The sequence below is a fragment of the Corynebacterium comes genome (assembly GCF_009734405.1).
Lineage (GTDB): Bacteria > Actinomycetota > Actinomycetes > Mycobacteriales > Mycobacteriaceae > Corynebacterium > Corynebacterium comes.
In genome coordinates this window covers 965,109-1,195,794 of sequence record NZ_CP046453.1, presented here as the reverse complement: position 1 = coordinate 1,195,794, position 230,686 = coordinate 965,109, and the positions used below count along the sequence as shown (strand labels likewise).

Genomic DNA, 230,686 nt, shown 5'->3' with positions numbered 1-230,686 from the left:
GGTGTCCCCCAGTCCGACGTCACCCCAGATTCCCCGGAAGTCGAAGAACGTCTGGGCGTGCAGGAGTGCGTCCGGTTCCGGGGCGGTGACCCACACGTGGAAGGTGTCGATCCACTGGGACACGGTCATCCGCCACTGCGGGTTGGAGGCCATCATGTCACCCGGGCACAGGACCTGGCCGGCGGTGTCCAGGCCCGTGCACACGAAGGAGCTGAGTTCGGCGAAGTACCCGCCGTGCTCCGCCTCAACGTAGTCGTCGGAGAACACCATCGCATTGTCCTGGTCAGAGGCCAGGCCCATCTCGCGGCGGCCCTGGGAGCCCAGCACCACGAAGGTGTAGGGCACCGGCGGTGGGCCGAGCCTGTCCTCCCCCAGCTTGAGCAGACGGCGGGCCAGGGCGTCGGCGGCGATGGTCATGATGCCCGAGGTCTCCTCGGCGGAGGCACCGCGCTCGATGAACCGGACGGCCACCTCGGAGGCCTGCGAGTAGGCGTTGCGCAGCTCCTCAGGCGAGTTCCGGCGGGACAGGTCCGCGGTGAGGTAGATGGGGTCATGGCGCAGCAGGCGCATCACGTCGGCCGTGGTGACGATGCCGGTGAGCTGCCCCTCATCCACGATCGGGATGTGGTGGATGCGCATCTCCGCCATGATGATCATCGCCTCGAAGGCCAGGGTGTCTGAGCTGACGGTGCGCGGGTTCGGGGTCATGATCTCCGAGACCGGGAGATCTATGTCCAGCCCCTTGGCCACCACACGTCCCCGCAGGTCACGATCGGTGAGAATGCCCACCAGTGCACCGTTGTCGGTGATCAGCACCGAAGAAACCCGGTGGTGTTCCATCAGCAGGGCCGCCCGCTGGATGGTGGCGTCCGGGACCATCGAGACCGGGTCGTCGATCTTGAAGTCACCCAGCCGGGTGCGCAGGACGTCCGAGGACTGGTCGCCGCGCATCTCCGCCGCGGCCGCCCGGATCCGGAGGGACTGGGATGAGAAGAAGCGGAGGATGTCGGGGTTCCGCTCGGCCAGTGCCAGGAAGTCCGCCCTGGGCAGCAGCAGCAGGAGGCTGTCCTCCACCGCGATCATCGTGTAGCGGGAGGCGTTGTCCCCGACCAGCGTGGAGTAGCCGAAGCTGCGGCCCGCGTCGCGCCGGTCGAGGAGTATCCCCTCCTCGTCGAGCACGTCAACGGCGCCGGAACGGATGATGTGGAGATTGTCGTTGGCCGCCCCGTGCAGGATGATCGGCTGCCCGCGACGCACATACTCCATGGTCATGCGTGCGGGCAGCTGATCCAGCTCCGCCTCGGGAAGGCGGGTGAAGGGCTCAATGTCGGCGATGAAATCGCGGACCTCGTCGAGTTCGACCGTCATAGGTCTCACCCTAGGTTGCTTCCCGTCAACGGGCGGGGGGTTTCACCGAACTGGTCACCCCTACTGGTAGGACACGAACCAGGGGCGGGGTTCGATGTCGTAGGTCTGCTGCGGGGTGAAGGTGGGGCTGTCCTCGTCGATGAAGTTCTTCCAGGCCATGAACCAGTTGTCGTCCAGCCCCTGGCGGACGGCGTCCCAGGTGGCGAACTTCTCCCCGGCCACGCCGTGACCGTCCGCGTGGAGGATGAAGGCCAGCTCCGGGTGGTCGGTGTTGATCTGCTCGCGGTCCCGCAGCATCTGCATCTGGAACTGGTGGACGATCAGCCCCTTCTGGGGCAGGTCGTTGTCGCGCACGAGTTGGGCCAGCCAGTCGGCGACCTCGTTGATCTCGGCGGCCTCGGCATGGCCCACGCGCTGAAGCGGCTGCTCGCCTGGCTGGAGGTTCCATTCGGGGTCGAGCGCCAGTCCGACGTTGGGACGTGCGAGCAGGTCCTCGTAGACCTTGGCCTGCTCCAGGAAGCTGGCCTGGCCGGGCTGGAGATCCAGGAAGGCGTAGCCGCCTGCCTCGGTGATGGCGTCGATGTAGCCGATGAACTCGGCGGGGTCGCCGACGTTGCTGTACTTGCCGTCATCGCCCGGGAACTCGGAGGCGACGGTGACGATGATCTCGAAGGCCGGGACGACCGGCTGCTCCTCGAGGGCCTGGTAGTTTTTGATGTGCTCCTCGACCCGGGCGACGGCCTCCGCCGGCGGCTGCTCGCCCATCACACCGAGGTCTCCACCCCAGGGGTGGCCGTAGAAGGCGATCATGCGTCGGCCGGGGAAGAGCAGGCCTCCGCCGCCGGGCAGTTCACCGTTGGCGGCGAGCTCCACCGCGCGGTCGAAGCGCTCCTGGCTGCCGAACTGCTCCCCGAGGGCCAGGACGTCCTGCCCGGTGACCAGTGCCATGGACTCGCTGGTCAGACGCGGGTCGGGGTGGTCGAGGACGGTCAACTCGGCGCCTGCGGCGCGCGCCGTGGCGGCGGCCTGCACCGAGGTTTCCGGCGTCACCAGCACGGGTGGCATGGCGAATTCGGGGGTGGCGGGCTCAACGCCGTCGACGCCCTCCAGCTCTTGAGGAGCCAGCGCCGCGATCTCCGCGACCGTGATCGGCTCGGCGTTCTCGCCCGCGGTGGCGGCGATGACCTCCGGGCCCTCCGGCAGGGGGCCCGTCTCCCCCACCGCGATGATGCGGGAGGCGCCGAGGCGGTCGACCTCGGCGGGGAGAAGCGCGACGTCGGAAAGCAGGGGAGCTCCGGTGGCCACGGCGATCTCCACCGCCCGGCGCTGGTCCGCGGGCGTGGAGCCCGCGACGACCACGACGTCGGAGGAGGTGAAGAGACGGCTGACGGTGTCGGTGTCCACGACGACCTCAGAGGACTCCATCGGCAGGGTTTCCCGGCCCTCGGCGGCGTCGTCGCCTTCCGAGGTGGTGCACCCCGCCACCAGTGTCAGTGTGGTGGTCATGGCCAGCGCGGCAACCAGTCGCCTCATGTGCGCCCCTTCAGGTGGTGAACTTATGCGGTCGCGTTCACCCTACTGGAGTGCTGCGGCGATGCGGTCACCAACATCCGTGGTACGGATCTGACCCTCCCGCTCGGCCACGTCCGCGGCCACCGCCGCCTCAATCCGCGCGGCGTTGTCCTCGTCCCCGAGGTGGCGCAGCAGCATCGCGGCGGAGAGGATCGCCGCGGTCGGATCGGCGATGCCCTGGCCGGCGATGTCCGGTGCGGAGCCGTGGACCGGCTCGAACATGGAGGGGTTGGTGCCGGTCGCGTCGATGTTGCCGGAGGCGGCCAGGCCGATGCCGCCGGAGACTGCACCCGCTTCATCGGTGATGATGTCGCCGAAGAGGTTGTCGGTGACGATGACGTCGAAACGCGAGGGGTTGGTCACCATGTAGATGGTGGCGGCGTCGATGTGACTGTAGTCGACGGTGACCTCGGGGTACTCGGTGGCGACCTCGTCGACGGTGCGCTGCCACATTCCGCCGCCGTGGACCAGCACATTGGTCTTGTGGACCAGGGTGAGGTGCTGGCGGCGGGTCATGGCCAGCTCGAAGGCGTAGCGGACGACGCGCTCGGCGCCGTAGCGGGTGTTGACCGAGGTTTCGTTGGCCACCTCATGCGGGGTGCCCACGCGGATGGCGCCACCGTTGCCGGTGTAGGCGCCCTCGGTGCCCTCGCGGACGACGACGAAGTCGATCTCTCCGGGGTTCTTCAGCGGGGACTCGACGCCCTCGTAGAGCTTGGACGGGCGCAGGTTGACGTGGTGGTCGAGTGCGAAGCGCATCTTCAGCAGCAGGCCACGCTCGAGGATTCCCGGCGGGACCTCGCCCGGGGCGCCGATCGCGCCGAGCAGGATGGCGTCGTGCTCGCGCAGGGAGGCCAGGTCCTCGTCGGTGAGAAGCTCGCCGTTACGCAGGTAACGGCGGGCGCCGAGGTCGTAGTCGGTGGTCTCGATGTCGTCGCGGACGGCGCGGAGGACCTTGAGGGCTTCGTCGGTGACCTCCGGGCCGATACCGTCTCCGCCGATGACTGCAAGTTTCATTATGTGGGATCCCTTTCTCACCTGATGGACTTCATCCGAATCCTACCAGCCGGCCGGGGACCGGCGGAGCGCTACCGGCGGTTGGTGCGGGGGCGAAGGAGGAAGCTGCCCAGGATCAGCAGCGCGCCGACACCCGTCAGGGCGATGCCCGCCCAGGTGGCGATGGTGCCGATCAGGCCCCAGCCGTAGACGTTGAGAAGCGTGCCCACGAGCATGTTGCCGTTGAACATGGTGTCGAAGCGCAGAGACGCCAGAGAAGCAGCTTCACGGGCAGCCTCGTAACGAGACGTGGGATCTGCGATCTCCTTGGCCACCAGGGCGGAAATTTCCTCTTCGGACGCCTTCGGGTTCTGGGCGGCGATCTCGCTGCTCAGCTCAGCCTGGACCTCGGAGTAGGCGGAGCCGATGCCGGAGTAGGTGGCCTGCTCCGCCGGCAGACCGGAGGCGGCGCCGGCAGCAGTCATGTGGTCCTGGATATAGCCGGCATAGGCCTTGGCATGGTTGCCGTTGGACATCAGTTCACCGTCGAAGGGGCGCAGTTCTTCGGCGGTCTGCTGGTCGATGCGGCCCTTCTCGAGCTGGCCGTCAATGGCTTCCGCGGTGGGCATGGTGATGTTCTGACGGTCCATCTCCTCAGCGATGAAGCTGTCGGCGAAGCGGCCGCCCGACAGCGCAGCGATACCCACGACGAGGAGGATGCCGCCGAAGATGAGGGCGAGGGTGCGGTAGACGGTGCCGGCGACCGAGTCGGAAGGCGGGCCCGAAACAGTGCCGGAGACGGACGGGCGGGAAGCGGGCGCAGTGGTCTCTATTATGGTCATACGTTAAAAGCTAAATCGTATTACCTTATGGCCGCAACATTTGTGACATTGTTCTCATCGCCATCGTTTCAGCAGTACAGGCGATGTCTTTTCCAAGGGGACGCCAGGCCCGGCACACCTACGGGGCACTCAACGTTGACCACGCTGGCCCCGGAGGGCCGACAACACTCCCGCCGTGCCCCCATCCGGGGAAGCACCGCTAAGAGGCGTCCGCCACCCAGTCATAGGTGCGGCCGCGCTGATACAGCAGCGGGCGGGCGTCGTCCCGGGTGCCGCACTCGGCGACCGAGACGGTGAGGATGGTGTGGTCCCCGCCCGGGAACGCGTTGACGATCTCCCCGGCGAACCAGGCGGCGGCGCCGTCGATCAGCGCGACGCCCCGGCCGCGGCGGAGGACGTCCACCCCGGCGAAACGGTCGATGCCGCGGATGGCGAACTGCCTGGCCAACCCGCCCTGCCCCTCCGCCAGGACGGAGACGCCGACGGGTGCGCCGACCGTGAGATGCGGCAGGGACGTTGAGCCGTTGTCCACGCTGAGCACGACCATCGCCGGTTCCAGCGACAGCGATGAGAAGGCGCTGACGGTCAGGCCGACGTCCTCACCCCCGGAACGCGTGGTCACGATGGTGACGCCGGAGGGGAAGGTCCCCACGGCCGCCCGCAGCTGGTCCCCGGTCACGGTGAGATCGGCGCACGTCATCTTCTAGTTCTCCTTCTGGGCCTTCGCGCGGCCCAGCTCCCACTTGAGCTGGGTCTCGGACGGGGACTGTACCGGGATGAAGGCGGCCTCACGGAAACGACGGGACGCCGGGGAGCTCTGGGCATAACCGGCGCCGCCGGCCACGCGGACCTCCAGGCCGGTGGCCGCACCCGCGACCTCCGCCGCGGCGAGGCGCAGCTCGAGCAGCGCGACCCGGTCCACCACGGAACCCTCATCGATGGTGGAGGCGGTGAGTTCCTGCGCCTGGATGAGATGGGTGACCCGGTCACGGACCTGCTCCACATCCTCCTTGAGGACCTCGTTGATGCCGCTCAGGCGGGTGGCGGCGGCGCTGATGGCGGCGTCGGCCACACCGAGGCACTCGGAGGTCTGCAGGATCATGAAGGTCGGGCGCACCGCGGAGATGAAAGCCTCGAAATCGCGGGAGAGGATCTGCTCCTCCGGCACGAAGACGTCCTCGAGGGTGACCCACGCCGAGGCGGTGGCGTTGAGTCCCAGCAGCGCGAACGGGGTTCCCAGCGTCACACCTTCGGCGTCGCCGTCGAAGGCCAGGAGCAGGCGCTCCCCCGCCGGGGTGCGGCCGGCGGTGACGATCACGGCGTCATCAGCCAGGTTGGACGCCCAGGCCAGGCGGCCGTTGAGACGGATGCCGCCGTCCACGGGGGTCGCGGTCAGATCAATGGTGCCTGCACCGGCGGCCTCCTTGAAGGCGGGTGCCATCCCGGTGACGCCCGGACGCTCGCCGGCCTCCAGGGACGGGAGAATGCGGTGGGCGTAGTCGGTGTCCGCGGTCCGCAGGTAGGTGATGACCATGGTGTGCGCCCAGATGCCGAAGGCGACGGACAGGTCCTCACCGGAGATCTGGCGAAGCTGACGGGCGGTGTCGCGCAGGCTGTCGCGGATGAACAGCTTCTGCTCGCCGAGCAGCTCCAGGCCGTAGCGGGCCGGGATCTCGTTCTTGTCAACGGCCTTCGCGTTCTCCGCGATCCTCTCCAGGATGGCTGTGGTCATGCTCAGACCAGCTCGGAGGTCAGGTTGGCCGGACGGGTGTAGGTGTTGACCACGGGCGACCACTTGATGGCGTCCTTCTGGATCTGGTCGAGGGTCTCGCGGTCGGCGTCGCCCTCGAGGTCGATCTTGACGCGAACGTCGGACACGCCGGGACGCTTGTCCTCGGCGAGGTCGCCCACGCCCCAGGTCGGGGACACATCGATGTCGGACTCGATGTCGATGGCGATCTTGGTCAGGGTGACGCCACGGTGGGTGGCGATGGCCTGGATGCCCACGGAGATGCAGGCCGCCAGGCCGGCCTGGGCGATCTCGGTGGGGTTCGGGGCGGTGTCATCGCCCAGCAGTGCCGGCGGCTCGGAGACGAGCACCGGATCCAGACCGCGGACCCGGGTGTAGTTGCGGAACTTGCCGTCAGCCTGCGTGTGGGTACGAATGACCTTGCGTCCACCCTCGGGGTTGTTGATGTTCTTCTCCGCGAGCTGGGCGAGCTTCTCCGCATCGATGGGCTCGAGCGGCTGACCCTGCTGGTGGTTCGGGGTGAGGTCGGACATGGATGTCTCCTTTATGCGAAAGCTGGCTTTACTTTCAGAGAGACTAACCTAGCTTGTATATAAATGCCATACCGCTCAGTCTGCAATTGCAGTCCACCCCGTCCGGAACGCCCATTGTGCAGGGCTTTCCCCGTCGATCCGAATGAATAAAAGGCCCCCACCGCACACATGCGATGAGGGCCCTCTCCCGGTCCGGAGACCAGTCAGTCTAGTTCAGGTCGAGCTGGACGGCTGCGGTGGCGCCCAGCGACTCGGCGATCTGCTTCTCCAGGGAGGCCGGGACCTCTCCGTCGACACGCAGGATGAGGATGGCGCCGTCACCCTTGGCTGCCTGGGTCAGAGCGGCGGCCTCGATGTTGATGCCGGCCTCGCCCAGCTGGGAGCCGACCTTGCCCAGGGCACCCGGGGCGTCGGTGTACTCCAGGAAGAGGTTGCGGCCCTCGGCACGCATGTCCAGACCGCGGTCGTCGATACGCACGATCTTCTCCACGCGGTCCAGGCCGGTGAGGGTGCCGACCACGGTACGGGAGGAGCCGTCCGAACCGATGGCCTTGACCTCGACCGAGGAACGGTGGGTGGTGGACTCGGTGGCGGTGTCCACCTTGTAATCGAGACCGCGGGTCTCGGCGATGTTCGGGGCGTTGACGAAGGTGACCGGCTCGTCGGTGGTGGCGGAGAACAGGCCACGCACGGCGGAGAGGCCGAGCACGGACAGGTCATCCTCGGTGGACAGCTCGCCGCGGGCCACGACCTCAAGGTCGACCGGGGCGGCGTCGAGAAGCTGACCGGCCAGCAGGCCGAGCTTGCGGGTGAGCTCCAGCCACAGGGCGACCTCTTCGCCGACACGACCGCCGGAGACGTTGACGGCGTCCGGGACGAACTCGCCGGCCAGTGCCTTGAGCACGGATGCGGCGACGTCGGTACCGGCGCGGTCCTGGGCCTCCTCCGTGGATGCGCCCAGGTGCGGGGTGACAACGACCTGCGGCAGCTCGAACAGCGGGGAGTCGGTGCACGGCTCGGTGGAGAACACGTCGAAGCCGGCGCCCCAGATGTGACCGGACCTGATGGCGTCCGCCAGTGCCTGCTCATCAACCAGGCCGCCGCGGGCGGCGTTGATGATGATCTGGCCCTTCTTGGACTTGGCGAGCAGCTCGGCATTGAACATGCCGGCCGTCTCCTTGGTCTTGGGAAGGTGGATGGTGATGATGTCGGCGCGGGAGACGAGCTCATCCAGCTCGACGAGCTCGACGCCGAGCTGTGCGGCGCGGGTCGGGTTCGCGTACGGGTCGTAGGCGATGATGTCCGTCTCGAAGGCCGACAGGCGCTGGGCGAACAGCTGACCGATGTGACCGAAACCGACGACGCCGACGGTCTTGCCGAAGATCTCCACACCCTTGAAAGCGGAGCGCTTCCACTCGCCCTGACGCAGGGTCGCGTCTGCGGCCGGGATCTGGCGCACGGTGGCCATGAGCAGGGCGATGGCGTGCTCGCAGGCGGAGTGGATGTTCGAGGTCGGAGCGTTGACGACCATGACGCCACGCTCGGTGGCTGCGTCGATGTCGACGTTGTCCAGCCCGACGCCGGCACGGCCGACGATCTTCAGCTTCGGGGCGGCCTCGAGGACCTCGCGGGTGACGGTGGTCGCGGAACGGACCAGCAGAGCGTCAGCCTCCGGGACGGCGGCGAGCAGCTCCGGGGTGTTCGGGCCGTCGACCCAGCGCACCTCCACGGCGTCTCCGAGCGCGTCTACGGTGGACGGTGCCAGTTTGTCGGCAATAAGGACGACGGGCTTGCTCACGGGTGTGTACTCCTGCTTCGTAAATGAGGGCGTGGAACGTATGACACTTTAGTCGGTGCATGTTGGGGTCGTGCCACGACCTGCTCATTTATGAGCCAGGCCACGTCGGGGACCACCCCCGTTCACTCGCGGAACGCGTTGGGACCTTCGTCACCCCCGCTGTAATCGAGGTCGTCGACGTCCCTGACGACCGGCTTGCCCATCGCGTGTTCCACCATCCCGAGGAACCGGACCCGGCGGTCGCGGAGGAAGGCGTGGAAGTCGGAGCGGTGCAGCAGTTCCGGGTCGAGTTCATGGGTGGCCAGGACGGTGTCGAAGTCGGCGTCGTCGAGAAGCGATTTCGTCTGCACCCGCGAGAGGTACTGCGTGGGCGAGTAGCCCTCGATGACCACCTCGGTGCGTTTGCCCATGGGAGTGCGGTTGAGCACGCTGTCCGCCACGACCGGCTCAATGTGGTTGTCCCGGCACCATTCTGCGGGGAACACCCGGTGGAAACCAGGCTGAAGGTCGGGGAAGGTCCAGCGGTCGAAGGGCTGTGAGGTACGCCAGTCGCGGGCGCCGCGCCCCATCAGCAGGGCATAGATCCCCTGGTACACCCCGGAATTCTCCCGCACCGAGAACAACCTGGACTCGGAGAAGGTGGCGTCGCCGATCGTCCTGGGCGTTTCCGCGGAAGCGTCGCAGATCCAGGAGGTGACCTGGTCGACGTCCCGGGCAGCACGGTTGGTCACGGCGGCTGAGCCGTAGAGCTCGCCGAGGATGCCGCACCAGAACCACTGGTTGAGCCTGTCCCACGCCCGGGCGGACGCCAGTGCCCTCGGGGTTTCCGCCAACCGGGCGAAGATGACGGCCAGCGGTATCAGCTGCGCGGTGTACGGCACCTGCTCGATGGTGAGCATGCAGCGCTGGGAGAGGAACTCCGCGGTCTCGCGGAAGGTGATCCGCAGCTCGGCCCGCGCCTGCAGATAGTCCGCCAACGTGAGGTTGAGGATGTCCTCACGCTGTCCCTTCGCCTGCCCCTTGCGGGAGGTGACCAGCAGGGAGACGGCGGTGAGGAAGTCGGTCCGCTCGACCCCGTCGAGGGCCGGGTACCGGCGCAGCTCCCGTTCCGTCTGCTCCCAGTCCTGCACCATGGAGAAGTCCGGGTCCTCGGTGCCGAAGACAGCGGTGAGCAGTTCAAACACGTCCATCTGCAGGCCGGCGGAGTTCGCCTGGGCGAAGATGGAGCCGATACCGGTCTGGGCGGTTTCCCGCGCCAGCCGGATCATCGGGATGTCGTAGGCGGCCAGGGGTTTGACGGTGCGGTCGTAGAAACGCTTCACGTCCTCCCGGGCGCCGGGATCGTGGGCGGCGACGTCGAAGAGGAGGTCCGTGCCGGCCTCCCAGAGCAGGGCCGACACGGGGATGCACCCGTGGGCGATCGCCGCCTCCCGGTCCGTGATGCCGCCGGGGATCTCCGGCCCGAAGTGGGACCTCACGCTGCCTTCCTCGTCGACGGAGAACACCGCCTCATCGGGCATCACCTCGGATTCCACCGCGCGGGAGACGTCGACGTAGAAGGTGCGGCGGATCCGCTTGGAACGGAAATCGACGGTGTCCACCGCGCCGTCCCCGCGCAGGCAGTGGTAGAGGGTGGTCAGGCGCTGCTGGCCGTCGAGAAGCAGCAGCCCCGGCGATGACGTCGGGGCGGGCGCGCCGGCGATCGGCCGGGGACGGAAACGCAGGGGGGCGTTCCGGGTGTCCAGCGACAGCAGCGAGCCGACGGGATAACCACGCAGGACCGTCACGACGAGCGCCCTGATGCGGTCGACGTCCCAGGAGTAGGACCGCTGAAAATCAGGGAGCTGGAGATCCCCGCGGTCGATGCGGGCGAAAAGATCTGGCAGGTCGTAGCTCGGCGTGGTGAAACCCATGGCGATGAGTCTATCCCCGGCGGTGGGGCCGCGCTGCAGGGCACGGTGAATGAAAGTTCGACATGGCGGCATACCGAGCTGTACAGTGGTCAAGTCCCGATAAAGACCGTTCTGTCTACCTCTTCCGAACCGGAGGTTCCACGTGGCCATATTCACCCGGCGCACTTTCCTCGGCGCCGCCGCCCTCGGCACACTCGGGGTGCTCGGCGGCAGGGCCGTCGGCGCCATGCCCGCCGGCCCGGACGCCGGGGATGCGCTGACCATCGGCTACGTCCCCATCGCGTGCTCCTCCCCGCTGCTCGCCGCCGACGCCCTCGGCGCCTTCCAGCGCCGCGGCCTCAACGTCCGGCTCCGCCGCTTCGCAGGGTGGGCAGACCTGTGGTCCGCCTACCTCACCGGACAGCTGCACGTCACCCACATGCTCTCCCCCATGGCCGTGACACCCACCTCCCGGCCCACCACGCTGGCGTACACACTCAACACCAACGGTCAGGCCATCACCGTGGCCTCCCGTCTCCACTCCGAGGTCAACGGACTCGCGGATCTGAAGGGACGCGTCATCGGCATCCCCTTCGAGTACTCCATCCACTCGCTGCTGCTCCGCGACCAGCTCGCCGCCCACGGCGTCGACCCCGTCGCCGACCTGGAGCTGCGGCTCCTGCGCCCGGCCGACATGGTCGCCCAGCTCGAGGTCGGCGGGATCGACGGGTTCATCGGCCCGGAGCCCTTCAACCAGCGGGCCCTGGCCACCGGTTCGGGCCGCGTCCTGCACATGACGAAGGAGTTCTGGGACCGCCACCCCTGCTGCGCAATCGCCATGGGCGACGACTGGCGGCAGGCCCACCCGGGAGAAGCCCTCGCGGTCACCGACGCACTCGCCGAGGCCTCGTCATTCCTCAACGCCCCGGGCAACCACACCGAGGCCGCCGACATGCTCTCGCGCGAGATCTACCTCAACCAGCCCGCGGCGCTCATCTCCCCGGTGCTGCAGGGTGCCTACAGGAACTGGGCGGGTGAGGACGTCATCGACCCCGAACGCATCCACTTCGGCGACGCCACCGACCCCGCAGCCACCGCCTGGATGCGCCGGCAGCTCACCCGTTGGGAGCTCGCATGAATGACCGCGTGAAGGCCGGCCTCCTCGGCCTGGCGATGTTCGCCCTCTTCATCCTCGGCTGGCAGGGCGCGGTCTCCGCAGGCCTGCTCGCCGACCTCGCCCCCACCCCTGGTGGTGTGTGGACGCGCGGCGTGGAGATCCTCTCCGACCCCTTCTACCGGGAAGGCCCGGGCAGCGTCGGAATCTTCTGGCACCTGCTCACCAGCCTGCGGCGCGTCCTCATCGGCTTCCTCATCGCCGCGCTGATCGCCATCCCCCTGGGCTTCCTGCTCGGCCGCCTGCAGATCCTGCGCTGGGCCGTGGATCCGCTCATCCAGATCCTGCGCCCGGTCTCCCCCCTGGCCTGGCTGCCCATCGGCCTCGCCCTGCTTCTCGACGCCGAGCGCACCGCCGTCTTCGTCATCGTCCTGTCCGCGTTGTGGCCGATCCTCATCAACACCATCGACGCCGTCCTCCACATCCACCCGACCTACCTCAAACTCACCTCCACCCTGGGCACCCCGCTGTGGCTGGCCGTCACCCGGGTGTGGCTGCCGGCCACCCTGCCCGGCATCATCACGGGCCTGCGGCTCTCGCTGTCCACCTCCTGGCTGGTCATCATCGCGGCGGAGATGCTGGTGGGAGGTCAGGGCATCGGCTTCTTCGTGTGGAACATGTGGAACCGTCTGGACATCGACGCCATCGTCGTCGCCATCGTCCTCATCGGTCTGACCGGCCTCATCCTCGACCACCTCATCGGAGCACTACAGAAGACGGTCCGTTATGACTAACACGATCACCCTCGAGAAAATCACCCGATCCTACGGCCCGACCCGCATCATCGCGCCCACCTCCATCGACGTCTCCCCCGGCCAGTTCGTCTCCCTCCTCGGCCCCTCCGGGTGCGGAAAATCCACGATCCTGTCCATGATCGCCGGGCTCGATCATCCCTCCACCGGGGAGATCACCGTCGACGGCCGCAGCGCCGTCGTCTTCCAGGACCACGCCCTCCTGCCCTGGCTCACCGCCCGCGGCAACATCGAGTTCGGCCTGCGCTCCGTCCGCCCGGAACTCTCCGCGTCTGAACGTCGCCAGATCGCCGACCGCCACCTCGACATGGTCGGCCTCGCCCACGCCGCCGACCGCCGCCCCGCCCGCCTGTCCGGCGGCATGCAGCAGCGTGTCGGCATCGCCCGCGCCTTCGCCGTCGAACCCGAGATCCTGCTTCTCGACGAACCCTTCGGCGCCCTCGACGCCCTCACCCGTCGGGAGCTTCAGCTGCAGCTGCTGGGGCTCTGGGAGGCGGACCGCCGTACCGTCGTCATGGTCACCCACGACGTGGATGAGGCGATCCTGCTCTCCGACCGCATCCTCGTGATGTCCCCCTCCCCCGACGCCACCGTCATCGCCGACATCGCCGTGGACCTCCCCCGCCCCCGCCACGACGTCGAGCCGCCCGCCGAGCTTCGCCGTGAGCTCCTGGGCCTGCTGCACCCCTGATCCGGGCGGCCGTGTGTCAGCCCCCGTTCCCACGGCCACCCGGAACAGTGGGCCACGCGGTCTTCAGGGACTGAGGGGGCGAAGCCTACCCGCTAACCGGTACGCCAATCCGTCCACACCGCCTGCGCACCCGTATGGCCGGTGACCACCACCTGGTAGATCGCAACCAGCCCGGTCAGCACAGTGAGCACCTGCATCGCCAGGACCAGCCAGCGGGTGTCCCGCAATGTGGTCAGCAACCGCACTTTTGAGCCCACCCATGGGCCAGTGACGGCGACCGACAGCACCACCGCGATGGTGTACATGGCGACGGCGATCTCGAGTCGCTCCCCCTGCTCAGCGTGAGCCTGGATCAGTGGGCCGGGCGGCAGGGCGCGTTCCAGGGCTTCTCCTGCGCTGGCGGTGAACACCGTCAGTCCCGCCGCGAGTACCGCCAGGACCATGACCGGCCACTCCAGGAGGCGTCTCCACGGCGGGCGCAGGGCGTAGACAATACCGCTGACGGCAGCCATCGGAACGATGACGACCGCCGCATGGAGCAGGAGGATGTGAGTGGGAAGACCAAGAATCTCCAGCATGGGTAGGCCTTTCAGGTCTGTTGCCGTCACGTGCCAGGGAGAACACGACTGGCTTCGGGGATCTCCCTGAACTCAGACAGTACGCCCGAGGTCTGAAGGGTTGATGTGAATTGACCGGGTGAATCACGTCGTTTCAGGGGATCCAGTCGAGTGCCGGCAAAGGGAAGGTGACCTGGTCAGAAGGGTCCCCCATGATGTTCAGGCCCTGTGTCATATCGATGATCAGCCGAGGGAATGGAGGCTGAACGCAGCCAGGAACCCCAGAGAGGCGATCAATCCCGAGTAGAGGGAAGCCTCTTCGAAGGCCTCGGGGACCATGGTGTCGGTGATCATCGCCAGGATCGCTCCGGCAGCCAGGGCATTGACGAACGCAAGGGAGGTCGGGGCAGCATTGTCAAGCAGGAGGTAGCCGGCTGAAGCAGCAACACCTGAGAGGACGGAGATCCCACCCCAGATGCCGAAGATGTAGGCGGGTCCGCGACCGGCGTTTTTCATACCGGCGGTGCTGGAGAGCCCTTCGGGGACATTGGAGATGAACACCGCAGCGAGCATCGGGATGCTCAGGCCCCCGCCCGTGAGAAAGCTCAGCCCCAGCACCATGGATTCCGGGATGCCGTCAATCAGGGCGCCCAGGGCGATCGCAGCTCCGCCGCTCTCCCCGGCTGAGGGCTGCTGGTTTCCGGATCGTTTGCGGTGGCGGGCCCCGCGACGGGCGAGAAGGATATTCAGGCCGACATAGACCAGCGCTCCGCCCAGAAACCCGGAGGCGGTGGCCACCAGTCCGCCCTGCTCCACCGCTTCCTGCACAAGCTCGAAAGACAGGGCAGAGATCAGGACCCCGGCGCCGAAGGCCATGACCACCGCGACCACACGGGTCGGTACGGAGATGAACCAGGCGATCGCGCTGCCCAGCAGCAGCGCAGCCCCCGCGCTAAGGCCCGCTCCGCCTGCAGCCAGCCAGTCTGGCATCTGCCTGTCCTTTCCACGATGATCGCATCCTCCACGGGGTCGGAATACACCCACGGTCCGGTCACATGCTCTTTTCACCTGCTGAGAGGGGTGACAGCCACTGCCGGATGACAGTTCCTGGATCCCGATCCGGAAATATCACCGCCCGCCCTTGGGGAGCTGGTCAGCGTCTGCCTCCAGGTCTCGTGGGCCGTGAAGGGTCGGTGAGGTTGTCGGACGGGTTCTTCCCCCGCGATTGTCGCCGCTTTCCCTGCACGGGGCTCAGGTCAAACAATTCCTGGTAGCGCATCTGCTGGTACTTCCAGCGTTGCGCCATGGTCGACTTCGACCCCACCCGGCTTTCAGGGTTGACCGGGTCCTCCCCGAGAACGGGGTCCTCGCCAGCCTGGTAGGTGTCGGTCCACACCTGGATCACCGCCCAGGCCACGGCGGCCAGGGGGACGGCGAGGACGGCCCCGAAGAATCCGCCGACCAGGGTGCCCACAGCCAGTGCCAGCAGCACAACGATCGCGTGCAGGCTCAGGGTCCGCCCCATGATGACGGGTTGAAGGAGATGACTCTCCAGTTGATTGATGGCGATGGCCAGGGCAACGATAATCAGTGCGGTGACCAGGCCATTGGTCACCAACGCCACCAGTGCGGCCAGAGTGGTGGCGAAGGTGGCGCCGATGATGGGCAGGAAACCCAGGACGAACACGATGACTGCCAGGGGCAACGCCAGAGGGACTCCGAGCAGTGCCAACGGCACTCCGATCACCACAGCCTCAATGACGTTGATGATCACCGTGCCACGCACGTAGCCGCCGAGGATCTGGATGGTGCGGTCCCCGGACTCGGCGAGCTTCGCCCGGGTGTCCCCGTGGAACCACCGCAGGGTGAAGTTCCATATCTTCGGCCCGTCCTTGAGGAAGAAGAACAGGATGACGATCATGAGGATCAGCCCGGTGACCGCTTCCGTGGCGATGGTGATCCCGGTCACGGCACTTCCGAGGAATGTGCCGCTGGCGATCAGCCCGGTGGCCCGCTGCAGGGCATTGTCGACGGCGCCGGTGTCAACGGGTAGTGGCCCGGACATGATGAACTGCTGGAGCCGGTGCCACCCCTCCACCGCGGAGGTGGACAACGAGTCCCACTCAGTGCGGACCGCGAAGACGATTTCCGTGACCACTCCACTCAACAGGGTGAAGATGCCCACGAACACGACTCCGGTGGCCGACAACCGGGACCAGCCCTTGCCCACCAGCCATCTGACCAGCGGGTAGACGGCGGAGGCGAAGACCAGCGCCACGAATGCCGCGATCATCACGAGGTAGACCCGCAGCAGGAGCCACACCACGCCGGCGGAGACGGCCGCGATGAGCAGGACCTGGCCGCAGCGGGTGGCGGCCCTTCCCACGGTGTCGGACCAGAGGGCGACCACCCCGGCGGGAGCGGGTTGCCCGGGAACAGGCCCTGACGGGGGCGGAGGCTGCATGTGGCGGGGATTGTTCGGGGTGGTCATCCCAGGTACCTCCTGAAGAGGGTGGATCCAGTGGAATCGTCGAGGCGATGGTCCGTGGGCTTCGCCGAACTACAGGTGCAGTTCGGATCCCAGCAGGATGGTTCGCGTGGGTGGAAGGTGGAAGATTTCGGTGCGGTTGGCCTGATTCTTCTCCAGAGCGAGGAACAGTTTCTGCCGCCAGTCACGCAACCGGGGCGTGCGCGGCGGCCGGAGGGTGAGCACCGAGAGGAAGTACAGCGCCTGGTCCAGGTCGATGTGCAGCTCAGGGCTCTGGTCGAGGGCCAGGGCAAGATTGCGGGGGATATCCTGGTCATCGATGAATCCGACCCGGATGGTCACGTGCACGATGCCATCCGCCGTCGAGCCGATGTCGTCGACCCGGATCCGCTCTGCAGGGCGTACGTGCGGGACGTTGGCATGGACGAGTCGCACGATGACCACGTGCTCATGGAGCACGTGGAAGTCTCGGACGAGTCTGACCAGGGCGAGTGGGGTGGTGTCGGGGCTGGCGTGCGGGAACACCACTACACCGGGAACCCGCCGAACCCGCGTCGACCGCAGGGCATCCACGAACGGCAGGAGGGGGCCTTCCAGCTCGCGGCGAATCGTCGAGACCCGGTCACTGCCACCCAGCCAGGTTGTCATGACCAGCACCACCGCCGCGGCTATCAGCAGCGGCAACCAGCCGCCGGCGAAGAGTTTGGTGACGTTGGCGGCGAACAGCGCGATCTCCAGTAGTCCGATCAGCGTCGCAAAGGCAGCGATCTTCCACCAGCCCCAGCGCCAGACGGCGGAGGCGAAGAGCAGGAACAGGAGAGACTCCAGGACCAGGGTCCCGGTGACCGCCAGACCGTAGGCGTTGGCCAGCTCGGCGGAGGAGGCGAAGAGCAGCACCAGGGCCATGACGGCGACGAACAGGCCCCAGTTGACCATCGAAAGATAGATCTGTCCCTCTTCTCGCCGGGAGGTGTGTTTCACCGCCAGTCGGGGCAGCAGGCCCAGACGGATGGCTTGGCGGGTCACGGAGAAGGTCCCCGAGATCACCGCCTGGGAGGCGATGATGGTCGCGATGGTGGCGAAAATGACCAGGGGAATCTGCAGGGCCGGCGGAGCGAGGTAGAACATGGGGTTGGCCACGGCTTCAGGTGTGGAGATGACCAGTGCGCCCTGCCCCAGATAGACGAGCACGAGGGCCGGCATCGCGGCCGTGAGCCAGGCCAGGCGCATGGCCCTGGCACCGAAATGCCCCAGGTCGGCGTAGAGCGCCTCAGCGCCGGTGACCGTCAGCACCACCGCGCCCAGCAGGACGAATGCCTGGAATGGATGACGCAGCACCAGCTCGATCGCCCAATGTGGGGAGAGACTCACCAGGATCTGGGGGTGGGCGATGATCTGCGGGATGCCCAGCAACGCCATGGTGGCGAACCAGGCGAGCATGATGGGGCCGAAGGCGCGGGCCACCTTGCCGGTGCCGAAGGGTTGGACGGCGAACAGGAGGGCGAGCACCACCACGGAGACGGGCACGACCAGTCGTCCCAGGTCGGGTGAGACCACGGACAGTCCTTCGACGGCGCTGAGCACGGAGATCGCGGGAGTGATGACCGCATCCCCGTAGAACAGGGCGGCGCCGAGCATGCCGAGGAGGGTGACCGCCGTGCCCAGGTTCCTGCGTCCGGTGAGATGACGTCGCAGCAGCGCGACCAGGGCAAGGATGCCACCTTGACCGTCGTTGTCCGCACGGGTCACCAGCAGCACATATTTGACGGTGACGATGATGGTGATAGTCCACAGGACCATGGAGATGATCCCGTAGACATTCTGTGGATCGGGGGTGATCGCGTTGTGTTTCATGCTGAAGGCGGTGTGCAGGGCGTACAGCGGGCTGGTGCCGATGTCACCGAAGACCACCCCGAGCGCACCGAGCGCGAGCGGCCAGGACGCCGGCTGGGCCCTTCCCTCTGACCCGCCGACTTTGCCTGCCGACGTGGCGGAGGTGGGTACTGCATTCTCCGGGGACTGCTGGGGGGAACCGGCCGAGGTGCGGGGCCGAGAATTGTCCATGGCATAAGTGTGCACCTGCGGGAGGCAGTTGGCTACGGGTTGAGCTGATCCCCTGGGAGCCCCGTGTCGCCGACCGGGATACACCGTCGCATGAAGGAAAGCCAGGGGCCCGGCCACCTACGATGTGTAGGAGGCCGGGCCCCTGTGACTAGTCAGCGCTACCGGTGTTTAGGCGGTTGCGGTGAGCGGGTTCTTGACCCAGCTCATGAGGTCGCGCAGCTTGGCGCCGGTCTCCTCGATCGGGTGCTCGGCGTACTGCTTGCGCAGGCCCTCGAGCTCCGTGTTGCCGTTCTCGACGTTGGCGATCAGGCGCTTGGTGAAGGTGCCGTCCTGGATGTCGGTGAGGATGTCCTTCATGCGGAGCTTGGTGTCGGCGTCGATGACGCGCGGGCCGGAGAGGTAGCCGCCGAACTCAGCGGTGTCGGAGACCGAGTAGTTCATGTTGGCGATGCCGCCCTCGAACATCAGGTCAACGATGAGCTTGAGCTCGTGCAGAACCTCGAAGTAGGCCATCTCCGGCTCGTAGCCGGCCTCGGTGAGGACCTCGAAGCCGGTCTTGACGAGCTCCTCGGTGCCACCGCAGAGCACAGCCTGCTCGCCGAAGAGGTCGGTGACCGTCTCGGCCTCGAAGGTGGTGGGGATGACGCCTGCGCGGGCACCACCGATGGCGGCGGCGTAGGACAGTGCGAGAGCCTGGCCGTCGCCCTTCGGGTCCTGGTCGATGGCGATCAGGCAGGGGACGCCCTTGCCGTCGACGAACTGGCGGCGGACGAGGTGGCCCGGGCCCTTCGGGGCGACCATGCCGACGACGACGTTGTCGGCGGGCTTGATCAGGTCGAAGTGGATGTTCAGGCCGTGGCCGAAGAGCAGCGCGTCGCCGTCGTTGAGGTTCGGCTCGATGTCGTTGGTGAAGATGCTGGCCTGGGAGGTGTCCGGGGCGAGCAGCATGATGACGTCAGCCCAGGCGGCGGCGTCGGCGTTGGTCTTGACCTCGAAGCCGGCCTCCTTGGCCTTCTCCGCGGACTTGGAGCCCTCGCGCAGGCCGATGATGACCTCGACGCCGGAGTCACGCAGGTTCTGCGCGTGGGCGTGGCCCTGGGAGCCGTAGCCGATGATGGCGACCTTGCGACCCTGGATCAGGGAGAGGTCAGCGTCGGCATCGTAAAGCAGTTCAATAGCCATGGGAGAAATTCTCGCCTTTCGTCTTATACAGATACTGATGTCGTTTGTACCACATCATGAGACAGGGGTACCTCACATGGTGGACGTAATATACAGAACGTCTCACCCGGTGAGATTGGGGGTTGCTACTTGGAGGGTGCCAGCGTCTTCGGTCCGCGGTTGAGCGCAATCTGACCGGACTGGACGAGCTCGCGGATGCCGAAGGGCTCGAGGACCGCCAGCAGCGCACGGAGCTTGCCCGGGGTGCCGGTGGCTTCGATGACCACGGACTCCTGGGCGACGTCGACGACACGGGCGCGGAAGATGTTCGCGGCGTCCACCACCTGCGGGCGATTGGTGTTGTCTGCGTTGACCTTCACCAGCATGATGCCGCGGGCGATGGTGGTGTCCTCCTCCAGGCGGACGACCTTGAGCACCGGGATGATCTTGTTCAGCTGCTTGGTCACCTGCTCGATGACCAGTTCGTTGGCGTCGACCACAATCGTGATGCGGTTGATTCCCGCGGTCTCGGTGTTCGCCGAGACCAGCGAAACCAGGTTGTAGCCACGACGGGTGAACATGCCGGCCACGCGCGAGATGATGCCGTCGACGTCCTGGACGAGGACGCTGAGCGTGTTACGGACGATATCGGTGGGAGCCATGTTCCTAGTTCTCCTTCTGCTCGAACGACTCGTCGATGACCTCATCGATGGCGGCCGGGGACTCGCCGGCGGACTCCTCCTCGTCGAAGAACGGGCGCAGGCCGCGCGCGTACTCGATGTCCGAGTTGGAGGCGCCTGCGGCGACCATGGGCCAGACCTGCGCGTCCTCGCCGACGATGAACTCCACGACGACGGGGCGGTCGTTGATCTCACGCGCCTTCTGGATGGCCGGGATGACCTCCTCGGCCTTGGTCACCCGGATCGCCGCGCAGCCGAGTGCCTCGGAGAGCTGGACGAAGTCCGGGATGTAGGTGTCGCCGGACCCCAGCTTGGTGTTGGAGTAGCGGCCCTCATAGAACAGGGTCTGCCACTGGCGGACCATGCCCAGGTTGCCGTTGTTGATCAGGGCGACCTTGATCGGGAAGCCCTCGACGGCGGCGGTGGTCAGCTCCTGGTTGGTCATCTGGAAGCAACCGTCTCCGTCAATGGCCCAGACCTCCTTGTCCGGCAGGCCGGCCTTCGCGCCCATGGCGGCAGGCACGGCGTAGCCCATGGTGCCCAGGCCGCCGGAGTTGAGCCAGGTGCGCGGCTGCTCGAAGTCGATGAACTGCGCGGCCCACATCTGGTGCTGGCCGACGCCGGCGACGTAGATGGCGTCCGGCCCGACCTCCTTCGACAGGGTCTCGATGACGAACTGCGGGGCGAGCATGCCATCGGCCTGCTCCTCGTAGCCCCGCGGGAAGCGCTCCTTGAGATCGGTGAGGTACTCGACCCACGGACCGATGGCCGGAAGGTTGAGATTCTTCTGGGAGCGGTAGGTGCGCAGCAGCGCGGAGAGGACCTCGCGGGCGTCGCCGACGATCGGTACGGCAACCTCGCGGATCTTGCCGATCTCGGCCGGATCGATGTCCGCGTGGATGACCTTGGCGTCCGGGGCGAAGTACTCGAGGTTGCCGGTGACGCGGTCGTCGAAACGCGCGCCGATGGTGATGAGCAGGTCGGAACGCTGTATCGCCCCGACGGCCGGGACGTTGCCGTGCATGCCGGGCATGCCCATGTGCAGCGGGTGGGACTCCGGGAAAGCGCCCAGTGCCATGAGGGTGGTCACGACCGGAATGCCGGTGTACTCGGCGAATTCCAGCAGCTCCCGGTTCGCGTCGGCCTTGATGACGCCGCCGCCGATGTAGAGGCAGGGGCGCTCGGCCTCGGAGATGAGCTGGACGGCCTGGGTGATCTGACGGGAGTGCGGCGTGGTGACCGGCTTGTAGCCCGGCAGGTTCATCTTCGGCGGCCAGACGAAGTCGAACTCGGCGTTCTGGATGTCCTTCGGGACGTCCACCAGGACGGGGCCCGGGCGACCCGTCAGTGCGAGGTGGAATGCCTCGGCCAGGGTGCGGGCGATGTCGTTGGGGTCGGTGACCATGAAGTTGTGCTTCGTGATCGGCATGGTGATGCCACGGATGTCCGCCTCCTGGAAGGCGTCCGTGCCCAGCAGGCTCCGGCCGACCTGGCCCGTGATGGCGACCATCGGGACGGAGTCCAGGTTGGCGTCAGCCAGAGGGGTGACCAGGTTGGTGGCACCCGGGCCGGAAGTGGCGATGCACACACCGACCTTGCCGGTGACCTGTGCGTAACCGGTGGCGGCGTGACCCGAACCCTGTTCGTGGCGCACCAGCACGTGGCGCAGTTTGGTGGACGAGAACAGGGGGTCGTACAAGGGGAGGATGGCTCCACCGGGCAGACCGAAGACGATGTCGGTGCCGAGCTCCTCAAGGGACCGGACGATCGCCTGGGCACCGGTCATCCGCTCCGGGGCGTCTGCGACACCCGGGGCCTTCTTGGCGACCGTGGCCGGGGTGGGCGATTGCGAAGCTGCCACGTTATTTAGCTCCTAATTCACAAGGACAATGCAGTTGGGAACGCGACCCGGCAACCATCCCCGTAGGTGTGGGAAGGCAACCACCGGATTGCAGGCGGTGACAAAAGTTGTCTGTGACCACTGATGACCACTAATGACAAAGCCCCCGAACAGGCACTGATGATGGGTGCTGTCGAGGGCGCTTGTCGGTACGACCGGGTAGGGAGTCGTTACGGCAGGCGCCGCGCAGCTACTACCACGAGTCGAATATTGATCATGATCACGATCATACACACCGGTTTGCGGATAGTCGTATCGTGGTCGGCATGCTCGTCACCACCTATCTGCTCACCAGCGCCTGGCGGTGGGTCGCCGATGAGGGTCTCACCCTCGCGATCCTGCTCGTCATCGCACTCCTGATCCCCCGTGTCGCCCGCTTCGTGCAACGATGGCTGGCCCGCGGAATCGAGGAGAACACCGACGCCGACGAGTCGAAGGCCCGTCTGGCGCTGACCGGAGTGGGCGTCTACATCGCCCAGATCGTCGCCTTTTTTGTGCTGCTGGTTTTCCTCCTGCAGACCCTCGGATTCTCCCTCGCCGGCGCCGCCATCCCCGCCACCGTGGTCTCCGCGGCCGTCGGTTTCGGCGCGCAGTCGATCATCGCCGACTTCCTCGCCGGCCTGTTCATCCTCACGGAGAAGCAGTTCGGCGTCGGCGACTGGGTCCGTTTCGAAGGCAACGGCATCGTCGTCGAAGGCACCGTCATCCAGGTCACGATGCGCGCCACCCGGATCCGCACGCTCGCACAGGAGACGGTGATCGTCTCCAACTCCACGGCGCGCGTGGCCATCAACTCCTCCAACTACTGGTCCCGCGCCGTCGTGGTCATGCCCGTCCCGCTACTCGGCTCCACCGACACACAGGAGGCCATCGACCGCTCCGAGGCCGCCACGCGCCGCGCCCTGCGCCGTCCCGACGTGGCTAAGGAGCTCATCGGCGAACTCGACGTCCACCCGGCCGTCAACGTCACCCCACCCGCAACCGTGGGCATGCCGTGGACCATGGACATGCGCTTCATGATCCAGGTCCAGGCCGGTTCCCAGTGGCTGGTCGAACGCGCCATCCGTGCAGAGATCCTCGACGAGTTCTGGAATGAGTACGGCTCCGCCCCCACCATCACCGGCGAGGTGAAGGACCGCGTCGAATCAGTCACCCGCAACGCCATGTCCGGCGCCCCGCTCATCGACGCCCCCATGCCCGGCACCCATGACTCCGCCGGCGACGAGGAGTCGACCGTCCCGCCGGGCTTCGCCGACGAAGAGGGCCGCGATCCGGCCGTCGTCGAGCGCGGCCCCCAGGGCGACGAGCCCGAGGACACCGTGGAGGATGAAACCCCCGCCGGCGGCGTCTTCCGCCACGACTCCCCCACCTCCGGCTGGCAGCGTCTGGCCTCCGTCGGCGGCCGGGTGCGTGCCTCCACGATGTACCTCTTCGTCACGCTCTTCGTTCTGCTCCTGCTCAAGGGCCTGACCGTCGACGCGGGTGAAGGCGGTGAGGGACCCACCGGGATTCTCGCCCCGCCGTCGGTGAATACCGCCCCCGCCACCCCGCCCGCCGCGCCCACGCCGACCCCCCTCCCCGAGACCACCCTGCCCACCGAACCTGTCACCCCGACGACCACGCAGCCGACCGCCACCCCGGAGGGCACCGCGACCCCGACTCCGTCGCCGCGGCAGGTGCCGGGACAGGCGCCGAGAGAGGTCCCGGGACAGGCGTCGACGCCAACCCCCCAGCCGGAATCAACTCCGGAACCGACCCCGGAGACCGGGACGGGGACGGGGACACAGCCGCAGCTCACCCCGGACACTGGCGCGCCGAGCATCCTCAACTAGCATTGGCCGCATGAGTTCAGACGCTGCGAACGCAGATTCCGTGCAGTTCAGGCCGGAACGCACAAACATCCTCGCCGCCGTACTGATGATCGCCATTGCCCTGCTGGCCGTCGGTGCTGCCCCGCTGTACCTGTTCTGGGTCCTGCTCATCCCGGCGGCCTTCCTCTTCTGGGTCCTGCGGGCACGGACGACCGTGGGTGAACGCGGCGTCGACATCCAGTACGCCTTCCGCGGATCCCGGTCCGTCGGCTGGGACAGGCTGGCCGGAATCGGTTTCAAGGGCTCGCGGGCACTGCTGACCACAAAGGACGGCAGGAAGTACCCGATGCCCGGCATCACCTTCAACTCCCTGCCGGAGCTGTCAGAGGCCTCCCGGGGTCGGATCCCGGACGTACTCACCTCCGCCCGGGAGGCGGCCGACGACAAGGTGACCATCATCCGACGTGACGGGGAGCAGATCCTCATAACCAAGGAGGAGTACGCTGCTCGTCAGGCCGAGAGGGAGGCCACCGCGGGTTCCCACAACGGTGAGTCCGAGAATCGTCCCGCGAAGAACAACCCCGATAACACAGATACTTCAAGGAGCAGTCAGTGATCCCGCTTCGTTCCAGAGTCACCACCGTCGGACGTAACGCCGCAGGCGCCCGAGCCCTGTGGCGCGCCACCGGCACCAAGGAAAACGAATTCGGCAGGCCGATCGTCGCAATCGTCAACTCCTACACCCAGTTCGTCCCGGGTCACGTGCACCTGAAGAACGTCGGCGACATCGTCGCTGACGCCGTCCGCGCCGCCGGCGGCGTGCCGAAGGAGTTCCACACCATCGCCGTCGACGACGGCATCGCCATGGGTCACGGCGGCATGCTCTACTCGCTGCCCAGCCGTGAGATCATCGCCGATTCGGTCGAGTACATGGTCAACGCCCATACCGCCGACGCCATGGTGTGCATCTCCAACTGCGACAAGATCACCCCGGGCATGCTCAACGCCGCGCTGCGCCTGAACATCCCCGCGGTCTTCGTCTCCGGTGGCCCGATGGAGGCCGGCAAGGCCGTCGTCGTCGACGGCGTCGCCCAGGCCCCGACGGACCTGATCACCGCGATCGCCGCCTCCGCGAACGAGGCCATCTCCGATGCGGACCTGAACACCATCGAGGAATCCGCCTGCCCCACCTGCGGCTCCTGCTCCGGCATGTTCACCGCCAACTCGATGAACTGCCTCACCGAGGCACTGGGTCTGTCGCTGCCGGGCAACGGCACCACCCTGGCCACGCACTCCGCACGCCGCCGCCTTTTCGAGGAGGCAGGTGACACCATCGTCGAGCTGTGCCGCCGCTACTACGGCGAGGAGGACGAGTCTGTCCTGCCCCGGAACGTCGCCACCAAGAACGCCTTCCGCAACGCCATGGCACTGGACATGGCCATGGGTGGTTCGACCAACACGATCCTGCACACCCTGGCCGCCGCGCAGGAAGGCGAGATCGACTTCGACCTCAACGACATCGACGAGATCTCCCACCAGGTCCCGTGCCTGTCCAAGGTCGCCCCGAACGGCATCTACCACGTCGAGGACGTCCATCGCGCCGGTGGTATCCCCGCGATCCTGGGCGAGCTGCGTCGCGCGAACCTCCTCAACGAGGACGTCCACACCGTCACCTACAACTCCCTCGGCGAATGGCTCGACGACTGGGACGTCCGCGGGGGCAAGGCCACCGACAAGGCGATCGAGCTCTTCCACGCCGCCCCGGGTGGCGTGCGCACCACCGAGCCCTTCTCCACGGACAACAGGTGGACTTCGCTGGACACAGACGCGGAGAACGGCTGCATCCACGACGCCGAACACGCCCACTCCGCCGACGGCGGCCTGGTGGTCCTGCGCGGCAACCTCGCACCGAACGGTTCCGTGCTCAAGACCGCCGGAGTCAAGGAGGAGCTCTGGACCTTCACCGGTCCGGCGCGCGTCGTCGACTCCCAGGAGGCGGCCGTCTCCACCATCCTCAAGCGTGAGGTCCAGCCCGGCGAGGTCGTGGTCATCCGTTACGAGGGTCCGGCCGGTGGCCCGGGCATGCAGGAGATGCTGCACCCGACGTCCTTCCTCAAGGGCGCCGGCCTCGGCGAGGCCTGCGCGCTGATCACGGACGGCCGCTTCTCCGGTGGCACCTCGGGCCTGTCCATCGGCCACATCTCCCCGGAGGCCGCCCACGGTGGCCTGATCGGACTGGTCCGCAACGGTGACCCGATCACCATCGACGTCCACACGCGTCGTCTCTCGCTGGATCTGCCGGACGAGGAGATCGAGGCCCGCCGCGCCGAAATGGAGGCCAGCGAGAAGCCGTGGACCCCGAACCGCGAGCGCGTGGTCTCCAAGGCACTGCGTGCGTACGCCTCCATGGCCACTTCGGCCGATAAGGGTGCCGTCCGACAGGTCGACTAACATCGGCCGGGTGAGTTCCCCCGATACCTCTCCGAAGCCCGCGAATCTGCCCCTCGACACCGTTCTCCGGATGGTGACGGCCCTGGGACTGATCGCGGGCTTCGGCGTGACCGGACGTCAGTTGATGATCACCGACTTCCCCGTCGACATGATCATCTACCGCTCGGGAGTCCGCGCCTTCCTGGAAGGCCGCGAGATGTACTCCGTGCCCATGTACGCCGGCGATCTTGCACTGCCGTTCATCTATCCCCCGTTCGGCGCCCTCATCCTGGTGCCGCTGAGCGTCTTCGACCGCATCCACAGTGACCTCGCCGGTGACATCATGGTCCTGGTTTCTTCGGCGCTGATCCTCGTCTGCCTGTGGTTCGTGCTGCAGGCGGTGACGCGCGGGAGCGTCGACAAGCTGGGTCTGGCGGCCCTGACGGCGGCGACCTGGCCGGTGGCGTTGCTCATCGAGCCGGTATGGCTCAACGCCGGGTTCGCGCAGATCAACGTGGTGATCATGGCGCTGGTGGTCCTCGACCTCGTGCCTCGCAAACGCTTCCTGCCGCAGGGCAGCCTCATCGGGATCGCGGCGGCCATCAAGATCACTCCCCTGGCGATGCTGCTGTTCTTCCTGCTGCGTAAGGATTTCCGGGCGATCATCGTCGCGGGCGTCTCCGGTCTCGTCGCCACGGGTATCGCGGCACTGCTCCGCTGGGACGCCACCGTGGACTATTTCTCCACCGTCCTGCTCGGAATGGGCACCGACAGCGAGTTCGGCGTGAGCACCGTCTACCAGTCGAACAGCTCGCTGAAGGGCATGCTCATGCGCTGGTGGACCAGCGACGCGGCACTCGATGCAAACAGCACCCTGACCAACCTCATCTGGCTGGTGCTCGCGCTGCTGACGATCGGATTCGGCGGCTGGCTGATGATTGCGCTCTTCCGGCGCGACATGCTTGTCGACGCCGCCCTGGTCAACGCCCTCATCATGCTGCTGATCTCCCCGGTGTCCTGGTCGCACCACTGGATCTGGCTGACCCTGCTGCTGCCGGTGCTCGCCTGGCGGTGCCTGACGGTACTGCGCGCCCCTGTGGTTCTGGGCGCGCTGGTGTTCCTGTGGGCGGCACTCGTACTCACCCAACCCCCGAAATGGTGGTACGGCGATGCCATCGACATCCACTACCTCACCGGAGTGGAGAAGTTCCTCGTCTCCGATTTCGTGTGGCTGGGCATCGCCGTACCGGTTGCCTGGGCCTTCGCCCTGCGGCGGGTTAAGCGAGCGGGTTGATGCCGGCGCCGAACCACCACAAGGCGATGCCTCCGGCGATGGCCAGCAGGAGGAAGAGCCAGGAGCTGAGCAGCGGGCGGCGGGCCCAGCTGCGGCCGTAGTCGAGGGAGACGAAGCCCGGACCGGTGAACTGGAGCGCCAGGGAGCTGCCCAGGAGCACCAGCGACAGCCACACCGATTCCGGCCAGGCGAAGACGTTGAGTCCGGCGCCTGAGGTGCTCAGCTCGTGCAGTGCGGTGAATGAGGTCGCGATGGTCGCCAGCATGGCGAACAGCGGCGTGATCAGGCCGAGGACCAGGAACACGCCCGCCGCCAGCTGCAGCGACGGGATGACGATCGCCAGGCCCTCCGGAGCGAGGTACCCCGCATAGTCGGACTGCAGACCGGACAGACCCGGGTTTCCGCCGAGGCGGAAGAAGGTGCCCACAGCCTCGAGGATGAGCCAGAGGCCCAGCATCAGACGGACGATGAACAGGCCGAAGTCGATGGTGCCGCGACGGTGGTCCGGGGTCTCCGACTCCGTCACCGCGGTGGTCTGGTCGTAGTTGGCCGCTGCGGGTGCCACCGGGGGTGCCGCCACCGGAGCGGCGGCCGGGGCCATCGTGGTCGGCTGGTCCTGCTGGCGGTCGTAGGCGAAGGTCTGGTACGCGGTGCTGCCGCCCGGCGCGGCGAAATCCTGGTCGGCATAGGTCGGCTGGGGGGACTGCTGGGATGCCGGGATCTCCTGCGGTGCCGCGCGATTGGTGCGGCCGAAGACGCCGGCACCCGAGGTTTCGGGGAACTGCGTCGTGGCGTTGTCGGCGCCACCGGCGGGGAGTGAGCTGGCGGCAGTCGAACCGGCACCCGTGAAAGCGGGGCCCTGGTCGGCGGCTTTGTCGTCCTGGTGGTAGGTGGGCACGTCGAGGCCGTCTGCGTCGTACGAGCCTGCGCGATCGGGGGTCGGGTTCTTGTTGCTCATACCGCCAGGTTAGGACAATGCGGGCCTACGGGTCCGACTTGAAGGGGCGCGCCGTGTTGCGAAGAACGAACGAATCGGTCACGGACAGCGTGTGGGTTCCCTTGTCCGCGCATCATGTGCCTTTCGGGCGGCCGGGCGCGTCGGGGGTGTCACGGCCGTTGACGGTCCGCGTTCCACCGACTACGGTTGTTGATATGACAACAGATGCTCACCTCAACGATTCCTGGGCGGGCGACGCCCAGAACGCCTCCCCCGACGGCGAATTCGTGCGCGACACCAACTACATCAACGACCGCATCACCGCCGACGCTCCGGCCGGCGAACCCACCGAGCAGGCCGACGGCACCTTCCACTGGCCCGTCGAGGCCGGCCGCTACCGGCTCGTCGCGGCACGCGCGTGTCCGTGGGCGCACCGCGCCGTCATCGTCCGCCGCCTGATGGGCCTGGAGGGCTCCATCTCCCTGGGACTCACCGGCCCCACCCACGACAAGCGATCCTGGACCTTCGACCTCGACCCCGGCGGACTCGACCCGGTCCTGGGCCTGCCCCGCCTGCAGGACGCCTACTTCAACCGCTTCCCCGACTACCCGCGCGGCATCACCGTCCCGGCGATCGTCGAGGAGTCGAGCAGGAAGGTGGTCACCAACGACTACCCCACCCTCGTGCGCGACATGATCACCCAGTGGGGGAAGTTCCACCGCGCAGGCGCGCCGGACCTGTGGCCCACGGAGCACACCGAGGAGATGGAGGAACTCAACAAGTGGCTCTTCACCGAGGTCAACAACGGCGTCTACCGCTGCGGCTTCGCCGGTTCCCAGGAGGCCTACGAAGCAGCCTACGACCGACTCTGGGCGGCGCTGGACACCCTCGAGGAGCGCCTGTCCACCCGCCGCTACCTCGTCGGCGACCACGTCACCGAGACGGACATCCGCCTGTTCACCACACTGGTCCGTTTCGACCCCGTCTACCACGGCCACTTCAAGGCCTCCCGCAACAAGATCACCGAGATGCCCAACCTGTGGGGCTACCTGCGTGAGCTCTTCCAGATCCCGGGCTTCGGCGACACCACCGACTTCACCGAGATCAAGGAGCACTATTACATCGTGCACACCGAGGTCAACCCCACCCAGATCGTGCCGAAGGGCCCTGATCTGAGCGGCTTCGCCACCCCGCACGGCCGCGAGAACCTCGGCGGGCAGCCCTTCGCCGAGGGCACCACCCTGCCCGGCGCGGTGCCCGCCGGCGAGGGCCTGAAGAACCCGGAGCCCTTCCAGAGCTAGAGGATTGATTCCAGGGGAGTCGCTACCCGAAAATAAAGCGAGGGTGTTCAGGATTGATGTTGTGGACAACAACCTGAACACGGGCCCGACCCCCGGAAAGTAGACACGGGGGTCGGACCCGGGAGCAGTCTTGAGAATCGCTCAGGACGGTCCACCATGAGGGTGACGTTCACCGCCGCGGTACAGGCCCTTTGGCCTGCAGTCTCCATAGCGAGGTGACTTCCTTCGAACGTGCGGCGTGTAGAAGGTCTGAGCTGTCTTTCGCTCGCCTGTGGGTGGGCGTCGTGTCGAGCCGATCGATCACGTGAAGCCCCGCCTCGTCAATTGCGTCCAGAAGTATCTGTCGACTGCGCAAGCCAAGCAGCTCGGCGAGATCAGAGAGGATCAACCAACCCTCTCCGTCATCCGTGAGGTGACGCGGCAACCCGGCCAGAAATTGCAGCAGCATTTTGCTACCGGGGTCATACACTGCCGCATCGAGTGTGGTTGTGGCGCTGCCCGGCAACCACGGTGGGTTGCAGACGATGAGCGGCGCCCGTCCTGCAGGGAACATGCTGGTCAACTGGGCCTCTGCCATGCCTTGCATGCCCAGTCGAGCGAAGTTGTCGTTCGCGCAGTCAACCGCACGCCGGCTGAGGTCTGTTCCCAGCACCTTTTTCACGCCACGGTTCACGAGTACTGCGGCCAGTACGCCAGTGCCGGTGCCAATATCGAACGCCAAATTCCGATTGTTCAGCGGTGCACGGGCAACAAGATCGACATACTCGTGACGGGTGGGCAAGAACGTACCGTAGTGAGGGTGAATCTTCGCGTTCAAAGCGGGAACGTCCACGCCTTTCAAGAACCATTGATAGGCACCTTGCACCCCGATCAGCTCTTGCAGACTCACCACGGCCCCCTCTTCGCCGGAGCTGAGGCGCTGCTCGTATCCGAACTCAACCGCCGGACCAACTTGCGGGGCCCGGGACAAAGGCACTATTGCGCTCCCGCTCTGTGCGTCAAAGGTGAGCGGCACCAGAACCAACGACATCATCCGCGAACGTTGGGCTCTGGCCTGACGGATACGGTAGAACTCCTCTGCATCGGTCACGACAGGCTGAGCCGCCGACCGTCCCCCGCCCTTTGCCAGGCGTCGATCCATTGCACTCAAAATTTGTTTTGCGTTATGGAAGTCGCCCAGCCATAGCATTGCCGTGCCCTGAGCTGCATACCTCATTGCCTGAGCTGTGCTGAGCCGGTCATCGACCGCGACAAGCTTCTTGGGCGCTACCCGGTCATTTGCCGACCACCACATGGCTGAACCTGCCACCCCGTCGTGTTCCCAGGTCAGCAAGTCTTGCGCGGCGAACTGGTCCGGAGTAATGGGAATCAACCTCGTTCAATAACGGTGCTTCAGAAGCCTGCAGCTGCTGGCACCCGCAGGCACATCCACCCGCTGGTCGTATCCGCGACGAGGGGCAGCATGAATGTGCCGAAGATAGGTTCGGTTGCGTCATCATAGCAGGATGCCGCTCCCTGAACACCGCCGGCGTGTGGTGGTGGAGCCGGCACGCCGCTAATCAGCTCAACGAGGCCCCCCCTTAAGGTCGGTGTGCTGATGCCGATGGGCCGGCCCCTGAACCCCAGGAATCAATCATCCAGGGTTCCGGCGGCAGCTCGATCGCTGCCGCAGCCACGCTGGCGGTGAGCCTTCCGAGGAGATCGGATTCGAGCCGCCAGCGTTGCCAGTAGAGGGGGACCTCGATGACGGTGGCGTCGAGAAGCACCAGCTCGCCGGAGGCCAGGAGAGGGCCCGCCTGCAGTTCCGGCACCAGCGACCAGCCGAGCCCCACGCGCGTCGCCTCCAGGAAGCCCTCCGAGGAGGGGATCTGGGAGACGGCCCGGTGGCGTCGCACGGCGTCGTCGAGTCGACCGTCGAGGTCCGAATCCTGCAGCGCGTCGTTGGGCCCGAAGCGCAGGGCGGGCATGTTCGCCCAGTCGACCTCGCCGCCGCGGGTGTAGGCGTCACGTAGGCGCGGGGTCGCGACCGCGCGGTACCTCATGACCCCCAGCGGCATCGAGTCGCAGCCCGAGACGGGCGTGGCCTCCCGGGTGATGGCGCCGAGGACGTCGCCGCGGCGCAGCAGGGCGAGGGTGTGCGCCTCATCCTCGATGCGCAGGCGGAGGGTGGCGGACCGGAAGGCGGCCACGTCGGCGAGCACGGGGCGGAACCAGGTCGCGAGGGAATCCGCGTTGACCGCCACCGACAGTGGCACCCGCTCCAGCTGCCCCCGGAGACGGGAATCCGTCTCCGCCTGCAGCAGCGCCATGCGGCGCGCCGCCTGGACGAGGACCTCGCCGGCCTCGGTCGCGGTCGCCGGGCTGCTCCGCCGGACGAGGACGCGCCCGGTGGCCTTCTCCAACGACTTGATGCGCTGGCTGACCGCCGAAGGCGAGACTCCCAGCACTGCGGCGGCGACCTCGAAGCTGCCTTCGTCGACGATGGCGAGGAGGGTCTCCAGATGGACGGGATTCATGAAGCAATTCTAAACCAGGGTGAGGGAATGTAACTGGCCTTCATCTGCCCTTCGCGCGAGACTGGAGAGCATGTCGATCGTGCTCGCCGGGCTGCTGCTCGGATTCTCCCTCATCATCGCCGTCGGCCCACAGAACCTGCTGCTCATCCGCCAGGGGGCGCGCCGTGAAGGCGTCACGGCGGTCGTCCTCGTCTGCCTGCTTTCCGACGTCGCCCTGCTCACCCTGGGCACCTTCGGCGTCGGCGTCCTCGTCGATCGCGCTCCCCTGGTCCTCGCGGCCCTGAAATGGGCGGGCGTGGCCTACCTGGCCTGGTTCGCCTTCGCGGCGCTCCGCGACGCCACACGTGCCGGACACCGCACAGGCGCCGTCGTCGTCGACGAGGGGGAACCCCACGGCGAGGAGGCCGGCGGTGGCGGCACCGCCCTGGCCACGCGCGTACGGCCACAGCGCACCTGGGTCAGGCCCATGTGGACCGCGGTGGCCTTGACCTGGTTGAACCCTTCCGCCTACCTGGATTCGCTGGTCATGATCGGCGGCCTGGCCAACCAGTACGGCGACCCCGACCGCTGGCTGTTCACCGGCGGCGCACTCCTGGCGAGCCTCATCTGGTTCCCCGTCGTGGGCTACGGGGCGGGCCTGCTCTCCGGCCCCCTGTCCAGCCCGAAGGTGTGGCGCGTGCTCAACGTCCTCATCGCCCTCGTGCTGGCCGGGCTGGCCCTCAAGCTTGCCGCGATGTGACCATGTGTTCCCGGGCCGGAGGGTGGCGGCTTTGCTACAGGATTCAACTTTTTCGGTTTTCAACCATTCCGCACATAGACTGGGCCCATGCCTGAAGAATCCGTCCAGTGGTTGACCGACTCGGAAACCCGCACCTGGCTGGCCCTGTGGTCGGTCAGTGAGTGGTTGCCCACGCGCCTCGACGAACAGCTGAAACGCGATTCCGGCCTCAGCCACCGCGACTACTTCACCCTGGCGCAGATCTCCATGGCCCCCGGGAAACAGATCAGCATGTCAGAGCTGGCCCGACTCTCGAACATCTCCGCCTCCCACCTCTCGCACGTGGTCACCCGGCTGGAGAAGCACGACTGGGTACGCCGCCACTCCGATCCCCATGACCGACGGACGAATATCGCCACCCTCACCGACGAAGGCCTCGAGTTCATCCGCGGCGCCGCCCCCGGGCACGTCTCCGAGGTGCGCCGCCTCGTGTTCGACTCCCTCGACGCCGAAGAGACGGAGGTCCTGGGGAGGCTGCTCAACAAGGTGCTCGGCGGCGTCAGCCCCTCGGCGGCGGCCCGGGGCTGAGGCCTGCCACCGCTCCCCCGCTAGTCGCCGTGCACGCGGGATGCGGTGGCGTCGGCCCAGATGTTGATGCCGGCGTCCCGGGCGATGTCGTCGATCGCGGTGAGTTCCGCGGCAGTGAACTCGAGGTTGTCGAGGGTGTCCAGGTTCTCGTCGAGCTGCGCGACCGAGGACGCGCCGACGAGCGCGGAGGCGACCGTCTCCACGCCGTAATCGCCCTGCTCGCGCAGGACCCAGGCCAGCGCCATCTGCGCCAGGCTCTGCTCGCGCTCCTGGGCGATGTCGTTGAGGCGTGCCACCATCTCCAGGTTCTCGGGGGTGAGCATGTCGTCCGAGAAGGACTTCCGGGCAGCCACGCGGGAATCCTCCGGCACCCCGTCAAGGTACCGGTTGGTGAGCAGGCCCTGGGCCAGCGGCGAGAACGCGATGACGCCCAGACCGTTGTCCGCCGCGGAGGTCAGGAGCGATTCGCCGTCTTCGCCCGGATCCTCAACCCAGCGGTTGACGATGGAGTAGCTCGGCTGATGGATGAGCAGCGGACAGCCCTCCTCCGCCATGAACTGGGCGGCCTCGGCGGTGAGTTCCGGGCCGTAGGAGGAGACGCCCACGTAGAGGGCCTTGCCGGCGGCGACGATGTCGCGCAGCGCATAGAGGGTCTCCTCCAGCGGGGTCTCCGGGTCGGGGCGGTGGTGGTAGAAGATGTCCACGTAGTCCAGGCCCATCCGTTCGAGGGACTGGTCCAGCGATGCGGTGAGGTACTTGCGTGACCCGCCGAATCCGTACGGGCCCGGCCACATGTCCCACCCCGCCTTGGAGGAGATGACCAGCTCGTCGCGGTGGGGGGCGAGGTCCTGACGCAGGATCCGGCCGAAGTTGGACTCGGCGCTGCCGTAGGGCGGGCCGTAGTTGTTGGCCAGGTCGAAGTGCGTGACCCCCCGGTCAAAGGCCCGGCGGACGATGTCGCGCTGGGTCTGGAGGGGCTTGTCGTCACCGAAGTTGTGCCACAGCCCCAGGGAGATCGCCGGCAACTTGAGACCGGAATGCCCCACCTTCCGGTAGGGCATGGTCTCATAGCGGTCAGAGGCCGGCTGGTATCCGGGGGTCGTGCGTCGTTGGAAACTCATGACCCCCATTGTGCCCCGCGCGTCGGACGGGTGTCGAGACGGGTGCTTACTTGACGAGGCCGAAACCGCCGGTCCAGCCGATCTTCTCCGCACCGGCCAGGGTCAGCTGCAGGAATCCGACGGCCTCGAGCTCATGTGCGCGCTTGAGGCTGCCGGCGTCCAGCGCGTCGAGGCCACCGGCGGTGACGTCCTCGACGAGAGCGGCCTTGGCCGCCTCGTCGTCACCGGCCACCAGGACGGTGGTGGTCAGGTCGCCGACCTTACCGGTGCTCAGGGTGGCGGCGAAGGTGGTGTTGAAGGCCTTGAGGACCGACGAGTCGGGCAGCTTGGCCTGGATCTCGGCGGCAGCGGAGGAACCGACCGGCACGACCAGCTCATCGAAGGTGTCGAAGTTGAGCGGGTTGGTGATGTCGATGACCGTCTTGCCGGACAGCTCCGCACTGCGGTTGGCGAGGATCTCCTCGACGGCCGGGTAAGGCACGGCGAAGACGACGACGTCGCCGTCGAGAGGGGCGGTGGCGGAGTCCTCGCGGGAAATCAGGGTGACGGTGGCGCCACCGTTGGTGAGCACGCCCGCGATCGCGGTGGCCATGTTGCCGGTACCGAAGATGGTGTAGTTGGTCATGGTGTTGTTCTCCTTGTGGGTGTCTCGCTGCTGGGCGGTCATGGCGGGCTGGACGTTCTTACCGAAGAGTTTGTTGATGAGGTCTCTGATCACGATTCCCACCCTAGACCCCAATGGTTGAAATTTCAACCCTTTCGGAAAAAAGAAACCTGAGACAGGCGGGAACGCCTGCTCAGGAGACTTTCTCCGGTCAGGCCAGCTTCTCCGCGATGAGCTTGTTCACCTGGGCCGGATCGGCCTTGCCGCGGGTCGCCTTCATCACTGCGCCGACGATCGCGCCGGTGACCTTGGTGTTGCCCGCGCGGTACTTCTCCACGATGCCCGGGTTCGCGGCGAGGGCCTCATCGACGGCGGCCTCGATGGCGCCGTCGTCACGCACGACCTCGAGCCCACGGGCGGCGATGACCTCGTCGACATCCCCCTCACCCGCGAGGACGCCGTCGACGGCCTGACGGCCGAGCTTGGTGGTCAGCTTGCCCTCCTTGACCAGGGCGATGACGCGGGCGACGTGGGCGGGGGTGATCGGCATGGCACTGAGCTCGGTGTCGGTCTCACGTGCCTTGGCGGCGATGTAGTTGCCCCACCAGGCGCGGGCCTCATCCGGGGTGGCGCCTTCTTCCACGGTGTCGATGATGGCGTTGAGCGCGCCGACGTTGACGAGGTCACGCATCTCGGCGTCACCGAGCCCCCACTCTGCCTGGATGCGGGCGCGGCGGATCCACGGGAGCTCCGGCAGGGTGGCCCGGATCTCCTCGACCCACTCCTTCGGCGCGATGACCGGCGGGAGGTCCGGGTCGTTGAAGTAGCGGTAGTCCTCGGCGGACTCCTTCGGACGGCCCTTACGGGTGGAGCCGTCGAGCTCCTGGTAGTGGCGGGTCTCCTGGACGATCTCCTCGCCGTTGACGATGGCCGCGGCCTGGCGCATCATCTCGTAGCGCACGGCCTGCTCGACGGACTTGAGCGAGTTGATGTTCTTGGTCTCGGTACGGGTACCGAACTCCTCCTGACCGATCGGACGCAGGGAGAGGTTGGAGTCCACGCGCATGGAACCCTGGTCCATGCGGGCGTCGGAGACCCCGAGGGCGGCGACGAGCTCACGCAACGCAGTGACGTAGGCGCGGGCGATCTCGGGGGCGCGGGCGCCGGCCCCCTCGATCGGCTTGGTCACGATCTCGATCAGGGGAACGCCGGCGCGGTTGCAGTCGACGAGGGAGGTGGTCGCACCGTGGATGCGGCCGGACTGGCCGCCGACGTGGGTGAGCTTGCCGGTGTCCTCCTCCATGTGGGAACGCTCGATCTCGACGCGCCACTCCGTACCGTCGTCCAGCACGATGTCGAGGTAGCCGTTGTAGGCGATCGGCTCGTCATACTGGGAGATCTGGTAGCCCTTCGGCTGGTCCGGGTAGAAGTAGTTCTTCCGGGCGAAGCGGGAGGACTCGGCGATGGTGCAGTTCAGCGCCAGGCCGATCTTGATGGCCCATTCGACGCCCTTGGCGTTGACCACCGGCAGGGCGCCGGGCAGGCCGAGGGAGACGGGGTCGACGTTGGAGTTGGGCTCGGCACCGAAGTGCGCGGAGCTGGTGGAGAACATCTTGGTCTCCGTGGCAAGTTCGACATGGACCTCAAGGCCCATGACGGGGTCGAACTTCTCCAGGACCTCGTCAAAGTCCATCAACTCATGAATCGCGGCAGTCATGGCAGACAGTCTAGCGCTAGGCTTCCGGGTCATGAGCACCGTCCCCGTCTCCATCGTCCGTGGTGGCACCAGCCGCGCCGTGTTCCTCCCGATGTCGGAGCTGCCCGCGGACACGGCGGCACGCGACGAACTGTGTCTGCGGCTCATCGGTTCGCCGGACCCCGTGGCCGTCGACGGTCTCGGCGGCGGTGTGTCCTCGAACAGCAAGGTCATGTTCGTCGGCCCCTCGACACGCCCCGACGCCGACCTGGAGAGCCTCTTCGCCCAGGTCTCCCCCACCGGGCCGGTCGTCGACTGGGCGGGCAACTGCGGCAACATCTCCGCGGCGGTTTCCGCCTACGCGCTCGACGAGGGCATGCTCCACCGATCCGGCGACCACGCCGTTGTCCGGGTCCGCAACCTCAACACCGATTCCCTGCTCGAGCTCTCCCATCCGCTTGTCGACGGCCGACTCGCCGATGCATCCGCGCGTATCGACGTCCGATTCCTCCACCCCGGAGGCGAGAAGACCGGCGAGATCTTCCCCTGTGGCCGGATGAGCGTGATCGACGGTGTGGAGGTCACCCTCATCGACGTGGCGAACCCCGTCGTCATCGCGCGTGCCGCAGACCTGCCCGATGTGTCCCTGGAAAGGCTCGAAACGCTCCGGACTGCCGCGGGACGGGTGATGGGCATCCCGGACTCCCCCGCCATTCCCCGGGTCGCGCTGGTCGAACCTGCAGGCGGCCGACTCCGGGTCCGGATGACCTCCCTGGGAAGATTCCACCACGCCCTGCCCGCGACGGGCATCCTCGCACTGGGGGCGGCCGTCGCTCTGGGCGGCACGGTCATCGACCTCCCCCCGGCCCCGGAGGTGGAACTGATCCACCCGAAAGGAACAGTGACGGTCTCAACGCGCGTCAACGGCGACAGCCTGGAGTGGGTGGCGCTGGCCCGCACCGCGCGGATCATCATGAGGGGCGAGGCTACACCCCCTCCAGGATTTCCTTCAGCCTGCTGAGGTCACGTCCTACAGCGGCCACGTCGGCGTGGATGACAAGGCTGACGTGAATGCTCTCCATGCCGCCAGGTCAGGTGAGACGGGCATAGACCTGCGCGTACGCGCGCGCCAGGGAATCGACGGTCTCATGGGCGTTGAGTCCGCTGGGGTTGGGCACGACCCAGGTCTCGGCGCCACCGATGCTGTGATCCTGCAGGCCCACGCGGGCCTTCGGTCGGGAGAACGCCGTGCGGTAGACGCCGATGCCCGCCACCATGACCAGCTGCGGGCCACCCCGGGCCGCGCGCTGCTCCGCGACCAGTGAATCCAACGCGGCCCCGCCCGCGCGGATCTCCTCCCGGCTCAGCTCCGAGGCGACTGCCGTGGCGCGGGCGACGACGTTGGTGAAGCCCAGTCCGCGGCGGGCGAGCATGGCGGCATCCTCGTGGCTGAGCCCCTCGCGGGCGTCGACAAGCCACTGCGTGATTCCTGCGGCGTGCAGCGCCGGCCAGAAGCGGTTGCCCGGCCGGGCGAAGGGGGCGTCGACACGCTCCGTCCAGAGCCCGGGGTTGATGCCCACGATGAGCAGCCGACAGGAACCGAGGTTGAGGTCGTGCACCTAGCCGAACATGGCCTGGGCGGTGACCCAGCGGTCCATCGGCACGGTCTTGAGCACGCCGACGGCCTCCTGGAGCGGGATGTTGACGATCCGCTCGCCGTGCAGCGCGACACTCGTACCGAACTCTCCACGGTGGGCGGAGCGGGTGGCGCGCACGCCGTAGCGGGTGGCCAGCACACGGTCGAAGGCGGTCGGGGTGCCACCGCGCTGGATGTGTCCGAGGACGGTGGTGCGGACGTCGTGGCCCAGGCGGTCATGGATCTCGTCGGCGATCTGCTGGCCGATGCCGGTGAACGTCTCGTGCCCGAACTGGTCGACGCCGCCGGACTTCATCTCCATGGTGCCCTCCATGGGGGCGGCACCCTCGGCGACGACGATGATCCCGTACTTCTCCCCCATCTGGAAGCGGCGTTCCATCTTCTTGCAGATCTCCGCGATGTCGAAGGGGACCTCGGGGATCACGGTGTAGTGGGCGCCGCCCGCCATGCCCGCGTGGAGGGCGATCCAGCCGACGTGGCGGCCCATGACCTCCACGATGAGGATGCGGTTGTGGGACTCGGCGGTGGTGTGCAGGCGATCGACGGCGTCGGTGGCGACGGCCACGGCGGTGTCGAAACCGAAGGTGTAGTCGGTGCCGTTGACGTCATTGTCGATGGTCTTGGGCACACCGACGACAGGGATCCCGTTGTCCGCCAGCCACTTTGCGCCCTTCAGGGTGCCTTCGCCGCCGATCGGGATGAGGGCGTCGATGCCTGCGTCGGCCAGGTTCCCCTTGATCCGGTCGATTCCGGCCTTGAACTTGTCCGGGTGCAGACGACCGGTGCCCAGGATCGTGCCGCCCCGCAGGAGGATGCGGTCGATGTGTTCATCGTCGTAGAGGTCGATCCGGCGGTCCTCCAGGAGGCCCACCCAGCCATCCTCGTAGCCGACGACAGTGGAGCCGAACTCGGCGCTGGCGGTACGGACAATACTGCGGATGACGGCGTTGAGGCCGGGGCAGTCGCCGCCGGACGTGAGGGTGGCAAGTCGCATGCGCACTACTCTAGCCCGCGGATGTGGGATCAGCACGGAAGAACGCGACCGCCACCAGACCGAGCACCAGGACCGCCGCCGGAAGGAGAAGCGCGCCGGCCAGTCCCGGGATGAATCCGTTCAACTCCGCCCCGACCTGCATCGCGGCACCCACTGAAGCGGCACCGAGGACGGCCCCTGTCTGGCGGGAGGTGTTGTACACACCGGAGGCGGCACCCATGTGGGCGATCTCGACCGAGCGCATGGCCGTTGCGGAGTTCGGCGCCCACACCAGGGCGTTGCCCACACCCAGCAGGACGGCGGAGAGGAGGAAGAGGATGACGGGGGCGTCGGAAAGCATCACCAGGGAGGTGAGCACCAGCGCGACGATCATCGAGCCGAAGCCGGTGACGGACAGGGCACGGGGATGGATACGGTCGGCGGCCCGGCCGATCAACGGGGAGAAGACACCGGCGACCACGGCCATGGGGATGAGCATGAGGCCGGCCTGCTGCGAGCTCAGGCTCCGGCCGTCCTGGAGCCAGAGCATGATGGGCAACATGATGGAGGAGACCGCGAAACCCATGGTCGCGATCGAGAACACACCGAGTGAGTAGTTCCGGTTGCGGAAGATCTCCAGCGGGACGAGAGGTTCGGTCCCCCGCCGGAACGCCGTCGACTGGAGACGGATGAACAGACCGGTCAGCGCCACACCGGCAGAAAGCAGCGCCAACGACCAGGCCGGCCAGTCGAGGCCCGGCCCCTGTTGGATCGCCACGACCAGGGAAACCATGCCCAGCAGGGAGACGACCACCGACACCGGGTCGATCTGCCGGGCGAAGGTGGGCAGCCGGGGCACCCACAGTCCGGCGAGGATGAACGCGAGGACACCGACCGGCAGGTGGACGAGGAACACGCCCCGCCAGCCGAACTCGCCCACGACGAAGCCGCCGAGCACGGGGCCGACGAGGCTGGCGACCGAGCCGACCGCACCCCAGGCACCCAGTGCCGCGCCCCGCCGCTCGCGGGGGAAGACACGGTTGATCACGCTCATCGTCTGCGGGGTGAGGATCGCCGCGCCCACGCCCTGCGCCCCGCGCGCCAGGATGAGCAGTTCCAGGGTGGGTGCCAGCATCGAACCCAGCGCCGCGACCGTGAACACGACCACGCCGAACCGGAAGAGCGTGCGCTGACCGAACCTGTCGCCCAGGCGGCCGGTGAACAGCAGCGGGACCACCAGACACAGCAGGTAGATCGACGTCACCCACACGACCTGGTCGAGGCGCGCGCCGAAGTCCGCCATGATGCCCGGGGTCGCCACAGCGACGATGGTCTGGTCCAGGAGGATCATGAAGAAGCCCAGACACAGCGCGGCAAGTGCCCGCCAGGCCTGGGGTGGGGGCAGTACCGTCGACGGGGCGGGGGTGGTGCTCATGGCGAGAACTCTAGTCCTGCCCCTCCCCCGACCCCTCCCGTAGGCTGTCCCCCATGGCAATGATCGACATCAAATCCCCCGAGAACGTCTCCACCGCAGCCGTCGTATCGCTTGGTCTGCTCGGTGGCTGGCTCACCGCCCGCGAGACGGGCATCCGCCCCCTGGGTGGTGCGGTACTCGCAGCCGCCGGCGGCTGGGCCGCCCGCTCCTGGCTGGCCAAGACCAACCCGGCGACCACCGCGGCGCTGACCTCCCTGTACGTAGTCTCCTTCGGAGCCTCCCACCCCCTGGCGAAGAAGATCGGCTCCTGGCCGGCGGTCGGGGCGGTCACGGTCGTCGCCGCGGGCGCCGCCTACGCGCTCTCCGACGCGAAATAATCTAGCCGGCCTCAGCTGCCTCCAGCTCCGCGTTGAACTCCCTCTTCGACTCCTGCCACTGGTCCTCGGTCATGCCGATCCGCCAGTAGCCGGAGATGGAGACGTCCTCCCGCGGCACGCCGCTGTCGAGGAACAGGAAACGGCGCAGCTCCTTGAGCATCTCCGCCACTCCGTGCACGAACCAGCTGGTGCGCTGATGCGGGATCCCGGCCGAGCGCACGGCCGCCGAGAGTTTCGTGCCGTGGGTCGCCCCGTTGCGCGGCACCCAGTGCAGTCTCACGCCCTCGGGTTCCGGCATCTCGAAGGTTGAGCCGGCGTCGGCGATCTCCACGTAGACGTCCGCCGTCGCTCCTGCGGGGAGCTTTTCCACGCCCGCCGCTATCGCCGGCGCCGCCGACTCATCGCCGACGAAGACGAAGTGCCCGTAATCCTCTGCGGGACGCCATGCTCCGCCGGGGCCCTGGAAGGTGAGGATGTCCCCCGTCTTCGCCCGCTGCGCCCACGGGCCGGCCAGGCCTGCGGATCCGTGGGTGACGAAGTCGACGTCGAAAAGCCCGGTCCGGGTGTTGATGCGGCGGAACGTGTAGGTGCGGGTGACCGGCCGTGGCTGATCTTCGCCGCCGAAAATGAACTTGACGTAGTGGTCGGTGTGGGGCAGATCCGCGCCGATCAGGTCCGGGCAATGGAAGCTGATGCGGACCAGCTCGTCGGTGAGTCGCCGGACATGGGTCACCGTGGCGGTGCGTCGCGGGCGGTTCGGGCGGGTGGGGGTGGTCATGGACAATCTCCTGACTGTAATTAGGTGACCCTAACCTACCAGGAGACCGTCCCGGAGGTAAGTGCCGCTGCGGGGTCCCCGACGCACCCGGCTATTCCTGCCGGCGTTCCAGACGCCAGCGATCATGCAGGTTCCCGATCACCCGCACCAGGGCGCCGACCGCGAAAGCAGCGAACACGGTGCCCTCGCGCACACCCTGGAGGCTGCCCATCAGCACCAGGGAGAGCAGCGCCGAGATGCTCACCAGGGTCCAGTCGAAGATCATCTTCACCTTGCCGAACGGCGCCCTGGACATCGTCGTGATCACCGTGATCAGTCCGTCCGCGGGGATGTAGGTCAGCCTGGGCTGCACCTCGATGTAGACGCCGACGGCGATGAGGACCACGCCGATGATGGTCCACACCCACTGCACGGCATAGTTCGAGGGCTCGAGCCACCAGGTCAGCGACATGGCCAGGTCAATGAACCAGCCGAACAGGAAGGCCACCGGCAGCTGCAGCAACTGGACGGGCGGAAATTTCCGGCGCTGCAGGATGATCACGATCACCAGCATCAGCACGTTGAACAGCACGCTGTAGGTGCCCACGCTGAGCGGGGTGGCCAGCGACAGGACCGTCGGAAACGAAGTGATCGGCGCGGTGCCCAGGGCCGCGCGCACGGAAGCCGCCACGCCCAGGGACATGATGAAGATGCCTAACGTGAACACCAGCACCCGGCGCAACTGACGCAGGATCACCGGGGACTCACGGTGGTGACCCGGCCCGCCTGTGGACGGGAGAGGAAGTTGACCATGTCGGAGCAGTGTATCGGCCTCTGCCCACAAAAGCAGAAGGGGCGACCACCGACGCCCCTGCGGGGACTGCGGTGATCGCCCTGAACTGTCCGGTCAGCTGCGACCGGCCTCGAATGCCGCACCGACGCGGTAGAGACGGTCATCGGCGAAGGCCGGGGCCATGATCTGCAGGCCCACCGGCATGCCGGAGTCCTCCGCGAAACCGGCGGGCACGGACATGCCGCACAGGCCCGCCAGGTTCAGCGGCAGGGTGCACAGGTCGAAGTTGTACATCTCGACCGGGTCGGCGACCTTCTCCCCCAGTTTGAACGCGGTGGACGGGGTCGTGGGCGTGACCAGGACATCGACCTTCTCGAAGGCCCTGGCGAAGTCCTGCGCGATGAGGGTACGCACGCGCTGTGCCTGCAGGTAGTAGGCGTCGAAGTACCCGACGGACAGCGCGTAGGTGCCCAGGATGATGCGGCGCTTGACCTCGTCGCCGAAGCCGGCGGCGCGGGTCAGCGCCATGACCTCGTCGGCGGAGTGGGTGCCGTCATCGCCGACGCGCAGGCCGTAACGCATGCCGTCCAGGCGGGCCAGGTTGGAGGAGACCTCACACGGCATGATCAGGTAGTACGCGGCCAGGGCGTCATCGAAGTGAGGGCAGTCGACCTCGATGACCTCTGCGCCCTGCCCGGTGAGCTGGTCGAGGGAGGCATGGTAGCTGCTCATCACGCCGGGCTGCCAGCCGTCGCGGTCGAACTGCTTGACCACACCGACCTTGAGGCCCCTGAGGTCGCCGGATGCACCCTCGCGGGCCGCGGCGACGACACCGGCGATCGGACGGTCGACGGTGGTGGCGTCGAACAGGTCGTGCCCGGCGATGACCTCGTGGAGGAGGGCGGCGTCGAGAACCGTGCGGGCGGTGGGGCCGGCCTGCTCGAGGGAGGAGGCAGCGGCGATGAGCCCGTAGCGGGAGACGGTGCCGTAGGTCGGCTTCACACCGACGGTGTTGGTCAGGGCGGCCGGCTGGCGGATGGAGCCGCCGGTGTCGGTGCCGATCGCCAGCGGGGCCTGCCCGGCCGCGAGCGCCGCGGCGGAACCGCCACCGGAGCCACCGGGGGTGCGTTCCAGGTCGTAGGGATTGCGGGTGGGGCCGAACGCGGAGTTCTCCGTGGAGGAACCCATGGCCAGCTCATCCAGGTTGGTCTTACCCAGGATGGGGATACCCGCCTCGCGGAGCTTGCGGGTCACCGTCGCGTCGTAGGGGCTCATCCAGCCCTCGAGGATCTTCGATGCACCGGTCGTCGGCGCATCCGTGGTCACGATGACGTCCTTGAGTGCCAGCGGCACGCCCGTGAGAGGCGAGGCGGGGGCCTCGCCTGCGTCGAGACGCTTGTCCACGTCGTCGGCCGCCTGCAGGGCGGCCTCGGCGCCGACATGCAGGAAGGCGTTGATCTCCCCGTCGGTCTCGGCGATGCGGTCCAGGTGGGCCTGGGTCACCTCGCGGGAGGAGACCTCACGGGAATGGATCTTCTCCGCAAGTTCAGCGGCGCTGAGGGAGGTCAGCCCGGATTCGGGCAAAGTGTAGGTGGTCATGTCGGGGTTACTCCTCACCCAGGATCTGCGGAACCATGAAACGGCCGTCCTCGACCGCAGGGGCCTGGTCAAGGGCCTGTGCGGCGGTGAGGGTGGGCACCACGACGTCGGCACGCATGGCGGTCGCGATCGAGTGCGGGTGGCTCATGGGCTCAACCCCCTCGGTGTCGACCTTCTGTACGGCGGAGACGGCATCGACGATCTCGTCGATCTGCTCAGCGAACAGCTTGAGCTCCTCCTCGCTCAGAGCGAGTCGGGACAACATGGCGAGGTGGGCGACCTCATCACGTGAAATTTCGGACACGGGGACTACATCCTTTACGCATCGTTAAATGAACCTTCCCCATGCTACTGCAGGCCCGTGGCCGGAACTTATCCGAGGTACCCGGACGGCATATGTCGAACGTTATCTATGATGGAGTTACCCCGAATTAATTTGCCCCGGAAAGGGAGTCTCCACCACCATGTCTTTTCTGATCCGTGTTCTGCTCCCGGATGTCCCGGGAAGCCTCGGGCAGCTCGCGGAAGCGATAGGACTGGCGGACGGCAGCATCCAGTCCGTCGACGTCGTCGAGACCTTCCCGGACGGCACGGTGATGGACGACATCGTGGTGACCCTCCCCAACGGGGCAATGGCCGACACCCTGATCACCGCCGCCAACACGGTCGACGGCGTCCTGGTCGACTCCATCAGGCCGTTCTCCGGTCGTGTCGACCGCCGCGGTCAGATTCAGATGCTCGCCGAGGTGGCCTCCCACGCCCGCAACCTTCCGCGTGCGATGCAGGAGCTGGTGACCGTCATCCCGCGGTCCATGACCGCCTCCTGGGCGGTCGTGCTCGACCACACCGCCCCCGGCACACCCATCACCCGGATCGCCGCTTCCCAGGCGGCTCCCGAGGATGACGGCTCCTCCCCCGTCGACGTCGACGTCCCCCGCGCCCGCACCCTCAACCCCGAGGCCGAGGAATGGGTGCCCGAGTCCTGGGGGCTGCTGGATTCCGCTCTCGCGGCCACCCCCATCGGCGCCACCGGCATGGTCCTGGTCGTCGGACGTGCCGGTGGACCGGATTTCCTGGCCACCGAGGTCGAGCACCTCGGCCACATCGGCCGCATCGTCGGCGCGATCCTGGCCTGAAGCTGCGCAGCTACTCCGCCGAACCGGTCTCCAGAAGCCTGACGAAGCCGGCCTCGTCGAGGATGGTCAGGCCCAGGTCGCGGGCCTTCGTCTCCTTGGAGCCGGCGTTCTCGCCCACGACGACGAAGTCGGTCTTCTTCGACACCGAGCCCGACGCCCTGCCGCCCCGGGAGATGATCGCCTCCTTGGCCCCGTCGCGGGAGAAGCCCTCCAACGAGCCGGTGACCACGATGGTCAACCCCTCCAGCGTCCGGTCTGCGACGTCGCCGCCGGTCTCCGCCATGGTCACGCCGGCGGCGGCCCAGCGATCGACGAGTTCGCGGTGCCAGTCGACCTCGAACCAGGACTTGAAGGATGCGGCGATGATGGCGCCGACGCCGTCGGTGTCGGCGATGTCTTCCGCGGGGGCGTCGATAAGCACAGGCAGGGAACGGTATCGGGTGGCCAGCGCCCGGGCGGCGGTCGGGCCGACGTGGCGGATCGACAGCGCCACGATCACCCGCCACAGCTCCGTGTTCCTGGCCTCCGCGAGGTTGGCCAGCAGCTTCTCACCGGAGGCGTTCACCTTGCCGGTCTTGGTGGTGTAGACCTTCGAGGCCAGCAGTTTCTCCGCCGTCAGGTCGAAGAGCTCGGATTCGTCGCTGAGGATGCCGGTACGGATGAGATCCTGGGCACCCTTCTCCCCCAGCGCCTCGATGTCGAAGGCGCCCCGGCCCGCGAGGTAGGTCAGACGCGAGGACAGCTGCGCCGGGCAGGAGCGGGTGTTGGGGCAGCGCCAGTCGGCGTCACCCTCCTTCTGCGGGGCCAGGCGGGTGCCGCAGGAGGGGCACAGGGTGGGGAAGATGAACCCGCGCTCGGAGCCGTCGCGTTTCTCCACCACCGGGCCGAGGACCTCGGGGATGATCTCGCCCGCCTTGCGGATGACCACGGTGTCTCCGATGAGCACGCCCTTGCGCTGCACCTCGGTCTGGTTGTGCAGGGTGGCCATGGAGACGGTTGAACCTGCGACGAACACGGGCCTCATCACCGCGAAGGGGGTGACACGTCCGGTGCGGCCGACGCCGACCTGGATGTCCAGCAGCTTCGTGGTCACCTCCTCCGGCGGGTACTTGTAGGCGATCGCCCAGCGGGGCGCGCGTGAGGTGGCTCCGAGGGCGCGCTGCTCGGCGTAGGAATCCACCTTGACCACCAGCCCGTCCATCTCGTGGTCGGCGTCGTGGCGGTGCTCTGCCCAGTAGCGGACCTTCGACACCACCTCCTCGACCGAATGGATCTGCTCCGTGTAGGGGCTGACGGGCAGGCCCCAGGCGGCGAGCGCCCGGTAGGCGTCGTGCTGGGAGACGGGGCTGAAGCCTTCGCGGGCGCCGAGGCCGTGGGAGATCATCCTCAGGCGACGCTTGCGCACGTCCTCCGGGTTCTTCTGGCGCAGGGATCCCGCAGCCGCGTTGCGGGGGTTGGCGAAGGGTTTCCCGCCCTCGACCTGCCGCAGCTCGTTGACCTCGGCGAAGTCCTCGATGGCGATGAACACCTCGCCGCGCACCTCCAGCAACGCAGGCACGGGGAACTCCCCGGTGGCGGTGAGCTCGTGCGGGATGTCGTCGATGACCCGGGCGTTGGCGGTGACGTCCTCGCCCACCCGGCCGTCGCCGCGGGTGGCGGCACGTTCGAGACGACCGTCGCGGTAGACCAGCGCAAGGGACAGCCCGTCGATCTTCAGCTCGGCGAGATAGGTCTCGCTCGGGGTGCGGGTGAGCCACTCCCTGAGCTCGTCCTCGTCGAAGACGTTGTCCAGGCTCATCATCCGTTCGAGGTGCTCGACGTTGGCGAAGGTGGAGGTCACGGCCGTGGGGGCGCCGACCTCCATGGTGGGGCTCTCCGGGACCGCGAGCTCGGGGTGCTCCTCCTCCAGCCTCTGCAGGCGCCGGAAGATCTCGTCGAAGTCGGCGTCCGGGATCTCGGGCTTCGCGTTGTAGTAGAGGTCCCGGTGGCGGCGGACCTCCTCGGCCAGTTCATTCCACTGGCGGCGCAGCTCGGGGTCGAGGTTACTCACAGACTCAGTCACAGCACCCGAGTCTACTGGCGGGATGTTGCCCGGAGATGTTGTGTCGGGGCCAGGGTCTAGGGTGGATTCCATGACGAACACCTCAACCGGCTTCGACGCGACCCGCATGTTCTCCTTCGATCTCGAGACCACTTCCGCCAACCCCCTGGAGGCCAGGATCGTGACCTCGGCGCTGGTGCGCATCGACGGCCGCTCGGTCGACGCCGTCGAACACCTCGCAGACCCCGGGATCGAGATCCCCGAGGGTGCGGCGAAGATCCACGGCATCACCACGGAGAAGGCCCGCGCGGAGGGTCGTCCGCATGATGAGGTGCTCGCGGAGACGGTGCAGCAGATCAAACAGGCGTGGGCGGATGGCCTGACCCTGATCGTGTTCAACGCCAGCTACGATCTGACGGTGCTGCGCCAGCTCACCGGCGATTTCACCGTCACCGGACCTGTCTTCGACCCGTACACGGTGGACAGGATCAAGGACCCGTACCGGAAGGGCAGCCGCACTCTCACGGCGATGTGCGAGCACTACGGCGTGGAGCTGGGTAACGCCCACGAGGCGACCGCCGACGCCCTGGCGGCCGCCCGCATCGCGTGGAAGCAGACGCGCAAATGGCCGGAGATCAGCCGTATGAACGGGGGCGAGCTCATGGAGTTCCAGGCAGTCGGCTACCACGACCGGCAGAGTGACTTCGCCCGCTACCTCGAGGGCCAGGGCAAGGACCCCTCCACCGTGAACACCAGCTGGCCGATGCAGGGCTAGGCCTCCCCTATCCGGCCCTGTTCACCTCGTGGACGTGTGCCAGGGCCCGCAACGCGCAGACCGACCAGTGGAAGAGCAGGACGGTCAGCCACACCAGGCTCACCCAGTTCCACCAGCCGAGCCCCGTGACCTGCGCCAGCTGGTAGCTGCCCAGGGTGCAGGTGCCGGCGGGGAACACCGAACCCCACCAGCCGGGGTAATAACCGGGCCAGGTGAGAATGTCCCGCCAGAAGCGCCAGGCCGCGTACAGTGCCATGGGCACCCCGAGGGCGAACATGACGTAGCCGACGGCGATGCCGATGAACTCCCGGCTGCCGCCACCGCCGTTGCCCAGGGGGTTGTGACTGAGCAGGATGGCGACAGCGGTGGACTGGCCGACGATGCCCAACGGGATCCATGCGGTACCGGTCAGCCCGGGCGGGAGGTAGAGCCTGCCCCGGAGGAGTTCGAGATACACACGCGCGAAGACGGGCAGTGCCGTGACCATGCTGAGGAGGAAACCGGCGAAGGCCACCAGCCACACGGCGCCGGCCCAGTGGCCTTCCAGCACACCGGATTCGACGAGCTGCGCACCGGAGTTGGCGGAAACCATCGGCGGAACCAGCGACAGGCCCCAGAAGAAGGTCGGGGCGCCGTGGAACTGCCTGAGCTGCCAGAGACAGATCACCAGGGCAAAGGGGGTGGCGACCAACCAGGTGACCAGCTGCCATCCCCAGCTGCCGGTGACCCGGGTCCAGGCGGCACCCAGTGCCAGCACGCCCATGAAATACATGCCCCAGGGTCCCATGTAGGGCTGGGTGAAATGGGGGTTGGCGTGCTGCAGCCAGCCGACACTCACGGACAGGAAGATAAGGCTGGCGACGCCCAGCAGCAACGGGCTGAGAAAGGTGGCCCCGTGGATGTGCGTCATGGTGGCCGCCAGTGAGGTACCCATGACGCTGCCTGCCCAGGCGGGGCCGAGCGGCGGGAGCGGGTAACGGGGCATGATCCTCGACCTTAGGGGCTATGTTCGCGGACTAATCAATCAGCCCCTCATTTACTTGCAGCGACGGTAGCTGAGCTGTTGACCATCGGCAACGCGTGAGGGACGCTTGCTGCATGACGATGTCCACCGCGGTCGAGGCCCGGGGTCTGAACGTGACCCGGGGATCACGCCGTCGGCCCACCCCTGTCCTGCACAGCCTGGACTTCCGGATCCCCGCCGGCTCCATCACAGGCCTGTTCGGCCCCTCGGGCTGCGGCAAAACCACCCTGATGCGCACCATGTCCGGGCTGCAGCGCTTCACCGGTGAGCTGCAGGTGCTGGGCTGCCCCGCCGGTGATTCTTCCCTGCGGAGTCGGATCGGGTACGTCACCCAGTCCCCCAGCCTCTACCCCGAACTCACGGTGGACGAGAACCTCGCCTACTTCGCCCGGCTGGCGGGCGGGGCCGCGGGCGGGGTGGTGGAGAAGCTCGGCCTGGAGGATGTCCGCGGCGACCGGGTCAGTGACCTCTCAGGTGGCCAACGCGGACGGGCGTCCTTGGGCGCCGCGCTCGTGGGCGAACCGGAGCTGCTGATCATGGACGAGCCGACCGTCGGTCTGGACCCCGTGATCCGGGCCCAGCTGTGGCGCAATTTCCACTCGCTGGCCGATGAGGGCCGCACACTCATCGTGTCCAGCCACGTCATGGAGGAGGCGGGCCGGTGCGATCTCCTGCTGCTCATGCGCGCGGGCGAGATCATCTGGCGGGGTGTGCCCGCCGAGCTGCTCGAGAGCACCGGCACACAGAGCTTCGAGGACGCTTTCCTCGCCACCGTCGAGAGGCCCGCACGATGAACCCCACCCTGCTCACCGCCACCGCCGGCCGGGTCCTGCGGCAACTACGTGCCGACCCCCGGTCGATGGCTCTGCTCCTGGTCGTCCCGGTGCTGCTGCTCACACTGTTCTACTTCATCTATCAGGACAACCCGCAGCTGTTCAACGTCGTCGGCGTCGTCATGACGGTCGTCCTCCCCATGTCGCTGATGTTCATCGTGTCGTCGGTGACCATGCAGCGCGAACGCGCGAACGGCACTCTCGAGCGACTGTGGACCACCCGCCTGCACCGGGGTGATTTCATCGGCGGTTATGCGCTCGCGTTCGGTCTCCTCGCCGTCCTCCAATCGCTGATCCTGGTCGCGGTGATGGACCTGTTCATGAACGTCACCTCCCATGCCGAGTGGTGGATTCTGGCGCTCATCGCCGGGGCGACGGGGGTGACAGGCCTGTCCCTGGGGTTGCTCGGCTCCGCGTTCGCGCGTTCCGAGTTCCAGGCGGTTCAGCTCATGCCGGTGCTGATCATCCCGCAGATCCTGCTGTGCGGACTCCTTGTTCCCCGCGCGCAGCTCCCCGAACTGCTGCGCTGGCTTTCCGACGCCATGCCGTTGTCCTATGCCGTAGAGGCCGCCACCGAGGCAGCGCGCTCCGGCTTCAGCCGCGACGTCGCACAGAACACCGCGATATGCATCGGTTTCGCGCTCGTCTTCCTGGCCCTGGCGGCGGTGACGATGCCGCGGCGCACCCGGTGACCCGGGGTCAGAGGTCCCCGGCGTCCGTGCGCAGCATCTTCTCCACGGCTGCGGCCATCCGGTAGGCCTGGGCCGCCTGTGTGACGGTGCCGTGGGTGATTCCGGCGCGCGGGTGGACGTCGACACGATCGGTCAACCACCGCGGGTCCAGGCCGAGCTGCTCCCAGAACCGGGCGACGGCGACGGCCCGCTCCCGGGGGCGGGCGAGCAGTTCGTCGACGCGGTCCTCCGGACCTGTCACCCCCAGGCCGATGCGGGTGCCGGCGCTCACTGTCTGGCCGAGGCCGTCGAGTTGTTCCGTACCCGTCACCTGGTCGAGGGTGATCAGGACCGTCTGCGCCCCACTGTCACGGGCCACGTCCCACAGGGGTGCGTAACCGGTCTGGTTGAGCATGACGTGCTCGGAGTCGAGTCCCTCGACCACGTGAGCCAGGCGTTCCGCCAGGTCCTTCGGGTTGACGGGCCGGACGGGGTTGAAGGCCGTGGCACCCCGCAGTCCGCCGGAGATGTCCGGCAGGTCGGGTTCGTCGATCTGCACGGTGACGTCCGCATGGAATCGGGTGGCCACGTCACGGACGTGTTGGTTGACGCCCTCGATGAGTGCGTCGGTGAGATCGCGTAATGCTCCCCGGTCGGTGATCACCCGGTGCCCGTTGGCCAGTTCGATCCCGGCGGCGAGGGTCCACGGTCCGGTGATCTGGACCTTGAGGTTCGGGATCGTGGTGCCCCAGGCCTCCTCGAGCTCGTCGAGGTCCCGGTTGAGCAGGTCCCAGGTGCGGCGGGTGAGCAGCTGCGGGCGATCGGTCATGATCCAGGAGCGGGGCCCCCGGTCGACGATGACGGCCTCCAACAGTCCGGCGGTGCGTCCCACCGGGTCTGAACCCAATCCCCGGTCGGGCAGCTCGGGCAGGTGCGGGAGGTCGCCGGTCTCGGAGAGGATGACGTCGGCGGCCCCGGGGATCGAGGTGCCGGGCAGCGGGCCCAGTCCGTAGGCGGTCACAGGGTTTCCGTCCCGCAGATGGTGCCGGAGCCGAGGACCACGTCCCCCTGGCCGTCCGGATCCGGGAGGTAGAGGACGGCGGCCTGGCCGCGGGCGACGCCCTGGAGGGGTTCGTCGAGAAGCAGCGTCATCTGGTCTCCCTGGATCGACGCGCGGCAGGGGCTGATGCCGCCGTGGGCGCGGACCTGGACGATGGCCTCGAGGGAGCCGACCATCTCCGGGTGGAGCACCTTGAGCCGGTCGGCGTGGATGACTCCCACCGAGAGTGCGGCTCGCGGGCCGACGGTGACGGTGCCGGTGGCGGCGTCGATGTCGGTGACGTAGCGCGGGCGGCCGTCGGCGGCGGGGTCCCGCAGGTCCAGGCCCTTGCGCTGACCGATGGTGAAATTCCAGGCGCCGTCGTGCTCGCGGAGCTCGTGGCCCTCCTGGTCCACGACCAGGCCGGGGCGCAGGCCGATGCGTGCGCCGAGGAAGGCCTGGGTGTTGCCGTCGGGGATGAAGCAGATGTCATAGGAGTCCGGCTTGCGGGCCACCGAGAAGCCGCGGGCGGCGGCCTCCTCGCGGATCTGCGGCTTGGGGGTGTCGCCGACGGGGAAGAGGCAGCGGTCGAGCTCGTCGCGGGTGAGCACACCCAGCACATAGGACTGGTCCTTGTGCTCGTCGGAGGAGCGGCGGAGGTGGCCGTCGGCGTCGATGACGGCGTAGTGGCCGGTGGCCACCGCATCGAAGCCGAGGGCCACCGCGCGGTCGAGCAACGCCGCGAACTTGATCTTCTCGTTGCAGCGCAGGCAGGGATTGGGGGTTTCGCCGCGGGCGTAGGACTCGACGAAGTCGTCGATGACGTCGGCCTTGAAGCGGTCGGAGAAGTCCCACACGTAGAAGGGGATGCCCAGCTTGTCGCACACCCGGCGCGCGTCCGCGGAGTCCTCCAGGGAGCAGCAGCCGCGGGAGGACTCGCGCACGGCCTGCGGATCGCGTGAGAGCGCGAGGTGGACGCCGACGACGTCGTGGCCCGCCTCCACCATCCTCGATGCGGCCACCGCCGAATCGACGCCGCCGCTCATGGCAGCCAGTACGCGCATGTGCCTCCTCCTGTTCCTCTCACACTCTTATAACTGTCAATCCTGCAGAGTAATCCCCCGGACCTCCGATCCGAAACTCCCGGAGGATCTGCTGGTTCTGCACTGGAGGCAAACTTCCAGTACTTCCAGAGGGCCACTGATGTTCTCGAGCATCCACAGATGTCCCTGCCTCCCGGCCCTCCCCGCCGGGCACGTCCTCAAGGTTAGTGGGCATTCAGATCCACGCCCCCTCGTTCCGGGGGGTCACCGACCAGCAGATGCGCATGCTCTACGCTCTGGCTGAGCTGTCCCCGGACAACGGACCCGCCCGAACCGGTGGCATCGCCGCCCACCCGCACCTGAGACCATAGAAGACCATGACACCTAAGAATCGCCGTTCCTCCCCCACCACTCCCACCACGGGTGCCGTCGCCGGCACCTATGAGATCTCCACCGGCACCGCCGAGCTCGTCCCCGACGACTTCTTCCCGGACGCCTGGACTCTGATGATCAACGGGGTGCCCTCCTCCCACGTGCAGATCGGCCGCCCCGAGGTCCTGGAGTTCGAGTACATGCGCTGGATCGCCGCCATCGTGGAGCAGCAGGTGGCGTCCCATCTTGACCCGGATTCGCTGCGGGTCACCCACCTGGGCGGTGCGGCGTGTTCCATGGCCCGTTATTTCGCCGATCTCTGGCCGAAGTCCCGCCACACCGTCGTGGAGCTCGACGCCAGACTCGCCGCCTACGTGCGGGAATGGTTCGACATTCCGCGCGCACCCACGGTGAAGATCCGGGTCGGCGAGGCCGGCGAGATCACCGGGGATTTCTACCCCGCCAGCCGCGAGGTCATCATCCGGGATGTGTTCGCCGGCGCTAAGACCCCCGCCAGCTTGACGACGCCGTCCTTCTTCCGCGCCGCCCACGCCGCCCTGATCCCGGGTGGTTTGTACGTGGCCAACTGCGGTGACTACTCCAGCCTGATGGCCACCCGGGCGGAGCTGGCCGGCATGGCGGAGGTGTTCGACCACGTCGCGGTGATCGCCGACCCGCCGATGCTCAAGGGCCGCCGCTACGGCAACATCATCCTCATCGGCAGTGACCGTGAGCTTCCGGCAGAGGGGTCCACCGGGGCGGCGTCGCTGGCGAGGGTGCTGCTCGGCGGCGCGGTGCCCGCCCACTACAAGGATGAGGCGTGGACGAGGGCGCTGTTCCGCGGGACCGCTCCGCGTGCCGACGGCCCCGACATTCCTTCCTGACAGAGCACGGATCCACGCTGATCGGCACGATCGTGCCCAAGGATAAGGGGTCGGAGATGCCTCCGGCTGGAACTGATCGGCTCAGCTCGCGTTCGTCAGGAGAATGAGCAGGTCGCCGATGGAGTAGTCGGGGTTCTCCGCCATGACCAGCAGGTCGTCGAGGGGCAGTTCACCGGATTCCAGAAGTCCACGGACGCGGTTGGCGATGTCGCCGGCCACCACCGGGTCGATGCCCGCCTGTTCGGCCGCACCCGTCAGTGCGTCGGGGGGCAGGAGACCCGACTCGACCGCGAGGATGAGGGCCGTCAGCGCGGTGTTCTCGCCACCGAGGGTGTCCAGGACGGCGGGGCCGGTGCCGGATTCCAGCACGCCGCCCAGGTTGACGTGGTTGCCGCCGACGAAGTCGTTGAGCTGTGCCTCGGTGCCGTTGAAGAGGTTGAGGTCCACGGGCCCGTTGACGCCGGGGACGCGGCCGACGTCGGAACGCTGCCAGAAGGTGAGCTGGTTCCAGCCGCCGACGGTCTCCGGGACATGGTTCTGGTAGGCCGCCAGCCACAGCGGGTGGCGGGTGAACTGGTCGGTGTCGTTGAGGTGCTCGCGCCAGAAGTAGCGGTAGGTGTAGATCATCGGGCTGCGTCCGGTGAGTCGCTCGGTCTCGCCGAGGAAGTCACGGACCCAGTTCTGCAGCTGCCCGGGGTCGAGGCCTTCATCCACCTCGATGTCCAGGACCGGGGGCAGGGAGTGGCTCGGGGCGGCGGCGAGGGTGGCCGCGTAATGGGCGGCCTGGGCGCGGGCATCGCCGGCCGGGCGGGCGTAGTGGTAGGTACCCACGAGCAGTCCGGCCTGATGGGCGGCGTGGACGTCCTCGAGGTAGTGGGGGTTGACCCAGCCCTCCCCTTCGCTCGCCTTGATGAAGGCGAAACGCTGACCGTCAGCGGCGACCTCCCGCCACTGGATGGGGGCGCCGTCGCCGCGCTGGTGACCGGAGACGTCGATGCCCGAGGGTGCCACCGAGGAGAAGGCGGTGGCCGGGATGCCGGACAGGGTCAGCGCGAGGGTGGCGGATGTGAGGACAGCGGTCATTCGACGGAGAACCTTCATGAGTATCAAAGCTAACGCATGAGATCACATCCGTCACATGTTTCACTCCAGAAACATCCTCAACAGCGTCGGACTCAGCCGGCCATGCCCGCCAGACGCGCCCGCTCCACCACCTCCGCGATGACGCCCAACACCGCCTCAACGTCGCCCACGGTGGTGGTGCGTCCCAGCGTGAAACGCACCGCCCCGCGGGTGTCATGCTCACTGACCCCCTGCGCCAGCAGCACATGGCTGGCGCGGTTGACCCCGCTGGCGCAGGCGGAACCGGTGGAGGCCTCGATGCCGGCGGCGTCGAGAAGCATGATCAGGCTGTCGCCCTCCGCGCCGGGGAAGGAGAGGTGCAGGTGCCCGGGCAGGGCGGGTTCGGTGGTGTGGACCAGGACGTCACCGACCCGGCCGAGGATGCCTTCGCGCAGCCGTTCACGCAGTGCGGCCAGCCGGACGGCCTCGGAAGGGATCTCGCCGACGGCCTCCTCGAGCGCCGCCGCCATGGCTGCGGCGGAGGCGACGTCGAGGGTGCCCGGCCGGATACCACGCTCCTGGCCTCCGCCGTGCAGGACCGGAAGCGGCGCCGGGGAACGCTTCGCCAGGAGCAGCCCGGCGCTGCGGGGTCCGCCGAACTTGTGCGCGCTGGCGGCCAACGTCGTGGCGCCGAGCGCGTGGAAGTCCACCGGCAGGTGGCCGACGACCTGGACGGCGTCGACATGCACGGGGGTGCCCGCGCCGGAAGCCCGCTCGATGACCCGATCGATGGGCTGGAGCGCGCCGGTCTCGTTGTTGGCCCACATGCAGCAGGCCACGGCCGCCGGGATGTCCAGTGCGCCGAGGTCCGCGACCCGGCCGTCGGAACCGACGGGCAGGAGCTCCACTTCCGCCCCGGACAAGCCCAGAGCCTTGACAGGCCCCAGCACTGCGGGGTGTTCGATCGGCGTGGACACCACCCGGGCACGATCGGAGGCGCGGTAGAGTCCCGTCACCGCCAGGTTGTCGGCCTCGGTGCCGGAGGCCGTGAAGATGACCTCCGCGGGATCGGCGCCGAGGAGCCCGGCGATGAGATCGCGGGCGTCATCGAGCACGCGGCGGGCGGCACGGCCGGAGGTGTACTGCCCGCCCGGGTTCATCGCGCCGGCGTGCTCGACCCACGCGTCGACGGCGCTCTGCCGCATGGGCGTGGTCGCGGCGTGGTCGAGGTAGTGGCGCGGGGTCGGCATTACCTGCGCTGGTCGATCTCGTTGATCAGCGCAGGGACCACCTCGAAGAGGTCCCCGACGACACCGAGGTCGGCGATCTGGAAGATCGGCGCGTCCTCGTCGTTGTTGACCACGATGATCTTCTTCGCGGTCTGCATGCCGGAGGTGTGCTGGATGGCACCCGAGACGCCCAGACCGATGTAGAGATCCGGGGACACGGTCACACCGGTCTGGCCGATCTGGTACGTGCCGTCGTAGTACTCGAGGTCCACCGCGTCACGCGTGACGCCGACGGCGCCGCCGAGGGAGTCGGCGAGCTGCTCCACCAGCTCCATCCCCTCCCTGGAACCCACGCCGCGGCCGGCGGCGATGACCACCTTCGCCTGGGTGAGGTCGGGCCGGGAACCGCGCTCGGCCGGGGTGAAACCGGTGACGGTGACGTCTTTGGCGGTGGCGGCGGGCAGAGCCAGGGTGGCGACGGCCCCGGCGGCGGCGACCGGGGCGGCCTCGACGGCGCCGGCGCGCAGGGTGAAGATCGGGTTGGCTCCGCCGACGGCCGCGGAGACCTGCACCTGGTCACCGAAGATGGACTGGGCGGCGGTGCGGTCGGCGTTGATGCCCACGACGTCGCACAGGACACCCGAGGCCAGACGGGCGGCCAGGCGGCCGGCGATCTCGTTGCCGGGCACACCGGCGGAGATGACGATCGGGCCGGGGTTGGTGGCGGCGAGGGTGGCCAGGGCGTCGACCTGCGGCAGGATGAGGCGCTCGGGGACGTCGGCGGACTCGGCGGCGATCACCGTGGCGGCGCCGGCCTCGGCCAGGGCCGGAGCGAGGGCCTGCGTGACTCCGGGGGCGCCGACGACGACGGCGGCGACCTCACCCAGCGGGCGGGCGGCGGTGATCAGTTCTGCGGTGGTGGCGGCGAGCCCGGAACCGGTGTGCTCGACCAGGACATAGACAGTGGACATGGATGTACTCCCTAGAGATGGGTCGAGGTGGATCAGAGGAACTTCTCGGCGGCGAGGAACTCGGCGATGCGGCCGGCGGCGGCATCCCCGTCGGCGCCGCTGATGACGTCGCCGGATTCCCGCACCGGGCGGGTGGCGGCTGCCGTGACTGCGGTGGCGGCGTGCGCCAGGCCGACCTGCCCGGCGGCGACGCCGATGGCGGCGATGTCGAGGACGGTGACGTCGTGCTTCTTCGCGGCCATGAGGCCCTTGAAGTTGGGGAAGCGCGGCTTCGGTGCCTTGTCGGTGACGGACACGATCGCCGGCAGCTGGGCGGAGAGTTCGAAACGTCCCTCGGCGGTTTCCCGCACACCGGTGATGGTCTGGCCGTCCACCGCCACGGAACGGACGTTGGTCAGCGCCGGGACCTGCCGGTACTCGGCGAGGATGCCCGGCAGTGCGCCCATGGCGCCGTCGGAGGAGGCGTTGCCGGCGACGATGAGCGCGACGTCTCCGACGGTGTTGATCGCGTTGGTGAGCACCCAGGCGGTGCCCAGCAGGTCGGAGCCGGCGATGGCCTCGTCGAGGACATGGAGCGCATCGTCGGCGCCCATGGCCAGGGCCTTGCGCAGGGTTTCATCGGCACCCGCCGGCCCCGTCGTCAGGGCGATGACGCGGTAAGCGGCGTCGGGGTTGTCGTCACGCAGTTGCAGTGCCTGCTCCATGGCGAACTCGTTGATCTCGTCGATGACTGAGTCGACGTTGACGCGGTCCAGGGTGTTGTCTGCCTCGAGGGCCTTCTGGGACCAGGTGTCCGGAACATGCTTGACGAGTACCACGATGGCGGGCATCGGCATTCACCTTTCGACGGGGAGTGAGATGGTCCTTTGGTTGGACCTGAAGTTCATCAGCGAAAAGTCTACTCTAGGACCGGGACAGCCAGGTCAGGCAACCCTTAGTTTCCTGACTGCCGCGGGCCGCAGACCAGTGCCACACCCTGCGTGCCGATCCGGGTGCAGACCACCGACATCGGCGCCTTCCCCTTCAGCTTCAGCTTCTTGCGCAGGACGTCCGGGTCGACGTCCACTCCCCGCACGAGGATCTCCAGGCTGCCCGCATCATGGCTGTTCAGGGCGGCCTTGAGCTTCTTCAGCGGGACGATCTCGAGGATCTCGAAACCGCTGCGACCGGCCGGGATCTCATCGCCGGTGAGGTACGCGATGCGCTCGTCGAGCATCCACAGCCCCTCCCGGAAGGCGTAGTGCCGCACCAGCCCGGCGCGCACGATCGCCCCGTCCGGGTCAATGAGGAAACGCCCCGGCGCACCCGCCCCGATACCGTCCGGTTCAGAATCGGTGATCCGATCGGTCTCCCCGCGGGTGATCACCACGGCCTCACGCCGCAGTCCCTCCGAGAGCCCCGGTGTGTACAGGCAGGCCTCCTTGACGCCGCCGTCCACGCTGACCAGGCTCACCAGCCCATCCCAGTCGGAGAAGTCCAGACCCGGCGCGCACTTCACCGCCAGTTCCTGCCCGGGCCAGGCGTCCAGCAGGTCCGGCAGCGGCGGAAGCAGCTGATCCGGGTGGGTGATGCGTCGACCACCCGCCCGGCGCGCGGGATCGGCCACGATGACGTCCGCTCCCCTGCTCACCGGCACGAGGGCGTCAGCGCGGACCAGCCACGCGCCGTCGCCGAGGTTGTGCCGTGCCATCCGCAGGCGGGCCGCGTCAAGGTCGCTACCCAGGTAGCCCAGACCCTCCTCAGTTATGGACGCCCCCTCCGTCCCCACCGAGCAGGTCACGTCATGGATCAGGCCGTCGCCGCCGAGGACGCGGCGCAGGCGTCGGGCGCGTTCGGCGGCGACCACCTGCGGGGTGGCCTGCTGGGCGGCGTCGAGGTCCGTGAGCCAGTGGGCGGGAAACTTGCCGTTGGTGGTGGCCGAGCGGCGGGCCTGTGTCAGCTCCGTCACGGCGCGGCCGCGCTCGCCGAAGCGTTGGCGCAGCGACGCGGCATCGGAGAGCATGCTGCTGCGGGTCAGCGCCAGGCCGTCGGTGGCCTCGCGGATGTCGTCTGTGTGGGTCGCCAGGAAGGCGATCTCCTCGAGCGTGAAGGCCATCAGTACGTCGGCCGGATCCGGTCCACCCAGGAGGTGGTGAAGTACTCGGCGTAGCGCGGATCATCGACGGGATCCCCGACGACCGGGCTCAGGTCCGCGGCGTCGGCGGCGCTGAGCGCCTCGGTGCTCGTGGGGAACCCGGCCAGAAACGAGAGCTGGGCCCACGTGGGGATGGCCAGGCGGACGAGGCCGTGACGCCAGCCGTCGAGAAGCAGCTGCGGCGAGAACCAGCCGGCGTCGTCGGCCTCGGAGGTCTCGCCGTCCGGCGACTGTCCTTCCGGTGCCACGGCGACGAAGGAGATGGTGTCGAACCAGTGCAGGTTCTTCCACCCCCCGACCCAGCGGGCCCACGGGCGCAGGCCGTCGGTGCAGACCCGGAGGTCATGCTCCGTGAGCATGTCCGTCAGCGAGATGCGGTGGGAGATGAGGTCCACCCGGTCCTGGTGGTACGGGGTGACGTCGGCGATGGCGCTGCCGTCCTCGTGGACGGCGAGCAGCGTGCCGGTCTCCTCGAAGAGTTCCCGCACCGCGGCGAAGACGACCGCGTGGGTCTGATCGGGTGTCAGCCCCAGGCGCACGGCGAATTCCTCGACGGGCTGCCCCGTCCACATCGCGGAGGCGTCCCCCGGACCGGACGGCAGGTCCCGGCGGTCCACCCCCCCGCCGGGGAAGACGGTCATGCCCGGGTAGTTGCGCATCGTGGAGACGCGTTCCTGGGCCCACACCTGCAGCCCCTGATCGGAATCCCGCACCAGGATGACCGTGGTGGACAGGCGTGCCTGGTCGTACCCGGTGGGAGCCTGACGATGGGGCATGGCTGATTCACCTCCGCAGATCATGGTGGACGGACTTCTTCTACCGTCAGTCTAGGCAAGGTCAGCGGCGATGGGTGCCCGGGCGCCTGGTGCGGCGGGCGAAGTAGCGCTCACCGATCCGGGAAACGTCGATCGGCTGGTGGAAGGTCTTCGACAGATTCTCGCTCGTGAGCACGCTGTCGATGAGCCCCTGGGCGACCACCTCGCCGTCGTCGAGAAGCATCGCATGGGTGAATCCGAAGGGGATCTCCTCGACGTGGTGGGTGATCATCACGATGGCGGGGGCATCCGGATCCAGCGCCAGGTCACCCAGGTAACCGACGAGGTCCTCACGGCCACCGAGGTCCATGCCCGCGCCCGGCTCATCCAGGATGAGCAGCTCCGGGTTGGTCATCAGGGCGCGGGCGACGAGGACGCGCTTGCGCTCTCCCTCGGAGAGCGTCCCCCAGGTGCGGTCGATGAGGTGGTACGCGCCGACCAGGTCGAGGATCTCGTGCGCCTGCTCGAAATCGATCTCCTCGTACTCCTCCCGCCAGCGGCCGAGCACGGCGTAGCCGGCCGAGACGACGAGGTCGCCGACGGTTTCGTCGGGCGGGATGCGGTTACCCAGGGACGCGGAGGAGACGCCGATCATGGATCGCAGATCACGCATGTCGGTGCGCCCCAGCTGCTCCCCCATGACGAAGGCCCGGCCGGAGGTGGGAAACTCCTCGGCGGCCGCCATCCGGATGAGGGTGGTCTTGCCGGCGCCGTTGGGCCCGATGATCACCCACCTCTCATCGAGCTCTACCTGCCAGGTCACGGGGCCAACGAGGTTTCGCCCCCCACGCTTGAAGGTCACGTCGCGGAAATCGACCAGAAGGTCCCCGCTGGTCTCGTCATTGAAATCAGTCACATCCCCCATTGTGGCTGATTTCCCGCGTCCCCTGTGGAACTGACACAGCTGCACTAGGCTCGTTGGGGTAATTCCAACCCCTCTATGTGGAAGGTCGAATACATGACAGGTCGACTCGGTATCGATGACGTCCGCCCCCAGATCTCCGGGCGACTGTTCCCTGCTAAGGCAGTGGTGGGCGAGGTTGTCCCGATCACCGCGCTGGCCTGGCGCGAGGGCCATGACGCCATTGCCGCGACCCTGAATGTCACCCCACCTGCGGGTGAGACCGTCGCCATCCACATGACGACCGACCCCGACAACCAGGACCGCGTCCACGGAGTATTCGTCCCCGACGCCCCGGGCACCTGGACCTTCCGCGTCGACGCCTGGTCGGATCCCTTCTCCACCTGGCGCAACGCCGTGACCAAGAAGATGGCCGTCGGCCAGTCGGCCGAGGAGCTGGCCAACGACCTCGCCCACGGTGCGGAGCTGTTCGACCGCGCCGCAGCCGCAGCCCCGGCGTCGGTGTCCGGTGTGCTTGTCGACGCCGCCACTGCCCTGCGCCGCACCGACGGCGACGTCACCGGGCGCGTCCGCATCGCCATGTCCGACGTCGTCACCGCCGTCCTGTACGACCACCCGCTGCGCGAACTGCTCACCCACGGCCCGATCTGCGAGGTCAAGGTCGAGCGCCGCGGCGCCCTGTTCAACTCCTGGTACGAGCTCTTCCCCCGCTCCACCGGCGGCCGGGACGAGGCGGGCAACCCGGTGCACGGCACGTTCGCCACCACTGCGGTGGCCCTCGAGCGGGTCGCCGCCATGGGCTTCGACACCGTCTACTTCCCCCCGATCCACCCCATCGGTGAGATCAACCGCAAGGGCCGCAACAACACCCTCGTGCCTGAGCCGCATGACGTGGGATCCCCGTGGGCGATCGGCTCGAAGGACGGTGGCCACGACGCCATACATCCGGAGCTGGGCACCGTCGAGGATTTCGTGGCGCTGCTCGAACGGGCCGGAGAACTGGGGCTGGAGATCGCCCTCGACCTCGCCCTCCAGGCCGCCCCGGATCACCCCTGGGCCACCGAGCACCGGGACTTCTTCACCGAACTCGCCGACGGCACCATCGCCTACGCCGAGAACCCCCCCAAGAAGTACCAGGACATCTACCCCCTGAACTTCGACAACAACCCGCCGGCCATCTATGACGAGGTCTACCGCGTGGTCAAGTACTGGGCCGACCTGGGCGTGCGCACCTTCCGCGTGGACAACCCGCACACCAAGCCGGCGAACTTCTGGCAGTGGCTGATCACCCGGATCCACGAGACCGACCCGGACGTCATCTTCCTGGCCGAGGCCTTCACCCGCGCACCGCGCCTCTACGGTCTGGCCAAGCTCGGTTTCACGCAGTCGTACACCTACTTCACCTGGAAGACCACCAAGGAGGAGCTGACCGAATTCGCGACCCAGATCCGCGACGCCGCGGACTACTCGCGCCCGAACCTCTTCGTCAACACCCCCGACATCCTCCACGAGTCGCTGCAGATCGGTGGCCGCGCGATGTTCGCCATCCGCGCCACACTCGCCGCCACCATGTCCCCGCTGTGGGGCGTCTACTCCGGTTACGAGCTCTTCGAGCACGAAGCAGTCGCCGAGGGCTCCGAGGAGTACCTCGACTCCGAGAAGTACGAACTGCGCCCCCGCGACTTCGAGGCGGCGGTGGCCTCGGGCGATTCCCTCGAGCCGTACCTCGCGCTGCTCAACCATGTCCGCCGCGAGAACCCGGCGCTGCAGCAGCTGCGCAACCTGCACTTCCACGACACGGACAACGACCAGATCCTCGCCTACTCCAAGGTGGACCCGGTCACCGGCAACACCATGCTGATGGTGGTCAACCTTGATTCCCACCACACCCAGTCCGCGACCGTGACCCTCGACCTCGAGGCCATCGGCCAGCACCCGGGCGCCAGCTTCCCCGTCCATGACGCCATCACGGGCGCCACCTGGACCTGGGGCAAGCACAACTTCGTGCGCCTGGTGCCCGAGGTTGACGTGGCCCACGTGCTCGTCCTGCCGAACGCTCCGGCCGATCGGCGTGAGCCGATCGCGTGGCGCAAGGTCACCGACTACCGGGCTTAACCAGCAACTTCCGCCCGACCCGTTCCTGTAGCGTCAGGAACATGACCCGGCGGAACAATTCCCCGCCAATAAAAGCATTCACCTTCCACCTGTGAGGTCCCCCCATGCAAGACGCCTTCGGCATCGACCAGAACCTGCTCATCCCTGCCCCCGACATGGAGCGACTGCATCGCTGCAGCCACCATTCGCCCCATGACTTCTACGGCTGGCACGCCGTGGCCGGCGGTTCCGTCATCCGCACCCGCCAGCCGGGTGCCGAGACTGTGGAGATCCTCATCCACAACGAGTCGCGCGAAGCCACCCCCATCGGCGACGACGTCTGGGTGCTGGGACTGCCGGACATCTACACCCCGGATTACCGCCTGCAGATCACCTGGCCGGAGGCAGGCACGATCGTCTCCGCTGATCCGTACGCTTTCCTCCCCACCCTGGGAAACCTGGACATCCACCTCATCTCCGAGGGTCGCCATGAGCGCCTCTGGGATGTCCTGGGCGCCAACGTCCGCTCCTACGAAACCGCCCTGGGCACCGTCACCGGCACCTCCTTCGCCGTGTGGGCACCCAACGCCATCGGGGTGTCGGTCGTCGGCGACTTCTGCGGTTGGAATGCCGCCCACTACCCGATGCGTTCGCTGGGTTCCAGCGGCGTGTGGGAGCTGTTCATCCCGGACGTCGGCGCGGGCGAGGCCTATAAATTCGCCATCCAGACCAAAGAGGGCCACCGCCGCGACAAGGCCGACCCGATGGCCAAGGCCGCCCAGTGCCCGCCGGCCACCGCCTCCATCGTGGTGGACTCCCGTTACGAGTGGAACGACGGTGAGTGGCTGCGCAACCGCGCCTCCGCCGACCTGCTCAACGAGCCGATGTCCATCTATGAGGTCCACCTCGGTTCCTGGAAAATCGGCAAGGGCTACAAGGATCTGACCACCGAGCTGGTCGACTACGTCGCGGAGCAGGGCTTCACCCACGTGGAGCTCATGCCCGTCTCCGAGCACCCCTTCGGCGGCTCCTGGGGCTACCAGGTGTCCGGTTACTACGCCCCCACCGCGCGGTGGGGCTCCCCCGACGAGCTGCGCGCTCTGATCGAGGCCTTCCACGACCGCGGCATCGGCGTCCTCGTCGACTGGGTCCCGGCACACTTCCCCAAGGACGACTGGGCGCTCGCCCGTTTCGACGGCCCCGCCCTCTACGAGCACGCCGACTGGCGTCGCGGGGAGCAGAAGGAATGGGGAACCTACGTCTTCGACTTCGGACGTAACGAGGTCCGCAACTTCCTCGTCGCCAACGCCCTGTACTGGATCGAGGAGTTCCACGTCGACGGTCTGCGTGTCGACGCCGTCGCCTCCATGCTCTACCTCGACTACTCCCGCGAAGAGGGCGAATGGGCGCCCAACCAGTACGGCGGCCGCGAGAACCTCGATGCCGTGCAGTTCCTCCAGGAGTTGAACGCCACCGTCCACCGCACCCACCCGGGTGTGCTGACCATCGCCGAGGAGTCCACCTCCTGGCAGGGCGTCACCGCCCCCACCGAGCAGGGCGGCCTGGGCTTCTCGCTCAAGTGGAACATGGGCTGGATGAACGACACTCTCGAGTACTTCAAGCTCGACCCGATCCACCGCGAGTACCACCACAACGAGATCACCTTCTCCATGATCTACGCCTACTCCGAGAAGTACGTCCTGCCCTTCTCGCATGATGAGGTCGTCCACGGCAAGGGCTCCCTGTGGGGCCGCATGCCGGGCGACGACTGGAACAAGGCCGCCGGCCTGCGTGCCCTCTACGGCTACATGTTCTCCCACCCGGGCAAGAACCTGCTGTTCATGGGCCAGGAGTTCGGCCAGACCGGCGAGTGGGACGAGGCGCACTCGGTCGACTGGTCCAACCTCGAAGGCTGGGGCCAGGAGTACCACCAGGGCATCCAGAAGCTGGTCCAGGACATCAACGAGGTGTACCGCTCCTCCCCCGCCCTCTACTCCCAGGACCACACATACGAGGGCTTCCAGTGGATCAAGGGCGACGACGCCGCCCGCAACATCCTCGCCTACATGCGCTGGGGTGCCGACGGCTCCGCCCTCCTCTCAGTGGTCAACCTGTCGGGCACCTCGCAGGAGGCCTATAACCTGGGCACCCCGAGAGACGGTGACTGGGAGCTGGTGCTCAACACCGACGACGCCAGGTACGAGGGTGCCGGCAACGAGCTGCCCCGGGTCGTCAGCACCACCGACAGCGGATGGGACGGCTTCGAGCACGCTCTGACGCTGCACGTCCCCGCCAACTCCGTCCAGTGGTACCGCCACCGCGGCAACCAGTAGCAGCTGAACGTCAACGGCGCCCGTCCCCTCCTTTATGAGGGGGCGGGCGCCGTGTCGTGCCGGGGCTAGAAGAGCGCGGAGGCCATCTTCGTGCCGGGGCTAGAAGAGCGCGGAGGCCATCTTCGTGCGGGCGGCGGTGACGCGGGGATCGGCGGCGTCGAAAAGCGAGAGGAGCTCGACGAGCCGGTCACGCACGCGTGTCTTCTCATCGCCTGCGAGCGTGGTCATCAGCGCGATGAGGCGATCAAAGGCCCGCTCGGGGGCGCCGGCGACGAACTCCGCGTCCGCTGCGGTGAACTGCTTGTCCACGTCATCGGGGGCGGCGTCGGCAGCCACGACCGGGTCCTCGGTGCGTCCGGCCGGATCGAGCCGCTTGAGCAGCCTGGCCGTGTCGCGGGCCTGGATCATGTCCCGGTCGCGGGGGGACTCCGCCAGGATCTCGTCGTAGACGGCGATGGCCGCGTCGAAGTCACCCGTGTTCAGCGCCGCGAGGGCCTGCTCGAGGCGCGGATCCTCCGGCGCCTCCTCCGCAGCGGCCTGCAGTCCCGACAGCTGCGGCCCGACCTGGGTGACCAGGGCGTCGATCCAGGTGCGCAGCGCATCGACGGGCTGGCCACCTTCGAACTGGGTGACCGGACGTCCGCCGCCGAGCGCGATGACGGTGGGCAGGGCCTGCACGCCGAAGGCCTGGGCGACCTCCGGAGTGGCGTCGGCGTCGACATAGCCGACGATGTAGCTCAGGCCGGCCGCCTCCACGAGCTGCTGAAGATCCGTCCGCAGCTGCTCGGACTCCGGACTGCGCGGGGTGCCCACGAGCACCACGACAGGCACCTCGAGCGAACGTCGGACGACGTCAGCCTCGAAGTTCTGCGGGGTGACGGTGATGTACGGTGCAGGTCCGACGCCGGTCGCGGCCTGCTGGGCGGCATTCTCGCGCGCCTCAACGCGTGCCTTCACCTCGCCGAGATCGAGAGCTCCGGAAACATAACGGTGGGGGGTGTTCACTGTGTGTCCTCTCCTTACTGCAGGTGCTTTTCGAGCGATTCAACCTTCTGGTGGAGCTGATCCTCATATCCGGGCCGGATGTCCGCCTTGAGCACCAGTGACACACGCGGCGAGACGGCACAGACGGCCGCGGTCGCGCGTTTGACCACGTCCATGACCTCGTCCCACTCTCCCTCAACGAGGGTGAACATGGCATTGGTCTCATTGGGCAGGCCGGATTCACGGACGATCCGCACTGCCTGTGCGACGGCGTCGGACATTTCTGCGTCAGGGGTGGTGGTGAGGGCAGGCGCCACCGAGAAGGCGATGATCATGCGGTCCAGGTTACCTGCGGTCCCAGCAGTGGCGGTGCCAGTGGCGTCGGTCGTCGGCGCCGCGACCGGTGTCGCGCGGCCAGGCGACGATATGCGCCACCCCCGGCGGGATGTTCTGGTTGCAGCCGGGGCAGACGTAGAATTTCGTCGACGCCGACGCTCCCATGTGCCGGAACAGAAACATCTCACCGTGCGTCCACGAGGGACCCTCGACGGCCTGGGTCCCGTAGAAGGCGGCACCGTCGCGGGGCAGCGCCCTCGGCGTCATCGCCTGCCGACGCCCACTGGTCCCCCGCTGCCGCGGCGTGTTTCGTCGTGGCACGGCTAGAACAGCCGAAGTTCGTCGGTCTCGATTCCACGCAGCTCCTGATAGTCCAGGGTCAGACAGCGGATTCCCCGGTCCTCCGCCAGGGTGCGGGCCTGCGGCTTGATCTCCTGGGCGGCGAAGACGCCCCGGACGGGCCGCAGGAGCTCGTCACGGTTGAGCAGCTCGAGGTAGCGGGTGAGCTGTTCGACCCCGTCGATGCCGCCGCGCCGCTTGACCTCCACGGCGACGGTCCCCCCGTCACTGTCACGGGCGAGCAGGTCCACGGGGCCGATGGCCGTGGGAAATTCGCGGCGCACCAGGCTGTAGCCCGCGCCGAGGGTATCGATGTGCTCCGCCAGCAGCTCCTGGAGGTGAGCCTCAACGCCGTCCTTGACCAGACCGGGATCCTGCCCCAGTTCATGGCTGGTCTCGTGGTGGACGTTCTCGATGGTGATCCGCAGCTGCTCCCCCTTCGAATTCTCGACGATCCACAACTGCTCGCCGGTATCCTCACCGTCGATGTCGCTGATGGTCGTCTCGATGAGTGAGCACGGCGGTGTCATCCAGTTGAGGGGCTTGTACGCCCGGTCGTCGGCGTGCACCGACACCGAGCCGTCGGCTTTGATCATGAGGAGACGGTCGGCCATGGGCAGATGGGCCTCCAGGCGGCCGACATAGTCGACGGAGCAACGGGCGATGACTAAACGCATGCGTTCCAGACTAGCCCGCCGTCACTTGTCGTTCTGACCCCGGGTGATCCTGCTGCGAATACGGTGGTGATCGAAGCGCTCCTGCCGCTCATGTGGGGCAGATTCGATCCAGGCGGTCAGCGCCATGAGAGTGTGCTGGTCAAGGGCGATTTCATAGTGGGTGCCCGCGTCACACAGAGTGGCGATCGACAGTCCCTCAGCCATGAACCCCGACTCAGCCGGGCTCACCTGCCGGGGCGCATGGAGGTCCAGTCGCTGCCGGGTGAACACCTGGTCCGCCATGGGAGACAGGGAACGCAGCTTGAAGTACTCCAGGTCATCGCCGTTGTAGCGGATCGTTCCGTGGCGCCAACCGTGGAGGCCGGAGGCGGGTAGGCGGCGCAGGAGTATCGCCGTACCCCGCGATCGCAACGTGAGGAACCGCCAGATGGCGAGCAACACCGCCAGCACGGCAAACACAATCAGTACCCAGGTCACGATCTCCACTGAGATGCCCCTTTCCGGACGCTTGTCGGGTAATTCTAGTCTTCGGGCAGACGATTACCCAACGCGGTGGTTCCGGTGCGGACAGCGATACGTGCCCCACGTCCGGTGGCAGGGCTTTTCATGCCGAAGTGATCTGGACAGCGCCGGCCGCTGGGCGGGGGAAAACACCGACACCCGCCGCCCTTGCGGGTGGCGGGTGTCGGTGTGAGAGAGGAAGAGGCGGTGCCCCGGGGACCTCAGGAGGTTCCCGGTTTAAGCCTCGGCCTTACGGCGCACGGCGCTCAGTTCTGCCTCCGCGCGGGTGCGGGTGAACTCGTCCGCGTCCTGCAGCAGAGACTCGGCCAGTGCGGTGTCGACCTCATCAGCCCAGATCGCGTAATCCGCAAGGATGGTGACCTTCTCCGGCGAAATGGAGAGGAAGCCACCATGAACGGCGGCGACGAGCTTGTCGCCGTCAACCGGACGGATGGTCACGACGCCGTTCTCGCGCAACTGCCCGAGCATCGGCTCGTGACCGGACAGCACGCCGATCTCACCCTCAGTGGTCTGCGCGGTGACTATGCTGGCCGAACCCGACCAGAGCATGCGCTCCACGGAGACCAGTTCAACGGTGATGTCAGCCATGTGCGTCTCCTCTTACTTGCCGGTGAGCTTCTTGTAGGCGGCCTCGACATCGTCCAGGCCACCGAGGCCGTTGAAGGCCTGCTCCGGGTAGTGATCAAACTCGCCGTCGCAGATGCGCTCGAATGCCTCGATGGTGTGCTCCATCGGGACGTAGGAGCCCGGCAGGCCGGTGAACTTCTCCGCAACGAAGAAGTTCTGGCCCAGGAAGCGCTCGAGACGACGTGCACGCTGAACGGTGATCTTGTCCTCTTCACCGAGCTCGTCCATGCCGAGGATCGCGATGATGTCCTGCAGTTCCTTGTTCTTCTGCAGGATACCGATCACGCGCTGCGCGACGTTGTAGTGACGCTCGCCGACGATCGACGGCTCGAGGATACGAGAAGTCGAGGTCAGCGGGTTCACGGCCGGGTAGATGCCCTTGGAGGCGATCGAGCGGTCAAGCTCGGTGGTCGCATCCAGGTGGGCGAAGACCGCAGCCGGGGCGGGGTCGGTGTAGTCGTCGGCAGGGACGTAAACGGCCTGCAGAGACGTGATCGACTTGCCCTTGGTGGAGGTGATCCGCTCCTGGAGCACACCCATCTCGTCAGCCAGGGTCGGCTGGTAACCCACGGCGGAAGGCATACGACCCAGCAGGGTCGAGACCTCGGAACCGGCCTGGGTGAAGCGGAAGATGTTGTCGATGAACAGCAGAACGTCCTGGTTCTGCACGTCGCGGAAGTACTCGGCCATGGTCAGGCCGGACAGTGCGACACGCATACGGACTCCCGGCGGCTCATCCATCTGGCCGAACACGAGTGCGGTGTCAGGAAGAACACCCATCTCAGCCATCTCGAGGAAGAGGTCGGTGCCCTCACGGGTGCGCTCGCCGACGCCGGCGAACACGGAGGTACCGGAGAACTCACGCGCGATACGGGTGATCATCTCCTGGATGAGAACGGTCTTGCCGACACCGGCACCACCGAACAGGCCGATCTTGCCGCCCTTGACGTACGGGGTCAGCAGGTCGATGACCTTGATGCCGGTTTCCAGGATCTCGGTCTTGCCTTCGAGCTGGTCGAAGGACGGCGGATCGCGGTGGATGCCCCACTGCTCTCCGTCGCGGCCGAGGCCCGGCTCGTCGAGGCAGTCACCGAGGGCGTTGAAGACGTGGCCCTTGACGACGTCGCCGACCGGAACGGTGATCGGCTTGCCGCTGTCCACAACCTGGGCGCCGCGGACGAGGCCGTCGGTCGGAGCCATGGAAACGGTACGGACGAGGTTGTCACCGAGGTGCTGGGCAACCTCGAGTGTGATGGTCTTGGCGACTGCTTCGAGGGCGACCTCGACAGTCAGTGCGTTGTACAGGGCCGGCAGTGTGCCGCGCGGAAACTCCACGTCGACAACCGGACCAATGACACGCACGACACGGCCGGCGCTGGACGCCTGCTGTGCGTTCTGCTCTGTAAGAGCTGTAGTCATTTTCTAGTCACTTTCTCCGCTTTCGGCGAGCGCGCCAGCGCCACCGACGATCTCTGTGATTTCCTGGGTGATCTGTGCCTGACGTGCCTGGTTGGCCACGCGGGAGAGGTCCTTGACCAGCTCGGTCGCGTTGTCAGTCGCAGACTTCATCGCGTTACGGCGCGATGCCGACTCGGCTGCTGATGCCTCGAGGAACATCGCGTACAGACGACGCGACACGTACTTCGGAAGCAACGCATCCATCAGCGCATCCGCGTCCGGCTCGAACTCGACGTCCGGGGTGATCTCGCCGCCGGAGTCCAGAATGGACTCACCGGTGCCGAGCTCATCCTCACGGATGACAGGCTCGATCGGCAGCAGCTGATGTGCCACCGGAACCTGGGACAGCATCGAGATGAACTCGGTGTAAACGACGTGCACCTGGTCGAAGCCACGGATGGCGGCGCCATCGGTGTTGAGGCCCTCGCGGTACTTGGCCTCACCTTCGGAGCTCGCGTTGAAGCCATCGATGAGGTGGTGACGGACGTGGTGGGTCGCCTCCCAGGTCGGAGCCTGTGAGAAACCGGTCCACTGGCCCGCAATCTCCTCGCCACGGAACTTGTAGAAGCCTACGGCCTTACCGCCCGTGACGTAATAGACGACCTCGTAGCCGGCTTCCTCAAGCATCTTCACCAGCTCTGCAGCCTTCTTGAAGACGTTGTGGTTGTAACCACCAGCCATACCACGGTCAGAAGTGACCACGAGAACGGCGGCAACCTTACCGCCCTCACGCTCATGCAGCATCGGGTGGTCGAGAGAACTCGCCGACGCCAGTCGCTCCATCACGTTGGACAGTTCCTGGGCGTACGGCAGGGAAGCCTCGACCTTGGCCTGAGCCTTGGTGATACGCGAGGTTGCGATCAGCTCCTGAGCCTTGGTGATCTTCTTGGTCGAGTTGACGGACCGGATACGGTCACGCAATTCGCGAAGATTAGCCATGGTTCACTCTCCTCCCTTCGTTGTTGTTGACGGATTCAAAGTTGGGCATGGAGGCCCTTACTTCTTGGCCGTCTTGCGCGGGACGGTGAGCTGGGTCTTCTTGTGCTGATCGCTGGACAGCGCGTCAACCTCGGGCTCGTTGATGACCGGATGACCGTCAGTGGTCTGGAAGGTCTTGGCGAACTCGTTGTTGGCGGCGTGCAGTGCTGCCTGGGACTCGTCGGACAGGGCCTTGCCGCCGGCGATCTGCTCGTAGACGTCCGCGTTGTTGGCGCGGAGGTACTCGTGCAGCTCGGTCTCGTAGCGTCGGACGTCAGCGACGGGAACGACGTCGAAGCCGCCCTCACCTGCGAGCCAGATCGAGATGATCTGGTATTCGACGGCCTGCGGGGAGTTCTCGGCCTGCTTGAGCAGCTCGACGAGACGCTGTCCACGCTCCAGCTGAGCCTTGGATGCGGCATCCAGGTCAGAGGCGAAGGTGGCGAAGGCCTCGAGATCACGGTAGGCGGCGAGGTCCAGACGCAGGGAACCTGCGACCTTCTTCATGCCCTTGGTCTGCGCTGCGCCACCGACACGGGAGACGGAGACGCCGACGTTGATCGCCGGGCGGACACCCTGGTTGAACAGGTCAGACTCAAGGAAGACCTGGCCGTCGGTGATGGAGATGACGTTGGTCGGGATGAAGGCCGACACGTCGTTCGCCTTGGTCTCGATGATCGGCAGGGCCGTGATGGAACCGGCACCCAACTCATCAGACAGCTTGGCGGCGCGCTCCAGAAGACGGGAGTGCAGGTAGAACACGTCACCCGGGTATGCCTCGCGGCCCGGCGGGCGGCGCAGCAGCAGGGAGATCGCGCGGTAGGCCTCAGCCTGCTTGGTCAGATCATCGTAGATGACCAGGACGTGGTTGCCCTGGTGCATCCAGTGCTGAGCCAGGGCTGCACCGGTGAACGGGGCGAGCCACTTGAAGCCGGCGGAGTCGGATGCCGGAGCAGCCACGATGGTGGTGTACTCCAGGGCGCCCTGCTCCTCGAGGGTCTTTCGGACCGCCGCGATGGTGGAGCCCTTCTGACCGATGGCGACGTAGATGCAGCGAACCTGCTTGGTCTTGTCGCCGGACTCCCAGTTCGCCTTCTGGTTGAGGATGGTGTCGATGCAGACCGCGGTCTTACCGGTCTTACGGTCGCCGATGATCAGCTGTCGCTGACCACGGCCGATCGGGGTCATCGCGTCGATGGCCTTGATACCGGTGGCCAGGGGCTCCTCGACGGGCTGACGGTCCAGCACGCCCGGGGCCTGCAGCTCGAGGACACGCGTTTCTTCGTCCTCGATGGCGCCAAGGCCGTCGATCGGCAGTGCCAGGGGGTTGATTACTCGGCCCAGGAACTTCTCGCCGACCGGGATCGAGAGGACCTCACCGGTCCGCTTGACCTCGGCGCCCTCCTTCAGGGTCTCGAAGTTACCAAGCACGACGACACCCACGGTGTCGGTGTCAAGGTTCTGTGCGACGCCGATGACGCCGCCGGGGAACTCAAGCAGCTCATTCGCCATAACCGACGGGAGGCCCGAAACCTGGGCAATTCCGTCAGCTGCCGAAATGACCACGCCGACCTCCTCACGGGAGGCCTCCGCGGAGTAGCTCGAGGTGTAGTTCGCTATCGCGCTACGGATCTCATCGGAGGAGATCGTCAGCTCCGCCATGTTCTTCCTGCTCTCGGTTGTATCTTCCAGCATATTGGTTTTTAGTCTGTAGTCGTGTCTCAGACGAGACTCGCGCGGAGCTTGGCGATCTTGCCTGCCATGCTGCCGTCGATGATCTCGTCGTCGACGCGGATGGTCATGCCACCGAGGAGGCTGGGGTCAACCTCAGAGTGGATGGACATCGCACGACCGTAAATTCGTCCCAGCTTCTCGGCGAGCGCCGCCTGCTGGCCCACGTTCAGCTCTTGAGCCGAAACGACATGCGCCACGGAACGGCCCTGCAGTTGTGCAACTGCTTCGACCAGGTTCGTGATGTCGTCGATGGGGTTCTTCTCCGGGCGGCCGATCACATGAAGCGCAAGCGCCTCAGTGAACATGTTGACCTTCCCGTAGAGAACGTCCGCCAGCAGGCCACGCTTGCGCGCAGGGTCCGCCGCCTTGTCGGAGAGGAGCTGGGTCAGCTCGCCCTCACGGTCCAGAACGCGGGAGAGTCGGAACAGTTCGTCCTCGACCTGTCCGAGCTGTCCCTGCTTCTCTGCGCCGCGCAGGAACGCGCGACGACCGAGGGTGACAAGGCCAGCGCGGAACTCACGCGGGGTGGACCAGGTGCGGGCGGCAGCCTCGTCAAGCACCGAAAGGGTGCTGTCAGAAACCTTGCCGCCGAACACTGCCCGGATCAGGCCCGTGCGCTGTGCCGGCGAAGATGAGGCATCGGCGACGGCGACACGCAGGGCGCGGTCACCGTCGAGAACCTCGACGACGTCGAACAGCTCGGTGCCCGTCTGGGCGGCGACGGCGACGGCATTGCCCGAACCATGGACGAGACCGTCCAGGTGGGACTCAACCGTTGCTAGTGCTTCGCGGCTCGCTGCGTGCATTGCGCTCACTTTCCTGCCGGTGCGACGGTGTCGAGTTCGGACAGGAACGAGTCAATCGTGCCGGCACGCTTGGTGGAGTCAGAAAGCTCGCCACCCAGCAGTCGCTCGGCCAGGTTGATCGAGGTCTGTCCCATCTCCTGTCGAAGCTCTACGACGACCTGCTCACGCTGGGCCAGCAGTTGCTTCTCACCGGACGCGACGATGCGGTTGCTCTCCTCGGTGGCCTGGGCCTTCATCTCAGCCTCGATCAGCTTGCCCTTTTCGCGGGCCTGCTCTCGGATCTCGGCTGCTTCGGCACGGGCCTCGGCGAGCTGCGCGTTGTACTTCTCAAGAGCAGCCTTTGCCTCGGCCTGTGCGGCCTCGGCACGCTGAATGCCACCCTTGATCCGGTCCTCACGCTCAGTCAGGACCTCCTGGAACTTCGGAAGAACGAACTTCCAGAAGATCAGCAGAATAACGATGAGCGGAATGATGGACCAGACGATGTCGTATGCCTTGGGCAGAAGGATTGAGTTCCCACCCTCGAGGGGAAGGGTCTCAGCCTCCTGTGCAAGGTAGTAAATGACGTTCGTCATGAGTCTCCAGTCTTAAAGGGGTATGTTTCCGCTCAGAAATTAGAACAGGAAGCCGGCGACCAGGCCGATGAGGGCGAGGGCCTCAACGAAGGCGATACCCAGGAACATGGTGGTACGCAGCTGGCCGGCCATCTCGGGCTGGCGTGCCATGCCCTCAAGTGCCTTGCCGACGAGGATGCCGATGCCCAGGCCCGGGCCGATGGTGGCGATGCCGTAGCCGATGGTGCCGAGGCCGGTGACGGTGGTCTCGGTTGCCTGAGCCAGGATGATCTCGTTCATGAAAGTCGTTCCCTTTCTTGGTGCCCGGTCTAAGGTTCGACCGGGACTTCAGATGGTGATTGAAGTGGGGTTATTCAGTTGGCCGCGTGGTTCGCGACTTGTCAGTGAGAGTCCGCGTGCAACGAGAGTTCGATGTACACCGCAACCAGCAGAGCGAAGATGTACGCCTGCAGGAAGATGATGATGATCTCGTAGAGCGTGAACGCGATAGCGGCAACGATGGTCACACCAGACAGTGCAGTCCAACCGTTCATCTGCCAGAAGAAGAAGTTCGTGGCGGAGTAGAGGAGGACCAGAATGAGGTGTCCCGCAAGGAAGTTCGCCATAAGACGAAGTGCGAGAGTGACCGGCCGCATGATGAACGTCGAGAAGAACTCAATCGGCACGACAAGGATGTGCAGTGCCGGCGGAAGATTCGGGATAACCACCGAGGACTTGACGAACTTACCGAAGCCGTAACGCTTGGCACCGGCGTAGATCATGGTGATGTAACCCAGGATCGCCAACGCAATCGGCATGCCGATACGTGCGTTGGGCGAAATGTTCAGACCCGGAATGATCGTCGGGATGTTGAACGCCAGGACGGCGAAGAAGATGGTGGCGATGACCGGAAGGAACCGGCGCCCCTCCTTCTTGCCCAGAATGTCCTCGGCGATGTGTACCCGGACGAAATCCAGTGCGAGTTCTGCGAAGTTCTGCAGACCTGACGGAACCAGCTTCGGGCTCCGGAAGGCGACAAGGAAAAGGACCGCCAGAATGATCGTCATCAGAATGCGGACGAGCATCAGTCGGTCCAGTGCGAACCATCCGTTTGCGAAATCCTCAAACAGGATGTGGCCGTAGTATTGCCCCGGGAAAAATTCAGGATCCAGTTCGGGTGCGTGAAACTCGCCCCTCATGGCCAGTGTTGTAACGCTCAGCGTTCTCTCCCGTGTTCGGGCCGCATGTGGAGTGTCACTTCACATACGGTGCGATGGACGTCTTACAAACTTTTTGCCGCCACCACCTCGGACTCCGTCGCACATCAGCGAAGGCGGTGACAGGGGATGAACCGCAGGCCTGTTCGGCGCCATTGTGTGTTTCCACTTGTGGCGCTTTCGACTTGCCGGGGCAACCCGCAGGGAAGCTTATCAGGATGGTCCTGAATTCTCCCACGGCGTACCGATACGTTTCCTGACGTGGCGCGATACACCTCGTACGATCACCCAAAAAGGGCCTGTATCGGCAGTTTTGGACATGGTTGTAAGCTCGGTCACAAGTTCCGGGGCCGGCTCCCCCGTCGGGGGTGACTACCCCCGTGTCCCCTTCCCCCGGAATGACCAGTGCATACCCCTGCCCACCCCCCGTGAGACAAGGTTGCGCCCCTGCTTTCCCTGCATCGCAGCAGGTGCGCGGCTAGTTCACGTAGGTGACCCGCGCGGTGATCACGCCCCACACTTCGGTGGCCAGCACCACGATGAGCGCCAGCACGGTGGTCACCGCCAGCGCGGTGCGGTCATAGAAGGTCAGGTCACGGATGATCACCAGAACGATGATCAGGACCACGATCTTGAGCAGCCAGCTGCCCAGGACCACGGCCCCGGTGGTGGCCGGGTTCGTTGAAGACGTGAACAGGACGCTCGCGGCGGTGAGGAGAACAAATCCACCACCTATGGCGGCGCCGAGGAGGACACCCCAGATACCGGGTAGATCGCGCATGCCGCCCCAGATGGCGAGCGAGACGATCGTGATGATGACGAGCGCGATGGTGCCGAAGCGGACCGCCCGAAGGAGCGGGCGGCGGGGATCGTCGAATTCAGAGCGCGGGGCGCTGTCCGGTGCATTGTCAGGAGTACTCACGCCACCGGATCCTACCCGGCACCCCTGTGACTCAGCCCGTGGGATCGGCCTGGGCCACCACGTGGGTGGGCGGCGTCTGCCGCCCCAGCTTTCCGGCGCGGAGCGGGATCAGAGTGACCAGAAAGGCGATGACCAGGGCAACCAGGGACAGCGCCAGGGCCACCCGGGCCGGCACGACGGAGAAACTGACCGCCCCGAATGCGACCACACTGACCCACAGGTAGAGCACGAGCACGGTACGCCGGTGGGTGTGGCCCAACGAGAGCAGCCGGTGATGGAGGTGTAGTTTGTCCGCCGCGAAGGGCGAGGTCCCCCTGGAGAGGCGTCGGACGACCGCCAGGACAAGGTCCAGGACCGGAATAAAGACCGCCGCTGCCACCACGATGACGGGGCTCATCAGCGCGACCATGTCGGCGGTGCCGTAGAGGGACATGTTGATCTTGCCTGACGCGGATGTCGACGCCGCAGCCAGGAGAAGGCCGATGAGCATTGAGCCGGAGTCCCCCATGAAGATGCGGGAGGGCTCGAAGTTGTGGGGCAGGAAGCCCAGACAGATGCCCACCAGCCCCGCGGCGATGATGGCCGGCGGATAGGCCGACACCGCCCCGCCCTGATCGTGGAGGACGGTCAGGGAAAACACCAGGATCGCCGCGCCGGCGATCATGCCCAGCCCCGCGGCCAGCCCGTCCAGGCCGTCGACGAAGTTGATGGCGTTGATCAGCGCCACAGTGAAGATAGAGGTGAGGATCGTCGCCTGGAGCTGGTCCAGCACCACCGTCGTACCGTCCCCGAAAGGCAGGTAGAGCAGCGTCCAGGACAGGCCGAGGACGCTGAGGATGACCGCGGTGAGAACCTGTCCGATGAGTTTTGTGATGGCGTCCAACTCGTAGAGATCATCGAGTATTCCGACCAGCACGATGGCGAAGGCCGCGAACACCACGGCATTCATCTCCGGGGTGATCGGCATGAATCCCCGGGTCAACGCCGGTAGCTGGTTGGCCAGGAAGACGGCGGCCAGGAAGCCGGAGAACATTGCCACGCCACCCAGACGCGGGGTGGGCTGAGTGTGCACGTCACGTTGGCGGATCTCCGCGATCTTGCCCGCGCGCACCATCATGGAGCGGATGATTCCCGTGGCCAGGTAGGTGACCGTCGCCGCGACGAGGATCACCAGGCCGAGTTCGCGCAGCGGGACGCCGGCACCCATTGTGGCCCTCTCCGCTTCTAGGTCCGGCTCCGCAGCAGTTCCGGATCCACACCGATGACCTCGCCGATGGCCTCCGCGGAGATCGCACCCTCCCGGAGGATGCGCGGGGCCGGTCCCGAGAGGTCGATGATGGTGGAGGGTCTGCCCACCGGGGTTTCGCCGCCGTCGAGATAGACGGCGACGGCGCTGCCCAGCTGCTGCTTGGCGGCGATGGCCGTGGTGGGCGGCTCGTGGCCGGAGATGTTCGCGCTGGACACCGCCATGGGGCCGACCTCGCGCAACAGCTCGATCGCCACCGGGTGCAGCGGCATGCGGAGCATGACGGTGCCGCGGGTGTCGCCGAGGTTCCACGGCAGAGACGGGGCCTGGGGGACGACGAGCGAGAGACCACCCGGCCAGAACGCCTCCACCAGGGCCTCCGCCTGCGGGGTGAACTCGCGGACCAGGCCGCGGATCGTGTCCCAGGAGCCGACGAGAACCGGCACCGGCATGTCGGGGCCGCGGCGCTTCGTGGCCAGCAGGGTGGCCACCGCCTGGTTGTCGAAGGCGTCGCAACCCAGTCCGTAGAGCGTGTCGGTGGGCATGACGACCAGGCGGCCCCCACGGGCAGCGTCGACGGCGGCGCGGATGCCTTCGGCGCGTTCAGCGTCGTCGGCACAGGAGTAGATGCGGCTCATGGGGCCTTCCTGGTTGATGGGTCTGTGACGGTCAGTCTGACAGCTTACTCGCCGTGACGAAGCGCGCCCGACCGGTCAGGTCCCGGAGAACCTCGATCCCGCCGAAACCGCCGTGCGCCGCCAGGACGTCCCGCACGGCCTGCGAGGTGGTGTCGTCGTGCTCGATACCCACCAGCCCACCCCTCTTGAGCAGGGCGAACACGGTCGGTAGCATCTCTTCGATGACGTCCATGCCGCTCTCGCCGGCGAACACCGCCTGAGGTGGATCGGCGTAGACCTCGGTGTCCAGGTCCGGGGTGTACGGCACGTACGGCGGGTTCGTCAGGACGAGATCGACCGTGCCGTGCCACTCAGCGAGCAGCCCCGGAGCAGTGACGTCGCCCGACACCATCCTCACCGTTGTGCCTTCGGCGTTGCGGCGGGCGTACGCCAGCGCCTCATCGTGCTTCTCGACGCCGATCACCTCCGCGTCAGCGCCGAACACCTCAGCGACGTAGAGGGCCAATGCCCCGGAACCGGTGCACAGGTCGACGACGCGGGCAGGGCGGGCGTGGGAAAGCTTGAGCTGACGGACTCCCCAGTCGGCGAGGACCTCGGTCTCCGGGCGCGGGATGAACACGCCGGGGCCGACCGCCAGGTCGAGCGGGCCGAAGGGGGCGACTCCCAGGATGTGCTGGAGCGGTTCGCGGCCTTCGCGACGCGCGACCATCTCATCGAAGCCGACCGGTACCTCCCCGCGGGAGCGCAGGGCGACCTCCATCGGGCCGACCTGCAGCAGGTGCGCGGCGATGAGCCGGGCGTCGACCTCGGGAGAGGGGACGCCAGCGGACGCGAAACGCTCCGCGGCGTCGACAAGCGCGTCGCGGAGCGTGCGGTGGGCGGTCACCCTACTCGGCCTCGAGACGCTCAGCTCGCTCGGCTGCCTGCAGAGCGGTGAACAGGTCGTCGAGATTGCCGTCGAGGACGGTGTCCAGGTTGTTGGCCTTGAAACCGATGCGGTGATCGCTGATGCGGTTCTCCGGCCAGTTGTAGGTGCGGATGCGCTCGGAACGGTCCATGGTGCGCACCTGCGCGGCACGCCCCTCCGCCGCCTCGGCATCGGCCTTCTCGCGCTCCATCAGCTCGAGGCGGGCCTGCAGGACCTGCATGGCGCGCGCCTTGTTCTGGATCTGCGAGCGCTCCTTCTGACACGTGACCACGATGCCGGTGGGCAGGTGGGTCAGGCGGACGGCGGAGTCGGTGGTGTTGACGCCCTGACCGCCCTTGCCGGAGGAGCGGTAGACGTCGACGCGCAGGTCCTTGTCGTCGATGATGACCGCGCCCGGATCATCGGTCTCCGGGAAGACCATGACGCCCGCGGCGGAGGTCTGGATGCGGCCCTGGGACTCGGTCACGGGGACACGCTGCACACGGTGGACGCCGCCCTCGAACTTCAGCACGCTCCACGCGCCATCGCGGGAGGGGTTCTTCGCACGGAAAGACAAGGTTATGTCCTTGACTCCACCAAGATCGGACTCGGAGAGACCCAGGACCTCCCAGGAGAGGCCGTGCTTGTCGGCGTAGCGCTCGTACATGCGCGCCAGGTCGGCCGCGAAGAGAGCAGCCTCCTCGCCGCCGGCGCCCGCCTTGATCTCCATGATCACGTCGTCGGCGTCATGCGGGTCGCGCGGCGCGAGAAGATCCGCCAGCTGCTCCTCCAGCTCGACCTCACGGGCAGCGAGGCGCTCGGCCTCGGTGGCGAAGTCCTTGTCCTCCTTGGCCATTTCGCGGGCGTCCGCGAGGTCCTCGCGGGTGCTCACCAGCTCATTGTTGACCTTGATGATGGGCTGGAGTTCCGAGTACCGCTTCGACAGCTTACGGAAGCTCGCCTGATCACCGGCAGTGTCCGGATCAGCCATCTGGGCTTCAATGCCCTGGAACTCGGAGACGATGTCGTCTACCGCGGAAACATGTCCTGCCATTTAGGAGTACTCCTCCTCATCCTTGTCGGCGGCCATCGGGGCGCTCGAAGCGACCTGCATCAGGAACTCGCCGTTCGATTTGGTCTTCTTGAGCTGCTTGATCAGCAGATCGATGGCCTGCTGCGGATCCAGCGCGGACAGGATACGGCGAAGCTTGTGCATCACGCGCGCCTCATCCGGGTTGAGCAGCAGCTCGTCCTTGCGGGTGCCCGAAGGGTTGACGTCCACGGCCGGGAACACACGACGCTCGGAGATCTTACGGTCCAGTTTGAGCTCCGCGTTGCCGGTGCCCTTGAACTCCTCGAAGATGACGGTGTCGCCGGCGGAACCGGTCTCCACCATGGCGGTGGCGACGATGGTCAGCGAGCCGCCGTTCTCGATGTTGCGGGCGGCACCCAGGAAACGCTTCGGCGGGTACAGCGCGTTGGAGTCCACACCACCGGACAGGATACGGCCCGACGCCGGCGAGGAGTTGTTGTAGGCGCGGCCCAGGCGGGTGATGGAGTCCAGCAGGACGACGACGTCCTTGCCCTGCTCCACCAGGCGCTTCGCACGCTCGATGGCGAGCTCCGCAACTGCGGTGTGCTCCCCCGGCGGACGGTCGAAGGTGGAGGCGATGACCTCACCCTTGACCGAACGCTGCATGTCGGTGACCTCCTCCGGGCGCTCATCCACCAGCACCACCATGAGGTGGCACTCGGGGTTGTTCGTGGAGATCGCGTTGGCGATGTTCTGCAGAATCGTCGTCTTGCCTGCCTTCGGCGGGGAGACGATCAGAGCACGCTGGCCCTTGCCGATCGGCATGATCAGGTCGATGACACGCGTGGTCAGGATCCTGGGGTCGGTCTCCAGACGCAGACGCTGGTTGGGGTACAGCGGGGTCAGCTTGGCGAAGTCCGGGCGGTTACGCGCCTCCTCGACGCTCAGCCCACTGACGGTGTCGACGCTGACCAGCTGGTTGTACTTCTGACGATTGCGGCCCTGACCGTGGGTCTGGCTACCGCCCATGCGGACCTTGCCGGTCACGGCGTCGCCGGAGCGCAGGCCCGAGCGACGGATCAGCTGGTTCGGGACGAAGACGTCGGCCGGCGACGCGTGGTAGCCGGTGGTGCGCACAAACGCGACGTTGCTGTCGACGACATCAAGGATGCCGGCGACGTCCTGCAGCTCGGAAGACTCCTGCTGCGGCTGCGGCTGTCGCTCCTGCTGTTCCTGGTGATCCTGGTGCTGCTGGCCACCGTCGTACTGGTCCCCTGCCCGGCCGCGGCGGTTGCGACGGCTGCGACGTCCACGACGTCCCTCGGCGTCACCACCGTCACCGCGCTGTTCGCGCTGGTCGCCGCGCTGGCCACGCTGGCCGCGCTGCCCCTGGTCGGAGTCCTGCTGGTCGCGCTCCTGGCGCTCCTGGCGCTCCTGACGAGGCTGGCGAGGTTGCTCCTGGCGGGGCTGCTCCTGGCGGGACGATTCCTGCTGCGGCTGCTCCTGGCCGGAGTCCTGCTGCTCGCGCTCCTGGCGGGGCTGCTCCTGGCGGGACGATTCCTGCTGCGGCTGCTCCTGGCCGGAGTCCTGCTGCTCGCGCTCCTGGCGGGGCTGGCGGGACTGTTCCTGCTGCGGCTGCTCCTGGCCGGGGTCCTGCTGCTCGCGCTGGCCGTGACGTGCACGGTTACGGCGGGCACGACGGGCGGCGGACCTGGACTCGTAGCGGGGTTCCTCGGAGTCTGCCCCCTGGCCGGACCCTTCGGACTCATCAGCCTGAGCAGGGGCCGCAACCCGAGCCTCAGCCTTGGCGGGGGCCTCCGTGGGCGTCGCCACGGGAGCCACGGGAGCCTCGGCGCGTGCCGGAGCCTCATCCCGGGTGCTCTTCTCCTCCGGCACCCTGGTCGACGCCTGCGCCGGCTTCTCAGCCGGAGCCTGCGCGCGTTCCGCCTGCTCAGTCGGGACGGCCGGCTGAGCCGTCTCGCCCTTATCGGTTGCGCTGGAGCGGGCCGGAACGGCACCGGTCCGGATCGCGGTGATCAGATCGCCCTTCCGCAGACCGGAGACTCCTTTGAGGCCCTTCTCGGAGGCGATCTTGCGCAGCTCAGTGAGCTTCAGTGACCCGAGGTCAGCCGAAGCGGCAGCAGTGGCGGTGTCCGTATCGGTCACGGATGTCCTTTCGTTGCTTGACCAGCCCCTGGTGCCTCATGAATTGATGCGTCATGCATCTGGGCACGCCAGGCTGGAAGCCTTCTGTGGAGTTGAGGAACTCAACGTCGCCCACCGCCTCGGGACATGTGTGCCTTGGGCGGTATGAACGGGGACGGAGCCGTACGTCGGTGGAGATCAGACCGGGCCGGACCTTGAAGGACCGCAACCTTCCGGGTACAAGCCGCCTGGGCGGCTCAACGACAGAGGGTGGGTGGACGCTCGGTTCGGACGGACTGGAGGCCTGTGCAGAAAATCGCAGACCTCCGTCGATCTCCGCACAGTGTAGCGCATGCCGCACACGCATCCGCATCGACCCTCCCGACTAGAGTGATGGGCATGCTCTCCACCATGCAGAACGTTCCGCTGTCGATCTCACGCATCCTGGAGCACGGCTCCACCAAGCATGCGTCGACGAAAGTGACCACGTGGCGGACTGACCGGGCCGAGGAGACCACGTTCGCGGAGGTCCATGCCCGGGCGGCGGCGTTCGCGCACGCACTGCACGACGATCTGGGCATTAACGGCGATCAGCGGGTGGGGTCGTTCATGCACAACTGTGCCGAGCATCTGGAGGTGCAGTTCGCGGCGTCCAGCATGGGCGCTGTCTTCACCCCGCTGAACAAGCAGCTCATGACGGATCAGGTGCGGCACATCATCAACCATGCGGAGATCGAGGTCATCGTGTCCGATCACCGCCTGGCGGGGCTGCTCGGCAAGGCGCTCGACGACTGCCCGACGGTCCGGGCGGTGGTGTTCACCGGTCTGGAGCCGCTGGGTCCCCTGGCTGAGCAGATCCCGGAGGGTATTGTCGTCCATTCCTATGAGTCGCTTCTCGACGGCCGCTCCACCGTCTATGACTGGCCGGACCTCGACGAGAACACCACCGCCGCGATCTGCTACTCCACCGGCACATCGGGTTCGCCGAAGGGCGTCGCATACTCGCACCGTTCCATCTATCTGCAGGCGATGGCGTTGCGCACCACGGACTCCCTCGCGGTGTCCCACGGCGAGTCCTTCCTGTGCTGCGTTCCCATCTACCACGTCCTGTCCTGGGGCGTGCCCTACGCGGCGTTCATGTCGGGCACTCCCCTGGTTTTCCCCGATTCGGATGTCTCCGCCCCCACCCTCGCACGGTTGATCGCAGCGACCCACCCCCGCGTGGCCCATGGTGTGCCCACCCTGTGGATCCAGCTCATCGTGCATTACCTGCACAATCCGCCGGAGCGCATGTCGCTCACCGAGATCTACGTCGGCGGCTCGCCCGCCCCGCCGATCCTCATCAAGCTGTGGGAGGAGCGTTATGGCGTCGACATCATCCATGTGTGGGGCATGACGGAGACCTCCTCCGTCGGCACCGTCGCCCGACCTCCGTCCGGTTCCTCCGGTGAGGCCCGCTGGGCGTACCGCGTGAGCCAGGGCAGGTTCTCCAATCTGCTGGACTACCGGGTGGTCAACGACGGCGAGGTCGTCTCCTCCACCGACCGCAACCAGGGTGAGATCCAGGTCCGCGGCAACATCGTCACCGGGTCCTACTACCACTCGCCCACGGCGGAAGGCGACGGCTCCGCCAGCCAGTTCCGCGGCCGCGATGCCAACGACGGTGACGGGTCGTTCACCGCGGACGGCTGGCTGCGCACGGGTGATGTGGGTTCCGTGACCGCGGACGGCTTCCTCACCGTGTCGGACCGTTCCCGTGACGTCATCCGTTCCGGCGGTGAGTGGATCTACTCCGCGATGCTGGAGAACCTCATCATGGACGCCCCCGAGGTCGTCGAATGTGCCGTCATCGGCTATCCGGATGAGAAGTGGGGCGAGCGCCCGCTCGCCGTCACCGTGCTGCACGAGGACATCGCGCAGACGGAACAGATCGCAGAAGAGCTTCGCGGCCGCCTGCGCACCACCCTCCCGGGCTGGATGCTCCCCGAGTACTGGACGTTCGTCCGGGACATCGACAAGACGTCAGTGGGTAAGTTCGACAAGAAGGACCTGCGCAAGCATCTCGCCGAGGGCGAATTCAAGGTGATCGCGCTCAAGGGTCCCGGCCAGCCGAAGGCCGAGGACCAGTGACCTGATTCCGGCAATCTGACCGCACGTTCCTACCCTGGGAGTGACATGACGACGAGACTTCCGCTGCCGACCCCCACCCTGCCCCCGCCGCGGGTTGACGGCGCCGAGCAGCTCATCGACACCCACGGCCGGGTGGCGAGGGATCTGCGTGTCAGCCTCACCGACCGCTGCAATCTGCGGTGCACCTACTGCATGCCCGCCGAGGGGCTCGAGTGGTTGCCCACCGAGCTCTCGCTCTCCGACGACGAGGTCATCCGGCTCATCACCATCGCCGTCACCCGCCTGGGTATCCGCCAGGTGCGTTTCACCGGTGGTGAGCCCCTGCTGCGCAGGTCGCTTGAGGAGATCATCGCCGCCACGTCCGCGCTGCGCACCGACGAAGGCCGCCCCGTCGCCACGGCGCTGACCACCAACGGCCTGGGTCTGCCCCGTCGACTCCCCGGGCTGAAGAAGGCCGGGCTCGACCGGGTGAACATCTCTCTGGACACGCTCGACCGCGAACGCTTCACCCGCCTGACCCGTCGGGATCGTCTCGCGGACGTCCTCGAGGCCGTCGACGCCGCCCTCGCAGCCGGTATGCACCCGGTCAAGGTCAACTCCGTGATCATGCCGGGAGTCAACGAGGATGACATCGTCCCCCTTGCCGAATACTGCCTGGCCCGGGGTGCGCAGCTGCGTTTCATCGAGCAGATGCCGCTGGGCCCACGGGACAAGTGGAAACGCGAGGACATGGTGACGGCCGGGCAGATACTCGACAGCCTGCGTACCGGTTTCGAGTTGACCCCGGCGGAGGAACCGCAGGGCACGGCGCCGGCGGCGCTGTGGAACGCGCGGGGTGTCGATAAGCGGGAACTGACAGGCAGCATCGGGGTGATCGCTTCGGTGACCAGGCCGTTCTGCGGCGACTGCGACCGCACCCGGCTGACCACCGACGGAGCGATCCGCACCTGCCTGTTCTCCCGGACCGAAACCTCGCTGCGCGAGATGATCCGCGGCGGTGCCGGCGACGACGATCTCGCGGCGGTCTGGGCCGGTGCCATGTGGGGCAAACTGCCTGGCCACGGCATCGACGACCCGGGTTTCCTCCAGCCTGACCGTCCCATGTCCGCCATCGGTGGCTAGTCTCGGTCCCATGCGGTCCATCACTGAACACCTGGCGGCGGTCCTGGCTCTCGCCGCCCCCGGCGAAGCGGTGGGCGTGGACGCCCGCGACGCCCTCGGGCTCGTGCTGGCGGGCGACGCCATCGCGATCCTCCCGGTGCCGCCGTTCTCCAACTCCGCGATGGACGGATTCATCGTCCGGTCGGCCGACCTCACAGGCACCGGCCCGTGGACACTGCCGGTGGCCGGAGACCTGCCCGCCGGTGCGCCCGCCCTGGACGTTCCCGTCGGCCGGGCCCTGCGGATCATGACCGGCGCGCCCGTCGGTGAACCCCATGACCACCTGCGGGTCATTCCCGTCGAGGACACCGACGTCCCGCCCGGCCCGGCACCGCTGCCCCCGTCGGTGACCATCCGCTCCGTCCGCGCCGAGCGGGCCCACATCCGGGCCGTCGGCGAGAACATCTCCCCCGGTGAAGTGGTGGTCCCCGCCGGCACGCGTATTGACGCCGGCGCCATCGCCGCCCTCATCTCCGCCGGGGTCAGGCAGGTGAGCGTTCATCCGCGTCCCCGCGTCGCCGTCATCTCCTCGGGAGACGAACTGGTGGAACCCGGGATGACACCCGGCCCCGGCCAGCTGCCCGATTCCAACCGCCCCATGATCGCGGCGCTCTGTGCCGAGCAGGGGTTGGCGGTCACCGAGGTCCACTCCGGCGACCGGCCGCTCAACTTCCAGGTCATGCTGGACAGGCTCTGCGCCACCCACGAGCTGGTGATCACGACCGGGGGCGTGTCCGTGGGTGCCTTCGACGTGGTCCGCGAAGTCACCGCCGGCGACGGCATGTGGTTCGGTTCCGTGGCCCAGCGTCCGGGCGCGCCCCAGGGGCTGGGTACCCGCGGGCGCGCGGTGCTGATGTGTCTGCCGGGCAACCCGGTCGCTGCGTTCGTGTCGTGGTCGCTGTACGTGCCGCCGCTCCTGGCTGCCCTGGCCGGCGGCTCGCCTGGCCGTGGGCTGTGGGAGCGTCCGCACGTCCGCGCCCTCGTCGCCGAGGGGATCACCCTGCCCGCCTCGCCCGACCGCGCTTTCCTCGCCCCCGTCCACCTGGACTGGTCCGGCGGGCAGCCTGTCGCAGCACCCTTCAACCGTCGCAGCACCGGCTCACATCTGGTCGCCTCCCTGGCGGGTACGGACGGCGTCGCCGTCATCGAGCCGGGTTCCGGAAAACGGTGCGCCGGCGATACCGTCGGAGTCCTGCTGCGCCGTGTGTAGCAGTCCCAGAAAGATAAGGAAGACATGAAGTTCACCCACCTCAACGAGGCCGGCACCGCCCACATGGTCGACGTGACCGAGAAGAAGCCCACCGTCCGCGCCGCCACCGCCCGCGGTGAAGTCGCCTGCTCGCCCGATGTGCTTGAGGCGCTCCGGGACGGCACCGTACCCAAGGGCGATGTCCTTGCCGTCGCCCGGATCGCGGGCATCTCGGCGGCCAAGAAGGTACCGGATCTGCTGCCGTTGGCCCACACCATCGGCGTGCACGGCTGCGCGGTTGACCTGGAGATCCTCGATGACCACGTCGCCATCGAGGCCACGGTCCGCACCGCCGACCGCACCGGCGTGGAGATGGAGGCCCTGACGGCCGTCACCGTCGCGGCCCTGGCCGTCATCGACATGGTCAAGGGCGTGGACCGCTCCGCCTACATCCGCACCTGCGGTATCACGGCGAAATCCGGCGGGCGCTCCGGCGACTGGTCACGCGAGCTGCCGCGCTGATGCTCCAGGTCATCGTCCTGGCCGGGGGCCGCGGCGCGCGCATGGGTGGCGTGGACAAGGCCCAGGTCACCCTCGACGGTGTCCGCCTGGTCGATCACCTCATCGGCGCACTCGCCGGCCTCCCCGTGGTCGTCGTCTCCCCCCACCTCTCGTTGGACGTGCCCGTCGTCAGCGAGGACCCGCCCTTCGGTGGCCCGGTGGCCGGTATCGCCGCCGGTGCCGCGGCACTCGAATCCCCCGAATTCGTGGGCGTGCTCTCCGTCGACGCACCCGACTCCCCTGCCCTCCTCCCGTTGCTTGTCCACGCCCTGCGCGCCGACCCGGAAGCCGACGTCGCCGTCGTGCGCTCCACGGACGGCCAGGTGCAGCCGCTCTGCGCGGTATGGCGGGTGGGGGGACTCCGGAGGTCGCTGGCCCGCCTGGACACGGTGCGTGACCAGGCGGCGAAGAAGCTGCTGCGCGCCGCCGACCGGGTCATCGAGGTGCCCGGTGACGGGGCGGAACGCGACTACGACACCCTGGCGGAGCTGCAACGACGCGGCAGCGCCGGCCTGCCGCGGGTCAGCGGACGATGATGCTGCCGTGCTGGCCCTTCTCCGCGTCCGTCATGATGTGGTTGACGAAGGTGTAGGTGCCGGGCTCCTCGAAGGTCACCTCGACGAAGCCGCCCTGCGCCGGTAGCAGCGGCAGTGCCTGCGCGCCGGTGGAATCGGCCAGGCCGTTGCGGACCGAGTACTCCCCCTCGCTGAAGACGGTGTCGAAGACGGCTCCGACGATGTGGAAGCTCAGCGGGTTGTCCGGGCCGACGTTGAGCACCCAGAAGCGGGCCCGCTCACCGGCGTTGATCTCGATGGGGCGGAGGTCGTACTGGTTGGGGAAGCCGTTGAAGCCGGCGAGGTCATACCGGCCAGCGCTGACCCGGTCGGCGTCGGCGCCCGTGTCCTCCGGGCCGAGGAAGATCTCGTGGCCCACGAGTGCGTACTCGTGGTCGACGTCGTCGAGGCCGGCGGGTGGGTCGATGATGACGGCCCCGGCCATGCCGTTGGCGATGTGCAGACTCATGGGTGCCGTGGCGCAGTGATACATCCAGATACCCCAGCGTCGGGCGACGAATTCATAGACCAGGCTTTCACCGGGGGCGATGGTGGCCATCGGCGCGTCGGGGCTGACCTCGCCGGCGTGGAAGTCCACGGAATGCCCCATGGTGCCGTCGTTGCGCAGCGTGATGCGGAACGTGTCGCCGACCCTACCGCGCAACGTCGGGCCCGGCGCCTGCCCGTTGAACAGCCACTGCACCTGACGGTGCCCCGGGGCGACCTCCCGGATCTTTTCGGTGACGTTGAACTCCAGCTCGTGCACGGTGCCGGTGGGTGCCGGGCCGAGGACCGGGTCAAACCAGGCCTCGTCGCCCAGGTCCGCCGACAGGCGCGTCGCCGGGCCGGGCACCTCGGCGAAGGGATTCCCGCCGCTCACCTGCCCGGTTCCGGCGGGCATGTCGTGCCCCGGGCCGGCCGTGGCTGCCGGGCCCGCTGCGGCACCGGTGACCACGACGTTGAAGATCATCCCCTGCGCCCGGTGCCCGGCGACGGTGCACCAGCCCTCGGTGTCGGCGGTGAACACGCCGGCGTCGAAGGTCGCCGTCTCGCCGGGGCCGATGAGCTCCGTGGTGAAACCGTTGAGGGTGAGGTCGTGGGGCTGGTTGTCCTCGTTGCTCAGCTCCAGGACGAGACGGCTGCCGGCCGGGATCTCCACCCGGTTCGGGTGGTAGGACATGCCCTCGATGCGGATGGTCTCGGTGACCGTGTCCCCGGACTGGGCGACGGCGGCTGGCGCGGATGCGCGTTCGGCGCCCGTATTCGTCGTCAGCGTGACGCCGAGAACGACCACCGCCGCGATCGCCAGGCCGATGACCAGCCAGGAGACCCAGTCGGAATCCTTCGCGGTTTCGGGTGGCGGCCGGTGGCCGGAGGTGGGTGGGCCCACGGGGAGGGTCATGAAGACTCCGTTCGGTGTTGGCGGACGACTGCCGGGACGAGGAATGCCACGTGCGCGAACAGCCCGAGGCCCAGCATGATGAGGCCCACCACCCGGGCGGGCCCGGACTCGGCGAGCAGGATGAACACGGCGCCGAGGTTGATCAGGAGCACGCGGGCCATTCCTGCCCGGTCGGCCGCGGCCCGGGCCCGCAGCACCCTGGCACGGCCGCCCCCGACGAGAACGGGCAGGAGGTGCAGCAGGACGCCGAGGACGAGCTGGAGAAGGCCAGCGGCCAGGAAGGCGGGGATGAGCAGGGCGGTGACGTGGCGGGGGTCGGCGCCCGCCAGGGTGCTGACGGCGTCGGCGGCACACACGGCGATCAACCAGAGGAGACCGGCCGTGACGCTGACGGCCGAGGTGGACCAGGTGGGTCCGGCGCTGAAGACGCCGGCCAGGACCGGCTGGAGAATGAGCAGCGCGGCCACGACAACCAGAAGCTGGAGGATGCCCGCCCAGATCGGTTCGACCAGGATGTGCGCGACGATCACCGCGCTGAGGCCGAGGCCGTGGAGAATGAGCGCGCGGGTGCACCGGCGGCGGGCGAGGTCGCTGATGCGGGTGCCGGACAGCGTCGGCAGCAGGGTGATCACGGTACCCAGGACCGTGAGGAACGCGAAGCCCCAGATGGCGGCCCGGGAGTGTCCGGCGATCATGCCCGCGTAGTCGCCCACCCCGCGGCCGGCGAAGTTGCCCAGGAGCCCCGCGACGACGAGGAAGGCGCCGGCGGTGAGATAGAACGGCACGGTGACGGCGAACTGCCCTGCCAGGCTGCGGCGCAGGTGCGACCGGATGACGGCCATGTGCCACAGCACCGCCCCGATGACCAGGGTGGCGGCGAAGTCGGCGAGCGCTCCCCAGTCATCACCGGCCTTACCCACGATGAGCAGGACCAGTCCGACCTGGACCAGCCCCACCCGGGTGACCACACCCCGGTAGTCACCGCCTGCGGTCCTGGTCAACGCCTCAGTGAAGTGCGTCGAGTAGACCAGGATCGCGGTGGTGAGCACGCCGAGGGTGAAGGAGTGGACCGTCGTCCACCAGCTGATCGGGGCGCCGAGGGCGCGGGCGAGGATGATGCCCGGGCCGATGAGCATCCAGACGCCCACCGTCGCCGCGGCCAGGGTGTGGTGGCGGCCGCGTTTGCGCAGGGAGACGTCGGAAAGCGAGAGATCAGACACGTGCCGCCCTCTTTTCGCGCGCGAGGCGCCGGCGGCGCTTGTCGGTGACCATCAGGCCGGCACCGGTCGCCATGAACAGCAGGACGGCGACGACGTTGAGGACGCCACCCATCATCCAGGCCACGTCCGCCGCCCGCAGGTCGGCGACCACGCGCAGGGACAGCCCGCCGTGGAGCAGGGCGACAGGGACGTACAACGTCGGATGATAGGGAATGGTCCTCCGGATGACGCCGCCGAGGATGAAGGGGGCGTGGGCGAAGATCATGGAGATGACGAAGCCGAGGAAGACGGAGTGCACGGCGGCGTCATGAAGATACCCGGCGCGGGTGTGCCCGAAGCCGAGCCACAGCAGTCCCGCGACGAGCAGCCACGCATACCCGGCGAGCATGCAGATGGCGGTGTATTTCGGCAGTTTGCCGGCGTGGACGAGGCGGCGGGCGACGTCGATACGCACGGTCACCAGGGCGAGGGCGACGATGAGGATGCCCATGACCGCGAATCCGACCTGCGGGTGCAGGGCGAACATCAGGGACGCGGCGACCAGCGCCAGCGAGAGGGCCGTGATGGTCGTTTCCGCGGCGGTGCCGGCGAAGGAGACGCGGGCCAGTTCCATGCGTTCGCCGATGATCGTGGCCACGGCGAAGACGACCGCAAAGGGGACGATGTCCGCGAAGTCCGCTCCCCCGCCCCACCAGACCGTGGCGAAGACCGCGCCGATCACGCCCGTCGACTGCACCAGCACCGCGTGGGTGGCCTGTCGTCGGTGGATCCTGAGGTAGACGGCCCCCAGGACCAGGAAGGCCAGGGTGAATGCGGCCGCGGGGACGAGGCGGGGCGCTCCGGCGAGCAGCGTGACCACGCCGATGGCGCTGGCCACCGGGCCCGCCCACGCCCAGCGGGTCCTGGCGGCGACGGTGCGCTCCAGTCCGATCGCCCCGCCGACGAAGCCGAAGACCATGAGCGCGCCGTGGTCGGCGCCGAGGGAGGCCGCCGGAGTGTCCGCCCAGATTCCGAGCAGGGTGAGGCCGGCGAAGAGGCCGGTGACCAGGGAGGCGCCGGCGAATGTCAGCAGCAGGCCACGCGGGCACACAACGGCCTTCTTATTTATCACGGGTTTTATCGTACTATTTAAGTCCCAGGCTGAGAAGCGATCAGCTTTCCCCAACCCCGAAAGGCCGAACCACATGGTCATCCAACTGCCCATCTCCCACGCACACGAGGTCGGCGGGATCCCGACCCTCAACGCCGCCATCATCCCCCATGCCGTGCGCCACGGCGCGATCCACGGGGCGCTCGGCTCCCGCAACATCGGCGAATCAATGATCCTCATCGCCCCACACAACCCGCTGCCGCTACTCGAGGAGGTCGAGGCCCGCGCCGGGGACTTCGAGGTCAGCTACCTCCGGGAGGGTCCGCGCGACTGGCACCTGAAGTTCACCAGAACCGCCTGACACACCCGGCGCGCTGGTTAGACTCGATCCATGTCCAGCCTTCCCCCGCGCGAGGACGTCCGCCTCGTCTGGCAGGGCATGGAAACCATCACCCCACCACAACCGGGGCGGATCACGGGCCTGCGCCGCCACTCCCGGGACGGCTCGGAGCCGGTCGGCGCCGTGACGGACCGTGACAACCTCATCCTGCGCGGGGACAACCTGCCGACACTGCACACACTGGTCCCCCTGATCGGTCCGGCCGTGCGGATGGTCTACATCGACCCGCCCTACAACACGGGCAGCTCGGACTACCTCTACGCCGACCGTCGCAGCCGCGCCGACTGGCTCAGCTTCATGCACGAGCGTATCGACGCCGCGCTGCCGCTGCTGCGCGACGACGCCGTCTTCGTCATCCACTGCAGCTTCCACCAGTCCGCCTACCTCGAGGTGATGCTCGACCAGCTCGAGGGGCTGCACAAGGTCACGGTCATCCATACCCTCGTGCGCCACCCCGGCCGGGCCCTGACCGCAGACAAGCAGTTCAACGACGTGGTCGAGCAGATCCTCATCTACTCCCGCGACAGGCACTTCCGCATGCCCGGCAAGGAGAAGGAACGGAGCCTGGACGACTACCGCTGGCAGGTGGAGATCACCGGGCCGGGCGTGTCGCTCATCCTCGGCGGGCGGACGTGCACCCTCTATTCCCCCGACGCGTGGCGCAAGGTCGACGCCGGTTCCGGCGAAGGTACGTTCCGCACGCACTCCATCCGGGGATCGCTGCGGGAGAAGAACTCCTCCGGGCGATTCTGGGTCACCCACCTGGAGTCGCTGGACCTGGCGCCGATGACGCTCATCGAGGTCCCCGGCATCGGTGACGACGGCCAGGGCCGCCGCTACTTCCACACCCCGAAGGCCGGCAACCGGAACGGCTCCTACTTCCAGGGAATCCCGCAGTCGTCGACGCACACGCGACTCCCCCACCCGAACTTCCTCGACGCCCACGAGGCCTACAACCGGGTCGCCGCGGAGGGCGGGGTGAGCTTCCGCAACGGCAAGAAACCCGAGTCCCTGCTGCAGCTGCTCATCGGGATGTTCACCGACGAGGGCGACACGGTCCTCGACTACCATCTGGGATCCGGCACGACCTCGGCGGTGGCCCACAAGCTCGGGCGCCGGCACATCGGCATCGAGCAGCGCGAATGGGCGGAGACCGTCGCCCTGGAGAGGATGCGACACGTGATCGCCGGCGAGCAGTCGGGCATCTCCGAGGCCGTCGCCTGGGCAGGGGGCGGCAGCGTGGTCTACGGAGAGTTCAGGCCGGGGGAGGCTCAGGCGGACCCCCTCAGCTGATCCGCTCGAAGATGCTCTGCAGCAGTGGACAGACCACGCCGAGGGTGTCGCGGACCGCGCCGGCCGAGCCCGGGGAATTGACGATGAGCGCGTCCCCCGGCCCCCGCCCCGTCAGGCCGATGAGCGCCCGGGACAGACCCGCCTGACTGGTGGCGGCCAGCCCCTGGATGAGCACCTGGGTGACCAGTCCGTCGAGACGCACCTCGAGGAGCAGAGCCGTGGCTTCCGGGGTCCGGTTGCGGGGGCCCAGGCCGGTACCGCCGACAGTGACGATGACGCGGTGGCCGGCGGCGCGGGCGTCGGAAAGCGCGCGGGAGACGTCGTCGAAACCTTCCCCCACCACGACGATCTCCGCCCCGACTCCGGCATCGGCCAGCAGTGAACGGGCCACCTGCCCCGCCGTGTCCCCGCGTTCGCCGCTGACGATGCGGTCCGAGACCACTATCACGCAACCAGTGAAATTCTTTGTCATATCCAGCCCTTTCCGCGGCGAGCCCATGTGATCCGTGCCATAGTAGTTCAAGGGAGGGCGGGCGACCTTCCCCACGGTCGGAACGTCGGCGACATGAGGAAACAGCAGGGGCAGGAACTTCCCGCAAACCCCGACAACCCGGGCCAATGGTTATATCCTATTTTTTAACACCGATTCTCGTTGAATAAACATCCACTGTTTAGTGAGGATTAAATGAGTACGACACTCAACACCGAAGGCCGGGTTCTGCAGGGTTGGGACCCCGAACACGAGGAGTCCTGGGACTCCTCCATCGCGTGGCGGACACTGTGGATCTCCACGATCATCCTGTTCATGGGGTTCGCCACCTGGTACCTCGTCTCCGCCATCGCGCCGGTCCTCAACTCGATCGGTTTTGATCTCTCCACCACCCAGCTCTACTGGCTGACCTCGGTTCCGGGCCTCGCCTGCGGCCTGTTCCGGCTGGTGTTCATGTTCCTTCCCTCGATCATGGGTACCCGACGCCTGGTCTCCATGTCATCACTGCTGTTCATCATCCCGATGTTCGGGTGGTACTTCGCGGTCCAGAACACCGGGACCCCCTACTGGTGGCTGCTCATCCTGGCGTTCATCACCGGCATCGGAGGGGGCGTGTTCTCCGGTTTCATGCCCTCGACCGGCTACTTCTTCCCCAAGCGTCTCGCCGGCACCACCCTGGGTCTGCAGGCCGGCCTGGGCAACTTCGGTATGTCCTTCATCATGCTGGTCGCCCCCTGGCTCATGGGTGTCACGCTGCTGGGCATCGGTTTCGTCGCCCCCCAGCGCGGAGGCGACGGTGAGTCACTGTTCGTGCACAACCCCGCCATCGTCATGGTCCCGTGGGCGATCGTCATGGCGGTCGTCGCCTGGATCTTCCTCAAGGATGTGCCCGTCAAGGCCAACTTCCGCCAGCAGATCGACATCTTCGGCAACAGGAACACCTGGATCCTCACCATCGTCTACCTGATGACCTTCGGCGCCTTCTCCGGCTTCGCCGCCCAGTTGGCGCTGATCATCAACAACGTCTTCGGCAGCGGCTCCGAGTTCGCCGCCACCTACGCCATCGAGGACCTGCCCCGGGGTGCCGCCTACGCCTTCATCGGCCCCTTCATCGGCGCCCTCGTCCGCGCCATGTGGGGCCCGCTGTGCGACCGGTACGGCGGAGCCGTCTGGACCTTCATCGGCGGAGTCGGGATGACCATCTTCACCGCGGTCGCCGCACTCTTCCTCACCCCGGACTCCCCGGACCAGTACGTGTGGTTCCTCGGTTCGATGCTCATCATGTTCTTCTTCACCGGACTGGGCAACGCCGGCACCTTCAAGCAGATGCCGATGATCCTGCCCAAGCGTCAGGCGGGAGGTGTGATCGGCTGGACCGGCGCCGTCGGCGCCTTCGGCCCGTTCATCGTCGGTGTCCTGCTGTCCATGATCGCCCCGGTGATCTTCTTCTGGGGTTGCGTCGTGTTCTTCGCTTTCGCCACCACACTTGTCTGGATCTACTACGCCCGCCCCAACGCCCCGTTCCCCGGCTGAACCTACGACACGAAGCGCAAAGGATCCCTCCATGACCACCACTGCCGCCAACCCGTTGTTCAAGTTCGGGAGCTTCCTCCGTAAAGGCCAGATGACCGACAGCGGCCAGCAGCTGTTCCTGAAGGGCGGCCGCCAGGCGGACGTCTTCTACCGCAACCGCTGGTCCTTCGACAAGATGGTCCGTTCCACACACGGCGTGAACTGCACCGGTTCCTGTTCCTGGAAGGTGTACGTCAAGGACGGCGTCATCACCTGGGAGTCCCAGGCCGTGGACTACCCCTCGACCGGCCCGGACATGCCCGACTATGAGCCCCGCGGCTGCCCCCGCGGGGCATCGTTCTCCTGGTACACCTACTCCCCCACCCGCGTCCGCTACCCCTACGCGCGTGGCGTGCTCGTGGACATGTACCGCGAGGCCAAGGCACGCCTGGGGGACCCGGTGCTGGCCTGGCGCGAGATCGTCGAGACCCCCGGGAAGCGCCACGCCTACGTCTCCCAGCGTGGCAAAGGTGGTCTGATCCGGATCAACTACGAGGAGGCCATCGAGATCGCGGCGGCCGCCCACACGTACACCATCCGCCAGTACGGTCCGGACCGGATCGCCGGCTTCACCGTCATCCCGGCCATGTCGCAGGTCTCCTACGGGGCGGGCACCCGTTTCCTGCAGATGATCGGGGGCGTCGCACTGTCCTTCTACGACTGGTACGCCGACCTCCCGCCGGCCTCCCCGCAGACCTTCGGCGACCAGACCGACGTGCCGGAGTCCGGCGACTGGTACAACTCCTCGTACCTCATGATGTGGGGGTCGAACATCCCGGTCACCCGCACCCCGGACTCCCACTTCATGGTGGAGACCCGCTACAACGGCACCAAGGTCGTCGTCGTCTCCCCCGACTTCGCCGACAACACCAAGTTCGCCGACGAGTGGCTGCGCATCAACCCGGGCACCGACGCCGCCCTGGCCTTCGCCATGGGCCACGTCATCCTCTCCGAGTTCCACGTGGGCAGGCAGACGCCGTACTTCCTCGAGTACATGCGCAAGTACACCGACGCCCCGTTCCTCATCGCCCTGGATGAGCGCGAGGACGGCACCCTGACCCCCGGCAAGTTCCTCACCGCCTCGCTTCTCGACGCCCGCCACACCGAACTGCGTGACTCCGCCAACGCCACCCACCGCCTGCTCACCATGCAGCCGGACGGCACCGTGGTCGACCCCGGGGGAACCGTGGCCGACCGCTTCGGCGAGGACGGCGTAGGCAAGTGGAATCTGCGTCAGGACGGCGTCGAGTCCGTCATGTCCATCGCCGACACCGGCGAGTACGGCACCGCGGAGGTGCTCTTCCCCCGCTTCGACCTCGACGCCGACCCGACGGACATCGACGGCACCGGACCGATCGGGGCGGGCGTGGTCCACCGCGGCGTCCCCTACCGCGAGGTCGACGGCCACAAGGTCACCACCGTCTTCGACGTCATGCTCGCGCACTACGGCGTCGCCCGCACGGAGCTGAACCTCCCGGGCCACTGGCCGACCGACTTCCACGACGCCACCTCACCGGGCACCCCCGCCTGGCAGGAGGAGCTGACCGGTGTCCCGGCCAACGCGGCGATCCGCATCGGACGGGAGTTCGCCCAGAACGCGGATGACTCGCAGGGCCGCAGCCAGATCATCATGGGTGCCGGTGTCAACCACTACTTCCACGCCGACAACATCTACCGCACCTTCCTGGCGCTGACCTCGATGTGCGGCACGCAGGGCGTCAACGGCGGCGGCTGGGCCCACTACGTCGGCCAGGAGAAACTGCGTCCGATGAACGGCTGGTCGCAGTACGCCTTCGCCCTGGACTGGCAGCGCCCGGCGCGCCAGATGATCACCACCGGCTTCTACTACCTGACCACCGACCAGTGGCGCTACGACAACTCCAAGGCCTCCCGACTGGCGTCCCCGCTGGCCAACCGCGGCACGGTGGGCAACAAGTCCCTGTCGGACACGCTCATCGAGTCGATGAAGCGCGGCTGGATGCCGGCCTACCCGCAGTTCAACCGCAATCCGCTGCTGCTGGCCGATGAGGCCCAAGCCCGGGGCATGGACGTCAAGGACTACATCGTCTCGGAGCTCGAGAGCGGGAACATGCAGTTCGCCGCCGAGGATCCGGATGCCCCGGAGAACTGGCCACGCATCCTGCTCAACTGGCGCACCAACCTAATGGGTTCCTCGGCCAAGGGCACAGAATTCTTCCTGCGCCACATGCTGGGGGTGGATTCGGACGCCACCGCGAAGGAACTCGAGCCGCACGAGCGCCCCCAGTCCCTCAGATGGCGCGACGAGGCCCCCACCGGCAAGCTCGACCTGATGCTGACGACGGACTTCCGGAACACGTCCACGACGCTGGTCTCGGACATCGTCCTGCCGGCCGCCACCTGGTACGAGAAGCACGACCTGTCCACCACGGACATGCACCCGTTCATCCACTCCTTCAACGCGGCGATCAACCCGCCGTGGGAGGCACGCACCGACTTCGAGGTCTTCCGCGATCTGTCGAAGTTCGTGTCCGAGCTGGCGGTGCGCTGGCTGGGCACCCAGACCGACGTGATCACCGCCCCCCTGGGCCACGACTCCCCCGATGAGCTGAGCATGCCGAACGGCGTTGTCCCCGACCTCGGGGAGACCGGCCTCATCCCGGGTGAGACGATGGCGAAGCTCATCCCCGTGGAGCGCGACTACACCAAGATCCACGAGAAGTGGACCCACCTGGGCCCCCTCACCGCCGACAAGGGCACGGGCGTGCACGGCACCGCCTACAACGTGGCCAAGCAGGTTGCGGAGCTCGCCGTGAAGAACGGCACCTCGGCGACCTCGATGGCCGGCGAGCGCCCCGACCTGGACACCGACATCAAGGTCATCGAGATGATCCTGCACCTGTCCGGCGTCTCCAACGGAGAGGTCGCCGCGGAGGGCTTCCGCAACCAGGGGGCCCGGGTCGGCACCGACATGTCGGAACTGTACGTGGACAACGTGGGCACCCGCATCGACTGGGACCGCGTCAAGGAACGCCCGGTGGAGGTCATCACCTCACCCGAGTGGACCGGCGACAAGCGGGGCGGCCGCCGCTACACCGCCTTCTCCATCAACATCGAGTTCGACAAGCCCTTCCACACCCTGTCCGGCCGCATGCACTACTACCTCGACCACGACTGGTACCTGGACTACGGCGAGGCCCTGCCGGTCTTCCGGCCGCCGCTGGATCGTCTCCACCTCAACGGCGAGACGAACCCGGGCCAGCTGGTCAAGGGGGAGGACGGCAACCCGGAGATCACGGTCCGCTACCTCACCCCGCACAACAAGTGGTCGATCCACTCGCAGTACTTCGACAACCTGCACGTGCTGTCGATCTCCCGTGGCGGCCAGGTCGTGTGGATGTCCAACAGGGACGCCGAGAAGGTCGGGGTGAAGGACAACGAATGGATCGAGGTGTACAACCGCAACGGCATCGTCTCCGCCCGGGCGATCGTCTCCCACCGCATCCCGGAGGGCACCGTGATCATGAACCACGCCCAGGAACGCACCGTCGGTACGCCCCTGAACGAGAACACGGGCCGCCGCGGCGGCACCCACAATTCCCTGACCCGAATCATGATCAAACCGGTGCACGTCGCCGGAGGCTACGGTCACCTGACCTACGGCTTCAACTACATCGGCCCCACCGGCAACAACCGCGACGAGGTCACCCGCATCCGTCGCCGCTCCCAGGAGGTGCAGTTCTGATGAAGGTTATGGCTCAGATCGCCATGGTCATGAACCTGGACAAGTGCATCGGTTGTCACACCTGCTCAGTCACCTGCAAGCAGGCGTGGACCAACCGCGAAGGCACCGAGTACGTCTGGTTCAACAACGTCGAGACCCGTCCCGGCGTGGGTTATCCCCGCGGCTGGGAGAACCAGGACAAGTGGGAGGGCGGCTGGACACTCACGTCGTCGGGCAAGCTCAAGCCCCGTTCAGGTGGCCGCCTGTCCAAGCTGTTCAACATCTTCCACAACCCCAAACTGCCGACCATCCATGACTACTACGAGCCGTGGACCTACGAGTACGACAAGCTGCTGTCCACCCCGGGCAACCAGAAAACCCAGCCCACGGCACGCCCCGTCTCCCAGCTCGACGGCCGCCCGATGGACACGATCCCCTGGTCCTCCAACTGGGACGACAACCTCGGCGGCTCCCCGGCCACCATGGACGAGGATCCGATCCTGCACCAGATGAACCTGTCGGTGAAGAAGGAGATCGAGGACTCCTTCATGTTCTACCTCCCACGCATCTGCGAGCACTGCCTCAACCCGACCTGTGTCTCCTCCTGCCCCTCCGGCGCGATGTACAAGCGCTCGGAGGACGGCATCGTCCTGGTGGACCAGGACCAGTGCCGCGGCTGGCGCATGTGTGTCTCGGGTTGCCCTTACAAGAAGGTCTACTTCAACCACAAGTCCGGCAAGGCCGAGAAGTGCACGCTGTGTTACCCACGCATCGAGGTCGGCCAGCCCACCGTCTGTTCCGAGACCTGCGTCGGCCGTCTGCGCTACCTCGGCGTCCTGCTCTACGACGCCGACCGCGTCGCCGAGGCCGCAGCCACCGAGAACCCGCAGGACCTCTACCAGGCGCAGAAGGACATCCTCCTGGATCCGCACGATCCCCGCGTGGTCGACGCCGCCCGGCAGGCCGGTATCCCGCACTCCTGGATCGACGCCGCCCAGCAGTCCCCGATCTGGGATCTCATCTTCCGGTATGAGGTGGCGCTGCCGCTGCACCCGGAGTACCGCACCCTGCCGATGGTCTGGTACATTCCGCCGCTGTCGCCGGTGGTGGACGCCGTCACCGCATCCGGTAACGACGGCGAGAGCGACAAGGTGCTGTTCACCGCGCTGTCGACGATGCGCATCCCGCTGGAGTACCTCGCGGGGCTTTTCACCGCGGGTGACACCGCTCCCGTCGAACGGTCGCTGCGCCGCCTGGTCGCCATGCGTTCCTACATGCGTGACATCAACCTGGGCAATGAACCGCAGGAGCATATCGCCGAGGCGGTCGGCATGAGGGGCACTGAGATCGAGAAGATGTACCGTCTGCTCGGCATCGCCAAGTACGACGACCGCTATGTCATCCCGACGGCGTCCCCGGAGTCGCCCCGCGGGATAACCTCGCTCGATCCCTTCGGGGACATCGACCCGGCCGACGCATTCCTCGATTTCCCGGACCTCGGTGAGGGAGCCCCGGAAGCCTGCACCACCCACGCGGCCGAGCCGGCGGGCAGGGTCTCCCTGCTCAGCTGGAGCGGCGAGCGGCCCGAGGGTATGTTCCCGCCGCGCAAGGACCAGGAGTAGACATGGCACGCACCCATGTCGGGCCCATTCCTGAGGACGTCACCCGGCCGGTGAAGGTGACAGACGAACAGCGGCGCGTCACCGCCATGGCCGCCTCCCTGCTGCTGGACTACCCGGGCGGGGACCTCGGCGAGAAGCTCGCGGCCGTCGACAAGCACATTGACCAGCTGCCGCCGGCCATCGCGGCGGAGTTCGCGGCGTTCACCGACGCAGCCCGCGGCCTGGGCCTGCGGGGGATGGAGGAACACTACGTGGACACCTTCGACCAGCGCCGCCGCTGCTCCCTGTTCCTCTCCTACTACTCGGTGGGCGACACCCGGCAGCGCGGCACCGCCATCCTGGCCTTCCGTCAGGCGCTCGCACAGCTGGGCTTCGAGGAGCGCCGCGATGAACTGCCCGACCACCTGTGCGTCGTCCTCGAGGCGGTGGCCCTGTCTGAGGGTGATCAGCATGTGCAGACCGTCGAGCTGCTCGCGGCACACCGTGACGGTCTGGAGGTGCTGCGCTCGGCGCTGACCGTGATCGGGTCCCCGTTCAGGCACCTCGTCGTCGCCGTGGCCATGTCGCTGCCGCAGATTGACGCCGAGACCACCCACAACTACCTCGATCTCATTCGTTCGGGGCCGCCGGCGGAGCTCGTCGGTATCGGCACCCCGCTGCCCTTCCCCACTGCTCAACCGGACATCACTTAGGACACACCATGGACAACTTCAACGTATTCCTCTGGGTGGCGTTCCCGTGGCTGGCGATCGCCGCATTCGTCATCGGCATCATCTGGCGTTGGCGGACCGACCAGTTCGGCTGGACGACCCACTCCTCCCAGATCTACGAGTCAAAACTCCTCCGTCTGTCTTCCCCCCTGTTCCACTGGGGAATCCTCTTCGTGTTCATCGGCCACGTCATGGGGCTGGCCATCCCGAAGTCCTGGACGCAGGCAGTGGGCGTCAGCGACGAGATCTATCACGTGGTAGCCACCTACCCCGGCACCGTCGCGGGTGTCGCCGCGGTGCTCGGCCTCATCGGTCTGATCTACCGGCGGGTGGTCAACCGTTCGGTGTTCCTGGCCACCTCGAAGTCGGATAAGGTCATGTACGTGCTGCTCGGCGGGGCGCTGGCCTCGGGTTTCTTCGCCACGGTGTCCCTGCAGCTGCTGGGTGGGCCGCACGGCTACGACTACCGCGCGACCATCTCCCCCTGGCTGCGCCAGCTGTTCATCTTCCAGGCCCGGCCTGAGCTGATGACGGATGTACCGTGGGAGTTCAAGGTGCACGTCCTCGCGGGCTTCACCCTGATCGCGGTCTGGCCTTTCACCCGCCTGGTGCACGCCTTCTCCGCACCCCTCGGCTACACCACCCGCCCGTACGTGGTCTACCGTTCCCGGGACACCCGCACAGGGCCCGTCAAGGAGCACGTCGCGTGGGAGCCGATCCGTTCCCACACCGAGCAGCTCGACGAGCGTAACCAGACCCCGTCCCGCGGAGCCTGATCCCTTCCCGCCCCACTTCCTGAAAGGTGTCCGCCCCGTTGCGTCTGCCCCGTATCGCCGCCCTCGCGGGAGCAGGCATGTTGTTCGCCGGATGCACCGCGGGGCCCGGCGCGGACTCCCTCACCGTCCTCGGCGCCTCCTCCACCCGCCTGCTCCGCGAGGATTTCGGGGAACTGGGCGACGGCGGGTTCGTCTTCATCGACGCCGGATCATCCACCCTGGTGCAGCAACTGGCGGACGGCTCCCCCGGGGACGTCCTCATCACCGCGGACCGCGCGAACATGGACCGGGCGGTGGCAGAGGGCCTGGTCGAGGATCCCCGGGCCGTGGCGGTCAATTCACTCGTCATGGTCGTCCCCGCGGGCAACCCGGGCGAGATCACCTCGGTGGATGACCTGGCGGGCCGCACCTTCATCCTGTGCGATCCCCGGGTCCCCTGCGGCGCGGCGTCGCAGGAGATCATCGAGGATACCGGCCTCCGGGTCGAACCCTCATCCCTCGAACATCAGGTCGCCGACGTCCTGGGCAAGGTCGTCTCCGGGGAGGCCGACGCAGGCTGGGTCTACCGCACGGATGCCCTCTCGGCCGGCGAGGCCGTGGAGGTCATCGAGATCCCGGACAGCGATCAGCACATCACTGAGGTCATGGCGGCGGTGAGCACCTCGGCCGTCGACAAGCAGGCCGCAGCTGAATTCGTCGACGCCCTGGCGTCGGAGGAGATGGCGGGGAGCTGGACCCGTTTCGGCTGGACCCCGGCGAGCTGACCGTGAGAACCGCACCCTCCCGCACTCCCCTGGTGGTGACGCTGCTCGGCGGCATCGCCCTCGTGATCATCCTCGGGCCCCTCCTCGCCCTGGGAATCCGGGTTCCCTGGGAGCGCTTCGGCGACGTGTTCACCAGCCCCGCCACCGCCGAGCTCCTGCGGGTCACCTTCTCCTCGGCCGCATGGGCCACCGCGTTGACCACCCTGTTCGGTGTTCCGCTGGCGGTGGCCATCCAGGGCCGGCCACGCGGCGGACGCCTTGTCCGACTGCTGGTGATGCTTCCGCTGGCGATGCCGCCGGTGGTCGCGGGTCTGGCGTTGACAGCGGCCCTGGGTAGGCGTGGCGTCACCGCCCCGCTTCTCGACGCCCTCGGGCTCCAGTTCGCCTTCGCCTTCCCCGGCGTCGTGCTCGCCCACATCTTCATCGCCCTGCCTTTCGTGGTGGTCACCGTCGACGCTGCGCTGCGCCAGCTCGATCCGGAGATCCCCGCCAGCGCCGCCGGCCTGGGCATGCGCCCCCGGGAGATCCTGCGGAAGATCACCCTCCCGGCGATCGGACCGGCCGTGGCCACCGGTGCCGGCCTGGCCTTCGCCCGCTCCCTCGGCGAATTCGGCACGACCCTGACCTTCGCGGGCTCCCTGCCCGGAGTCACCCGCACCATGCCGCTGGGCATCTACCTGGAACGTGAAACCGATCCGGGCGGCGCCAACGCCCTCGGGGTGATCCTCATCTTCTTCGCCATCGTGGTGCTCGCGCTGGCGGCGCTGCCCTCCGCGCTACGCCGTACGCCCGAACCCCGTTCCCGTGCGATCGGCGAGCTGCACACGGAGAAGCTGCGCGCGCTGACCTCGCCGGCATCCGGCGGGGTGAGGGTGACGGCCGACGGCACCGTCTTCCCCGCCGAGCGCATCACCGCCGTCGTCGGCCCCAACGGTTCCGGCAAGTCGACGCTCATGGGGCTCATCGCCGGGCGTCTGACAGGTGCGGACGTCGCCATCGGCGAGCGCGTCGTCGACGGGCCGCGCTTCGTACCGGCGGCTGAGCGCGGCGTGGTCCTGCTCACCCAGCGCCCCGGACTGCCCCGCACCACCACCGTCGCCGGGGCCATCACCACCGCCACCCGCGACAGGTCGCTCACCGCGGAGCTTCTCGACGCCGCCGGTCTCTCCGCCCTCGCGGATGTCCCCGTCCCCGCCCTCTCCGGCGGCCAGGCGGCGCAGGTTGCGCTGTTACGCGCGCTCGGGACGAGGCCGGCGGTCCTCATTCTCGACGAACCGCTCGCCGGGGTCGACGTCGCCTCGGCCGCCCGCTGGCGTGGTCTGCTGCGTGCCGCCGCGCAGGATCGCACGACCCTCCTGGTCACCCACGACGCCGTCGACGTGGCCACTCTGTCCGAGCATCTGGTGGTCCTCCACCGGGGTGCGGTCAGCGCCGCGGGTCCGACCTCGTCCCTGCTGGACCTTCCCCCGGACGACTTCGTCGCCGAACTCGCCGGACTGTCCCGCATCGTCGGTACGGTCATGGCAGAGGAAGTTGACACGGTCACTATCCAGGGGCAAGATCTGGCTCTGACAGGCATCTTTTCTGCGTCCATGGAGGGCACCATCCGACCGGGGGACTCCGCGGTCGCGATATTCCCACCCGAGGCCACCACCCTCCGCCTGCCGGCCGGGGCGCAGGAACCGAAGGAATCAGCACGTAACGTATGGCGGGGGGTTGTCGAATCCGTGACAGCTTCAACGACCCGGTCTGGGACAATAGTCACAGTGGCGATTGGCGCCACCCGACTCAGCGTCCCGGTCACCCGCAGATCAGTGCTCGAACTCAGGCTGGAACCAGGCGTGACCGTCGACTGCGTGACCAAAGCCCTGGCAATCCGTGTCCACCCGGCGCGCCGGAGAAAGAAAGAAAGAGGAGAACCATCATGACGGACGCACCTGCACCGCGCCCGACCGTCGAACTGTTCCCCGAGGCCCTCCCCTTGAGCCTCAAGCAGCGAGAGGTCCTGGGCATGCTTCAGACCTTCCCGCGGGGGGCCCGCTCCGCCGAACTTGCAGGGAAGCTCGGCATGCACGTCAACACCGTCCGCGGCCACCTTGATGAGCTGGTCGATCGCGGCGCCGTCCGAGTCACCTCCACCCCGGCTGAAGGCCGGGGTCGTCCCTCCCACATCTTCCGGGTCCGGGTGCCCGACAACCGGGCCGTCGCCCGGGAGTACGTGACTCTCGTCGAGGTTCTGGCCAGCGTCGTTGCCGAAACCGGGAACCTCACGCCGGAGACCCTGAGCAAGGCCAGGGAGATCGGCCGCATCTGGGCACACAAGATGGAGGAATCGGGCGAGACGCCGGAGGAACTCCCCGATGTCCTGGACCTTCTCTACGTCAAACTCCGGGACATGGGCTTCGATCCCGTCGTCTCCGCCCCGAAGAACGAGGCCGGTCAGCTCTCCCTCCACTCCTGCCCCTTCGTCACCGGCGACCAGCGCCCCAGTCCCTTCATCTGCGCCATCCACGAGGGATTCCTCCGGGAGGCCACCGGCTCCCGTCCGGATGGTCGGCCGGGAGCTGTGTCCCTGACGTTGCTCCCCTACGCCGACGGCGGCGCCTGCGTGGTGCGGGTGGACAAGAACCGGGAGGAAGAGGACACCCTGTAGCCGTCCCCCGGATGGTCACACTTGCTAGGCTCGATCTCATCTCATCTGTTCATTCCCCCAGCCGAGGAGAATCGATGTCGGACAAGATCGAAGGCAAGGATGAATCGCTGTGGGTGGCAAGTACACCCCGCACCGACTACCCGGCACTCGAGGACGATGCCACCGTCTATGACCTGGCCATAGTCGGCGGCGGCATCACCGGCATCGCCGCCGCCCACCACGCGCAGCAGCGCGGCCTGAAGACGGTGCTCCTCGACAAGGCCAGACTCGCCGAGTGGACGACGGGCGGGACCACCGCGAAGCTGGCCTCACAGCACTATCTCATCTACGACCACCTCATCAGGCACCAGGGAAAGGCCACCGCCCAGGCGTTCGCCGACGCGAACCAGAGGGGCATCGACCGGGTCGAATCCATCAGCGCCGAGCTCGGCGTCGACTGCGAATTCTCCCGCCGTGACGCCTACGTGTACAGCCGCAGCCGGGACAGGCTCGACGAGATGAGGGCGGAGGTCGAGTCCGCGGTATCCCTCGGCCTTCCCGCCAGCTTCGAGACGGAGACCGATCTGCCTTTCGACATCGCCGGGGCGGTGAAGTTCTCCGGGCAGGCGCAGTTCCACCCGAGAAAGTTCCTGCTTCCCCTCGCGCAACACGTCGTCGACCACGGCGGCGTCATCTACGAACGGACCAGAGCGACCAGCATCACGCCCGGCGAGCCGAACGTCGTCACCACTGAAGCAGGTGACATCAGGGCGAGGCATGTGCTCCAGGCGAGCGGCGAACCGTTCTGGCGGAGAGACGTCTTCGACGGGTTCATGTGGCTGAAGATGTCTTACGCGCTCGCGGTGCAGCTGACAGAGGGTTCCTCCTATCCGGAGAGCATGTACGTCACCACCGACGATCCGATGCGCACGATGCGCTCAGCGACGTCGGAGGGGAAACCCGTCCTCATCTTCGGCGGTGAGAGCCATGAATACGACGACGCCACCTTCGACGCCGACACACGCCACCGGGCGCTCATCGAGGACGTGCGCCAGAAATTCGACGTCGACAAGGTGCTCTACCGCTGGCTGGCCGGCGACTACATGCCGTACGACCGGATGCCCTACATCGGCGCGTTCCCGGAGCACCCGTCCATTCACGTGATCACCGGATTCCGAGCGTGGGGGCTCGCGTGGGCGATGTCCGCGGCTGAGGCCGTGGTCAATGACGTGGCGGGGGCGCCGGACGACTGGGTGAGGCCTTTCAGCCTCGACAGACTGTCGACCCCTCTGCCGGAATCCCGGAAGGTTCCCGGTTTCTAGAGGGATCGGTTCTCAGGCGCGGGACATCTCCACCCGGACCGGTCCGGCGACCTCAAGCTCGTGGACCTTGAGCCCGGCTTCCCGGGCCTGGTCGAGGATCTTCTCCTCCACCGGATCGACGGACAGCACCATGACGGTCGGGCCGGCGCCGGAGAGGTAGGCGGCGTAACCGCGGTTGCGCAGGCGGTTGACCCATTCGGCGGTGACGGGCAGAACGTCGGCGCGGTAAGGCTGGTGGAGTCGGTCGCGGGTGCCCTCCCACAGCAGCTCCGGGTGGTTCTGCAGTGCCACGGTCATCACCGCGACGCGGGAGACGTTGAACCGCGCGTCCGTGTGGGTGACGTGGCTGGGCAGGACCCGGCGGACGGCCTGGGTGGAGGCGTGGAAGTCCGGCACCAGGGCGGTCGCGCGGATCCGGGGGTCGACGTTGATGGAGACCGCCTTGTATCCGGGCTGGGATCCGTCGACCGGGGTCGTGGTCCAGGAGACGACCGCAGATCCGAGGACGGAAGCTGCCGCGTTGTCCGGATGCCCCTCGAAGGCGGAGGACAGCTGGACGATCTGCTCGGACGTCAACGGGTTACCCGCCAGGGCGTTGGCGGCGACGACCCCTGCCACCGCGGCTGCGGCGGAGGAGCCCAGGCCGCGGGACTGCGGGATGGCGTTGGTACAGACGACGCGCAGTCCGGGGGCCTCCGCGCCAGCCGCATGCAGGCCGGAGCGGATGGCCTTGACCACCAGGTGGGAACCGTCGCGCGGCAGGTCGTCCTCGCCCTCCCCGTAGACCTCGACCTCGAGGCCTGCTTCGGTGACCTCGACCTCCACGGTGTCGTAGAGGCCCAGTGCCAGTCCGAGGGTGTCAAAACCTGGCCCCAGGTTGGCGGAGGAACCGGGGACGGTGACGGTGGCCTTGGTGCCCACCTCGAGCTCGATGCTCATGAGTGACTCGTGTCCTTTGTGCTAGATCAGGCGGATGACGCTGTCGACGGCCTTGACGGCGGAAGTCTTCTTCAGGTCCTCCACGGTCGCGGCGAGGTCGGCTTCGCGTGCCGAGTGGGTGACCACGATGAGGCGGGCGTCCTCGCCGGACTCCTCCTGTCGCACGGTCTTGAGGGAGATGTTGTGGGCCGCGAAGATGGCGGACAGTTCGGCGAGCACGCCGGTACGGTCCTCGACCTCCATGTCGATGTGGTAGCGGGTGGTCACGTCGCCGAAGTCCGCGATCGGCAGGTTGGCGTAGGTGTTCTCACCCGGGGCACGGCCACCGTGGACCTTGTTGCGGGCCGCGCCGACGATGTCACCGAGCACGGCGGAGGCGGTCGGGGCGCCGCCGGCACCGTTGCCGTAGAACATGAGGCGTCCGGCGGCCTCCGCCTCGACGAAGATGGCGTTGTAGGACTCGTTGACGGAGGCCAGGGGGTGGTCCACCGGGACGAGGGTCGGGTGGACGCGGGCGGCGACGGACTCGACACCGGCTTCGTCGGTGAGGCGCTCGCAGATGGCCAGCAGCTTGAGCACGTAGCCGGCGTTGCGGGCGGCCTCGATGTCCTCGGCGGTGACCTTGGTGATGCCCTCGCAGTGGACGTCGTCGAACTTGACGCGGGTGTGGAAGCCGAGGGAGGCGAGGATGGCGGCCTTGGAGGCGGCGTCGTGGCCCTCGACGTCGGCGGTCGGGTCCGCTTCTGCGTAGCCCAGACGGGTGGCCTCCGCCAGGGCGTCCTCGTAGGTCGCGCCGGTGGACTCCATGGCGTCGAGGATGAAGTTGGTGGTGCCGTTGACGATGCCCGAGATGCGCTGGATCTGGTCGCCGGCGAGGGAACGACGGAGCATGCCGACGACCGGGATGGCGGCGGCGACGGCGGCCTCGAAGTAGAGGTCGACGTTGGCGGCGTCGGCGGCCTCTGCCAGCTCGTCGGCGTGGGCCGCGACGAGGGCCTTGTTGGCGGTGACGACGGATTTACCGGCGTTGAGCGCAGCGAGGACGAGTCGGCGCGGGTAGTCGATGCCGCCGATGACCTCGACGACGATGTCGACGTCGTCGCGGTTGATCAGGGACATCGCGTCATCGGTGAGCAGCCCCCGGTCCACGCCTGGGCGCGGTTTCTCCAGATCAGAGACCGCCACGCCCTTGAGCTCCAGGGGGCCGCCGATGCGGTGCGCGAAGGCGTCCGAGTGCTCGCCCATCAAACGCAGCACCTCAGAACCGACGGTGCCGAGTCCGAGAATGGCGACGCCAACCGGTTCGCCGGCTCCCTTGCCGGGGTTGTACGTGGGCTGCTTGTTCTCGGTCATTGTTCTCCTGATGTGTTGCAGGTCCGCGGGAAACGTTCCTGGACCAGCCTACCGGGGCCGGGACAGTTCCTCAGTGCCCGGGTACCTGTGTCCGGGCACATCGAACCAGCTTAGTCCGATGGCCGTACGGTCACGATGCCACTGCAGACAGGTCACACCTCTCGACTTGAGGTGTGGACTCACTTAACCTGGAAGGCACCGCATGTGCCTCCACATCAGAAGGAAAGGTCCGTGTCTGCCCGCTCAGCCATTGCCGCGGCACTGATCCTCGCCGCCCCGCTTATCGGCGTCCCCCCGGCCTCCGCCTCCGAAGTCGTCGTCAGCGGGGCCTCGTGCACCGTGATCCACACCCCCGCAGAACACGAGGACGTGCTCGCACTGTCCGGCGTCTTCGCCGCGAACTGGTCCGCCGAGATTCTGCGTGACATCCCGTCGGCGGCCGAGGACATGGCCGTGGCACGCAGTTGGCACGCGGACAAGACCTCCGACGCACTCGCCGAGATCCCCGAGCATGTCCGCGCCGCCGTCGACCGGGTCAACACGGCCGGACACCGCGTCGGGTACCGGGACGAGGAAGCGACCGCTCCGCTGCGCGTGCTGGTGGACCGCAACGACCATCGCCGGACCGGCCGCACCTGGCAGACCTTCAGCACCGACGAGGCCCGCAAACATCTGGAGACCACCCGCCGGACGGGTGCCCCGACCGCGCTCAGCGGCACACATGAGAACCTGTCGATCCCCGCCGACGAGTCATGGCAGCGCGCCTGGGAACGCACCCCCGGCGCACGTGCCGAGGCCGCCGCCTCCAGCGCCGAGCTCCGCCTGTGCGCGGGCCGGACCGCCGGCACGGTGGACCGCGCCACCGCGAACGCCGAAACCCACGACGCCCCGGTCGTGTCCCTGCTCGTCCTCGGAGTCCCGCTGGGTCACATCCACACGACGACGGTGCTGAGACTGCTGGAGGAGATCTCCGCCTTCAGTCGTTGATCTCGATGCGATGGTTCTCACCCGCAGGGTCGGTGACGACGATCGTCGCGTACACGGCCCGGCCCGCCGGGTAGATCCGCGCCGTCACCGACTCCGCGTCGCCGGCGAGGACCTCCGCCAGGGCCGCCCGCGTCCGGGCCAGACGGTCCCCCGTTCCGGCGGCGTCGATGGCGTCGGCGGCGTCGGTCGAGCGGTCGTCGAGAAGCCGGACGCGGGCGCCGGCGGCACGGGCGTCCCACACCGCGCGATTGATCTGCGGGGTGTCGAACAGCGGCGAGCGGATCGAGTCCCGCAGCTTCAGCTCGAGCAGGTGCGCGTTGTGGCGGCGGGCGTCGCCGGAAAGCCCGGGGGCGAGGGCCGCGGCCGCCTGGCGTGCCACCCATCCGGCGGAATCGGCGAGGAAGGCCCGCCGCGCCGCGACCAGTTCCACCTCCGTGGCCCGGTGGCGGGCGCTGGCCATCGCCAGGCCAAGGCCCCGGGTGCTCATGTCCACCATCCTCGGGATGAGGGTGGCCGGCAGCAGCAGTATGCTCATCCCCACAAGTCCGGGAACGTCGAAGTGTGGGGTGCCGACGAGCTCCACCGCCACCAGGCCCATGGCCCACACCGACCAGGCGACCAGCGCCCGGTCGCGGATGGCCAGGTAGGTGCACAGGAGCACGAATACCCACGGGTACCAGAGGGCCGGCCAGTGGGCGGCGGGAGGCGGGTCGTCGACCAGCGCCGCGACGAGAAACAGCGTCGCCGTCACCGCTGTCACCGCCGTGCTGCGAGCAGGAAGTCGCAGTGCGTCGCCCTGGACCAGGGCCCAGGCGGCTGTCCCTGCGGCCGCCAGCGCCAGCAGGTGCGCCACGGCATGCGGATGGGTGTTGTTCAGGCTCAGCCCGAGAACCAGCGCCATGACGACCGCCGCGTTGCGCGGGCGGAAGATCCGGCCCACCCCGACCAGGTCGTAGGGAGTGGGCACGGGGACCGGTGCCGCGTTGTCCGCCTGCCCCTCCCTCTGATCCCGGAGTCCCGGGTCCCAGGTCAGTTCCACCCGGGTGCCCCGCCCCGGCGAGGAGGCGATCTCCGCCCGGCAGCCGGGGGTGGCCGCCATCCGGCCGGCGATGGCCACCCGCAACCCCGCCCGGTCGCGCGGAACATCGTCGACGTCGAATCCCCTCCCGTCGTCGGTGACCCGCACCGACATTCCTCTGCACCGCCCTTCCTCCACCTGCGGGTAAATTTCCAGTGCGCGGTTGCTGCCCGGTGCGTGCCGCACGCCGTTGGACACCGCCTCGAGCAGGGCATCGCTTATCGACGCCGCCACATCCGCCGGCATCGTCGCCGACTCCGGCACAGGGCCCGGAGCGCTGACCGCCAGCTCCGGGTCCAACCGCTTCGCATCCGACACCATGCCCGCGACGATGGCTCTCAGGGACAGGTGCGTCGAACGGGTCGGGGGCATGGTCAGCAGCTTCCCGGGGTCGACGGGACTGCGGTCGAGTGCCACCACTCCGCGCCACACGCCGTCGAGGTAGGACAGCACCCTGTCGTGCAGGTGGCCGAGGAAACGTGTCTCCATTTCGTCCAGGGCCTTCATCCGGGCCAGACGCACAATTTCCCGGTGGTCGGCGGCCACCATCCGGTCGAGTGCCTCCGAGGCCCGCCGACCCGCCTGCAGGAGCATGAGGAAGGGCAGCATGAGAATCAGCGCGTGTGCCACTTCGAGGACGGTGTTCCAGCCCAGGGGCGTGCCCAGATTCACTCTCGCGGCCACCGCCAGGGTCACCACCGCCAGAACCAGGCCTGCCCGGCCCGGGAGGACAGCCATGAGCATGGCCATGGGCAGGCCGGTGGTGTCCCCGAGGTAATTCTGCGTCAGCGGGGATTCATCCGTGAGAACAAGGCTGACCAGGTGGAGGGCGAGCACGGCCACGTAGGAACCGCCCGCCAACCCCAGCGTCCACCGGTAGACGGCGTGCCGGTGGACGAATCCCGCCGCCACAACGACCAGTGAGGCGACCGTGAACAGCCAGAAGACGGCCGAGGCCGGGCTGTCCGGCGGGCCGGTCAACGATGCTCGGTAGAGCTGCGCCGCGTTGGAGCCCAACCCCATGAACACCAGCCAGGACACTCCGCAGCCGAAGGCCACCACCCGGTACAGCGCCAGCAGCGCGGTCTGTGAGCGGAGGTAGTCGCTCTCAACCTCTTCCGCCAGCTGCCCTGACCTCCGCAACGGCGCGGGGGCGTGGAAATCAGCCGGGAGACTGTCGCTCGTGGTGGCCAGTCCGGCCGGAATCACAGCCGCTCCAGCGGCCCCGGCAGGAAACCGTCCTCCTGCGCCCGGAACAGGAGCTCCACCTTGGTGTTCGCGGGCCGACCAGCCAGGGCGTACTTGGTGCGGATCCGGCCCAGGTAGTCCTGCACCGTCTCCGGCGACAGCCCGGTGAGCCTGGCCACCCGCTTCGCGGACTCCCCCATCGCGTACAGCTCAAGCACCTCCCGCTGGCGCTCCGAGAGGTTGACGCAGTTGATCAGCGGATCGGAATCGATGATGCCCGCCCAGTCCGGGGTGGCGTACGTCCCGCCCCGCGCCGTCTGGCAGATCGCTGCGGCGAGGTCCTGCGGCATCGCCGACTTCTCGATCACTCCCGCCACTCCCGCCTGCAACGCCCGGCGCACCAGGAAGGGGCTCTCCAGCGAGCTGTACACCAGCACAGTCGCGCCAGCCTCCTGCAGCGCCATGGCGTTGATGTACGGGTCGCTGCCGTCCGCCAACCGCAGGTCCAGCAGCACCACGTCCACATTCGGCCGCTGCGGGTCGCGGATGTGGTCGAGCCCTTCGGCGACCCCGTGGTAGGCCCCCACCAGAGCGCACCCTGCCGACCCGTCGAGCATGTTCGCGAGCCCGATGAGGGCGACTTCATGGTCATCGACCGCCACCACGTTAACCTTCATACCCTGAACCTAACATTTGCTGCAGAAACTTTCTCGCCTTGTCGCAGCTCAGAGGCCTATTTGGGACTACCAGTCCACGTTATGACCGCTTAGCCGAACATAAGGAAGGAGCGCGGGTGGCGGTGCCCCCGACTTAGGGGGCCCCCGCTTGCCACGCCGAGCGGAAAAGGGATGACGGTGCCATTGGTTCCGGTGGCACGGGAAATAGCGGCTGTTCGCCCCTCCCCCAACCGCCCTAGCATCACCGACGGGCAATCGCCCTCCACCGCCGTCCCCATGAAAGGGTCCCACCCGTGAAGAAGTTCTCCCGGTTCGCGGCCGTCGTCTCCGCGACCGCCGTCCTCGCCTCTGGCACAGTCCTCGCCCCCGCCGCCTCTGCTTTCGACGTGAGGGTCGAAGGCGATATGTGTTACATCACGCAGACCGACGACGACACCGCATCATTGCGGGCCCATTTCCGCCAGGCTGGCGAGGAAGCGATTGCTCTGCTCAAGGAAGATCTTCCGGACCGATCGGCAGACATCGACGCCGTCGTCGACGCCCCCGGAATCCTTCCTGACCTCAGCGGCGTGGTGGCGGAATGGGAAGGACTCGAAGACGCTTCAGTCGCAGCCGGTTACTCGCCCGGAGAATTTCGGATGCTGCTTCTGCTGGCACGAATCTCCCTTCTGGACTTCGAGTCCCTCGCCGCGGAATGGGAACTCCAGAACCCCGAAGGCGCCGAAACCGGAACGGAAGAGTTCAGCCGCGCGGCACTGCAACAGAACCTTCCGGAATGGAAGAAATTCGTCGAAGCATGGCGAGTCGACGGCCTCCAGGCACTCACCGAGCTCGCCTCTGAAGAAGCTGAGAGCCACGAATACTCGGCGCAGGCGGAGCCGGTTTACACAGTTCTTTACGACCCCCACGTCTTCAGGATGGAGGCGATGATTCCCGCCGCCGAAGCCTGCATCGACGGAACCGACGGTTCTTTCCCCGTGAACTCCGGGGATGAGGATATCCGGGACGAAGAGCAGCCGAAGCGTGAGGACAAAGGCCTCTCCTCCCGCATCGGGCGGTAATGTCCTGCGCCCGCGCCCCATGAACGAAAGCCGCACCAGAAGGGATCACTTCTGGTGCGGCTTTTTCGCATACCGGGGCGGACCCGACGGACTCAGGCCTCCAGCGACAGAATGTCCTCGACCGTCTCGCGGCGCAGCATGAGCTTCGTCTTGCCCGCACGCACGGTGACCACCGGCGGGCGGCCGAAGGCGTTGTAGCGGCTGGACATGGCGTAGGCGTAGGCGCCGGTGGCGGCGAGCGCCACGAGGTCGCCGGTCTCGATGTCCGCCGGGTAGGACGCGTCACGGACGAGGATGTCGCCCGACTCGCAGTGCGCGCCGACCAGGCGGGAGGAGATGGGGGCGGCCTCGGTGAAGCGGCTGACCACGCGGGCGTCATAAAGCGAACCGTAGAGGGCCGGGCGGATGTTGTCCGACATGCCGCCGTCGACGGAGAGGTAGCGGCGGGTGACGCCTTCGTCGACGGTGACGTCCTTGACGGTGCCGACCTCGTAGACGGTGACGGTGCCGGGGCCGGCGATGGCGCGGCCGGGCTCGACGAGGACCACGGGGGCGTCGATGCCCAGCTCGGCGGCGGTCTTGGCCACGGCGGTGAGCAGGTCGTGGGCGACCGCGTCGACGTCGAGGGGCTGCTCGTCCTCGGTGTAGGCGATGCCGTAGCCGCCGCCGAGATCGAGTTCGGGCAGCTGGACGCCGAGTTCGCGGTGGATCTTGGAGTACAGGCCGAGGACACGGTCGGCGGCCATGGTGAAGCCCTCCGCGTCGAAGACCTGGGAGCCCACGTGGCAGTGCAGGCCGACGAGGTCGAGGTTCTCGGCGCGGATGGCTGCCTCGGCGGCGCGGAACGCGGATCCGGAGGCCAGCGAGAAGCCGAACTTCTGGTCCTCGTGGCTGGTGGCGATGGCCTCGTGGGTGTGTGCCTCGATGCCCGGCTTCACCCGGATCATCACCTTCTGCACGCGCCTTTCACCGGCGGCGATGAGGTCGAGGACGACGAGCTCCTGCTCGGAGTCGAGGACGACGTGGCCGACGCCTTCCGTGACGCAGGCACGCAGGAAAGCGGTGCCCTTGTTGTTGCCGTGGGCGGTGATGCGCTCAGCCGGGAAATCTGCGGCCAGGGCGATCTTCAGTTCGTTGAGGGAGGCGACGTCCAGCGAGAGCCCCTCCTCGTCCACCCAGCGGGCGACGGTGCGGGTCAAGAACGCCTTGGAGGCGTAGTGGACGTTCTCCGGGCCTCCGAAGGCGCGTGCCATGTCCTGGCAGCGGGAGCGGAAGTCGTCCTCGTCGACGACGTACACGGGGGTGCCGTACTCCTCGGCGATCTCCGGGAGGGGTACGCCGGCGATGGTGACCACGCCGTCCTCCTGCCGGAAGGCGTTACGCGGCCAGACATGGGCGGGCAGGTCGTTGAAGTCGGTCATCGACTTACATCCTCTCCGGGGCGGTGACACCGACCATGCCGAGCGCGTTGGCCAGCACCTGGCGGGTGGCTGCGGCGAGGGCGAGGCGGGCGGTGTGGATCGGTGCGGCCTCTTCGTCGGCCTTGGGCAGGATCTGGCAGTTGTCGTAGAAGCGGTGGAACACACCCGCCAGTTCTTCAGCGTAGCGGGCGACGCGGTGCGGTTCGCGCAGTTCGGCGGCGCCCAGCATGACGGCCGGGAATTCGCCCAGGGTACGGATGAGATCCCCTTCCCGCTCGTGGGTGAGCAGGGAGTAGTCGGCGCCATCATAGGTCACGCCCAGCTCGGCGGCCTTGCGGGCGATCGAGCAGAGACGGGCGTGGCCGTACTGGACGTAGTAGACGGGGTTGTCAGAGGACTGGGAGGCCCACAGTGCCAGGTCGATGTCCAGGGAGGAGTCGACGGAGGAGCGGATCAGGGAGTAGCGGGCGGCATCGATTCCGATGGCCTCGACGAGGTCGTCGAGGGTGATCACGGTGCCGGCACGCTTGGACATGCGCATCGCCTGGCCGTCACGGACCAGGTTGACCATCTGGCCGATCATCACCTCGACCTGGTCGGGGTCGTAGCCGAGCGCGGCGGCGGCGGCCTTGAGGCGGGCGACGTAACCGTGGTGGTCAGCACCCAGCATGTAGATGGCCCGGGTGTGGCCGCGTTCGAACTTGTCGGCCACGTAGGCGATGTCGCCGGCGATGTAGGCGGCCTCGCCGTCGGATTTGATGACAACGCGGTCCTTGTCGTCACCGAAGTTCGTCGAGCGCAGCCACCACGCGCCCTCGGACTCGTAGAGGTTGCCGTTGTCCTTGAGCTTCTGCACGGCCTTGTCCACCGCGCCGGACTCGAACAGGGAGTTCTCGTGGAAGTACACGTCGAAGTCGGTGCCGAACTCGTGGAGGGACTCCCTGATGTGCTCGAACATCATCTCCACGCCGAGCGAGCGGAAGGTCTCCTGCGGATCCTCCCCCGCCAGGGCGTCCGGCTGCTTCTCGACGACCGCCTTCGCGATCTCGCCGATGTAGTCACCGCCGTAGCCGTCCTCCGGCGTCGGCTCCCCCTTGGCCGCGGCGAGCAGGGAACGGGCGAAACGGTCGATCTGACCACCGTGGTCGTTGAAGTAGTACTCGCGGGTGACATCGGCGCCGGCGGCGGCGAGCACCCGGCCGAGGGAATCGCCGACGGCCGCCCAGCGGGTGCCGCCCAGGTGGATCGGGCCGGTCGGGTTCGCGGAGACGAACTCCAGGTTGATCTTCTCGCCCTTGTACCTGTCCTGGTGGCCGAAGGAATCGCCCGCCTCGAGGATCTTCGCCACGATCTCACCCTGCGCGGCAGCGGCGAGACGGATGTTCAGGAAGCCCGGGCCGGCGATCTCGGCGGAGTCGATGGCGGGGTCGGCCGCGAGGGCGTCGGCAAGCCAGGTCGCCAGATCGCGGGGGTTGACGCCCACCTTCTTGGCCACCTGCAGTGCCAGGTTGGTGGCGTAGTCACCGTGCTCCGGATTACGGGGACGCTCAACGACGACCTGATCAGGAAGAACAGAGGTGTCGAGGTCACGGGATGCCAGCACTCCGGTGGCCGTCTCCCGGATGAGGGACGCAAGATCAGCAGGTGTCATGGGCAGAAAGTGTAGTGCACCGACGCGAGGCTCTCCTACTGACGTCCGGCCGATACCCACGTGGCGGGCACTGATCCGGGTTAGCATGTCCCCGAGCCAAATACTCACGCACATTTATGCCGTCGAAGAGATGATTCCCGCATGCGCACCCTGACCCGCCCGCTCGCCGCCACCCTCGCCGCCGTCGCGATGCTCGGACTGGCCCCGGCCACGTTCGCGTCCCCGGCCCAGCCCGTCACCTGGGAGGCCTGCCCCGCCCAGGTCACCGACCAGGCCGCCCAGTGCGGGCGTATCGACGTCCCCATGTACCACTCCGACCCGGCCGGCCCGAAGATCTCCGTCGGCTTCGTCCGCGTCCCGGCCGCCTCCGGCACCGCACGCGGCACCCTCTTCGGCAACCCGGGCGGCCCCGGCGGCGACGCGTACTCCTACTTCGGCGGCGAGGGCCTCTCCTGGCCGGCGGGCATCGTCAACGAGTGGGAACGCGTCGCGGTCCAGCCCCGCGGCCTGCCCGGCTCCACGCCTGTCGCCTGCAACGACGAGGTCAACGCCCGGGCATCCGTCAACCCCGTGGATCTCTACGTCCGTCAGGGCGGGCTCATCCGCGAGGCCTGCGAGTCCACCACCCCGGGCTACACCGCGTCCCTGACCACCGACAACACCGTCGATGACTGGGAATGGGTCCGCAACGCCCTCGGACGGGACCAGATCTCCATCATGGGCCTGTCCTACGGCACCTTCCTCGGCTCCGCCTACGCCACCCGCTACCCCCAGCACACCGACCGTGTCGTCCTGGATTCCGCCATGGACCCGGGTCTGGCCTGGAACGGCATCCTGGGCGCCCAGCAGGCAGGTTACGAGAACTCCCTCCACGACTTCATGGCCTGGACCGCCGAGCGCAACGACACCTACGGACTGGGCGACACCCCGCTCGCCGTCTACCAGGCCTGGTCACGCAAGGTCGTCGCCGAATCCGGCACCAACCCCACCGTCGTCCCGCCGCCCGCCCGCGTCGGCGACCTCCCACCCGGACTGGAGTCCTCCCAGGGCGTGGGCGTGGACGTCATGAACGCCACCAACCCCTTCGCCGTCTCCTCCCAGGGCCTGAGCTCCCAGGCCACGACCGGCGGCAACCAGGCCACCTCCCCCACCCTGGGCATCACCCGCAGCCTCCTGCCCGCCCCCACCCGGTGGGATGCCCTCGCCCGCATGATCAACGGCACGGAGCCGCTGCCGGACTTCAACGCCATAGCCGAGCAGATGTCCGAGGAGGAGGCCGACGCCTTCGCCACCGCCCAGCTCATGCAGCGCCTGATCATGTGCAACGAGAACCAGTACCCGGCCGACCCCGCCGACATCCCCGACTACGCCTGGACCAACTTCGTCACCGGCGACATCTTCACCGCCCCCAACGCCTTCTTCACCTCCGGCGCCGCCTGCTCGGGCGCGGACCCCGTCGCCGGCCTGCCCGCCGTCGACGGCTCCCGGCTGGACACCCGCCCCCTGCTCGTCCAGGCCACCGGCGACCCGCAGACCCCCTACGCCCACCACACCCGCCTTGCCGGCGCCATGAACGCCCACGTCGTCACCGTCCACGGCAACGGCCACGGCCACGTGGGCCTGGGCAACGCCGCGGTGGATGAGGTTGTCGTGGAGTATCTGCGCACCGGCCGCACCGACACCACCGACGTCCCCGGCGTGAACCGCTAGAACACCGGGGTGATTTGGGCCTCCCACCCAGGGGGGTGCTAGACTTTCACCGTTGTCATCCCCGTTGTGGATGGCCGCGATGTCTCCGTAGCTCAGTGGATAGAGCACTGGTTTCCGGTACCAAAGGTCGCAGGTTCGAATCCTGTCGGGGACACTCTGTGAAGTCTCGGGACATCGTTCCCGTCAGGGCCTCCCACCGTTCAGGTGGGGGGCCCTGATATTTTTCCCGGGGGGACCTCCCTGCCGGGTGACGGAACCCGGTTCCCGCGTCAGACCTGTCCGCTTAGGACCCCCTCAAGGCGTCCCGGACAGGCTCCCACGGGCCTTAGAGGGGGCCGAAGTGGAAACCACGGCGCATCACCCTCCCCCGCGACTACCGTTGAAGGGTATGACCGACAACATCAACCAGTTCCTGTCCTCCCTGCCCATCGACCGTATCGCCGGCCAGCTCGGCGAGGACCCGAACAAGGTCCGCCAGGCCGCAGAGACCGTACTCCCCGCGCTGCTCATGGGCATGGGCGCCAATGCCCAGGCCCCGGAGGGCCGGGACTCGCTCGCCAGCGCCCTGGGCAAGCATGACCCCTCCCTGGCGGAGGGCGACGTCGACGTCGAGGCCATCGACACCGCCGACGGCGCGAAGATCGCCCACCACGTCTTCGGTTCGAAGGAGGAGCAGGTGGTCCACCAGCTCGGAGGTGTGGCCGGCGGCAGCGATCTGGTGAAGAAGCTGCTGCCCATCCTCGCCCCGCTGGCCATGTCCTGGTTGGCCGGCCGACTCCAGCAACGCGGCTCCACGGAGACGTCCCCGCAGGGTGGTCTGCTCGAGCAGATCCTCGGCCAGGTGCTCGGCGGCGGCCCCAGCTCCGGGCCCACCTCCACGCAGGCCTCGGGCTCTCCGCTCGAGGGCATGGGCGGCGGCATCTTCGGTGACCTGCTCGGCGGGTTGCTGGGCGGGGGGCGTCGATAAGCAGGGCCCGGGAAACCGGGGCGGAAGTGAGCCAGATCACGTACGTTGGGGGTTGAGGTGCCCGGGAAGGACGATGGGCACCCTTCCCGAAGCAACAACCACAGACCCCGACCATTCGAGAGTGGTTGCAGGCTCCCCTCCGTGCCGGATGCGGTATTCACGTAGAGGCGACCACTCAGTACATGAGAGGTATGCCCATCATGAGTAGCAATAGCTTTGATACCCGCGATCAGTTGAGGGTGGGTGACACCGACTACGAGATCTTCCGCCTGGACAAGCTGGAGACCGCCTCGCGCCTGCCCTACAGCCTCAAGGTTCTCCTGGAGAACCTGCTGCGCAACGAGGACGGTCGGCTGGTCACTCCCGAGCAGATCGACGCGTTGCTCCACTGGACGCCGGGGGACACCTCCGAACGCGAGATCCAGTACTCCCCCGCCCGCGTCCTCATGCAGGACTTCACCGGCGTGCCGTGCGTCGTGGACCTCGTGGCCATGCGGGATGCGATGACAGATCTCGGCGGTGACCCGGCGAAGATCAATCCGCTGATCCCCGGTGAGCTGGTCATCGACCATTCGCTCATCGCCGATGCCTTCGGCAGCCCGGACGCCCTCAACATCAACGCGCAGCTGGAGTTCTCCCGCAACGAGGAGCGCTACCAGCTGCTGCGCTGGGCCCAGGAGTCCTTCAGCGATTTCGTGGTGGTCCCGCCGGACACCGGCATCTGCCACCAGGTCAACCTGGAGTACCTCTCGCGGGTGGTGTTCACCCGCGAACGTGACGGAGTGACCCAGGCCTATCCGGACACGCTGGTGGGCACCGACTCCCACACCCCGATGGTCAACGGCCTGGGCGTGCTGGGCTGGGGCGTGGGCGGCATCGAGGCGGAGGCCGCGATGCTCGGCCAGCCCGCCAGCCTGCTCATCCCGGAGGTCATCGGGCTGAAGCTGACCGGTCAGCTGCCTGCGGGCACCACCGCCACCGACCTCGTGCTCACCGTGGTGGAGCTGCTGCGCGAGACCCGTGTCGTGGGTAAGTTCGTCGAGTTCTTCGGCCCCGGCGTGGCGAACATCCCGCTGGCCAACCGCGCGACCCTGGGCAACATGAGCCCGGAATACGGTGCGACCGTCGCCATCTTCCCCATCGATGACGAGACCCTGGACTACCTGCGCCTGACCGGACGCGATGAGCAGCAGATCGCGCTCGTCGAGGCCTACGCCAGGCAGCAGGGCCTGTGGCACGATCCGCAGACCCCCGCCGACTACACCAGGGTCGTCGAACTGGATCTCTCGTCGGTCGTGCCGTCCATCGCCGGACCGAAGCGCCCCCAGGACCGCATCCCGCTCGGCGACGCCCCCGCCAGCATCCTCGGTCTGCTCGCCGGCGAACACTCCGTGTACGAACCGGCCGCCGGCAGTGTGGACGACGCCTCCGAGGATTCCTTCCCGGCCAGTGACCCGGTGTCCCTGACCCCGGGCCCCCGCAAGGACGCCCCGCCGCGGACGCTGACCCGTGAGCAGCTGACGGCCAACGCAAAGCTCGGCTGGCCCAGTGACCCGGTGGACGTGGTCATCGGGGACACGCCCGCGATCATCGACCACGGTGATGTGGTCATCGCCGCGATCACCTCGTGCACCAACACCTCCAACCCCTCCGTGATGCTCGGCGCCGGCCTGCTGGCCAAGAAGGCCGTGGAGAAGGGCATGAAGACCCGCCCCTGGGTGAAGACGACGCTGGCCCCGGGCTCGCGTGTGGTCACCGACTACTACGAGCGGGCGGGCCTGACGCAGTACCTGGATGCGCTCGGTTTCCACAACATCGGCTACGGCTGCACCACCTGCATCGGCAACTCCGGCCCGTTGATCCCCGAGGTGAGCAGGGCCGTCACCGACACCAACCTCAACGTCGCGTCCGTGCTGTCGGGCAACCGCAACTTCGAGGGGCGGATCCACCCAGAGGTGAAGATGAACTTCCTGGCCTCCCCGCCCCTGGTCATCGCCTATGCCCTGGCCGGGAGCATGCACACTGATCTGCTCACGGATCCGCTGGGCAAGGGTGCCGACGGGCAGGACGTCTTCCTGCGTGACATCTGGCCCAGCGAGGAGGAGATCAGGGCGGTCGTCGCCGAGAACGTCCGGGCCGAGATGTTCACCGATGGCTACGCCGACGTCTACGCCGGTGACGAGAACTGGCGTGGGATGAGTATTCCGGAGGGCGACAAGTACGCCTGGAGCGGGGAGTCCACCTACATCCGTAAGCCCCCCTATTTCGAGGGGATGAAGGCGGAACCGGAGCCGGTGTCCGATATCGCGGACGCCCGTGTGCTGGCCCTGCTGGGGGATTCCGTCACCACCGACCATATCTCCCCCGCCGGAAACATCAACCCGGCCTCGCCGGCGGGACGGTATCTGCAGGAACAGGGTGTGCAGCCGAAGGACTTCAACTCCTACGGCTCCCGCCGCGGCAACCACGACGTCATGGTCCGGGGCACCTTCGCCAACGTGCGTCTGCGCAATCTGCTGGCCCCGGGCACCGAGGGCGGGGTCACCCGGCACTTCCCCGACGGCGAGCAGACCGCCATCTACGACGCCGCCATGCGCTACGCGGACGAGGGCGTGCCTCTGGTGGTCATCGCCGGCGCCGACTACGGTTCGGGTTCCTCCCGCGACTGGGCCGCCAAGGGCACCACGCTGCTGGGTGTGCGTGCCGTGATCGCGGAGTCCTTCGAACGCATCCACCGCTCGAACCTGGTCGGCATGGGTGTGCTCCCCCTCCAGTTCCCGGAGGGGGAGTCGGCCGTGAGCCTGGGGATCACCGGTGAGGAGGTCTTCTCCATCACCGGTCTCGAGGGCCGTGCGGGCATCCCCGACACTGTCTCCGTCCGCGCCGAGGCGGATGGCCGCACGATCGAATTCGAGGCGGTGGTACGGGTGGACACCCCGGCGGAGGAGGCCTACTACCAGCACGGCGGCATCCTGCCCTACGTGCTGCGCCAGCTGCTCTGATCCGGGCGGCATCGGCTCCGTCGCCCATCCTCCCGGTGGCGCCGGAGCCCGCCGGAAGACCCGCAGGTAGGGTGAGGTGTCACCCTGATCCCCATCATGAAAGGCCGCGCAATGTTGTTCCTGGCACGCATGGATGTCACGTTCCCCGAGTCCCTCACCCCCGAGCAGGTCGCAGACTTCCAGGTCCGCGAGAAGGAGTACTCCGGCAACCTCCAGAAGGAGGGCACGATGAAGGGCATCTGGCGCGTGGTCGGCGAGTACTCCAACTACTCCATCTACGACGTACGCGACAACGATCACCTGCATGAGGTGCTCTCCGGTTTCCCCATGTACAAGTACATGACCATCAAGGCCACCCCGCTGGCGCAGCACCCGAACGCCACCCGCAGCGACTTCTTCTAGACCGCTTATCGACGCACACCGCCCGTCCCCCACGTTCTCACGTGGCGGACGGGCGGTGTCTTCGTCTCCTAGCCGTTCGGCATGATGATCCAGGCGATGAAGTACGCCAGGACCTGCGGGCCAGGCAGCAGGAAGGATGCTACGAAGAGGACTCGCACCAGGGTGGAATTCCAGCCGTAGGTCTCAGCGATGCCGCCGAGGACGCCGGCGACATAACGGTCCGTCAGTGAACGGTGCAGGCGGCGCTGGTGCATCGGGGTGTTGAAGTCGGTCATGTGGGGCTCCTTGTCGTGTCGTGATCTGCTATCCCCCATGATGGCAGTTCACGGTACGGATTGACATAGGGAAGAACCCCGAGAAAACCCTGATCTCAGTGGGCCGGACCGGGACCTGTCAGCGTGCCGTTGAAGTCCGGATGCCCCGGCACGTTGGCCACGGCGACGACGCCCTCCATGAACGACTTGAGGTGGGTGTACTGCTCGGGGGTCATGTGGTCGAAGACCACCCGCCGAACGCTCTCCACGTGCTCCGGCGCGGCCGAACGCAGTCGACGCATGCCTTCGTCCGTCAACGAGACAATGACGCCGCGGGCATCCCCCTCGCTCTTGCGCTTGGTCACCAGTCCACGACGCTCCATGCGGGTGATCTGGTGGGACGTGCGGGACCGGTCCCAGTCGAGTCCGGCGCAGAGGTCACGCAGACGCAGGCACCCTTCAGCGGCCTCGGACAGGGAGACGAGTACGGAGAACTCCGAATTGGAGAGGTCGCTGCCTGCCAGCAGGGTCTCATCCATGACGCGATCGATCTTGCGCATTCCGGCGAGGATGAGTCGCCACAACGCCTGCTCTTCGTCGTTGAGCCAACGAGCCTCGGTTGCCATGTCATCGACTATAGCCCCGCCATATGTCGTGTCACTAATTCCCGACGGCCTGTCCGTTCCGCTTTCCATCCCGCGGTACTCCCCTTCTTCCATACTGTCACCTGCTTCTTCTCTCTTCATGTAGATGAATATTATCCTATATGTTGACAAGTCATCAACTTTTGCTAGAGTAGGCTCGGAACCGCACACCGGGAACGGGGTGCGGCAGAAAATGTAGAGACAACCTGAGGAGAAAAGCATGACCAACTACACCGGCACCTGGGTTCTGGATTCCGCCCACACCAAGATCGGCTTCATCGCCCGCCACGCAATGGTTACCAAGGTCCGCGGCAACTTCGAGGAGTTCGAGGGCTCGGCAGTCGTCGACCAGGCCAACCCGGCCGCTTCCGTCGTGAAGGCAGTCATCAAGACCGCTTCCGTGAACACCGGCAACGCCGACCGCGACGGCCACGTCCGCGGCGACGACTTCTTCGCCGTCGAGCAGTTCCCGGAGATGACCTTCGAGTCCACCTCCTTCGACATCTCCGGCAACTCCGGCACCGTCACCGGCGACCTGACCCTGAAGGGCGTGACCAAGCCGGTCACCCTGGACGTGGAGATCTTCGGCGTCGAAGAGGATCCGTTCGGCAACGTCCGCATCGGTTTCGAGGCCACCACCAAGATCAACCGCAAGGACTTCGGCGTCGACTTCCAGGCTCCGCTGGGCTCCGGTGGCGTCCTGGTTTCCGAGCAGATCGTCATCGAGATCGACGGCTCCGGCATCAAGCAGGCCTAAGCTTTCTTCTCCCGAACCCCCGTTCCAGCCATCGCTGCCGGAACGGGGGTTTAGGCGTTCTCGACCCCGTTAGCATGACGCCATGAGGATCTTCGACGCGCACCTGCACGTCATCGACCCGGCGCATCCGATGGTGGAGAACAACGGCTACCTGCCGGCGCCCTTCACCGTCGACGACTACCGGGCCCGCGTCGGCGGGCTGGGCGTGGCGGGCGGCGCGGTGGTCTCCGGCTCCTTCCAGGGCTTCGACCAGGGCTATCTCGTTGATGCCCTCACGGCCCTCGGCCCCACCTTCGTGGGCGTGACCCAGATCCCGGCCGACATCGGCGACGAGGAGATCCTGTCGCTGCACGCGGCCGGAGTGCGGGCGGTCCGTTTCAATGTGGCGCGCGGCGGATCAGCCTCCCTCGACGATCTCGACCACCTCGCCCGACGGGTCCATGACCTCGCCGGCTGGCACGCCGAGCTCTACATCGACGCCCGCCACCTGGACGGCCTGTCGGAGCGGATCGCGGCACTCCCGGCAGTGAGCATCGACCACCTCGGCATGCACGGGGACGGACTTCCACAGCTCCTCCGCCTGGTCGAACGCGGGGCGAAGGTGAAGGCCACCGGGTTCGGGCGCATCCGGATGGACCCCGCCGAAGCCATCCGGGCGATCATGGCGGTGGACCCCACCGCACTCATGGCCGGCACCGACCTGCCCTCCACCCGGGCCCGCCGGCCTTTCGAGGACGCCGACCTGGAGATCATCGGGCACGCGGTGGATCCCACCCAGCTGGGGGCCGTGCTGTGGGACAACGCCGCCGACCTCTACCTCCGGGATCCACGCCCTGTCTGAGTGGTTCCTACAGCAGCATGCCCGTCGACTTCAGTTCCGCGATCGGGTACTCGGTGCGCCCGACGACCCGCTCGTAGCGCTGCGGCACGCACGTCAGGACGATGACCTGGGAGTTCTTGCCCATTTCCGTGAACAGCGTCGACATCAGCTGGAGCCGGGACGGGTCCGTGGAACCGAGCGAATCATCGACGACCACGGGTACCGGCACCTGCCCGTCACCCGAATCCTGGGAGACCAGACCGGCGATGGCGAAACGGGTGAGAATCGCCAGCTGCTCCTTCGCCCCGCCCGAGAGATCCTCCAGCGGCACCGTGTTGTCGCCGATGCTGCGCTTGGTCACCTCGAGCCCCTCGGAGAGGGTGAACTCGACGTCGTGGCCGAAGACGGTACGCGCCAGGCGGCCGAGCTGATCCGCGAAGGGCTGCGCATAGCGTGCGCGCACGACGTCGCGGTGACGGTGGAGGGTCTCCCGCAGCAGACGCACCGCCTGCGCACGACGGTCCACGGAATCCAGTCGGCGCCGGGCCGCCTCCAGGGCGGCCTCGGCCTTCTCCAGTCTTTCGGCGGCACCGGTGGCCATCTCGATGCGGCCCTTGAGCTCGGCGAGCTGGGTGTCCGCGCGACTGGTCGCCCCCCGCAGGCTCTCGACCCGTGCGACGGCCCCCTCGTGCAGGCTCTTAGCCAGCTTCGGGTCTGCGGCGGCGACCTCAGCCTCGGCCAACCGGAGCCTTTCGGCGGCCGCGAGGCGGGCATCCCTCGCCTTCTCGACGTCGGCGGCCAGGTCCGCGACGCTCCCCTTCTTCTCCGCCGCCGCCAGATTCTCCTCCGCCAGGTTCAGGGCGACCTCGGCGGCCTCGATGCGGGTGGTCAGTTCGGTCAGGGCGAGCCTGGCCTTCCGGTCGCGCCACGGGGTGAGGGTGGCGTCGAGTGTGGTCACCTCCTCACCCGCGGAGTCCTGTGCCTCCTCCGCCTCGCGGACCTGGGCCGCGGCGGCAGCGGTGTCCAGGTCGGACGGAAGGTCAGCATCCGCCAACTCCCCGGCCAGGCGGGCGTGTTCGGCAGCCAGGGACTCGGGGTCTTCGCCGGAGAGCAGTGTTGTGCGGTCGCGGGTGAGTGAGGAGAGTTCATCGCTGATCTCCCGGGCGGCGTCTCGGGCTGCGCGCACGGCGTCCGGATCTTCGCAGTCCAGTTCAGCCAACAGATCGCCCAGCTTCATCTCCGCTGCAGCCACCTGGTCTTCCCCGGTCACTGAATCGGAGAAGCCTGCGACGTACCGGGCGGTGATCTCACCGATGGTGACCTCGGTGCCGTCGCGCAGCTCCACGGCCACGCCCTCGGAAGCCACATCCAGGGGCTGACCATCGACGCTCACTGTGGTGGCGGAAGCGGAGGTCAGCTGCAGCTTGGCGGCGGCCTGTTCCCGGAGGCGCCGCTGGATGGTGACCTCCCCTGCCGCCTCCTCGACCGCCCGGACGTCCTGGTCGGTGACCTGCCGGGAGGCGGCCCTTTCGCGCAGCTCCCGGATCCGCTCGTTGAGGTCGCTGACCTTCTCCAGCTGGGCCGCCAACTCGTCCCGGCGCGCGGCGGCCTCCACCAGTCGCCGGGTGGCCCGCGCGGCGCGCAGGCGTTCGCCCGCCTCACGCTGCCGGATCTGGGCAGCCTTCACCTGCGCCCCCAGCTCCGTCAGCTGCGCCTCCTCGTGTGCCGCGGCGGCGGTGGTCTCCTCGATGCCCTCGCGGCGTCGATCGAGGTCGGCGGCGGCGGCCGTCACGGCGTCAACAAGCGACTGCCGTTGCTCGACGGCGCCGTTGGCACGCTCCAGGTTCCCCTCCGCGCGCTCCAGCTCCTCGCGCAGACGCCCGGCCCTCGCGTCGGCCTCGGCGGCGAGACGGGCCTTCTCCGCCAGCTCGGCTTCCTCGGAGACGGCGGCGGGCAGCTCTGTCCGGGCCCGGTCGCGCTCGCTGACGGCCCGGTCGTGGGACTGGACGAAACTCTCGAGTTCCACTGCACGTGCGTGGGCCTCGGCGCGTTCGGTCTCGGCGGCCTCGACGTCCGCACGGGCGGTCTTGAGCTCGTCGGTCTCCTTGCCGGTGCCCGCGGTGAAGTAGCGGGTGTATTCCTTCTCCACGGCTGCGATCAGGCCGGTGTCCTCGGTGCCTGGGGCGCCTTCCGTTCCGGAGGCGCTGTCCAATGCCCTGGTCAGGGAGGAGATGCCGACGGTGTCGACGCTGCCGCCCGGGTCGTCCTGGCGCAGGAAGAGGGTGTGCAGCAGATCGGCGTCGAGGTGGTCGTTCTTGATCTCGTCGAGCCTGGCCTCCGCCTGATCGCCGGTGAAAGTGTCGCGCTGCGGGGAGGTGATGGTCAGCCGGGCGCTCTTGCCACGGAACCACGTCTTTTCAATGGTGAAGGTCACCGGACCCATGGTCGCGGTGAGGGAGACCGACGGGGAGACGTCCCGGTGGACCGGCCGCAACGGCTTGGTGACCTTGTTCTGCGCGCCGTGCTTCTGGTGGAGCACCACGTTGAGGGCGTCCATGATGGTGGACTTGCCCTGTTCGTTGTCGCCGTGGATGACGATGACGCCGGTTTCGGGGAGCCCGTGGAGTTCGAGGTGCTCGATTCCGCGGACGTTGTCGATGGTCAGGGAGTGGATACGCATGAACTCTAGGACTCCTTCGACAGGCGGAAGAACAGGTTGACGGCGTCGCGCGCGGTGGGGTCGGCCTCGGCGGAGTCCACCAGCTCCGCGAGCGCCGCGGCGGCGAAACCGCTGACGCCCAGGGCGGCGAGCTCCTCGGCCCCCGGTTCGAGGTGCAGGTCGGTGAGTCTCTCACGTTCGTAGAGGGCCGCGAAGACGGGGCGACGTTCCGCGAGACCCGTCTCGAGGCGACGCGTGGCCGACATGGTGAGGGTGCCGCGAAGTCCGTACTTGATCACGGTGCGGTCCTTGTTCGGGAAGGCGTCCAGGGCGGAGAGGAACTCCTCGACGTCCTCCTTCGAGGCCAGCTCCCGGTCGAGGGCCTCGAAGGTCCACTCCCCCACGTGCACCTCCGCCACCTCGACCGTGGCGTCGGTGGCCGAGGACTTGGAGACCGTGACCACCAGCGCGTTGCCGGAGTTGTGCTCGCCGGCCTGCAGCCCCAGGCGTGGCTCGTGGAAGTCGGTGGTTTCCGGGGTGCCGGAGTACCACACGCGGCCGGTGTCGCCGACCGGCTGGGCGGAGTGGGTGTCGCCCAGCGCGGCGTAGTCCACCGTGCCGTCGGCGAGCCGGGCTTCCAGGGCCGCCAGGTCGATGAGGTCCGGGGTGATCTCGTTGGAGCGGGACTCCGCCTGACCGTGGCCGACGAGGATCCGGATGCCGTCGGTCGGCGCCAACGGCTCGAGTGCCTGGTGCACCAGGTCGGTGGTGGCCCGCTTGGACAGCAGCGGGGCGGCGACTATCTCCACGCCCGGCGCCACGGTCACGGGCTCGGAATCTGCCAGCACCGTGACCCCCTCCTCCCCGTCGGTCCGGTAGAAGATCGAGTCCGCCACCAGGGGGTCATGGTTGCCGGGCAGGAGGTGGACGGGTACCGGTAGGGATCTCAGGCGTTCCAGGGCGCGCCCGGTCACCCGCTCAGAAAGCGAGTTGTGTTCGAACACGTCGCCGGCCACCACGATGAACGCCGCGCCGTGTTCCACGGCGACCTCCCCCAGGCGGTCGATGGCACGCAACCGGGCGTCATCGAAACGCCCCTGGGCATCCGCGTCGAGGAACCAGCGGGTCATGCCGAGTTGCAGGTCAGAGGTGTGGACGAAGGTGGTGGAGGTCATGACTCATTGTCTAGCACGGTGTCCCGACACAGGTGGTCGTACAGGTCTTCGATGTCAGAGACCGCCCGCAGCTGGTCGACGTTCGTGTACGAGATCGCGCGCATGGCCTTGTGCAGGAGATCCAGGTCGGAGTCATCCAGGGCCGGGGACACCCGCGGTGAGGGGAGGTCAGGAAGCGTGCGTCCCGTCCAGAACAGTTCGGGATCGATCTCGGCCTCCCGGGAGGCGTCCCTGGCCTGCGCCATGACGGCATGTTCCAGGGCGGAAAGGTCCAGCCCGCGGAAGCTGAACAGGGCCATCGGGTCGGCGTCGATCTTCGCGGCGAGCTTCTCCAGCACCGCGACCTCGTGCTTGCACACGGGTGCGGGATCGGGGCAGTCGCAGATGAGCCGGACGTCATGGACGTCGTCGGTGAGCAGGACGTGCAGCAGTTTCTCGGACATCTCGCCGCGGCGCGCCTGCCGCATGCCGTTGGGGGTGCGTGCCAGTTCCGCGGAGACCACCGCGAGATCGTCGGTGGAACGGTAGGGCAGTTGGACGGTGACGGAGAAGGGCTCGTTCTGGGAGCCGGCGACCTGGGCGTGCGCCCGGCCGTTGCGGATCTCCAGGGAGATGACGTGGCCGGCCTCCGCGTACTGGCGCCCCCGGGTGAGGCGGCCGCGGTCGGCGCGGGAGGTGGCGACGTCGATGAGCATCTCCGCGGCGCGGGACATCGACGAGCGGCGCCGCGTGGTCGACGCAGCGATCTCCTCCGGGCCGCTGACGCGGGTCTTCGCGCCGAAGTTGGCGTAGATGACGTTGTCGTCGCTGGGGCGTCGGGGCATCTACTTCTCCCTTCCGCGGTAGCTCATCAGCTGGGCCAGCTGCTCGGGACCCAGTTCGGTGATCCAGCCCTCGCCCTCGCCGATGACGGCGCCGGCCAGTTCGGTTTTGCCGTCGAGGATGTCCTGGATGGATTCCTCCAGCGTACCGGCGGTGATCATCTTGTACACCGCCACGTCCTTCAGCTGGCCGATGCGGAACGCCCGGTCGGTGGCCTGGTTCTCCACGGCCGGGTTCCACCAACGGTCCATGTGGACGACGATGCTGGCGGCGGTCAGGTTCAGGCCCGTGCCGCCGGCCTTGAGGGAGAGGATCATGGCGCGCGGGCCGTCGCCGGACTGGAAACGGGCGACCATCTGGTCGCGGCCGGTTTTGGTCACCCCGCCGTGGAGGAAAGGCACCTGCTCGCCGAGGCGTTCGGAGAGGTAGGGCACGAGGATGTCGCCGAAGGCCTTGTACTGGGTGAAGATGAGCATGCGCTGGTCGGTTTCCACCGCCTCGCGGAGGAGCCGCATGAGCTCCTCCACCTTGCCGGAACGGTGCCTGCCCTTGACTGTGACGGGTGAGCCGTCGCCGAGGTACTGGGCCGGATGGTTGCAGATCTGCTTGATGCGGGTGATGGTCGCCAGGACCAGACCGCGGCGCGCGATGCCCTCGCGATGCTCGAGTTGTTTCTGCACGTCCTCCACCAGCGCCTTGTACAGGGCGGCCTGCTCCGTGGACATCTCGACGGTGACGATCACCTCGCTCTTCTCCGGAAGATCGTCGATGATCGTGGGATCCGTCTTCAGGCGCCGCAGGATGAAGGGCGCGGTGAGCAGGCGCAGCCGCTCGGTCATCACCTCGTCATGCTCGCGCTCGATGGCCTTGGCGAAGTGGTTGCGGAAGAAGCTCGTCGAGCCGAGCACACCGGGGTTGCAGAAGTCGAGGATGGAGCGCATCTCCGACAGGCGGTTCTCCACCGGGGTGCCCGTCAGCGCGATGCGGTGCCGGCTGGGCAGGGACCGCGCGGCGCGGGAGGCGCGGGTGGCGGAGTTCTTGATGGCCTGCGCCTCATCGAGGACCACCCGGTCCCAGGGGATCTCCCCCAGCTCGCCGAAGTCACGGCCGACGATGCCGTAGCTGGTGACCACCAGATCCGATTCCGCGATCCGGGCGGCCAGCGCCTTCCCGCGGAGCCGGTCCGAGCCGTGGTGGACGAGCACGCGCAGCGAGGGCACGAACTTCTCGGCCTCGCGGGCCCAGTTGCCCACCACCGAGGTCGGGGCCACCACGAGGGTGGGTCCTGCCGACTCTCCCCGGTCGTGTTCGACCGCGAGCAGGGTGAGCAGCTGGAGGGTCTTGCCCAGGCCCATGTCGTCGGCGAGCACCGCCCCGAGATTGTTCTGCGACATCCAGTACAGCCAGTCCACGCCGCGATGCTGGTATTCGCGGAGCTCGGCGTGGACGGTGTCGGGGATGTCCACCCGCTGCGGGGCCTTCGTGGCCAGTGTCTCCGAACCGCCGAGCAGCGCCGTGTGCCAGGTCGAACCGGTGAACTCGACGGGTTCCTCCGCCATCGACTCCAGCGCCAGCTGGCGCAGTTCCGCCAGGGTCACCTCACCCAGGCCCTGCGGGCCGGCCACCTCGCGGTTGAACTCCTCGCGCCGGCGCTCCACGTCGGCGAGGAGCGCCTCCCAACCGGGCTGGTCCAGGGCGCGGGCCCGTTCCGCGATCGCGGCGGCCTTCTCCAGTTCTTTCCGACGCCGCTTCCTCGACGTCTCCGCCAGCTGCTCCATGTAGGAGTTGATCCTGGTCAGCGCGGAGGTGTCCGCCATGACCCATTCGCCGCGCAGCTTGATCAGGCCGGACTTCGACTTGACCAGCTGGTCCATCTCCTCGTCGGTGAGCTCGATGTCGCCGACCGACATCCGCCAGTTGTATTCGACGAGCTTCTCCAGCCCGAAATGGGACTGGGTCGCGCCGACGGCCGGGTCCTTGATCTCGGAGGTCTCCAGCCGGGCCTTCGTCTCGAAGGTGGACCAGGCCTTGGGCAGCATGACGGTGAAGCCCTGGGATTGCAGCTTCGGCACCGCCGTGGCGATGAAATCGACGATCTCGCTGGTCGACAGGTGCACGTCCCAGTCGCCGTTGCGTTCCTCCTGCCGCGCGGCGCTGCGGGTGCGCAGGTCCGGGTTGAGCAGGTCGGTGACGCCGACCGCCCGGCGCTGCGCCATCCGGAGCTTCTCCACGCTCGATCGATCCAGGTCCTCGGCCCTGATCGGCACGGGGGCGTCGGTTCCCGAGCGGACATGCACCCGCACAGGCCAGGTGGCGTCGTCCGGGTCGCCGGACTCCTCTGACGCGGGGTCATCGCGCGGGGGTTCCTCCACGATGAACACCAGTTGGAGATCGACGGCGGTGATCGAGTCCTTCCAGTCGTTGATCGCCCGCAGCAGGCCCGGCCCGCCGCGGCGTAAGGGGGCGGAATTCATCAGGGAGGAGGCGAAGTCGTGCCACGGGTAGGGCCGGGTGGACTGGGCCAGATCGGAGAGCAGGTCGGCGGCGATCCAGTGCACGAGGTGATCGGCGATCTCCTCCAGCGCCCTGTTGTTGGCGGTGAGGATGCCGGGGGCGGCCGCGATCATCTCGGCGAGCCAGCCCCTCTCCCCCAGCCCGGAGGCCAGCTGCCAGTGCGGCCACCACTGACCGTCCTCGAAGACGAGCTTGGGCACCACCCGGCCGGCGCGGACGAAACGGGTCAGCCCGGCGTTCATCTGGATCAGCCACATGAGGTCGGGGGCGATGGCCGCACGTTGCTCCTTCGTCGCCGCAGCACCGGGGTACAGGAGGAAGGACAGCTGGTTGAGCACCGACACGGCCTGTTCGGGGGCGTACGCGGCGGTGGGGATCCGCAGTTTCACGGCACGGCCCCGCGGGGTACGCAGCTCGACCTCGAGGCGGTGGCGGTAGGAGCGGTCGTCGAGAAGCGAGCGGGCGGCCGGCGGAAACGCCTCCTCCGGGGCAGAGGAAGGCAGGATCACCCGGCGTCCCGAGACCTGCTCGACCCAGAGATGCAACCCGGAGGGCATCCAGAGACCGTGCAGGAGGAACGAAGGCATAAGGACAGTTCTACCATCCGGGGCTGATCGTTACCCTTTCGTTAGAGACTGGATATGGCCAGCCTGGTCTGCACAAACTCCGACAACATGATCCAGCTCACAGTAAAATTGGGGCATCTATGATTTGGGCCGCACCGGCACCTCACATACGTTTCGGTTCAACACCCCAGAATTGAAAGGACCTGATCAGTGTCAGAGACAACCTGGTTCATCATCGCCATCGTGCTGTACATGGCCTTGATGCTGGCCATCGGCTACTGGAGCTACACCAAGACCGACAAGTACGACGACTACGTCCTCGCCGACCGCGGGCTCAGCCCCTTCGTGGCGGCGATGTCCGCCGGCGCCTCGGACATGTCCGGGTGGCTGCTCATGGGCCTGCCGGGCGCGCTGTTCGTCACCGGCCTCTCCGAGCTCTGGATCGCCGTGGGCCTGCTGCTCGGCGCGTGGGCCAACTGGAAGTGGGTGGCGCCGAGGTTGCGCTCCTACACCGAGGTGGCCAACAACTCGATCACGCTGCCCAGCTTCTTCGAGAACCGGCTGCGCGACCGCTCGCGCGCGCTGCGGATCATCTCCGCGCTGATCATCATCTTCTTCTTCACCTTCTACGTCTCCTCCGGCATGGTCGCCGGCGGCCGCTACTTCGAGGCCACCTTCGGCGGCGAGTACCTCAACGGCCTGCTCATCGTCGCGGCCGTCACCGTCGCCTACACCTTCATCGGCGGGTTCCTGGCCGTGTCCTACACCGACGCGGTGCAGGGCATGATCATGTTCGCCTCCTTGATCATCGTGCCCACGATGGCGCTGATCGCCCTGGACAACCCCTCCGACATCTGGACCTGGGCCGCCAGCAACGACTACGGCCCGTACACCGACGGCGTGGGTAACCCGACCTACTTCGACATGATCGCGGGCGTCTCCGTGGCCGCGATCATCGGCAACCTGGCCTGGGGCCTGGGTTACTTCGGCCAGCCGCACATCCTGGTGCGCTTCATGGCGCTGCGCAGCCCCGCCGAAGCGAAACAGGGCCGCTGGATCGGCGTCAGCTGGATGTTCCTGTGCATCGCCGGCGCGACTTTCACCGCCCTGATCGGCACCGTCTTCTTCTCCCAGAACCCGGACATCTCCGTCACCGACCGGTTCGCCTTCGAGACGATCTTCCTCGACATGGGCCGCATCCTCTTCCACCCGCTGATCGCCGGCCTGGTGCTCACCGCGGTGCTCGCGGCGATCATGTCCACGATGTCCTCCCAGCTGCTGGTCGTGTCCTCCTCCCTCGTCGAGGACCTGTACAGGATCGTGGCCAAGCGTCTGCCCAGTGAGAACGTGCTGATCAACCTGTCGCGCACCGCCGTCATCGCGGTCGCCGTCATCGGCGGTGTCCTCGCGGTCAACCCCTCCGACAGCATCCTGGGACTGGTCGGCTTCGCCTGGGCCGGTTTCGGCTCCGCCTTCGGCCCGCTCGTCCTGGCCTCGCTGTACTGGAAGCGCCTCAACGCCCCCGGCGCCATCGCCGGCATGATCACCGGTGCCGTCGTCGTGTTCGCCTGGGGCAACCTCGGCGGCTCCGACATCATCTACGAGATGGTCCCGGGCTTCATCTCCGCGACCGTGGTCATGATCGTGGTGACCCTGCTGACCACCCCGCCGAAGGAGGAGGTCAGCGCCGAGTTCGATCAGGCCACCCACCTGTCCCGGGTCTTCGAGGAGGAGAAGGACGTGGACATCGAGACCGCCGCCGCGCAGGTCAAGGGCAGCGGGGCCTGATACCCGCCTGCAGCACGGAACCTCCGCCGCCTCACGCCAGTCCAATACTGGTGTGAGGCCTTTCCGTATCTACCTGCTGCTGCTCATCTGCGTCACCGTGATTCTGGTCCTCCCCTCCCCGCAACGCGAGGATCCGGCGCTGCCGACGCTCGACGCCCTGCTCCCCCACGTCGAGGAGGTGCCGCAGCGCCCACGCGTGCTGGGCTATGACCGGGACATGTTCGGCCCCGGGTGGGCGCCGAGCGCCGGGTGCACCGTCCGCGAGGCCACGCTTGCCGACGCCGGCGGCGTCCTCCACGACTGCCGCGTCACCGCCGGCACCGGCACCGACCCCTACACCGGCGACGTGCTGGATCTGAGGGGGGAGGTCGAGATCGACCACATCTTCCCGCTCTCCGCGGCGTGGGACCTGGGGGCGTACGGGTGGGAGCGGGAACGCCGGGAAGCATTCGCCAACGACCCGCTCAACCTCGCGGCCACCTCGCGCACCGCCAACCGGGAGAAATCCGACCATCTGCCCACCGGCTGGCAGCCTACGGAGCGGGGCTCACGCTGCTGGTACGCGCGTCGATTGGCGCTCGTCGCCGCGACCCACGAGCTGCCGCTGCCGGCCGGGGACATCCGGGCGATGCGGAAGGCCTGCAGAATGAGCATCTTCCCCAGGGACTGGTTAGGGTGGTCGATGGTACTTCGACCCTGATCACAAGCCCCGGAAGGCTCTGACACCCCGCATGACCACGATCCTGATCGCCCTGCACGTCCTGGCGGCCGTACTCTTCATCGGCCCCGTGACCTTCGCCGTCTCCACCTTCCATGTCCAGGCGATGAAGGCCCGTGGAGGTGACGCCCGTGCCGCCGGCGCCGCGAAGATCCTGCACAAGCTGTCGAGCACCTACGGTGTGCTTGCTGCGGTCGTCCCGCTGCTGGGCGTGACCATCATGTTCACCAACTCGGCCTACTGGAGCCAGGGACAGTTCCACATCGCCCTGCCCCTCGCGGTCGTCGCGTGGATCATCCTCCTGGTGCTGATCATCCCGCGCCAGAAGAAGATGATGGGTGCGCTCGGGCTTCTCGACGCCGCCGATCACGACCCCGAGGCCGACACCGTCGCCGACTGGGACAAGGCCCGCAAGCAGCTGTCCATGTTCGGCGGCATCTTCTCCCTGCTCTGGCTGATCATGTTCGTCCTCATGTACGTCTAGGACGCAGTGCTCCCGTCTCAGTCGGGGAAGCCGGAGAGGATGTTCTCCACCGTCGCGGCCGCCTGATAGACGACGTCCCAGCGGAACTGTATCGAGGCGCCCCGGCTGAGTGCCTCCTCCACGAGTGGGGAGGGTGTGTAGTCCACCCCGAGACGGCGGGCCACGATGTCGGCCACCAGGGCACCCTCCAACCCGCAGACGGGGGAGGCGTCCATCTCATGGGTCAGGAACTTCGTGGCCAGCAGCCCGATCACGCTGAGGGTCACACTCTGGTCCTCGCGGTGGGGAACCTCAAGACGCAGATGCGTCGGGCCGGCCCCGTCTGGAGCGGCCTGCGAGGTGGGCAGGCACGGGAGGATCCGGTTGCGCCACAGGTTGCGCAGCATCTGCAGTTCACGCCACGGAACCAGCTCCGCGAACTCCCTGAGGGCGGGCGCGTCGTCGGGGCCGGGACGGAACAACGCCGAGTTGTGCGGCTCGGCTTCCGCCTTGGACTCCAGGGCGGCAAGGCGGTCGGCGATGAGGACATCATCACGCAGAAGATAGTGGACCTCACGGCCGTGTCCGCTCGGAACCACCAGCTCCACGGCATCCGGGCGGGGCACCCAGCCGCGGACCTTCCACTCCGCCGCTGAACGCAGCTCGATGGTGCCCACCCAGTCCTGCCGCGAGGGATCGCCCACCACCCCGGTACCCCAGCGGTGGTAGAGCTGCCAGCCCAGGGCAAGTGCGGTCGGCAAGGGGAAGCGGCCGTTCCCGGCCACGAAATCCAGGATCCAGCGTTCGGCGATCTCCCTCTCCCGCCTGTTCTCCCGCGAGTTCAGCTCGCGACCGACCTCCCGGAACGGGTCCTGCAACAGCAGCCGGGGTTCCGTCGGTGTGCCCTCGGTCGTGCCGGCGAGGGGCAGCAACGGGTTGGGCAGGCCCTGGAGCAGGTCCTCCATGACCTGGGCGGTCTCCACCACCCGGCCCCAGTCGATCCCGTCGGGCACATCCAGATCACCGACGAGATGACGGCTGCCGAAGCCCAGACGCAGGGCGACGAGATGGCTGACCACGGCCACCTCCGCGTCCGAGATCTGCTCGAGGGGAATGCTGCGCCGCGGGGTGCCTTCCCGACGCCCCTGCACCCAGTTGCCCAGCAGCTGCGCCACCAGCTCGAGAACCAGAGGCATCACCCCGGTCCTCTCAACGTCCGGGTGGATGACGATGCGGTAGCAGGCGTCCTCGCCACGGACCTCCGGACAAGGCCGGCACGGGCGACCATGGTGGGCTTCTTCTATCCAGCCCGGGGTTCCGGAGTCTCCACCCGTGGCCCAGTTGAGGGTCGCGCCGAGCCGCCACAGGTACGACAGGGCGGCACGTTCCCGTTCTCCCAGGTGAAGGGAGAATTCAGACAGGGTGGGGGCCAGTTCGTGTGGTTCGGCCGGTTCACGCACCGCCGTGTGATCGACGGTGCCTACACGTTCCTCGTTGACCAGTTCGACGTCAAAAAGCAGGAACAGTTCCACCTGTGAGCCGTCGAGGTGGGTGAGCACCAAGGGCTGGGCATGGTCCGGCACACGGTAGCCGTCGGACTCCCATTCGGTCCGGGTGGCGGGGAGCGGAGTGGTGGTCCAGCTTTCGTCGCGGTTCTCCTGGAGGACGTCCGTTCCCCACCGGCTGAGCAACTGACATCCTGCCTGGGCCGCGACGAAGATCGGGAGCCGGGGGTTGGATACCAGGAAAGCCAGCATCCACCGTCGCACCAGCCCCCGATGACCGGAGGGGACGAAATGGGTGAGCTGCACATTGATAGCGTCGTACGGGTCCACCGGGACTCCTCATGTTTGTGTTCTTATACTTCATACTTCAACATGTGCCCACGACATGTTTCATCTGAACCTCGAATAAGAGGACTACCCCACCCCCGGGGTCAATCGTTGACCTGATACCGGTGCCCCAGCAACGTCCCCTCGACGGCCTCCGCCACATCGAAGACCAGGGCCCAGCGCAGCTCCTCCGGGGCCGGAAGATGCGGGTCCATCAACCACCCGGCGGCCACCGGGCCGGTGCGTGCATCCAGCCGCAGGCGCCGGCCCGCCAGCCAGGCGGCGAGTTCCAGCTCCAGCGGACTCGCCCATTCCCTGGCGTCGGGTTCCACGTCCCCGGGGTCCTCGAGCACCCCGAGCAGGTAGAGGACCATCAACTCGGCGGTCAACTGCAGGACCATGCCCATGACGCCACGGTTCGCCGCGAAAGGGCTGATGTTGAGGTGGAAATATATCTCACCCCCGTAGATCTCGGTCTCCTCCGGGTCCTCGAAATCCAGCTGGCAGGGCAGGCCCCCCGGAAGGTCGACCTCCCAGCGCACCAGGCCATGAACTTCCACGATCTTGCCCAGCATCGCCCGTTCCCGCTCCCCCACGCAGTCGGCGAAGTCCATGAAGTCCGGCACGGGGACCTCGGGCGCGGCGACATCGCGGTGCCCCACCAGCTCACTCCGCTCATCCAGCGGCGCGCCCGGAACGTCCTCCGGCAGGAAGAGTTCCACTTCCCCGTCCCGGGGGCCGGGGGTGGAGATCGGGCGGGCGAAATCCGCCGGATAGACCCCGTCGAGGGACCATTCGAGTTCCGTGCGCAGCGGAACCCGGCACAGCCGGTCCCAGGACCGTTCATCAGTGATGGCCCAGTAGCCGTAACGGCGTGCCAGCTGTTCGGCCACCACCACCGCCTGGATCACGTCCAGGTGGACATTGAGCGCCGCATACTCGAGCAACCACCGCTCGACGGCGGCACGCCGCCCCGCCTCCGGAATGTGGGCGACCTCCCGGGCCGTCTCGACGAGGTACCTCACTCGATCCATGTGTGCCATTCCAGCACACGGACCCGACATGGGCCGGGCAGCCTCCCCACACCGCCTCGAACAGGGGGACGACGAAACCCCCGTCTCCTCCGGATCGGAGAAGACGGGGGTCGAGTCAGTCGGTGCTAGTCGCGCCAGCCGCCGGAGCGGCCGCCACGGTCGCCACCGCGGTCATCACGGCCGCCGCGGAAACCACCACGATCATCACGGGCGCCGCGGAAACCACCACGGTCACCGCCACGGTCGCCACCGCGGTCATCACGGCCGCCGCGGTATCCACCACGATCGCCGCCGCGGAAACCGCCACGGTCACCGCCACGGTCGCCACCACCACGAGGGGGATGGACGGCACCGGAGTCGGCCTCGATGTTGATGAGCTGACCGGAGATCCGGGTTGCGGACAGACGGCCGAGGACGGAGGGATCCATGTCCTTGGGCAGCTCGACCAGGGTGTGGTCGGTGGCGATGGTGATGCGGCCGAAGTCCTTGCTGGACAGGCCACCCTCGTTGGCCAGGGCGCCGACGATGGCACCCGGGCGGACGTTCTGACGCTTGCCCACCGCAAGGCGGTAGGTGGTGAAGTCACCGTCACGGTCGGAACGGGGGGCACGCTCACGGCGCTCGCCCCGGTCCTCGAAGCGACCACCTTCACGGCGCTCACCGCGATCGCGGTCACGGCTGCCACGGTCGTCGCGGTCGGTACGCTCGCGGCGACGCTCCGGCGGCAGGTCCTTCATCAGGAAGTCGGAGCCGGCCTGGGCCTGTGCAGCCAGGGCTGCGGCGACGTCCTCCAGCGGGACATCCTTCTCCTCGGCGTAACGCTTGATCAGCTTGCGGAACACGTCCAGCTGCTGGGACTCAAGAGCCTCGGTGATGGTGTCGGCGAACTTGGCCTTGCGGGCCTCGTTGACGTCGTCCACGGAAGGCAGCTCCATCTCGGTGAGCGGTGCGTTGGTGGCGCGCTCGATGGCACGCACCATGCGGCGCTCACGCGGGGTGACGAAGAGGATCGCCTCGCCGGAACGGCCTGCACGGCCGGTGCGGCCGATGCGGTGGACGTAGGACTCGGTGTCATTCGGGATGTCGAAGTTGAACACGTGGCTGATGCGATCGACGTCAAGGCCGCGGGCGGCGACGTCGGTGGCGACCAGGATGTCCAGGCGACCGTCCTTGAGCTGATCGATCGTGCGCTCACGCTGTGCCTGGGCGATGTCACCGTTGATGGCGGCCGCGGAGAATCCACGGGCGCGCAGCTTCTCGGCGATCTCCTCGGTCTCGTGGCGCGTACGCACGAACACGATCATGGCGTCGAACTCGGTGACCTCGAGGATGCGGGTGATCGCGTCCAGCTTGTTGCGGTGCGCGACGTTGAGGAAGCGCTGCGTGATGTTGGTGCTGGTCCGGGTCTCGGTCTTGACCGTGATCTCGTGCGGGTCATTCAGGTACTGCTTGGAGATGCGACGGATGCCGTTGGGCATCGTCGCCGAGAACAGTGCGACCTGCTTCTCGCTCGGGGTGTCCCGCAGGATGCGCTCGACATCCTCCTGGAAGCCCATGTTGAGCATCTCGTCGGCCTCGTCGAGGACGAGGAAACGCAGACGGGAGATGTCGAGGGTGCCCTTCTCCAGGTGGTCGATGACACGACCCGGGGTACCCACGATGATCTGGGCGCCGCGACGCAGACCGGACAGCTGAATGCCGTAGGCCTGGCCACCGTAGATCGGCAGGACGCTGATCTTGCCCAGGTGATCCGCGAAGGACTGGAAGGAATCGGCGACCTGGAGCGCGAGCTCTCGGGTCGGTGCGAGGACCAGCGCCTGCGGCGAACGGTCCTCGATGTCGATGCGGGCCAGGACCGGCAGCGCGAACGCAGCCGTCTTGCCGGTGCCGGTCTGTGCGAGACCGACCACATCGTTGCCCTCCATGAGGACGGGAATGGTCTGAGCCTGAATTGCGGAGGGGGTTTCGTAACCCACCTTCTTCACCGCACGGAGGACTGCGTCGGGGAGGCCCAGGTTGTCGAACCCGTTGCCCTCACCCTTCTCCTCTGAGGCTTCGTTCTTGTCTGCTTCTGCAGTGTTGTCATTTTCAGCGCTGTCCTGGACCTGGTTGTCGGTCCTGGAGTCGGCAGCCTCAGAAGTATCCGCGTCCCTGGTGTCCTGATCCGCCTGAGCCGGGACGTCGGGATCAATCAGATCCTCGACTGTCAGCGGCCCGGTGGAGGCGGATGCAGCCTGCGCTGCTTCACCCTGCGGGTTGTTCTGTGATTCCGACAGATTCATGTCATCCGGCTCGTTTGCGCCGCCGGTAGCGATATCACTGTTGCTCATTGCCTGATCAGAGTACGCGACTTCGAGCCAAAAGACCATTTCATGGTGGGTGTTCTGCGTCGCACCCCGCTTCTCGACGCCCCCTCACCCTCCCCGTCCGTCCCGCGGCTTCCATCCCGCGCACACCCCGGCGTAAGGTATTACCTGCAATTCTTCCAGTTTCCCGACAGCTCCCCCGGCAAAGGATCACCCGTGAACGAAACCTCTGCTGCCCCGGTCTCTGGACCTGCTGCGGCGCAGTCCACGACCGTCGTCACACGACGCGGCCTGAAGGCCCGGCACATCCACTTCATCGCGCTGGGATCCGCGATCGGCACGGGCCTGTTCTACGGCTCGGCCGGCGCGATCCAGGCGGCCGGCCCCTCCGTGCTTCTGGTGTACCTGCTCGGCGGCGCGGTGGTGTACTTCATGCTCCGCGCGCTCGGCGAAATGGCCGTGCGCATGCCGGTGACAGGTTCCTTCGCCGAGTACACCCGGGCGCATCTCGGCGGCTGGGCCGGCTACATCACGGGCTGGATGTTCGCCTTCGAGATGATGATCGTCTGCCTCGCCGACCTCACCGCCATCGCCATCTACATGCGCTTCTGGTTCCCGGACACCCAGCAGTGGGTGTGGGTGGCGGGGACGCTGCTCATCGTCGGCGCCGCGAACCTGGCCAGCGTGCGCAGCTTCGGTGAGCTGGAGTTCGTGTTCACCATCATCAAGGTCGGGGCGGTCGTGGCCATGATCATCGGCGGTGCGGCCATCCTCACCTTCGGGCTCGGTGACTCCGCCCAGAACGTCGGCCTGGACAACCTCTGGAACGACGGCGGCTTCCTCCCCAACGGCGTCGAGGGCATGATCGCCGCCTTCATCCTGGTGCTCTTCGCCTTCGGCGGCACCGAGATCATCGGCGTGGCCGGCGTCGAGGCCGAGGACCCGGAGCGCGCCATCCCGCGTGCCGTGAACACCGTCCCCGCCCGCATCCTGCTCTTCTACGTCGGCGCGATCCTGGTCATCCTGGCACTGAACCCGTGGCGCACCATCACCGGCGAGGAGTCCCCCTTCGTCCAGATCTTCGACACCCTCGGCGTCAACTGGGCGGCCGCGCTGCTCAACGCCGTGGTCATCACCGCGGCGCTGTCCGCCATCAACGCCGACCTCTTCGGCGCCGGCCGCGTGCTCACCGGCCTGGCCAAGCAGAACCTCGCGCCGCGCGCCATGGCCCGCACCCTCCGCGGCGTTCCCGTGATGACCACCGCCATCCTGCTGCTCACCCTCGTTCTGGGCACGATCCTCAACGCGATGCTGCCTGACCGGGTCTTCGAGATCGTGGCCTCGCTGGCCACCTTCGCCACCATCTACGTGTGGCTGATGATCCTGCTGGCGCAGGTCGCTTCCCGACGCCACATGAGTCCGGTGGAAGTGACCGAGCTGAAGTTCCCGGTCCCCTTCTGGCCCTACGGCCAGTACTTCGCCATCGCCTTCATCATCTTCACCTTCGGCATCATGCTCTGGCTCGACCAGTACCACCTCGCCCTCGGCGTCGGCGTCGGCTTCCTCGTGCTGATGACGGCGCTCTACTACGTGACGGGCAGGCCGAAGGTGCAGGGGGTGGCTGTCTAAACTCCGGGAGCTGCGGGACCTGCAGCCAAAGGGCGCGATCTCAACGGCGCGATCACTCAGACAAGTACATGCTCTCGAACATACGGAGCTTTCTGTCGGTGATTGCGGTGTGGAGATCGCGCCCTTCTCCTTTCCTCACCTAGGAACCACCCCCGTACCCCAAGAATGATTGTCATAATGACATACCAAATGTAGCGTGCAATAGGTCACAGCCAGATGCCTTCTGTGATGAGAAATCCTTCCACTGCCTTCCCTGAAAATCCTCAAGGAGAAACCTCCGTGGCCATCACCCTCCGCAAGCTGTCTTCCCTGCTCACCGTGCCCGCCATCGCACTGAGCGTGCTCGTCGCCCTCTCCCCCTCTGCCACCGCCACCCCCGTGAACGTCGACTGCTCGAGCGAATCTCTGGCGGATGCCGTCCTCGCGGCCGCCAACGGCACCACCCTCCAGGTGTCCGGCACCTGTGACGAAGCCGTGTTCGTGCCGCGCACCTCCACGAACCTGACCATCGACGGCCGGGGCACCGCCACCGTCGCCGGCCCCGACGCCTCCGCTCCCCCGACCGGTCCCGCGTCCTTCACCTTCTTCGTCGAGGGCACAGGACTCACCCTCAAAGGATTGACGATCACCGGCGGCGCGCACGCCGTGCACCTCTCCGGACCGGCCTCGGCGACGATCGTGGACAACACCATCACCGACAGCGCCGGCGCGATCCACCTGGACAAGGACTCCACCGGTCAGATCGGCGGCAACACCATCACCGGCAACCTCGGCTACGGCATCAACATCCAGGAGAATTCCTACGCCCGCATCGGCTTCACCGCGCCCACCCGCGGACACCTGCCGAACACGATCAAGGACAATGACGGCCCGGGAATCATCGTCAAACAGTGGTCCGGCGCATGGATCTCCGGCAACGACATCTCCGACAACGCCGGCCACGGCGTCGAGGTCGATCGCGGCTCTCACGCCGAGGTCTACGACAACGCCATCAACAACAACGCCGGTGACGGCATCCGGGCGACCAACGGCTCGGACGTGAGCTTCGAACCCATCAACAACGAGGCCCCCTCCCAGGTCAAGGGCAACACCACCAACACCCCCAACCGCGACTACGGCCTGACCTGCTCCACCGGCGGCTACATCGCCGGCGAGCGTGGCACCCTCAACGGCCAGCGCGGCGCCGAGCTTATCGACGGCGGTTGCGCCAACGACCGCAGGACTGGTCAGCAGCCGGCATTCGGGATGTCTTCCTAAGGGATTCTGAGCACTGCCCGCTTCTCGACGCCCCGCCCATCCGTGCTTTGTACGAAAAAGGGCGGGGTTCACGTCTCTGCAGAGTCATCACCCGCCCAAACGCATAGGGCTGCAAGCGATGCAGGAAGAAACCCCTGCTCACCGTGCTAGTATGGGCCGATCCAACAGTGTGAACCGAGGAGCAATGGTGAAGAAGCGCATCAACGTAACAGGGGCAGTTCTGACTGATGGAGACAAAGTTCTCGCAGCTCGGCGCGGCCCAGGTAAAGCGCTTCCCGGCTTCTGGGAGTTCCCGGGAGGGAAGATTGAAGCCGGAGAAACCCCCGAAGAGTCACTCGCCCGAGAACTGGAGGAGGAGCTTCTCTGTCAGGCGGCCGTCGGTGCTCACATCACCACTACGGAATACGAGTATGACTTCGGCACCGTCATTCTCTCGACATACTTCTGCAAGCTCATCGAGGGAGATCCGCAGCTCACAGAGCACGAGGAGATCCGATGGGTACCGGCCTCTGAGCTGCACACACTAAATTGGGCCCCAGCCGACATCCCTGCGGTCAAGATCATTGCCGAACAGCTCGGCTAATGAAACGCTCGAACACCACACTCAGTCGCGACACCGCTTTCGGATTCCTTGACGCAGCTACCCAGTCTGAGCAGCTCCTCAACCCGCTCCTCATCGCAAACAATGATGAAGAGAAGATGCTGCACGCGATTCGGCAGGAACTGTCTCGGGCCAGGCACTTCGTATTCTCCGTCGCGTTCATCAGCAGCCGCGGCCTTGCTCTACTGAAGGAGGCCCTTCTCCAGTTCAGCGGAACTGGCGAAATCATCACCTCCAACTACTTAGACTTCAACGACCCTGCTGTATTCCGCGAGCTCCTGCTGCTTGAAAACGTCCGAACCGTCATCCACGAAGATGTCGACCGCGGTTTCCACGCGAAGGGCTACATATTCCACCGTGAAGACGGCATCACTGCCATCGTCGGAAGCTCGAACCTCACCGATAATGCTCTTCTAGTGAACCAAGAATGGAACCTCCGATTTTCCGCTTTCCCAGATGGCGATATCGCTCTTCAACTCGAAGACGCAGTTGAACGGCAGAAGAGACGATCCGTTGAACTCACACAAGAGTGGATCTCCCATTACGAGAAGAACCGCACCTTCCGCCCCGTCCTCGTTCCAGATGGCGACTCCCCCGTCAAAACATCCCCAGATGGGCGGATCTATCCGAACGACATGCAAGTGCGAGCACTGGAATCGCTTCGGGATCTCCGAGAGCTAGGGGAAGACAAGGCAGTCATCATTTCCGCTACGGGTACCGGAAAGACGATCCTTGCAGCTCTCGCCGTTCGGGCCGCAAAGCCAAAGCGAATCCTCTTCCTCGCTCACCGCGAACAGATCCTCAACAAGGCGATGAACGAATTCCAGCGTGTCCTGGAAGAAGATACCAACCAGTTCGGAAAACTGGTCGGCAATATTCGCCAGACTGATCGGAAGTACCTCTTTTCTACAGTGCAGTCCCTGTCTCGCGGGGAGACTCTCGAGGCATTCTCCCCTGAGACCTTCGACTACATCATCATCGATGAGGTCCATCGCGCAGGTGCTGACACCTATCGCAGAATCATTGACCACCTCACCCCGTCGTTCCTCCTTGGGCTGACTGCAACGCCAGAGCGAACTGATGGGTTCAACGTCTTCGAACTTTTCGACTACAACGTCCCCTTCGAGATCCGCCTCCATGAAGCTCTCGAAGAGCAGATGCTCGTCCCCTTCCATTATTACGGAGTCACCGACTTCGTAGACGATGAAAACGAGACCATCGACGACGTCGCACAGCTGAGAAACCTCATTGCCGAAGAGCGAGTGAAGCACGTTCTCAAGATGCTTCGTCAGTACGGCCACCCCACCGACGTGAAGGGGCTGATGTTCTGTAGTCGGAAGGACGAGGCTCAGGAACTCTCCAAGTTGTTCAACCAGTCCTCCCTCAACGGGCAAAGACTGAGAACTACGGTCCTCACCGGCGAGGACTCAGCCGCCCAACGCGAGCTGGTCATCGAGAAACTTGAGAACGGCGAGATCGACTACATCCTGACCGTTGACATCTTCAACGAAGGAATCGATATTCCGCTCGTGAACCAAGTGGTAATGCTTCGTGGCACTCAATCCAGCATCATTTTCACCCAGCAGCTTGGGCGCGGCCTCCGCAAGGCCCCGGGCAAGGACCATCTTCGAGTCATCGACTTCATCGGTAACTATGCAAACAACTACCTCATTCCGGTGGCACTTTTCGGTGACAACTCGCGGAATAAAGACTCGATTCGAAAGAACCTGCTGGATAACAACTCCACGAACACCATCGCCGGTGTCTCCAGCGTGAACTTCGATGCGATTGCCCAACATCGAATCCTAGAGTCGTTGAGCAAGGCACGTCTCGTGGGAAAGCAGATCTTCAAAAAAGATATCCAGCAGCTGATCAACCGCCTAGGTCGAATACCGACGCTCTTCGACTTCGCCCGTTTCGACACGGTCGACCCTGTGCTTCTTGCATCGGCTTATGACAGCGTTTCCAATCTAAAGAGCTATTGGCAACTGCTCAAAGATCTCAAGTTCGTGGACCATGCGCCCGATTCAGAAGAAGCACCCATCTTGGCATTCCTATCGGGTGAGATTCTTAGCGGAAAGCGGCCACACGAGCTTTTCTTGCTCCGCGAGCTGATCGACAAAGAGTTCGTTACCCGGGATGAGTTTGTTCGCCTTCTCGAGATGAAAAGCATGAACTCTGATAACTTGACCCTGAACTCTGTCGAGCGTGTTCTTTCACTAGCGTTTTACACCGAGGCCCAGGTCAAGAAGTTTGGGGGCTCCCCGCTCATAATCTCCGATGCGAGTGGATATCGCCTCAGCGATGATTTCCGCCGTCTCTACGAGAGTGAATCAGCCGACGACCGCATGTCCACAGAGATATTCAAGAGCCACGTTGATGACATCCTCGAAACTGGCCTTTTCCTCTCGCGCGAGCGAGGTTACTGGTCCGGCAATCTCAAAAAAGGGTCAATGTACTCTCGGCGTGAAGTTTGTCGACTTCTCAACTGGCCGAGAAATCAAGAAAGCACCCTGTACGGGTACAAACGAGACGATGCTACTTCGACCTGCCCAATCTTCGTCACTTACCATAAGAATGCAGATGTAGCGGAAAGCACTAAATACGGCGACGAGTTCATTAGTCCTCAAACCATGCATTGGTATAGCAGGTCGAGACGCACCCTTCTCAGCCCAGAACTGCGGCCGATCATTAACAATGAAGATGACCTCCATCTCTTAGTTAAGAAGGATGACGCTGAAGGGAACGATTTCTACTACTTGGGAAAAGTCGAGTCCCACAACCAGCAGAACGAAAAGATGCCTGGCCCTGACGGTAAGCCGTTGAATGTTGTAACGATGAATCTTGATCTGTTCACTCCCGTCGAACAGAGCCTTTACGATTATCTGACCACCAATGTCCGCTCCACTATCTCGTGAATAGACTTTGGGCCGTGAAATGGGTTGAGTTGAGGACGCTTAGTTCTGAGTTACCAGCGTCGGCGACCAGACTTACTAGGCCGTCAGTTACAGTTGGAGCGTCGGTTGCTTTCTCAAACACGTAAAATAACTGCGCCCCAGGGTAGGTCATGTCCTCTAAAATTCGCACTCTAAGCTTCTTCAACAACAAGGGCGGCGTCGGCAAAACAACGTTGTCAACGAATGTCGCCCATGACTTCGCGGAGCGCGGCCACCGCGTCCTCTACGTCGATTGCGACCCCCAGTGCAACGCGACACAGCTGATGCTCACCGAAGACCAGACCGCCGAGATCTACGCTCCCGACAGCGACCCAGATAGTGCTCGGCGGCGTTCGCTGGCAAACACCGTGTACGGGCTTTTTATCCCCCTTCTGGAGGGCGAGCCGGAGATCGAGAAGAACATTCACACTGTTCGATCCGAGCGTTTCAAGGTGGATGTCCTGGCTGGGCACCCTACCTTGTCCAAAATCGAGGACGTCATGAGCAATGCATGGCAAGCTGCCCACGGCCGGGAGACAGCTGCGTTTCGACGCGTGCACTGGGCAGGCCAGCTCGCCACCGCGATGGAGGACCAAAATCGCTACGACATTATCCTGTTTGATGTCGGCCCGAGCCTGGGTCCCTTCAACCGAACCGTCTTGTTGGGTTGCGATGCCTTCGTTACCCCAACTGCCACCGATCTCTTCAGCTTTCACGCTTTCGACAACCTCTCCCGTTGGTTCGAGAATTGGGTCGCCGAATACAGCGAAATGCAGGAAGCTAATATCGCGGCTTGGAGCCAGTATTCAAATAGCTTCGATGAGAAATCCCGCACTCTTCGCCTTCACGGTCACGAAGGCCGTCAGCTCAATTACCTCGGATACACCACCCTCGAATACATGAAGAAGAAGGCCGGCGGCGGCGAACAGCTCGTGGGCGCTTTCGAGCGATTCCGAGATCGTTTCCCGGAAGAGGCTCAACGTATCGCCAGTAGCTTGGGTCAGAAAGAGGATGAGTTCCTCCTCGGCCATATCCCTCACATGCACTCAATGCCGGCGACGGCGCAGGATGTCCATTCCCCAATTGCCGGACTAGTTAGCAAAGATGGAGTCCGTGGTACCCAGCTAAACCAGCGAGATGGGTACGTCGACAAAATCAAAAGTGTTGCTGAGACGGTTCACAAACGTTTGATGGCCTAGAAGAACCTTCTCCCCCACCGCTGCCATGGGCTGCGGTGAGGGAGAACGGGGCGTCGATAAGCAGGCGCAGCGAACTAGCGGCGTTTGACCGGCTCGCGGCCCTCGAAGATGTCGCGGACCTCGTCCGGCTCCGGGGTGGACAGGTAGCGCTCGAGGGAGTCGTCGAGCTCGAGCATCCACGGGGTGTGGTGCTGAGCGGCTTTCGTGCCGGTGATCACGGAGGTGTAGGTGACGTCGCGGTAGTTGAGGATGTCCTCGCGCTTCGTCCCGACCCAGCGTTTGAAGATCTCCGCCACGGTGTCCAGATCGAACATCGGGTAGTCGGTCTCCTGGATGAGGTCGCGGACGTAGTCGGCCTGGAAATCGACCTGCTCGTCGACGTTCCGCAGGGTGTCGAAGCGCTCGAGCCAGGCGTCGATGTTCTTGCGCTGCTCCTCCTTGGCAGGCAGCTCACGCTCACCGAGGATAAGGTCGCGCACGTACCAGGCCTGGGCGTCGAACATGTTGAAGGTGAACCACTGGTCCTGGGCTCCCAGGTAGAACATCTGGTTGTTCTTCTCCCAGACGACGCCACGGTAGAGGTTGTCCGGGTAGAGGTTGTTCGGGGAGTTCAGCGCCAGGTCGCTGGGCAGGAACGGGTAGTGGTGGATGTAGCCGGTGCACAGGACCACGGCGTCGAACTTGCGCTTCAGGCCGTTGGAGAAGTGTGCGGTGGCGCCGTCGAACTTCTCCACGAGCGGCTGCTCCTCCATGCCCTCGGGCCAGTCATAACCCATGGGAGCGCTGCGGTAGGAGAAGGTGACGGTCCGGGCACCCATCTTGTAGGCCTGGGTGCCGATGTCCTCCGCGGAGTAGCTCGCACCGATGAGCAGGACGTCCTTGTCCGCCAGGGACTCCGCGCCGCGGAACTCGTGGGCGTGGATGATCTGGCCGGGGAAGGTGTCCATGCCCTGGAAATCGGGGACGTTCGGGAAGGTGAAGTGACCGGACGCGACGATGACGTGGTCGAACTCCTCCGACTCGGTCTCGCCGCTGCGCAGGTTCTGCACGTGGACAGTGAAGGTGCTGGTGGTCTCGTCGAAGTCGACCCAGCGCACGGCGTGGGCGAACTTGACGTACTTCTTCACGTCCGACTTCCGTACACGGCCGTCGATGTAGTCCCACAGCGCCTCGCGCGGCGGGTAGGACGAGATCGGGCGACCGAAGTGCTCGTCAAAGGAGTACTCCGCGAACTCGAGGCCCTCCTTCGGGCCGTTCGACCAGAGATTGCGGTACATCGAGGAGTGCACGGGTTCGCCGTACTTGTCGGTTCCGTTGCGCCACGTGAAGTTCCACTGACCGCCCCAGTCGTCCTGCTTCTCGTAGCAGACGATCTCGGGGATCTCGTGTCCCTTCTTCTGTGCGGACTCGAATGCCCGCAGCTGCGCCATCCCGCTCGGACCTGCCCCGATAATTGCAATACGCTTAGTCAAGCATGCCTTTCCGGCCCAGCTACCTGGGCCAACGAAGGCCACGTTCCGGGGCAGGGGCCCGCCGGCAGGCATGCCGGGGGCGCCGAGCCGCGCTGTACGCGACCTTCTTCAATTGTGTTTTCGTCCATGGACATACCGTGGCCTTCGGGGCGCACCAACCTTGCGCGCCCTACCGGGACAAGGAACAGAGGGGCCGCCGTAATCCGGAAGATCCAGGTTCAAGGCGGCCGCCATTCATAGCTGAAAGCTCTGAACCGGGCCACACCCAGGCGATGATCCTAACACTTTCTTAGGCTTAATGCATATTCTTCCGGACTTTAACCGCGCGGGGAGGCCGCGGTCGGACTGTTGGACGTCCCGCCGACCGCCCCCTCAATCACCCGGTGCATCCCCCACTCCAGCGGGCCGCGGCGGAAGCGCCGGCGCCACAACGAGGCGAAGATGAGCAGGCCGATGACCTGCGCGGCCAGCAGCCACAACCAGTCGGGTTCGCCGGCATCGGGGGCACTGAAGACGAGGGCGTCGGGGTTCCCCGCGCCGGGGAAATCGAGCGGATCCGACAGCGGCGTGTACATCCTCCCGCCGAACTCCCCCTCGGGCAGGTACGGCTGGGGTCCGCAGCCGTAGATGCTGTACACGGTGAGGAAGGTCCCGTTGGCGATGGTGGTGACCACGACGTGCACCACGTACATGGTCAAGGACATCGACCCCATCGCCCGCAGCGGGTAGCTCGCCCACACCACCGACGCTGCGCGACAGGCCGGCACGCAGAGCCCGATGACGGCCATGGCGGCACCGGAGGAACCGAGGACGTCGAGAAGCCCGCCCGAATGAGGCTCGCCCTGCAGGTAGGCGCCGAACTCGTTGAGGATGTCGTTGGGGCCGACGCGAAACCCGGTGAGCTCGATAAGCAGCTGGGTGCCCGCGAGCAGCGCCAGACCGATGGCCGCGAGCCATATCTGTCGGCGCGTCTGGTTCTGATGGGCCGGGCTCACCACCAGACGATGGATGAGCAGCCCCACCAGCGTGTACGCCAACCAGGCCAGCAGCGGATAGACGCCCAGGAACAGATCGGCCACCGCGTGATCACCCCAGCTGAACGAGAGAACGTGCTCCGCCGCTACGAGCACCGGGCCCGTCACCACCAGCACAGCCAGCAGCACCCCCAGCCGCCGGGTCGACCACGTGATCACCGGAGTGAGCAGTATGTAGCTGACGCCGATCGCAGTGAGCACGACCAGAATCGAGGACTGCAGCATCGACAGCACCGCCCCGAGCCCCACGAGGATCACGCCCCGGAGGATGAGCCTGAAGCGGGTGCGCGGGAGGTCGCCTTCTCCGGCCAGAGAGCCGCGGGAGATGATCCCCATCGACACGCCAGCCAGCACCGCGAAGAGCACCGATGGGTAGCCCTCCGTCACGGGATGCCCGGGGCCGATGTGGGCGGCCATCATGCCGATGATCGCCAGGGCGCGGGCCAGGTCCAGGCCGTGGATGCGGGTCATTGGTCCAGGTTAAGACAACTCACCCGCGAATACCGGGCGATCTCCGCCATGAACGCCTCGTCATGGCACGTGATCACCAGCGCGGTCCCGGCGCGCAGCCGCTCGGCGATGAGTCCGTGCATGACCCCGCGTCCGCGGTGGTCGAGGCCGACGTCGGGCTCGTCGGCGAGCATGACCGGCCGACCGGGCCCGGCCACGGCGAGGAACTGCGCCAGCCGCAGGTCGGTGGCACCCAGGTCCAGGGGGTGGGCGTCCGGATCCAGGCCCAGCGGCTCAGCAGCCGGGCCCACGAAGCCGCGCACCGTCGTGTCCACCACCTGGTCGCCGGCCCGCTGCAGCATGAGGGACACCGGGACCCGCGTACCCGGCGCGCCGTCCAGGCCGGCGAGGGCGCGCAGCAGTGTCGTCTTACCGGAGCCGTTGTCCCCGCGCAGCCACAGCACCTCACCGGGCACCACCTGGACATGAACCGGCCCGACGGTGAACTCGCGCGAATCCGGGCGATGGCTCTGCCACCAGCGGCGTCGGCCCGCTCCCCGCCGGCCGGTCACCGGACCCAGATCGAGTACTGTTCCGCCCCGTCCCACGGGTTCCGGGAGCTGCAGGCCCGGGTGTGCCAGGGGGGCGGGGGAAAGCGGGAGGACCTCGCCGGACAACGACGGATGAGGGCGGTTGCCCAGGACGACCACGGCGGTGCGGGGAAGCGAGTGACACAGCGTGACCAGGCGGTCCGCGGACGCATGATCAAGGCCCGCGAAGGGGTCATCGAGGACGAGGGTCTCAGGCTCGAGCACCGCGACGGCCGCCACCGCCAGGCGTCGTGTCTGTCCGCCGGACAGCGCCGCGGGGTCGGCTTCGGCGAGCTCGCTCAGCCCCACCAGCCGCAGCATCCGGTCGACGCGGCCTTCCATCTCCTCTCTGCGGACACCCCGCTGCTCCAGCCCGAAGGCCACCTCCTCCGCGACCGTCTCGCGCAGGAAAGTCACGTGGGCGATCGCGTCCTGGCCGACGACACCGACCCCCTCGCGTTCCCTGTGCAGCTCCTCCGCCAGGCGCGACAGGCCCTGGCCGGACCCGCCGATCACCTGCACGATCGAGCCGGCGGAAAGTTCCAGTTTCACAGCAGCGCCCCCACGACGGCCGCCACGGGGATGAGCACCCGCGCCACCTGCTGCGCGGGGCTGTCCGGCACCGGACGCAGGACGGTGCGCCTACCGGGCAGATCAAGCCCGGCGGTCTCCAGGGCACGGGACTTCTGCACGTTGGCGGTGAGCAGCTGCGTCATCACCGGCACCGCCACCCGCGGGATGACGTTGCCCGCGTGGATCCGGCGGCCGGCCAGGCGGTTCGCGTCGCGCACCACCCCCACGGTGCGCCTGCCCTGCGGCAGGAGCTGCAGGGCCGCGGCGACGATGTACGCCACCCGCGGACCCAACGGGCTGACCTGCAGGGCCTTCGCCAGGTCCGCCACCCGGATGAAGGCGGCCGCCGCCAGCAGCGCGGCCATCAACGCAGTGAAACGTGCGGTCAGCTCCGCCGCTGTGACCACGCCGTCCCTGGTCAGCAGCGGCGCCAGACGTTCCGCCCCGTAGGGTGCGTGGACCAGCAGCATCGACAGGGCGGTGGGCACGGCCAGCAGCGCTGTCGTGGCGATCACCGAGCAGTTGCGTGTGCGCCACGCGCCCACCGCCCACGCCACGAGAGTGACCGCGACCGAGAACCGCCAGGAGTTCACACCCAGCACGAGGATCCACGAACTCAACCCCGTGACCAGTGCGGTCAGCGGGTTGATCAGGGTCCGGGTGCGGGGCATCAGGCCCGCACCCCGACCGCACGCTCCCCCGGTTCACCGGCCGGCTGCTCCTCAGCTGACTGGAAGGACCGCAATGTCCGCTTCGGCAGCGCCCTGACCGCGGCGAACACGATCGCCATGACCGCCAGCTTGTCCAACGGATCGGAGATGAAGGACTGCAGGGTCACCGAACCGATCAGGGAGTTGCCCAACTCGCGGAACAACGACACGATCGCACCCGTGCCCACGCCCGCGGTACCGCCGTAGACGAACGCCGCCACCGGGGCGGCCAGCGCGCCGCAGATCAGACCCAGCAGGAGGCCGGACACGACGAGCTTCCAGATCCGGTCGAACGCGCCTGCCCGGATGAACCAGCCCGCCAGCCAGCCGGTCGCACCGGCCACCGCCGCGAAGGGCAGCGCCGCCGGGTTGAGCAGGCCCCACACCACGGAGCTCAGCGTGCCGGTGGCCAGGCCCGCGATCGGGCCGGCCAGCGCCGCGATGAGCACCGTGCCCACCGAATCCAGGTACAGCGGGAGCCCCACCGAACCGACGACCTGGCCGATGACGATGTTGAGCACCAGTGCCACCGGGATCACCGCGATGGTGCGCGCGGGCAGTGCCGGCAACGTGGCCGCGAGCAACAGCACGGCGCCGCCGACATAGCCGGCGAGCGTGATCAGGGCCTGCGTGGAGCCGCCGACCGAATCCCAGTCGGTCGGGCGCACGAGCACCAGGTAGAGCCAGGTGGCGGCGACCACCGCCGCACCGGCGACGGCCAGGCCGCGGCGTGCGGGAGTGAGGTGAATCTGTGACATGACGGGCATCCTCGGGTCAGAGCTCGAATAGGGGCTCGAATGGGGTGGCACCGCCCTATGTCACCTCGGGCGGTCATCAAACGTCGCTGAGTCTAACGGATCGCCCAGAGCACGGCCAACGCGCCGGCGGCCCGGGCGAGTTCGGAGTGCGCGGCCTCGACGTCCGCCGACGTCACCAGCCGCGCGTTGTGCGGGCGGTCCCAGTGCCCGCGCAGATCCGCCACCGAGGTCCCACGCAGCAGGGGGCTGTCGGCCTCGACCGCGATGGTCGTGGACACGTCCTCGTACGGGATCGTGCCCAGCGCGATCATGCAGGTCAGCAGGTCATGGATCTGAGCCTGGTAGCCCTCCCCCTGCGCCCGGTGGAACTCGAAGTAGAAGCGCAGGATGTCCGCCAGGTAGCCGGCCACGGGCGTGGCGCCCAGCGAGTCCACCAACGCGCCCAGCCGCGCCGGGTCAATGAGGAACTGCTCGGTCACCTCCAGCGAACACAACCGGATGCTGGCCGCGGGCGGGTCCTCGAACACCTCCGCAGCCGCGTGGGGGTCCACCCAGAAGTTCCACTCCGCCGTCGGTGTGGTGTTCCCGCGGTAGTTCACCGCCCCGCCCATCACCGTGATGTTTCCCAGCCTGGCATAGTGCTCCGGGTGCGTCTGCTGGAAGGCCGCGAGGTTGCTCAGCGGGCCCGTGACGATCAGCCTCAGGTCCGCGTGCTTGTCGACAGCCCCGCGCCACACCTCCGCCCAGTCCCCGCCCGGCGTTTCCGGCGCCTCCGGCACCTCGAGGTACCCCAGGCCGGTCGGCCCGTGGGTCTCTGGCGTGGTGGTCAGCTCCACGTGGCGGGGGCGGGGCCGGCCGGGGAGAACGGGGGCGTCTATAAGCAGCTGGGCGAGCACCCACCGCGCGTTGCCGGCGGCCTGGGTGGCGGTGGTGTTGCCGGCGGTGGTGGTCACGCCGACGAGCTCGATCTCGCCGAGGTGGTGCAGGGCGGCGAGGTAGATGAGCGCGAGGGTGTCGTCGATGCCGGGGTCGCAGTCGATGAGGACGGGGATCATGGCTCCCGAGGTTAGCCGAGTCTCAGCGCTCAGCCTCCGCGATGACGGGGACGGTCCGCAGCACCGAATCCGGGTTGAGCGACACGGAGTCGATGCCCTGCTCGACGAGGAACTGCGCGTACTCCGGGTAGTTGCTCGGGCCCTGGCCGCAGATTCCCACGGTGATGCCGCAGGCGTGGGCGCGGGCGATCACGTCCGCGACCATCTTCTTCACCGCCGGGTCACGCTCGTCGAAACTGCGCGCCATGATCTCCGAGTCCCGGTCCGCGCCGAGGGTCAGCTGGGTCAGGTCATTGGAGCCGATGGAGAAGCCGTCGAAACGCTGCGCGAAATCCTCGGCGAGGACCACGTTGGAGGGGACCTCGCACATCATGTAGAACTCCAGACCGTTCTCGCCCCGGACCAGGCCGTTCGCTGCCATCGCCGCGATGACGCGGTCGGCCTCGGGGACGGTACGCACGAAGGGCACCATCACCGCGAGGTTGGTGAAGCCGAGTGTCTCCCGTACCCGCTTGAGCGCCAGGCACTCGAGCTGGAAACCGTCGCGGTAGCGATCGTCGTCATACCGCGAGGCGCCGCGGAAGCCGAGCATGGGATTCTCCTCCTCCGGTTCGAAGGCGTGCCCGCCCAGCAGGTGCGCGTACTCGTTGGTCTTGAAGTCGCTGAGGCGGACAATCACCGGCCGTGGATAGTACGGGGCGCAGAGCTTGCCCAGGCCGGTGGCGAGACGGTCGATGAAGTACTCCCGCGGGTCCTCGTAGGCGGAGGTGAGCTCACGGATCTGTCCGGCCTCCCCAGCGTCGTCGATTCGGTCGGGATGCGCCAGCGCCATCGGATGGACCCTGATCGCCTCGGCGATGAGGAACTCCAACCGCGCCAGACCCACCCCGGCCACGGGCAGACGCCACCAGCGGAACGCCGCCGCCGGGCTGGCCACGTTGACCATGACCTTCGTGCGCGTCTCCGGCAGCGCCTGCAGATCCACCTGTTCCGTGCTCCACCGCAGGCGCCCCTCGTAGACGTGCCCCTTCTCCCCCTCCGCACAGGACAGCGTGATCAGCTGGCCGTCGACGAGATCGCGGGTCGCGGTGCCCGTACCCACGATGGCGGGCACACCGAGCTCCCGGCTGATGATCGCCGCATGACTGGTCGGCCCACCGTGATCCGTGATGATGCCCGCGGCCCGCTTCATCACCGGCCCCCAGTCCGGATCCGTCATCTCCGCCACCAGGATCGCCCCGTCGCGGAAGTTCCCGATGTCCGCCGCACTACGGATGACACACACCTCACCGGCCGCGATGGTGTCCCCGATGGCTGCCCCCGAGATCAGACGACGACCCTTCTCCTCGAGGTGGAACATGGTGAACTCAGTGGCGCTGCGCTGCGACTGCACCGTCTCCGGTCGGGCCTGCACGATGAAGAGCTCACTGCTGACACCGTCCTTGGCCCATTCGATGTCCAGCGGCCGCTGGTAGTGCTTCTCCAGGATGACGGCCCAGCGGGCGAGCTCGAGCACCTCGCCATCGGTGAGCACGAGCGCCCCGCGTTCCTCCTCGGAAGTGTCCACCAGCTCCGTGCCGGCCGAATCCCCGGAGCTGTAGACGAGCTTGATCTCCTTCGCCCCGGCGCTGCGCTCGATGATCGGCACCAGCTGATCATCGTCCAGGAAAGGCTTGTACACGAGGTACTTGTCCGGGTCCACCGTGCCCTGGACCACCGTCTCCCCCAGCCCCCACGTGGCGCTGATGACCACGGCATCCGGAAAACCACTCTCCGTGTCCAGGGTGAACATCACGCCGGAGGCCCCCACATCCGCCCTGACCATCAGCTGCACGCCGACGGACAGCGCCACCTGGAGATCATCGAAACCCTTGAGCGAGCGGTAGTTGATCGCCCGGTCGGTGAACAAGGACGCGAAGCACCGCCGACAGGCCTCCAGCAGCGCCTCCTCCCCCACCACGTTGAGGAAGGTCTCCTGCTGGCCCGCGAAACTCGCCTCCGGCAGATCCTCGGCGGTGGCGCTACTGCGCACGGCCACGGCCGGTGCTTCCCCGCCACCGCGCCCGGTCATCTCGCGGTACGCCTCCGTGATGGCCTGGGCCACAGGATCCGGGATGGGAGCGTCGAGGAACTTCCGTCGGAGGGTGGCGCCGGCCTCGCTCAACGGCAGGCTCCCGGCGTGGACGAGGCCGAGGAGTTCACGGATGTCCTCCTCCAGCCCGTTGTCCCGCACAAACACCCGGTAAGCCTCGGCCGTGAGCGCGAACCCCCCGGGCACCCGGACGCCCTTCTCCGACAGGGCCCCGATCATCTCTCCCAGCGAGGCGTTCTTGCCACCCACACTCGGCAGATCAGCAAGACCGATGTCCTCGAACCACAGAACGTATGACTGTTCCATCTGAGCCTCCACTGGCCACGGGTTGACTTGGCCTTGAGGGTACGCCCGGAGCCTCCACCGGATGGATGCTTTGGGGCTTCAGTTGGGTCACCGTTGGCTCAAGGGGACGTCACGGTCCCCCTGCCCCCGCCCTACCTGGCCACAGCCTCCACAGACACACCGCGGGCGTCGTGAAGCGTCTCCCGGCCGAAGGCCCAGACGACAGCCGCCGCCAAGCCGATGAAGCCGCAGATGAGGAAGCCGATGGTGAAGCCGTAGGTTTCCGCGACCACACCGATGAGGATCGGGCCGGTGATCGCGCCGAAATCCTGGGCCATCTGGAAGTTCGCCAGCACCTTGCCGCCGGAGCGATGGTTGCCGATGACGTCCGCCAGCACCGCCTGCTGCGCCGGGTTGACCATGCCTGCCCCCGCGCCGGCCAGCGCGGAGACGATGAGCAGCGGCCAGAAGCTGTCGGCGAATCCCATGGAGCCGGTGAAGATCGCGTTGACCACCAGCCCACTGATGACCATGGGCTTTCGTCCGAGGGTGTCGGCGAGCCTGCCGGAGAACTGCAGCACCACGGCGTTGCCGGCGGCGAATGTGGCCATGGCCAGGCCGGCGATCGCGCCGCCGTGCTCGAAGACGACGGCCGCGAACAACGGCAGGGTGGCTACGCGGACGCCGAAGTTGATCCACCCGAAGGCGAAGCCGGACACGAGCGCCGAGCGGTACGCACTGTCGCGGATCGCCTCGGCGAAGCCCATCGGCGGCTCATCGTTCCTGCTGCGCGCGGAATCGTCGATGCGGGGCATCTTCCACCACACCACGAACGCCGCCAACGCCACCGAGACACCGTAGATGACGAAGGGGGCGCGCATGCCGATCATGGACAGTGCCGCGCCCACGAGGGGGCCGATGACGTTGCCCACCAGGAACGCGGTGCCGTAGACGGCGGAGGCGCGGCCACGGATCTCGGGTGGGGCCATCCGGACGATCAGGCCCATGGCGGAAACCGTGAACATCGTCGAACCGATGCCCGCGATGCCGCGCAGCAGCAGGATGTGCCAGTACTCCTGCGCACCCGCGACAAGCGCGGTGGTCACCGCGACGGTGATCAGGCCCGTGAGGTAGACCTTGCGGGAACCGAGTTTGTCGATGAGCCTGCCCGACACCGGAGCGAAGAACAGCCGGGAGGCGGCGAAAATGGAGATGACCGCGCTGGCGGCGGCCATGGAGACGTCGAAACTGGCGGCGAACTGCGGAATGATCGGCGCGACGAGCCCGTAGCCCAGCGCGATGATGAATGCCGCGGAGACGAGGACCCAGATCTCCGTCGGGATCTTCGGCTGCACTTTTTGTTGATCTGTCATATCCCGTTAGACCCTACCCGTTCCATGGAATCGAGCCTTGTTCGCATATATGTTCTATATGTAAAACAGGTGTGTTGGTCGGCGGTTTTAGTCTGCGGGTCATGAACATCAATCACCTCAGCACCCCGCCCTCCATCGCCCTGACCCTTCGCGCCCACGAGGCCACCACGCTCCGGGACCTGCACTCCATGATCCACCACCCACGCTCCCTCGCCCGCCCCCAAGCCAACTGGCGGCCACCGAGCAAGGCGCTGCCCGGCGGCTCCCTCACCATGACGCTCACCCGTCACCGCGTCGGCGAACGGGTCAAGGCCCGCGTCCTCGGTTTCGCTTCAGGCTCGGGCGAGGACCGCGCGCCCGCCTATCTGATCACCGTCCGCATCACCGACCAACACGGCGCGGTCGACCCGGTGACCGCGGAAGGCTGGGTCCGCGCGCTCATCGATGACGCCCTCATCGACGCCGTCCATGAGGTCTCCAGCGGACATGCCGCCACCTTCGTCTGGCTTGTCGACGCCCACTTCGTGCCCGTCCACTCCCCCGCCTCCCTGTTCTTCGGCTTCTCGCAGGCGGCCTGAGCCGCAGAGCTTTCAGGGGGTGGGAGCACCTCACCTGCCGGGTTACAACGCGTCGAGGTAGCGGTAGATCAGGTCGAAAGGCGAGGTCACGATGGAGGTGATCGACCCCGCGATGAAGGCCGAGCGCGAGGGGCAGTAGAAGGCGAAGGCCCCGTGTACGCCCGTGTGCCCCAGGATCAGCGGGGCAGGGACCAGCGGGCTCAGCGCCTTGGGCAGGCTCATCGCCATCATGCCGGAGCCGTAGCGCAGAGGCCGGTGCTGGATGCGGCGCAGCTGCGGGTCCTGGATGTGGGCATGGTCGAAGATCTGGCCGGTGTGGAAGGCGCGGATGAAGGTCATCAGGTCGTTGGCGGTGGAAACCACGCCGCCGGACGCCGGCGAGCTGGACAGGTAACGCGATGACCAGACCGGGTGTTTCGGGGTGCGGACCTCCGCGTAGTCATGCCGCCCGGGCACCACGAACGTCGTATGCTCCAGACCCAGCGGGGTGATGATGTACCGGTTGGCCAGCTCCTGGAACGTCCGGCCCGTGGTGTGCTGCGCCACCTGCGACAGAAGCTCGGCGTTGAGGTCCGAGTAGTGCGCCCGGTTTCCGTGGCCCGGCGGGAATTTCGCACCCACCCGGGCGGCGATCTCCATCTGCTCGTCGACGCTGACCACCCGGTCCCAGTCAACTATCTGCTCGATGACGCTGCGCCCTCCCGGATCCCGGGTGTCCTCCCAGCTCGCCAGACCGGAGGTGTGGTCGATGAGGTGCCGGACGGTCAGCTCCGCACCGTAGTCCTCCCCCCGGATGACGTGCAGCCCGTCGAGCGAGTGTGCCGCCACGCGCGAGGCGACGAGGGTGTCGTAGCTGAGACGCCCCGCGTCGATGAGGCGGAAGATGATGGCGTGGGTGAACAGCTTGCTCACGGAACCCGCGGCGAAGCGGGACTCCGGATCAAGGTGGCCGGTGGTGTGGGTGTGACGGAGGGAGCCGTCGGCACGCTCCAGAACCACGGCGACGTCACCCAGCTTGGGCAGTCCGTCGACCTTCCTGTCCACCGCGGCCAGCCGCTCCTCCAGCGGAGGGCGTTGACGCGCGCGGACGATACTGCCACGGACCCGCGACAAAGCCACCAAGAACCACTCCCTGTCAACCCACCACTATGTATTCCACCGGGCGATGAGCCCCGGACTCAGCTACTGGACGCGGACGTCGCCGAAATCCGCGTCGTCTTCGTCGTCCTCGTCGGTGTCATCATCCGGATCGAGATCGTCCTCGCCGTCCAGGTCCTCGAAGTCGGCGTCGTCCTCGTCATCGTCCTCATCGAGGTCGTCATCGTCCTCCTCGTCGGCGCCGAAGATGTCGTAGACGTCCGGCTCCTCGAACTCGTCCACGTCGAAGGGAACGAGCTGCTCCTCCCAGTCATCGGCCTGATCGGCGGCGAGGGAGATGACGTCGAAAAGCCGGTCGAAGTCGGTGAAGACACCGAGGTCGAGCACCTCCTCCGTGGCGATCTCCACCTCCGCGGAAAGGTCGGTGAACATCCGCTGGCGGTCCTCCTCGGTGAGCTGGGCTTCACCGTCGGACTCCCAGAGTTCGTCGATGGCCTGGTCGATGAGGTCCTCGAAGGACTCGCCGACGGCGACGAACTGGACGACGGCGGTGGGCACACCCTCCATGACCTCGACGAGCACCTGCAGCTCGGAGTTCTGTCCGACCTCGGCCCGCACCAGGTTCGCATTGAGTGCATCCTGGTAGAACTCCAGGTCACCGATGCGCTCGTCGGTGCCTTCAAGCAGGTCGCGCAGGACGGTGACCACCTGATCGGTGGCCACGTGGCGGCCGACGGTGGCCACGGCGTCCTCGACGGAGAAGACGACGGAGACCAGCACGGCCTCGAAGTTCTCGTCGTCCTCATCGACGTCGGCTGCGGCGATGTAGACATTGGCTGCCGGCATGTGGGGGTCGATCTCCTGGAACTGGATCTCCAGATCAGAGGTGATGGGCACGAACATGGTTTCATCATGCACGCGCGACTCGATGCCCTCGGTGTCCAGTGCGGTGGCAATGTCCTCGAAGAAGCTCATGAGTGTTAGGTGTCCTTCCATGTGAACCCGGTTCTCTAACTCGACGACCGCCTACGGCAATCCGGAACCAGCCTAGCCTCGTGGCAGAAGTCCTGCCCACCGACTCGCACGGGAGAATCGCTAACGGCCCAGCTCGGTACTGATGAGCAGACCCAGCTCCTCCAGCAGCTCGGGCCTGCCGTGGCCCCATTCGGTCATGTCATAGTCGGCCCAGGCCCGACGCTTCCCCGCCTTCGGGTCGTGCTCCACCCGCGCGGGCGCGTCGAAGACCATCGTCGCCCGGGCCGGCGCGGTGTCGGTGGGCGGCTGGTAGGCGGGCCAGTCATCACCAGGTCGGCCGTGATGGATGAAATGGCCCCAGTGGTACTGCATGACGTCGGTCAGCTCCGCCATCCCCTCCATGCCGCCGAAGCGCGCCAGCCCGGAGGTTCTCGACGCCCCCGGGTCCCCGAAAATGGCCGTCAGCTCCAGGGAGTGCATCGCGCCCAGTCCGAGCCAGCGCAGGGCGGCGGGGGCGTAGTCGAAGCGGTACATCCAGGTCGGCGCCAGGGGGTTGTGGTCGGTGGCGAGGCGGACGGACGGGGCCCAGAAGAGGGCGTCGGCAAGCAGGTCGGCGAACTGCGCGCGGTCCCGGGCACCGTCGTAGGCGGACAACACATAGGACGCCTCCTCGGGGTCGAACGCGCTGAGCAGCCGGAGCGCGGCGCGGGAGCGCGCGGAGGTGCGCATGTAGAAGAACTTGGAGAAGCTCGTCTCATCCGAGTTCGTCCCCACCAGCAGGGGCACCTTGACCTGATCGCCGCTGTCGAAGACCGAGAGCGGATGGTCCAGGAGGAGGGTGCCGTCCACCGTGGGTGCGTAGGTGGTGTTCAGGTGCTGGAGCTCCCGGCCCCGCCACATCATCGACTGCCCGGCGCGCACCAGATCGTACGGGTGCTCGGCACGCAGGTCCGCCAGCGTGGTCAGCCTGGGCAGCGCCATCTGGTAGACCAGCTCACGCGCCCAGAGGGTCGCCTGCGCGCGGGAATGGATCATGGTCATCGGCGGGGACTGGACGATCGCCCGGTGGAAGAGGCCCGCAGCGGAGGGAACGGCCATGAGCGTGGCCGCCGCAGCTCCGCCCGCGGACTCCCCCATCAGCGTCACCCGGTCAGGGTCGCCACCGAACTGGGCGATGTTCGCCTGCACCCACTTGAGCGCCAGCAGCTGGTCGCGGAGCGCCGGATTGGCCACGCAGTCCTCGTCGAGGCTGCGCAGATCCAGGTATCCCAGCGCTCCGAGGCGGAAGTTCACCGACACGTAGACACAGTCGACCGACTTCGCGAACTCGTAGCCGCGCAGCAACGGTTCGTGGGAGGAACCCATGATGAAGGAACCGCCGTGCAGGTAGACGACCACCGGCAGCTCGTCATCGGTGTCGGGGCGCACGATGTCCAGGTGCAGGCAGTTCTCCGAGCCGATGACCCGGTCGGTCCACGAGTACGTCGGCTGCGGTGCCGGGGGGCCGAAAGTGGTGGCGTCGCGCACGCCGCGCCAGTGCCGGGGGCGTCGCGGCGCGCGGAAGCGGTTGTCGCCACCGGTGCTGGCCCCGAAGGGCACGCCACGCCAGGTCCGGATACCCAGCTGCTCATCCACCAGCCCCTTCACCATTCCGGCGGTGGTGCGGACCTGTGGTCCAGGGATGTCGAGCGAGGTCATACCTACTACGGTAGTGAGCATGGTGAACTACGTCGACCGCGAAACGATACTGTGTATCTCTCTGGCCGCCCGGCCCAGCAATCACGGGGTCCGGTTCCACAACTGGCTCTACGACACACTGGGCCTCAACTACCTCTACAAGGCGGTCGCCCCGACCGACATCACCGCGGCCGTCGCCGGCATCCGCGGCCTGGACATCCGCGGGGCGGGCGTGTCCATGCCCTACAAGCAGGCCGTCATCCCGCTGATCGACGTCCTCGATCCCTCCGCCTCCCGCATCGGCGCCGTCAACACGATCGTCAACACCGACGGCGAACTGGTCGGCTACAACACCGACTACGTCGCGGTGGCCTCGCTGCTGAAGTCCCACGCGGTGGATCCTTCCCTGCCCGTCGCGGTGCGCGGTTCCGGCGGCATGGCCAACGCCGTCGTCGCGGCCCTGGCCGATCACGGCATGCAGGGCACCGTGGTCGCCCGCAACCATGAGACGGGCCCGTCCCTGGCGTCCCGTGTCGGCTGGGACTACTCCGCCGAGGTGCCGGCGGAGGCCGGTCTGCTGGTCAACGTGACCCCGCTGGGCATGTACGGCGACAAGGAACATGCCCAGGCCTTCACCGACGATTCGATCGCCTCGGCGGCGATGGTGTTCGACGTCGTGGCCTACCCGGTCCGCACCCCGCTGATCCGGGCCGCCGAGCGTCTGGGCACCCCCACCATCAACGGCGGCGAGGTCGTGGCACTCCAGGCAGCCGAGCAGTTCGCCCTGTACACGGGCGTGCGTCCCACCTCGGAGCAGGTCGAGGCGGCCGAGGTCTACGCGAACCAGCCGTGACCCGACCGGGGAACAATCCGCCGTCCCCCGGAGTTTGTCTCTGTGAAATTGATTAGAATCAGACAATAGCCAACCCTCAAGGAGCAACCATGGCCCTCATGAAGTCCAGGAGAACTCCGGCGGAGACGCCGCAGCAGGTCCTCATCGACGGCCTGGGTTCCGATCCCGCTGCGCTGGAGCAGAACGCCGGCCCAGCCGGCCGGATGCTCATCTCCGCCCTGGACAAGGCGGTGTCGATCCAGTCCTCGGCCATCACCGGCTACGTGGACTTCCTGCGGAAGAGGAACCCGGAGGCCCCGCCGGCGGAGATTCAGGAGCTCATCGACAAGCACTTCCTGCGCATCGCCACCGGTTCAGGTGCGGGTGCAGGCGCCGCCGCCGCAATCCCCGGCATCGGATTCTTCATGGGTGCCGCCGCCATCAGCGCGGAATCCCTCGTCTTCCTCGATGCCGCCGCCTGGTACACCATGGCCAGCGCCCACCTGCGGGGCATCGACATCTCCGGGAAGGAGCGCCGCAAGGCGCTCATCCTGGTGGCGCTGCTGGGGGCCAAGGGAACGGCGATCGTCGATACGTTCGTGGGAGACATCGGCAAGACGAAGGGCGCGCCGACGATCTCCGCGGTGGCGCGCTTCTCCGCCCCGAAGCTCACGGAGATGAACAACAGCCTCGTCCGCACCGCGGTGAAGCAGCTGACCAGACGTTTCCGCAAGGCCTGGCTGGGCAAGATCATGCCGCTGGGCATCGGCGCGGTGGTGGGCACCATCGCGAACCGCAAGCTGAGCAAGGCCGTCATCGCCAACGCCCGCGAATCCCTCGGGATGGTCCCGGCGAGCTTCGCCACACCGGTGAAGTAGGTGGCGCGACACTCCGGCACCCGGGAACTGGCCGCCGCGCTGCGGGAACGCCGCGGAATCACCGCCGTCACCCTGGTGTCCACCATCGCGGCCACGGTGTTCGAGGTCCTCATCCCGCTGCTGACCGGCTCGGCGGTGGACGTGGCCACGGGCGCCGCCACCGAATCGCCCGCGACCCGGGCACTCCCGCAGCTGGAACCGCTGCAGGCCATCATCGCGGTGCTCATCGTGGTGGCCCTGGCCCGGTATCTGAGCCAGTTCCTGCGCAGATACACCGCGGGCCGCTTGTCCATCGACACCCAGCACACACTGCGGGTGAAGCTCCTCGACCGGCTGCAGCGTCTCGACGGCCCCGGCCAGGACCAGATCGTCACCGGCCAGGTGGTGTCCCGCTCGATCTCCGACCTCAACGCCACCCAGGGGCTCGTCGCCATGGGGCCATGGGCCCTGGGCATGGTGGTGCAGCTGCTGATCACCGTGGGCGTCATGCTGTGGGTCTCCCCCCTGCTCACGGTCTTCGCCCTGGCCTTCCTCCCACTCGTCGTGGGCCTCGCGGTGATCTCCCGGCGCTCCGTGTACGCCGCGACCTGGGTGTCCCAGCAGGCCACCGCCGACCTGGCCACCCATGTCGAGCAGACCGTCACCGGCGTGCGCGTGGTCAAGGCCTTCGCCCAGGAGGACCGCGAGGTCGACCGCCTGGACGCCCTGGGCCGCACGCTCTACGCCGCGAAGATGCGGGCCGCGAAACTGCAGGCCCGATTCCAGCCCCTGCTGCGTAACCTGCCGCAGCTGGCGCTGGTGCTCAACATCGTGCTGGGCGGCTGGCTGGTGCTGCGGGGTGACATCACCGTGGGCACCTTCTTCGCCTTCTCCGTCTATCTGACGTCGCTGACCCAGATCGTGGGGATGCTCTCCGGGATGATCGTCACCTTCCAGATGGGACTGGCCTCCCTCGACCGGATCGCCGAGATCCTGGACCTGGCGCCGCAGGATCCGGACCCCGCCGACCCGGTGCCCCTGCCCGAGGGTCCGCTCGGGCTGCGGCTGACGGGCGTGGAGTTCTCCACCCAGGGGCACAAGGTCCTCGACGGCACCACCCTGGACATCGCGCCCGGCGAGACCCTCGCACTCATCGGCCCGGCCGGTTCCGGCAAGTCGATGGCGGTACAGCTGGTCGGCGGTTTCTACCGGCCTGACTCCGGTTCCCTGGCACTGACCACTCCCGAGGGCCGCGAGTTCCACTACCGCGACCTCACGCGCGGGGACCTGCGTGCCGCCGTCACGTGCGTCTTCGACGAGGCTTTCCTCTATTCCTCCTCCATCCGCGACAACATCGCCATGGGTTCGGCAGCCACCGAGGAGGAGATCCGCCACGCCGCCGACCTGGCCCAGGCCACCGAATTCATCGACCGTCTCCCCGAGGGCTTCGATACCGTCGTGGGCGAACGCGGACTCACCCTGTCCGGCGGCCAGCGCCAGCGCATCGCCCTCGCCCGGGCACTGCTGGCCCGCCCGCGCGTGCTCATCCTCGACGACGCCACCTCCGCCATCGACGCCGCCACCGAGGCCCGCATCCTCACAGGTCTGCGCGAGGAGCTTGCCGACGTCACCGTGCTCGCCGTCGCCCACCGCCAGTCCACCCTGGATCTGGCCGAGCGCGTCGCCATCATCGACGCCGGCCGCATCACCGTCACCGGCGATCACCTGGCACTCGCCGACGACCCCCGGTTCACCGCCATCATGGATCCCTCCCCCACTCCGCTGCCGGACCGCTCCGCCATCCCGGAGCCCACCCGCGGGCAGCTGTGGCCGGAGAACATCCGGGCCGAGCACACCGAGCACATCACCGACACCTCCGGCGCCATCGGTGGCCGCCCCGGCGGCGGCATGGGCGGGGGGCGTGGGATGGGCGCGATCACGGCCACACCGGAGCTGCTGGCGCGCGTGGAGAAACTCCCGCCCGCCGAAGAACAACCCCGCCTGGACACCGCGCGGCTGCGCTCCGACCGCGCCGGGTTCAGGGTGCGCGACCTCTTCCTCGCCGTGCGTTGGCTGATCCTCGCGGTGATCGGACTGCTGCTGGTGGGCGTGTTCACCGACCTGACCTTCCCCACCCTCATGCGCTGGGCGGTGGATGACGGCGTGGGCGCCGGTTCGCTGAGCACGCTGTGGTGGATCGCCGGCGGCGGACTGGTCATGGTCGCGGTGAGCTGGGCGGCCGCCACCGCGCTGATCGTCCTCACCTCACGGACCGGCGAGAGGCTGCTCTACGGTCTGCGGCTGCGCAGCTACGCGCACCTGCAGCGACTGTCGATGAGCTACTACGAGACGAACCTCTCCGGTCGGATCATGACGCGCATGACCACCGACATCGACACCCTCAGCTCCTTCCTGCAGACCGGCCTGGCGCAGTCGATCGTCTCGGTGGGCACGCTGGTGGGCATCATCGCGATGCTCGCCTGGACCGACGCCGGACTCTCGGTGGTGGCGGTGGCCGCGATCCCGGTGATCGTGCTGGCCACCCTGATCTTCCGCCGGATCTCCTCCCGCCTGTACACCCTGGCCCGCGAGCAGGTCAGCTCGGTCAACGCCTCGTTCCAGGAGAACATCAACGGCCTGCGTACCGCCCAGATGCACGGCCGCACCCCCGGCGCCCTCGCGGAGTTCGAGTCCCGGTCCGAGCAGTACCGACGCCTCCGTGTCCGCGCGCAGCTCGCCGTCGCCGTCTACTTCCCCGGCGTCAACGCGATCTCCCAGATCACCACGGCGCTGGTCCTCGGCGTCGGCGCGACACGCGTCGCCGACGGGGAGCTCACCGCCGGCGTGCTCGTCGCGTTCGTCATGTACCTGGCCCAGCTCTACGGTCCCATCCAGCAGCTCGGCCAGATCTTCGATTCCTGGCAGCAGGCCGCCGTCGGCTTCCGCCGCATCACCGACCTGCTCGCCGAACGCCCCGCCGTGACAGACACGGGTGAGCGCTCGGACACCGACACGGCGGCAGCCGCCCGCGGCCCCCTCGCACTGGAGAACGTCTCCTTCGCCTACAGCCCGGAGGGGCAGCTCGTGGCCTCCGGCCTGGACGTGGTGATCGCCCCGGGCAGCACCGTCGCACTGGTCGGCCCGACGGGTGCCGGCAAGTCGACCGTGGTGAAGCTGCTGGCCCGGTTCTACGACCCCGTCGAGGGGCGCGTCACCGCCAGCGGCACCGATCTGCGCGAGTTTCCCCTCAGACCCTGGCGCCGTGCGATCGCGCAGGTACCGCAGGAGGCGCACCTGTTCATCGGCACCGTCGCGGAGAACATCTCCTACGGGCTGCCCGATGCGGCAGAGAAGGACGTCGAGGAGGCCGTCCGACGCATCGGTGCGCTCGATATCATTGCGGGCATTCCGGGGGGCTTCCGTCACAGTGTGGGCGAGCGGGGCCGGGGGCTGTCCTCCGGTCAACGTCAGCTCATCGCGCTCGCCCGGGCGGAGCTCCTGCGCCCCGACGTGATGCTTCTCGACGAAGCGACCGCCACCCTCGACCCGGCCACCGAGGCTGCTGTGCTGGACGCCTCCGACCGGATCACCCGGGGCCGAACCTCCGTGGTCGTGGCTCACCGTCTGGCCACCGCAGCGAGGGCCGACCGGATCCTCGTCATCGACGGGGGACGTATCATCGAGGACGGCTCCCACCACGAGCTGCTGAACCGGAAGGGCGTGTACGCCGGACTGTGGCGTGCCCACCTTTAACGGGGGTGGAGAAACGCCCCCAGCAGTGGATGGTGCAGGGTGACGACACGCTACCCTGTAATGGACGATTACTGTTAGCTAGACGACTGCAACAAGTAGCAATGAAAAGAGGCGAGCATCTGCCGTGAGCAGCGCAAGTACTTTCGGCCCGAACGAGTGGCTGGTAGACGAGATGTTCCAGCAGTTCCAGAAGGACCCCCAGTCCGTGGACAAGGAATGGCGGGAGCTGTTCGAGAAGGACGGCGCCCCGGTGTCCACTGGAACTGCACCCAAGGCAGAGCAGGCCAAGCCGAAGGCCGAGACGCAGCCCGAGCCCGTCTCGGTCCCGTCTGCAGGCCCCATCGGATCCGACAAGCCGAAGAAGCGTGAGACCGCTGTGACGGAGCAGACCAAGGCCGCTAAGGCCACCGCCGAGAAGGCTTCCCCGGCACCCCGGGCGCAGAAGAAGACGGTGTCCCCCATCGACCGCGCCGCAGCGACGCCGAAGCCGGAGCCCGGCGCCAAGGCACTGCGCGGCATGTTCAAGGCCATCGCCAAGAACATGGACGAGTCGCTCGAGGTCCCCACCGCGACCTCGGTCCGCGACATGCCGGTGAAGCTGATGTTCGAGAACCGCGCCATGGTCAACGACCACCTGGCCCGGACCCGTGGCGGCAAGATCTCCTTCACCCACATCATCGGCTTCGCCATGGCGAAGGCGATCCAGGCCCACCCGGACATGAACGTCTCCTATGACGTCGTCGACGGCAAGCCCTCCGTGGTCACCCCGGACCACATCAACATCGGTCTGGCCATCGATCTCCCGCAGAAGGACGGCTCCCGCGCTCTCGTGGTCGCCGCCATCAAGGAGACCGAGGACATGTCCTTCGACGAATTCGTCGAGGCCTACGAGGACATCGTCTCCCGCTCCCGGGTCGGCAAGCTGACCCTCGACGATTACCAGGGCGTCACCGTCTCGCTGACCAACCCGGGCGGCATCGGTACCCGCCACTCCGTCCCGCGTCTGACCAAGGGTCAGGGCACCATCATCGGTGTCGGATCCATGGATTACCCGGCCGAGTTCGCCGGCGCCTCCGAGGACCGCCTGGGAGAGCTGGGTGTGGGCAAGCTCGTCACCATCACCTCCACCTACGACCACCGCGTCATCCAGGGTGCAGAGTCCGGCGAGTTCCTGCGCACCATGTCGCAGCTGCTCATCGACGACAAGTTCTGGGACCACATCTTCGACCGCATGAACGTCCCCTACGTTCCGATGCGTTGGGCCCAGGACCTGCCGAACCGCGGCATCGACAAGAACACCCGTGTCATGCAGCTCATCGAGGCCTACCGTTCCCGCGGTCACCTCATCGCCGACACCAACCCGCTGCAATGGCACCAGCCGGGCATGCCGATCCCGGATCACCGCGATCTGGACATCGCCACCCACGGTCTGACCATCTGGGACCTCGACCGCCTCTTCCACGTCGGTGGCTTCGGCGACAAGGAGGTCATGACCCTGCGCGAGGTGCTCGCCCGCCTGCGCGCCGCCTACACCCTCAAGGTCGGCACCGAGTACACCCACATCCTCGACCGCGACGAGCGCGAATGGCTCCGGGACCGCCTCGAGGCCGGCATGCCCAAGCCGACCAACGCCGAGCAGAAGTACATCCTGCAGAAGCTCAACGCCGCAGAGGCCTTCGAGAACTTCCTGCAGACCAAGTACGTCGGCCAGAAGCGCTTCTCCCTCGAGGGCGCCGAGGCACTCATCCCGCTGATGGACGCCGCCATCGACACCGCCGCAGGCCAGGGCCTCGACGAGGTCGTCATCGGCATGCCCCACCGTGGTCGTCTCAACGTCCTGTTCAACATCGTGGGTAAGCCGCTGGCCACCATCTTCAACGAGTTCGAGGGCAACATGACCCAGGGCCAGATCGGTGGCTCCGGTGACGTGAAGTACCACCTCGGCTCCCAGGGTCGCCACCTCCAGATGTTCGGCGACGGCGAGATCACGGTCTCACTGACCGCCAACCCGTCCCACCTCGAGGCCGTCGATCCGGTCATGGTGGGTATCGCCCGCGCCAAGCAGGACCTGCTGGACAAGGGCGATGACGGCTTCACCGTCATGCCGATCATGCTCCACGGTGACGCATCCTTCGCCGGCCTGGGCATCGTCCAGGAGACCATCAACATCGCCGGCCTGCGCGGCTACACCGTCGGCGGCACCATCCACATCGTGGTGAACAACCAGATCGGCTTCACCACCACCCCGGACTCCTCCCGCTCCACCCACTACGCCACCGACCTGGCCAAGGGCTTCGACACCCCGGTCTTCCACGTCAACGGTGACGACCCGGAGGCGGTCGTGTGGGTCGGCCAGCTGGCCACCGAGTACCGCCGCCGCTTCGGCAAGGACGTCTTCATCGACCTCATCTGCTACCGCCGCCGCGGTCACAACGAGGCCGACGACCCGTCGATGACCCAGCCGCAGATGTACGAGATCATCAGCGACCGCAAGTCCGTCCGAGCCCGCTACACCGACGACCTCGTCGGCCGTGGCGACCTCTCCGCCGAGGACGCCGAGAAGGCCGCACGGGACTTCCACGACCAGATGGAGTCCGTCTTCAACGAGGTGAAGGAATCGGAGAAGGCCGGCCCGCAGGAGCAGACCGGCATCACCTCCTCACAGGAGCTGACCCGCGGCCTGGACACATCCATCTCCCGCGCGGAACTCCTCGAGATCGGCCACGCCTACTCGACCGCACCGGAGGGCTTCGAGTTCCACCCGCGTGTCGCGCCGGTGGCCAAGAAGCGCGCCGCCGCCGTCAAGGAGGGTGGCATCGACTGGGGCTGGGGCGAGCTCATCGCCTTCGGTTCCCTGGCGAACTCCGGCCGGCTCGTCCGTCTGGCCGGTGAGGATTCCCGTCGTGGTACCTTCACCCAGCGCCATGCCGTTCCTGTCGACCCGCGCACCGGTCAGGAGTACAACCCGCTGCACGAACTGGCCCAGTCCAAGGGCGAAGGCAAGTTCATGGTCTACAACTCCGCTCTGACCGAGTACGCCGGCATGGGCTTCGAGTACGGCTACACCGTGGGCAACCAGGACGCGGTCGTCGCCTGGGAGGCGCAGTTCGGTGACTTCGCCAACGGTGCGCAGACCATCATCGACGAGTACGTCTCCTCCGGTGAAGCCAAGTGGGGCGAGACCTCCGGCCTGATCCTCCTCCTGCCGCACGGCTACGAGGGCCAGGGCCCGGACCACTCCTCCGCCCGCATCGAGCGCTTCCTGCAGCTGTGCGCCGAGGGTTCCATGACCGTGGCGCAGCCGACCACCCCGGCGAACCACTTCCACCTGCTGCGCCGTCACGCGCTGGGCACGATGAAGCGCCCGCTGGTCGTCTTCACCCCGAAGTCGATGCTGCGCCTCAAGGACGCAGCTTCCTCCGTCGAGGACTTCACCGAGGTCAAGAGCTTCCAGTCGGTCTACAACGACCCGAATCTGGTTGACCTGGAGGGCAACAAGGTCGGTGACACCGACAAGGTGACCACCATCCTCCTGTGCTCCGGCAAGGTCTACTACGAGCTGGAGAAGCGCCGCGTGAAGGACAAGCGCGACGACGTCGCGATCGTGCGCATCGAGATGCTGCACCCGATCCCGTTCAACCGTCTGCGTGAGGCGTTCGATCACTTCCCGAACGTCACCGAGATCCGCTTCGTGCAGGACGAGCCGGCCAACCAGGGCCCGTGGCCGTTCTACAACGAGCACCTGCGCAACCTGATTCCGGGTATGCCGGAGATGCGCCGCATCTCCCGCCGCGCGCAGTCCTCGACCGCGACCGGTGTGGCCAAGGTCCACCAGCTTGAGCAGGCTCAGCTGCTCGACGAAGCATTCGCCTAGACTGCTTCTCCACGCCGCCCCCGCCCCGGTTCCACCGGAGCGGGGGCGGTTTCCTTATCTCTGACGCCTCTCCGCCACCGCGGGAGGATCAGTACCCCAGCCACTCCGCGACAGCCCCCGACACCGAGGATCCCTCCCCCGTGGCCTCGACGAGTCCGGCGATCTCGTCCGTGGTGAGGAAGCGCGTCACGGCGGTGACCTCCTCGAGCTCCTCGCGGTCGAAGATGCCCCGGTCGTACACCGGGATGACGGACTGCGGCAGCTCGGGTGCCTGCCCATCACGGATCTCCGCGGCACACCCCTGGGCCGAGGACGGATCCGGGGACGTCATCTGGCTGGGCAGCGCACCCATGAACGCCCGGTAGGTCTCGTCCGACGGATCCTCGACCTCACCCGTCTCGATCGCCGTGGACAACTCCTCCGCCCGGTTCGGGTCGAGTGTGTGCAGGAAGAAGCCGGTGCAGCCGATGACCAGGTCCGTCTCCCCTGCGCGTAGCCGCTCCAGGGGGCCGACCTCTCCCGGGGAGTCCCCGATGCTCAGGCTCGTGGACCTGCCGGTCTCCTCAAGCACCTGGGAGTACACCTCACCGAGGATCAGCTGCTCCGTGGAGTTCGGGGAGACGGTGATCCTGACCGGCCGGGTGTGATCCGGATTGTCTTCCCGTCCGGGTTCGGCGGTGGAACACGCCGCCAGGGACATGATCCCCACGAGTCCGAGAGCAGGCAGGACGGCACGGGCGGCGAGGCGATTCATGCCTCAGAACTCTACCCCTCGGGGTTCGCCTTACGCGCCAGTCCGGAACGGGCGATGATGTCGCGCGCCTCAGCGGCGCGGGCGGGGTCAGACAGCACGTCATAACGGCCGGCGACGATCTGGGTCCGGGAGGTGAAGTCGCGCCTGCCCGCCGACATGGCGTAGGGCACCGCCGCAGTGACTACGCCGAACACGACGCCGATGGCCACGCCCGTCAGCAGCGGCGTGAGGAAACCCCCGCCGAGCAACCCGAAGAGCAGCCCGAAGAATACGCCGATCCACGCGCCCGACAGGGCACCGCCGCCGATGACCCGGCCCCACGTCAGACGACCGGTGACCTTTTCCACCTCCATGAGGTCGACACCGACGATCGTGAGATCTTTCACGGGAAACTGCATGTCCGAGAGCTTGTCGACGGCCGCCTGGGCGTCCTCGTAGGAGGCGAAACTACCTATCGGCCAGCCGGTCGGACGGGGACGTAACGGGGTGCTCATGTCCCTACAACGTTCCGGGGTGCCTTTTGGTTCCGGTCTAGACTTGAAGCCATGAGTGCTGTCACCCGCGTGTACGCAGGCCGTATGGTCGGACTGCAGGTCCGAGATCCGGAGCTTGATCCGATCGGCCGCGTCCGTGATGTCGTGGTCAACATCCGACCTCACGGCCAACAGTCGCGCGCCCTGGGCGTGGTCGTTGAGCTGGTCAACAATCGCCGCATCTTCGTACCCATGCTGCGCATCGCGGCGATCGAACCCCGCGACGTCACCCTGGCCACCGGTTCGGTGTCCATGCGGGCCTTCCAGGTCCGGTCCGGCGAGCTCACCGTCATGGGCGACCTGGTGGGATCCAAGGTGCACACCGATACCCCGGAACTTGAGGAGCTGCACGGCCGCGCCATCGAGATCGCCGACATCGAACTCGAACGCACCCGGACCCGCGACTGGGTGATCACCCGCGCAGCGGTCTTCGGCCCCCGTCCGAAGTTCGGGCGTTCACCGCAGATGTACACCATCCCGTGGCCCCATATCCACGGCGTCAGCGCAGCCGGGGTCGGCCAGTCCGACAACATCGCTGAGTTGATCGCCACCTTCGACCGGATGCGCCCGGCCGACGTTGCCAACTACCTCCACGCCATGACCCCCGGTCAGCGCCACCAGCTGGCCAGCGAACTCAATGACGAGCGCCTCGCCGACATCCTCCAGGAACTCCCGGAGGACCACCAGGCGGAGCTCCTGGAGACCCTGGACATCGAGCGTGCCGCGGACGTGCTGGAGGAGATGGATCCGGACGACGCCGCGGACATCCTGCAGGAACTGCCGGACAACAAGGCCGAGGTGCTGCTCGAGCTGATGGACCCGGAGGAGTCCGCGCCGGTGCGTCGGCTCATGAGCTTCTCCCCCGACACCGTCGGCGCCCTGATGACCCCGGAGCCGCTCATCCTGACCCCGCAGACCACCGTCGCTGAGGCGCTCGCGCTCGCCCGCGACCCTGAACTGCCGACCTCGCTGGCCTCCATGGTCTTCGTCGTCCGTCCGCCCACGGCGACCCCGACCGGGAAGTACCTGGGCTGCGTCCACATGCAGAAACTCCTGCGCGAGCCTCCCTCGACGTTGATCGGCGGCATCCTCGACCCCGACCTGCCGCCGTTGTACGCCGATGATGACCAGGAGACCGCCGCGCGTTACTTCGCCACCTACAACCTCGTGTGCGGGCCTGTCCTGGACGAGAACCACCACCTCCTCGGGGCCGTCGCCGTCGACGATCTCCTGGACCATCTCCTGCCGGAGGACTGGCGCCTGGAGGGCGTGCGGCCGAAGGGTCGACACGACGTCGATAAGCAGGTGAACAATGGCTGAGTACATCCGCTCCGATCTGGGTACACCCGTCTACAGCCGACGTCGCAAGTTCCTCCGTTTCGACGACGACACCGTCGGTGCGGGTGCGGAGAAGGTCGCCCGGTTCTTCGGCACCGGCCAGTACCTGATGTGGCAGACCGTCATGGTGATCGTGTGGATCGCGCTCAACGCCGGCGGCTGGTTCATCTGGAAGTGGGACCCCTACCCCTTCATCCTGCTCAACCTGGCGTTCTCCACGCAGGCCGCCTACGCGGCACCGCTGATTCTGCTGGCGCAGAACCGTCAGGAGGACCGTGACAAGGTCACCTTGAGCGCCGACCGCAGGCGCGCTGAAGAGACCAAGGCGGACACCGAGTTCCTCGCCCGCGAGCTCGCCGCCGTCCGCCTGGCCGTCGGCGAGATGGTCTCCCGTGACTACCTGCGCCACGAGCTGGAGGATCTGCGGGGCCTGCTCGAAAGACTCGAGGCCAAGCTCGATGACGTCTCGGCCGACGTCAACGACTCCGCCGCGGACCTCTACGAACCGATCCAGGGTGACCTGGCCGAAGATCCTGATCGTTGACACGCCTACTACGATGGACGACGTCATGTCTGCTATCACCGAATCCGCTGTCCGCAGCGCGCTGTCCCGCGTAGAGGATCCTGAAATCGGCAAGCCCCTCACCGAGCTGGGGATGGTCAAGTCGATCACTGTCAATGGCCCCGACGTCGCGGTTGAGCTCTACCTCACCATCGCCGGTTGCCCCATGAAGTCCACCATCACCGGCAACGCGCAGGCCGCCGTGGAGGAACTCGATGGCGTGGGTGCGGTCACCGTCACCACCGACGTCATGAGCGACGAACAGCGCCGCGAACTGCGCATGTCGCTGCGCGGCGGCGTCGAGGAGCCGACGATCCCCTTCGCCGATCCCGATTCCACCACCCGCGTCTACGCCGTGGCCTCGGGCAAGGGCGGCGTGGGAAAGTCCTCCATGACCGTCAACCTCGCCGTGGCGCTCGCCGCCCGTGGCTTCAAGGTCGGTGTCCTGGACGCCGACATCTACGGCCACTCCGTCCCCGGTCTCCTCGGCTCCGATCAGCGCCCCACCGCCGTCGACGACATGATCATGCCGCCGATCGCCCACGGCGTGAAGCTGATCTCCATCGGCCACTTCGTCGACGGGAACGCACCCGTCGTATGGCGCGGCCCCATGCTGCACCGCGCGATCCAGCAGTTCCTCGCCGACGTCTTCTGGGGCGATCTGGACTTCCTGTTCCTGGATCTCCCGCCGGGAACCGGCGACGTGGCCATCTCGGTGGCCCAGCTGGTGCCGAACGCGGAGCTGCTCATCGTCACCACCCCGCAGACGGCTGCCGCAGAGGTCGCTGAGCGTGCCGGCTCCATCACGCAACAGACCCGCCAGCGCGTCGCCGGGGTCATCGAGAACATGTCCGCCATGGTGCTTCCCGACGGCTCGACGCTCGACGTCTTCGGTTCGGGTGGCGGCCAGCAGGTGGCGGACCGTCTTTCCGTCCTCACCGGCGGCGAGGTCCCGCTGCTCGGCCAGATCCCCCTCGACCCGCAGCTGCGCGTCCACGGCGACGAGGGCACGCCGATCGCCGTATCCGAGCCGGACTCCCCCGCCGGTGCCGCCATCAGCCGGATCGCGGAAAAGATCATGACCCGCCGCGAGTCGCTCGCCGGCAGGTCACTGGGCCTCGGGGTCACCGGCTCCTAGGTGATATCCGCCCAGGAGAATCCGCCGCCGGCGCCGTAGTCGCCCTTCGGGGACTCCTGGGTCGGCTGCGGCTGACGTACCTGCTGCTGGGATGGCTGCGGCTGGGGTTGCCGGGGGGCGCGGGGGTCCTCCTCCATCATCTTCTTCGGGTCGAAAGCATCGAGGGCGGAATCGTCGCCGTCGAAGAGCGCCTTGGTGATCGCCCCGCGCGGTCCCAGGCGCGTGTACTCCGCGACCTGCTCCATCGGCTTGCGGAACTGCTCGAATTCCTCGCCCAACTCGCCGTTGAGTTCCTTCTTCGCGTTGTTGATCGCGCGACGGGCCGCGAAGATCGCGGCACGCACATCCTCGATCAGACCGGGCAGCCGCTCCGGTCCGACGACGATGAGGGCCACGATCACCAGCGTGAAAATCTCCAGCCAACCGATACTCTGAAACACACATTCACCTTAGTCGTACCTTGCCGAACTCACACGACTAGTGGCCCTGGTTACGTTTGACCGCCCGGAGAATCATCTCCACCTTGTCCAGCAGGCACTCCGGTTCCGGCATGGGCATCGACGCCGCGTCCGGGCCGGCCTTGACCGGGCGGGTGGGGATCCCCGTCAGCCGGGCGAGCAGGTCATGGGGGACACGGACGTCCTCGGTGACGTTGCACCCGCGCAGCCATTCGGAGGCACCTCGCTGCCGCTCGATCTCCTGCCGGCATTCAGGGCAGTGCACGAGGTGGACGCGGGCGCGGTGCGTCGCGGCGTCGGAAAGCTCCCCGTCCACGAAGGCTGCGACGGCCTCGAGGCTCAGGTGCTCGACAGACGCGAACTCCCGGCGCCCGCGGGTCCGGCGCGGAAAGCTTGACAGATTGGGACGAATCATCGCCACGGCTGACCTCCTCACGTTCTCCTCTCCAGAATACTTGGGATCGGCTCAACGGGTCCGCAGGAGAAGTTTCGCGCCCTCGTCTTTCTGGGCTGCGGCCTCCAGGCTGGCGCGCAGCTGGGTCCGGCCCCGGTGAATGCGGGAACGCACGGTGCCCATCTTCACGCCCAGGGTGTCGGCGATCTCGTCGTAGGACATGCCGACGACGTCACAGAGTACAACGGCCACACGGAAGTCGGGGCCGAGCTGATCGAGCGCGTCCTGCAACGCAGGGTCCAGGTTGGCGACGTTGTAGGCCTGCTCCGGCGTCATGTCGGTGCCGGGGAGACGCTCGTAGTCCTCCGGCAGCGCCTCCATGCGGATCTTGTTGCGGTGGCGCACCATGTCCAGGAACAGGTTGGTGGTGATGCGGTGCAGCCACCCTTCGAAGGTGCCCGGTTGGTAGTGCTTGAGGGAACGGAACACGCGCATGAAGGTCTCCTGGGTGAGATCATCAGCATCGTAGGGGTTGCCGGAGAGGCGGAACGCCAGGCGGTACACGCTGTCCGCGTGTTCGGCGACCAGCTCACCCCAGGTCGGCATGTCCCCCTGACCGGCATCGAACGCGGCAGTCCCGGCGAGGTCGTCGGCCGGGGCGTGGTCGTCGTGTCCTGTGGTGCGCGTCATGCGCTCTATCGTGCTACATCGGACTGCAGAACACTACACAATGAACTGGCAAACTTCTGTGAAGCGCCGTCCTCCGCCCCACTGGCCACATCAGCCACTTTGCCGGGTGTGCGGGAAAAACACCTGTGCATCCACCTAGACTGGATAATTGTGACTGACACGGCCTATGACGCATTACGCTCCTACATCGAATCGACCTCGGACATCCCGGACGCCCTCACCGCCGCCCGCCGCGACGCCGAGGAGTTCGGACTCTCCGTCCCCGACGAGATGACCGGCCAGCTCCTGGCCACTCTCGCCGCATCCACCGCGTCCGGGAAATCCACGGGCGCGGTCGCCGTAACCCCCGCCGCCGGCGTCATCGGGATGTACATCCTCCGCGGACTCGGCAAGCGTGGGACACTGACCTGCATCGATCCGGAGGTCGAACATCAGACCCAGGCACGCTCCGTCTTCCGCCAGGCCGGCTTCGCCCCCTCCCGGGTGCGCTTCCTGCCGTCCCGCCCCCTCGACGTGATGAGCCGTCTCGCCGCCGGTTCCTATCAGCTCGTCTACGCCGAGGTGCCGCCCGTCGAACTGCCGGCGATCGTCAACGCCGCCTGGCCGCTGCTCACCCCCGGCGGCACGCTGGTCCTGGCGGATTCGCTTCTCGACGCCACCCTGGCCGACGACTCCCGCCGCGACCGCGCCACCGCCGCCGCCCGGGAAGCGGACGAGATCGCCCGCAGCCTCGAGGGCGCCCTGGTGACCCGCCTGCCGCTGGGTGCCGGCATGACGTTGATCACCCGTCGCTGAACGCCGGGGGAAATCGCAGAGAGGCCGGTACCCCTGTTCGGGTACCGGCCTCCACCGCGTGAAGAGTCTGGCTGCGGACTACCGTCCTAGACCACTTCGTTCTTGCCCACGGCGACGACGCCACCGGGTGAGATCTTGAAGCGGGCCTCATCGCGGGTACGGTCGACGCCGACGATCTCGCCCTCGCGGACATAGACGTTCTTGTCCAGGATCGCGTGACGGACCACGGCACCCCGGCCGACGCGGACACCCGGCATGAGCACGGAACCCTCGACCGTCGCGCCCTCAGCGATGTGGACGTCACCCGCCAGGACCGAGTTGCGGACGGTGCCGCCGGAGACGATCGAACCGGGGGCCACCATCGACGACTGGGCGATGCCGCCCTGGGTGAACTTCGCGGGCGGGAAGTTCTGGTCTTCGGTGGAGTGGATCGGCCACATGTGGTTGTACAGGTTGAACACCGGGTGGACAGAGATGAGGTCCATGTGCGCCTCGTAGAAGGCGTCGATGGTGCCGACGTCGCGCCAGTAGCCCTTGTCACGCTCGGTGGCGCCCGGGACCTCGTTGGTGGAGAAGTCGTAGACGTGGGCTTCGCCGCGGTCGACGAAATACGGGATGATGTCACCGCCCATGTCGTGGTCGGAGTCCTCGTTCTTCTCGTCATCCAGCAGTGCCTGGATCAGCGCGCTGGTGGTGAACACGTAGTTGCCCATGGACGCGAAGGTGACGTTCGGGTCGTCCGGGGTGCCCGGCGGGTCGGCGGGCTTCTCCAGGAACTCGGTGATGTTGCCTTCGTCGTCGGCCTCGATGACGCCGAAGGCGCTGGCCTCGGAGCGGGGGACGCGGATACCGGCGACCGAGCAGGCCTTGCCGGACGCGATGTGCTCCTCGACCATCTGGGAGGGGTCCATGCGGTAGACGTGGTCCGCACCGAACACGATGACGTAGTCCGGCTCTTCGTCGTAGATCAGGTTGAGGGACTGGACGATGGCGTCTGCGGAGCCGGTGAACCAGCGCTTGCCGCGACGCTGCTGGGCAGGCACCGAGGCGATGTACTGGCTGACCGGCCCGTGCAGCGACCAGGCCTGGGAGATGTGGCGGTCAAGCGAGTGCGACTTGTACTGCGTCAGCACCGCAATCTTGAGGTAGCCCGCGTTGACCAGGTTCGACAGAACGAAGTCGATGAGGCGGTAGCTGCCACCGAACGGAACCGCGGGTTTGGCCCGGTCCTCCGTCAAGGGGAACAGACGTTTTCCCTCGCCGCCGGCGAGAACAATGGCAAGAACATTCGGCTGAGTCTTCACGTGACCCAATCTAGGGCTTCCGGACCGTTTTCGCCGGGGAAGATGACATTCAATCCCCCGATGGTGTGACCACGCGCCACCCACTACCCCCGACACCCCCTGCAGGCGTCCCTCCGCGTGGCTAACCTTGGGTGTCATGAGAGTCGGAATGTTGACCAGAGAATATCCGCCCGAGGTCTACGGCGGCGCCGGAGTCCATGTCACGGAGCTGACCCGCTTCATGCGGGAGATCGCGGAAGTGGACGTCCACTGCATGGGTGCGCCCCGTGACATGGAAGGCGTGTACGTCCACGGCGTCGACCCGGCGCTCGCCGACGCGAACCCGGCCATCCGCACGCTGTCCACCGGACTGCGGATGGCAGAGGCGGCCGGCAACGTCGACGTCGCCCACTCCCACACCTGGTACGCCGGCCTGGGCGGGCACCTCGCCGCCCGCCTGCACGGCATCCCGCACGTCGCCACCGCCCACTCGCTCGAGCCGCACCGTCCGTGGAAGCGCGAGCAGCTCGCAGGGGGCTACGAGGTCTCCTCCTGGTCGGAGAAGAACGCCATGGAGTACGCGGACGCCGTCATCGCGGTTTCCGCCCGCATGAAGGACTCCATCCTCGAGGCCTACCCGCGTATCGACGCCGGCCGGGTCCACGTCGTCCTCAACGGCATCGACACCCAGCTGTGGCAGCCCCGCCCGACCTTCGACGAGGCCGAGGATTCGGTCCTCACTGAACTGGGCGTGGATCCCTCCCGTCCGATCGTCGCCTTCGTCGGCCGCATCACCCGTCAGAAGGGCGTCGAGCACCTGATCAAGGCGGCCGCCCACTTCGACGAGGGCGTGCAGCTGGTCCTCTGTGCCGGAGCCCCGGACACCCCGGAGATCGCCGCCCGCACCACCGCCCTCGTGGAGGAGCTGCAGGCGAAGCGCGACGGCATCTTCTGGGTCCAGGACATGCTGGACCGCGACAAGATCCAGGAGATCCTCACGGCCGCCGACACGTTCGTCTGCCCGTCGATCTACGAGCCGCTGGGCATCGTCAACCTCGAGGCCATGGCCTGCGGTACCGCGGTCGTCGCCTCCGACGTCGGCGGCATCCCCGAGGTCGTCGTCGACGGCGAGACCGGCACCCTGGTCCACTACGACGAGAACGACGTCGAGTCCTTCGAACGCGACATCGCCGCCCAGGTCAACGCCATGGTCGCCGACTCCGCACGGGCGAAGGCCTTCGGCGCGGCGGGTCGTGCACGTACCGTCAACGACTTCTCCTGGGCCGCCATCGCCCAGCAGACGCTCGACATCTACCAGTCGCTGCGCTAGGAGGACATCATTTCTGCACGCAGGATCTCCTACCGTCCCGAACTGCACGTGACCCCCGAGTCGGGGGTCCTGGACGCCCCGGCGGGGGTGCTTCTCGACGGTGACACCTGGCACCTCTTCCACCAGTACCGCCCCACCCCCGACTCCCCCGCCCGTTGGGCGCATGTCGTCTCCGAGGACGGCCCCTTCGACTGGGAGATCTGCGACGACGCCCTCGCCCCCGTCGGCGGGGAGATCGGCCTTCGTGCCGGCGCGGTGGTGGCCAACGGGTCGGGGCTTGATCTCTACTTCACCTCCGTCACCGCCGTCGGCACCTCCATCCAGGTCGCACAACTGGCGGACCTGGACGAGAAATGCCCGGTCTCCGACGATGAGTTCACCGTGGACAGCCGCGTCCTGCGGATCGGCGACGTGGTCAGCGACCGCGACGGTCACACCCGGTTCCGCTCCCCCTGCGTCGTCCCCGCCTGGGAATCCAACGACGACCGTCACGCGGGGCACGACGGCTGGCTCATGCTCGCCGTCACCGGCAGCGGCGAGGCGCCCGTCCCGGTTGTGCTGACCAGCCCCGACGGTCGTTCCTGGGACTTCTCCGGTCACCTGGGCTTCGAGGGTGACCCGGGTTTCGACGCCGCCTCCATCGTCGTCGGCCCGCGTATCTTCCGGCTCCGCGACGAGGTCGACGGAAACATCTACGACGTCCTGCTGATCACCCTCGAGAGCGACGGCATCGACATCTCCGGCTTCCTGGTGGGCACGCTGCGTGGGACGACCTTCGATGTGAAGACCCCCTTCACCCGGATCGACCACGGCCACGACTTCACCCGCCCCCGCAACACCAACGTCACCACGGGCACCGTCCCCGAGGAGGAGCGGTACCAGCGGTCAGTCATCTTCGGCCTGCTCAACGGCGTCGGACGTCAGGACGATCCGAGGCGACACCCCACCCTGGCCACCGAGAACTGGGCCAACGCCCTGTCCCTGCCACGGGTGGTCACGCTCCAGGGAGGGCTGCTCTTCCAGACCCCGCCCGCCGGACTGCCTGACGCGATCAGCCGCACCGACCGCGCCCGATCGTGGACCGGCCTGTGCCAGATACCTGCGGGCAGCAGCCTCACCGCGACGCTTCTCGACGCCGCCGGCGCACCCGCCGCCACCATCGTCCACTCCGGTGACCAGCTCACCCTCGACAGGTCGGCCAACCCCCATCATGTGGGGGATGCGGTGGCGCGGACGAGGCTGGCGGAGGGCGACACCGACTCGCTGTCGATCTTCGTCGACGGCTCCACCGTCGAGGTCTTCGCCAACGGCGGTGCCGTCACCATGGCCAGCCGCGTCTACATCGACGGCGGCTGCTCCGCCATCCGTGTGGAGGTCTCCGGCGGGGCAGTGCTGGAGCGCCACTGGGAGCGCGGTCCCGTCACTTCCGGGAACCTGCCGGACTACGAACAGTAGGCGCTAAGCCCGGCCCATCCGCAGGAGGTGGGCCCGGGCAGTGACGGCCATCGTCTCGGGGAGCGCCTGGATCCGCCTGTCCAGTTCCCCGGCTCCGATGTGGCGTGCCGAGGGGCTCATACCGATCTGCGCGGCGATGGACTCCCTGTCCAGGACGATGGGGAACTCGATGGGTGTGGGCTCGGTGACGGGGGTGAGATGACCCTTCGCCTGCTCGACGAGGCGGTCGATCTTGCCCTCCTCCACATCGAGGATCCCCAGCGGTCCACGAAGCTCAGCCAGGTGACCGCGGTCGGCGGTGAGGAACACCGCCTGCCCGCCCTCCGTCAGCACGCGCGCGAATTCGGCGGCGTTGCGCGGGGCGAAGACGACGGTGATCACGTCGATGGAACGGTCCCGCATCGGGAGCCCCTCCCACACGTCGGCCACCACGGCGCCCACACGAGGATGGCAGCGGGCCAGCTGTCGTGCGGCGTGGACCGACACGTCCAGACCGACGCCGCGTGACCCTTCGACGTCATCGAGGGTGTGGGAGAGGTAGTAACCCGTGCCGGCGCCGATTTCGGCGATGACGGGGAGTGCGGTGTCCGGCACTGCGGCATCATCGAGCGCGTCGTGCACACCGGCTGTCACGGCCTCCACGAAGGGAGCAAAATGCCCGCGGGACAGGAATGTCTCGCGGGCGAGCACCATCTCCATGCTGTCACCCTGGTGGCGCAGCCCGGCGCCGGAGGCGAGGGTCACATACCCCTGTCGGGCCACGTCATAAGAATGGCCCGACTCGGAGACCAGTCGGGTGAAGTCTTCCACGCCGGACAGCGGGGTGCCGTCGGCGGGATCAGCGAGCACGTCGATGATGTCGGAGAGCATGCAGTCGAGCATACCCTCACAGATTGGTGGGCCTATTCGGCCGCAGCGGTGAGCAGTGCGCCGAGCTCGGCCGCTTCTTCCTTACTCATCTCAACAACCAGACGACCGCCGCCGTCAGACGGGATGCGCATCACGATCTTCCGGCTTTCCTCGACCGCTTCCATGGGACCGTTACCGGTACGCGGCTTCATAGCTGCCATATTGAGTTGGCTCCTTCTTCTCGGATCGTTTACCCTGACCAGTTTAGTCCTTTTTCAGATAAGAGAGCCGGGCGATGGTTTCCTGGGCCTCCTTCAGCTCCGCCGACAGGTGCGCAATGACGTCATCGACCTGCTCCGGACGGTAGCCGCGGTAGACGAGTTCAAACTGCACCGCGTCGAGGTTTCCGGTCCCGACGGCCACCCGGTTGGCCCGGAGGGTCTCATCCGGATCGAGAGGCGGCAGCACCTCTCCGCGCCCGAAGACACTGCCCCAGAACACGATGCCGATCGCGACGAACGCGATCAACAGGATGACGAGCAGCAGCCAGGAGAACATGGCTAGAGGATACCGGACAGGGCCGGTCGCTTCCCCACGCCGCCCTCGCCCACGCCCGCCTTCTCCAGCAGCGTGGCAGCCACAATGTCGGCCATGGGGCCCAGCTCCTCCAGAGGTCGGTTGCGGTGGCGACGGACCCCGAGGTCGACCTGCCTGATGGAGGTGGCGCCGTGGAGGTCAGCGACGTCGACGAGCAGGCCGGCCTCCACCCCGTAACCGGCGGCGAAGGGAAGCTGAAGGGCCGTCGTGCGACGGATGGCGTACTCACCGGCCAGGGGCTGGTTGATGTGCGCCAGGTCCGGGAACAGGGCGCGCAGCAGGGGTTTGGCCGTCAGCTCGGTGACCCTCCCGCCGCCGGTGGGCTGACCGTTGATGGTGCGTTGATAATCAGCTTTGACGAGATGGACCGCCGGGTCCGTGAACGGGGCGGTCAGCGCCCTGACCATGCCGACGGCGGGCCGATGGAGGTCTGCGTCGATGAACACCACGACGTCGCCGGTGGCGGCGGCCACTCCCCGCCACAGGGACTCACCTTTGCCCGGGCGCGTGGGGATCTCCGGCAGGATCTCCCGCCAGTTGAGCACCCTGGCCCCGGCTGCCGCGGCCTCCGCTGCGGTGCGGTCGGTGGAGTCGGCGTCGATGACCAGAACCTCGTGGGGTTCATCCGCCAGGACGGCGCGCACGACCTCGGCCACGGTGGCCTCCTCGTTGAGCGCCGGGATAACCACCGACGCCTTCACACCAGCCCCCGGATGGTGTTGAGCGGCGCGGCCGTACCGGCGATCGCCGCGGTCATGCGGATGACGTCGATGGTCTCCGCGACCTCATGGGCGCGGAAGGCGGCGACCCCGCGGGCGGCGGCCCAGGCAGTCGCGGTAAGGGTTCCCGCCACCCGGTCGCCGACTTCGCGGTTCACCGTCTCGCCGACGAAGTCCTTGTTGGACAGCGCCATGAGGACCGGCCATCCGGTGGCCACCAGCTCATCGACACGGCGGAGAAGCTCGAGGCCGTGGAAGGTGTTCTTGCCGAAATCATGGGTGGGGTCGATGAAGATCTTCTCCTCCGGCACCCCGACCGCGACGGCGCGTTCCGCCAGACGCGTGGTCTCGGCGATGACATCGGCGACGACGTCGTCGAAATGCACCCGGTGCGGCCGGGTCCGGGGCTCCACTCCCCCCGTGTGCGAGCACACGTAGCCGACGCGGTGGTGGCCGGCGACCTCTACGAGCTCCGGGTCGTGGCCCGCCCACGTGTCGTTGACCAGGCCCGCGCCGGCCCGGATGGCCTCCTCTGCGACCTCGGCGCGCCAGGTGTCCACCGAGATGAGCACGCCGGGATGGCGGGCGGCGACGGCCTCGATGACGGGGACGACGCGGCCGATCTCCTCGGCGGCGTCGACAAGCGAACCGGGGCCGGCCTTCACGCCGCCGATGTCGACGATGCCCGCCCCCTCGGCGATGACCCGGTCGCAGCGGCGCAGGGCCGCCTCGTCGGTGAAGGTGGCGCCCCGGTCATAGAAGGAGTCGGGGGTGCGGTTGACGATCGCCATCACCACCGGCAGGGCATGACTGTCCAATGAATTAGATCTGATGGTGGTGGACCGTTTCGAGGACCTCGTGGACCGGGGTGAACTCATCGTCGGGGGTGGCGATGAGACGGCCGTCCGTGAGCACGCGGTGGGCCTCGACGATGTGCGCCACGGCCTCCTCGACGGAATCGGTGACCAGGAACAGGTCGAGGTCATCTTCGGAGATCATGCCGTCGGTCACCAGACGCGCCTTGATCCAGTCGATCAGACCTCCCCAGAACTCGGTGCCGATGAGCACGATCGGATAGTTGGTGACCTTCTTGGTCTGCACCATGCAGAGGACCTCGAAGAGTTCGTCGAGGGTGCCGAAACCACCCGGCAGACACACGAACGCCTGCGAATACTTGAGGAACATCGTCTTACGCACGAAGAAATAACGGAAGTTCAGTCCGAGATCGACCCAGGCGTTGAGCGCCTGCTCATGCGGGAGCTCGATGCCCAGACCGACCGACAACCCGTCCGCCCCGTGCGCGCCACGGTTCGGGGCCTCCATCAGGCCGGGGCCGCCGCCGGTGATCACGGCGTAGTTGGCGTCCGCCAGCGCCTTGCCCAGGTCACAACCCAGCTCGTACAAGGGCTGACCCTCCGGGATGCGCGCCGATCCGAAGACGGTGACCGCCTTCGGCATGGACGCCAGGGCGTCGAAACCGGAGACGAACTCGCCCTGGATACGCAGGATGCGCCACGGGTCGGCGTGCATCCAGTCATGGTCGGCACCCAGCTCCAGCAGTCGCTGATCGTAGGTGCTCTCTTTATCGCCCTCGGTGCGCATCAGAATGGGGCCACGCAGCATGCGCGCCTTATCGGGATCGGGAGTGATGTTCGGTGCCATAGTAAAAGAACTTATCTGTTCGGGAGGGCACCCGCCGAGTCAGGCGGGGCGTGTGGTCAGGAATTTACGCAGATGTGCAGCGACCTGGCTGATCTGAGCCACCGGCACCTGCTCATCCTTACGGTGGGCGAAGGCCGGATCGCCGGGGCCGAAATTCACCGCAGGCACCCCCAGCGGGGAGAAACGCGCGACATCGGTCCAGCCCAGCTTCCCACGGACCTCGCCGACCGTCCCGATGAGCGCGGCCGCCGCCGGCTGTGTCAGACCAGGCAGGGCGCCGGGTGCCGAATCCTCCAGGGTCAGCGTGAAGCCCTCCCCCAACGCCAGATATGTCACCACATGCCCGTACGCCTCCTCCGGCGACCGGTCGGGGGCGAAACGGAAGTTCACCATGGCGTACGCCTCATCCGGGATGGTGTTGTTGGCGACGAAAGACTCGAGCCGCACCACGTTGAGCCCCTCCCGGTAGACGCAGCCGTCGATATCCACGCTGCGGGCCTCGTACGCGGCGACGCGGGCGACCACGGCCGCGAGTTTGTGGGCGGCGTTGTCTCCCAGCCAGCTGCGGGCCGAATGGGCCCGTGCCCCGTGGGCGGTGATCTTCACCCGGAGCGTGCCCTGGCAACCGGCCTCGATGATTCCGTTCGACGGTTCCCCCAGCAGCGCCAGGTCTCCCTGCAGCCACTCCGGATCGCTGACCGCCAGATGGCCGAGGCCGTTGAACCGGCTCTCCACCTCCTCGCACGCGTACGCGATGACGGTGAGATCGAAGGCCAGATCGGGGTCCCCCGCCAGGGTGGCGAACAGGTGGAGGTACACCGCCAGGCCCGATTTCATGTCCACGGTGCCGCAGCCGTGCATGTTGCCGTCGACCATCCGGTGCGGCACATTGCCGGCGATGGGCACGGTATCCAGATGGCCCGCCAGGATCACCCGCTGACCCAGGCCCCGGCGGGTGGCGGCGGCGACGGTGTCGCCCCGCCGGATGACCTGGGAATCAGGAATCCCCGGGATGGTCCGCAGGGCCGTCTCAACCGCGTCCGCCAGTTGTTTCTCATGGTGTGAGGGGCTGGGGACGTCCACCAGAGCAGCGGTCAGGGACACCGGGTCGGAGGTCAGATCAATCGGGTTCATCTGCCCCAGGATAGCGGTCGGGCCTCGAGGTGTGCGGCTTATCGGTGCACCGTAGACTCTGTAGATATGACAACTCAGGGAGCAACCGCGGTCGGCATCGCCAACATCGCCATGGATGGCACGGTTCTGGACACCTGGTACCCCGAGCCGGAGCTCATCGACGGCGCCGGGCTCGTGTCCGGCTCGGAGCGTCTCGGCGCCCGCGACATCCCCGCCAGCATGCTCAAGCTGGTCCTCCTCGACGAGGACCGGATGGTGGAACAGGTCGCGGTCCGCACCACGATCGCCGACCTGCAGGCCTCGCCCATCGATGCGCATGATGTCTACCTGCGGCTCCATCTGCTCTCCCACCGTCTGGTCCGCCCACTTGAGCTCAACATGGACGGTGCGCTCCGGCGCCTGACCACGGTGGTGTGGACAAACAAGGGACCGTGCACCCCCGACAACTTCGAATTCGTCCGCACCGCGCTGCGTTCCCGCGGCCTGATCCACGTGTACGGCATCGAGAAACTGCCCCGCATGGTCGACTACGTCGTACCCTCCGGCGTCAACATCGCCGAGGCCGAGCGCGTCCGCCTCGGCGCCTACCTCGCCCCGGGCACGCGCGTTCTGCGGGAAGGTTACGTCTCCTTCAATTGCGGCACCCTCGGTGCGGCCCGCATCGAGGGACGACTGTCCTCGGCGATGGTCGTCGGTGAGGGCTGCGACATCGGCCTGTCCTCCACCGTCATGGCCCGCCGGCGCGCCGACGGGCAGCGCGAACCCATCACCATCGGGGAGAACTGTATTTTCGGGGTGTCCTCCGGTGCCCTCGGACTCAGCATCGGAGACAACTGCACCGTCGGCTCGAACATCATCCTGGAGAAGGACACCCAGATCTGGGACGCCGACGCCGGCCACCACATAGCGGCCGCCGCCCTCAACGGGCAGTCCAACTGGACCGTAAGCCGTGAGGTCGGTCACCCGGAGCCGGTGCTGCGGCACGTCTGGCAGTAGCCCGGTTTCCGGCACCCCTGTCCTCGGGGTTAACGTCTACAGGTATGACCAGCCGACCAGAACAACAGACGCACCTCGGATCGGGCCTCAAAACCCGCCACCTGACCATGATGGGCCTCGGCTCAGCCATCGGCGCCGGGCTCTTCCTTGGCACCGGCGTGGGCATCCGGACCGCCGGCCCCGCCATCCTGCTCGCCTACATGGCGGCGGGCGCGATCGTTGTCATGGTGATGCAGATGCTCGGCGAGATGGCCGCCGCACGCCCGTCCTCCGGTTCCTTCTCCACCTACAGCAGGCAGGCCTTCGGCCGGTGGGCGGGCTTCTCCCTGGGTTGGCTGTACTGGTTCATGCTGGTCATGGTCATGGGCGCGGAGATGACCGGCGCCGCCGCCATCATGGGCAACTGGTTCGGGGTCGACCCGTGGATACCGGCACTGGTGTCGGTGGTGTTCTTCGCGGTGGTCAACTTCGCCAAGGTCCGCGGTTTCGGTGAGTTCGAGTTCTGGTTCGCCTTCATCAAGGTGGCGGTGATCATCGGATTTCTGGCCGTCGGTTTCGCGCTCTTCTTCGGCCTGCTGCCCGGCTCCACGTTCATCGGCCTGGACAATTTCATCGGCGAGGACGGCTTCATGCCCAACGGGTGGCCGGGCATGGCTGCGGGCATGCTGGCGGTGGCGTTCGCGTTCGGCGGCATCGAGCTGGTCACCATCGCCGCGGCCGAGTCCGAGCACCCCAAGTCGGCGATCTCCGTCGCGGTGCGCTCGGTCATCTGGCGTATTTCGGTCTTCTACATCGGTTCGGTCCTGGTGATCACCCTCCTTCTCCCCTACAACCAGCTCGGCGGCGCAGAGACTGCAGCGGATTCTCCGTTCACCGCGGTCCTGGCTATGGCCAACCTCCCCGGCGTGGTCGGCTTCATGGAGGCCGTGATCGTCCTGGCGCTGCTCTCCGCGTTCAACGCCCAGATCTACGGCACCTCCCGACTGGTCCACTCCCTCGCCCTCGACGATGACGCACCCCGTATCTTCGCGGTGACGAACCGGGAATCCGTGCCCATCAACTCCGTCGTGCTGTCCATGATCTTCGCCTTCGCCTCCGTCGGTCTGCAGTTCTGGAATCCGGAGGGTCTGCTGGCGTTCCTGCTCAACGCCGTCGGCGGTTGCCTCATCGTCATCTGGATCATGATCACCGCCTCCTACCTGCGTCTCCATCCCGAACTGGAACGGCTCGGCGAGATCTCCACGGTCCGGATGTGGGGCTGGCCGTGGCTCGGTTGGGTGACCATGGCAGCCCTGTGGGCGCTCGTGATCCTGATGCTTTTCGACGACGCCGCCCGCTCCCAGGTCATCGCCGTTGCGGTGGTGACCGGACTGCTGGTCCTGCTTGCCAATGTCAACCAATGGGCCGGTCGTCGGGTATCCTCTCGACCATGACTTCAGCTACCGCGCGCGGACTGGCCACCATCACGCACGCGGGAACCGTCCTCGACGTCTGGTTCCCCGCGCCCAAGCTGTCCGACGACCCGTTGCCCCCGGGCACGGAGCGTCTGGACCAGGCCCCGCAGCAGTTCGCCGCCCTCGTCGGCCCCGACGAGGACCGTGGCGTCGCCCGTGTCGCGGTGACCACCTCCATCGCCTCGCTCTCGGACGCACCCGTCGACACCTACGACGCCTACCTCCGCCTGCACCTTCTCTCCCACCGCCTCGTCCGCCCCCACGGCGTCAATCTCGATGGCGTGTACGAGCTGCTGGCCAACGTGGTCTGGACCAACTACGGCCCCTGCGCGGTCGCTGACTTCCAGATGGTCCGCGGCAGGCTCACCGAGCGTGGTCCGGTCACCGTCTACTCGGTGGACAAGTTCCCCCGCATGGTCGACTACGTGGTCCCCTCCGGCATTCGCATCGCCGACGCTGACCGGGTCCGCCTGGGCGCCCACCTCGCGGAGGGCACCACCGTGATGCACGAGGGTTTCGTCAACTACAACGCGGGCACGCTGGGCGTCTCCATGGTGGAGGGTCGCCTCTCCGCCGGCGTGGTCATCGGTGACGGCACCGACATCGGCGGCGGCGCCTCCGTGATGGGCACCCTCTCCGGCGGTGGCAAGGAGGTCATCTCCATCGGTGAGCGTTGCCTCCTCGGCGCGAACTCGGGTATCGGGGTCTCGCTGGGCGACAACTGCATCGTCGAGGCCGGCCTCTACGTCACGGCCGGCACCAAGGTGTCGGTGTTCGGTGATGTGGCCCGACACGCGGACGTCCCCAACGGCACCCGCATCAAGGCAGCCGAGCTGTCCGGAGCCGATGACATTCTGTACCGACGCAACTCCCTCAACGGAGCGGTGGAGGCCACCCCGGTTGATTCCCGCCTGGTGGAGCTGAACTCCGAGTTGCACGACAACTAGGGCAGGTCGGAAGGCGCTTTCCCTCTGTCCCTGGTTTTTGCGCGGCGTTGAACCGCAGCGGACCAGCCGGCCACCGCAACAGAACGGTTCCCCTACCCCGGAACCTCCGTCTTCACGATTCTGACCTTCGGTTTCCGGAAAGCCCACAACTTGTTCACGATGAAGTTCACCGGCATCGCGACGATGATCGAGATGGCCGTCGCCCAGTAGAACTTGGTGCGCAGGCCGGTGGAGTCGTCGAAAAGCTCCGGGGACAGCGCGATGGGGGAGCTGGGGTTCATCAGCAGCGTCGCCACGATCTGGCTGACCAGGAAGGCGCCGATACCGGTCAACAGGAACGGGAAGAAACCGCGCCACCAGCTGCGCTGGGAGTAGCCGCGGAACGTCCAGCTCCGGTTGAGCTGGTAGTTCCAGGTGTTCGCCACGAGGAAGGCGATGGCCATGAAGACGTTGAACCAGCGGATGTTGTAGTCCGTGCCGAGCAGGTTCATGAAGACGTCGTATTCGGAGATGTCGGCGGCCCAGCCGGCCGTCTTCTTCGACAGGACGCTCACCGCCAGGTTGACCAGTGTTCCTGAGCCACCCACGAGGCCGAACATGAGGAACTGGCGGGCGGTGCTCCGGAGCCGGGCATAGGACCGGCTTCTGCCCCGTGTCTCTTCGGAACTCACGGAACCTCTTTCGCGTCGGCTGATGGTAGACATGCCAGCTTAGCCCCCTCAACCGGCATGGACGTGGAAGACCCGTCGCTGACCGCTGAAGGGATCACGGAAACCGACTGACACGGCCCGCAGATGCAGGGGTGAGGAGAAGTCGTAGAGGGCCAGTCCGCGGTCCGCGGGATAGGTGTCGTCGCCGAGTACCGGCATACCCAGATGGCTGAGCACCACCCGAATCTGGTGCGTGTGACCGGTCACCGGCCGCACCTCCACCTCGTCCTCCCCGATCCGGCGCAGCCAGGTCCGCGTATCGACGCCGCCGTCGAGCACCCTCACCTGCCGCTCGCCCCGCTCCTTGTGCAGCGGGAGCTCCACCAGCTCCCACTCCTCCCCCACCCTCACGTCCCCGACGACACGGGCCACGTAGGTCTTGTCCACCCGGCGGTCCTGGAAGAGCCGCTGGTAGGCGCCCCGGGTCTCGCGACGTCGGGAGCACACGAGGATCCCGGAGGTCAACCGGTCCAGGCGGTGCACGGGGACGATCTCGTCTTCACCGTAAGAGAGACGCAGGCGCGTCTGAATCGTCTCCCGCACGATGCGGCCGTTGCTCGTCGACGGGACGAACCCCGGTTTATCCACCACGATCAGGTCGAGGTCCTCGAACACCACGGAATGGGCGAAAGGAATCGCGGGCTCTTCCGGGACCGGAGGATGGAACCACGCGGGCACCGGCCGATCCAGCACGGTGCCGGGAACCAGCAACCGGCCGAACGGGAAGGGCGAGTCGCCTGCCTCCCCCGCCCAGTAGGAACGGTCGTCGGGGACGACTCCGCGCAGGATCAGACGCTGCGGGGAGATGCCGTCCCGGGCAGGGATCGGGGCCTCAGGCAAGGGCGGCGAGGCGGTTGACGGCGGCGTCGATACGCTCGTCGGTGCCGGTGAGCGCCATGCGGATGTGCTGCTCGCCGTGGGGGCCGTAGAAGTCCCCGGGAGCCACGAGAATGCCCAGTTCGGCGAGGGCGTCGACGGTCGCGCGGCAGTTTTCGCCGCGGGTGGCCCACAGGTAGAGGCCAGCCTCGGAGTTGTCGACGGTGAAGCCCGCGCCGATCAGGGCACGCAGCAGCGCCAGACGACGGTGGGCGTAACGGAGCTTCTGCGCCTGCTCCTGGCCGTCATCCTCCAGGGCCGCGACCATGGCGGCCTGGACGGGTCCGGGCACCATGAGGCCGGCATGCCGGCGTGCCTCGAGCAGTTCGGAGATGAGCGCGGGATCACCGGCGAGGTACCCGCCGCGGTAGCTGGCCAGGTTCGAGGACTTCGACAGCGAATGGATGGCGAGGAGGCCGGTGTGGTCACCGTCGCACACCCGTGGGTCGAGGATCGACACCGGCTCATGGGAGTCGTCCCACCCCAGGCCCAGGTAGCACTCGTCGGAGGCGACGATGACGCCGCGCTCACGGGCCCACCCGACGACCTTGCGCAGGTGATCGACGCCCAGCACCTTGCCGGTGGGGTTCGACGGGGAGTTCAGGAAGAGCAGGTCGGGGCTCTCGGGGCCGATCTGCAGCAGGGAATCCGCGCGCAGGACCCTGTTGTCGCCCAGCAGCGCCGCCACCTCGTAGGTGGGGTAGGCGACCTCGGGGATGACCACGAATCCGCCCCGGATACCCAGGAGAGTCGGCAGCCAGGCGATGGCCTCCTTGGTGCCGATGACCGGCAGGACCGCATCCGGGGACAGGCCCGTCATGCCGTAGCGCCGCTCAAGCGCCGACGCGATCGCCGCCCGGAGCTCCGGTGTGCCCGCCGTCTGCGGGTAGCCGGGTTCTGCGGCGGCCTCCGCCAACGCCAGCTGGATGCCCGGCGCGACGGGGTCGACCGGTGTACCGATCGACAGGTTCACGATCCCGTCGGGGTGCGCCTCCGCCCGTTCCTTCGCCGCCGCCAGGGAGTCCCAGGGGAAATCGGGCAGACGTGTGCCCAGGGGCGTGCGTGTCATCAGCTATTCCTGGTTCTGCGGGGGCAGCGCGGCGACGAAGGGGTGATCGAAGGCCTGGACGCCGGCCTTGGCGGCACCGCCCGGGGAGCCGAGATCGTCGAAGAAACCGACGTTGGCGTCGTAGTACTTGTCCCATTCCTCGGGTACGTCGTCCTCGTAGAAGATCGCCTCGACCGGGCAGGCCGGTTCACAGGCACCGCAGTCGACGCACTCATCGGGGTGGATGTAGAGCATCCGCTTGCCCTCGTAGATGCAGTCGACCGGGCATTCCTCAACACACGAACGGTCGAGGACATCGACGCAAGGCTGGGCAATGATGTATGTCATGGTGTCGGCAACTCCTGGGATGATGGAATATCGCAGTCCAGTATGTCACTTTCCTCTCACCAGAGGCCAGACGCCTCCGGCCAGACCTGCGAAAAGCAGCAGAACGCTACGAATATTATCGCCGACCAGCTGATCACCGGTTAACTCGACACCGAACATGAACGCCAGGAAGCCGCCGATCCACACATACAGCGGGATCGCGGCGACGGCCGGGTTGGGGCTCCACAGCCGGGCGGTGCGCGTGAGCACCATGTTGAACAGGAACGCGATGATGATGGTGTAGGGCACGGCCAGCCGCCCCCCGCCGGGCAGGGTCACCCAGGTTCCCAGGTAGACCACCTGGAGCAGCACCGAGATCAGCGCCGCGATGGACAGCCACACCAGCCCGCCGACGGCCTCGCCGCGGCTGAAGTCGGTGCGCACGATCCGCTCCCCGTTCATGGCTTAACCTCGAGCCGGTCGCGGTCGATGCCGTCCAGCAGGCCCGGCCCGCCGAGCAGATCAGCCCCGGGAAGGTCACCGGCGCCCAGCTGGTAGTGCTCCCGGGAGAGCAGCGGCTGAGCCAGCAGGTTCGACAGCGCCCACACCGGGTGGCGCCCCTGCCCCCACGCGGCCTGCGGGTTGGTGGCGGACACCGAGCCGTCGGCGAACCAGATCTGAGTGGCGTGCGCCCGCATGGCCTCGCGCTTGGCTGCCAGGGCGGCGTCGTCCAGGTCGATCGCCAGATCATGCTCCTCGACGCCCGCGTTGGCCAGGTACGCCTCATCCGGCAGGCCCCAGCCCGTGGGCACCTGCGTGATGCTCTCGACGCCTTCGGTGGTCTCGGCCAGGTCGCTGACGGTCCACAGGATGCGGGGGACGTGGACAAGCTGGGCCGCGGCGTGTGCGATCTCGTGGGCGCGGATGTGGTCGGGATGTCCGTAGCCGCCGTCGGGGCCGTAGGTGATCAGCAGGTGCGGTCGTTCGGCCGCGAGGACACGGGTGAGCAGTTCGACGGCCTCTGCGCCGGAGTTGACGAAAGCCCGCGGGTTCCCGTACGCCGGGCTGCCCACCATGCCGGAATCCCGGAACCGGCCCGCTCCACCGAGGAAGTGGCCCCGTACCCCGAGAATCCCCAGGGCGCGGGTGAGCTCGGCGATACGGAAACCACCGAGCTGATCCGCGTGGTCGTTGGTCAGGTGGGCGAAGGGTTCGCCGATCACCTCGCCCTCCTCCCCCAGCGTGCAGGTCACCACCAGTACGTCGGCGCCGCGGCGGGCGAGGTCGAAGAGGGAGCCTCCGGTGGTGATGGCCTCATCGTCGGGGTGTGCGTGGACGGCAACCACGCGGTAGCCGACAAGATCACGGGGGGTCATTGCTTCCTCCAGCTCGCGACCGTCGAAATACCGGCGGTCCAGTTGTCAAGATCCGGGTCCGGACCTACGATACCTTCGCCCAGAACCAGCACACGCCGCTCCCCCAGCAAGGGGACCAGGACATGCTCACGGGCGTTCTCCCCGGCGAAGAAGGCCCGGCCCTCCGACGCCTCCACGTCACCGTTGAGCAGGGAACGGGCCATGACGTCGGTCTCCCCGGTGCAGTATCCGGACAGGTTGCCGGCCCGCGGGGACTCCGGAGTGGGCGGGCACAACCACTGGTCGGCCAGCTCCACCGGATCACCGGCGCTCCGCTCCCAGGCTATGACGACGTCCACCTCGCCTGCGGGCAGGAGATTGCCGGTGAGGTCGGCCAGGTCGGTGGTGGTCACCTCCGCGGCCACGCCGAAGCGGGAGAGCAGGTCCACGATGGTGCGGGCGGCGGCGATCGCGGTGTCGTCGGCGGAGTCGACGCCCAGCCGCAGGGGGCGTCCCTCCTCCCCGGTGAGGCCGGGCAGCAGCTCCGGTGGGCCCTGCTCGACGCTGCGTGCCCTGGTGTGCGGGGGAACGTTGAGGTCAGCGGACCTGCCCGCGGCGAGGCGGGCGATGAGGGGGACGTCGAGAAGCGAATGCAGTTCGGCTCGCACCGCGTGTTCCTCCAGCAGCGACGAGGAGGTGGACATCGTCAGCGTGAGTTCGCGGGGCTGATCCAGGAGGCGCACCTGGGTGTCGAGCATGAGCGAATACGCCTCGAAGGAGGTCTCCGCCGGAGTGACGTCCAGGAAACTGATCTGGCCGGTGTGCAGCTGTTCGACGCCCTGGGTGACGGAGCGGATCTCCCGGAAGGTCACGCGGTCGGTCTGCGCGGGGGCCTTTCCCCAGAAGCGGTCGTTGCGGTTGACGGCGACGACCCCACGGGAGCGGTCGATGTTGCTGATCATGTAACGGCCACCGGAGGCGGGCAGATCATCGATGAGCGCGGAGGAGAAATCGCCGGCGTCGGACTGCAGGAGGTGGCTGGGCAGGAGGTGCCGGAACAGCTGCTGCCAGTCGGCGACGACGGTGACGAAGTCGACGTCCACGGTGCGACCGTCGGGGCTGGTGCGGATCGCGGCGATCTCCCGGTAGGGGGCCGAGCCGATGACTCCGGGCGTGCCGGTCATGCCCTGCCACAGGTAGTGGAAATCGGCACCCGTGATGGGCGTGCCGTCCGACCACTGCGCCTCCGGGGAGATGACGTAGCGGATGGTCTGGGGGAGCGTCTCCCCCGCCATGGGTGTGGGTTCGACCGGACCTGCCGAGACCAGCAGATCCTCATCCATCGCATCATTGCGGAACGCACTCGGCAGCACCAGGGAGGCCAGGGAGCGCGTGAGAGTGGAATCGTCGGACTGCATGTGCGGGTTGAAACCGCCAGGCAGCGGATCGACGCCCACGTTGATGACGGCCTCCGCCCGCGAAGGCGTGGTCGTCGGCGTCACGCTCGAGGTGGCGGTTTCCGGGCTGGGGGCGGGTTCCTCCACCGGTGGTGGGCCTGGGTTCGCGGCGCAGGCGGTCAGCGTCGCGGCAAGGAGGACAGCGGAGAGGAAGCGGGCTTTCACAGAGTCATTATGTACCAGGGGTGCGCGCCGGTCGGCTCCGCAGCGCCGGTGCGAGCACCGCCACGACCACCCCGGCGAGGACGAGAAGCAGCAGTGCCCGGCGCAGGCCCGTAGCCGCCGAGAGCGACCCCAGCACCGGGCTGGTGGCCAGGAAACCGACCCGCATCAGCCAGCTGACGGCCGTGACCCCGGCGCCCTCGGTCACCCCGGGCAGGCGGGCAGCCGCAGCAAAGGCGCTGGGTACGAGCGTGGCGCAGCCGAAACCGACCAGAACATATCCGGCGTACAGCAGACCGGGACCGGAGGCCGCGACAACCCCCAGCCCGCCGACGGCGATCAGCACGCCACCGGCCCGGGCGACGGCGACCCGGCCGAATTTATCGATGAGCCGGTCACCGGTGAAGCGCCCCACCATCTGTGCGGTGAGCACCACCGTGTACGCCACCCCCGCGTCAGCGACATCGACGTCGGCCAGTTCCACCGAGGACAGCCCCGCCCAGTTGTTGGCGATGTCCTCCACCATCGTCCCGGACGTCGCCAGCAGCGCCACCGGCAGGGCGACCAGCATGATCTTTCCGAACCCGCCGCCGTGCCTCTCGACGCCGCCGTCCGCCTCCGCTTCCCCCGCTGCGGAGGGCACGGGCCCCGTCAGCCACACCGCGAGGGCGACCAGCACGACCACCGCCACCGCGACGATCGCCAGATGCAGACGGATGTCCCACCCCGAACTGGCGGCCGCAGTGCCCCCGATGCCGCCGAGCACCGCACCCAGGGACCAGAAGGCATGCATGGCGGAGAGGATCGAGCGGCGGACCCGACTCTCCACACGCACGCCCGCGACATTCTGGGAGACGTCGACGACGGCGTCGAAAAGCCCGATGCCGATCAACAGGATCGCCAGCACCAGGCCCGACGACGCCCAGCCGATCCCGGCGACGAGCAGTGCGAGCGCCACGGTGCCCCAGAAGACGACCGGACGGGGTCCGAAGCGGTTGACGGCCAACGAGGGCAGCACGGAGGAGACCAGGGAACCGGCCGCAAAAGCCGCCACGATGAACCCGAAAGCCAGGTCCGTCAGCCCCCACTGCTGCTTGAGCAGGGGGTACCAGGGCAGGACGGAAGAGAACACAGCCCCGTTGGTCGCGAACATGATCGCGACGCCAACGGGGCTGTGGACAGGACGGGCGGTGGTCATGCACGCAGCCTAAGCCACGACCCGTGCCGCCGCCTCAGGCTGCGCCTACTTGTTGAGGTTCTTCTCGCGGGAGCGGGAGCGGGCGCGCTCGTTGGCGCTGAGGTAGAGCTTGCGGACGCGGAGGATGTCGGGGGTGACCTCGACGCACTCGTCCTGACCACAGAACTCCATGGCCTCGTCCAGGGACAGGGCGTGGGCCTTGGCGAGGGTGACCGTGGTGTCGGCGCTGGCCGCACGCATGTTGGTCAGCTTCTTTTCCTTGGTGATGTTGACGTCCATGTCCTCGTCGCGGTTGTTCGCGCCGACGACCATGCCCTCATAAGCCTCGGTGCCCGGCTCGACGAAGAAGGAGCCACGGTCCGCCAGGCCCTGAAGGGCGAAGGCGGTGATCTTGCCGGAACGGTCGGCGACCAGGGAACCCGAGGCGCGGCCCTTGATCTCGCCGGCCCACGGACGCAGCTCGATGGCGTAGCTGTTGGCGATGCCGGTGCCACGGGTTTCGGTCATGAAGGTGGTACGGAAGCCGATGAGGCCACGGGAGGGCACGTCGAACTCCATGCGGACCCATTCGCCGGAGCCGGTGTCCATGCTGGTCATCTGGCCCTTGCGGGCGGCCATGAGCTGGGTGACGGGACCCTGGTACTCACCGGGGACGTCGATGATCAGGTGCTCGTAGGGCTCATGGAGCTTGCCGTCGATGGTCTGGGTGACCACCTGCGGCTTGCCGACGGTGAGCTCGAAGCCTTCGCGACGCATCGTCTCCACCAGGATCGACAGCGCCATCTCGCCTCGGCCCTGCACCTCCCAGGTGTCGGGACGCTCGGTCGGGAGGACGCGCAGGGACACGTTACCGATGAGCTCGTTGTCCAGGCGGGCCTTGACCAGGCGGGCGGTGACCTTGTCGCCGCCGCCGCGGCCTGCCAGCGGGGAGGTGTTGACGCCGATGGTCATGGAGATGGCCGGCTCGTCGACGGTGATCCGGGGCAGTGCCACCGGGTTCTCCAGAGCGGCGAGGGTGTCGCCGATCATGATCTCGTCGATGCCGGAGATCGCCGCGATGTCACCGGCGACGACCTCGTCGGTGGGCTGGCGGGTCACACCGACGGTGCGCAGCAGCTCAGCGATCTTGACGGTCTTGGTGTGCTGGTTGCCCTCGTCGTCATAGTGGATCCAGGCAACCTGCTGGCCCTTCTTCAGGGAGCCGGCGAAGATGCGGACCAGGCCGATGCGGCCGAGGAAGGACGAGGAGTCCAGGTTGGTGACGTGGGCCTGCAGCGGCGCCTCAAGGTCAGCGGAAGGCTCCGGGAGGACCTGGTAGATGACGTCGAAGAGGGCCTGCAGGTCCTCTGCGTCCGGGGCGTTGCCGTTGCCCGGGTTTTTGGTGGAGGCCTTGCCTTCACGGCCGGAGGCGTAGAGCACCGGCAGGTCGAGCAGGCTCTCGGCGGCTTCGGCGGCCTCGGGGTCCTCGAGGGTGGAGGCGAGTTCCAGGAGCAGATCCTGGGCGTCCTCGACGACCTCGTCGATGCGGGCGTCCGCACGGTCGGTCTTGTTGACCAGGATGATGACCGGCATCTTCGCGGCCAGGGCCTTACCCAGCACGAAGCGGGTCTGCGGGAGGGGGCCCTCGGACGCGTCGACGAGTAGGACGACACCGTCGACCATGGACAGGGCGCGCTCGACCTCGCCACCGAAGTCGGCGTGGCCCGGGGTGTCGATGACGTTGATGATGAGGTCCCGGCCGTCCTTGCCGGCACCCTTGCGGCGCACGGCGGTGTTCTTGGCCAGGATGGTGATGCCCTTCTCGCGTTCGAGATCACCGGAGTCCATCACGCGGTCAGTGACACCACCGTGGTCGTCGAACACTCCGGACTGCTCCAGCATGGAGTTGACGAGGGTGGTTTTGCCGTGGTCGACGTGTGCGACGATGGCGACGTTGCGGAACTCAGGATGGGACACGAGTGGGCTGCTCCTATAAAAAGGGATCGCGGCCGACGGTCACCGGGCACGCGATGGTGAACAGCCGTTGACGATACCCGCATTATTCGGCTATCGCACTATTGAGGGGTCAGCGCCACACCGGAGCGGCATTTTCCCTCCCCTGCATCCCGTCCAGATTCACCGCCCACCAACGGAGTTCTGCCATGTGTAACGGAATGGTGTCCCTCGACGAAACATGAAGTAACCGGGTTGCGGGCAGTTATTTACGCCCTTTCCGCCATTCCGGTTGACTACGTCACGCAAGTGAATATTGTTGGTTAACAAAACTACTGTTACCAATGTTGCGGTTGTGACTATCGCGCTTCTGCGCACCTGTACAACCGCCGCACCGCCTTGAGTACACGAAAGAGGGCCTGCCAGTGGGATCCATCGCACTGAGGACCACCGTCCGGACGGTCGCCGTCGCCGTCACACTGACCGCCGTCAGTGCGCTCGGCCTCAGCGTCGGCGCCGGCGCGGCACACGCCCAGACCTCCTCCCCGGGCCCGCTCGACCAGCTCGGCCGCCCCACCCCCCAGACCCAGGTGCAGGTGAGGGACTTCGCCAACCAGCCGTGGGTGCCCGTGGAGATGCGCAACGCAATCCTCTCCGCCCTCGCGTTCAGCGCCGGCGACAACGGCGACGGCGGCCCCGCCCTGCCGGAGAACGCGCCGACCTTCACCCAGTTCTACTGGCCGACGGTCGCAGGCTCCTGCATCGGCGGCGAACTCGACGCGGTGGGAACCGCCATCGCCGTTCCCGGCCCCGCGGCCATTCCGGCCCCGGGAGCGCGCGCAGGCCAGACCGCCTTCGTCTTCACGGCCCTGGGCACCGCGCCCGCCCTGCCCGAGCAGGGCGGCATGAACGTCACGTGGTTCAACCTGAACACCCTCCAGAACGGGGTCACCCCGCTGGGGAATTACGGCATCAACCCGGATGGGCCGGCCACACTGTCCGGCACCGCCGACACCGGTCACGGCACTGTCGTGGCACTCGTCTCCGGCGACGTCCGCACCGAGGACGCCACCTGCAACTTCCTCCCCACCGCTGCGATCATTGATGCGAGGTAACACTCATGGCTGCTGATCTTCATCCGGTCAAGAAGGAAACCTTCAACACCGCCAACCGGATCAACATCGACCCGAAGGGGCACCTCCGGGAGGTCGACACCTACCGGGTCACCGACTTCGGCCTCTACATGGCACGCGGGGCGAACCACCCGCGCTTCGGCTATCTCGAGTCCTGGCTCCTGCCGAAGCTGGGGCTGCGCGCCAACATCTTCCATTTCCGGGACGGCGTCCACGAGCGTCAGGACTTCTACTTCGACGTCGCCGACATCCACATCGAGGATGACGTGTGGTCCACCCGCGACCTCTACGTGGACCTCGTCTCCGTCACCGGTGAGCCCATCGACGTCCAGGACATCGACGAACTCGCCGCAGCCACGTCCGCCGGCCTGATCACCGCGGAAGAGGCCGAGCGAGCCATCGACACCACCCTCAACGCGGTGGAGGGCATCACCCGGCACCACGACAACGCGATGGAGTGGCTGCGCACCCTCGGCATAGAGCTGACATGGGCGGACACGGTGGAAATGGTTCCCGCCGAATAACTGTGTCCCCGCACACAAATGAAGAGTAGGCTCGGTGTCGGGTACCTCGAACAGTCCCCGACCCCATCCCGGACCGTCCGTCGCTCCCGTCACCGATTCACTGTTTGACACCGATTGGAAGGACACGCCATGGACAGCAACGACCCCACCAATAAGGACACCCTCTGGAAGTTCCCGGAGGACAAACCCTTCAAGCACAATCATCCGGAGAACCCGGGCAAGGAAACCCCCGAGCAGAAGCAGGAGCTCGCCGAGGAGTGGGGCCAGGAATCCTTCCCCGCCAGCGACCCGCCCGCCAACTACTGAGCCGTCGCTAGGGTTGTGGCATGACGACGATCTACCACAACCCCCGCTGCTCCAAGTCCCGCCAGGCCCTCGAGCGCCTGCGGGACAAAGGGATCGAACCGGACATCATCCGCTATCTGGACGCCCCGCCGAGCGTCGAAAAGCTCCGCGAGCTCGTCGACGCCGCGGGGATCACCGTCCACGACGCCATCCGCACGAAGGAAGCCGAGTACAAGCAACTCGGCCTTTCCCCCGACACCCCGGACGAAGAGCTGCTCGCCGCGATGGTCGCCCACCCGCGACTGATTGAGCGCCCGTTCGTGGTGACCGCCAAAGGTGTGCGGATCGCCCGCCCGACCGAGGCCATCGACGAGATCCTCTGATCCGCCCGGCAATCCCGGGCCCGCAGTGACGGGCTCGCGGTGACGGGGACCGCAGACAAACGACCGCACGTGACGCCGCTCACGTAAATCATAAACTCGCACTACTGCGTCAAGCAGGGAGAACACCGGAACTCCTTGAAATCGGCGGGATTCTCCAGTTTCCTCGGGACTAAGAGCACCCCACCACCCTGGAGCGAGAATCATGAAGGTTGTCATTGTCGGAGCCACCGGAAACGCAGGCACCGCGGTTCTGCGGGCGCTTCACCAGACCCCTGAGGTCACCCACATCGTCGGTGTGGCCCGGCGTCTCCCGGACCAGAACGTCGAACCCTACGAGGGCTGCGAGTGGCACTCCCTCGACATCGCTGCGGCCAGTACCAGCGAGGACGCCGTCAGCCAGCTGACGGAGGTCTTCCGCGGCGCAGAGGCGGTCATCCATCTCGCCTGGCTCATCCAGCCCAACGACCAGCGCGAACTCCTGCGCCGCGTGAACGTCGAGGGAACCAGGCGCGTCGCTGAGGCAGTCTCCCGGGCCGGAGTTCCCCACCTGGTCGCCGCCTCCTCGGTCGGCGCCTACTCCCCCGACGAGGCACGGTCCACCGACTCGGACCCGCCGCTCCGCGACGAGAGTTATCCCGTCGGCGGCATCGACTCCTCGCACTACAGCGTGGACAAGGCCGCACAGGAGAAGGTGCTGGACACCTTCGCCGCCGGGCACCCGGACATCACCGTCACCCGCCTGCGCCCGGGTCTGACGTTCCAGGCGGATGCCGCTTCCGAGCTGCAGCGCTATTTCCTCGGGAAGGCGCTACCCGTCCAGCTGCTCAAGTCCGGCAGGTTACCCGCGCTGACGGTGCCCAAGGGCATGCTCCTGCAGGCCGTCCACGCCGACGACGTCGGACGTGCCTATGTGGCAGCCGTCCTCAGGAGACTCCCCGGAGCCTTCAACATCTGCACCGATGACGTCCTCGGCCCGCAGGAGCTGGCCGACATCGTCGATCACGGCCGGGTGCTGGAGGTCCCGCCGGCCATGGTCCGCGCCGCCCTCGTCGCCGCCCACAAGTCGGGGCTGCTCCCCGCTGACGCCGGCTGGCTGGACATGGCCATGCAGGTCCCGCTCATGGACAACACCCGGGCCATCGAGGAGCTGGGGTGGCGTCCGCAGGTCTCCTCCGCGGATGCCCTGCGGGAGCTTCTCGACGCCATGATCGAGGGACACGGCCACCCCTCTCCCCCGCTTCATCCCCGCGACAAGGATGAGCGCGTCGTCTCCGCGATCCACGAACCGGCCAAGTCGGGCGCCCATGCGGGCGCGGGCTCAGCGACGGAGGGGGGCACGGAGGATCTGCCGGAGAACCTGACCAAGGACCTGATGGGCCTGTACCTCTCCGACCACCTGACGGGTGCCACCGCCGGCGTGAACCGGATCGAGCGGATGGCCGCCGACTTCATCGACACCCCCGTCTACGCGGACCTGGCCTCCCTGGCCGATGAGATCCGCGCCGACCGGGAGCTGCTGCGCAACATCGTCGAGGATCTCGGCTTTCCACGGAAGCCCTACCGCCAGGCCGCGGCCTGGGCGGCGGAACGTGTCGGGCGGCTCAAGCTCAACGGCCGGATCATCGAACGCTCACCCATGACGCTGCTGCTGGAGGCCGAGCTCATGCGATCCGCAGTGGCGGGCAAACTCGGCGGCTGGCAGACCCTGCGCGAACACGCACCGGAGCTGGGTCTGGATCGGGAGGTCTTCGACCGTCTCATCGAAGCCACCCACCGGCAGTTGAGCACCCTCGACGGAGTCCACGAATACGCCCGACAGCGGGCTCTCCGTGATGACCGCGACACCTTCTGGGATTAACGGAAGGCAGGAAACGACATGCCCAATTCCGTACCTGAGGACCTGGCCGCGAAGGAGACGGCGGCCGCCATCTCGGCTCTGGCGCTGGAACACGGATTCACCGTGGCCACCGCAGAGTCGCTCACCGGTGGTCAGATCGCGACCACGCTGGCCGCCGCAGAGGACTCCTCGGAATGGTTCGCCGGCAGTGTGGTCAGTTATCAGACCCGCATCAAGTACGACGTCCTGGGCGTGCCCGAAGGGCAGCCGGTGATCACTGAATCCGCGGTGAGCACGATGGCGGAGGGCGTGGCGAAGCTCATGTCCGCTGACGCCACCCTCGCGGTCTCCGGCTGCGGTGGCCCCGGCGAGCAGGAGGGTCAACCACCCGGCACCACCTGGATCGCCGCCCGCGTGCGCGGCACCATCCGGACCGAGCTGCACCACTTCCCCGGCGGGCCCGAGGAGATCCTCGCACAGACCCGGCAGCGGTCTCTGGAACTGCTCCAGGCACTCATGCAGGCCACCGCTTCCCCTGACCACACCACTCCGACAGCGAAGGAACGACCATGAAGGCAGTCACCTGGCAAGGCAGGAGGAACGTCAGCGTGGACAACGTCCCGGACCCCATCCTCCAGGAGGACAACGACGCGATCATCGAGGTCACCTCCACCGCAATATGCGGCTCTGACCTGCACCTCTACGAAGTCCTCGGCCCCTACATGGACGCCGGCGACATCATCGGCCACGAGCCGATGGGCCGGGTGGTCGAGGCCGGCCCCACGTCCGGTCTCGCTGTGGGCGACCGGGTGGTCGTCCCCTTCACCATCGCCTGCGGCTCCTGTTGGATGTGCGACCGGCGGCTGTACTCCCAGTGCGAGATCACGCAGGTGAGGGAGCAGGGCAGCGGCGCGCGGTTGTTCGGGTACTCCCGCCTCTATGGTTCGGTGCCCGGTGCGCAGGCACAGTATCTGCGGGTCCCGCACGCCGACTTCGGCCCCGTGAAGGTGGGTGAAGAGCTCCCCGACCACCGTTATCTCTTCCTCAGCGACGTCCTCCCCACCGCCTGGCAGGCCGTCCGGTACGCGGACGTCCAACCGGGTGAAACGCTCGCGGTCTTCGGGCTCGGGCCGATCGGCCAGATGGCCGCCCGCATCGGCCTCCACCTGGGTGCCCGGGTCTTCGGGATCGATCCGATTCCCGAACGCCGGGAGATGGCCTCCCGCCACGGTGTCGAGGTCTTCGACCACCACAAGGACACCAACGACGAGATCCGGGACGTCACGGAGGGCCGCGGCCCCGATGGCGTCGTGGACGCGGTGGGTATGGAGGCCCACGGCTCGCCCATCGCCAAGGCGGCACACACCGCGGTCGGAATGCTCCCGGATCCGCTGGGCAGGACGTTGATGGAACACGCCGGCATCGACCGACTGGCCGCCCTGCACTCCTCCATCGACCTGGTCCGCCGCGGCGGCACCATCTCACTCAGCGGCGTCTACGGCGGACAGGCCAGCCCCCTGCCGATGCTCACGCTCTTTGACAAGCAGGTGCAGCTGCGCATGGGTCAGGCGAACGTCAAGGCGTGGATCGACGACCTGCTCCCGCTGGTGGAGGACCCGTCCGACCCGCTCGGGGTGGATGATCTGGTGACCCACCGCCTCCCCATCGACACAGCACCCGAGGCCTACAAGATGTTCCAGGAGAAGACCGACGGATGTATCAAGGTGGTCCTGGACCCGCAGGCGTAGACGACCCCGGCATGCACTGACCCCGCCACTGAAACGTTCCGGTGGCGGGGTCAATGCGCACGAGCGGATCAGACGGCGCCGGAGCCCCGCCCCTCGTCCCCGGTCAGACCGAGATTCGATCCGGTGCCGAGATCAATGTTGAGGCCCGGCACGGAGGTGATGAGGTCACGGGTGTACTCCTCGCGAGGGTCGGCGAAGATCTGGTCGGCCGTGCCCTGTTCGACGATCGCCCCCTGCTTCATGACGACCACGTCGTCCGCCATCTGTCGGACAACGGCAAGGTCGTGCGTGATGAACAGGTAGGACAGGTCGAGCTCGTCCTGGAGCTCCGCGAGCAGGCGGATGATCTGGTTCTGCACGAGCACGTCGAGCGCGGAGACTGCCTCGTCGAGGACGAGGACCTCCGGGTTGAGCGCCAGCGCCCGCGCGATGGCGATCCGCTGCCGCTGCCCGCCGGACAGTTCATTGGGGAATCGACGCATGGCGGAACGGGGCATGGCCACCATGTCGAGCAGCTCCGCGACGCGCTTCTCCCGGTCCTTCCGCCCTCCGACCCCGTGCAGCGCCAGGGGTTCCTCGATGCACCGGTAAATGGAGTACATGGGGTCCAGCGAACCATAGGGATTCTGGAAGACCACCTGCATCTTCCTGCGCATCCCGAAAAGTTCCCTGCTGCCCAGCGTCGACAGGTCGGTGCCCTGGTAGAGCACCCGGCCACTCGTCGGTTCGAGGAGGTTGAGCACCATGTTCGCCACGGTCGACTTGCCGGAACCGGATTCACCTACGAGCGCCAGGGTGGTGCCCTTACGCAGGGTGAAACTGACATCGTCGACGGCGGTGTTCTCTCCGAAGGCCTTGGTGAGGTTCTCTGCGCGGATGACCTCCTCAGTCTTCCTCTCGCGCCCATGAGCCACCAGCTCGGCGGACTCCACACCGGCAGCCAGCGCCGACTGGATGCGTGCCGACGCCAGCGAGGGTGCCGCCTTGACCAACCTGCGGGTGTAGGGGTGCTGCGGGTCCCGGAGAATCTGCAGGCTGGGACCGGATTCGACGATGCGACCCCGGTGCATGACCACGAGATGCTCGGCACGCTCGGCCGCCAGGCCCAGGTCGTGGGTGATGAACAGCACGGCGGTGCCCAGTTCCTCGGTCAGCGACTGGAGGTGGTCCAGAATACGTTTCTGCACGGTGACGTCGAGCGCGGAAGTCGGCTCGTCGGCGATGAGCAACTTCGGGCGGGCCGCCAGGCCGATCGCGATGAGCGCACGTTGGCGCATACCGCCGGAGAACTCGTGCGGGTACTGCCTCCCGCGCCGCGCGGCGTCGGGAAGCCCTGCCTCCTCGAGGAGCTCGGTGACCCGCGCGCCCACGTCGGAACCCTTGACCACGTTGTTCGCCCGCAGGCTCTCCGCGACCTGGGTACCCACGCGCCACACCGGGTTGAGGTTGGACATCGGGTCCTGGGGAACCAGGCCGATCTCGGAGCCACGGTAGCGCTGCATCTCCTTGTCGTTCAGACCGGTGATGTCCTCTCCGTTGAACAGGATCTGCCCACCGGTGACCTTGCCGGTACCCGGCAGCAGACCCAGGATCGACATCGCTGCGGTGGACTTGCCGGAGCCCGACTCGCCGACGATGGCGACGGACTGGCCCGGGTAGATCGACATGTTGATACCGCGCACGGCCTCGACGACTCCGGTGGAGGAGGTGAAGGAAATCTTCACGTCCTTCATCTCGAGCAGGGGTGTGACGTTCTCGCTCATCGCTTCCTCGCCTTCGGGTCGAGGGCGTCACGGACGACGTCACCGAGCATGATGAAGCTCAGGACGGTGAGCGCCAGCGCCATCGCCGGGTAGAACAGGACCATCGGTGCAGTGCGCAGGGAGGCCTGCGCGGCGGAGATGTCTCCGCCCCAGCTGACGATCGTCGGTGGCAGACCGATGCCCAGGAACGACAGAGTGGCCTCCGCGACGATGAAGGTGCCCAGTGCCACCGTGGCGTAGACGATGATCGGGGCGGCCGCATTGGGCATTATGTGGCTGGAGAGGATCTTGAACCGCGAGGCACCGAGCGCACGGGCCGCGGTGACGTACTCCTCGTTCTTCACGCCCATCACGGCACCACGGGTGATGCGCGCGATGTTTGTCCAGCCGAAGAGTCCCAGGACCAGCACGACGGTGATGATGGTGCGGTGGTCCTTGAACACCTGCATGACCACGATGGCGGCCAGCACCAGCGGGATCGCGAAGAAGATGTCCGTGAGACGCGAGAGGAGGGTGTCCATGATCCCGCCGAAGAATCCGGCGAGCGCTCCGATGAAGGTGCCGATGACCACCACCAGAGCAGTGGTGAGGAGCCCCACGGCCACGGAGGCGCGGGCACCGTAGATGGTGCGGGAGTAGATGTCACAGCCCTGGCGGTCGAAACCGAAGGGGTGCCCCGCCTGCGAATCACCCAGGGAGTTCGACAGCGTGCAGGCACGCGGGTCGACGGAGGTGAACAACTGCGGGAGCAGGGCCATGAGCACCGCCACGAGGATGAGCAACGCGGACGCCCAGAACAGCGGGCGGCGGCGCAGGTGGCGCCAGGCCTCACCCCACATGGACGACGGCGCGGACTCGTCGGCGACAGCGTCGACGGCCCCGAGTCCCGTTTCGTCGGTCTCGGCGATGTAGTGCCCCTGCCCCGGGCGCGGGGTGGGGTGACGGGTGGCCAGCAGGTCTTCCTCGCCGGCCGGGTTGGCGACGTTTCTGTTCATGTCAGGCATAGCGGATCCTCGGGTCGAGCACGGCGTAGATCAGGTCAACGATGAGGTTTGCGATGATGTAGACGATCACGAGCACAGTGGTGAAGGAGACCACGGTCGTCGGCTCGCCCTTGATGATCGCCTGGTAGATGGTGCCACCGACACCGTTGATGGCGAAGATTCCCTCGGTGACGATGGCGCCGCCCATGAGCGCGCCCAGGTCCGCCCCGAGGAAGGTGGCGACAGGAATGAGCGAGTTACGCAGGACGTGCCTGGTCATCACCTGACCGTTGCCCAGGCCCTTGGCGCGGGCGGTACGGACGTAGTCGGCGCGCAGGTTCTCGCTGACAGACTGGCGGGTCAGTCGCAGGACGTAGGCGAAGGACACTGAACCCAGCACGATGGCGGGCATGAGCAGCGCCGTGAAGGTCTCGTTCGATCCGACCGTGACGGGGAGTATCCCCCACTTCACTCCGACGACGAACTGGAGCACGAAGCCGATGACGAAGCTGGGCACGGCGATGACCATCAGGGACATCACCAGGACGGTGGAGTCGAAGACGCCACCGCGGCGGACCCCGGCGATGACGCCGAAGAGGATGCCGAAGAAGGCCTCGAAGGCAAGAGCCATGACCGCGAGCTTGATGGTGACGGGGAAGGCGCGTGCCATCACGTCCGCCACGGGCTGGCCGGAGAACGTCGTTCCGAAGTCGAGGGTGAAGATGCCCTTGAGGTAGAGCAGGTACTGGATGATGAACGGCTTGTCCAGGTTGTATTCCGCCTCGATGCGGGCGCGGGCGGCCTCGGAAAGACCACGGTCACCGCCGAGGGCCTGAACCGGATCCCCCGGCATGAGGAAAACGAGTGCGTAGATGAGCAGCGTGGCTCCGAAGAAGACGGGGATCATCTGGAGAAGCCGTCGCCCGATGTAGCGCAACATAACTGATTCCTTGTGTGTGGTTGCAGTCAGACACACCGATCCCCGCGTCACGCAACGTGCGTCACACAGGGATCGACGATCATCTGGTCTCCAGGGTGGCTACTGCTTGGTGATGTTGTAGTAGAGCGGCTGCTGCTTCCAGGAGAACACGACGTTGTCGACGTTCTCGCTGGAACCACCCGTGGTGTTCGCGTACCACAGCGGAATGGCCGGCAGATCGTTGAACAGGATCTCCTGCGCCTCGTTGTAGATGCGTGACGCGTCCTCGGGGGTCTCTGCGCCGGCTGCCTCGGTCAACTTGGCGTCGAATTCCGGGTTGGAGTAGTCACCGTCGTTGGAGCCTGCGCCGGTGCCGTAGAGCGGGCCGAGGAAGTTGCCCTGTGAGGGGTAGTCCGCCTGCCAACCGGTTCGGAAGGCGCCGCTGATGGTGCGGCCGGTGACGTCGTCACGCAGGGACTTGAAGTCCGGGTAGGGGTTGCCTGCGGCCTCGATCTCCAGGGTGTTGCGGATGGAGTTGACCACTGCGTCGACCCAGGCCTGGTGGCCGCCGTCGGCGTTGTAGGACAGGGTGAACTCGCCGGTGAACGGTGCGATCTCGTCCGCCTGTGCCCACAGCTCCCGGGCCCGCTCGGCGTCGTAGTCGAGGACCTCGTTGCCCGCGATCTCACCGTCGTAGCCCGGCAGGACCGGGGAGGTGAAGTCGGTGGCCGGGGTGCGGGTGCCCTGGAAGATCGCATCGGTGATCTCCTCGCGGTTGATCGCGTGGGACAGTGCCTGGCGGCGCAGGACGCCCTCTTCGCCGGAGAAGTGCTCGGCGGCCTCCGGAATGGTGAAGGACTGGAAGATTGCGGCGGGCTGGTTGACGGCCCGCTCACCGATCTCGTCCTCGAAGGTGGCGAAGGCGCTGTCCGGGACGGCGTCCAGGACATCAAGGTTACCGGCCAGAAGATCGTTGTAGGCGGCATCCTGCTGGGCGTAGAAGACGAACTTCACGCCGTCGTTCTGCGGGGCGCGGTCCCCGTTGTAGTTTTCGTTGGGCACCAGGGTCGCATCCTGGTTGTGGTTCCAGGAGTCCAGTTTGTAGGGGCCGTTGCCGTTGGGGTTCTCACCGAAGGCAGCGAGGTCATCAAACGCCTCATTCGGCAACGGGTAGAAGGCGGAATAGCCCAGACGCAGCGGGAAATCGGCCTCGGGCTGGTTGAGCTCGATGGTGAAGGTGAGATCGTCAACGACCTGGAGACCCTCCATCGACTCCACTCCCTCCGCGTAGCCGAGGATCGGCTCGAAGAAGTAGGCGGAGAGCTGCGACTCCTGGACGGCCTTGTTCCAGGCATTGACGAAGTTCTCTGCCTTGACCGGGCTGCCGTCGGCGAAGGTCCAGCCGTCCTTGAGCGTGACCCGGTAGGTCTTCTCGCCCTCGTGCTCGATGGATTCGGCGACCTCATTGTGAATCTCGCCCTCGGCATCGTAGTAGACGAGGCCGGAGTACAGGAGGTCGACGATGCGACCGCCGCCGACCTCGTTGGTGTTGGCCGGAAGGAGCGGGTTCTGCGGCTCACTGCCGTTGGCGAGGACGTAGTTGCCGCCGCCCGAGCTGCCGTCACCACCGGAGGCACTGTCGTCGGAATCGGTGCACGCAACCAGTCCGAACGCCAGGGTGGTGGCGGCGAGCAGGCTGATCGTCTTCTTGGCGAGCGCCATAGGTGGGACCTCCAGTCAAAGGGTCATACGATTCAGGATTCCCTCAGCCTACTACGTGACACACTGCACAGAAACTCGCCCAGATGACGGAACGCACATCGTTTTCACCTCAAAACATTATAGGGATTACCTTTCACGCTGCTCAGGCGACCATTTTCCTGAACCCGATTTCCCGCACGCCACCCCCGCCGCCCCGCCGATGCCACGGCCCGCCGACGGCCGAAGCCCCTCCCGGACGACCGTCGGCGAGTATCCTCACACCCAAGAACTCTGTGACCGGAGTCACTCCCCCTGGCCCTGGTCGGAACGCTTCAGAGTCGGACACGAGACCGAGGACACCATCATGGACATCATCAGAAACACGGATCGGGAATGTACCGGGACATGCATCAACCGGACCGGGGAGGAACAATGAGCAGGCCACTGTGGCGCGATAACGCTCCCCCCTACCCCACCTCTCCACTCCCGACCGGAAGCCATGTTGATGTCGCGGTCGTGGGGGCAGGCTTCACCGGGCTGATCACCGCGCTCCTGGCCGCCGAGGCCGGTCTCAAAGTGGCTGTCATCGAAGCCCTCATCGTCGGCGCGGGGGCGAGCGGGGCAACCACCGCCAAGGCGACCCTGCTCCAGGGCACGAGGTTGTCGAATCTGACGCAGACCCATAATCAGGAGCTTGCAGCGGATTACCTGGCAGCGAACAGGGCGGGGCTCAGCTGGCTGCGCGACTTCTGTGGTGCACACGGGGTGTACACCCGGTCCGCCAGTGCCTTCACCTTCGCCGCAACGGAAAAAGCCGTCGCCCAGGTGGAGGCTGAGCATCGGGTGGCGCAGGCGCTGGGGCTGCCCACTGTCTTCCGGGACACCCTCCCGACCCCCTTCCCGGTCCATGCAGCCGTCGAGCTGCCGGATCAGCTCCAGCTCAACCCAGTTGAACTGCTTGCTGCCCTGGTCCGCGCAGTCCACGCAGCCGGAGGTACGGTCACGGAGCGCGCCCGGGTCACCGGCGTGCAGGCGGGTGAGGGCCGTGTGCAGTTGACCACCGGCGTCGGTTCGCTGACGGCCGGGCAGGTCGTGCTCGCCACGGCCTCCCCGATCCTGGACAGACGGGTCACCACCATGGAGCTGATCCCCCAACGCTCCTACCTGTGCGCATTCGACCCGGCCCCCACCACGGAAATTCCGGCGGGCATGTACATCTCGGCGGAATCACCCACCTTCTCCTTCCGCACCCACGTACACGAAGGCAGGACGAAGCTACTGGTGGGAGGGCAAGGGCACCGGACCGGAAAATCCCACGACACCGGTGTGCACATTGAGACACTGACCGAGTGGACGATGAAGCATTTCCCCGGCGCGCGCCGCACCCACGCCTGGTCGGCGCAGGACTACCACCCTGTCCGCATGGTCCCTCATGTGGGGCCTCTCCACTGGGGCGATGGACGGATTCTGTTCGCCGGCGGATACAGCAAGTGGGGTCTGGCCGCCGCCCCCGCCGCGGCACTGCAGCTCCTCGATCTTCTGCAGGGTCGGCCCGCAGAGCTCACGTTCGGCAGCCCGTCCGTGCTCGGGACCGCGAAGACCACCGTGACCAAGCAGGTGTGGGCACCCGTCACGGAGTTCAGCAACCTGGCACACGTGATCACCGGTTCGGGCACTCGGGCGGGTGACGCACCCGACGGTTCCACCACCGATGACAACGGTGCCGTGGTCTTCCGGGAAGGGGTTCACCTGGTCGGCGAATCCTCTGTTGACGGCCGGGCCTGCCGGGTGTCGCTGGTCTGTCCCCACATGGGTGGAACACCGGCCTGGAACGAGACCGAGAAATCCTGGGACTGTCCGCTGCACGGCTCCAGGTTCGCGGCCGACGGGACACTCATCGAAGGTCCCGCCGTCAGGGGTCTGAAACAACTCTGATCTCTGCGCCCCTCCGCAGATTGCTCACCACTCCAGTTCGAAGTCCACCGGAACCCGGCCGTGTTCGCGGAAGTGCAGCTCCTCCTGACCGGCCCACATGTCCCAGAAGGGTTCATAGCCGGTGTCCCGTGTGAGCGCCCGGGCGCGGCGCACCCGCGCCGGTGCGTTGAGGCGCACGGTCAGCACATCGCCGAGAGCCCCGGCTGCGGCGATCGACGCCTCCGTCACCGCGCCGACCCCCTCGATGATCACCGACTCCTCCGGATCGAGCGACACCCAGTCGCCCGGCACTCCGGCCACCCAGTCCCAGCGGCGGTAGCCGGGGTCCCTGGGATCGAGCACGTCGTGGACGACCATGCGGGAAGCCGAGGCCAGGCCGGACCACCCCGGGTAGAAATCATCCAGGTGCACCACCCGCAGGCCGGTACGCCGGGAGACGGCCTCGGCGAACGTCGTCTTCCCCGCCCCTGAGGGACCGTCGACCAGGACTGTCAGTCTGCTCACGCCACCCCCAGGAAACGGAAGGTCCCGACGGCCACCGCGATGCCGATGGCACCGACCGAGACGAGCAGACACACAGCCATGACAATCCAGTCCTGCCGGGACAAGGTGGATTCGCGGGCCCAGGTCCGGCCGTGTTCGGCAACGCGGTTGAACCCGCGTGCCTCCATGGCGGTCGCCAGCTTCGACCCCCTCCGCAGTGACAACACCAGCAGCCCGAAGGAAAGGGTGAGGAAGTAACGGATGCGGCCCTCGTCGGCGATGCCGCGCGCCCGGCGTGCCCGGCGCATTGAGTCGAGGTCGTCCCGGAACAGCGAGACCAGTCTGGCGGCGGCAACGGCTCCGAGGACGAAGCGCTCCGGCAGCCGGAGGACCTGCGCCAGGCCGTCGCCGAGATCGGTCGGATCAACGTCGGTCGACAGGACGATGACCGGGAGACCGACGGCCAGCACACGGACGAAGATCGCCGCCGCCAGCTGGAGGGAATTGTCGGTGACGTGCGCGAGGAGGAACTGGAGGTAGGTGTCCCCTTCTGGTCGGCCGTAGAGCGCCATGGGGACGGCCGCCAGCGGTGCGGCCAGCAGGATCGGCCAACCGCGCCGGAGCAGCCGCCCCCACCCCACGCCGCACAGGGGCGCGACGATGATGGTGAATGCGAGGGACACGCCCGCGGAGACCACGTCCACGGAGAGCAGTAGCGGGGTGGTCAGCAGGATGAGTCCGAGGACGCGGGTGACGGGGTTGATGTCGGCGAGCAGATTCATCGGACCTCCACAACGTGGTCGCCGAGGGCGTGGATGTAGAGCTCGTCATGGGTGATCGAGGCGACGGTCACTCCCTGGTCGGTGAGCTGACGGACCAGGCTGACGAGTTCCTTGAAGGTGGTGGGGTCCTGACCGAAGGTCGGCTCGTCGAGGATGAGAAAGGCCGGGGTATTGACCAGTGCGGTGGCAACGGACAGTCGCCGTTTCTCCCCGCCGGAGAGCGTGAAGGGGTTGGCCTGCGACAGATGGGTCAGCCGCAGGCGTACCAGGAGGTCGTCGATACGCTCCCGGGGCCCGCCGGACACGGCCATCTCCTCGGCCACGGTGCGGGCGACGAACTGGTGCTCCGGATCCTGGAACACGTAGCCGACGCGTTGCGCGAGCTGCCGCGAGGTCCACTTGTGGGGCGGTGCCTTCAGTCCCCGGCGCAGATCCCCGGAGTACTCCAGCGTCCCGCCGGTCGGCTCCAACAGTCCGGCCAGCGTCAGCGTCAACGTGGATTTGCCGGATCCGTTCGGTCCCGTGATCACGCTCGAGGCACCCGCCGGCAGGTCCAGAGTGCGAGGCGGGCCCCAGATGGTCTGCAGGTCCCGGGCCCGGACCATGGTCGGAGTCCCGGGGCTCACTCCCCGCGCGGCGGGCAGCACCGGCGGACGGGGCAGGTCCGCGACGGTGATCTCCTGCAGCCCGTCCGCCCCCAGGTGGAGGAAGCGGTCCATCATGGGCGCCCAGAGCCGCGGGCGGTGTTCGACCACGAGCAGGGTTGCACCGGTTTCCGCGGCGACCGTGGTCACCGCGTCAACGACCTCGCGTTGCCCCGCCGGGTCGAGGTTGGCGGTCGGCTCGTCGAGCAGGATGAGCTCGGCCCCCATGGCGATGACGCCCGCCAGGGCAAGTCGCTGCTTCTGCCCGCCGGACAGATGCCGCGTGGGGTGATCGAGCGGGAGATCCAGTCCGACCAGGGCCAGGGCGCGGCGCACCCGCGGCCAGATCTCCTCCCGGGGGACCCTCAGGTTCTCGCAGCCGAAGGCGACGTCGTCGCCCACACGCGAGGCGATGACCTGGGAGTCCGGGTCCTGCAGGACCATGCCCACGGTGCCGCCGACCTCAAGCGTGCCTGTCCGCTCGCCGTCCTCCTCATCCCCCAGCAACCCGGCCAGAGCCGCCAGGAGGGTGGACTTCCCTGCGCCGGAGTCACCGGTGAGCAGGACCTTCTCGCCACGCTCCAGGCGCAGGGAGATGTTCTCGATCGCGGGGTCGATTCTGGAGGCGTGCCGCCAGCCGAGGCCGCGGGCCTCGACGAGTGCTGTCATCACACGCGCTTTCGGCCTACCGCGAAGCGGTCCAGTGCACCTGTCGCGGCCAGGGCCTTGACCAGCCAGTGGCCGAGGAATCCTGCGAGAATGGCGCCGGAGATGATCAGGCAGGTCAGGTAGATCGAGTTGAAGGCCAGCGACTTGGCCAGGTTCGCGCTGGTGAAAAGCTCGAGAACGAAAGCTGACACAGCGGCTCCGGCGCCCGCCAGCATGGCCACGGGGAGAGTGAAGCGTCGGTAGGCGAAGGCCGCGAAAACCAGCTCAGCCCCCAGCCCCTGGGCGATCCCTGAGTACAGCGTCTCAATGCCCCACTGGTTGCCCAGCAGCGCGGAGACGATCGCCGCGAGCAGTTCCACGAACAGTGCGGCACCCGGCTTACGGATCACCAGTCCACCGATGACGCCGCCGATCAGCCAGATGCCGACGGCCAGACCACCGAAGCCCGGGGTCAGGGCGTCCATGGCGGTGAACCAGGCGTAGCCGATGGAGTTCCACACCCAGAAGATCAGGCCGCAGGCCACTCCCAGGACAGAGGCGATGATGATGTCGATGACGCGCCATGACGAGCGCGCCCGTGAAGTATTCACAATAATCTCCCTAGCGCCGGTACTAACCGGATCAGGTTCGACGGTTCGCCCAATCTGTGTTGGAGGCGTCTCAGCCCGGAATCGCACCGGGTACCCGTGACTGGATGTTTGCGGACTTATTCTAACCCTTCGGGTTTCTCGTCCAGATCAGCCACCCAGCGGGTACCTTCCTGTCCCCCGCTCCGCTTCCACAGAACCTGCAGTCCGGTCCCCGCGGCGATCTCCACCAGCCCGCCGCCGATCATGGCCTCGAACTGATCGAGTTCCTCGGCCGGACACTCCAGCTGCATCAGCAGGACGCCGTCCCCGGCTATCAGGTCCACTTCGCCCTCCCGCTCCCGGGTGAACGCCAGGTGAGCGCGCCCCTGCTCGCTGTCCCAGTCCGTGTGTGCGGTCTGCGCGAACCGGTTGACCAGCAAGCGTGCGTAACGCCCCGGGCGGTCGCACCTGACCCGGGCTGTGGATGAAGCAGTCATGCCCTCACGCTACCCCAGCACGCCAAATACCAGGTCATGCAGTCGAACGTCGACGTCATGCCGGGCGGCGAGCCGGCAGATGGCCCCCACCTGGGCGTCCAGCTCGTGCCGCGTGTCCGGCCTGCCCGCCGCCAGGTCACGGTGCATGGAGCTGGTCGCGCCGGCCGGCATGCGGTCGGCGAAATCCAGGGTGCGCTCCACCGCATCCGCGGACAGGGGCACCCCGGTGGCCAGGGCGGTGGCGTGCACCTCACGCATGAGCGCCCGGAGCGTCGGGCGGAGGCGGGTGCGCAGCTCACCGAGCGTGCTTCCGGACAGGGCCCCGAGTGCCCCGGTCGTGGTCACGTACATCGCCTTCTCCCAGACGTCGACGAAGATGTCTTCGCGGACGGTCGCCTCAATACCCGCCCCCCTCAACGCCGCGGCGAACTCATCGACCGTGTGGTTCGGGCTGCCGTCCCACGTTCCGAAGTCATAGGAGATGGGTCCGCCGTGAAACTCGACTTCGCCCGGGCCGGTGTGGTGGAAATAACCGCGTACCACGCCGGGCAGGGTGCGATCAGTGCCCACTACGTCGGCTACCCGCGAGGGAACCTCGACGGAGTTCTGGGTGACGGCGACCAGGGCGGCGTCCGGAAGCCCCTCGAGCAGTGCCGCGACGTCCGTCCCGGTGGTCGCCTTCACCGCCAGCAGCACCACGTCCGGCTCATCGGCCTCACTGAGCTTTCCGACGGCGCGCACCGCCACCGGAGCCTCCCCGTTGAGGCGCAGCCCTTCCGAACGCAGGACCCGGAGGGTGCCGCCACGTGCGACGAACACGACGTCATGGCCCGCACGGACCAGATTCCCGCCGAACCAGCCTCCGACCGCCCCGACCCCGATGACCGCAATCTTCATGGGACCAGACTACGCGCACACCCGGTGCAGCCGGACTACACTGCATCTAGTTCACACCCGCAGACAGAAAGGTGGGAATCATGGCCGGTGGCCTGATCGCCCTGCTCGACGACGTGGCCCTCATCGCCAGAGCGGCCGCCGCCAGTGTCGACGACGTCGCCGCCGCCGCCGGCAAGACCTCCGTCAAGGCCGCCGGCGTGGTGGTCGATGACGCAGCGGTGACCCCCCGTTTCGTCACCGGCATTTCCCCCGCGCGGGAGCTGCCGATGATCTGGCGGATCACCAAGGGCTCGTTGATCAACAAGCTCGTCATCATCCTGCCTATCGCGCTGTTCCTGTCGTGGATCGCCCCCTGGGCCCTCACGCCGATACTCATGATCGGTGGCACCTACCTGTGCTACGAGGGCGCGGAGAAGGTGCTCGCCAAGGTGCTGGGCCACGGCGGCCACGACAAGCCCGCCAAGGATGAGTCTCCCCTGGCGGAGGATCAGCTGGTCAAGGGCGCGATCATGACCGACCTGATCCTCTCCGCGGAGATCATGGTCATCTCGCTCAATGAGGTCGCCGATCAGCCACTGGTCTTCCGCGCCGCGGTCCTGGTGGTCGTGGCCATCGGCATCACCGCGCTCGTCTACGGTGCGGTCGCCCTGCTGGTGAAGATGGATGACGTCGGTCTGCACATGGTGTCCCGGGGTGGTCCAGGCGCCGGCTTCGGCCGGGGGCTGGTATCCGCCATGCCGAAGATCCTCACCGCGATCTCGGTGATCGGCACCTTCGCCATGCTGTGGGTCGGTGGACACATCATCATCGCCGGTCTGGCCGAGTTCGGCCTGACCTGGTTCTACGACACCATCCACGGCATGGAGGTCGCCGTCGGCGGCGGGATCCTCGGTTGGCTGGTGAACACGTTCTTCGCGCTGCTCTTCGGCCTGGTGTGGGGCGCCATCGTGGCCTTCCTCGTGGAGGGCGTGACCCGGCTGACCCGCCGTGTGTCCGGGAAGCCGGCCGCGGCGCACTGACGCCTGCCCGCCTACCCCGAGACCGCGCGTCCCGCCCCGCAGCGTCCGGGTTACGCTGAATTTATGTTCCGCGGCCAGCTCGTCCTCATCCCGCTGGTGCTCGCCGGTGGCGTCGCCGCAGGTGTCATCGGCGGGGCGATGGCGTGGCTGATCCACCGGATACAGCTGTCGGCCGGCGGCGTGGGCGTGGTCCACCCGGTGGCGGCCGCGGCGATCGGCGGGCTCCTCGCCGGGCTCGGCTGGTGGTGGCTGCGTCGGCAGTGCCCGGTGCGCAGCATCGAGGATTCGATACTCACCGACGACGCCCCCCTTCCCCTCGGCCGAACCTCCGCCGACGCGCTCCTGCAGCTGCTGGTCGTGGGATCCGGCCTTTCGCTCGGCCGGGAGCAGGCCCCGCGTCAGGCATCGGCCGCAGTGCTGGACCAGCTCACCCGCCTGGTCCGGGTGAGGGAGGAACACCGTCGGATCCTTGTGGCTGCGGCAGCCGGCGCGGGCCTGGCGGCGGTGTACAACGTGCCTGTGGCCGGAATCCTGTTCACACTGGAGGCCCTGCCCGTGCGCCGCGACTGGCGCGCACTGCTCATCGCCGGCGTGATGTCTGCCGTGGCGACGGTGACCGCCTGGCCGATCGTGGGCCGAGATCCCGTCTACGAGTTCCCGGACGCAGCCTTCAGCGCCCCCGTCCTGTACATGCTTCCGCTGCTCCTCCTGGGGGCCGCACTCATCGGTCGACTCTTCCGGGCCCTGCTGACGTCAACCGAGGGGTGGAAGGTCATCGATCCCCGCTGGCTGCCCGTGAGCGTCGGGGTGACCACCGCAGGAGTGGTCGCGGTGTCCTTCCTCGTGCCGGGGGTGACGGGTAACGGCGAACAGATCGTCCGCACCGCCCTGGATCCCGCTTCGCCGTTGGCGTTGCTTGCCGTGCTGGTGGTGGCCAAGCCCCTGCTCACGGCCGTGTCACTGGGGTCCGGCGCAGTGGGGGGCACCCTCACCCCGTCGCTGGCGGTGGGGGCTGCCATGGGTGGACTGCTCGGGCTGGTGGTGGGGGTCGACCCCGGGCTGGTCGCCGTCTTCGCGCTCATCGGCGCGGCCGGTGTCCTGGCGGTCATGCAACAGACGCCGGTGTTCGCCGCCGTGATCGCCTGGGAGTTGACGTGGGCCCCACTGTGGACCCTGCCGCTGCTGTTCGTGGTGGCCACAGGGGCATACTTCCTGGGCCAGGCCAGGGACCAGGGGACGTCTGATGCCGCGGGTGGTCACACGGTTCCGTGAGTTGTGGAGTGCCCGTCGGCCCCGTCCGGCGGTTAAGGCGCCTGGTTGCCCCGCGGGGACCCGAGCTCCAGGGCGATGTGCCTGGCCCAGTCCTCGATGGCCGACCAGTCGCGGTAGTCACCGAAATGACCACCCACCAGACGGAGGAAGACCCGGGACATACGTGGCAGGTGTTCGGGCCTGCACACCCCGGAGAAGACCCGGTGCTCCCGGGGGGTGATGTCAGAACTCAGGGCGTCCACGATGCGCCGACCCTGTGCGCTACGCGCCGCCCGCCGGAGAAACCGGGGCAGGCCACCGGTCATCCCCACGCTGAACAGCCAAACCGGGTGCTGCGACAGCGCGGTGGCGTGGCGGTGGACAAACTCCGCGGCTTCGGGCGACCACGCCTGGTTGTGGACTGCGCTGCCCATCACCACAGCGTCATAGTGCGCCGGGTCCCGTGCTTCCCGGACCGGCGTGACATCCACGGTGATGCCGTCGCGGGTCAACACCGCGCCAATGCGTCGGGCGATCTCGGCGGTGGATCCGTTCCAGCTGGAATAGGCGATCAGAACCCTCATGCTGCTCCCCCAGAAGTAGGTTGCGATCATCTTAACCCGGGGACGGTGCTCTCTCAGCCCTTTTTTTCGCGCCGGAACATTCTGTCGACGCACCCGGGCTGCCCGCGGAACCGACGGGAAACGGAGGTCCGGGGTCAGAGGAACAGCAACAGCGAGACCGCCATGATCGCCATACCCAGGATGAGCCCGTAGATCGCGGTGTGGTGCCGGCCGGTGGCGACTGCGGTGGGCAGCAGCTCGTCGAGGCAGATGAAGACCATGATGCCTGCGACCACCGCAAAGGAGAGGCCGAGCGTGACCGGCCCCAGGAACGGCATGAGCAGCAGGAAACCGATGAGCGCCCCGGCGGGCTCCGCCAGGCCGGAGGCGGTCGACCACCCCAGCGCCTTCCACCGGGAACCGGTCGCCTGTCGGATCGGCACGGCGACGGCCACGCCCTCGGGAATGTTGTGGATCGCGATGGCCACCGCCACCGGGACGGCGATGGTGAGGTCCTCCAGACCGGCGATGAACGTGGCGAAGCCCTCGGGGAAGTTGTGGATCGCGATGGCGCCGGCGGTGAACATGCCCATCTTCATCATGCTGCGCCGCTGGGCGGACTTCTTCGGGTCATCCCCGATGCCGCGTTCGTGCGGGTTGATGGGCTCGGGGACCAGGCGGTCGATGAGGGCGATGAGGGCGATTCCGGCGAAGAACGCCGTCACCGTCGCCCAACTTCCACCGCGTTCACCCCATGCCCCGGTCAGCTGGGCGAATGACTTCGGCAGGATCTCCATGAAGGAGACATAGAGCATGACGCCGGTGGACAGCCCCAGCGCGCCGGCCATGAACCGTTTTCCCGGATCGTTCTTCATCACGGCGATGAGGCCGCCGACTCCCGTCGCCAGACCCGCGAACAGCGTCAGGCCGAAGGCTGTGAGGATCGTCGGGAGATCGTACATGTCCGGAGATCCTACGTGGCCCGGTTCTCCGCGTCACCTCGGCTGGACTTCTTCAGCTCGACGGTGACGATGCGGTTGCCGGCGACCTCGGTGATCTCCAGTTCATAGCGGGCCGGGGGCTCCGGGTCCACGTCATCGTCCATCGGGTCGGCGGTGTATTCCGGCGGGATGATCACCACGTCCCCGGCGCGCCCCAGCCTGCCCAGCTCGGTGAGCAGCCACCCGGCGACCGTCTCATACGGGCCGTCGGGCAGGGAGACGCCGGTGGCCTCGGCGAAGTCCTCCAGATTCGTCGTGCCCGCCACCAGCCGGGATTCGTGGAGTCGGAGGAACTCGCGCCGTTGCATGATGTCGTATTCGTCCCAGATCTCCCCCACCAACTCCTCCAGCAGGTCCTCGAGGGTGACCATGCCGTCGGTGCCGCCGTATTCGTCGACCACCACGGCGATGTGCTGACCGGAGGCACGCATCTGCGCCATCGCCTCCGGCAGGGAGATGGAGCCGGGGAACTGCGCGATGGGCCGGACGATGCGCCGGATGGGCACGTCACCTTGTCCGGAGGCGCTCTGCTCCAGCAGGTCGCGCACGTGCACGAAGCCGATGATGTCGTCGATCGAATCCTCGTAGACCGGATAGCGTGAGTACGGTCGGCCGGTGATGTCGCCCGATGCCTCCGACACCGTGAGATCCCCCTGGTAGGCGACCGTGTCGGAGCGGTGCTGCATGACCTCGCTGACGATGCGCTCCCCCGCGCCGAAGACGTCGTCGACGAGCTCGCGATGACGCTCGTCAAGGCCGTGGTGGGATCTGGCGATGTCCCGGACCTCCTCGACGCTCATCTGCGAGGTGCGCTCGGAGGGATCGAAGCCGATCATGCGCAGCAGGAGTCCGGAGGACTTGTCCACCGTCCAGACCACCGGGGTCATCAGCCCGGCGAAGACCTTCAGGGGTGGCGCCGCGATACGGCTGACCCGCTCCGCCTTCTGCATGGCGATACGCTTGGGCACCAGCTCGCCGAGCACGAGCGAGAGATAGGAGATGATCAGCGTCATCAACACCAGCGCGCTTATCGACGCCGCGCGGGCGTTCATCCCCCAACCCTCCAGGTGGGGGGCGATCTGCGGGGCGATGGTCGAGGCACCGAAGGCGGAGGAGAAGAAGCCGGCGAAGGTCACGCCGATCTGGACCGCCGACAGAAAAAAGCCCGAGTCACGGGCCAGCGCGGCGACACTCCGCTCCGCGGACGATCCGCGTTCCATCCTGCGGATCTGCGATTCCCGCAGGCTCACCAGCGCCATCTCGGTGGCCGCGAAGACGCCGCCGATGACGATGAAGAGAAGGACCAGCAGGGCGTCAAGCATCGTCCACTGACCGGGGTTCCGGGCCAGGTTCCACTGCCGGAGCGCACCCGTCCGGACCACAGACCAGCGCAGCCCCGTCCCCTTCCACCGGGGTGAGGCTGACCAGGTCACTGAAGGTGAGATCCATGTATCCAGTCCTACCATCACTTTCCCTCTCCCGTACCCTGGGCGGGCATGAAGCAACACTTTGAGGTCAAGGTCCCCCACGGCAAGCTCGTCGTGGCGGATGTCAGCACCGAGGACGGGTACATCACAGGCGCGCAGATCTCCGGCGACTTCTTCCTCGAGCCGGATGAAGCGTACGAGGCGCTGGGGCCGGCGCTCGAGGGGGCGTCGATAAGCGCCACGACTGCGGAGCTGCAGGCGAGGATCGACAGCGCCCTGGCGGGGATCGAGGGGGTCGCCCTGCACGGCTTCACCACCAACGACGTCGCCGGGACGGTGCGCCGCGCGGTGTCCGGGGGCACGGACTTCACCGATCATGAATGGGAGATCATCCACCCCGGCCCCCTGCCCACCCGGATGAACGTGGCGCTCGACGAGCTCATGCTCGACCAGGTCGCGGCCGGTACCCGCGGCCCGACCCTGCGTTTCTGGGAGTGGGAGGACAAGGCGACCGTCATCGGCTCCTACCAGTCCTACGTCAACGAGGTCGAGCCCGAAGGCGTGGAGAAGCACGGCATCCAGGTGGTGCGCCGCATCTCCGGCGGCGGCGCGATGTTCATGGAGGGAGGCAACTGCATCACCTACTCCCTCTACGTGCCCGGTTCCATGGTTGCGGGGCTGAGCTACGAGGACTCATACGCCTACCTCGATCAGTGGGTGCTGGCGGCCCTGGCGCGTCACGGGGTCAATGCCTGGTACGAGCCGATCAACGACATCACCTCCGACGGCGGCAAGATCGGCGGGGCCGCGCAGAAGCGGCGCAAAGGTGCGGTGCTGCACCACGCCACGATGAGCTACGACATCGACGCCGACAAGATGATGGAGGTCCTGCGGGTGGGCAAGGTCAAGCTCGCCAGCAAGGGACTGCGCTCGGCGAAGAAGCGCGTTGACCCGCTGCGTCGCCAGACCGGCGCCCCACGGGAGGAGATCATCCAGACCATGATCTCCGAGTTCAGCAACCGCTACGGCGCCACCATGGCAGGGCTGCGGGACGAGGACCTGGCCGCTGCGGAGAAGCTGGTGGAGGAGAAGTTCGGGACCCCGGGCTGGACCCATCACGTGCCCTAGCCCAGCCGGTTTCCCGGATTCCTTCCGCCGTCCCTCGCGGTGTGCCGCCCGGCGATCACTCCGCTACGCCCGGCATCGACGTCAATTCACCGGGGAGCTGTGCCCGGGATGCCGACCCGGCCGCTGACTCCCCACTCACTTGTTCCCCTCAGGTTCTTCCACTTCGGACCTCCCTGAGCCGCCCGGGCAGGCGACTGCGCCGCGGTGAAGGGGTCCGAAGTGGACGGCCGGCGGCCGGTCGCAGGGCACTCGCGGAGAGACGCGATCTCAGCCGACGGCCGACAGCGGAGTCGTCCGCGCGGCCCGACGGGCCGGCCACACAGCCGCGACCGCTCCGACGACCACCGCCCCGAGCAGCAGCAGGAGGACCTGATCCCAGGGGATCAGCCAGCGGTCGATGCCCTGGGAGGCCAGGATCCGCACGAGACACCAGCCCAGCCACACGCCCACGACGATGCCCACGATCGCCCCGAACAGGGCTATCACCACTGATTCGAGCACGATCATCCGCCGGATCTGGGAACGCTGCGTGCCCACCGCCCGGAGCATCCCGAACTCATGGTGACGTTCGGTCGTGGACAACGCCAGGGTGTTGACGATTCCCAGCACCGCGATGACCACCGACAGCGCCAGCAGCGCGTACACCACGCTCATCAGCTGGTTGACCTGGTCCGCGCCGGCGTCGCGGTACTGGTAGCGGTCCATCACCTGGAGGATGCCGTAGGAGTTCATCTCCTCGGTGACCGCTGCGAAGACCTGTTCCTCGTCCGCACCCTCCCCGAAGGTGACGAAGACATTCTGGGTGAACCAGGTGGAACGGTCCGGTACCAGCTGCTCCGCGACGGCCCCCGTCACCGCCACCGGCGTGTAGGCCACGTTGTCCTCCCAGACCACCAGCACGGGCACCTCCAGTGGCGCCCGACCGGGAGTCTCGACGGTCACGGCGTCCCCCACCCCGAGCCCGAACTGCTCCGAGCTGCTGCGGGACAGGCCCACACCCGCGGCCGTGTCGACCTCCTCGAACGTCCCCCCGGTGATCTCGAGGGCGATGGCCGGGCGTGGGTCGGTGGCCAGCAGCGGGCTGGCCCCGGCGGCCCCCACATTGCCCACCGTGACGCCGTTGACCGCCACCGGCAGCCACGTCACCGGCACCACACCTGCGACCCCGTCGATCTCCCGGAGATCCTCGAGCGCCTGGTCCGGCACCCCCTGCAGGGTGACCATGCCGGTGGAGACGACGGCGTGGGCGCGCATGGATTCGTCGATGTGGCCGAAGACGGATTCCTTCATGGACGCTCCGAGGATGCCCACGGCCGCGACGAGCGCCACCCCGAGGGTGAGGGCGAAGGCGGTGGCCGCCGTCCGTCTCGGGTTACGCGACAGGTTCGTCCGGGCCAGGAGGGTGATCACCCCGCCGAGACGGAAGCGTGCGCGGAACATCGAACGGGCCACCACCGCCATGACCAGCAGCACCCCCAGGACGATGCCGACGGTGCCTGCCCCGGTCAGGATGCCGCGGGAGGTGGTGTCCCACCCGGTGGCCAGGGCCGCGACCAACGTGGCGGCCAGACCGGCAGCCAGCAGTACGACGCCGATGACCGTCCGCGTCCCCAACGGCACCGCGACGGACTGATCACCGGAGCGCATCGCCTGCACGGGGTGGACCCGGCCGGCGCGACGGGCGGGTATCCAGGCGCTGAGGACCGTGACCAGCACACCGATGCCCAGCGGGACGAGGATGCTCGCGGCGTCGAGCCCCAGGCCTGCGTCGGGGAAACCGAAACCGGCGGCGGTCATCGCCCACGTGATCAGCTCCACCAGTCCGACGCCCACGAGGATGCCGAGGGCCGACCCGAGCACCGCGACGAGGGCGGCCTCGACGAGGACCGAGCCGCTGAGCTGGAACCGGGACATACCCAGGGCGCGGAGGAGAGCGAACTCGCGGGTGCGCTGGGCGACGATCATGGAGAAGGTGTTGGAGATGATGAACGTGCCCACCAGCAGTGCGATCAGCCCGAAGGCGAAGAGAATGTAGGTGAAGAACGCCAGCTGGGAGCTGATCTCCTCCGAATCGGCCGCCGCGGCGTCCTCACCGGTCATCACCGTCACACCCGGGTAGGCGGCGGCCAGCGACTGCCGGAGACTTTCGGGGTCCCCGCCCGCGGCGCGCACGGCGATGCGTTCGGTGTGGACTCCGTCGGTGAACCCTGCCCGGAACTGCTCCGCGGGGATCTGCAGGCCCGCCCATCCGCCGGTGGCCGCCTCGAAGCGGGTCAGCCCGTCGAGGATGAACTCGTGGCGACCCGCCGCATCGATGACGGTGACGGTGTCCCCGACCTCCAGGCCCGCTGATTCGGCGGCGTCCTCGTTGAGCACCGCCCTTCCCGGAGCTGCAGGCGGGCTTCCCTGCACGACGGCCAAGGGCGGGGAGACCGCGTCCTCGGGCGGCAGGTAGGCCAGCAGCCAGGAGCCGGCGCCACCCGTCTGCACGGGAGCGCCCTCGGCGTCGAGGATGATCACGGGGCGCTGGTCGATGGCCTCGACCCTGGCCACGTCATTCCGCGCCCCGATGTCCCCGGCCATCCCGAGGGTGAGCGGATGCTCAGGGGCGGTGGCCAGGATGACGTCAACCCCGTCGTAGTTCGCCTCGGTGATGTCGTCGAAGGCCTTGCCCAGCGTGGCGGTCAGCATGAAGGCGCCGGCCACGAAGCTGGTACCCAACACGACGGCCAGGGCGGTGAGTACAAGTCGGAGGCGGTGGGCGGACAGGCTACGCAATGACACTCGTCGAAGAGCTGTCAATGAGGACACGACGGGGCTCCCTGGGTCTGGCGGATCGGGAGGGCGGCGCCCTTCCCTGACCTTCATCATCATCCCCCGTGCGCGCCTGTTCCGCAGGTCTGTCCACCGCCCCGGTTAGACTCGGCTTCCCCGCCACCCCCGACACCGCCCCGGAGGAACCCATGACCGCCACGCCCGCCGATTCACACGATGTCATCCGGGTCCTGGGCGCCCACGTGAACAACCTGCGCGGTGTCAGCGTGGAGATACCGAAGCGCCGGCTGACGGTGTTCACCGGCGTATCCGGCTCGGGCAAGTCCTCTCTGGTCTTCGGCACCATCGCCGCCGAATCCCAACGCCTGATCAACGAGACCTACTCCACCTTCGTCCAGGGCTTCATGCCCTCCCTCGCCCGCCCGGACGTGGACCGTCTGGACGGGATCACCACGGCCATCATCGTCGACCAGGAGTCGATGGGCGCGAACTCCCGTTCCACCGTCGGCACCGCCACCGACGCCACCGCGATGCTGCGCATCCTCTACTCACGCATCGCCGAACCCAACGCCGGGGGCCCCGGTGCGTACTCCTTCAACGTGCCCTCGGTGTCCGCCTCCGGTGGCATCAGCGTCGGCGGCGGCCGGCGGGAACACGTGGAATTCAAGCGCACCGGCGGCATGTGCCCCAGGTGCGAGGGCATGGGACGGATCTCCGACATCGACCTCACCGAGCTTGTCGACGAATCCCGCTCCCTCAACGACGGCGCCCTGCTCATCCCGGGTTACCCGGTCGGGTCCTGGAGCATGCGCGGTTACGCCGAATCCGGGCTGTACCCGGCGGATGTCCCGGTGCGGGAGTTCACCGAAAAGCAGCGCCACGCCCTGTATTACCAGGAGCCGATGAAGGTCAAGTTCAGCGGCATCAACGTCACCTACGAGGGCCTGGTGCCGAAGATCTCCAGGTCCATGCTGAGTAAGGACCGCGACGCGATGCAGAAGCACATCGGTGAGTTCGTCGACCGGGCCGTCACCTTCATCCCCTGCCCCGAGTGCGGCGGGACCCGCCTCGCCCGCCACGCCCTCGAATCGAGGATCCGGGGCAGGAACATCGCCGAGCTGTGCGCCATGGAGATCCGCGACCTCGCCTCGTGGATGAAGGACGTCGACGCCCCCTCCGTCGCTCCCCTGGTCAACGCGATCCGGGAGACGCTGGACAACTTCGTCGCCATCGGCCTGGGCTACCTCACCCTCGACCGTCCGGCCGGCACGCTCTCCGGTGGTGAGGCCCAGCGCACGAAGATGATCCGGCACC

Annotated in this window: 203 protein-coding genes, 1 tRNA gene and 1 riboswitch (2 of these 205 only partly in view); of the genes, 79 read left to right on the top strand and 125 right to left on the bottom strand. The window is 67.2% G+C overall.

Annotation, left to right across the window (positions count from 1 at the left end; translation table 11 throughout):
• From CETAM_RS05775 to CETAM_RS05735, 9 genes are all read right to left on the bottom strand, one after another.
• Window positions 1–1,368, bottom strand: partial view of a DUF294 nucleotidyltransferase-like domain-containing protein gene (locus CETAM_RS05775; protein WP_156227838.1) — the 5' portion only. The gene continues 489 nt to the left of window position 1, outside the view; 1,368 of the gene's 1,857 nt are visible here — the first part of the coding sequence; its start codon is at window positions 1,366–1,368; the stop codon falls past the left edge of the window.
• Between the two features lie 60 nt (window positions 1,369–1,428).
• Window positions 1,429–2,901, bottom strand: a complete 1,473-nt coding sequence (locus tag CETAM_RS05770; RefSeq protein ID WP_156227836.1) for a cell wall-binding repeat-containing protein — start codon at window positions 2,899–2,901, stop codon at window positions 1,429–1,431.
• Window positions 2,902–2,943: 42 nt separating this feature from the next.
• Window positions 2,944–3,957 carry a 3-isopropylmalate dehydrogenase gene (locus CETAM_RS05765; RefSeq protein ID WP_156227834.1) on the bottom strand — a complete coding sequence of 338 codons (1,014 nt, stop codon included), beginning with the start codon at window positions 3,955–3,957 and terminating at the stop codon, window positions 2,944–2,946.
• Between the two features lie 71 nt (window positions 3,958–4,028).
• Entirely contained in the window at window positions 4,029–4,778 is a 750-nt protein-coding gene (locus CETAM_RS05760; protein ID WP_156227832.1) for a hypothetical protein, read from the bottom strand.
• Between the two features lie 199 nt (window positions 4,779–4,977).
• Complete coding sequence (locus tag CETAM_RS05755; RefSeq protein ID WP_156227830.1) at window positions 4,978–5,478, bottom strand: flavin reductase family protein; 501 nt, start codon at window positions 5,476–5,478, stop codon at window positions 4,978–4,980.
• A gap of 3 nt (window positions 5,479–5,481) precedes the next feature.
• Window positions 5,482–6,510, bottom strand: a complete 1,029-nt coding sequence (locus CETAM_RS05750) for an acyl-CoA dehydrogenase (RefSeq protein ID WP_156227828.1) — start codon at window positions 6,508–6,510, stop codon at window positions 5,482–5,484.
• A gap of 2 nt (window positions 6,511–6,512) precedes the next feature.
• On the bottom strand, window positions 6,513–7,061 hold the full coding sequence (locus CETAM_RS05745; RefSeq protein WP_156227826.1) for an OsmC family protein: 549 nt from the start codon (window positions 7,059–7,061) through the stop codon (window positions 6,513–6,515).
• Window positions 7,062–7,269: 208 nt separating this feature from the next.
• Window positions 7,270–8,859: a phosphoglycerate dehydrogenase gene (gene serA, locus CETAM_RS05740; protein WP_156227824.1), complete on the bottom strand. Its 1,590-nt coding sequence runs from the start codon at window positions 8,857–8,859 to the stop codon at window positions 7,270–7,272.
• A gap of 122 nt (window positions 8,860–8,981) precedes the next feature.
• Entirely contained in the window at window positions 8,982–10,772 is a 1,791-nt protein-coding gene (locus CETAM_RS05735; RefSeq protein ID WP_156227822.1) for a GmrSD restriction endonuclease domain-containing protein, read from the bottom strand.
• A 142-nt stretch (window positions 10,773–10,914) separates the two neighbouring features.
• On the opposite strand from CETAM_RS05735, the gene CETAM_RS05730 reads away from it, so the two are divergent.
• The 3 genes from CETAM_RS05730 to CETAM_RS05720 are packed head-to-tail and all read left to right on the top strand — an operon-like array spanning window position 10,915 to window position 13,368.
• The gene (locus CETAM_RS05730) at window positions 10,915–11,889 is read left to right on the top strand and encodes an ABC transporter substrate-binding protein (RefSeq protein WP_156227820.1); all 975 of its coding nucleotides are present in this window, start codon (window positions 10,915–10,917) and stop codon (window positions 11,887–11,889) included.
• Window positions 11,886–12,659, top strand: coding sequence for an ABC transporter permease (locus tag CETAM_RS05725; protein ID WP_156227818.1), 774 nt, complete (start codon window positions 11,886–11,888; stop codon window positions 12,657–12,659). The genes CETAM_RS05730 and CETAM_RS05725 overlap by 4 nt, the downstream gene beginning before the upstream one ends.
• The gene (locus tag CETAM_RS05720; RefSeq protein ID WP_156227816.1) at window positions 12,652–13,368 is read left to right on the top strand and encodes an ABC transporter ATP-binding protein; all 717 of its coding nucleotides are present in this window, start codon (window positions 12,652–12,654) and stop codon (window positions 13,366–13,368) included. The genes CETAM_RS05725 and CETAM_RS05720 overlap by 8 nt, the downstream gene beginning before the upstream one ends.
• 92 nt (window positions 13,369–13,460) lie before the next feature.
• Here CETAM_RS05720 and CETAM_RS05715 read toward each other — a convergent pair whose 3' ends face one another.
• The 7 genes from CETAM_RS05715 to CETAM_RS05685 all read right to left on the bottom strand — a co-directional run bounded on the left by CETAM_RS05715 (window position 13,461) and on the right by CETAM_RS05685 (window position 22,104).
• A complete protein-coding gene (locus CETAM_RS05715; protein WP_156227814.1) occupies window positions 13,461–13,946 on the bottom strand; it encodes a DUF2231 domain-containing protein in 486 nt (161 codons plus the stop codon).
• Between the two features lie 222 nt (window positions 13,947–14,168).
• A complete protein-coding gene (locus tag CETAM_RS05710; protein WP_156227812.1) occupies window positions 14,169–14,915 on the bottom strand; it encodes a ZIP family metal transporter in 747 nt (248 codons plus the stop codon).
• Between the two features lie 163 nt (window positions 14,916–15,078).
• A complete protein-coding gene (locus tag CETAM_RS05705; protein WP_156227810.1) occupies window positions 15,079–16,416 on the bottom strand; it encodes an AI-2E family transporter in 1,338 nt (445 codons plus the stop codon).
• Window positions 16,417–16,485: 69 nt separating this feature from the next.
• Window positions 16,486–18,477 (bottom strand): potassium transporter Kup, encoded by a 1,992-nt coding sequence (locus CETAM_RS05700; RefSeq protein WP_156227808.1) that lies wholly within the window; start codon window positions 18,475–18,477, stop codon window positions 16,486–16,488.
• A gap of 168 nt (window positions 18,478–18,645) precedes the next feature.
• Window positions 18,646–19,659 (bottom strand): ketol-acid reductoisomerase, encoded by a 1,014-nt coding sequence (gene ilvC / locus CETAM_RS05695; protein ID WP_156227806.1) that lies wholly within the window; start codon window positions 19,657–19,659, stop codon window positions 18,646–18,648.
• A 125-nt stretch (window positions 19,660–19,784) separates the two neighbouring features.
• Entirely contained in the window at window positions 19,785–20,300 is a 516-nt protein-coding gene (gene ilvN, locus CETAM_RS05690) for an acetolactate synthase small subunit (RefSeq protein WP_156227804.1), read from the bottom strand.
• A 4-nt stretch (window positions 20,301–20,304) separates the two neighbouring features.
• Window positions 20,305–22,104 (bottom strand): acetolactate synthase large subunit, encoded by a 1,800-nt coding sequence (locus CETAM_RS05685; protein ID WP_407923966.1) that lies wholly within the window; start codon window positions 22,102–22,104, stop codon window positions 20,305–20,307.
• Between the two features lie 380 nt (window positions 22,105–22,484).
• Here CETAM_RS05685 and CETAM_RS05680 point away from each other — a divergent pair, with 380 nt between their 5' ends.
• Genes CETAM_RS05680 through CETAM_RS05665 form a run of 4 tightly spaced genes read left to right on the top strand, consistent with a single transcriptional unit; the run spans window position 22,485 to window position 27,753 of the window.
• Window positions 22,485–24,050 carry a mechanosensitive ion channel family protein gene (locus CETAM_RS05680; RefSeq protein ID WP_156227800.1) on the top strand — a complete coding sequence of 522 codons (1,566 nt, stop codon included), beginning with the start codon at window positions 22,485–22,487 and terminating at the stop codon, window positions 24,048–24,050.
• A 10-nt stretch (window positions 24,051–24,060) separates the two neighbouring features.
• Window positions 24,061–24,645 (top strand): PH domain-containing protein, encoded by a 585-nt coding sequence (locus CETAM_RS05675; protein ID WP_156227798.1) that lies wholly within the window; start codon window positions 24,061–24,063, stop codon window positions 24,643–24,645.
• Complete coding sequence (gene ilvD, locus CETAM_RS05670; RefSeq protein ID WP_156227797.1) at window positions 24,642–26,480, top strand: dihydroxy-acid dehydratase; 1,839 nt, start codon at window positions 24,642–24,644, stop codon at window positions 26,478–26,480. Before CETAM_RS05675 ends, ilvD begins: the two co-directional genes overlap by 4 nt.
• A gap of 10 nt (window positions 26,481–26,490) precedes the next feature.
• Window positions 26,491–27,753: a glycosyltransferase family 87 protein gene (locus CETAM_RS05665; RefSeq protein ID WP_231587601.1), complete on the top strand. Its 1,263-nt coding sequence runs from the start codon at window positions 26,491–26,493 to the stop codon at window positions 27,751–27,753.
• On the opposite strand, the gene CETAM_RS13810 is transcribed toward CETAM_RS05665, so the two are convergent.
• Window positions 27,737–28,711 (bottom strand): DoxX family protein, encoded by a 975-nt coding sequence (locus tag CETAM_RS13810; RefSeq protein ID WP_156227795.1) that lies wholly within the window; start codon window positions 28,709–28,711, stop codon window positions 27,737–27,739. The genes CETAM_RS05665 and CETAM_RS13810 overlap by 17 nt on opposite strands.
• Window positions 28,712–28,905: 194 nt before the next feature.
• Between CETAM_RS13810 and CETAM_RS05655 the strand changes: the two genes are divergently transcribed.
• Window positions 28,906–29,991 (top strand): glutathione S-transferase family protein, encoded by a 1,086-nt coding sequence (locus tag CETAM_RS05655; RefSeq protein WP_156227793.1) that lies wholly within the window; start codon window positions 28,906–28,908, stop codon window positions 29,989–29,991.
• A 169-nt stretch (window positions 29,992–30,160) separates the two neighbouring features.
• Here the strand turns inward: CETAM_RS05655 and CETAM_RS05650 are convergent, their stop codons facing one another.
• Together CETAM_RS05650 and CETAM_RS05645 are read right to left on the bottom strand one after the other, a co-directional pair.
• The gene (locus CETAM_RS05650; protein ID WP_231587600.1) at window positions 30,161–31,363 is read right to left on the bottom strand and encodes a methyltransferase; all 1,203 of its coding nucleotides are present in this window, start codon (window positions 31,361–31,363) and stop codon (window positions 30,161–30,163) included.
• Between the two features lie 208 nt (window positions 31,364–31,571).
• Window positions 31,572–32,507, bottom strand: coding sequence for a LysR family transcriptional regulator ArgP (locus CETAM_RS05645; RefSeq protein ID WP_156227791.1), 936 nt, complete (start codon window positions 32,505–32,507; stop codon window positions 31,572–31,574).
• A gap of 70 nt (window positions 32,508–32,577) precedes the next feature.
• Between CETAM_RS05645 and CETAM_RS05640 the strand changes: the two genes are divergently transcribed.
• Window positions 32,578–33,246: a LysE/ArgO family amino acid transporter gene (locus tag CETAM_RS05640; RefSeq protein ID WP_156227789.1), complete on the top strand. Its 669-nt coding sequence runs from the start codon at window positions 32,578–32,580 to the stop codon at window positions 33,244–33,246.
• Between the two features lie 87 nt (window positions 33,247–33,333).
• Complete coding sequence (locus CETAM_RS05635) at window positions 33,334–33,813, top strand: MarR family winged helix-turn-helix transcriptional regulator (protein WP_156227787.1); 480 nt, start codon at window positions 33,334–33,336, stop codon at window positions 33,811–33,813.
• Window positions 33,814–33,833: 20 nt separating this feature from the next.
• Here the strand turns inward: CETAM_RS05635 and mgrA are convergent, their stop codons facing one another.
• The 3 genes from mgrA to gatB all read right to left on the bottom strand — a co-directional run bounded on the left by mgrA (window position 33,834) and on the right by gatB (window position 37,255).
• The gene (gene mgrA, locus CETAM_RS05630; protein ID WP_156227785.1) at window positions 33,834–34,934 is read right to left on the bottom strand and encodes an L-glyceraldehyde 3-phosphate reductase; all 1,101 of its coding nucleotides are present in this window, start codon (window positions 34,932–34,934) and stop codon (window positions 33,834–33,836) included.
• A 46-nt stretch (window positions 34,935–34,980) separates the two neighbouring features.
• The gene (locus CETAM_RS05625) at window positions 34,981–35,559 is read right to left on the bottom strand and encodes an NADPH-dependent F420 reductase (protein ID WP_197085833.1); all 579 of its coding nucleotides are present in this window, start codon (window positions 35,557–35,559) and stop codon (window positions 34,981–34,983) included.
• A gap of 190 nt (window positions 35,560–35,749) precedes the next feature.
• Entirely contained in the window at window positions 35,750–37,255 is a 1,506-nt protein-coding gene (gatB, locus tag CETAM_RS05620; RefSeq protein ID WP_156227783.1) for an Asp-tRNA(Asn)/Glu-tRNA(Gln) amidotransferase subunit GatB, read from the bottom strand.
• A gap of 31 nt (window positions 37,256–37,286) precedes the next feature.
• On the opposite strand from gatB, the gene CETAM_RS05615 reads away from it, so the two are divergent.
• The gene (locus CETAM_RS05615) at window positions 37,287–38,255 is read left to right on the top strand and encodes a PrpF domain-containing protein (protein ID WP_231587599.1); all 969 of its coding nucleotides are present in this window, start codon (window positions 37,287–37,289) and stop codon (window positions 38,253–38,255) included.
• A 70-nt stretch (window positions 38,256–38,325) separates the two neighbouring features.
• On the opposite strand, the gene CETAM_RS05610 is transcribed toward CETAM_RS05615, so the two are convergent.
• From CETAM_RS05610 to CETAM_RS05600, 3 genes are read right to left on the bottom strand one after another with little or no spacing between them, the layout of a single operon-like run.
• A complete protein-coding gene (locus CETAM_RS05610; RefSeq protein WP_156227779.1) occupies window positions 38,326–38,853 on the bottom strand; it encodes a mismatch-specific DNA-glycosylase in 528 nt (175 codons plus the stop codon).
• Window positions 38,854–39,885, bottom strand: a complete 1,032-nt coding sequence (locus tag CETAM_RS05605) for a 6-phosphofructokinase (protein WP_156227777.1) — start codon at window positions 39,883–39,885, stop codon at window positions 38,854–38,856.
• Window positions 39,886–39,895: 10 nt separating this feature from the next.
• Window positions 39,896–41,299, bottom strand: a complete 1,404-nt coding sequence (locus tag CETAM_RS05600) for a DHA2 family efflux MFS transporter permease subunit (protein ID WP_156227775.1) — start codon at window positions 41,297–41,299, stop codon at window positions 39,896–39,898.
• A 53-nt stretch (window positions 41,300–41,352) separates the two neighbouring features.
• Between CETAM_RS05600 and CETAM_RS05595 the strand changes: the two genes are divergently transcribed.
• Window positions 41,353–41,676: a hypothetical protein gene (locus tag CETAM_RS05595; protein ID WP_156227773.1), complete on the top strand. Its 324-nt coding sequence runs from the start codon at window positions 41,353–41,355 to the stop codon at window positions 41,674–41,676.
• Window position 41,677: 1 nt separating this feature from the next.
• Here CETAM_RS05595 and CETAM_RS05590 read toward each other — a convergent pair whose 3' ends face one another.
• The 4 genes from CETAM_RS05590 to gatC form a co-directional block, all read right to left on the bottom strand.
• Entirely contained in the window at window positions 41,678–42,454 is a 777-nt protein-coding gene (locus CETAM_RS05590; RefSeq protein ID WP_156227771.1) for a siderophore-interacting protein, read from the bottom strand.
• 91 nt (window positions 42,455–42,545) lie between these two features.
• The gene (locus tag CETAM_RS05585) at window positions 42,546–43,190 is read right to left on the bottom strand and encodes a YczE/YyaS/YitT family protein (protein ID WP_156227769.1); all 645 of its coding nucleotides are present in this window, start codon (window positions 43,188–43,190) and stop codon (window positions 42,546–42,548) included.
• A 150-nt stretch (window positions 43,191–43,340) separates the two neighbouring features.
• Window positions 43,341–44,825, bottom strand: a complete 1,485-nt coding sequence (gene gatA / locus CETAM_RS05580; protein ID WP_156227767.1) for an Asp-tRNA(Asn)/Glu-tRNA(Gln) amidotransferase subunit GatA — start codon at window positions 44,823–44,825, stop codon at window positions 43,341–43,343.
• 7 nt (window positions 44,826–44,832) lie between these two features.
• Window positions 44,833–45,129, bottom strand: coding sequence for an Asp-tRNA(Asn)/Glu-tRNA(Gln) amidotransferase subunit GatC (gatC, locus tag CETAM_RS05575; RefSeq protein ID WP_156227765.1), 297 nt, complete (start codon window positions 45,127–45,129; stop codon window positions 44,833–44,835).
• Window positions 45,130–45,289: 160 nt separating this feature from the next.
• Here gatC and CETAM_RS05570 point away from each other — a divergent pair, with 160 nt between their 5' ends.
• Window positions 45,290–45,961: an ACT domain-containing protein gene (locus CETAM_RS05570; protein ID WP_156227763.1), complete on the top strand. Its 672-nt coding sequence runs from the start codon at window positions 45,290–45,292 to the stop codon at window positions 45,959–45,961.
• Between the two features lie 10 nt (window positions 45,962–45,971).
• Here the strand turns inward: CETAM_RS05570 and ligA are convergent, their stop codons facing one another.
• Window positions 45,972–48,095 carry an NAD-dependent DNA ligase LigA gene (gene ligA, locus CETAM_RS05565; RefSeq protein WP_407923957.1) on the bottom strand — a complete coding sequence of 708 codons (2,124 nt, stop codon included), beginning with the start codon at window positions 48,093–48,095 and terminating at the stop codon, window positions 45,972–45,974.
• Between ligA and CETAM_RS05560 the strand changes: the two genes are divergently transcribed.
• The gene (locus CETAM_RS05560; protein ID WP_197085804.1) at window positions 48,094–48,777 is read left to right on the top strand and encodes a 3'-5' exonuclease; all 684 of its coding nucleotides are present in this window, start codon (window positions 48,094–48,096) and stop codon (window positions 48,775–48,777) included. The two genes, ligA and CETAM_RS05560, sit on opposite strands and share 2 nt — an antisense overlap.
• A 7-nt stretch (window positions 48,778–48,784) precedes the next feature.
• Here the strand turns inward: CETAM_RS05560 and CETAM_RS05555 are convergent, their stop codons facing one another.
• A complete protein-coding gene (locus tag CETAM_RS05555) occupies window positions 48,785–49,762 on the bottom strand; it encodes an SLAC1 family transporter (protein WP_156227759.1) in 978 nt (325 codons plus the stop codon).
• 113 nt (window positions 49,763–49,875) lie between these two features.
• On the opposite strand from CETAM_RS05555, the gene CETAM_RS05550 reads away from it, so the two are divergent.
• Together CETAM_RS05550 and CETAM_RS05545 are read left to right on the top strand one after the other, a co-directional pair.
• On the top strand, window positions 49,876–50,595 hold the full coding sequence (locus CETAM_RS05550) for an ABC transporter ATP-binding protein (protein ID WP_156227757.1): 720 nt from the start codon (window positions 49,876–49,878) through the stop codon (window positions 50,593–50,595).
• The gene (locus tag CETAM_RS05545; RefSeq protein ID WP_156227755.1) at window positions 50,592–51,326 is read left to right on the top strand and encodes an ABC transporter permease; all 735 of its coding nucleotides are present in this window, start codon (window positions 50,592–50,594) and stop codon (window positions 51,324–51,326) included. Before CETAM_RS05550 ends, CETAM_RS05545 begins: the two co-directional genes overlap by 4 nt.
• 7 nt (window positions 51,327–51,333) lie before the next feature.
• Here the strand turns inward: CETAM_RS05545 and CETAM_RS05540 are convergent, their stop codons facing one another.
• A complete protein-coding gene (locus tag CETAM_RS05540) occupies window positions 51,334–52,326 on the bottom strand; it encodes a uroporphyrinogen decarboxylase/cobalamine-independent methonine synthase family protein (protein WP_156227753.1) in 993 nt (330 codons plus the stop codon).
• Entirely contained in the window at window positions 52,323–53,408 is a 1,086-nt protein-coding gene (mnmA, locus tag CETAM_RS05535) for a tRNA 2-thiouridine(34) synthase MnmA (RefSeq protein ID WP_156227751.1), read from the bottom strand. Before mnmA ends, CETAM_RS05540 begins: the two co-directional genes overlap by 4 nt.
• A 206-nt stretch (window positions 53,409–53,614) precedes the next feature.
• Here mnmA and CETAM_RS05530 point away from each other — a divergent pair, with 206 nt between their 5' ends.
• Together CETAM_RS05530 and CETAM_RS05525 are read left to right on the top strand one after the other, a co-directional pair.
• Window positions 53,615–53,758 (top strand): hypothetical protein, encoded by a 144-nt coding sequence (locus CETAM_RS05530; RefSeq protein WP_156227749.1) that lies wholly within the window; start codon window positions 53,615–53,617, stop codon window positions 53,756–53,758.
• A gap of 6 nt (window positions 53,759–53,764) precedes the next feature.
• The gene (locus CETAM_RS05525) at window positions 53,765–54,643 is read left to right on the top strand and encodes a spermidine synthase (protein WP_156227747.1); all 879 of its coding nucleotides are present in this window, start codon (window positions 53,765–53,767) and stop codon (window positions 54,641–54,643) included.
• 81 nt (window positions 54,644–54,724) lie between these two features.
• Here CETAM_RS05525 and CETAM_RS05520 read toward each other — a convergent pair whose 3' ends face one another.
• The 7 genes from CETAM_RS05520 to CETAM_RS05490 form a co-directional block, all read right to left on the bottom strand.
• Complete coding sequence (locus tag CETAM_RS05520) at window positions 54,725–55,726, bottom strand: glycoside hydrolase family 25 protein (RefSeq protein ID WP_231587598.1); 1,002 nt, start codon at window positions 55,724–55,726, stop codon at window positions 54,725–54,727.
• A 92-nt stretch (window positions 55,727–55,818) separates the two neighbouring features.
• Complete coding sequence (locus CETAM_RS05515) at window positions 55,819–56,955, bottom strand: cysteine desulfurase family protein (protein ID WP_156227743.1); 1,137 nt, start codon at window positions 56,953–56,955, stop codon at window positions 55,819–55,821.
• Entirely contained in the window at window positions 56,955–57,905 is a 951-nt protein-coding gene (locus tag CETAM_RS05510; RefSeq protein ID WP_156227741.1) for an electron transfer flavoprotein subunit alpha/FixB family protein, read from the bottom strand. Before CETAM_RS05510 ends, CETAM_RS05515 begins: the two co-directional genes overlap by 1 nt.
• A 32-nt stretch (window positions 57,906–57,937) precedes the next feature.
• Window positions 57,938–58,735 carry an electron transfer flavoprotein subunit beta/FixA family protein gene (locus CETAM_RS05505; RefSeq protein ID WP_156227739.1) on the bottom strand — a complete coding sequence of 266 codons (798 nt, stop codon included), beginning with the start codon at window positions 58,733–58,735 and terminating at the stop codon, window positions 57,938–57,940.
• Between the two features lie 104 nt (window positions 58,736–58,839).
• The gene (locus CETAM_RS05500; RefSeq protein ID WP_156227737.1) at window positions 58,840–60,000 is read right to left on the bottom strand and encodes a THUMP-like domain-containing protein; all 1,161 of its coding nucleotides are present in this window, start codon (window positions 59,998–60,000) and stop codon (window positions 58,840–58,842) included.
• On the bottom strand, window positions 60,000–60,815 hold the full coding sequence (locus tag CETAM_RS05495) for an NUDIX hydrolase (protein ID WP_231587597.1): 816 nt from the start codon (window positions 60,813–60,815) through the stop codon (window positions 60,000–60,002). Before CETAM_RS05495 ends, CETAM_RS05500 begins: the two co-directional genes overlap by 1 nt.
• A 61-nt stretch (window positions 60,816–60,876) precedes the next feature.
• The gene (locus CETAM_RS05490; RefSeq protein WP_156227733.1) at window positions 60,877–61,719 is read right to left on the bottom strand and encodes an ABC transporter ATP-binding protein; all 843 of its coding nucleotides are present in this window, start codon (window positions 61,717–61,719) and stop codon (window positions 60,877–60,879) included.
• Between the two features lie 93 nt (window positions 61,720–61,812).
• Between CETAM_RS05490 and CETAM_RS05485 the strand changes: the two genes are divergently transcribed.
• Both CETAM_RS05485 and glgB read left to right on the top strand, forming a co-directional pair.
• A complete protein-coding gene (locus CETAM_RS05485) occupies window positions 61,813–63,831 on the top strand; it encodes a maltotransferase domain-containing protein (protein ID WP_156227731.1) in 2,019 nt (672 codons plus the stop codon).
• Window positions 63,832–63,935: 104 nt separating this feature from the next.
• Window positions 63,936–66,143: a 1,4-alpha-glucan branching protein GlgB gene (gene glgB, locus CETAM_RS05480; protein ID WP_156227729.1), complete on the top strand. Its 2,208-nt coding sequence runs from the start codon at window positions 63,936–63,938 to the stop codon at window positions 66,141–66,143.
• 99 nt (window positions 66,144–66,242) lie between these two features.
• On the opposite strand, the gene CETAM_RS05475 is transcribed toward glgB, so the two are convergent.
• The 19 genes from CETAM_RS05475 to rho all read right to left on the bottom strand — a co-directional run bounded on the left by CETAM_RS05475 (window position 66,243) and on the right by rho (window position 83,287).
• Window positions 66,243–67,148: a tetratricopeptide repeat protein gene (locus CETAM_RS05475; protein WP_156227727.1), complete on the bottom strand. Its 906-nt coding sequence runs from the start codon at window positions 67,146–67,148 to the stop codon at window positions 66,243–66,245.
• Between the two features lie 14 nt (window positions 67,149–67,162).
• A complete protein-coding gene (locus CETAM_RS05470) occupies window positions 67,163–67,462 on the bottom strand; it encodes a thiamine-binding protein (protein WP_156227725.1) in 300 nt (99 codons plus the stop codon).
• Between the two features lie 10 nt (window positions 67,463–67,472).
• Entirely contained in the window at window positions 67,473–67,730 is a 258-nt protein-coding gene (locus CETAM_RS05465; RefSeq protein ID WP_156229389.1) for a hypothetical protein, read from the bottom strand.
• 56 nt (window positions 67,731–67,786) lie between these two features.
• Window positions 67,787–68,479: an endonuclease NucS gene (gene nucS, locus CETAM_RS05460; RefSeq protein WP_156227723.1), complete on the bottom strand. Its 693-nt coding sequence runs from the start codon at window positions 68,477–68,479 to the stop codon at window positions 67,787–67,789.
• A 21-nt stretch (window positions 68,480–68,500) separates the two neighbouring features.
• On the bottom strand, window positions 68,501–68,965 hold the full coding sequence (locus tag CETAM_RS05455) for a DUF2550 domain-containing protein (protein ID WP_156227721.1): 465 nt from the start codon (window positions 68,963–68,965) through the stop codon (window positions 68,501–68,503).
• 252 nt (window positions 68,966–69,217) lie between these two features.
• Window positions 69,218–69,589 carry a F0F1 ATP synthase subunit epsilon gene (locus tag CETAM_RS05450; RefSeq protein WP_156227719.1) on the bottom strand — a complete coding sequence of 124 codons (372 nt, stop codon included), beginning with the start codon at window positions 69,587–69,589 and terminating at the stop codon, window positions 69,218–69,220.
• A gap of 12 nt (window positions 69,590–69,601) precedes the next feature.
• Complete coding sequence (gene atpD / locus CETAM_RS05445; protein WP_156227717.1) at window positions 69,602–71,047, bottom strand: F0F1 ATP synthase subunit beta; 1,446 nt, start codon at window positions 71,045–71,047, stop codon at window positions 69,602–69,604.
• Window positions 71,048–71,050: 3 nt separating this feature from the next.
• Window positions 71,051–72,025 carry a F0F1 ATP synthase subunit gamma gene (locus CETAM_RS05440; RefSeq protein ID WP_156227715.1) on the bottom strand — a complete coding sequence of 325 codons (975 nt, stop codon included), beginning with the start codon at window positions 72,023–72,025 and terminating at the stop codon, window positions 71,051–71,053.
• Window positions 72,026–72,082: 57 nt separating this feature from the next.
• On the bottom strand, window positions 72,083–73,726 hold the full coding sequence (gene atpA / locus CETAM_RS05435) for a F0F1 ATP synthase subunit alpha (protein ID WP_156229388.1): 1,644 nt from the start codon (window positions 73,724–73,726) through the stop codon (window positions 72,083–72,085).
• A gap of 59 nt (window positions 73,727–73,785) precedes the next feature.
• Window positions 73,786–74,604 carry a F0F1 ATP synthase subunit delta gene (locus CETAM_RS05430; RefSeq protein ID WP_156227713.1) on the bottom strand — a complete coding sequence of 273 codons (819 nt, stop codon included), beginning with the start codon at window positions 74,602–74,604 and terminating at the stop codon, window positions 73,786–73,788.
• A gap of 5 nt (window positions 74,605–74,609) precedes the next feature.
• Window positions 74,610–75,179, bottom strand: a complete 570-nt coding sequence (locus CETAM_RS05425; protein WP_156227711.1) for a F0F1 ATP synthase subunit B — start codon at window positions 75,177–75,179, stop codon at window positions 74,610–74,612.
• A 39-nt stretch (window positions 75,180–75,218) separates the two neighbouring features.
• Window positions 75,219–75,458, bottom strand: a complete 240-nt coding sequence (locus CETAM_RS05420) for an ATP synthase F0 subunit C (RefSeq protein ID WP_042621232.1) — start codon at window positions 75,456–75,458, stop codon at window positions 75,219–75,221.
• Between the two features lie 101 nt (window positions 75,459–75,559).
• A complete protein-coding gene (atpB, locus tag CETAM_RS05415; RefSeq protein ID WP_156227709.1) occupies window positions 75,560–76,357 on the bottom strand; it encodes a F0F1 ATP synthase subunit A in 798 nt (265 codons plus the stop codon).
• A gap of 496 nt (window positions 76,358–76,853) precedes the next feature.
• Window positions 76,854–77,297 carry a hypothetical protein gene (locus CETAM_RS05410; protein WP_156227707.1) on the bottom strand — a complete coding sequence of 148 codons (444 nt, stop codon included), beginning with the start codon at window positions 77,295–77,297 and terminating at the stop codon, window positions 76,854–76,856.
• A gap of 31 nt (window positions 77,298–77,328) precedes the next feature.
• Complete coding sequence (locus CETAM_RS05405; protein WP_156227705.1) at window positions 77,329–78,504, bottom strand: MraY family glycosyltransferase; 1,176 nt, start codon at window positions 78,502–78,504, stop codon at window positions 77,329–77,331.
• Between the two features lie 17 nt (window positions 78,505–78,521).
• On the bottom strand, window positions 78,522–79,181 hold the full coding sequence (locus tag CETAM_RS05400; RefSeq protein WP_156227703.1) for an L-threonylcarbamoyladenylate synthase: 660 nt from the start codon (window positions 79,179–79,181) through the stop codon (window positions 78,522–78,524).
• 31 nt (window positions 79,182–79,212) lie between these two features.
• Window positions 79,213–80,067 carry a N5-glutamine methyltransferase family protein gene (locus tag CETAM_RS05395; RefSeq protein ID WP_156227701.1) on the bottom strand — a complete coding sequence of 285 codons (855 nt, stop codon included), beginning with the start codon at window positions 80,065–80,067 and terminating at the stop codon, window positions 79,213–79,215.
• Between the two features lies 1 nt (window position 80,068).
• Complete coding sequence (gene prfA, locus CETAM_RS05390; RefSeq protein WP_156227699.1) at window positions 80,069–81,142, bottom strand: peptide chain release factor 1; 1,074 nt, start codon at window positions 81,140–81,142, stop codon at window positions 80,069–80,071.
• Window positions 81,143–83,287 (bottom strand): transcription termination factor Rho, encoded by a 2,145-nt coding sequence (gene rho, locus CETAM_RS05385; RefSeq protein ID WP_156227697.1) that lies wholly within the window; start codon window positions 83,285–83,287, stop codon window positions 81,143–81,145. It abuts the gene before it with no gap.
• A 378-nt stretch (window positions 83,288–83,665) separates the two neighbouring features.
• Between rho and CETAM_RS05380 the strand changes: the two genes are divergently transcribed.
• The 5 genes from CETAM_RS05380 to mobA are packed head-to-tail and all read left to right on the top strand — an operon-like array spanning window position 83,666 to window position 88,843.
• Window positions 83,666–85,396 (top strand): long-chain fatty-acid--CoA ligase, encoded by a 1,731-nt coding sequence (locus CETAM_RS05380; RefSeq protein ID WP_156227695.1) that lies wholly within the window; start codon window positions 83,666–83,668, stop codon window positions 85,394–85,396.
• A 45-nt stretch (window positions 85,397–85,441) separates the two neighbouring features.
• Complete coding sequence (gene moaA / locus CETAM_RS05375) at window positions 85,442–86,518, top strand: GTP 3',8-cyclase MoaA (protein ID WP_156227693.1); 1,077 nt, start codon at window positions 85,442–85,444, stop codon at window positions 86,516–86,518.
• 10 nt (window positions 86,519–86,528) lie between these two features.
• A complete protein-coding gene (locus tag CETAM_RS05370) occupies window positions 86,529–87,767 on the top strand; it encodes a molybdopterin molybdotransferase MoeA (RefSeq protein WP_156227691.1) in 1,239 nt (412 codons plus the stop codon).
• Window positions 87,768–87,791: 24 nt separating this feature from the next.
• Window positions 87,792–88,268 (top strand): cyclic pyranopterin monophosphate synthase MoaC, encoded by a 477-nt coding sequence (gene moaC / locus CETAM_RS05365; protein ID WP_156227689.1) that lies wholly within the window; start codon window positions 87,792–87,794, stop codon window positions 88,266–88,268.
• Window positions 88,268–88,843 carry a molybdenum cofactor guanylyltransferase gene (gene mobA, locus CETAM_RS05360; RefSeq protein WP_156227687.1) on the top strand — a complete coding sequence of 192 codons (576 nt, stop codon included), beginning with the start codon at window positions 88,268–88,270 and terminating at the stop codon, window positions 88,841–88,843. Before moaC ends, mobA begins: the two co-directional genes overlap by 1 nt.
• On the opposite strand, the gene CETAM_RS05355 is transcribed toward mobA, so the two are convergent.
• Genes CETAM_RS05355 through CETAM_RS05345 form a run of 3 tightly spaced genes read right to left on the bottom strand, consistent with a single transcriptional unit; the run spans window position 88,830 to window position 92,594 of the window.
• Window positions 88,830–90,263 carry a multicopper oxidase domain-containing protein gene (locus tag CETAM_RS05355; protein ID WP_156227685.1) on the bottom strand — a complete coding sequence of 478 codons (1,434 nt, stop codon included), beginning with the start codon at window positions 90,261–90,263 and terminating at the stop codon, window positions 88,830–88,832. The genes mobA and CETAM_RS05355 overlap by 14 nt on opposite strands.
• Window positions 90,260–91,483, bottom strand: a complete 1,224-nt coding sequence (locus tag CETAM_RS05350; RefSeq protein ID WP_156227683.1) for a beta-carotene 15,15'-monooxygenase — start codon at window positions 91,481–91,483, stop codon at window positions 90,260–90,262. Before CETAM_RS05350 ends, CETAM_RS05355 begins: the two co-directional genes overlap by 4 nt.
• Window positions 91,476–92,594, bottom strand: a complete 1,119-nt coding sequence (locus CETAM_RS05345; protein WP_231587596.1) for a hypothetical protein — start codon at window positions 92,592–92,594, stop codon at window positions 91,476–91,478. Before CETAM_RS05345 ends, CETAM_RS05350 begins: the two co-directional genes overlap by 8 nt.
• A 79-nt stretch (window positions 92,595–92,673) precedes the next feature.
• Here CETAM_RS05345 and CETAM_RS05340 point away from each other — a divergent pair, with 79 nt between their 5' ends.
• Together CETAM_RS05340 and CETAM_RS05335 are read left to right on the top strand one after the other, a co-directional pair.
• Complete coding sequence (locus CETAM_RS05340; RefSeq protein WP_407923965.1) at window positions 92,674–92,934, top strand: DUF2249 domain-containing protein; 261 nt, start codon at window positions 92,674–92,676, stop codon at window positions 92,932–92,934.
• Between the two features lie 30 nt (window positions 92,935–92,964).
• Window positions 92,965–94,266, top strand: coding sequence for a DNA methyltransferase (locus CETAM_RS05335; RefSeq protein WP_156227679.1), 1,302 nt, complete (start codon window positions 92,965–92,967; stop codon window positions 94,264–94,266).
• Here the strand turns inward: CETAM_RS05335 and CETAM_RS05330 are convergent.
• Window positions 94,259–94,738, bottom strand: coding sequence for a molybdopterin-binding protein (locus CETAM_RS05330; RefSeq protein ID WP_156227677.1), 480 nt, complete (start codon window positions 94,736–94,738; stop codon window positions 94,259–94,261). The genes CETAM_RS05335 and CETAM_RS05330 overlap by 8 nt on opposite strands.
• 213 nt (window positions 94,739–94,951) lie before the next feature.
• Between CETAM_RS05330 and CETAM_RS05325 the strand changes: the two genes are divergently transcribed.
• From CETAM_RS05325 to CETAM_RS05285, 9 genes are all read left to right on the top strand, one after another.
• On the top strand, window positions 94,952–96,289 hold the full coding sequence (locus CETAM_RS05325) for a nitrate/nitrite transporter (protein ID WP_156227675.1): 1,338 nt from the start codon (window positions 94,952–94,954) through the stop codon (window positions 96,287–96,289).
• Window positions 96,290–96,320: 31 nt separating this feature from the next.
• Entirely contained in the window at window positions 96,321–100,052 is a 3,732-nt protein-coding gene (locus tag CETAM_RS05320; RefSeq protein WP_156227673.1) for a nitrate reductase subunit alpha, read from the top strand.
• Window positions 100,052–101,653 (top strand): nitrate reductase subunit beta, encoded by a 1,602-nt coding sequence (narH, locus tag CETAM_RS05315; protein ID WP_156227671.1) that lies wholly within the window; start codon window positions 100,052–100,054, stop codon window positions 101,651–101,653. The genes CETAM_RS05320 and narH overlap by 1 nt, the downstream gene beginning before the upstream one ends.
• Window positions 101,654–101,655: 2 nt before the next feature.
• Window positions 101,656–102,345, top strand: a complete 690-nt coding sequence (gene narJ, locus CETAM_RS05310) for a nitrate reductase molybdenum cofactor assembly chaperone (RefSeq protein ID WP_156227669.1) — start codon at window positions 101,656–101,658, stop codon at window positions 102,343–102,345.
• 8 nt (window positions 102,346–102,353) lie between these two features.
• Entirely contained in the window at window positions 102,354–103,139 is a 786-nt protein-coding gene (gene narI / locus CETAM_RS05305) for a respiratory nitrate reductase subunit gamma (RefSeq protein WP_156227667.1), read from the top strand.
• Between the two features lie 38 nt (window positions 103,140–103,177).
• Window positions 103,178–103,903, top strand: a complete 726-nt coding sequence (gene modA, locus CETAM_RS05300; RefSeq protein WP_231587595.1) for a molybdate ABC transporter substrate-binding protein — start codon at window positions 103,178–103,180, stop codon at window positions 103,901–103,903.
• A 2-nt stretch (window positions 103,904–103,905) separates the two neighbouring features.
• On the top strand, window positions 103,906–105,831 hold the full coding sequence (locus CETAM_RS05295; protein ID WP_231587594.1) for an ATP-binding cassette domain-containing protein: 1,926 nt from the start codon (window positions 103,906–103,908) through the stop codon (window positions 105,829–105,831).
• A complete protein-coding gene (locus CETAM_RS05290; protein ID WP_156227665.1) occupies window positions 105,828–106,556 on the top strand; it encodes a helix-turn-helix transcriptional regulator in 729 nt (242 codons plus the stop codon). Before CETAM_RS05295 ends, CETAM_RS05290 begins: the two co-directional genes overlap by 4 nt.
• Before the next feature lie 74 nt (window positions 106,557–106,630).
• The gene (locus CETAM_RS05285) at window positions 106,631–107,857 is read left to right on the top strand and encodes an NAD(P)/FAD-dependent oxidoreductase (RefSeq protein WP_197085803.1); all 1,227 of its coding nucleotides are present in this window, start codon (window positions 106,631–106,633) and stop codon (window positions 107,855–107,857) included.
• Between the two features lie 12 nt (window positions 107,858–107,869).
• Here the strand turns inward: CETAM_RS05285 and thrB are convergent, their stop codons facing one another.
• Both thrB and CETAM_RS05275 read right to left on the bottom strand, forming a co-directional pair.
• Window positions 107,870–108,796, bottom strand: a complete 927-nt coding sequence (gene thrB, locus CETAM_RS05280; protein ID WP_156227660.1) for a homoserine kinase — start codon at window positions 108,794–108,796, stop codon at window positions 107,870–107,872.
• A gap of 21 nt (window positions 108,797–108,817) precedes the next feature.
• A complete protein-coding gene (locus CETAM_RS05275) occupies window positions 108,818–110,149 on the bottom strand; it encodes a homoserine dehydrogenase (RefSeq protein WP_156227658.1) in 1,332 nt (443 codons plus the stop codon).
• Between the two features lie 231 nt (window positions 110,150–110,380).
• Here CETAM_RS05275 and CETAM_RS05270 point away from each other — a divergent pair, with 231 nt between their 5' ends.
• Complete coding sequence (locus CETAM_RS05270) at window positions 110,381–111,136, top strand: hypothetical protein (protein WP_156227656.1); 756 nt, start codon at window positions 110,381–110,383, stop codon at window positions 111,134–111,136.
• Here CETAM_RS05270 and CETAM_RS05265 read toward each other — a convergent pair.
• Entirely contained in the window at window positions 111,126–113,423 is a 2,298-nt protein-coding gene (locus tag CETAM_RS05265; protein ID WP_156227654.1) for a sensor histidine kinase, read from the bottom strand. The genes CETAM_RS05270 and CETAM_RS05265 overlap by 11 nt on opposite strands.
• Window positions 113,420–114,079 (bottom strand): response regulator transcription factor, encoded by a 660-nt coding sequence (locus CETAM_RS05260; RefSeq protein WP_156227652.1) that lies wholly within the window; start codon window positions 114,077–114,079, stop codon window positions 113,420–113,422. Before CETAM_RS05260 ends, CETAM_RS05265 begins: the two co-directional genes overlap by 4 nt.
• A 293-nt stretch (window positions 114,080–114,372) precedes the next feature.
• On the opposite strand from CETAM_RS05260, the gene CETAM_RS05255 reads away from it, so the two are divergent.
• A complete protein-coding gene (locus CETAM_RS05255; RefSeq protein ID WP_156227650.1) occupies window positions 114,373–115,140 on the top strand; it encodes a hypothetical protein in 768 nt (255 codons plus the stop codon).
• Between the two features lie 92 nt (window positions 115,141–115,232).
• Here the strand turns inward: CETAM_RS05255 and lysA are convergent, their stop codons facing one another.
• Window positions 115,233–116,561: a diaminopimelate decarboxylase gene (gene lysA / locus CETAM_RS05250; protein ID WP_156227648.1), complete on the bottom strand. Its 1,329-nt coding sequence runs from the start codon at window positions 116,559–116,561 to the stop codon at window positions 115,233–115,235.
• Window positions 116,562–116,565: 4 nt separating this feature from the next.
• Window positions 116,566–118,212 carry an arginine--tRNA ligase gene (gene argS / locus CETAM_RS05245; RefSeq protein WP_156227646.1) on the bottom strand — a complete coding sequence of 549 codons (1,647 nt, stop codon included), beginning with the start codon at window positions 118,210–118,212 and terminating at the stop codon, window positions 116,566–116,568.
• Window positions 118,213–118,353: 141 nt separating this feature from the next.
• Here argS and CETAM_RS05240 point away from each other — a divergent pair, with 141 nt between their 5' ends.
• From CETAM_RS05240 to catC, 5 genes are all read left to right on the top strand, one after another.
• Entirely contained in the window at window positions 118,354–119,922 is a 1,569-nt protein-coding gene (locus CETAM_RS05240; protein ID WP_156227644.1) for an alpha/beta hydrolase, read from the top strand.
• Window positions 119,923–120,003: 81 nt separating this feature from the next.
• A tRNA-Arg gene (locus CETAM_RS05235) sits at window positions 120,004–120,076 on the top strand.
• A gap of 234 nt (window positions 120,077–120,310) precedes the next feature.
• Entirely contained in the window at window positions 120,311–120,889 is a 579-nt protein-coding gene (locus CETAM_RS05230; RefSeq protein WP_156227642.1) for a DUF937 domain-containing protein, read from the top strand.
• A 200-nt stretch (window positions 120,890–121,089) separates the two neighbouring features.
• The gene (gene acnA, locus CETAM_RS05225) at window positions 121,090–123,891 is read left to right on the top strand and encodes an aconitate hydratase (protein WP_330221208.1); all 2,802 of its coding nucleotides are present in this window, start codon (window positions 121,090–121,092) and stop codon (window positions 123,889–123,891) included.
• Window positions 123,892–124,002: 111 nt separating this feature from the next.
• The gene (catC, locus tag CETAM_RS05220) at window positions 124,003–124,293 is read left to right on the top strand and encodes a muconolactone Delta-isomerase (protein ID WP_156229384.1); all 291 of its coding nucleotides are present in this window, start codon (window positions 124,003–124,005) and stop codon (window positions 124,291–124,293) included.
• A gap of 68 nt (window positions 124,294–124,361) precedes the next feature.
• On the opposite strand, the gene CETAM_RS05215 is transcribed toward catC, so the two are convergent.
• Both CETAM_RS05215 and CETAM_RS05210 read right to left on the bottom strand, forming a co-directional pair.
• Complete coding sequence (locus CETAM_RS05215; protein ID WP_231587593.1) at window positions 124,362–124,568, bottom strand: PspC domain-containing protein; 207 nt, start codon at window positions 124,566–124,568, stop codon at window positions 124,362–124,364.
• A gap of 95 nt (window positions 124,569–124,663) precedes the next feature.
• Entirely contained in the window at window positions 124,664–125,173 is a 510-nt protein-coding gene (locus CETAM_RS05210; protein WP_156227638.1) for a MarR family winged helix-turn-helix transcriptional regulator, read from the bottom strand.
• A 238-nt stretch (window positions 125,174–125,411) separates the two neighbouring features.
• Here CETAM_RS05210 and CETAM_RS05205 point away from each other — a divergent pair, with 238 nt between their 5' ends.
• Window positions 125,412–125,948: a YceI family protein gene (locus CETAM_RS05205; protein ID WP_156227636.1), complete on the top strand. Its 537-nt coding sequence runs from the start codon at window positions 125,412–125,414 to the stop codon at window positions 125,946–125,948.
• An 82-nt stretch (window positions 125,949–126,030) separates the two neighbouring features.
• Entirely contained in the window at window positions 126,031–126,789 is a 759-nt protein-coding gene (locus CETAM_RS05200; RefSeq protein ID WP_156227634.1) for an amidohydrolase family protein, read from the top strand.
• 7 nt (window positions 126,790–126,796) lie between these two features.
• On the opposite strand, the gene CETAM_RS05195 is transcribed toward CETAM_RS05200, so the two are convergent.
• The 4 genes from CETAM_RS05195 to CETAM_RS05180 are packed head-to-tail and all read right to left on the bottom strand — an operon-like array spanning window position 126,797 to window position 134,525.
• On the bottom strand, window positions 126,797–129,448 hold the full coding sequence (locus CETAM_RS05195; RefSeq protein ID WP_156227632.1) for an ATP-binding protein: 2,652 nt from the start codon (window positions 129,446–129,448) through the stop codon (window positions 126,797–126,799).
• Window positions 129,449–129,453: 5 nt separating this feature from the next.
• A complete protein-coding gene (locus tag CETAM_RS05190; protein WP_156227630.1) occupies window positions 129,454–130,602 on the bottom strand; it encodes a metallophosphoesterase family protein in 1,149 nt (382 codons plus the stop codon).
• Window positions 130,599–131,426, bottom strand: a complete 828-nt coding sequence (locus CETAM_RS05185; protein WP_156227627.1) for an SWIM zinc finger family protein — start codon at window positions 131,424–131,426, stop codon at window positions 130,599–130,601. The genes CETAM_RS05190 and CETAM_RS05185 overlap by 4 nt, the downstream gene beginning before the upstream one ends.
• Window positions 131,427–134,525 carry a DEAD/DEAH box helicase gene (locus tag CETAM_RS05180; protein WP_156227625.1) on the bottom strand — a complete coding sequence of 1,033 codons (3,099 nt, stop codon included), beginning with the start codon at window positions 134,523–134,525 and terminating at the stop codon, window positions 131,427–131,429.
• A gap of 189 nt (window positions 134,526–134,714) precedes the next feature.
• On the opposite strand from CETAM_RS05180, the gene putP reads away from it, so the two are divergent.
• The 3 genes from putP to CETAM_RS05165 are packed head-to-tail and all read left to right on the top strand — an operon-like array spanning window position 134,715 to window position 137,494.
• Window positions 134,715–136,292, top strand: a complete 1,578-nt coding sequence (putP, locus tag CETAM_RS05175; protein WP_156227623.1) for a sodium/proline symporter PutP — start codon at window positions 134,715–134,717, stop codon at window positions 136,290–136,292.
• Window positions 136,293–136,344: 52 nt separating this feature from the next.
• Complete coding sequence (locus CETAM_RS05170; protein WP_156227621.1) at window positions 136,345–136,992, top strand: HNH endonuclease family protein; 648 nt, start codon at window positions 136,345–136,347, stop codon at window positions 136,990–136,992.
• Between the two features lie 31 nt (window positions 136,993–137,023).
• Entirely contained in the window at window positions 137,024–137,494 is a 471-nt protein-coding gene (locus CETAM_RS05165; protein ID WP_156227619.1) for a DUF2269 domain-containing protein, read from the top strand.
• Between the two features lie 17 nt (window positions 137,495–137,511).
• On the opposite strand, the gene CETAM_RS05160 is transcribed toward CETAM_RS05165, so the two are convergent.
• The 3 genes from CETAM_RS05160 to CETAM_RS05150 form a co-directional block, all read right to left on the bottom strand.
• The gene (locus tag CETAM_RS05160) at window positions 137,512–139,308 is read right to left on the bottom strand and encodes a hypothetical protein (protein WP_156227617.1); all 1,797 of its coding nucleotides are present in this window, start codon (window positions 139,306–139,308) and stop codon (window positions 137,512–137,514) included.
• A gap of 101 nt (window positions 139,309–139,409) precedes the next feature.
• Window positions 139,410–140,339 carry a hypothetical protein gene (locus CETAM_RS05155; protein ID WP_156227615.1) on the bottom strand — a complete coding sequence of 310 codons (930 nt, stop codon included), beginning with the start codon at window positions 140,337–140,339 and terminating at the stop codon, window positions 139,410–139,412.
• 125 nt (window positions 140,340–140,464) lie between these two features.
• A complete protein-coding gene (locus tag CETAM_RS05150; protein ID WP_156227613.1) occupies window positions 140,465–142,669 on the bottom strand; it encodes a DEAD/DEAH box helicase in 2,205 nt (734 codons plus the stop codon).
• A gap of 267 nt (window positions 142,670–142,936) precedes the next feature.
• Here CETAM_RS05150 and CETAM_RS05145 point away from each other — a divergent pair, with 267 nt between their 5' ends.
• The 5 genes from CETAM_RS05145 to CETAM_RS05125 all read left to right on the top strand — a co-directional run bounded on the left by CETAM_RS05145 (window position 142,937) and on the right by CETAM_RS05125 (window position 150,267).
• Complete coding sequence (locus CETAM_RS05145; protein WP_231587632.1) at window positions 142,937–144,274, top strand: amino acid permease; 1,338 nt, start codon at window positions 142,937–142,939, stop codon at window positions 144,272–144,274.
• Window positions 144,275–144,553: 279 nt separating this feature from the next.
• Window positions 144,554–145,531, top strand: coding sequence for a right-handed parallel beta-helix repeat-containing protein (locus tag CETAM_RS05140; RefSeq protein WP_197085802.1), 978 nt, complete (start codon window positions 144,554–144,556; stop codon window positions 145,529–145,531).
• Between the two features lie 187 nt (window positions 145,532–145,718).
• Window positions 145,719–146,114: a (deoxy)nucleoside triphosphate pyrophosphohydrolase gene (locus CETAM_RS05135; RefSeq protein WP_156229382.1), complete on the top strand. Its 396-nt coding sequence runs from the start codon at window positions 145,719–145,721 to the stop codon at window positions 146,112–146,114.
• On the top strand, window positions 146,114–149,050 hold the full coding sequence (locus CETAM_RS05130) for a DUF3427 domain-containing protein (RefSeq protein ID WP_156227606.1): 2,937 nt from the start codon (window positions 146,114–146,116) through the stop codon (window positions 149,048–149,050). The genes CETAM_RS05135 and CETAM_RS05130 overlap by 1 nt, the downstream gene beginning before the upstream one ends.
• 161 nt (window positions 149,051–149,211) lie before the next feature.
• Entirely contained in the window at window positions 149,212–150,267 is a 1,056-nt protein-coding gene (locus CETAM_RS05125; RefSeq protein ID WP_156229381.1) for a ParA family protein, read from the top strand.
• A gap of 74 nt (window positions 150,268–150,341) precedes the next feature.
• On the opposite strand, the gene CETAM_RS05120 is transcribed toward CETAM_RS05125, so the two are convergent.
• The 8 genes from CETAM_RS05120 to CETAM_RS05085 all read right to left on the bottom strand — a co-directional run bounded on the left by CETAM_RS05120 (window position 150,342) and on the right by CETAM_RS05085 (window position 160,659).
• On the bottom strand, window positions 150,342–151,811 hold the full coding sequence (locus CETAM_RS05120; RefSeq protein ID WP_156227604.1) for an NAD(P)-binding domain-containing protein: 1,470 nt from the start codon (window positions 151,809–151,811) through the stop codon (window positions 150,342–150,344).
• A 245-nt stretch (window positions 151,812–152,056) separates the two neighbouring features.
• Window positions 152,057–153,244, bottom strand: a complete 1,188-nt coding sequence (locus tag CETAM_RS05115) for an acyltransferase family protein (RefSeq protein ID WP_156227602.1) — start codon at window positions 153,242–153,244, stop codon at window positions 152,057–152,059.
• Window positions 153,241–154,365 (bottom strand): ATP-binding cassette domain-containing protein, encoded by a 1,125-nt coding sequence (locus tag CETAM_RS05110; protein ID WP_231587590.1) that lies wholly within the window; start codon window positions 154,363–154,365, stop codon window positions 153,241–153,243. The genes CETAM_RS05115 and CETAM_RS05110 overlap by 4 nt, the downstream gene beginning before the upstream one ends.
• On the bottom strand, window positions 154,362–155,057 hold the full coding sequence (locus CETAM_RS05105) for an ABC transporter permease (RefSeq protein WP_156227600.1): 696 nt from the start codon (window positions 155,055–155,057) through the stop codon (window positions 154,362–154,364). Before CETAM_RS05105 ends, CETAM_RS05110 begins: the two co-directional genes overlap by 4 nt.
• Complete coding sequence (locus CETAM_RS05100; RefSeq protein ID WP_156227598.1) at window positions 155,057–155,854, bottom strand: ECF transporter S component; 798 nt, start codon at window positions 155,852–155,854, stop codon at window positions 155,057–155,059. The genes CETAM_RS05105 and CETAM_RS05100 overlap by 1 nt, the downstream gene beginning before the upstream one ends.
• A 92-nt stretch (window positions 155,855–155,946) precedes the next feature.
• Window positions 155,947–156,909 carry a nucleoside hydrolase gene (locus CETAM_RS05095; RefSeq protein WP_156227596.1) on the bottom strand — a complete coding sequence of 321 codons (963 nt, stop codon included), beginning with the start codon at window positions 156,907–156,909 and terminating at the stop codon, window positions 155,947–155,949.
• A 22-nt stretch (window positions 156,910–156,931) separates the two neighbouring features.
• The gene (ppsA, locus tag CETAM_RS05090; RefSeq protein WP_156227594.1) at window positions 156,932–159,307 is read right to left on the bottom strand and encodes a phosphoenolpyruvate synthase; all 2,376 of its coding nucleotides are present in this window, start codon (window positions 159,305–159,307) and stop codon (window positions 156,932–156,934) included.
• Between the two features lie 131 nt (window positions 159,308–159,438).
• A complete protein-coding gene (locus tag CETAM_RS05085; RefSeq protein WP_156227592.1) occupies window positions 159,439–160,659 on the bottom strand; it encodes an MFS transporter in 1,221 nt (406 codons plus the stop codon).
• A gap of 101 nt (window positions 160,660–160,760) precedes the next feature.
• Between CETAM_RS05085 and CETAM_RS05080 the strand changes: the two genes are divergently transcribed.
• A complete protein-coding gene (locus tag CETAM_RS05080; RefSeq protein WP_156227590.1) occupies window positions 160,761–161,237 on the top strand; it encodes a hypothetical protein in 477 nt (158 codons plus the stop codon).
• A 42-nt stretch (window positions 161,238–161,279) separates the two neighbouring features.
• Here CETAM_RS05080 and CETAM_RS05075 read toward each other — a convergent pair whose 3' ends face one another.
• From CETAM_RS05075 to CETAM_RS05065, 3 genes are all read right to left on the bottom strand, one after another.
• Complete coding sequence (locus CETAM_RS05075; RefSeq protein WP_197085801.1) at window positions 161,280–162,356, bottom strand: serine hydrolase domain-containing protein; 1,077 nt, start codon at window positions 162,354–162,356, stop codon at window positions 161,280–161,282.
• A gap of 63 nt (window positions 162,357–162,419) precedes the next feature.
• Window positions 162,420–163,310, bottom strand: a complete 891-nt coding sequence (locus CETAM_RS05070; RefSeq protein ID WP_156227586.1) for a hypothetical protein — start codon at window positions 163,308–163,310, stop codon at window positions 162,420–162,422.
• A gap of 120 nt (window positions 163,311–163,430) precedes the next feature.
• Window positions 163,431–165,008, bottom strand: a complete 1,578-nt coding sequence (locus CETAM_RS05065; protein ID WP_156227584.1) for a carboxylesterase/lipase family protein — start codon at window positions 165,006–165,008, stop codon at window positions 163,431–163,433.
• Window positions 165,009–165,027: 19 nt separating this feature from the next.
• Between CETAM_RS05065 and CETAM_RS05060 the strand changes: the two genes are divergently transcribed.
• The 4 genes from CETAM_RS05060 (at window position 165,028) to CETAM_RS05045 (ending at window position 174,303) form a co-directional block, all read left to right on the top strand.
• Entirely contained in the window at window positions 165,028–165,840 is an 813-nt protein-coding gene (locus CETAM_RS05060; RefSeq protein ID WP_156227582.1) for a shikimate 5-dehydrogenase, read from the top strand.
• 89 nt (window positions 165,841–165,929) lie between these two features.
• Window positions 165,930–166,697, top strand: coding sequence for a hypothetical protein (locus CETAM_RS05055; protein WP_231587589.1), 768 nt, complete (start codon window positions 165,930–165,932; stop codon window positions 166,695–166,697).
• Window positions 166,698–170,429, top strand: a complete 3,732-nt coding sequence (locus CETAM_RS05050; protein ID WP_197085800.1) for an ABC transporter ATP-binding protein — start codon at window positions 166,698–166,700, stop codon at window positions 170,427–170,429. It begins immediately after the preceding gene.
• 124 nt (window positions 170,430–170,553) lie between these two features.
• Entirely contained in the window at window positions 170,554–174,303 is a 3,750-nt protein-coding gene (locus tag CETAM_RS05045) for a multifunctional oxoglutarate decarboxylase/oxoglutarate dehydrogenase thiamine pyrophosphate-binding subunit/dihydrolipoyllysine-residue succinyltransferase subunit (protein WP_156227580.1), read from the top strand.
• A gap of 88 nt (window positions 174,304–174,391) precedes the next feature.
• Here the strand turns inward: CETAM_RS05045 and CETAM_RS05040 are convergent, their stop codons facing one another.
• Window positions 174,392–175,057 (bottom strand): type 2 periplasmic-binding domain-containing protein, encoded by a 666-nt coding sequence (locus CETAM_RS05040; protein WP_156227578.1) that lies wholly within the window; start codon window positions 175,055–175,057, stop codon window positions 174,392–174,394.
• A gap of 11 nt (window positions 175,058–175,068) precedes the next feature.
• On the bottom strand, window positions 175,069–175,551 hold the full coding sequence (locus CETAM_RS05035) for a general stress protein (protein WP_156227576.1): 483 nt from the start codon (window positions 175,549–175,551) through the stop codon (window positions 175,069–175,071).
• 51 nt (window positions 175,552–175,602) lie between these two features.
• Between CETAM_RS05035 and CETAM_RS05030 the strand changes: the two genes are divergently transcribed.
• Genes CETAM_RS05030 through CETAM_RS05020 form a run of 3 tightly spaced genes read left to right on the top strand, consistent with a single transcriptional unit; the run spans window position 175,603 to window position 178,628 of the window.
• Window positions 175,603–176,910 (top strand): magnesium transporter MgtE N-terminal domain-containing protein, encoded by a 1,308-nt coding sequence (locus CETAM_RS05030; RefSeq protein WP_156227574.1) that lies wholly within the window; start codon window positions 175,603–175,605, stop codon window positions 176,908–176,910.
• The gene (locus tag CETAM_RS05025) at window positions 176,903–177,472 is read left to right on the top strand and encodes a DUF1003 domain-containing protein (protein ID WP_156227572.1); all 570 of its coding nucleotides are present in this window, start codon (window positions 176,903–176,905) and stop codon (window positions 177,470–177,472) included. Before CETAM_RS05030 ends, CETAM_RS05025 begins: the two co-directional genes overlap by 8 nt.
• A 25-nt stretch (window positions 177,473–177,497) precedes the next feature.
• The gene (locus CETAM_RS05020) at window positions 177,498–178,628 is read left to right on the top strand and encodes an Mrp/NBP35 family ATP-binding protein (protein WP_156227570.1); all 1,131 of its coding nucleotides are present in this window, start codon (window positions 177,498–177,500) and stop codon (window positions 178,626–178,628) included.
• Here the strand turns inward: CETAM_RS05020 and tatB are convergent.
• Genes tatB through sigE form a run of 3 tightly spaced genes read right to left on the bottom strand, consistent with a single transcriptional unit; the run spans window position 178,625 to window position 180,170 of the window.
• Window positions 178,625–179,068: a Sec-independent protein translocase protein TatB gene (gene tatB, locus CETAM_RS05015; protein ID WP_156227568.1), complete on the bottom strand. Its 444-nt coding sequence runs from the start codon at window positions 179,066–179,068 to the stop codon at window positions 178,625–178,627. The genes CETAM_RS05020 and tatB overlap by 4 nt on opposite strands.
• 37 nt (window positions 179,069–179,105) lie before the next feature.
• Entirely contained in the window at window positions 179,106–179,501 is a 396-nt protein-coding gene (locus CETAM_RS05010; protein ID WP_156229377.1) for an anti-sigma factor family protein, read from the bottom strand.
• Window positions 179,502–179,552: 51 nt separating this feature from the next.
• Window positions 179,553–180,170 carry an RNA polymerase sigma factor SigE gene (sigE, locus tag CETAM_RS05005; RefSeq protein WP_156227566.1) on the bottom strand — a complete coding sequence of 206 codons (618 nt, stop codon included), beginning with the start codon at window positions 180,168–180,170 and terminating at the stop codon, window positions 179,553–179,555.
• A gap of 150 nt (window positions 180,171–180,320) precedes the next feature.
• Here sigE and CETAM_RS05000 point away from each other — a divergent pair, with 150 nt between their 5' ends.
• The gene (locus CETAM_RS05000; RefSeq protein WP_156227553.1) at window positions 180,321–180,965 is read left to right on the top strand and encodes an O-methyltransferase; all 645 of its coding nucleotides are present in this window, start codon (window positions 180,321–180,323) and stop codon (window positions 180,963–180,965) included.
• 86 nt (window positions 180,966–181,051) lie between these two features.
• Here CETAM_RS05000 and glgC read toward each other — a convergent pair whose 3' ends face one another.
• Window positions 181,052–182,269, bottom strand: coding sequence for a glucose-1-phosphate adenylyltransferase (gene glgC / locus CETAM_RS04995; RefSeq protein WP_156227551.1), 1,218 nt, complete (start codon window positions 182,267–182,269; stop codon window positions 181,052–181,054).
• 136 nt (window positions 182,270–182,405) lie between these two features.
• On the opposite strand from glgC, the gene glgA reads away from it, so the two are divergent.
• Window positions 182,406–183,578, top strand: a complete 1,173-nt coding sequence (gene glgA / locus CETAM_RS04990; protein WP_156227549.1) for a glycogen synthase — start codon at window positions 182,406–182,408, stop codon at window positions 183,576–183,578.
• A gap of 48 nt (window positions 183,579–183,626) precedes the next feature.
• Window positions 183,627–185,033 (top strand): GH32 C-terminal domain-containing protein, encoded by a 1,407-nt coding sequence (locus tag CETAM_RS04985; RefSeq protein WP_231587588.1) that lies wholly within the window; start codon window positions 183,627–183,629, stop codon window positions 185,031–185,033.
• A 3-nt stretch (window positions 185,034–185,036) separates the two neighbouring features.
• Here CETAM_RS04985 and CETAM_RS04980 read toward each other — a convergent pair whose 3' ends face one another.
• From CETAM_RS04980 to dapE, 7 genes are read right to left on the bottom strand one after another with little or no spacing between them, the layout of a single operon-like run.
• Window positions 185,037–185,903, bottom strand: a complete 867-nt coding sequence (locus tag CETAM_RS04980; RefSeq protein WP_156227545.1) for a methyltransferase domain-containing protein — start codon at window positions 185,901–185,903, stop codon at window positions 185,037–185,039.
• A gap of 32 nt (window positions 185,904–185,935) precedes the next feature.
• Window positions 185,936–186,103 carry a DUF3117 domain-containing protein gene (locus CETAM_RS04975; RefSeq protein WP_084602788.1) on the bottom strand — a complete coding sequence of 56 codons (168 nt, stop codon included), beginning with the start codon at window positions 186,101–186,103 and terminating at the stop codon, window positions 185,936–185,938.
• Window positions 186,104–186,146: 43 nt separating this feature from the next.
• Window positions 186,147–186,440 (bottom strand): hypothetical protein, encoded by a 294-nt coding sequence (locus CETAM_RS04970; protein ID WP_156227543.1) that lies wholly within the window; start codon window positions 186,438–186,440, stop codon window positions 186,147–186,149.
• 2 nt (window positions 186,441–186,442) lie between these two features.
• On the bottom strand, window positions 186,443–187,180 hold the full coding sequence (locus CETAM_RS04965) for a glucosyl-3-phosphoglycerate synthase (RefSeq protein WP_156227541.1): 738 nt from the start codon (window positions 187,178–187,180) through the stop codon (window positions 186,443–186,445).
• Window positions 187,177–187,989 carry a dihydropteroate synthase gene (gene folP, locus CETAM_RS04960; RefSeq protein ID WP_156229376.1) on the bottom strand — a complete coding sequence of 271 codons (813 nt, stop codon included), beginning with the start codon at window positions 187,987–187,989 and terminating at the stop codon, window positions 187,177–187,179. Before folP ends, CETAM_RS04965 begins: the two co-directional genes overlap by 4 nt.
• A 31-nt stretch (window positions 187,990–188,020) precedes the next feature.
• Entirely contained in the window at window positions 188,021–188,860 is an 840-nt protein-coding gene (locus CETAM_RS04955; RefSeq protein WP_156227539.1) for an LOG family protein, read from the bottom strand.
• Window positions 188,861–188,899: 39 nt separating this feature from the next.
• On the bottom strand, window positions 188,900–189,994 hold the full coding sequence (gene dapE, locus CETAM_RS04950) for a succinyl-diaminopimelate desuccinylase (protein ID WP_156227538.1): 1,095 nt from the start codon (window positions 189,992–189,994) through the stop codon (window positions 188,900–188,902).
• A gap of 66 nt (window positions 189,995–190,060) precedes the next feature.
• Between dapE and CETAM_RS04945 the strand changes: the two genes are divergently transcribed.
• From CETAM_RS04945 to dapD, 3 genes are read left to right on the top strand one after another with little or no spacing between them, the layout of a single operon-like run.
• A complete protein-coding gene (locus tag CETAM_RS04945; protein ID WP_156227536.1) occupies window positions 190,061–190,990 on the top strand; it encodes a DapH/DapD/GlmU-related protein in 930 nt (309 codons plus the stop codon).
• A gap of 44 nt (window positions 190,991–191,034) precedes the next feature.
• Window positions 191,035–192,423, top strand: coding sequence for an amino acid permease (locus CETAM_RS04940; RefSeq protein ID WP_156227534.1), 1,389 nt, complete (start codon window positions 191,035–191,037; stop codon window positions 192,421–192,423).
• Window positions 192,420–193,391 (top strand): 2,3,4,5-tetrahydropyridine-2,6-dicarboxylate N-succinyltransferase, encoded by a 972-nt coding sequence (dapD, locus tag CETAM_RS04935; RefSeq protein ID WP_156227532.1) that lies wholly within the window; start codon window positions 192,420–192,422, stop codon window positions 193,389–193,391. Before CETAM_RS04940 ends, dapD begins: the two co-directional genes overlap by 4 nt.
• Window positions 193,392–193,483: 92 nt before the next feature.
• On the opposite strand, the gene CETAM_RS04930 is transcribed toward dapD, so the two are convergent.
• From CETAM_RS04930 to typA, 9 genes are all read right to left on the bottom strand, one after another.
• Window positions 193,484–193,990: a GtrA family protein gene (locus CETAM_RS04930; RefSeq protein ID WP_231587631.1), complete on the bottom strand. Its 507-nt coding sequence runs from the start codon at window positions 193,988–193,990 to the stop codon at window positions 193,484–193,486.
• A 120-nt stretch (window positions 193,991–194,110) separates the two neighbouring features.
• Entirely contained in the window at window positions 194,111–194,893 is a 783-nt protein-coding gene (locus tag CETAM_RS04925) for a pseudouridine synthase (RefSeq protein WP_197085831.1), read from the bottom strand.
• 40 nt (window positions 194,894–194,933) lie between these two features.
• Entirely contained in the window at window positions 194,934–196,046 is a 1,113-nt protein-coding gene (dapC, locus tag CETAM_RS04920; protein ID WP_156227526.1) for a succinyldiaminopimelate transaminase, read from the bottom strand.
• A gap of 3 nt (window positions 196,047–196,049) precedes the next feature.
• Window positions 196,050–196,373 (bottom strand): ferredoxin, encoded by a 324-nt coding sequence (gene fdxA, locus CETAM_RS04915; protein ID WP_156227524.1) that lies wholly within the window; start codon window positions 196,371–196,373, stop codon window positions 196,050–196,052.
• Between the two features lie 45 nt (window positions 196,374–196,418).
• Window positions 196,419–196,814 carry a hypothetical protein gene (locus CETAM_RS04910; protein ID WP_156227522.1) on the bottom strand — a complete coding sequence of 132 codons (396 nt, stop codon included), beginning with the start codon at window positions 196,812–196,814 and terminating at the stop codon, window positions 196,419–196,421.
• Window positions 196,811–197,728: an N-acetyl-1-D-myo-inositol-2-amino-2-deoxy-alpha-D-glucopyranoside deacetylase gene (gene mshB, locus CETAM_RS04905; protein ID WP_156227520.1), complete on the bottom strand. Its 918-nt coding sequence runs from the start codon at window positions 197,726–197,728 to the stop codon at window positions 196,811–196,813. The genes CETAM_RS04910 and mshB overlap by 4 nt, the downstream gene beginning before the upstream one ends.
• Window positions 197,725–199,329, bottom strand: coding sequence for an ABC transporter family substrate-binding protein (locus tag CETAM_RS04900; protein ID WP_156227518.1), 1,605 nt, complete (start codon window positions 199,327–199,329; stop codon window positions 197,725–197,727). The genes mshB and CETAM_RS04900 overlap by 4 nt, the downstream gene beginning before the upstream one ends.
• A gap of 7 nt (window positions 199,330–199,336) precedes the next feature.
• A complete protein-coding gene (locus CETAM_RS04895; RefSeq protein WP_231587587.1) occupies window positions 199,337–200,524 on the bottom strand; it encodes an MFS transporter in 1,188 nt (395 codons plus the stop codon).
• A gap of 45 nt (window positions 200,525–200,569) precedes the next feature.
• Window positions 200,570–202,480 carry a translational GTPase TypA gene (typA, locus tag CETAM_RS04890; RefSeq protein ID WP_156227516.1) on the bottom strand — a complete coding sequence of 637 codons (1,911 nt, stop codon included), beginning with the start codon at window positions 202,478–202,480 and terminating at the stop codon, window positions 200,570–200,572.
• A 401-nt stretch (window positions 202,481–202,881) separates the two neighbouring features.
• Between typA and CETAM_RS04885 the strand changes: the two genes are divergently transcribed.
• From CETAM_RS04885 to CETAM_RS04855, 7 genes are all read left to right on the top strand, one after another.
• Window positions 202,882–203,571, top strand: coding sequence for an Rv1157c family protein (locus CETAM_RS04885; protein WP_231587586.1), 690 nt, complete (start codon window positions 202,882–202,884; stop codon window positions 203,569–203,571).
• A 5-nt stretch (window positions 203,572–203,576) separates the two neighbouring features.
• Complete coding sequence (locus tag CETAM_RS04880; RefSeq protein WP_156227514.1) at window positions 203,577–204,113, top strand: DUF402 domain-containing protein; 537 nt, start codon at window positions 203,577–203,579, stop codon at window positions 204,111–204,113.
• A gap of 129 nt (window positions 204,114–204,242) precedes the next feature.
• Window positions 204,243–204,419, top strand: coding sequence for a hypothetical protein (locus CETAM_RS04875; RefSeq protein ID WP_156227512.1), 177 nt, complete (start codon window positions 204,243–204,245; stop codon window positions 204,417–204,419).
• 20 nt (window positions 204,420–204,439) lie between these two features.
• Window positions 204,440–204,781 (top strand): arsenate reductase (glutaredoxin), encoded by a 342-nt coding sequence (gene arsC, locus CETAM_RS04870; protein WP_156227510.1) that lies wholly within the window; start codon window positions 204,440–204,442, stop codon window positions 204,779–204,781.
• 202 nt (window positions 204,782–204,983) lie between these two features.
• Entirely contained in the window at window positions 204,984–206,639 is a 1,656-nt protein-coding gene (locus tag CETAM_RS04865) for an NAD-dependent epimerase/dehydratase family protein (RefSeq protein ID WP_156227508.1), read from the top strand.
• Window positions 206,640–206,657: 18 nt separating this feature from the next.
• Entirely contained in the window at window positions 206,658–207,191 is a 534-nt protein-coding gene (locus CETAM_RS04860; RefSeq protein WP_156227506.1) for a CinA family protein, read from the top strand.
• A complete protein-coding gene (locus CETAM_RS04855; RefSeq protein ID WP_156227503.1) occupies window positions 207,188–208,366 on the top strand; it encodes a zinc-dependent alcohol dehydrogenase in 1,179 nt (392 codons plus the stop codon). Before CETAM_RS04860 ends, CETAM_RS04855 begins: the two co-directional genes overlap by 4 nt.
• Before the next feature lie 68 nt (window positions 208,367–208,434).
• Here the strand turns inward: CETAM_RS04855 and CETAM_RS04850 are convergent, their stop codons facing one another.
• The 4 genes from CETAM_RS04850 to CETAM_RS04835 all read right to left on the bottom strand — a co-directional run bounded on the left by CETAM_RS04850 (window position 208,435) and on the right by CETAM_RS04835 (window position 213,753).
• Window positions 208,435–210,129 (bottom strand): dipeptide ABC transporter ATP-binding protein, encoded by a 1,695-nt coding sequence (locus tag CETAM_RS04850; protein WP_156227501.1) that lies wholly within the window; start codon window positions 210,127–210,129, stop codon window positions 208,435–208,437.
• Window positions 210,126–211,133 (bottom strand): ABC transporter permease, encoded by a 1,008-nt coding sequence (locus CETAM_RS04845; RefSeq protein WP_156227499.1) that lies wholly within the window; start codon window positions 211,131–211,133, stop codon window positions 210,126–210,128. The genes CETAM_RS04850 and CETAM_RS04845 overlap by 4 nt, the downstream gene beginning before the upstream one ends.
• Window positions 211,126–212,052 carry an ABC transporter permease gene (locus tag CETAM_RS04840; RefSeq protein ID WP_156227497.1) on the bottom strand — a complete coding sequence of 309 codons (927 nt, stop codon included), beginning with the start codon at window positions 212,050–212,052 and terminating at the stop codon, window positions 211,126–211,128. The genes CETAM_RS04845 and CETAM_RS04840 overlap by 8 nt, the downstream gene beginning before the upstream one ends.
• Before the next feature lie 99 nt (window positions 212,053–212,151).
• Complete coding sequence (locus CETAM_RS04835) at window positions 212,152–213,753, bottom strand: peptide ABC transporter substrate-binding protein (protein WP_156227495.1); 1,602 nt, start codon at window positions 213,751–213,753, stop codon at window positions 212,152–212,154.
• A 411-nt stretch (window positions 213,754–214,164) separates the two neighbouring features.
• Here CETAM_RS04835 and CETAM_RS04830 point away from each other — a divergent pair, with 411 nt between their 5' ends.
• Window positions 214,165–215,667 carry an FAD-dependent oxidoreductase gene (locus CETAM_RS04830; protein WP_156227493.1) on the top strand — a complete coding sequence of 501 codons (1,503 nt, stop codon included), beginning with the start codon at window positions 214,165–214,167 and terminating at the stop codon, window positions 215,665–215,667.
• Between the two features lie 24 nt (window positions 215,668–215,691).
• Here the strand turns inward: CETAM_RS04830 and CETAM_RS04825 are convergent, their stop codons facing one another.
• The 6 genes from CETAM_RS04825 to CETAM_RS04800 all read right to left on the bottom strand — a co-directional run bounded on the left by CETAM_RS04825 (window position 215,692) and on the right by CETAM_RS04800 (window position 220,208).
• Window positions 215,692–216,171 (bottom strand): nucleoside/nucleotide kinase family protein, encoded by a 480-nt coding sequence (locus CETAM_RS04825; protein WP_156227491.1) that lies wholly within the window; start codon window positions 216,169–216,171, stop codon window positions 215,692–215,694.
• Window positions 216,168–216,932 (bottom strand): energy-coupling factor transporter transmembrane component T family protein, encoded by a 765-nt coding sequence (locus CETAM_RS04820; RefSeq protein WP_156227489.1) that lies wholly within the window; start codon window positions 216,930–216,932, stop codon window positions 216,168–216,170. The genes CETAM_RS04825 and CETAM_RS04820 overlap by 4 nt, the downstream gene beginning before the upstream one ends.
• Entirely contained in the window at window positions 216,929–218,245 is a 1,317-nt protein-coding gene (locus CETAM_RS04815) for an ABC transporter ATP-binding protein (RefSeq protein WP_156227487.1), read from the bottom strand. The genes CETAM_RS04820 and CETAM_RS04815 overlap by 4 nt, the downstream gene beginning before the upstream one ends.
• Window positions 218,245–218,835, bottom strand: coding sequence for an ECF transporter S component (locus CETAM_RS04810; RefSeq protein WP_407923954.1), 591 nt, complete (start codon window positions 218,833–218,835; stop codon window positions 218,245–218,247). Before CETAM_RS04810 ends, CETAM_RS04815 begins: the two co-directional genes overlap by 1 nt.
• Window positions 218,826–218,943: riboswitch (TPP riboswitch) on the bottom strand. Its footprint overlaps the gene before it by 10 nt.
• Window positions 218,944–218,951: 8 nt before the next feature.
• Window positions 218,952–219,311 (bottom strand): DUF2218 domain-containing protein, encoded by a 360-nt coding sequence (locus CETAM_RS04805; protein ID WP_156227483.1) that lies wholly within the window; start codon window positions 219,309–219,311, stop codon window positions 218,952–218,954.
• Between the two features lie 9 nt (window positions 219,312–219,320).
• On the bottom strand, window positions 219,321–220,208 hold the full coding sequence (locus CETAM_RS04800) for a 2-dehydropantoate 2-reductase (RefSeq protein ID WP_156227481.1): 888 nt from the start codon (window positions 220,206–220,208) through the stop codon (window positions 219,321–219,323).
• A gap of 80 nt (window positions 220,209–220,288) precedes the next feature.
• Between CETAM_RS04800 and CETAM_RS04795 the strand changes: the two genes are divergently transcribed.
• Both CETAM_RS04795 and CETAM_RS04790 read left to right on the top strand, forming a co-directional pair.
• The gene (locus tag CETAM_RS04795; protein ID WP_156227479.1) at window positions 220,289–221,227 is read left to right on the top strand and encodes a DUF808 domain-containing protein; all 939 of its coding nucleotides are present in this window, start codon (window positions 220,289–220,291) and stop codon (window positions 221,225–221,227) included.
• 63 nt (window positions 221,228–221,290) lie between these two features.
• On the top strand, window positions 221,291–222,499 hold the full coding sequence (locus CETAM_RS04790) for a chloride channel protein (protein WP_156227477.1): 1,209 nt from the start codon (window positions 221,291–221,293) through the stop codon (window positions 222,497–222,499).
• 32 nt (window positions 222,500–222,531) lie between these two features.
• On the opposite strand, the gene CETAM_RS04785 is transcribed toward CETAM_RS04790, so the two are convergent.
• From CETAM_RS04785 to CETAM_RS04775, 3 genes are all read right to left on the bottom strand, one after another.
• Complete coding sequence (locus tag CETAM_RS04785; RefSeq protein WP_156227475.1) at window positions 222,532–223,062, bottom strand: flavodoxin domain-containing protein; 531 nt, start codon at window positions 223,060–223,062, stop codon at window positions 222,532–222,534.
• A gap of 134 nt (window positions 223,063–223,196) precedes the next feature.
• The gene (zupT, locus tag CETAM_RS04780) at window positions 223,197–224,003 is read right to left on the bottom strand and encodes a zinc transporter ZupT (protein ID WP_156227473.1); all 807 of its coding nucleotides are present in this window, start codon (window positions 224,001–224,003) and stop codon (window positions 223,197–223,199) included.
• An 11-nt stretch (window positions 224,004–224,014) separates the two neighbouring features.
• Window positions 224,015–225,475 carry a hemolysin family protein gene (locus tag CETAM_RS04775; RefSeq protein ID WP_231587585.1) on the bottom strand — a complete coding sequence of 487 codons (1,461 nt, stop codon included), beginning with the start codon at window positions 225,473–225,475 and terminating at the stop codon, window positions 224,015–224,017.
• Window positions 225,476–225,538: 63 nt separating this feature from the next.
• Between CETAM_RS04775 and CETAM_RS04770 the strand changes: the two genes are divergently transcribed.
• Window positions 225,539–226,597 carry a lipoate--protein ligase family protein gene (locus CETAM_RS04770; RefSeq protein WP_156227471.1) on the top strand — a complete coding sequence of 353 codons (1,059 nt, stop codon included), beginning with the start codon at window positions 225,539–225,541 and terminating at the stop codon, window positions 226,595–226,597.
• Window positions 226,598–226,864: 267 nt separating this feature from the next.
• On the opposite strand, the gene CETAM_RS04765 is transcribed toward CETAM_RS04770, so the two are convergent.
• Window positions 226,865–229,408 (bottom strand): ABC transporter permease, encoded by a 2,544-nt coding sequence (locus CETAM_RS04765; protein WP_197085798.1) that lies wholly within the window; start codon window positions 229,406–229,408, stop codon window positions 226,865–226,867.
• Between the two features lie 152 nt (window positions 229,409–229,560).
• On the opposite strand from CETAM_RS04765, the gene CETAM_RS04760 reads away from it, so the two are divergent.
• Window positions 229,561–230,686, top strand: partial view of an ATP-binding cassette domain-containing protein gene (locus tag CETAM_RS04760; RefSeq protein ID WP_156229372.1) — the 5' end (the start) only. 1,217 nt of this gene lie beyond the right edge of the window; 1,126 of the gene's 2,343 nt are visible here — the first part of the coding sequence; it begins with the start codon at window positions 229,561–229,563; its stop codon lies off the right edge, out of view.

Bases quoted from the DNA above. Each gene is read 5' to 3' on its own strand.
- CETAM_RS05770 (WP_156227836.1), bottom strand. From the start codon at position 2,901: ATGAGGCGACTGGTTGCCGCGCTGGCCATGACCACCACACTGACACTG.
- CETAM_RS05765 (WP_156227834.1), bottom strand. From the start codon at position 3,957: ATGAAACTTGCAGTCATCGGCGGAGACGGTATCGGCCCGGAGGTCACC.
- CETAM_RS05760 (WP_156227832.1), bottom strand. From the start codon at position 4,778: ATGACCATAATAGAGACCACTGCGCCCGCTTCCCGCCCGTCCGTCTCC.
- CETAM_RS05755 (WP_156227830.1), bottom strand. From the start codon at position 5,478: ATGACGTGCGCCGATCTCACCGTGACCGGGGACCAGCTGCGGGCGGCC.
- CETAM_RS05750 (WP_156227828.1), bottom strand. From the start codon at position 6,510: ATGACCACAGCCATCCTGGAGAGGATCGCGGAGAACGCGAAGGCCGTT.
- CETAM_RS05745 (WP_156227826.1), bottom strand. From the start codon at position 7,061: ATGTCCGACCTCACCCCGAACCACCAGCAGGGTCAGCCGCTCGAGCCC.
- CETAM_RS05735 (WP_156227822.1), bottom strand. From the start codon at position 10,772: ATGGGTTTCACCACGCCGAGCTACGACCTGCCAGATCTTTTCGCCCGC.
- CETAM_RS05725 (WP_156227818.1), top strand. From the start codon at position 11,886: ATGAATGACCGCGTGAAGGCCGGCCTCCTCGGCCTGGCGATGTTCGCC.
- CETAM_RS05720 (WP_156227816.1), top strand. From the start codon at position 12,652: ATGACTAACACGATCACCCTCGAGAAAATCACCCGATCCTACGGCCCG.
- CETAM_RS05715 (WP_156227814.1), bottom strand. From the start codon at position 13,946: ATGCTGGAGATTCTTGGTCTTCCCACTCACATCCTCCTGCTCCATGCG.
- CETAM_RS05710 (WP_156227812.1), bottom strand. From the start codon at position 14,915: ATGCCAGACTGGCTGGCTGCAGGCGGAGCGGGCCTTAGCGCGGGGGCT.
- CETAM_RS05705 (WP_156227810.1), bottom strand. From the start codon at position 16,416: ATGACCACCCCGAACAATCCCCGCCACATGCAGCCTCCGCCCCCGTCA.
- CETAM_RS05700 (WP_156227808.1), bottom strand. From the start codon at position 18,477: ATGGACAATTCTCGGCCCCGCACCTCGGCCGGTTCCCCCCAGCAGTCC.
- ilvC (WP_156227806.1), bottom strand. From the start codon at position 19,659: ATGGCTATTGAACTGCTTTACGATGCCGACGCTGACCTCTCCCTGATC.
- ilvN (WP_156227804.1), bottom strand. From the start codon at position 20,300: ATGGCTCCCACCGATATCGTCCGTAACACGCTCAGCGTCCTCGTCCAG.
- CETAM_RS05685 (WP_407923966.1), bottom strand. From the start codon at position 22,104: ATGACCGGTGCCCAGGCGATCGTCCGGTCCCTTGAGGAGCTCGGCACC.
- CETAM_RS05680 (WP_156227800.1), top strand. From the start codon at position 22,485: ATGCTCGTCACCACCTATCTGCTCACCAGCGCCTGGCGGTGGGTCGCC.
- CETAM_RS05675 (WP_156227798.1), top strand. From the start codon at position 24,061: ATGAGTTCAGACGCTGCGAACGCAGATTCCGTGCAGTTCAGGCCGGAA.
- CETAM_RS13810 (WP_156227795.1), bottom strand. From the start codon at position 28,711: ATGAGCAACAAGAACCCGACCCCCGATCGCGCAGGCTCGTACGACGCA.
- CETAM_RS05655 (WP_156227793.1), top strand. From the start codon at position 28,906: ATGACAACAGATGCTCACCTCAACGATTCCTGGGCGGGCGACGCCCAG.
- CETAM_RS05645 (WP_156227791.1), bottom strand. From the start codon at position 32,507: ATGAATCCCGTCCATCTGGAGACCCTCCTCGCCATCGTCGACGAAGGC.
- CETAM_RS05640 (WP_156227789.1), top strand. From the start codon at position 32,578: ATGTCGATCGTGCTCGCCGGGCTGCTGCTCGGATTCTCCCTCATCATC.
- CETAM_RS05635 (WP_156227787.1), top strand. From the start codon at position 33,334: ATGCCTGAAGAATCCGTCCAGTGGTTGACCGACTCGGAAACCCGCACC.
- mgrA (WP_156227785.1), bottom strand. From the start codon at position 34,934: ATGAGTTTCCAACGACGCACGACCCCCGGATACCAGCCGGCCTCTGAC.
- CETAM_RS05625 (WP_197085833.1), bottom strand. From the start codon at position 35,559: ATGACCAACTACACCATCTTCGGTACCGGCAACATGGCCACCGCGATC.
- gatB (WP_156227783.1), bottom strand. From the start codon at position 37,255: ATGACTGCCGCGATTCATGAGTTGATGGACTTTGACGAGGTCCTGGAG.
- CETAM_RS05615 (WP_231587599.1), top strand. From the start codon at position 37,287: ATGAGCACCGTCCCCGTCTCCATCGTCCGTGGTGGCACCAGCCGCGCC.
- CETAM_RS05605 (WP_156227777.1), bottom strand. From the start codon at position 39,885: ATGCGACTTGCCACCCTCACGTCCGGCGGCGACTGCCCCGGCCTCAAC.
- CETAM_RS05600 (WP_156227775.1), bottom strand. From the start codon at position 41,299: ATGAGCACCACCCCCGCCCCGTCGACGGTACTGCCCCCACCCCAGGCC.
- CETAM_RS05595 (WP_156227773.1), top strand. From the start codon at position 41,353: ATGGCAATGATCGACATCAAATCCCCCGAGAACGTCTCCACCGCAGCC.
- CETAM_RS05590 (WP_156227771.1), bottom strand. From the start codon at position 42,454: ATGACCACCCCCACCCGCCCGAACCGCCCGCGACGCACCGCCACGGTG.
- gatA (WP_156227767.1), bottom strand. From the start codon at position 44,825: ATGACCACCTACACTTTGCCCGAATCCGGGCTGACCTCCCTCAGCGCC.
- CETAM_RS05570 (WP_156227763.1), top strand. From the start codon at position 45,290: ATGTCTTTTCTGATCCGTGTTCTGCTCCCGGATGTCCCGGGAAGCCTC.
- CETAM_RS05560 (WP_197085804.1), top strand. From the start codon at position 48,094: ATGACGAACACCTCAACCGGCTTCGACGCGACCCGCATGTTCTCCTTC.
- ligA (WP_407923957.1), bottom strand. From the start codon at position 48,095: ATGGAATCCACCCTAGACCCTGGCCCCGACACAACATCTCCGGGCAAC.
- CETAM_RS05555 (WP_156227759.1), bottom strand. From the start codon at position 49,762: ATGCCCCGTTACCCGCTCCCGCCGCTCGGCCCCGCCTGGGCAGGCAGC.
- CETAM_RS05550 (WP_156227757.1), top strand. From the start codon at position 49,876: ATGACGATGTCCACCGCGGTCGAGGCCCGGGGTCTGAACGTGACCCGG.
- CETAM_RS05545 (WP_156227755.1), top strand. From the start codon at position 50,592: ATGAACCCCACCCTGCTCACCGCCACCGCCGGCCGGGTCCTGCGGCAA.
- mnmA (WP_156227751.1), bottom strand. From the start codon at position 53,408: ATGCGCGTACTGGCTGCCATGAGCGGCGGCGTCGATTCGGCGGTGGCC.
- CETAM_RS05525 (WP_156227747.1), top strand. From the start codon at position 53,765: ATGACACCTAAGAATCGCCGTTCCTCCCCCACCACTCCCACCACGGGT.
- CETAM_RS05520 (WP_231587598.1), bottom strand. From the start codon at position 55,726: ATGACCGCTGTCCTCACATCCGCCACCCTCGCGCTGACCCTGTCCGGC.
- CETAM_RS05515 (WP_156227743.1), bottom strand. From the start codon at position 56,955: ATGCCGACCCCGCGCCACTACCTCGACCACGCCGCGACCACGCCCATG.
- CETAM_RS05510 (WP_156227741.1), bottom strand. From the start codon at position 57,905: ATGTCCACTGTCTATGTCCTGGTCGAGCACACCGGTTCCGGGCTCGCC.
- CETAM_RS05505 (WP_156227739.1), bottom strand. From the start codon at position 58,735: ATGCCCGCCATCGTGGTACTCGTCAAGCATGTTCCGGACACCTGGTCC.
- CETAM_RS05500 (WP_156227737.1), bottom strand. From the start codon at position 60,000: ATGGCCTTCACGCTCGAGGAGATCGCCTTCCTGGCGACCCACACAGAC.
- CETAM_RS05495 (WP_231587597.1), bottom strand. From the start codon at position 60,815: ATGCCCCATCGTCAGGCTCCCACCGGGTACGACCAGGCACGCCTGTCC.
- CETAM_RS05490 (WP_156227733.1), bottom strand. From the start codon at position 61,719: ATGGGGGATGTGACTGATTTCAATGACGAGACCAGCGGGGACCTTCTG.
- CETAM_RS05485 (WP_156227731.1), top strand. From the start codon at position 61,813: ATGACAGGTCGACTCGGTATCGATGACGTCCGCCCCCAGATCTCCGGG.
- glgB (WP_156227729.1), top strand. From the start codon at position 63,936: ATGCAAGACGCCTTCGGCATCGACCAGAACCTGCTCATCCCTGCCCCC.
- CETAM_RS05470 (WP_156227725.1), bottom strand. From the start codon at position 67,462: ATGATCATCGCCTTCTCGGTGGCGCCTGCCCTCACCACCACCCCTGAC.
- CETAM_RS05465 (WP_156229389.1), bottom strand. From the start codon at position 67,730: ATGACGCCGAGGGCGCTGCCCCGCGACGGTGCCGCCTTCTACGGGACC.
- nucS (WP_156227723.1), bottom strand. From the start codon at position 68,479: ATGCGTTTAGTCATCGCCCGTTGCTCCGTCGACTATGTCGGCCGCCTG.
- CETAM_RS05450 (WP_156227719.1), bottom strand. From the start codon at position 69,589: ATGGCTGACATCACCGTTGAACTGGTCTCCGTGGAGCGCATGCTCTGG.
- atpD (WP_156227717.1), bottom strand. From the start codon at position 71,047: ATGACTACAGCTCTTACAGAGCAGAACGCACAGCAGGCGTCCAGCGCC.
- CETAM_RS05440 (WP_156227715.1), bottom strand. From the start codon at position 72,025: ATGGCTAATCTTCGCGAATTGCGTGACCGTATCCGGTCCGTCAACTCG.
- atpA (WP_156229388.1), bottom strand. From the start codon at position 73,726: ATGGCGGAGCTGACGATCTCCTCCGATGAGATCCGTAGCGCGATAGCG.
- CETAM_RS05430 (WP_156227713.1), bottom strand. From the start codon at position 74,604: ATGCACGCAGCGAGCCGCGAAGCACTAGCAACGGTTGAGTCCCACCTG.
- CETAM_RS05425 (WP_156227711.1), bottom strand. From the start codon at position 75,179: ATGACGAACGTCATTTACTACCTTGCACAGGAGGCTGAGACCCTTCCC.
- CETAM_RS05420 (WP_042621232.1), bottom strand. From the start codon at position 75,458: ATGAACGAGATCATCCTGGCTCAGGCAACCGAGACCACCGTCACCGGC.
- atpB (WP_156227709.1), bottom strand. From the start codon at position 76,357: ATGAGGGGCGAGTTTCACGCACCCGAACTGGATCCTGAATTTTTCCCG.
- CETAM_RS05405 (WP_156227705.1), bottom strand. From the start codon at position 78,504: ATGGGTGCCGGCGTCCCGCTGCGCGAACTCGGCCTGGTGATCCTCGTC.
- CETAM_RS05400 (WP_156227703.1), bottom strand. From the start codon at position 79,181: ATGAGCCGCATCTACTCCTGTGCCGACGACGCTGAACGCGCCGAAGGC.
- prfA (WP_156227699.1), bottom strand. From the start codon at position 81,142: ATGGCAGGACATGTTTCCGCGGTAGACGACATCGTCTCCGAGTTCCAG.
- CETAM_RS05380 (WP_156227695.1), top strand. From the start codon at position 83,666: ATGCTCTCCACCATGCAGAACGTTCCGCTGTCGATCTCACGCATCCTG.
- moaA (WP_156227693.1), top strand. From the start codon at position 85,442: ATGACGACGAGACTTCCGCTGCCGACCCCCACCCTGCCCCCGCCGCGG.
- CETAM_RS05370 (WP_156227691.1), top strand. From the start codon at position 86,529: ATGCGGTCCATCACTGAACACCTGGCGGCGGTCCTGGCTCTCGCCGCC.
- moaC (WP_156227689.1), top strand. From the start codon at position 87,792: ATGAAGTTCACCCACCTCAACGAGGCCGGCACCGCCCACATGGTCGAC.
- mobA (WP_156227687.1), top strand. From the start codon at position 88,268: ATGCTCCAGGTCATCGTCCTGGCCGGGGGCCGCGGCGCGCGCATGGGT.
- CETAM_RS05355 (WP_156227685.1), bottom strand. From the start codon at position 90,263: ATGACCCTCCCCGTGGGCCCACCCACCTCCGGCCACCGGCCGCCACCC.
- CETAM_RS05335 (WP_156227679.1), top strand. From the start codon at position 92,965: ATGTCCAGCCTTCCCCCGCGCGAGGACGTCCGCCTCGTCTGGCAGGGC.
- CETAM_RS05330 (WP_156227677.1), bottom strand. From the start codon at position 94,738: ATGACAAAGAATTTCACTGGTTGCGTGATAGTGGTCTCGGACCGCATC.
- CETAM_RS05325 (WP_156227675.1), top strand. From the start codon at position 94,952: ATGAGTACGACACTCAACACCGAAGGCCGGGTTCTGCAGGGTTGGGAC.
- CETAM_RS05320 (WP_156227673.1), top strand. From the start codon at position 96,321: ATGACCACCACTGCCGCCAACCCGTTGTTCAAGTTCGGGAGCTTCCTC.
- narH (WP_156227671.1), top strand. From the start codon at position 100,052: ATGAAGGTTATGGCTCAGATCGCCATGGTCATGAACCTGGACAAGTGC.
- narJ (WP_156227669.1), top strand. From the start codon at position 101,656: ATGGCACGCACCCATGTCGGGCCCATTCCTGAGGACGTCACCCGGCCG.
- narI (WP_156227667.1), top strand. From the start codon at position 102,354: ATGGACAACTTCAACGTATTCCTCTGGGTGGCGTTCCCGTGGCTGGCG.
- CETAM_RS05290 (WP_156227665.1), top strand. From the start codon at position 105,828: ATGACGGACGCACCTGCACCGCGCCCGACCGTCGAACTGTTCCCCGAG.
- CETAM_RS05285 (WP_197085803.1), top strand. From the start codon at position 106,631: ATGTCGGACAAGATCGAAGGCAAGGATGAATCGCTGTGGGTGGCAAGT.
- thrB (WP_156227660.1), bottom strand. From the start codon at position 108,796: ATGAGCATCGAGCTCGAGGTGGGCACCAAGGCCACCGTCACCGTCCCC.
- CETAM_RS05275 (WP_156227658.1), bottom strand. From the start codon at position 110,149: ATGACCGAGAACAAGCAGCCCACGTACAACCCCGGCAAGGGAGCCGGC.
- CETAM_RS05260 (WP_156227652.1), bottom strand. From the start codon at position 114,079: ATGAAGGTTAACGTGGTGGCGGTCGATGACCATGAAGTCGCCCTCATC.
- lysA (WP_156227648.1), bottom strand. From the start codon at position 116,561: ATGACCGACTTCAACGACCTGCCCGCCCATGTCTGGCCGCGTAACGCC.
- argS (WP_156227646.1), bottom strand. From the start codon at position 118,212: ATGACACCTGCTGATCTTGCGTCCCTCATCCGGGAGACGGCCACCGGA.
- CETAM_RS05240 (WP_156227644.1), top strand. From the start codon at position 118,354: ATGCGCACCCTGACCCGCCCGCTCGCCGCCACCCTCGCCGCCGTCGCG.
- CETAM_RS05230 (WP_156227642.1), top strand. From the start codon at position 120,311: ATGACCGACAACATCAACCAGTTCCTGTCCTCCCTGCCCATCGACCGT.
- acnA (WP_330221208.1), top strand. From the start codon at position 121,090: ATGAGTAGCAATAGCTTTGATACCCGCGATCAGTTGAGGGTGGGTGAC.
- catC (WP_156229384.1), top strand. From the start codon at position 124,003: ATGTTGTTCCTGGCACGCATGGATGTCACGTTCCCCGAGTCCCTCACC.
- CETAM_RS05215 (WP_231587593.1), bottom strand. From the start codon at position 124,568: ATGACCGACTTCAACACCCCGATGCACCAGCGCCGCCTGCACCGTTCA.
- CETAM_RS05210 (WP_156227638.1), bottom strand. From the start codon at position 125,173: ATGGCAACCGAGGCTCGTTGGCTCAACGACGAAGAGCAGGCGTTGTGG.
- CETAM_RS05205 (WP_156227636.1), top strand. From the start codon at position 125,412: ATGACCAACTACACCGGCACCTGGGTTCTGGATTCCGCCCACACCAAG.
- CETAM_RS05200 (WP_156227634.1), top strand. From the start codon at position 126,031: ATGAGGATCTTCGACGCGCACCTGCACGTCATCGACCCGGCGCATCCG.
- CETAM_RS05195 (WP_156227632.1), bottom strand. From the start codon at position 129,448: ATGCGTATCCACTCCCTGACCATCGACAACGTCCGCGGAATCGAGCAC.
- CETAM_RS05190 (WP_156227630.1), bottom strand. From the start codon at position 130,602: ATGACCTCCACCACCTTCGTCCACACCTCTGACCTGCAACTCGGCATG.
- CETAM_RS05185 (WP_156227627.1), bottom strand. From the start codon at position 131,426: ATGCCCCGACGCCCCAGCGACGACAACGTCATCTACGCCAACTTCGGC.
- CETAM_RS05180 (WP_156227625.1), bottom strand. From the start codon at position 134,525: ATGCCTTCGTTCCTCCTGCACGGTCTCTGGATGCCCTCCGGGTTGCAT.
- CETAM_RS05165 (WP_156227619.1), top strand. From the start codon at position 137,024: ATGACCACGATCCTGATCGCCCTGCACGTCCTGGCGGCCGTACTCTTC.
- CETAM_RS05155 (WP_156227615.1), bottom strand. From the start codon at position 140,339: ATGGATCGAGTGAGGTACCTCGTCGAGACGGCCCGGGAGGTCGCCCAC.
- CETAM_RS05150 (WP_156227613.1), bottom strand. From the start codon at position 142,669: ATGAGCAACAGTGATATCGCTACCGGCGGCGCAAACGAGCCGGATGAC.
- CETAM_RS05130 (WP_156227606.1), top strand. From the start codon at position 146,114: ATGAAACGCTCGAACACCACACTCAGTCGCGACACCGCTTTCGGATTC.
- CETAM_RS05120 (WP_156227604.1), bottom strand. From the start codon at position 151,811: ATGCCTGCCGGCGGGCCCCTGCCCCGGAACGTGGCCTTCGTTGGCCCA.
- CETAM_RS05115 (WP_156227602.1), bottom strand. From the start codon at position 153,244: ATGACCCGCATCCACGGCCTGGACCTGGCCCGCGCCCTGGCGATCATC.
- CETAM_RS05105 (WP_156227600.1), bottom strand. From the start codon at position 155,057: ATGCCCCGCACCCGGACCCTGATCAACCCGCTGACCGCACTGGTCACG.
- CETAM_RS05100 (WP_156227598.1), bottom strand. From the start codon at position 155,854: ATGTCACAGATTCACCTCACTCCCGCACGCCGCGGCCTGGCCGTCGCC.
- CETAM_RS05095 (WP_156227596.1), bottom strand. From the start codon at position 156,909: ATGATCCCCGTCCTCATCGACTGCGACCCCGGCATCGACGACACCCTC.
- ppsA (WP_156227594.1), bottom strand. From the start codon at position 159,307: ATGGAACAGTCATACGTTCTGTGGTTCGAGGACATCGGTCTTGCTGAT.
- CETAM_RS05085 (WP_156227592.1), bottom strand. From the start codon at position 160,659: ATGACAGATCAACAAAAAGTGCAGCCGAAGATCCCGACGGAGATCTGG.
- CETAM_RS05080 (WP_156227590.1), top strand. From the start codon at position 160,761: ATGAACATCAATCACCTCAGCACCCCGCCCTCCATCGCCCTGACCCTT.
- CETAM_RS05070 (WP_156227586.1), bottom strand. From the start codon at position 163,310: ATGAGCTTCTTCGAGGACATTGCCACCGCACTGGACACCGAGGGCATC.
- CETAM_RS05065 (WP_156227584.1), bottom strand. From the start codon at position 165,008: ATGACCTCGCTCGACATCCCTGGACCACAGGTCCGCACCACCGCCGGA.
- CETAM_RS05060 (WP_156227582.1), top strand. From the start codon at position 165,028: ATGGTGAACTACGTCGACCGCGAAACGATACTGTGTATCTCTCTGGCC.
- CETAM_RS05055 (WP_231587589.1), top strand. From the start codon at position 165,930: ATGGCCCTCATGAAGTCCAGGAGAACTCCGGCGGAGACGCCGCAGCAG.
- CETAM_RS05040 (WP_156227578.1), bottom strand. From the start codon at position 175,057: ATGAATCGCCTCGCCGCCCGTGCCGTCCTGCCTGCTCTCGGACTCGTG.
- CETAM_RS05035 (WP_156227576.1), bottom strand. From the start codon at position 175,551: ATGAGCACCCCGTTACGTCCCCGTCCGACCGGCTGGCCGATAGGTAGT.
- CETAM_RS05030 (WP_156227574.1), top strand. From the start codon at position 175,603: ATGAGTGCTGTCACCCGCGTGTACGCAGGCCGTATGGTCGGACTGCAG.
- CETAM_RS05025 (WP_156227572.1), top strand. From the start codon at position 176,903: ATGGCTGAGTACATCCGCTCCGATCTGGGTACACCCGTCTACAGCCGA.
- CETAM_RS05020 (WP_156227570.1), top strand. From the start codon at position 177,498: ATGTCTGCTATCACCGAATCCGCTGTCCGCAGCGCGCTGTCCCGCGTA.
- CETAM_RS05010 (WP_156229377.1), bottom strand. From the start codon at position 179,501: ATGATTCGTCCCAATCTGTCAAGCTTTCCGCGCCGGACCCGCGGGCGC.
- sigE (WP_156227566.1), bottom strand. From the start codon at position 180,170: ATGACGCGCACCACAGGACACGACGACCACGCCCCGGCCGACGACCTC.
- glgA (WP_156227549.1), top strand. From the start codon at position 182,406: ATGAGAGTCGGAATGTTGACCAGAGAATATCCGCCCGAGGTCTACGGC.
- CETAM_RS04980 (WP_156227545.1), bottom strand. From the start codon at position 185,903: ATGCTCTCCGACATCATCGACGTGCTCGCTGATCCCGCCGACGGCACC.
- CETAM_RS04975 (WP_084602788.1), bottom strand. From the start codon at position 186,103: ATGGCAGCTATGAAGCCGCGTACCGGTAACGGTCCCATGGAAGCGGTC.
- CETAM_RS04970 (WP_156227543.1), bottom strand. From the start codon at position 186,440: ATGTTCTCCTGGCTGCTGCTCGTCATCCTGTTGATCGCGTTCGTCGCG.
- folP (WP_156229376.1), bottom strand. From the start codon at position 187,989: ATGGCGATCGTCAACCGCACCCCCGACTCCTTCTATGACCGGGGCGCC.
- CETAM_RS04955 (WP_156227539.1), bottom strand. From the start codon at position 188,860: ATGGCACCGAACATCACTCCCGATCCCGATAAGGCGCGCATGCTGCGT.
- dapE (WP_156227538.1), bottom strand. From the start codon at position 189,994: ATGAACCCGATTGATCTGACCTCCGACCCGGTGTCCCTGACCGCTGCT.
- CETAM_RS04945 (WP_156227536.1), top strand. From the start codon at position 190,061: ATGACAACTCAGGGAGCAACCGCGGTCGGCATCGCCAACATCGCCATG.
- CETAM_RS04940 (WP_156227534.1), top strand. From the start codon at position 191,035: ATGACCAGCCGACCAGAACAACAGACGCACCTCGGATCGGGCCTCAAA.
- dapD (WP_156227532.1), top strand. From the start codon at position 192,420: ATGACTTCAGCTACCGCGCGCGGACTGGCCACCATCACGCACGCGGGA.
- CETAM_RS04930 (WP_231587631.1), bottom strand. From the start codon at position 193,990: ATGTTCGGCCTCGTGGGTGGCTCAGGAACACTGGTCAACCTGGCGGTG.
- dapC (WP_156227526.1), bottom strand. From the start codon at position 196,046: ATGACACGCACGCCCCTGGGCACACGTCTGCCCGATTTCCCCTGGGAC.
- fdxA (WP_156227524.1), bottom strand. From the start codon at position 196,373: ATGACATACATCATTGCCCAGCCTTGCGTCGATGTCCTCGACCGTTCG.
- CETAM_RS04910 (WP_156227522.1), bottom strand. From the start codon at position 196,814: ATGAACGGGGAGCGGATCGTGCGCACCGACTTCAGCCGCGGCGAGGCC.
- mshB (WP_156227520.1), bottom strand. From the start codon at position 197,728: ATGACCCCCCGTGATCTTGTCGGCTACCGCGTGGTTGCCGTCCACGCA.
- CETAM_RS04895 (WP_231587587.1), bottom strand. From the start codon at position 200,524: ATGACCACCGCCCGTCCTGTCCACAGCCCCGTTGGCGTCGCGATCATG.
- CETAM_RS04880 (WP_156227514.1), top strand. From the start codon at position 203,577: ATGGCTGCTGATCTTCATCCGGTCAAGAAGGAAACCTTCAACACCGCC.
- CETAM_RS04875 (WP_156227512.1), top strand. From the start codon at position 204,243: ATGGACAGCAACGACCCCACCAATAAGGACACCCTCTGGAAGTTCCCG.
- arsC (WP_156227510.1), top strand. From the start codon at position 204,440: ATGACGACGATCTACCACAACCCCCGCTGCTCCAAGTCCCGCCAGGCC.
- CETAM_RS04865 (WP_156227508.1), top strand. From the start codon at position 204,984: ATGAAGGTTGTCATTGTCGGAGCCACCGGAAACGCAGGCACCGCGGTT.
- CETAM_RS04860 (WP_156227506.1), top strand. From the start codon at position 206,658: ATGCCCAATTCCGTACCTGAGGACCTGGCCGCGAAGGAGACGGCGGCC.
- CETAM_RS04855 (WP_156227503.1), top strand. From the start codon at position 207,188: ATGAAGGCAGTCACCTGGCAAGGCAGGAGGAACGTCAGCGTGGACAAC.
- CETAM_RS04850 (WP_156227501.1), bottom strand. From the start codon at position 210,129: ATGAGCGAGAACGTCACACCCCTGCTCGAGATGAAGGACGTGAAGATT.
- CETAM_RS04845 (WP_156227499.1), bottom strand. From the start codon at position 211,133: ATGCCTGACATGAACAGAAACGTCGCCAACCCGGCCGGCGAGGAAGAC.
- CETAM_RS04840 (WP_156227497.1), bottom strand. From the start codon at position 212,052: ATGTTGCGCTACATCGGGCGACGGCTTCTCCAGATGATCCCCGTCTTC.
- CETAM_RS04835 (WP_156227495.1), bottom strand. From the start codon at position 213,753: ATGGCGCTCGCCAAGAAGACGATCAGCCTGCTCGCCGCCACCACCCTG.
- CETAM_RS04830 (WP_156227493.1), top strand. From the start codon at position 214,165: ATGAGCAGGCCACTGTGGCGCGATAACGCTCCCCCCTACCCCACCTCT.
- CETAM_RS04820 (WP_156227489.1), bottom strand. From the start codon at position 216,932: ATGAATCTGCTCGCCGACATCAACCCCGTCACCCGCGTCCTCGGACTC.
- CETAM_RS04815 (WP_156227487.1), bottom strand. From the start codon at position 218,245: ATGACAGCACTCGTCGAGGCCCGCGGCCTCGGCTGGCGGCACGCCTCC.
- CETAM_RS04805 (WP_156227483.1), bottom strand. From the start codon at position 219,311: ATGACTGCTTCATCCACAGCCCGGGTCAGGTGCGACCGCCCGGGGCGT.
- CETAM_RS04800 (WP_156227481.1), bottom strand. From the start codon at position 220,208: ATGAAGATTGCGGTCATCGGGGTCGGGGCGGTCGGAGGCTGGTTCGGC.
- CETAM_RS04795 (WP_156227479.1), top strand. From the start codon at position 220,289: ATGGCCGGTGGCCTGATCGCCCTGCTCGACGACGTGGCCCTCATCGCC.
- CETAM_RS04790 (WP_156227477.1), top strand. From the start codon at position 221,291: ATGTTCCGCGGCCAGCTCGTCCTCATCCCGCTGGTGCTCGCCGGTGGC.
- CETAM_RS04785 (WP_156227475.1), bottom strand. From the start codon at position 223,062: ATGAGGGTTCTGATCGCCTATTCCAGCTGGAACGGATCCACCGCCGAG.
- zupT (WP_156227473.1), bottom strand. From the start codon at position 224,003: ATGTACGATCTCCCGACGATCCTCACAGCCTTCGGCCTGACGCTGTTC.
- CETAM_RS04770 (WP_156227471.1), top strand. From the start codon at position 225,539: ATGAAGCAACACTTTGAGGTCAAGGTCCCCCACGGCAAGCTCGTCGTG.